The sequence below is a fragment of the Porphyrobacter sp. CACIAM 03H1 genome, from assembly GCF_002215495.1.
Taxonomy (GTDB): Bacteria; Pseudomonadota; Alphaproteobacteria; order Sphingomonadales; family Sphingomonadaceae; genus Erythrobacter.
In genome coordinates this window covers 1,758,653-1,983,168 of the sequence record NZ_CP021378.1, presented here as the reverse complement: position 1 = coordinate 1,983,168, position 224,516 = coordinate 1,758,653, and the positions used below count along the sequence as shown (strand labels likewise).

Annotated in this window: 226 protein-coding genes, 2 tRNA genes and 2 pseudogenes (2 of these 230 running past the window's edge); 82 read left to right on the top strand and 148 right to left on the bottom strand. The window is 66.9% G+C overall.

Annotated features, from left to right (window positions below; all coding sequences use genetic code 11):
- The 4 genes from CBR61_RS09490 to ahcY form a co-directional block, all read right to left on the bottom strand.
- Positions 1-115: the 5' end (the start) of an aminoglycoside phosphotransferase family protein gene (locus CBR61_RS09490; protein WP_088914138.1), read on the bottom strand. Its footprint begins 872 nt before the window's first position; only the first 115 of its 987 coding nucleotides appear in the window; the start codon lies at positions 113-115; its stop codon lies off the left edge, out of view.
- Positions 112-576, bottom strand: a complete 465-nt coding sequence (gene tsaE, locus CBR61_RS09485) for a tRNA (adenosine(37)-N6)-threonylcarbamoyltransferase complex ATPase subunit type 1 TsaE (protein WP_088914137.1) — start codon at positions 574-576, stop codon at positions 112-114. The genes CBR61_RS09490 and tsaE overlap by 4 nt, the downstream gene beginning before the upstream one ends.
- Positions 573-2,933 carry a PAS domain-containing sensor histidine kinase gene (locus CBR61_RS09480; RefSeq protein WP_088914136.1) on the bottom strand — a complete coding sequence of 787 codons (2,361 nt, stop codon included), beginning with the start codon at positions 2,931-2,933 and terminating at the stop codon, positions 573-575. Before CBR61_RS09480 ends, tsaE begins: the two co-directional genes overlap by 4 nt.
- Before the next feature lie 100 nt (positions 2,934-3,033).
- Positions 3,034-4,458 (bottom strand): adenosylhomocysteinase, encoded by a 1,425-nt coding sequence (ahcY, locus tag CBR61_RS09475; RefSeq protein WP_088914135.1) that lies wholly within the window; start codon positions 4,456-4,458, stop codon positions 3,034-3,036.
- 189 nt (positions 4,459-4,647) lie between these two features.
- Between ahcY and CBR61_RS09470 the strand changes: the two genes are divergently transcribed.
- Positions 4,648-5,127, top strand: a complete 480-nt coding sequence (locus CBR61_RS09470) for a peroxiredoxin (RefSeq protein ID WP_088914134.1) — start codon at positions 4,648-4,650, stop codon at positions 5,125-5,127.
- 53 nt (positions 5,128-5,180) lie between these two features.
- Here CBR61_RS09470 and CBR61_RS09465 read toward each other — a convergent pair whose 3' ends face one another.
- From CBR61_RS09465 to folE, 5 genes are all read right to left on the bottom strand, one after another.
- The gene (locus tag CBR61_RS09465; protein WP_088914133.1) at positions 5,181-5,837 is read right to left on the bottom strand and encodes a hypothetical protein; all 657 of its coding nucleotides are present in this window, start codon (positions 5,835-5,837) and stop codon (positions 5,181-5,183) included.
- A 191-nt stretch (positions 5,838-6,028) separates the two neighbouring features.
- Positions 6,029-6,718, bottom strand: a complete 690-nt coding sequence (locus tag CBR61_RS09460) for a cytochrome b/b6 domain-containing protein (RefSeq protein WP_088914132.1) — start codon at positions 6,716-6,718, stop codon at positions 6,029-6,031.
- A 6-nt stretch (positions 6,719-6,724) separates the two neighbouring features.
- The gene (locus CBR61_RS09455) at positions 6,725-7,225 is read right to left on the bottom strand and encodes a c-type cytochrome (protein WP_088914131.1); all 501 of its coding nucleotides are present in this window, start codon (positions 7,223-7,225) and stop codon (positions 6,725-6,727) included.
- 132 nt (positions 7,226-7,357) lie between these two features.
- On the bottom strand, positions 7,358-7,807 hold the full coding sequence (locus CBR61_RS09450; RefSeq protein ID WP_088914130.1) for a hypothetical protein: 450 nt from the start codon (positions 7,805-7,807) through the stop codon (positions 7,358-7,360).
- Between the two features lie 152 nt (positions 7,808-7,959).
- Positions 7,960-8,586 carry a GTP cyclohydrolase I FolE gene (gene folE / locus CBR61_RS09445; protein ID WP_088914129.1) on the bottom strand — a complete coding sequence of 209 codons (627 nt, stop codon included), beginning with the start codon at positions 8,584-8,586 and terminating at the stop codon, positions 7,960-7,962.
- Between the two features lie 196 nt (positions 8,587-8,782).
- Between folE and CBR61_RS09440 the strand changes: the two genes are divergently transcribed.
- The 14 genes from CBR61_RS09440 (at position 8,783) to CBR61_RS09380 (ending at position 24,560) form a co-directional block, all read left to right on the top strand.
- Positions 8,783-9,172, top strand: a complete 390-nt coding sequence (locus CBR61_RS09440) for a metallopeptidase family protein (RefSeq protein ID WP_088914128.1) — start codon at positions 8,783-8,785, stop codon at positions 9,170-9,172.
- Between the two features lie 256 nt (positions 9,173-9,428).
- Positions 9,429-9,704: a metal/formaldehyde-sensitive transcriptional repressor gene (locus CBR61_RS09435; RefSeq protein WP_088914127.1), complete on the top strand. Its 276-nt coding sequence runs from the start codon at positions 9,429-9,431 to the stop codon at positions 9,702-9,704.
- 8 nt (positions 9,705-9,712) lie between these two features.
- The gene (dmeF, locus tag CBR61_RS09430; protein ID WP_088914126.1) at positions 9,713-10,702 is read left to right on the top strand and encodes a CDF family Co(II)/Ni(II) efflux transporter DmeF; all 990 of its coding nucleotides are present in this window, start codon (positions 9,713-9,715) and stop codon (positions 10,700-10,702) included.
- Between the two features lie 175 nt (positions 10,703-10,877).
- Positions 10,878-11,240, top strand: coding sequence for a hypothetical protein (locus CBR61_RS16810; RefSeq protein ID WP_157696549.1), 363 nt, complete (start codon positions 10,878-10,880; stop codon positions 11,238-11,240).
- Between the two features lie 58 nt (positions 11,241-11,298).
- Entirely contained in the window at positions 11,299-12,579 is a 1,281-nt protein-coding gene (locus CBR61_RS09425; RefSeq protein ID WP_088914125.1) for a TolC family protein, read from the top strand.
- Positions 12,579-13,826: an efflux RND transporter periplasmic adaptor subunit gene (locus tag CBR61_RS09420; RefSeq protein ID WP_088914124.1), complete on the top strand. Its 1,248-nt coding sequence runs from the start codon at positions 12,579-12,581 to the stop codon at positions 13,824-13,826. The genes CBR61_RS09425 and CBR61_RS09420 overlap by 1 nt, the downstream gene beginning before the upstream one ends.
- A 25-nt stretch (positions 13,827-13,851) precedes the next feature.
- Positions 13,852-17,022 carry an efflux RND transporter permease subunit gene (locus tag CBR61_RS09415; protein WP_157696660.1) on the top strand — a complete coding sequence of 1,057 codons (3,171 nt, stop codon included), beginning with the start codon at positions 13,852-13,854 and terminating at the stop codon, positions 17,020-17,022.
- Between the two features lie 54 nt (positions 17,023-17,076).
- Positions 17,077-17,799, top strand: a complete 723-nt coding sequence (locus tag CBR61_RS09410) for a HupE/UreJ family protein (protein ID WP_420705649.1) — start codon at positions 17,077-17,079, stop codon at positions 17,797-17,799.
- Positions 17,800-17,816: 17 nt separating this feature from the next.
- Positions 17,817-18,317: a transmembrane anchor protein gene (locus CBR61_RS09405; RefSeq protein ID WP_233996693.1), complete on the top strand. Its 501-nt coding sequence runs from the start codon at positions 17,817-17,819 to the stop codon at positions 18,315-18,317.
- 239 nt (positions 18,318-18,556) lie between these two features.
- Positions 18,557-19,891: an MFS transporter gene (locus CBR61_RS09400; RefSeq protein WP_088914121.1), complete on the top strand. Its 1,335-nt coding sequence runs from the start codon at positions 18,557-18,559 to the stop codon at positions 19,889-19,891.
- A 484-nt stretch (positions 19,892-20,375) separates the two neighbouring features.
- Positions 20,376-21,374 carry a chromate resistance protein ChrB domain-containing protein gene (locus CBR61_RS09395; protein ID WP_088914120.1) on the top strand — a complete coding sequence of 333 codons (999 nt, stop codon included), beginning with the start codon at positions 20,376-20,378 and terminating at the stop codon, positions 21,372-21,374.
- Positions 21,375-21,400: 26 nt separating this feature from the next.
- Complete coding sequence (gene chrA / locus CBR61_RS09390; RefSeq protein WP_088914119.1) at positions 21,401-22,645, top strand: chromate efflux transporter; 1,245 nt, start codon at positions 21,401-21,403, stop codon at positions 22,643-22,645.
- 120 nt (positions 22,646-22,765) lie between these two features.
- A complete protein-coding gene (locus CBR61_RS09385) occupies positions 22,766-23,437 on the top strand; it encodes a superoxide dismutase (protein WP_172835942.1) in 672 nt (223 codons plus the stop codon).
- Positions 23,334-24,560, top strand: a complete 1,227-nt coding sequence (locus CBR61_RS09380; RefSeq protein WP_324616809.1) for a Cj0069 family protein — start codon at positions 23,334-23,336, stop codon at positions 24,558-24,560. Before CBR61_RS09385 ends, CBR61_RS09380 begins: the two co-directional genes overlap by 104 nt.
- A 63-nt stretch (positions 24,561-24,623) precedes the next feature.
- On the opposite strand, the gene CBR61_RS09375 is transcribed toward CBR61_RS09380, so the two are convergent.
- Together CBR61_RS09375 and CBR61_RS09370 are read right to left on the bottom strand one after the other, a co-directional pair.
- The gene (locus tag CBR61_RS09375) at positions 24,624-25,994 is read right to left on the bottom strand and encodes a sensor histidine kinase (RefSeq protein ID WP_172835941.1); all 1,371 of its coding nucleotides are present in this window, start codon (positions 25,992-25,994) and stop codon (positions 24,624-24,626) included.
- Between the two features lie 7 nt (positions 25,995-26,001).
- The gene (locus tag CBR61_RS09370; RefSeq protein ID WP_088914115.1) at positions 26,002-26,670 is read right to left on the bottom strand and encodes a response regulator transcription factor; all 669 of its coding nucleotides are present in this window, start codon (positions 26,668-26,670) and stop codon (positions 26,002-26,004) included.
- Between the two features lie 286 nt (positions 26,671-26,956).
- On the opposite strand from CBR61_RS09370, the gene CBR61_RS09365 reads away from it, so the two are divergent.
- The 5 genes from CBR61_RS09365 (at position 26,957) to CBR61_RS09350 (ending at position 30,011) form a co-directional block, all read left to right on the top strand.
- On the top strand, positions 26,957-27,814 hold the full coding sequence (locus tag CBR61_RS09365) for a DUF1259 domain-containing protein (protein WP_233996692.1): 858 nt from the start codon (positions 26,957-26,959) through the stop codon (positions 27,812-27,814).
- 73 nt (positions 27,815-27,887) lie between these two features.
- Positions 27,888-28,235, top strand: coding sequence for a hypothetical protein (locus CBR61_RS09360; RefSeq protein ID WP_066961352.1), 348 nt, complete (start codon positions 27,888-27,890; stop codon positions 28,233-28,235).
- Positions 28,236-28,307: 72 nt separating this feature from the next.
- Positions 28,308-28,649 (top strand): Rap1a/Tai family immunity protein, encoded by a 342-nt coding sequence (locus CBR61_RS17295; protein WP_420705648.1) that lies wholly within the window; start codon positions 28,308-28,310, stop codon positions 28,647-28,649.
- A 98-nt stretch (positions 28,650-28,747) separates the two neighbouring features.
- Positions 28,748-29,671 carry a LysR family transcriptional regulator gene (locus tag CBR61_RS09355; protein ID WP_088914113.1) on the top strand — a complete coding sequence of 308 codons (924 nt, stop codon included), beginning with the start codon at positions 28,748-28,750 and terminating at the stop codon, positions 29,669-29,671.
- Between the two features lie 31 nt (positions 29,672-29,702).
- Positions 29,703-30,011, top strand: a complete 309-nt coding sequence (locus tag CBR61_RS09350) for a hypothetical protein (RefSeq protein ID WP_088914112.1) — start codon at positions 29,703-29,705, stop codon at positions 30,009-30,011.
- Between the two features lie 14 nt (positions 30,012-30,025).
- Here the strand turns inward: CBR61_RS09350 and CBR61_RS09345 are convergent, their stop codons facing one another.
- From CBR61_RS09345 to CBR61_RS09250, 20 genes are all read right to left on the bottom strand, one after another.
- Positions 30,026-30,247: a DUF2274 domain-containing protein gene (locus CBR61_RS09345; RefSeq protein WP_088914111.1), complete on the bottom strand. Its 222-nt coding sequence runs from the start codon at positions 30,245-30,247 to the stop codon at positions 30,026-30,028.
- Complete coding sequence (locus tag CBR61_RS09340; RefSeq protein ID WP_088914110.1) at positions 30,244-31,467, bottom strand: TrbI/VirB10 family protein; 1,224 nt, start codon at positions 31,465-31,467, stop codon at positions 30,244-30,246. The genes CBR61_RS09345 and CBR61_RS09340 overlap by 4 nt, the downstream gene beginning before the upstream one ends.
- On the bottom strand, positions 31,464-32,480 hold the full coding sequence (gene trbG, locus CBR61_RS09335; protein WP_088914109.1) for a P-type conjugative transfer protein TrbG: 1,017 nt from the start codon (positions 32,478-32,480) through the stop codon (positions 31,464-31,466). The genes CBR61_RS09340 and trbG overlap by 4 nt, the downstream gene beginning before the upstream one ends.
- Entirely contained in the window at positions 32,477-33,160 is a 684-nt protein-coding gene (trbF, locus tag CBR61_RS09330; RefSeq protein WP_088914108.1) for a conjugal transfer protein TrbF, read from the bottom strand. Before trbF ends, trbG begins: the two co-directional genes overlap by 4 nt.
- Before the next feature lie 5 nt (positions 33,161-33,165).
- The gene (trbL, locus tag CBR61_RS09325) at positions 33,166-34,470 is read right to left on the bottom strand and encodes a P-type conjugative transfer protein TrbL (protein WP_088914107.1); all 1,305 of its coding nucleotides are present in this window, start codon (positions 34,468-34,470) and stop codon (positions 33,166-33,168) included.
- Positions 34,467-34,718 (bottom strand): putative entry exclusion protein TrbK-alt, encoded by a 252-nt coding sequence (gene trbK-alt / locus CBR61_RS09320; protein WP_088914106.1) that lies wholly within the window; start codon positions 34,716-34,718, stop codon positions 34,467-34,469. Before trbK-alt ends, trbL begins: the two co-directional genes overlap by 4 nt.
- Positions 34,719-34,722: 4 nt before the next feature.
- Positions 34,723-35,439 (bottom strand): P-type conjugative transfer protein TrbJ, encoded by a 717-nt coding sequence (gene trbJ, locus CBR61_RS09315; protein WP_088914105.1) that lies wholly within the window; start codon positions 35,437-35,439, stop codon positions 34,723-34,725.
- Positions 35,436-37,871 (bottom strand): conjugal transfer protein TrbE, encoded by a 2,436-nt coding sequence (gene trbE, locus CBR61_RS09310; protein ID WP_088915555.1) that lies wholly within the window; start codon positions 37,869-37,871, stop codon positions 35,436-35,438. The genes trbJ and trbE overlap by 4 nt, the downstream gene beginning before the upstream one ends.
- The gene (locus CBR61_RS09305; RefSeq protein WP_054725812.1) at positions 37,868-38,140 is read right to left on the bottom strand and encodes a VirB3 family type IV secretion system protein; all 273 of its coding nucleotides are present in this window, start codon (positions 38,138-38,140) and stop codon (positions 37,868-37,870) included. Before CBR61_RS09305 ends, trbE begins: the two co-directional genes overlap by 4 nt.
- Complete coding sequence (locus tag CBR61_RS09300; RefSeq protein ID WP_224199687.1) at positions 38,140-38,436, bottom strand: TrbC/VirB2 family protein; 297 nt, start codon at positions 38,434-38,436, stop codon at positions 38,140-38,142. Before CBR61_RS09300 ends, CBR61_RS09305 begins: the two co-directional genes overlap by 1 nt.
- Positions 38,437-38,468: 32 nt before the next feature.
- Entirely contained in the window at positions 38,469-39,455 is a 987-nt protein-coding gene (gene trbB, locus CBR61_RS09295; RefSeq protein ID WP_066961324.1) for a P-type conjugative transfer ATPase TrbB, read from the bottom strand.
- 173 nt (positions 39,456-39,628) lie between these two features.
- Positions 39,629-40,057, bottom strand: coding sequence for a CopG family transcriptional regulator (locus CBR61_RS09290; protein ID WP_088914104.1), 429 nt, complete (start codon positions 40,055-40,057; stop codon positions 39,629-39,631).
- 8 nt (positions 40,058-40,065) lie between these two features.
- Positions 40,066-42,039: a conjugal transfer protein TraG gene (locus tag CBR61_RS09285; RefSeq protein ID WP_088914103.1), complete on the bottom strand. Its 1,974-nt coding sequence runs from the start codon at positions 42,037-42,039 to the stop codon at positions 40,066-40,068.
- A gap of 19 nt (positions 42,040-42,058) precedes the next feature.
- Positions 42,059-43,816 carry a relaxase/mobilization nuclease domain-containing protein gene (locus CBR61_RS09280; protein WP_088914102.1) on the bottom strand — a complete coding sequence of 586 codons (1,758 nt, stop codon included), beginning with the start codon at positions 43,814-43,816 and terminating at the stop codon, positions 42,059-42,061.
- 237 nt (positions 43,817-44,053) lie between these two features.
- Positions 44,054-44,782 carry a lytic transglycosylase domain-containing protein gene (locus CBR61_RS09275; RefSeq protein ID WP_233996691.1) on the bottom strand — a complete coding sequence of 243 codons (729 nt, stop codon included), beginning with the start codon at positions 44,780-44,782 and terminating at the stop codon, positions 44,054-44,056.
- A gap of 187 nt (positions 44,783-44,969) precedes the next feature.
- A complete protein-coding gene (locus tag CBR61_RS09270) occupies positions 44,970-45,305 on the bottom strand; it encodes a DUF736 domain-containing protein (RefSeq protein ID WP_066961547.1) in 336 nt (111 codons plus the stop codon).
- 35 nt (positions 45,306-45,340) lie between these two features.
- The gene (locus CBR61_RS09265; protein ID WP_088914100.1) at positions 45,341-45,886 is read right to left on the bottom strand and encodes a S26 family signal peptidase; all 546 of its coding nucleotides are present in this window, start codon (positions 45,884-45,886) and stop codon (positions 45,341-45,343) included.
- Complete coding sequence (locus CBR61_RS09260) at positions 45,883-46,389, bottom strand: DUF2840 domain-containing protein (protein ID WP_088914099.1); 507 nt, start codon at positions 46,387-46,389, stop codon at positions 45,883-45,885. The genes CBR61_RS09265 and CBR61_RS09260 overlap by 4 nt, the downstream gene beginning before the upstream one ends.
- On the bottom strand, positions 46,386-46,652 hold the full coding sequence (locus CBR61_RS09255) for a helix-turn-helix transcriptional regulator (protein WP_015459426.1): 267 nt from the start codon (positions 46,650-46,652) through the stop codon (positions 46,386-46,388). The genes CBR61_RS09260 and CBR61_RS09255 overlap by 4 nt, the downstream gene beginning before the upstream one ends.
- Before the next feature lie 134 nt (positions 46,653-46,786).
- Positions 46,787-47,080: a DUF2285 domain-containing protein gene (locus CBR61_RS09250; protein ID WP_233996690.1), complete on the bottom strand. Its 294-nt coding sequence runs from the start codon at positions 47,078-47,080 to the stop codon at positions 46,787-46,789.
- On the opposite strand from CBR61_RS09250, the gene CBR61_RS17165 reads away from it, so the two are divergent.
- Positions 47,066-47,221 carry a hypothetical protein gene (locus tag CBR61_RS17165; RefSeq protein WP_233996689.1) on the top strand — a complete coding sequence of 52 codons (156 nt, stop codon included), beginning with the start codon at positions 47,066-47,068 and terminating at the stop codon, positions 47,219-47,221. The genes CBR61_RS09250 and CBR61_RS17165 overlap by 15 nt on opposite strands.
- Here the strand turns inward: CBR61_RS17165 and CBR61_RS17290 are convergent.
- The 3 genes and pseudogenes from CBR61_RS17290 to CBR61_RS09240 all read right to left on the bottom strand — a co-directional run.
- Positions 47,183-47,299: pseudogene (locus CBR61_RS17290) on the bottom strand (DUF7012 domain-containing protein); the annotation flags it as partial. The gene CBR61_RS17165 and the pseudogene CBR61_RS17290 sit on opposite strands and share 39 nt — an antisense overlap.
- A gap of 49 nt (positions 47,300-47,348) precedes the next feature.
- Entirely contained in the window at positions 47,349-47,570 is a 222-nt protein-coding gene (locus CBR61_RS09245) for a transcriptional regulator domain-containing protein (RefSeq protein WP_088914098.1), read from the bottom strand.
- Between the two features lie 154 nt (positions 47,571-47,724).
- Positions 47,725-47,988, bottom strand: a complete 264-nt coding sequence (locus CBR61_RS09240) for a DNA -binding domain-containing protein (protein ID WP_088914097.1) — start codon at positions 47,986-47,988, stop codon at positions 47,725-47,727.
- A 168-nt stretch (positions 47,989-48,156) separates the two neighbouring features.
- Between CBR61_RS09240 and CBR61_RS09235 the strand changes: the two genes are divergently transcribed.
- The gene (locus tag CBR61_RS09235) at positions 48,157-48,384 is read left to right on the top strand and encodes a helix-turn-helix domain-containing protein (protein WP_088914096.1); all 228 of its coding nucleotides are present in this window, start codon (positions 48,157-48,159) and stop codon (positions 48,382-48,384) included.
- Positions 48,385-48,553: 169 nt separating this feature from the next.
- On the opposite strand, the gene CBR61_RS09230 is transcribed toward CBR61_RS09235, so the two are convergent.
- On the bottom strand, positions 48,554-49,396 hold the full coding sequence (locus tag CBR61_RS09230) for a DUF932 domain-containing protein (protein ID WP_088914095.1): 843 nt from the start codon (positions 49,394-49,396) through the stop codon (positions 48,554-48,556).
- 355 nt (positions 49,397-49,751) lie between these two features.
- Here CBR61_RS09230 and CBR61_RS09225 point away from each other — a divergent pair, with 355 nt between their 5' ends.
- Entirely contained in the window at positions 49,752-50,162 is a 411-nt protein-coding gene (locus CBR61_RS09225) for a hypothetical protein (RefSeq protein WP_088914094.1), read from the top strand.
- 467 nt (positions 50,163-50,629) lie between these two features.
- On the opposite strand, the gene CBR61_RS09220 is transcribed toward CBR61_RS09225, so the two are convergent.
- From CBR61_RS09220 to CBR61_RS09200, 5 genes are all read right to left on the bottom strand, one after another.
- A complete protein-coding gene (locus CBR61_RS09220) occupies positions 50,630-50,926 on the bottom strand; it encodes a DUF736 domain-containing protein (protein WP_088914093.1) in 297 nt (98 codons plus the stop codon).
- Between the two features lie 695 nt (positions 50,927-51,621).
- Positions 51,622-53,667 (bottom strand): ParB/RepB/Spo0J family partition protein, encoded by a 2,046-nt coding sequence (locus CBR61_RS09215; RefSeq protein ID WP_088914092.1) that lies wholly within the window; start codon positions 53,665-53,667, stop codon positions 51,622-51,624.
- A gap of 477 nt (positions 53,668-54,144) precedes the next feature.
- Entirely contained in the window at positions 54,145-54,459 is a 315-nt protein-coding gene (locus CBR61_RS09210; RefSeq protein ID WP_172835940.1) for a hypothetical protein, read from the bottom strand.
- 51 nt (positions 54,460-54,510) lie between these two features.
- Positions 54,511-57,012, bottom strand: coding sequence for a S8 family peptidase (locus CBR61_RS09205; RefSeq protein ID WP_088914090.1), 2,502 nt, complete (start codon positions 57,010-57,012; stop codon positions 54,511-54,513).
- Positions 57,005-58,210, bottom strand: coding sequence for an AAA family ATPase (locus CBR61_RS09200; RefSeq protein ID WP_088914089.1), 1,206 nt, complete (start codon positions 58,208-58,210; stop codon positions 57,005-57,007). Before CBR61_RS09200 ends, CBR61_RS09205 begins: the two co-directional genes overlap by 8 nt.
- A 357-nt stretch (positions 58,211-58,567) precedes the next feature.
- Between CBR61_RS09200 and CBR61_RS09195 the strand changes: the two genes are divergently transcribed.
- From CBR61_RS09195 to CBR61_RS17155, 3 genes and pseudogenes are all read left to right on the top strand, one after another.
- Positions 58,568-58,837 (top strand): hypothetical protein, encoded by a 270-nt coding sequence (locus tag CBR61_RS09195; RefSeq protein WP_199797427.1) that lies wholly within the window; start codon positions 58,568-58,570, stop codon positions 58,835-58,837.
- An 18-nt stretch (positions 58,838-58,855) separates the two neighbouring features.
- Positions 58,856-59,299, top strand: a pseudogene (locus tag CBR61_RS17160) (recombinase family protein); the annotation flags it as partial.
- A 185-nt stretch (positions 59,300-59,484) separates the two neighbouring features.
- The gene (locus CBR61_RS17155; RefSeq protein WP_324616808.1) at positions 59,485-60,540 is read left to right on the top strand and encodes a recombinase family protein; all 1,056 of its coding nucleotides are present in this window, start codon (positions 59,485-59,487) and stop codon (positions 60,538-60,540) included.
- On the opposite strand, the gene CBR61_RS09185 is transcribed toward CBR61_RS17155, so the two are convergent.
- A tRNA-Arg gene (locus tag CBR61_RS09185) sits at positions 60,511-60,587 on the bottom strand. The genes CBR61_RS17155 and CBR61_RS09185 overlap by 30 nt on opposite strands.
- Before the next feature lie 61 nt (positions 60,588-60,648).
- Positions 60,649-61,059: a (deoxy)nucleoside triphosphate pyrophosphohydrolase gene (locus tag CBR61_RS09180; protein WP_088914088.1), complete on the bottom strand. Its 411-nt coding sequence runs from the start codon at positions 61,057-61,059 to the stop codon at positions 60,649-60,651.
- A 99-nt stretch (positions 61,060-61,158) separates the two neighbouring features.
- On the opposite strand from CBR61_RS09180, the gene CBR61_RS09175 reads away from it, so the two are divergent.
- Both CBR61_RS09175 and CBR61_RS09170 read left to right on the top strand, forming a co-directional pair.
- On the top strand, positions 61,159-61,341 hold the full coding sequence (locus tag CBR61_RS09175) for a Flp family type IVb pilin (protein WP_088914087.1): 183 nt from the start codon (positions 61,159-61,161) through the stop codon (positions 61,339-61,341).
- A gap of 114 nt (positions 61,342-61,455) precedes the next feature.
- A complete protein-coding gene (locus CBR61_RS09170) occupies positions 61,456-61,635 on the top strand; it encodes a Flp family type IVb pilin (RefSeq protein WP_088914086.1) in 180 nt (59 codons plus the stop codon).
- Between the two features lie 107 nt (positions 61,636-61,742).
- Here the strand turns inward: CBR61_RS09170 and CBR61_RS09165 are convergent, their stop codons facing one another.
- From CBR61_RS09165 to CBR61_RS16800, 5 genes are all read right to left on the bottom strand, one after another.
- Positions 61,743-63,224 (bottom strand): M48 family metalloprotease, encoded by a 1,482-nt coding sequence (locus CBR61_RS09165; RefSeq protein WP_088914085.1) that lies wholly within the window; start codon positions 63,222-63,224, stop codon positions 61,743-61,745.
- A 103-nt stretch (positions 63,225-63,327) separates the two neighbouring features.
- On the bottom strand, positions 63,328-64,272 hold the full coding sequence (locus CBR61_RS09160; RefSeq protein WP_088914084.1) for an acetyl-CoA carboxylase carboxyltransferase subunit alpha: 945 nt from the start codon (positions 64,270-64,272) through the stop codon (positions 63,328-63,330).
- A 9-nt stretch (positions 64,273-64,281) separates the two neighbouring features.
- Positions 64,282-65,169, bottom strand: a complete 888-nt coding sequence (locus tag CBR61_RS09155; protein ID WP_088914083.1) for a tyrosine recombinase — start codon at positions 65,167-65,169, stop codon at positions 64,282-64,284.
- Positions 65,169-67,103: a hypothetical protein gene (locus tag CBR61_RS09150; protein ID WP_088914082.1), complete on the bottom strand. Its 1,935-nt coding sequence runs from the start codon at positions 67,101-67,103 to the stop codon at positions 65,169-65,171. The genes CBR61_RS09155 and CBR61_RS09150 overlap by 1 nt, the downstream gene beginning before the upstream one ends.
- Positions 67,100-67,300 carry a hypothetical protein gene (locus CBR61_RS16800; RefSeq protein ID WP_157696547.1) on the bottom strand — a complete coding sequence of 67 codons (201 nt, stop codon included), beginning with the start codon at positions 67,298-67,300 and terminating at the stop codon, positions 67,100-67,102. Before CBR61_RS16800 ends, CBR61_RS09150 begins: the two co-directional genes overlap by 4 nt.
- Positions 67,301-67,338: 38 nt before the next feature.
- Between CBR61_RS16800 and CBR61_RS09145 the strand changes: the two genes are divergently transcribed.
- Genes CBR61_RS09145 through CBR61_RS09130 form a run of 4 tightly spaced genes read left to right on the top strand, consistent with a single transcriptional unit; the run spans position 67,339 to position 70,245 of the window.
- A complete protein-coding gene (locus tag CBR61_RS09145) occupies positions 67,339-67,908 on the top strand; it encodes a shikimate kinase (RefSeq protein ID WP_088914081.1) in 570 nt (189 codons plus the stop codon).
- Positions 67,899-69,017, top strand: coding sequence for a 3-dehydroquinate synthase (gene aroB, locus CBR61_RS09140; protein WP_088914080.1), 1,119 nt, complete (start codon positions 67,899-67,901; stop codon positions 69,015-69,017). The genes CBR61_RS09145 and aroB overlap by 10 nt, the downstream gene beginning before the upstream one ends.
- On the top strand, positions 69,014-69,784 hold the full coding sequence (locus tag CBR61_RS09135; protein WP_088914079.1) for a cyclase family protein: 771 nt from the start codon (positions 69,014-69,016) through the stop codon (positions 69,782-69,784). Before aroB ends, CBR61_RS09135 begins: the two co-directional genes overlap by 4 nt.
- Before the next feature lie 2 nt (positions 69,785-69,786).
- Positions 69,787-70,245: a GNAT family N-acetyltransferase gene (locus CBR61_RS09130; protein ID WP_233996687.1), complete on the top strand. Its 459-nt coding sequence runs from the start codon at positions 69,787-69,789 to the stop codon at positions 70,243-70,245.
- Positions 70,246-70,264: 19 nt separating this feature from the next.
- Here CBR61_RS09130 and CBR61_RS09125 read toward each other — a convergent pair whose 3' ends face one another.
- The 12 genes from CBR61_RS09125 to CBR61_RS09075 form a co-directional block, all read right to left on the bottom strand.
- Complete coding sequence (locus CBR61_RS09125; protein WP_088915552.1) at positions 70,265-70,546, bottom strand: hypothetical protein; 282 nt, start codon at positions 70,544-70,546, stop codon at positions 70,265-70,267.
- Between the two features lie 306 nt (positions 70,547-70,852).
- Positions 70,853-72,907 (bottom strand): acetyl-CoA carboxylase biotin carboxylase subunit, encoded by a 2,055-nt coding sequence (locus CBR61_RS09120; RefSeq protein ID WP_088914078.1) that lies wholly within the window; start codon positions 72,905-72,907, stop codon positions 70,853-70,855.
- 89 nt (positions 72,908-72,996) lie between these two features.
- Positions 72,997-73,407: a lysozyme inhibitor LprI family protein gene (locus tag CBR61_RS09115; RefSeq protein ID WP_088914077.1), complete on the bottom strand. Its 411-nt coding sequence runs from the start codon at positions 73,405-73,407 to the stop codon at positions 72,997-72,999.
- A complete protein-coding gene (locus tag CBR61_RS09110; protein ID WP_088914076.1) occupies positions 73,404-74,195 on the bottom strand; it encodes a heme-dependent oxidative N-demethylase family protein in 792 nt (263 codons plus the stop codon). The genes CBR61_RS09115 and CBR61_RS09110 overlap by 4 nt, the downstream gene beginning before the upstream one ends.
- Positions 74,196-74,308: 113 nt before the next feature.
- Positions 74,309-75,142, bottom strand: a complete 834-nt coding sequence (locus CBR61_RS09105; RefSeq protein ID WP_233996686.1) for an alpha/beta hydrolase — start codon at positions 75,140-75,142, stop codon at positions 74,309-74,311.
- 108 nt (positions 75,143-75,250) lie between these two features.
- On the bottom strand, positions 75,251-76,258 hold the full coding sequence (gene bioB / locus CBR61_RS09100) for a biotin synthase BioB (RefSeq protein ID WP_088914075.1): 1,008 nt from the start codon (positions 76,256-76,258) through the stop codon (positions 75,251-75,253).
- Positions 76,255-76,494, bottom strand: a complete 240-nt coding sequence (locus CBR61_RS16795; RefSeq protein WP_157696546.1) for a hypothetical protein — start codon at positions 76,492-76,494, stop codon at positions 76,255-76,257. The genes bioB and CBR61_RS16795 overlap by 4 nt, the downstream gene beginning before the upstream one ends.
- Before the next feature lie 125 nt (positions 76,495-76,619).
- Positions 76,620-78,773, bottom strand: a complete 2,154-nt coding sequence (gene scpA, locus CBR61_RS09095; protein ID WP_088914074.1) for a methylmalonyl-CoA mutase — start codon at positions 78,771-78,773, stop codon at positions 76,620-76,622.
- 104 nt (positions 78,774-78,877) lie between these two features.
- The gene (locus CBR61_RS09090) at positions 78,878-79,663 is read right to left on the bottom strand and encodes an enoyl-CoA hydratase-related protein (protein WP_088914073.1); all 786 of its coding nucleotides are present in this window, start codon (positions 79,661-79,663) and stop codon (positions 78,878-78,880) included.
- A 114-nt stretch (positions 79,664-79,777) separates the two neighbouring features.
- Positions 79,778-80,230, bottom strand: a complete 453-nt coding sequence (mce, locus tag CBR61_RS09085; RefSeq protein ID WP_088914072.1) for a methylmalonyl-CoA epimerase — start codon at positions 80,228-80,230, stop codon at positions 79,778-79,780.
- Between the two features lie 112 nt (positions 80,231-80,342).
- The gene (locus CBR61_RS09080; protein ID WP_088914071.1) at positions 80,343-80,636 is read right to left on the bottom strand and encodes a GIY-YIG nuclease family protein; all 294 of its coding nucleotides are present in this window, start codon (positions 80,634-80,636) and stop codon (positions 80,343-80,345) included.
- Between the two features lie 101 nt (positions 80,637-80,737).
- Positions 80,738-82,270, bottom strand: coding sequence for an acyl-CoA carboxylase subunit beta (locus CBR61_RS09075; protein ID WP_088914070.1), 1,533 nt, complete (start codon positions 82,268-82,270; stop codon positions 80,738-80,740).
- A 104-nt stretch (positions 82,271-82,374) separates the two neighbouring features.
- Between CBR61_RS09075 and CBR61_RS09070 the strand changes: the two genes are divergently transcribed.
- The gene (locus CBR61_RS09070) at positions 82,375-83,472 is read left to right on the top strand and encodes an NAD(P)/FAD-dependent oxidoreductase (RefSeq protein WP_088915550.1); all 1,098 of its coding nucleotides are present in this window, start codon (positions 82,375-82,377) and stop codon (positions 83,470-83,472) included.
- On the opposite strand, the gene CBR61_RS09065 is transcribed toward CBR61_RS09070, so the two are convergent.
- The 7 genes from CBR61_RS09065 to pgi form a co-directional block, all read right to left on the bottom strand.
- The gene (locus tag CBR61_RS09065) at positions 83,469-84,191 is read right to left on the bottom strand and encodes an SDR family oxidoreductase (RefSeq protein ID WP_088914069.1); all 723 of its coding nucleotides are present in this window, start codon (positions 84,189-84,191) and stop codon (positions 83,469-83,471) included. The two genes, CBR61_RS09070 and CBR61_RS09065, sit on opposite strands and share 4 nt — an antisense overlap.
- On the bottom strand, positions 84,191-85,213 hold the full coding sequence (locus CBR61_RS09060) for an NAD-dependent epimerase/dehydratase family protein (protein WP_088914068.1): 1,023 nt from the start codon (positions 85,211-85,213) through the stop codon (positions 84,191-84,193). The genes CBR61_RS09065 and CBR61_RS09060 overlap by 1 nt, the downstream gene beginning before the upstream one ends.
- 56 nt (positions 85,214-85,269) lie before the next feature.
- Positions 85,270-86,622 (bottom strand): glutathione-disulfide reductase, encoded by a 1,353-nt coding sequence (gene gorA / locus CBR61_RS09055; protein ID WP_088914067.1) that lies wholly within the window; start codon positions 86,620-86,622, stop codon positions 85,270-85,272.
- Positions 86,623-86,727: 105 nt separating this feature from the next.
- Positions 86,728-88,278, bottom strand: coding sequence for a DEAD/DEAH box helicase (locus CBR61_RS09050; protein WP_088914066.1), 1,551 nt, complete (start codon positions 88,276-88,278; stop codon positions 86,728-86,730).
- Between the two features lie 203 nt (positions 88,279-88,481).
- Complete coding sequence (locus tag CBR61_RS09045; RefSeq protein WP_088914065.1) at positions 88,482-88,928, bottom strand: hypothetical protein; 447 nt, start codon at positions 88,926-88,928, stop codon at positions 88,482-88,484.
- 65 nt (positions 88,929-88,993) lie between these two features.
- A complete protein-coding gene (locus CBR61_RS09040) occupies positions 88,994-89,392 on the bottom strand; it encodes a hypothetical protein (RefSeq protein WP_088914064.1) in 399 nt (132 codons plus the stop codon).
- Positions 89,393-89,642: 250 nt separating this feature from the next.
- The gene (pgi, locus tag CBR61_RS09035; RefSeq protein WP_088915549.1) at positions 89,643-91,193 is read right to left on the bottom strand and encodes a glucose-6-phosphate isomerase; all 1,551 of its coding nucleotides are present in this window, start codon (positions 91,191-91,193) and stop codon (positions 89,643-89,645) included.
- 58 nt (positions 91,194-91,251) lie between these two features.
- Here pgi and lepB point away from each other — a divergent pair, with 58 nt between their 5' ends.
- The 3 genes from lepB (at position 91,252) to era (ending at position 93,815) form a co-directional block, all read left to right on the top strand.
- The gene (lepB, locus tag CBR61_RS09030; RefSeq protein WP_088914063.1) at positions 91,252-92,091 is read left to right on the top strand and encodes a signal peptidase I; all 840 of its coding nucleotides are present in this window, start codon (positions 91,252-91,254) and stop codon (positions 92,089-92,091) included.
- Positions 92,088-92,777: a ribonuclease III gene (gene rnc / locus CBR61_RS09025; protein WP_233996684.1), complete on the top strand. Its 690-nt coding sequence runs from the start codon at positions 92,088-92,090 to the stop codon at positions 92,775-92,777. The genes lepB and rnc overlap by 4 nt, the downstream gene beginning before the upstream one ends.
- Positions 92,778-92,894: 117 nt before the next feature.
- Positions 92,895-93,815: a GTPase Era gene (gene era, locus CBR61_RS09020; protein WP_088914061.1), complete on the top strand. Its 921-nt coding sequence runs from the start codon at positions 92,895-92,897 to the stop codon at positions 93,813-93,815.
- A 24-nt stretch (positions 93,816-93,839) separates the two neighbouring features.
- Here era and CBR61_RS09015 read toward each other — a convergent pair whose 3' ends face one another.
- The 4 genes from CBR61_RS09015 to topA form a co-directional block, all read right to left on the bottom strand.
- A complete protein-coding gene (locus tag CBR61_RS09015; protein ID WP_088914060.1) occupies positions 93,840-94,709 on the bottom strand; it encodes a sulfotransferase family protein in 870 nt (289 codons plus the stop codon).
- Positions 94,710-94,807: 98 nt separating this feature from the next.
- Positions 94,808-95,440, bottom strand: a complete 633-nt coding sequence (locus CBR61_RS17235; RefSeq protein ID WP_267890698.1) for a response regulator — start codon at positions 95,438-95,440, stop codon at positions 94,808-94,810.
- A gap of 1 nt (position 95,441) precedes the next feature.
- Positions 95,442-95,741, bottom strand: a complete 300-nt coding sequence (locus CBR61_RS09005) for a hypothetical protein (protein ID WP_233996683.1) — start codon at positions 95,739-95,741, stop codon at positions 95,442-95,444.
- A gap of 97 nt (positions 95,742-95,838) precedes the next feature.
- Positions 95,839-98,406, bottom strand: coding sequence for a type I DNA topoisomerase (gene topA, locus CBR61_RS09000; protein ID WP_088914059.1), 2,568 nt, complete (start codon positions 98,404-98,406; stop codon positions 95,839-95,841).
- A gap of 236 nt (positions 98,407-98,642) precedes the next feature.
- Here topA and CBR61_RS08995 point away from each other — a divergent pair, with 236 nt between their 5' ends.
- Positions 98,643-99,188: a superoxide dismutase family protein gene (locus CBR61_RS08995; RefSeq protein ID WP_199797426.1), complete on the top strand. Its 546-nt coding sequence runs from the start codon at positions 98,643-98,645 to the stop codon at positions 99,186-99,188.
- On the opposite strand, the gene dprA is transcribed toward CBR61_RS08995, so the two are convergent.
- Together dprA and plsY are read right to left on the bottom strand one after the other, a co-directional pair.
- Complete coding sequence (dprA, locus tag CBR61_RS08990; protein WP_088914057.1) at positions 99,185-100,318, bottom strand: DNA-processing protein DprA; 1,134 nt, start codon at positions 100,316-100,318, stop codon at positions 99,185-99,187. The genes CBR61_RS08995 and dprA overlap by 4 nt on opposite strands.
- Before the next feature lie 16 nt (positions 100,319-100,334).
- Positions 100,335-100,922 (bottom strand): glycerol-3-phosphate 1-O-acyltransferase PlsY, encoded by a 588-nt coding sequence (gene plsY / locus CBR61_RS08985; RefSeq protein WP_088914056.1) that lies wholly within the window; start codon positions 100,920-100,922, stop codon positions 100,335-100,337.
- A gap of 135 nt (positions 100,923-101,057) precedes the next feature.
- On the opposite strand from plsY, the gene murI reads away from it, so the two are divergent.
- From murI to CBR61_RS08970, 3 genes are all read left to right on the top strand, one after another.
- Positions 101,058-101,858: a glutamate racemase gene (gene murI, locus CBR61_RS08980; RefSeq protein ID WP_088914055.1), complete on the top strand. Its 801-nt coding sequence runs from the start codon at positions 101,058-101,060 to the stop codon at positions 101,856-101,858.
- A 174-nt stretch (positions 101,859-102,032) separates the two neighbouring features.
- Positions 102,033-103,253, top strand: coding sequence for a 5-aminolevulinate synthase (gene hemA, locus CBR61_RS08975; RefSeq protein WP_088914054.1), 1,221 nt, complete (start codon positions 102,033-102,035; stop codon positions 103,251-103,253).
- A gap of 81 nt (positions 103,254-103,334) precedes the next feature.
- Positions 103,335-104,027: a nitroreductase gene (locus CBR61_RS08970; RefSeq protein ID WP_088914053.1), complete on the top strand. Its 693-nt coding sequence runs from the start codon at positions 103,335-103,337 to the stop codon at positions 104,025-104,027.
- A 30-nt stretch (positions 104,028-104,057) separates the two neighbouring features.
- On the opposite strand, the gene CBR61_RS08965 is transcribed toward CBR61_RS08970, so the two are convergent.
- Positions 104,058-105,137, bottom strand: coding sequence for a S41 family peptidase (locus CBR61_RS08965; protein WP_088914052.1), 1,080 nt, complete (start codon positions 105,135-105,137; stop codon positions 104,058-104,060).
- Positions 105,138-105,242: 105 nt separating this feature from the next.
- Here CBR61_RS08965 and CBR61_RS08960 point away from each other — a divergent pair, with 105 nt between their 5' ends.
- A complete protein-coding gene (locus tag CBR61_RS08960; RefSeq protein ID WP_172835939.1) occupies positions 105,243-105,716 on the top strand; it encodes an Lrp/AsnC family transcriptional regulator in 474 nt (157 codons plus the stop codon).
- A gap of 12 nt (positions 105,717-105,728) precedes the next feature.
- Here CBR61_RS08960 and CBR61_RS08955 read toward each other — a convergent pair whose 3' ends face one another.
- From CBR61_RS08955 to CBR61_RS08940, 4 genes are all read right to left on the bottom strand, one after another.
- Entirely contained in the window at positions 105,729-107,165 is a 1,437-nt protein-coding gene (locus CBR61_RS08955; protein WP_088914050.1) for a glutamate synthase subunit beta, read from the bottom strand.
- A 123-nt stretch (positions 107,166-107,288) separates the two neighbouring features.
- Positions 107,289-111,929, bottom strand: coding sequence for a glutamate synthase large subunit (gene gltB, locus CBR61_RS08950; protein ID WP_088914049.1), 4,641 nt, complete (start codon positions 111,927-111,929; stop codon positions 107,289-107,291).
- 277 nt (positions 111,930-112,206) lie between these two features.
- Positions 112,207-113,196: a hypothetical protein gene (locus CBR61_RS08945; RefSeq protein WP_088914048.1), complete on the bottom strand. Its 990-nt coding sequence runs from the start codon at positions 113,194-113,196 to the stop codon at positions 112,207-112,209.
- Positions 113,197-113,203: 7 nt separating this feature from the next.
- Positions 113,204-114,457: a TIGR04063 family PEP-CTERM/XrtA system glycosyltransferase gene (locus tag CBR61_RS08940; RefSeq protein ID WP_088914047.1), complete on the bottom strand. Its 1,254-nt coding sequence runs from the start codon at positions 114,455-114,457 to the stop codon at positions 113,204-113,206.
- A gap of 90 nt (positions 114,458-114,547) precedes the next feature.
- On the opposite strand from CBR61_RS08940, the gene CBR61_RS08935 reads away from it, so the two are divergent.
- From CBR61_RS08935 to CBR61_RS08910, 6 genes are all read left to right on the top strand, one after another.
- Complete coding sequence (locus CBR61_RS08935; RefSeq protein ID WP_088914046.1) at positions 114,548-114,787, top strand: hypothetical protein; 240 nt, start codon at positions 114,548-114,550, stop codon at positions 114,785-114,787.
- A gap of 10 nt (positions 114,788-114,797) precedes the next feature.
- Entirely contained in the window at positions 114,798-116,180 is a 1,383-nt protein-coding gene (locus CBR61_RS08930; RefSeq protein ID WP_088914045.1) for a DUF5935 domain-containing protein, read from the top strand.
- A 114-nt stretch (positions 116,181-116,294) separates the two neighbouring features.
- Positions 116,295-116,744, top strand: a complete 450-nt coding sequence (locus tag CBR61_RS08925; protein WP_088914044.1) for a MaoC family dehydratase — start codon at positions 116,295-116,297, stop codon at positions 116,742-116,744.
- Positions 116,745-116,838: 94 nt separating this feature from the next.
- On the top strand, positions 116,839-118,020 hold the full coding sequence (locus tag CBR61_RS08920; RefSeq protein ID WP_088915547.1) for an acetyl-CoA C-acyltransferase: 1,182 nt from the start codon (positions 116,839-116,841) through the stop codon (positions 118,018-118,020).
- 56 nt (positions 118,021-118,076) lie between these two features.
- The gene (locus tag CBR61_RS08915) at positions 118,077-118,595 is read left to right on the top strand and encodes a pyridoxamine 5'-phosphate oxidase family protein (RefSeq protein ID WP_088914043.1); all 519 of its coding nucleotides are present in this window, start codon (positions 118,077-118,079) and stop codon (positions 118,593-118,595) included.
- A gap of 288 nt (positions 118,596-118,883) precedes the next feature.
- Complete coding sequence (locus tag CBR61_RS08910; protein ID WP_088914042.1) at positions 118,884-120,365, top strand: globin-coupled sensor protein; 1,482 nt, start codon at positions 118,884-118,886, stop codon at positions 120,363-120,365.
- 60 nt (positions 120,366-120,425) lie between these two features.
- Here the strand turns inward: CBR61_RS08910 and CBR61_RS08905 are convergent, their stop codons facing one another.
- A complete protein-coding gene (locus CBR61_RS08905; RefSeq protein ID WP_088914041.1) occupies positions 120,426-121,631 on the bottom strand; it encodes a decarboxylase in 1,206 nt (401 codons plus the stop codon).
- Positions 121,632-121,845: 214 nt separating this feature from the next.
- Positions 121,846-122,418, bottom strand: coding sequence for a LemA family protein (locus CBR61_RS08900; RefSeq protein WP_088914040.1), 573 nt, complete (start codon positions 122,416-122,418; stop codon positions 121,846-121,848).
- Positions 122,419-122,493: 75 nt separating this feature from the next.
- Here CBR61_RS08900 and CBR61_RS08895 point away from each other — a divergent pair, with 75 nt between their 5' ends.
- Positions 122,494-123,489, top strand: coding sequence for a DUF3137 domain-containing protein (locus tag CBR61_RS08895; protein WP_088914039.1), 996 nt, complete (start codon positions 122,494-122,496; stop codon positions 123,487-123,489).
- On the opposite strand, the gene CBR61_RS08890 is transcribed toward CBR61_RS08895, so the two are convergent.
- Genes CBR61_RS08890 through CBR61_RS08870 form a run of 5 tightly spaced genes read right to left on the bottom strand, consistent with a single transcriptional unit; the run spans position 123,486 to position 127,889 of the window.
- Positions 123,486-123,998 (bottom strand): hypothetical protein, encoded by a 513-nt coding sequence (locus CBR61_RS08890; protein ID WP_088914038.1) that lies wholly within the window; start codon positions 123,996-123,998, stop codon positions 123,486-123,488. The two genes, CBR61_RS08895 and CBR61_RS08890, sit on opposite strands and share 4 nt — an antisense overlap.
- 38 nt (positions 123,999-124,036) lie before the next feature.
- Positions 124,037-125,230 (bottom strand): carboxynorspermidine decarboxylase, encoded by a 1,194-nt coding sequence (locus CBR61_RS08885; RefSeq protein WP_088914037.1) that lies wholly within the window; start codon positions 125,228-125,230, stop codon positions 124,037-124,039.
- A 2-nt stretch (positions 125,231-125,232) separates the two neighbouring features.
- On the bottom strand, positions 125,233-126,180 hold the full coding sequence (locus CBR61_RS08880; RefSeq protein WP_088914036.1) for a peptidyl-alpha-hydroxyglycine alpha-amidating lyase family protein: 948 nt from the start codon (positions 126,178-126,180) through the stop codon (positions 125,233-125,235).
- 38 nt (positions 126,181-126,218) lie between these two features.
- Positions 126,219-126,629, bottom strand: a complete 411-nt coding sequence (locus tag CBR61_RS08875) for a GxxExxY protein (protein ID WP_088914035.1) — start codon at positions 126,627-126,629, stop codon at positions 126,219-126,221.
- A gap of 33 nt (positions 126,630-126,662) precedes the next feature.
- Positions 126,663-127,889 (bottom strand): saccharopine dehydrogenase family protein, encoded by a 1,227-nt coding sequence (locus CBR61_RS08870; protein ID WP_088914034.1) that lies wholly within the window; start codon positions 127,887-127,889, stop codon positions 126,663-126,665.
- Positions 127,890-127,958: 69 nt separating this feature from the next.
- Between CBR61_RS08870 and CBR61_RS08865 the strand changes: the two genes are divergently transcribed.
- The 4 genes from CBR61_RS08865 (at position 127,959) to CBR61_RS08850 (ending at position 132,843) form a co-directional block, all read left to right on the top strand.
- Positions 127,959-128,921 carry a threonine ammonia-lyase gene (locus tag CBR61_RS08865; RefSeq protein WP_088914033.1) on the top strand — a complete coding sequence of 321 codons (963 nt, stop codon included), beginning with the start codon at positions 127,959-127,961 and terminating at the stop codon, positions 128,919-128,921.
- A gap of 78 nt (positions 128,922-128,999) precedes the next feature.
- Positions 129,000-130,214, top strand: coding sequence for a DUF3419 family protein (locus CBR61_RS08860; RefSeq protein WP_088914032.1), 1,215 nt, complete (start codon positions 129,000-129,002; stop codon positions 130,212-130,214).
- The gene (locus tag CBR61_RS08855) at positions 130,214-130,852 is read left to right on the top strand and encodes a class I SAM-dependent methyltransferase (RefSeq protein WP_088914031.1); all 639 of its coding nucleotides are present in this window, start codon (positions 130,214-130,216) and stop codon (positions 130,850-130,852) included. The genes CBR61_RS08860 and CBR61_RS08855 overlap by 1 nt, the downstream gene beginning before the upstream one ends.
- Positions 130,853-131,037: 185 nt before the next feature.
- A complete protein-coding gene (locus CBR61_RS08850) occupies positions 131,038-132,843 on the top strand; it encodes a DEAD/DEAH box helicase (protein WP_088914030.1) in 1,806 nt (601 codons plus the stop codon).
- A gap of 6 nt (positions 132,844-132,849) precedes the next feature.
- Here CBR61_RS08850 and CBR61_RS08845 read toward each other — a convergent pair whose 3' ends face one another.
- The 6 genes from CBR61_RS08845 to CBR61_RS08820 all read right to left on the bottom strand — a co-directional run bounded on the left by CBR61_RS08845 (position 132,850) and on the right by CBR61_RS08820 (position 138,899).
- A complete protein-coding gene (locus CBR61_RS08845; RefSeq protein WP_157696544.1) occupies positions 132,850-133,506 on the bottom strand; it encodes a MarC family protein in 657 nt (218 codons plus the stop codon).
- 5 nt (positions 133,507-133,511) lie between these two features.
- On the bottom strand, positions 133,512-134,564 hold the full coding sequence (locus CBR61_RS08840; protein ID WP_088914028.1) for a DUF2955 domain-containing protein: 1,053 nt from the start codon (positions 134,562-134,564) through the stop codon (positions 133,512-133,514).
- The gene (locus CBR61_RS08835; protein WP_157696543.1) at positions 134,554-135,660 is read right to left on the bottom strand and encodes an HlyD family secretion protein; all 1,107 of its coding nucleotides are present in this window, start codon (positions 135,658-135,660) and stop codon (positions 134,554-134,556) included. The genes CBR61_RS08840 and CBR61_RS08835 overlap by 11 nt, the downstream gene beginning before the upstream one ends.
- A complete protein-coding gene (locus tag CBR61_RS08830; RefSeq protein ID WP_157696542.1) occupies positions 135,644-137,152 on the bottom strand; it encodes an efflux transporter outer membrane subunit in 1,509 nt (502 codons plus the stop codon). Before CBR61_RS08830 ends, CBR61_RS08835 begins: the two co-directional genes overlap by 17 nt.
- A 92-nt stretch (positions 137,153-137,244) precedes the next feature.
- Positions 137,245-138,045, bottom strand: coding sequence for a mechanosensitive ion channel family protein (locus tag CBR61_RS08825; RefSeq protein WP_088914026.1), 801 nt, complete (start codon positions 138,043-138,045; stop codon positions 137,245-137,247).
- 95 nt (positions 138,046-138,140) lie between these two features.
- Positions 138,141-138,899 carry a hypothetical protein gene (locus CBR61_RS08820; RefSeq protein ID WP_088914025.1) on the bottom strand — a complete coding sequence of 253 codons (759 nt, stop codon included), beginning with the start codon at positions 138,897-138,899 and terminating at the stop codon, positions 138,141-138,143.
- A 69-nt stretch (positions 138,900-138,968) separates the two neighbouring features.
- Here CBR61_RS08820 and CBR61_RS08815 point away from each other — a divergent pair, with 69 nt between their 5' ends.
- Entirely contained in the window at positions 138,969-140,006 is a 1,038-nt protein-coding gene (locus tag CBR61_RS08815; protein ID WP_088914024.1) for a YybH family protein, read from the top strand.
- 7 nt (positions 140,007-140,013) lie between these two features.
- Here the strand turns inward: CBR61_RS08815 and CBR61_RS08810 are convergent, their stop codons facing one another.
- The 10 genes from CBR61_RS08810 to CBR61_RS08765 form a co-directional block, all read right to left on the bottom strand.
- Positions 140,014-140,316 (bottom strand): YciI family protein, encoded by a 303-nt coding sequence (locus tag CBR61_RS08810; RefSeq protein ID WP_088914023.1) that lies wholly within the window; start codon positions 140,314-140,316, stop codon positions 140,014-140,016.
- On the bottom strand, positions 140,316-141,218 hold the full coding sequence (locus CBR61_RS08805) for a VOC family protein (protein ID WP_088914022.1): 903 nt from the start codon (positions 141,216-141,218) through the stop codon (positions 140,316-140,318). Before CBR61_RS08805 ends, CBR61_RS08810 begins: the two co-directional genes overlap by 1 nt.
- On the bottom strand, positions 141,215-141,973 hold the full coding sequence (locus tag CBR61_RS08800; RefSeq protein ID WP_088914021.1) for an enoyl-CoA hydratase/isomerase family protein: 759 nt from the start codon (positions 141,971-141,973) through the stop codon (positions 141,215-141,217). Before CBR61_RS08800 ends, CBR61_RS08805 begins: the two co-directional genes overlap by 4 nt.
- The gene (locus CBR61_RS08795; RefSeq protein WP_233996682.1) at positions 141,970-142,839 is read right to left on the bottom strand and encodes a polysaccharide deacetylase family protein; all 870 of its coding nucleotides are present in this window, start codon (positions 142,837-142,839) and stop codon (positions 141,970-141,972) included. The genes CBR61_RS08800 and CBR61_RS08795 overlap by 4 nt, the downstream gene beginning before the upstream one ends.
- 93 nt (positions 142,840-142,932) lie before the next feature.
- Positions 142,933-143,736 carry an SDR family NAD(P)-dependent oxidoreductase gene (locus CBR61_RS08790; RefSeq protein ID WP_088914019.1) on the bottom strand — a complete coding sequence of 268 codons (804 nt, stop codon included), beginning with the start codon at positions 143,734-143,736 and terminating at the stop codon, positions 142,933-142,935.
- A gap of 1 nt (position 143,737) precedes the next feature.
- A complete protein-coding gene (locus CBR61_RS08785) occupies positions 143,738-144,046 on the bottom strand; it encodes an REDY-like protein HapK (RefSeq protein ID WP_088914018.1) in 309 nt (102 codons plus the stop codon).
- Between the two features lie 3 nt (positions 144,047-144,049).
- Positions 144,050-145,228 (bottom strand): amidase, encoded by a 1,179-nt coding sequence (locus tag CBR61_RS08780; RefSeq protein WP_088914017.1) that lies wholly within the window; start codon positions 145,226-145,228, stop codon positions 144,050-144,052.
- A gap of 10 nt (positions 145,229-145,238) precedes the next feature.
- Complete coding sequence (locus tag CBR61_RS08775) at positions 145,239-146,606, bottom strand: phenylacetate--CoA ligase family protein (RefSeq protein WP_088914016.1); 1,368 nt, start codon at positions 146,604-146,606, stop codon at positions 145,239-145,241.
- Positions 146,603-147,886: an MmgE/PrpD family protein gene (locus tag CBR61_RS08770; RefSeq protein ID WP_088915545.1), complete on the bottom strand. Its 1,284-nt coding sequence runs from the start codon at positions 147,884-147,886 to the stop codon at positions 146,603-146,605. Before CBR61_RS08770 ends, CBR61_RS08775 begins: the two co-directional genes overlap by 4 nt.
- Positions 147,883-149,112 carry an MmgE/PrpD family protein gene (locus tag CBR61_RS08765; protein WP_088914015.1) on the bottom strand — a complete coding sequence of 410 codons (1,230 nt, stop codon included), beginning with the start codon at positions 149,110-149,112 and terminating at the stop codon, positions 147,883-147,885. The genes CBR61_RS08770 and CBR61_RS08765 overlap by 4 nt, the downstream gene beginning before the upstream one ends.
- Before the next feature lie 41 nt (positions 149,113-149,153).
- On the opposite strand from CBR61_RS08765, the gene CBR61_RS08760 reads away from it, so the two are divergent.
- Entirely contained in the window at positions 149,154-149,909 is a 756-nt protein-coding gene (locus CBR61_RS08760; protein ID WP_233996681.1) for a GntR family transcriptional regulator, read from the top strand.
- A gap of 8 nt (positions 149,910-149,917) precedes the next feature.
- Here the strand turns inward: CBR61_RS08760 and CBR61_RS08755 are convergent, their stop codons facing one another.
- Genes CBR61_RS08755 through CBR61_RS08735 form a run of 5 tightly spaced genes read right to left on the bottom strand, consistent with a single transcriptional unit; the run spans position 149,918 to position 154,837 of the window.
- A complete protein-coding gene (locus CBR61_RS08755; protein ID WP_088914013.1) occupies positions 149,918-151,018 on the bottom strand; it encodes a CaiB/BaiF CoA transferase family protein in 1,101 nt (366 codons plus the stop codon).
- A gap of 32 nt (positions 151,019-151,050) precedes the next feature.
- Positions 151,051-152,280, bottom strand: a complete 1,230-nt coding sequence (locus CBR61_RS08750) for a CaiB/BaiF CoA transferase family protein (RefSeq protein ID WP_088914012.1) — start codon at positions 152,278-152,280, stop codon at positions 151,051-151,053.
- Positions 152,281-152,294: 14 nt separating this feature from the next.
- Positions 152,295-153,482, bottom strand: a complete 1,188-nt coding sequence (locus CBR61_RS08745; protein ID WP_088914011.1) for an acyl-CoA dehydrogenase family protein — start codon at positions 153,480-153,482, stop codon at positions 152,295-152,297.
- A gap of 28 nt (positions 153,483-153,510) precedes the next feature.
- A complete protein-coding gene (locus CBR61_RS08740) occupies positions 153,511-154,020 on the bottom strand; it encodes a MaoC family dehydratase (RefSeq protein WP_088914010.1) in 510 nt (169 codons plus the stop codon).
- Positions 154,013-154,837, bottom strand: coding sequence for an HpcH/HpaI aldolase/citrate lyase family protein (locus CBR61_RS08735; RefSeq protein WP_233996680.1), 825 nt, complete (start codon positions 154,835-154,837; stop codon positions 154,013-154,015). The genes CBR61_RS08740 and CBR61_RS08735 overlap by 8 nt, the downstream gene beginning before the upstream one ends.
- A 144-nt stretch (positions 154,838-154,981) precedes the next feature.
- Here CBR61_RS08735 and CBR61_RS08730 point away from each other — a divergent pair, with 144 nt between their 5' ends.
- Together CBR61_RS08730 and CBR61_RS08725 are read left to right on the top strand one after the other, a co-directional pair.
- On the top strand, positions 154,982-155,914 hold the full coding sequence (locus CBR61_RS08730; RefSeq protein WP_088914008.1) for a DUF1838 family protein: 933 nt from the start codon (positions 154,982-154,984) through the stop codon (positions 155,912-155,914).
- Complete coding sequence (locus CBR61_RS08725; RefSeq protein ID WP_157696541.1) at positions 155,911-157,320, top strand: flavin monoamine oxidase family protein; 1,410 nt, start codon at positions 155,911-155,913, stop codon at positions 157,318-157,320. The genes CBR61_RS08730 and CBR61_RS08725 overlap by 4 nt, the downstream gene beginning before the upstream one ends.
- Before the next feature lie 72 nt (positions 157,321-157,392).
- Here CBR61_RS08725 and CBR61_RS08720 read toward each other — a convergent pair whose 3' ends face one another.
- Positions 157,393-159,876: a TonB-dependent receptor gene (locus CBR61_RS08720; RefSeq protein ID WP_172835938.1), complete on the bottom strand. Its 2,484-nt coding sequence runs from the start codon at positions 159,874-159,876 to the stop codon at positions 157,393-157,395.
- 158 nt (positions 159,877-160,034) lie between these two features.
- The gene (locus CBR61_RS08715; RefSeq protein ID WP_088914006.1) at positions 160,035-160,715 is read right to left on the bottom strand and encodes a hypothetical protein; all 681 of its coding nucleotides are present in this window, start codon (positions 160,713-160,715) and stop codon (positions 160,035-160,037) included.
- Positions 160,716-160,908: 193 nt separating this feature from the next.
- Between CBR61_RS08715 and CBR61_RS08710 the strand changes: the two genes are divergently transcribed.
- The 7 genes from CBR61_RS08710 to CBR61_RS08680 all read left to right on the top strand — a co-directional run bounded on the left by CBR61_RS08710 (position 160,909) and on the right by CBR61_RS08680 (position 170,142).
- Positions 160,909-163,470, top strand: coding sequence for a TonB-dependent receptor (locus CBR61_RS08710; protein WP_088914005.1), 2,562 nt, complete (start codon positions 160,909-160,911; stop codon positions 163,468-163,470).
- Positions 163,471-163,510: 40 nt separating this feature from the next.
- Positions 163,511-164,578 carry a VOC family protein gene (locus CBR61_RS08705; protein ID WP_088914004.1) on the top strand — a complete coding sequence of 356 codons (1,068 nt, stop codon included), beginning with the start codon at positions 163,511-163,513 and terminating at the stop codon, positions 164,576-164,578.
- Positions 164,568-165,383 carry an alpha/beta fold hydrolase gene (locus CBR61_RS08700; protein WP_088914003.1) on the top strand — a complete coding sequence of 272 codons (816 nt, stop codon included), beginning with the start codon at positions 164,568-164,570 and terminating at the stop codon, positions 165,381-165,383. The genes CBR61_RS08705 and CBR61_RS08700 overlap by 11 nt, the downstream gene beginning before the upstream one ends.
- Positions 165,380-166,696, top strand: a complete 1,317-nt coding sequence (locus CBR61_RS08695) for an MFS transporter (RefSeq protein WP_233996679.1) — start codon at positions 165,380-165,382, stop codon at positions 166,694-166,696. Before CBR61_RS08700 ends, CBR61_RS08695 begins: the two co-directional genes overlap by 4 nt.
- Positions 166,696-168,276, top strand: a complete 1,581-nt coding sequence (locus CBR61_RS08690) for an FAD-binding oxidoreductase (protein WP_088914002.1) — start codon at positions 166,696-166,698, stop codon at positions 168,274-168,276. The genes CBR61_RS08695 and CBR61_RS08690 overlap by 1 nt, the downstream gene beginning before the upstream one ends.
- Positions 168,277-168,355: 79 nt before the next feature.
- Entirely contained in the window at positions 168,356-169,417 is a 1,062-nt protein-coding gene (locus CBR61_RS08685; RefSeq protein WP_233996678.1) for a nitrilase-related carbon-nitrogen hydrolase, read from the top strand.
- Positions 169,417-170,142, top strand: a complete 726-nt coding sequence (locus tag CBR61_RS08680) for a hypothetical protein (RefSeq protein WP_088914000.1) — start codon at positions 169,417-169,419, stop codon at positions 170,140-170,142. Before CBR61_RS08685 ends, CBR61_RS08680 begins: the two co-directional genes overlap by 1 nt.
- On the opposite strand, the gene CBR61_RS08675 is transcribed toward CBR61_RS08680, so the two are convergent.
- From CBR61_RS08675 to CBR61_RS08655, 5 genes are read right to left on the bottom strand one after another with little or no spacing between them, the layout of a single operon-like run.
- Positions 170,139-171,176, bottom strand: a complete 1,038-nt coding sequence (locus tag CBR61_RS08675) for a zinc-dependent alcohol dehydrogenase family protein (RefSeq protein ID WP_088913999.1) — start codon at positions 171,174-171,176, stop codon at positions 170,139-170,141. The two genes, CBR61_RS08680 and CBR61_RS08675, sit on opposite strands and share 4 nt — an antisense overlap.
- A complete protein-coding gene (locus CBR61_RS08670; RefSeq protein WP_088913998.1) occupies positions 171,173-172,591 on the bottom strand; it encodes an aldehyde dehydrogenase family protein in 1,419 nt (472 codons plus the stop codon). Before CBR61_RS08670 ends, CBR61_RS08675 begins: the two co-directional genes overlap by 4 nt.
- Positions 172,588-173,502, bottom strand: a complete 915-nt coding sequence (locus CBR61_RS08665) for a polysaccharide deacetylase family protein (protein WP_088913997.1) — start codon at positions 173,500-173,502, stop codon at positions 172,588-172,590. The genes CBR61_RS08670 and CBR61_RS08665 overlap by 4 nt, the downstream gene beginning before the upstream one ends.
- Complete coding sequence (locus CBR61_RS08660; RefSeq protein WP_088913996.1) at positions 173,499-174,380, bottom strand: polysaccharide deacetylase family protein; 882 nt, start codon at positions 174,378-174,380, stop codon at positions 173,499-173,501. Before CBR61_RS08660 ends, CBR61_RS08665 begins: the two co-directional genes overlap by 4 nt.
- A complete protein-coding gene (locus CBR61_RS08655) occupies positions 174,380-175,063 on the bottom strand; it encodes an isochorismatase family protein (RefSeq protein ID WP_088913995.1) in 684 nt (227 codons plus the stop codon). Before CBR61_RS08655 ends, CBR61_RS08660 begins: the two co-directional genes overlap by 1 nt.
- Before the next feature lie 117 nt (positions 175,064-175,180).
- Here CBR61_RS08655 and CBR61_RS08650 point away from each other — a divergent pair, with 117 nt between their 5' ends.
- The 7 genes from CBR61_RS08650 to CBR61_RS08620 are packed head-to-tail and all read left to right on the top strand — an operon-like array spanning position 175,181 to position 181,689.
- Positions 175,181-176,509 (top strand): alpha/beta fold hydrolase, encoded by a 1,329-nt coding sequence (locus tag CBR61_RS08650; protein ID WP_233996677.1) that lies wholly within the window; start codon positions 175,181-175,183, stop codon positions 176,507-176,509.
- A complete protein-coding gene (locus CBR61_RS08645) occupies positions 176,506-177,006 on the top strand; it encodes a DUF3598 domain-containing protein (protein WP_088913993.1) in 501 nt (166 codons plus the stop codon). Before CBR61_RS08650 ends, CBR61_RS08645 begins: the two co-directional genes overlap by 4 nt.
- 10 nt (positions 177,007-177,016) lie before the next feature.
- Entirely contained in the window at positions 177,017-178,396 is a 1,380-nt protein-coding gene (locus CBR61_RS08640) for a 3-isopropylmalate dehydratase large subunit (RefSeq protein WP_088913992.1), read from the top strand.
- Positions 178,393-178,998, top strand: coding sequence for a 3-isopropylmalate dehydratase small subunit (gene leuD, locus CBR61_RS08635; protein WP_088913991.1), 606 nt, complete (start codon positions 178,393-178,395; stop codon positions 178,996-178,998). Before CBR61_RS08640 ends, leuD begins: the two co-directional genes overlap by 4 nt.
- A complete protein-coding gene (locus CBR61_RS08630) occupies positions 178,995-179,915 on the top strand; it encodes a hydroxymethylglutaryl-CoA lyase (RefSeq protein WP_088913990.1) in 921 nt (306 codons plus the stop codon). Before leuD ends, CBR61_RS08630 begins: the two co-directional genes overlap by 4 nt.
- Positions 179,912-181,093, top strand: a complete 1,182-nt coding sequence (locus CBR61_RS08625) for a CaiB/BaiF CoA transferase family protein (RefSeq protein WP_088913989.1) — start codon at positions 179,912-179,914, stop codon at positions 181,091-181,093. The genes CBR61_RS08630 and CBR61_RS08625 overlap by 4 nt, the downstream gene beginning before the upstream one ends.
- Positions 181,090-181,689, top strand: a complete 600-nt coding sequence (locus CBR61_RS08620) for a VOC family protein (protein WP_088913988.1) — start codon at positions 181,090-181,092, stop codon at positions 181,687-181,689. The genes CBR61_RS08625 and CBR61_RS08620 overlap by 4 nt, the downstream gene beginning before the upstream one ends.
- On the opposite strand, the gene CBR61_RS08615 is transcribed toward CBR61_RS08620, so the two are convergent.
- From CBR61_RS08615 to CBR61_RS08575, 9 genes are all read right to left on the bottom strand, one after another.
- Entirely contained in the window at positions 181,670-181,984 is a 315-nt protein-coding gene (locus CBR61_RS08615; protein WP_088913987.1) for a DUF1330 domain-containing protein, read from the bottom strand. The two genes, CBR61_RS08620 and CBR61_RS08615, sit on opposite strands and share 20 nt — an antisense overlap.
- A gap of 13 nt (positions 181,985-181,997) precedes the next feature.
- Positions 181,998-182,690: a hypothetical protein gene (locus tag CBR61_RS08610; RefSeq protein ID WP_088913986.1), complete on the bottom strand. Its 693-nt coding sequence runs from the start codon at positions 182,688-182,690 to the stop codon at positions 181,998-182,000.
- A gap of 47 nt (positions 182,691-182,737) precedes the next feature.
- The gene (locus CBR61_RS08605) at positions 182,738-183,106 is read right to left on the bottom strand and encodes a hypothetical protein (RefSeq protein ID WP_088913985.1); all 369 of its coding nucleotides are present in this window, start codon (positions 183,104-183,106) and stop codon (positions 182,738-182,740) included.
- Complete coding sequence (locus CBR61_RS08600) at positions 183,103-184,323, bottom strand: class I SAM-dependent methyltransferase (protein WP_088913984.1); 1,221 nt, start codon at positions 184,321-184,323, stop codon at positions 183,103-183,105. The genes CBR61_RS08605 and CBR61_RS08600 overlap by 4 nt, the downstream gene beginning before the upstream one ends.
- Before the next feature lie 125 nt (positions 184,324-184,448).
- Complete coding sequence (locus CBR61_RS08595) at positions 184,449-185,258, bottom strand: DUF1838 family protein (RefSeq protein WP_088913983.1); 810 nt, start codon at positions 185,256-185,258, stop codon at positions 184,449-184,451.
- A gap of 169 nt (positions 185,259-185,427) precedes the next feature.
- A complete protein-coding gene (locus CBR61_RS16790) occupies positions 185,428-186,255 on the bottom strand; it encodes a class I mannose-6-phosphate isomerase (RefSeq protein WP_157696540.1) in 828 nt (275 codons plus the stop codon).
- 18 nt (positions 186,256-186,273) lie between these two features.
- A complete protein-coding gene (locus CBR61_RS08585) occupies positions 186,274-186,738 on the bottom strand; it encodes an ROK family protein (protein ID WP_088913981.1) in 465 nt (154 codons plus the stop codon).
- A gap of 259 nt (positions 186,739-186,997) precedes the next feature.
- Positions 186,998-188,422: a carotenoid oxygenase family protein gene (locus tag CBR61_RS08580; protein ID WP_088913980.1), complete on the bottom strand. Its 1,425-nt coding sequence runs from the start codon at positions 188,420-188,422 to the stop codon at positions 186,998-187,000.
- A gap of 14 nt (positions 188,423-188,436) precedes the next feature.
- Positions 188,437-188,919: a DUF2141 domain-containing protein gene (locus CBR61_RS08575; RefSeq protein ID WP_088913979.1), complete on the bottom strand. Its 483-nt coding sequence runs from the start codon at positions 188,917-188,919 to the stop codon at positions 188,437-188,439.
- A gap of 116 nt (positions 188,920-189,035) precedes the next feature.
- Here CBR61_RS08575 and CBR61_RS08570 point away from each other — a divergent pair, with 116 nt between their 5' ends.
- Positions 189,036-189,869 (top strand): LytTR family DNA-binding domain-containing protein, encoded by an 834-nt coding sequence (locus CBR61_RS08570; protein WP_088913978.1) that lies wholly within the window; start codon positions 189,036-189,038, stop codon positions 189,867-189,869.
- Here the strand turns inward: CBR61_RS08570 and CBR61_RS08565 are convergent.
- The 3 genes from CBR61_RS08565 to CBR61_RS08555 all read right to left on the bottom strand — a co-directional run bounded on the left by CBR61_RS08565 (position 189,866) and on the right by CBR61_RS08555 (position 193,380).
- Complete coding sequence (locus tag CBR61_RS08565) at positions 189,866-191,347, bottom strand: S41 family peptidase (protein WP_088913977.1); 1,482 nt, start codon at positions 191,345-191,347, stop codon at positions 189,866-189,868. The two genes, CBR61_RS08570 and CBR61_RS08565, sit on opposite strands and share 4 nt — an antisense overlap.
- Before the next feature lie 63 nt (positions 191,348-191,410).
- Positions 191,411-192,520: an AraC family transcriptional regulator gene (locus CBR61_RS08560; RefSeq protein ID WP_199797424.1), complete on the bottom strand. Its 1,110-nt coding sequence runs from the start codon at positions 192,518-192,520 to the stop codon at positions 191,411-191,413.
- A gap of 191 nt (positions 192,521-192,711) precedes the next feature.
- The gene (locus CBR61_RS08555) at positions 192,712-193,380 is read right to left on the bottom strand and encodes a TetR/AcrR family transcriptional regulator (RefSeq protein ID WP_088913976.1); all 669 of its coding nucleotides are present in this window, start codon (positions 193,378-193,380) and stop codon (positions 192,712-192,714) included.
- 140 nt (positions 193,381-193,520) lie between these two features.
- On the opposite strand from CBR61_RS08555, the gene CBR61_RS08550 reads away from it, so the two are divergent.
- A complete protein-coding gene (locus CBR61_RS08550; RefSeq protein WP_088913975.1) occupies positions 193,521-194,489 on the top strand; it encodes a sterol desaturase family protein in 969 nt (322 codons plus the stop codon).
- 102 nt (positions 194,490-194,591) lie between these two features.
- Here the strand turns inward: CBR61_RS08550 and CBR61_RS08545 are convergent, their stop codons facing one another.
- Positions 194,592-195,416: a helix-turn-helix transcriptional regulator gene (locus CBR61_RS08545; protein WP_088913974.1), complete on the bottom strand. Its 825-nt coding sequence runs from the start codon at positions 195,414-195,416 to the stop codon at positions 194,592-194,594.
- 99 nt (positions 195,417-195,515) lie between these two features.
- On the opposite strand from CBR61_RS08545, the gene CBR61_RS08540 reads away from it, so the two are divergent.
- On the top strand, positions 195,516-196,421 hold the full coding sequence (locus CBR61_RS08540) for an SDR family oxidoreductase (RefSeq protein WP_088913973.1): 906 nt from the start codon (positions 195,516-195,518) through the stop codon (positions 196,419-196,421).
- A 59-nt stretch (positions 196,422-196,480) separates the two neighbouring features.
- Here the strand turns inward: CBR61_RS08540 and CBR61_RS08535 are convergent, their stop codons facing one another.
- Complete coding sequence (locus CBR61_RS08535; protein WP_088913972.1) at positions 196,481-197,368, bottom strand: LysR family transcriptional regulator; 888 nt, start codon at positions 197,366-197,368, stop codon at positions 196,481-196,483.
- Between the two features lie 94 nt (positions 197,369-197,462).
- Here CBR61_RS08535 and CBR61_RS08530 point away from each other — a divergent pair, with 94 nt between their 5' ends.
- A complete protein-coding gene (locus CBR61_RS08530; RefSeq protein ID WP_088913971.1) occupies positions 197,463-198,572 on the top strand; it encodes an aldo/keto reductase in 1,110 nt (369 codons plus the stop codon).
- Positions 198,573-198,651: 79 nt separating this feature from the next.
- Here the strand turns inward: CBR61_RS08530 and CBR61_RS08525 are convergent, their stop codons facing one another.
- Together CBR61_RS08525 and CBR61_RS08520 are read right to left on the bottom strand one after the other, a co-directional pair.
- Positions 198,652-199,176: a DUF4269 domain-containing protein gene (locus CBR61_RS08525; RefSeq protein WP_088913970.1), complete on the bottom strand. Its 525-nt coding sequence runs from the start codon at positions 199,174-199,176 to the stop codon at positions 198,652-198,654.
- A 47-nt stretch (positions 199,177-199,223) separates the two neighbouring features.
- Positions 199,224-199,844, bottom strand: coding sequence for a TetR/AcrR family transcriptional regulator (locus CBR61_RS08520; protein ID WP_233996676.1), 621 nt, complete (start codon positions 199,842-199,844; stop codon positions 199,224-199,226).
- Positions 199,845-199,901: 57 nt separating this feature from the next.
- On the opposite strand from CBR61_RS08520, the gene CBR61_RS08515 reads away from it, so the two are divergent.
- Both CBR61_RS08515 and CBR61_RS08510 read left to right on the top strand, forming a co-directional pair.
- Positions 199,902-200,357 (top strand): nuclear transport factor 2 family protein, encoded by a 456-nt coding sequence (locus tag CBR61_RS08515; RefSeq protein WP_233996675.1) that lies wholly within the window; start codon positions 199,902-199,904, stop codon positions 200,355-200,357.
- Entirely contained in the window at positions 200,341-201,192 is an 852-nt protein-coding gene (locus CBR61_RS08510; RefSeq protein ID WP_233996674.1) for an NmrA family NAD(P)-binding protein, read from the top strand. Before CBR61_RS08515 ends, CBR61_RS08510 begins: the two co-directional genes overlap by 17 nt.
- A gap of 10 nt (positions 201,193-201,202) precedes the next feature.
- Here the strand turns inward: CBR61_RS08510 and CBR61_RS08505 are convergent, their stop codons facing one another.
- The 5 genes from CBR61_RS08505 to CBR61_RS08490 form a co-directional block, all read right to left on the bottom strand.
- Positions 201,203-202,165, bottom strand: a complete 963-nt coding sequence (locus tag CBR61_RS08505) for an alpha/beta hydrolase (protein WP_088913968.1) — start codon at positions 202,163-202,165, stop codon at positions 201,203-201,205.
- A 181-nt stretch (positions 202,166-202,346) separates the two neighbouring features.
- On the bottom strand, positions 202,347-202,739 hold the full coding sequence (locus CBR61_RS16785) for a hypothetical protein (protein ID WP_157696538.1): 393 nt from the start codon (positions 202,737-202,739) through the stop codon (positions 202,347-202,349).
- 77 nt (positions 202,740-202,816) lie between these two features.
- Positions 202,817-203,881: a CPBP family intramembrane glutamic endopeptidase gene (locus tag CBR61_RS08500; protein WP_199797423.1), complete on the bottom strand. Its 1,065-nt coding sequence runs from the start codon at positions 203,879-203,881 to the stop codon at positions 202,817-202,819.
- A gap of 43 nt (positions 203,882-203,924) precedes the next feature.
- Positions 203,925-204,713: a type I methionyl aminopeptidase gene (gene map / locus CBR61_RS08495; RefSeq protein ID WP_088913967.1), complete on the bottom strand. Its 789-nt coding sequence runs from the start codon at positions 204,711-204,713 to the stop codon at positions 203,925-203,927.
- Between the two features lies 1 nt (position 204,714).
- The gene (locus CBR61_RS08490) at positions 204,715-204,924 is read right to left on the bottom strand and encodes a ParD-like family protein (RefSeq protein ID WP_088915538.1); all 210 of its coding nucleotides are present in this window, start codon (positions 204,922-204,924) and stop codon (positions 204,715-204,717) included.
- 317 nt (positions 204,925-205,241) lie between these two features.
- Here CBR61_RS08490 and CBR61_RS08485 point away from each other — a divergent pair, with 317 nt between their 5' ends.
- Positions 205,242-205,916 carry a response regulator transcription factor gene (locus tag CBR61_RS08485; protein ID WP_088913966.1) on the top strand — a complete coding sequence of 225 codons (675 nt, stop codon included), beginning with the start codon at positions 205,242-205,244 and terminating at the stop codon, positions 205,914-205,916.
- Positions 205,913-207,247, top strand: coding sequence for a sensor histidine kinase (locus tag CBR61_RS08480; RefSeq protein ID WP_088913965.1), 1,335 nt, complete (start codon positions 205,913-205,915; stop codon positions 207,245-207,247). The genes CBR61_RS08485 and CBR61_RS08480 overlap by 4 nt, the downstream gene beginning before the upstream one ends.
- A gap of 214 nt (positions 207,248-207,461) precedes the next feature.
- On the opposite strand, the gene CBR61_RS16780 is transcribed toward CBR61_RS08480, so the two are convergent.
- Positions 207,462-207,767, bottom strand: a complete 306-nt coding sequence (locus CBR61_RS16780) for a hypothetical protein (protein WP_157696537.1) — start codon at positions 207,765-207,767, stop codon at positions 207,462-207,464.
- 182 nt (positions 207,768-207,949) lie between these two features.
- The gene (locus CBR61_RS08470; protein WP_199797422.1) at positions 207,950-208,816 is read right to left on the bottom strand and encodes a LysR family transcriptional regulator; all 867 of its coding nucleotides are present in this window, start codon (positions 208,814-208,816) and stop codon (positions 207,950-207,952) included.
- A gap of 119 nt (positions 208,817-208,935) precedes the next feature.
- Here CBR61_RS08470 and CBR61_RS08465 point away from each other — a divergent pair, with 119 nt between their 5' ends.
- The gene (locus CBR61_RS08465; RefSeq protein ID WP_088913962.1) at positions 208,936-209,538 is read left to right on the top strand and encodes an NAD(P)H-dependent oxidoreductase; all 603 of its coding nucleotides are present in this window, start codon (positions 208,936-208,938) and stop codon (positions 209,536-209,538) included.
- A gap of 61 nt (positions 209,539-209,599) precedes the next feature.
- On the top strand, positions 209,600-210,577 hold the full coding sequence (locus CBR61_RS08460; protein ID WP_088913961.1) for an alpha/beta hydrolase family protein: 978 nt from the start codon (positions 209,600-209,602) through the stop codon (positions 210,575-210,577).
- Positions 210,578-210,584: 7 nt separating this feature from the next.
- Here the strand turns inward: CBR61_RS08460 and CBR61_RS08455 are convergent, their stop codons facing one another.
- On the bottom strand, positions 210,585-211,454 hold the full coding sequence (locus CBR61_RS08455) for an AraC family transcriptional regulator (RefSeq protein WP_088915537.1): 870 nt from the start codon (positions 211,452-211,454) through the stop codon (positions 210,585-210,587).
- A gap of 143 nt (positions 211,455-211,597) precedes the next feature.
- Between CBR61_RS08455 and CBR61_RS08450 the strand changes: the two genes are divergently transcribed.
- Complete coding sequence (locus CBR61_RS08450; protein ID WP_088913960.1) at positions 211,598-212,323, top strand: SDR family oxidoreductase; 726 nt, start codon at positions 211,598-211,600, stop codon at positions 212,321-212,323.
- 577 nt (positions 212,324-212,900) lie between these two features.
- Here CBR61_RS08450 and CBR61_RS08445 read toward each other — a convergent pair.
- From CBR61_RS08445 to aspS, 12 genes are all read right to left on the bottom strand, one after another.
- Complete coding sequence (locus tag CBR61_RS08445; RefSeq protein WP_157696536.1) at positions 212,901-213,866, bottom strand: hypothetical protein; 966 nt, start codon at positions 213,864-213,866, stop codon at positions 212,901-212,903.
- Positions 213,867-213,980: 114 nt separating this feature from the next.
- Positions 213,981-215,498, bottom strand: coding sequence for a winged helix-turn-helix domain-containing protein (locus CBR61_RS08440; protein WP_088913958.1), 1,518 nt, complete (start codon positions 215,496-215,498; stop codon positions 213,981-213,983).
- 136 nt (positions 215,499-215,634) lie between these two features.
- Positions 215,635-215,955: a tyrosine-type recombinase/integrase gene (locus tag CBR61_RS08435; protein ID WP_199797421.1), complete on the bottom strand. Its 321-nt coding sequence runs from the start codon at positions 215,953-215,955 to the stop codon at positions 215,635-215,637.
- Between the two features lie 110 nt (positions 215,956-216,065).
- Positions 216,066-216,353 carry a hypothetical protein gene (locus CBR61_RS08430; RefSeq protein WP_157696535.1) on the bottom strand — a complete coding sequence of 96 codons (288 nt, stop codon included), beginning with the start codon at positions 216,351-216,353 and terminating at the stop codon, positions 216,066-216,068.
- Positions 216,354-216,661: 308 nt separating this feature from the next.
- Complete coding sequence (locus CBR61_RS08420; protein WP_088913954.1) at positions 216,662-217,786, bottom strand: DUF3500 domain-containing protein; 1,125 nt, start codon at positions 217,784-217,786, stop codon at positions 216,662-216,664.
- A gap of 80 nt (positions 217,787-217,866) precedes the next feature.
- Positions 217,867-217,943, bottom strand: a tRNA-Met gene (locus CBR61_RS08415).
- A gap of 114 nt (positions 217,944-218,057) precedes the next feature.
- Positions 218,058-218,546, bottom strand: coding sequence for a 2'-5' RNA ligase family protein (locus CBR61_RS08410; protein WP_233996672.1), 489 nt, complete (start codon positions 218,544-218,546; stop codon positions 218,058-218,060).
- Positions 218,547-218,602: 56 nt separating this feature from the next.
- The gene (gene mltG / locus CBR61_RS08405) at positions 218,603-219,568 is read right to left on the bottom strand and encodes an endolytic transglycosylase MltG (RefSeq protein ID WP_088913953.1); all 966 of its coding nucleotides are present in this window, start codon (positions 219,566-219,568) and stop codon (positions 218,603-218,605) included.
- A 4-nt stretch (positions 219,569-219,572) separates the two neighbouring features.
- Positions 219,573-220,832 carry a beta-ketoacyl-ACP synthase II gene (fabF, locus tag CBR61_RS08400; protein WP_088913952.1) on the bottom strand — a complete coding sequence of 420 codons (1,260 nt, stop codon included), beginning with the start codon at positions 220,830-220,832 and terminating at the stop codon, positions 219,573-219,575.
- 133 nt (positions 220,833-220,965) lie between these two features.
- Entirely contained in the window at positions 220,966-221,202 is a 237-nt protein-coding gene (locus CBR61_RS08395; protein ID WP_017666217.1) for an acyl carrier protein, read from the bottom strand.
- An 84-nt stretch (positions 221,203-221,286) separates the two neighbouring features.
- Complete coding sequence (locus tag CBR61_RS08390) at positions 221,287-222,273, bottom strand: tetratricopeptide repeat protein (RefSeq protein WP_088913951.1); 987 nt, start codon at positions 222,271-222,273, stop codon at positions 221,287-221,289.
- 89 nt (positions 222,274-222,362) lie between these two features.
- Positions 222,363-224,153, bottom strand: coding sequence for an aspartate--tRNA ligase (aspS, locus tag CBR61_RS08385; protein WP_088913950.1), 1,791 nt, complete (start codon positions 224,151-224,153; stop codon positions 222,363-222,365).
- A gap of 190 nt (positions 224,154-224,343) precedes the next feature.
- Here aspS and rnd point away from each other — a divergent pair, with 190 nt between their 5' ends.
- Positions 224,344-224,516: the beginning of a ribonuclease D gene (gene rnd, locus CBR61_RS08380; protein WP_088913949.1), read on the top strand. 1,024 nt of this gene lie beyond the right edge of the window; the window shows 173 of its 1,197 coding nt (coding positions 1-173); its start codon is at positions 224,344-224,346; its stop codon lies beyond the right edge, outside the window.

Here is a 224,516-nt window from a genome sequence, read left to right as displayed (position 1 = left end):
GCAGCAGCCGGAAATAGCGTCGGAACGAGGCATCGCCCGGCAGCGGCTCTATCGTGGCGTCGCCCCACCCGGCACGGGCGACGAATTCGGCAAGTCCTTCGGGAAGCGAGATCATGGCAAGCGCCCTACCCAATCCGCCCCGCCCCGGGCAATCGCAATCCGCCCGCCTTCCCCGTTTTGTCCGGCAGGCTCCAGCGTGACCGAAAGGCAGCCCGGCTCATGGGCGAAATCGCCTGCGTTTCCGGGCCATTCGGCGATCAGCACCGCGCCCTCGCGATAGTCGTCGAGACCGATCTCGGCGAGTTCGCACGGGTCTTCGAGGCGGTAGAAATCGGCGTGCACCACGGGCAGGCGCAGCGGCGGGGCGGCGTATGTCTCGATGATGGTGAAGGTCGGCGAAGGCACCTCGCCTTGATGCCCCAGCGCGGCGAGGATTGCGCGGGCGAGCGTTGTCTTGCCGGCGCCGAGACCGCCCTCGAGGGCGATCACGTCGCCCGCCCGCAGGGCTGCGGCGATGCGCGCGCCATAGGCCGCCATCGCCGCCAGATCGGGAAGCGTCTCGCGCGTGGCCGTCACGGCAACCTGATGGTGGCGGTCGTGCCCGCGCCCTTGCGGCTCGCGATGTCGAGCGTCCCGTCATGGGCCGCGATCAGCTGCCGCGCGAGCGGGATGCCAAGCCCGGTGCGCCGCTCCGGTGCTCCCTCGCCGCGCGGGACAGTGCCGCCGGCGGCTCGGGCGAGTTCCTGCGAGGTCATGCCGCGGCCATTGTCGGCTATGCCGATCTCGACGGCATAATCCGCCCCTTCGGGCGCCTTCCTGATCTCGATCACGATCCGCCCTCCCTCGGGCGTGTGAGCGATGGCATTGTCGATCAGATTACCCACCGCACGGCCCAGCTGGCGCGGATCGGCCGAGATGATCCGCCCGCGCCGCCCCTTGAGATCGAGGCTCAGTCCGGCCGCGATAATCGCTGCCTCGCGCTCGCGCACCAGCGTGGTGAGGAAGTCGAGCACGTCGAGCCGCTCCTTGCGGATCGGCAGCAGGCCGGCCTCGCTCTGCGAAAGGTCGAGCACGTTCTCGACCTGCTCTGTCAGACGCTCGACGGCGGCGAGGATCGCATCGACATACTCCCCTGCCTGTGCCGGGTCGCTCGCCACGCCGCTCTTGAGCAGCTCGGCATAGCCGCCGATGGTCGTCAGCGGCGTCCGGAATTCGTAGCTCATGTTGGCGAGGAAGCGCGCCTTCACCGCGTCGGCCTCCTCAAGCGCCTCGGCGCGTTCGCGCAGGGCCTGCTCGGCCTTCTGCGAGGCGGTGATGTCGAGCACGGTGAGGAGTCCGTTTCCGTCCGGCAGCGGGATGCCGGCAAAGCGCAGGGTGCGCCCGTCGGCCAGTTCCACCCGGCCCTCCTTCTCGCGCCGGTCGAGCGTCGCTGCCCGCACCGCCGCCCCGATCAGGCTCGCCTCCTCGGGGCGCACGAGGTTGCGGCCGATCGCGCTCAGCAGTTCATCGGCGCTGGGGTGCTGGTCGAGAAGCTCGCCCGACAGGCCCCAGGTGCCCGCGAAGCTGCGGTTCCAGAGCTGGACCGATCCGTCGGGCGCAAAGATCGCGAGCGCCTCGAACAGGCTGTCGAGCGTCGCCGTGCGGGTCCGCAGCAGCGTGTCGCGCACGGCGGAGAGCGCGAGGCTTTCGGTGCGGTCCTCGGTGATAAGCACCAGCCCACCATCAGGCAACGGCTGCGCAACGACCCGCAGATGAGTGCCACCAGGGAGGGGCCAGGCCTCCTCGATGCTCGCCTGCATCCCGAACCATCCGCCACGCTCGCGCCGCCATTCGGGGAAATCGCGCACTTCCGGCGTACGCCCGCGCTCGCGCGCTTCGGCGAGGAAGCGGTCGAAGGGCGTGAGCGCCTCGATCGCCTCGTCGGTGAGGCTGAACAACCGGCGGAACGGGCGGTTGGCGAAGGTCAGGCGTTCGTCGGCATCGAACAGCGCGACGCCCACCGACAGCTGGTCGAGCAGCGCGCGCTGGGCATCGCGGAAAGCGCGGAACTCGCGCGCGACCTGCTGCTGCTCCTCGATGTCGATCGCATAGCCCGCCACGCCCTCTTGGCCGAGTGGAAGGTCGGAGACGCGCAAGGTGCGCCGCGCGCCGTGGATCGTGGCCGCGACGATGCGTTCGGACTTGTCCTGGCTCTGGAGCGTCGAGCGCGCGATGTCGGCGGGCGAGCGGCCGTCCTCTGGCTCGAGCAGCTCGATCTGGCCCTGGACCACCTCGGCCGCGCCCATCGCGCCCACAGCGTCGACATAGGCCTGGTTGACGAGCTGGAGCTTCAGATCGGCATCGCGGAACCACATCGGCATCGGCGCAGCCTCGATCAGACCGACGAGCGCGGCGAAGTCTCCCGTCGCGCGCGCGGCAGCGGCACGCAGGCGCGCCATCTCGCCGTGGCTCTCGGTGAAATCGAACACCCACACCAGCGCCGCCCCGCCCGGCGAGACCTGCGGATCGGCGAGCGTGCCGTAGAGCGCGAGGCTGCGCTGCGAATTCGGCAGATTGAGCGCCATGCGGAAGGGCGCGGCGCTTTTCTGGGTTGTCTGGATCTTCGCCCACAGCTGGTCGAGCTGCGCCTGAGCGAGCCCCCCGCCCTTGGGGCTGCCGGGCGTGGCGGCGAGTTCCGAGAGGTATTTGGGCATCGCCGCCAGCCCGAGCATTCGCGCGAGCCGGTCGGGCGCCTCGATCCGCCCGTCGACCCGCACCAGCAGCGGCAGCGCAGGCGCGACATCGAGCAGCGTCTGCATCCGCTTGAGGCTGGTGCGCATCGCCTTGGCGCGCCCGACGCTGCGGTTCGCGCGCAGCACGACCAGCGCCGCGCCCGCCGCCCATGCGGCGAGCACCAGCGCGATCAGCACCAGCGAAAGTGGCGAGATGTCCATCGCTCAACCGCTATGCGCGCGCGCGCGCCAGCGCAACGGTGATGAACCCGCCCGCCCCCAGCCCCGTAACAAAACGGGGCGGAGCGGGCGGTTCGCAGCATCAGTAGCGGTAGTGGTCGGGCTTGAACGGCCCCTGTGCCGGCACGCCGATGTAATCGGCCTGCTTCTGGCTGAGCTGGGTGAGCTTCACGCCCAGCTTCTCGAGGTGGAGCGCCGCCACCTTCTCGTCGAGATGCTTGGGCAGGACGTAGACGTCGTTGTCGTATTCGTCCGACTTTGTGAACAGCTCGATCTGGGCAAGCGTCTGGTTGGTGAAGCTCGCGCTCATCACGAAGCTCGGGTGACCGGTGGCGCAGCCGAGGTTCACGAGGCGGCCCTTGGCGAGGACGATGATCGACTTGCCGTCCGGGAAGGTCACGAGGTCGGTACCTTCCTTGATCTCCTTCCACTCGTAGTTGGAAAGCGCGGCGATCTGGATCTCGCTGTCGAAGTGGCCGATGTTGCAGACGATCGCCATCGGCTTCATCGCCATCATGTGATCGGCGGTGATAACGTCCTCGTTGCCGGTGGCGGTGACGAAGATGTCGGCGCGCTTGACGGCGTCTTCCATCGTGACGACCTCGAAGCCGTCCATCGCGGCCTGGAGCGCGCAGATCGGGTCGATCTCGGTGACCATCACGCGGGCGCCGCCGTCACGCAGCGAAGCGGCCGAGCCCTTGCCGACATCGCCGTAGCCCGCGACGCAGGCGACCTTGCCGGCGAGCATCACGTCGGTCGCGCGGCGGATCGCGTCAACCAGCGATTCCTTGCAGCCGTAGAGGTTGTCGAACTTCGACTTGGTGACCGAGTCGTTCACGTTGATCGCCGGGAAGGGAAGCTTGCCCTGCTTGGCGATCTGGTAGAGGCGCATCACGCCCGTGGTGGTTTCTTCCGAGACGCCCTTGATCGCCTTGACGGTCTTGGTGAGGTAGCCGGGCTTGGCGGCGATGAAGGCCTTGAGCGCGCGCTGGAACTCGATTTCCTCGGCGTTGGTCGGCTCGCCCATTTCCTCGCCCGCTTCGAGGCGCGCGCCCCACAGCGCGAACATGGTGGCATCGCCGCCATCGTCGAGGATCATGTTGGCGGTGAGGTCCGGATCGGCTTCCGACGACCAGTCGAAGATGCGGCCGACATAGTCCCAGTAATCGGCCAGCGTCTCGCCCTTGATCGCGAACACCGGAATGCCGCGTTCGGCGATCGCTGCGGCGGCGTGGTCCTGGGTCGAGAAGATGTTGCAGGTCGCCCAGCGCACTTCCGCGCCGAGCGCCACGAGGGTCTCGATCAGCACGGCGGTCTGGATCGTCATGTGGAGCGAGCCGGTGATGCGCGCGCCCTTGAGCGGCTGCGAGGCGCCGTATTCCTCGCGCAGGGCCATGAGGCCCGGCATCTCGGTTTCGGCGATCATGATCTCGTCGCGGCCGAAGCGGGCGAGGGCGATGTCCTTGATGACATATTCGTGGGTCGGGGCGGCAGCGAGGGTGGCCATCTTCTATGTCTCCTATGCACAGATACGCACCCGCGACGGCGGGGGTTCTGCTTTTGCGCCTTGCCCCCTAGCGGTCCGCAGCCCCGGAGGCAAATATAAACTTATCTTTATATGTCTATTTGTTGCCCCCCGGCCAAGTGCGGGCTAGAGAGCCCGGACAATTCCCGCACAGGCAAGGATGCACCCCAAATGACGATTTCCGTTGGCGACAAGATCCCCGAAGTCACGCTGGTCAAGGCCACCCCGGAAGGCCCGCAGGCCGTGAAGTCCTCCGAATATTTCGCCGGCAAGAAGATCGCGCTGTTCTCGGTCCCCGGGGCCTTCACCCCGACCTGCTCGGCCAAGCACCTGCCCGGCTTCGTCGAGAAAGCGGGCGACCTCAAGGCCAAGGGCGTCGACGAGATCGTCGGCACCGCGGTCAACGATGCCTTCGTGATGGGCGCGTGGAACAAGGCGCAGGGCTCCGACGACATCACCATGCTGGCCGACGGCAATGCCGAATTCGTCAAGGCGATCGGCCTCACCATGGACGGCTCGGGCTTCGGCATGGGCACGCGCGGCCAGCGCTTCTCGATGGTGATCAACGACGGCGTCGTCGAACAGCTCAACGTCGAGGAACCGGGCGACTTCAAGGTTTCGAGCGCCGACCACCTGCTCGGCCAGCTCTGAACCGGCAGAGCCTCCCCGTTGCCCGGCAGCGGGGAGGCATCCCGGAGGGCGCTTCAGACAAAGCGCAGGCGGATCGCCTCCGGCCGGGCCGCGCGGTCGGCCAGAATGACCGCAATGAACAGGATCACGGCGCCCCCTTCGAGCGCCTCCTCGAGGTTGGCGAGCAGGCGATAGGCGCCGCTGCGCAGGACCTCCTCCGAACCCGCACCGATCGCGCCCGCCGCCATCTCCATTCCGATCGCACCCGTCAGGAAGGCGGCTGCGGAAACCAGCAGCCATGTCCGCAGCCGGGGCGGGAATGACTGGATGAAGGGGATGAACAACAACAGCCCCGCCGCACAGGCGAACATTGCGGGGATCACCCAGGCGAAGTGCAGCAACCCGCTGGTGCCGAGCCCGGCTGTCAGGCGCCCCGAAAGCGCCTCGTGGACCGAACAGGCCTCATCCGCCGACAGGGCGAGAAAGATCGCGGCGAGCAGAGCCCAGTGAAACCGCAGCCGGTCGCCCGCGGCCTGCTTTTCCAGCGCAACCACGCCGCAGACAAGTGCCGCGCCCGCCAGCAGCAGGGTGGAGAACCAGGTATAGATGCCCGTCTCCACCTCGACGTCGAGCATCCAGACGCGGTCGCCAAGCAGCCCCAGGGCCGCCATCGCATCCTGAACCACGCTCGCCCCGATCAGCACCGCCCAGAACGCCAGCAGGGTGCTCATGATACCGGTACGCGACAAGCGGGGCACACCCGCAGCGGAATGCGCGGCATCGCGCGGGGGGAATATGGTTGCCATGCCGCAATGTTACGATTGCGTGAACGTTCTACTACAAACTGCTTTAATCTGTCACATTCGCTAAGGTCACGCAGGCGCGCCCGGCGGACTTTCGTCGGTGATGCGCAACGAAAGGCTCACGTCAGCGGCGGCACCCCGAACGCGACCCACAGCGCCAGCGCCGCCGCCAGCCCCACCGCCAGCAAGCCCCTGCCCCAGGACGTCGGCCCGATACCCTCGACCCCGCCCATCGGCGGACGGCTGCCGCCCACCATCGGGCTCAGCAGATCATCGCCGCGCACCGCATAGAAGCTGATCGCCGCCAGATGGAGGCCGATCAGCCCGGCCACGACCCAGAAGAAGGTCTCGTGGATCTCGGTGATCGTGTCGGCGAGCGCCACGCCGATCAGCGGATTCAAGGGCCCGGTCATCCCGTCATAGGGATCGCCCGCGAACAGGCCGAGGCTCACCTGGAACAGCATCGCGCCCAGCAGCGCGAGGGTGCTCCACCCGCCGAGCGGCGAATGGCCGATGGCCGGCCCTTGCGCCCGGTCGCCCCGCAGATAGGCGAGCACCGCTCGCGGGCCCTTCACAAATTGCCCGAAGCGCGCCGTCTCGGGCCCGACAAAGCCCCACAGCACCCGGAACACGAGCAGCCCGAGCAGCACCAGCCCGAGCCGCTTGTGCAACGCCCAACGCGAGTTTTCCGCCGTCCACCACAAGGCCGGGACCAGCAGCGGAAAGCTCCAGTGGGTGAGGCGCAGGAACGGGTCCCACACCGTCACGTCACGCACCCGCAGGGGCGATTCGCCCGCCGGATCGCTCATGCCGGCCTACTTCTTGTCGTCGTACCGGAACTGGTCGTGGCAGCCCTTGCAGGCCCCGCCCATCGCCATCGCCTGCGCGCCGACCGCCGCCTTGTCGCCGCCCCCGGCCAGGCTGGCGAGCTTGGCGCTCTCGTCGACGAGCTTTTGTTGGGCGGCCTTGAACTCCTCGGGCTTCTGCCAGATCGTCGCAAGCGCCTCGGTGTCGTAACCGTCCTCGCGGGCGGTGCCGGCGGGGAAGTGGCTCTCGATCTTCTGCGCGCGGGTGTTGATGTCGGTGGCCTTGGCCGCGATCAGCGCGAAATCGGGCGTGTCCTTGTCGAGCTCGCCGCGCACCGCCTTGAAGGCATCGCCGATCGCCTCGAAATTGTCGTGCCGCTCCTTGAGCACCGGCGGCGCATCCTTGGCGGCGGTCGCGGCGTCTCCGGTGGCACCCTCTCCCGAACAGGCGGCGAGGCTGGCGGCGAGCGCGGCGGCGAACAGCAGGCGGGAAGCAGACAGGGACGACATAGGCAATCTCCTTTGGCAGACCGCTAGGGATACAGCGTCCGCAGGCTATGCCGCTTCTGCGCTGATCGCAAACACGAAAAAGGGGCGCCTCCGACCGGAAGCGCCCCCAATCCTGCGACCCTGAGGTGGCGATCAGCCGCCGCGGCTGCCGTCGGCGTTGCTCTCGGCCTCGGCGAGGATCGCCGCGCGATCCTGTTCGACCAGCGCGAGCATCGCGCCGCGGAAGGTTTCGCGGCGGGCGTCGACGAGACGGTCGATGGCCTTGGCATTGGTTTCGCACCAGCCGGGCTTGCGGCCGCTGGCGACGTCTTCCTGGGTCATGGCGCGGCGCGAGCGCAGCCCCTCTCCGACCTTGGCGACGCGCTCGACATTGAGCGTGGCGGACCACTGGCAGGCGAGCGTGCTCGGACGGCCCGCCACGCCGGCAGTGCCGACCTGGGTGGTCTCGACGGTCACCGAACCCTTGTAATCGGCCGCGATCGGGCCGGCGACGTGGTCTATCACGACTTCATGCTCCAGCGCCGCAGCGGGCGACACGAGAGCGGCGCACAGCGCAAGGCCTGCAACAACGCGATAATTCATGGATGTTCTCCTGCATCATCCCATCCCGGTCTATGGATGCCGGGTCGGGAGACAGAATAACAACACTCGTCCACGAATCCAAGTGCGGGATGATGCAAAACCGACACAGGCAAGTGAAAAATCTGATTCCCGAATATCTGCAGATATCGGCGTCAGTAGCCCATAAGGCTCATCACTTCCTTGCGGCTGCGATCATCCTCGAGGAAGCAGCCGAGAATCCGGCTGGTGATCATGCCCACGCCCGGGGTCTTCACCCCGCGCCCGGTCATGCAGCCGTGCTGGGCCTCGATCACCACCGCCACGCCGTGCGGTTCGAGATGATCCCAGATGCACTGCGCGACCTCGGCGGTCAGCCGCTCCTGGATCTGCAACCGGCGGGCATAGCCGTGCAAAACGCGCGCGAGCTTGGAGATGCCCACGACCTTGTTGCGCGGCAGATAGGCGATCGCCGCCTTGCCGATGATCGGCGCCATGTGGTGCTCGCAATGCGACTGGAAGGGGATGTCCTTCAGCAGCACGATCTCGTCATAGCCGCCCACTTCGGAAAACTGGCGGGTCAGGTGGACCGCAGGATCCTCCTTGTAGCCTTCGCAGTACTCCAGCCACGCGCGCCCCACACGCTTGGGGGTGTCGAGCAGGCCCTCGCGCGAGGGATCATCGCCCGCCCATGCGATCAGCGTGCGGATCGCCTCCTGCACGTTCTCCGGCACCTCGGGCTTGCCCAGCGGGTTCTCGGGATCGAATTCGTCGTCGTGATCGTGGGCGGAAATGTAGTTCATGTGTCTGTCGTCTTTCTCACTCATCGGCTCTGCCGGAGCCCCCTCGCCTGTCGATCCCGAGTGACGTCAACCATCGACCGCGCGAGGCGTTCCTTCGAAGATACGCCGATTGCACCGGACGGATGCGTCCCCACATGGGGTGATGTAATAGATAATTCGCGCAAATCATCCCCCGGACCGCAGAAAGGCGAGCACCTTGCGATATCCCTCCGCCGCCGATTTCGAAGCCGCAGCGCGCGCCGTGCTGGCGCGGTTGCCCGAGGTTTTCCGCCGCGAGCTGGAGGGCGTGGTGCTGCGGGTGGAGCAGTTCGCGAGCGACGAACAGCTCGATTCGCTCGGGATCGAGGATCCCTACGAGCTCACCGGCCTTTATGAAGGCGTCGCCCTGACCGAAAGATCGCAATGGGACAGCGAGGGCCTCCCGCCCGTCATCACCCTGTTCCGCGAGCCGCTGCTGGCCGAGATGGAGGAAACCGGCGTCGGCTTTGCCGAACTGGTGCGCCATGTCGTGATCCACGAGGCGGGCCACCATTTCGGCCTCTCGGATGATGACATGCACGCGCTCGAGGACAGCGTCGGCGACTGAGAGCGGCGCGAATCACTTGCCGGAACCGACAACGCCCGCCCCTCGACCGAGGAGCGGGCGTTGTTGGCGCCCCGCGCAGGATAAGCATAACGAATACATCTCGCCGTTCCTACTACCCTAGCGCCGCCAAACGCCGAAGCGAGCGCGCAATCACCGCCGTCGCGCGTCGCTTGCGCTTCGCCGGCAGCCTGGCACGTTCTCGGGATGCTCGGAGCAGACTGGCGCTTGCCAATCCTATAGGCTAGGGGGTTATGCTATGGCCCATACACAAGAAAATTGCTCTGAGCTGATCGCGCGTGTGCGTCGCATCGCTGGGCAAGTTAGCGCAGTCGAGCGAGGGTTGGCGCGTGGCGCTTCATGTGGCGAGGTTCTTCACCTCGTCGCAGCCGTTCGCGGCGCGGTGAATGGCCTCCTGGATGAGATCATTGCGGAGCACCTCGACCAGCATGTTGCGAAGCCAGGGCTGAATGATGCCGACCGCCTTCACGCGGCGGAGGAATTGAAAACCGTCGTTCGCCGTTACTCGAAATAGGCTCGCCAATGACCGTCGCCTCTCAAGCAGACCGCTTCACCCACGATCACGTCTTTCTCGGGGCGTCACACGACGCCAATGCGCGTCGGACGCTTTGGGTGGTGGCGCTCACGGCGACAATGATGGTCGGGGAAATCATCGCCGGCTATCTGACAGGCTCGATGGCGCTCCTCGCGGACGGCTTTCACATGGCAACACACGCCGGAGCATTGAGCGTTGCGGCTATCGCCTACTCCTATGCGAAGCGACATGCCTCGGATCGCCGGTTCAGCTTCGGAACGGGCAAGGTCGGAGACTTGGCGGGGTTCGCCTCGGCATTGGTCCTCGCCGTCATTGCGATCGGCATCGGCGTCGAATCAGTAGTCCGGCTGTTCCAGCCAACGACGGTGGCGTTCACCGAGGCGACGATCGTGGCTGCTATCGGGCTCGCCGTGAATGTGGCCAGCGCCTTCCTACTGGCGGGATCACATTCTCACGATCATGGGCACGGCCATTCTCACGGTCATCACGCTCACGACCACGGGCGCCACGACCATGCGCATAACAATCACCATGACCATCCGGTGGCGGGGATGCGCAGCCAGGACAACAATCTTCGCGCCGCCTATGTCCATGTCCTCGCCGACGCACTAACGTCGGTGCTGGCGATCATCGCACTCCTTTCGGGCCGCTTTTTGGGTTGGGTGTGGCTCGATCCGGTAATGGGGATCGTCGGCGCCCTCGTGATTGCTCGCTGGTCATGGTCGCTGATGCGCGAGACCGCGTGGGTGCTGCTTGATCGCACTGACGAGCATGTCGCCGAGGAAATCCGCGAGCTGGTTGAAGCTCCAGGCGATGCACAAATTGCTGACCTGCATGTCTGGCGCGTCAGCCCCGACGCCCATGCTGGAATTGTGAGCGTAGTAGCACTAGGCGCGGTGGATCGCGCCGCTGTTCAAGAACGGCTCAAGCCGGTCCATGAACTGCGCCATCTCACCATAGAGATGCAGTCGATATGAACTCGTCCTGCAACACGCGGAAATTGGGCGGATGAGCGCGCGGTCGGCGAGCGCCCGGCGCAGCGGCGGTCGCGCAGCCTTGCCTTATCCTACCGGCCGCCTATGCTCGTTGATCGTGACAAGATTGACTGGACATCTGGCCTTTAGACTTTGCGCAACGCTGTGCGTCGCGCTGATGCTGGTCTTTTCCAGCGCCAGCATGGCAAATGTGGTCGATCAGATTCAGCATCAATCAAGTGCTTCCGGCAACCATGAGCATCTCGCGTTCAGCAAGATCGTGTTTGAGGCGGACGACCATCAGCACGACACCCACGACTCACACCCTGACGATGGCGACGACGCTCCTGACCATCAGCCAGGGACCGGAAATCACCACCATGTCGATAGCGGCTCGGGACTGTTCACGCCGGTATCGCACGAGGCATCTTGGATGTTCTCGGGGGATTCCCCTTGGCGGCCGGCAGTCGATGGCCGAATGCCCGGCTTCCTAACTCACGGTCCCGAACGACCTCCCAAGAGCAGCGCGATCCGCACCTAAGCCGCCGCGTCACTTGAGGCGCGGCATTCGCCACGCCTGCTCGTGAGGCCGACTTGTCATGTCATTTACGTTTTCTGCGCGCCCACAAGCGCGCGTGCGGCGCGCGCTTGCGATAAGCGCGGCGCTCGCTGCCCTGTCCACTCCTTCGATCGGAGCGGCGCAGGAACTAAGTTTATCCGACGCCCTTTCCAGGGTCGCCAGCGGCGATCCGGTTGTGGCAGCGAGTGCCGCGCGGGTGCGAGCGGCAGAGGCGGCAATCGCCCAGGCCGACGTGCGGCCCCGCGATGTCGTGGGTGTCGATGTCGAGGATTTCGCGGGAACCGGCCCTTACTCGCCGATTGGCCGATCGCAGACGACCGCTTGGTATGAGCGGACGTGGGAACGCGGCGGGCAGCGGCAGGCACGTATCGGTGCGGCGCGCTCCGAGCTTGGGGTCGCTACGGAACGCAACCGCCTGCGGATGCTGGACCTGCTGGCTCAAGTGCAGACTGCATGGGTCGAAGCGCTGGCTGCCGAGGCAGCGGTTCCGATTGCTGAACAGCGCCTTGCAGAAGCCCAGCGGGTAGAGGCGGAGGTTGATCGTCGCGTCGGACGCGCGCTCGACCCGCTTTTCGCCGGGGAACGCGCGCGAACCGCCGTGGCGCAGGCCAGGATCGCGCTGGGTCAAGCACGCGAGACGGCGCGGATCGCTAGGGCGGGTCTGGCAGCCTATTGGGGCGGAACTGCCGACTTCCGGCTTGATCTCGCATCATTCGATACGCCGGGCGCGTCGGCGGCGCGAGCCGAAGCCAGCCCTGATCTCGCTTTGCTTGCGGCCGAGCGCGACGCGGCCGGGGCGCGGCTTCGCCTAGCCGAGACTGCGAATGTCGGAAATCCGACCGCTCGCGTCGGAGTGCGTCACTTCGGCGACGGTAATGACGTTGCGCTCGTTGTCGGGGGGTCGATCCCACTTGGCAGCCGCTCCGCCAACCGGGGCAATGTTCTTCGCGCCCAGGCCGACGCCCAAGCGGCTGAGGCCGAAATCGCCGTGATCCGTGTTCAAGTCGCGCGTGAGATTGACCGGCTGGTGGCGGAGCGCGCGGCGATCCTCACTGAGATAGGGCGGCTCGATAGTGAAGTGCTGCCTAGCGCCGAACGCGCGGTGGTTCTCGTCCGTGACGGTTTCCGGCGAGGCGGCACCGCCTTCACCTTTCTTGAGGTGAGCCAAGCTCAGCAAGCCGTGGTCGATGTTCGATCGCGTCGCGTCGATCTGCTGCGTCGGTTTCATCTGGCGGGAGCCCGGCTCGACCGGCTCACCGGCCGCCACGCTCCCCTCCTTTCCAGCGCGGAGATTCGCTGATGGCACGTTCCCTTCTATCGGCGGGTGCCTTGCTCGCCTGCGCCTTGCTGGCCGGATGCAGCGGCTCGCCAACGACAAACGAAACCGAACAACCGGAAGCCGCAGCCGCAGCCGATTACGAACGCGGCCCGCATGGCGGTAGGATGCTGCACAACGGCGACTTCGCGCTTGAGGTCACGATCTTTGAGGATAGTGTCGAACCCGAATACCGGGTTTACCCGTATCGGGACGGCGAGCCGATCGCGCCTAACCAAGTGCAGCTCGCTATCGAGCTAAGCCGGCTGGGCGGTCGAACTGATCGGTTCGCGTTCCGACCCCAAGAGGATTTTCTGCGCGGTAACGGCGTCGTTGCCGAACCCCACTCGTTCGATGTGCGGGTGCGCGCGGTGGAAGGTGGGCGCACGCATAGTTGGGCCTACGCTTCCTATGAAGGTCGCACGACCATTTCTCCGCAGGCGGCACAGGCCGGCGGCGTGCGGACGGAGCGGGCTGGCCCCGCAACGGTCGCCGAGCTGATCGACATGGCCGGCCGGGTGGAGATCACGCCCGAAGGCAGCGCCGATGTGCGTGCCCGCTTGCCCGGACAGATCGTGTGGATGACCGGCCGGCTCGGCCAGCAGGTCACTCGGGGACAAACTCTACTGCGTGTCGAGTCGAGCCATTCGCTCCAGACCTATGCGGTCACGGCCCCGATCAGCGGCGTGATCGTCGAGAAGAACGCCAACGTCGGCGATACGACCGGCGACCGCGCTCTGTTCGTGATTGCCAATCCTTCTGACATTCATGCCGAGTTCTTCGTGTTCCCGCGCGATGCGGAACGTGTGCGGGTGGGTCAGCGCGTGTCCGTGCGCAGCCTTTCCGGCGAAGCGCGGATCGAGGCGCCGGTGGAGGCCATCTTACCCACGGCCGACATAGCCAGTCAGACGCTCGTGGCGCATGTCCATCTCCCGCCACGCGCATCGCAAGTCTTCCGGCCCGGCATGGGCGTTGAGGGCTCGTTCGCTATCGCGGAGGCGCAGGTTCCGCTGGCGGTTCGCACACGCGCCATCCAGCGCTTCCGCGATTTCGAGGTGGTCTATGCCAGGGTCGGCAACACCTACGAAGTGCGGATGCTGGAGATCGGGCGGCGCACGCCCGAATGGACCGAGGTGTTGGGCGGCCTAGAGCCGGGCACGGAATATGTGACCGAGGGCGCCTTCCTGATCCGCGCCGACATCGAGAAGTCGGGGGCAAGCCATGACCACTGATACCGTTGCCCCCGAACGTCGGGAGCTGCTGGAACGCATCCTCGCGGCTTCCATCCGCTTCCGCTGGGCGGTGCTGGCCATCGTCGTGCTGTTGTGCGCGGTCGGCATCTGGAGCTTCCAGCGCCTCCCGATCGACGCCACGCCGGACATCACCAATGTCCAAGTTCAGATCAATAGCGAGGCGGCTGGCTTCTCACCGCTCGAAGCGGAACAGCGCGTCACTTTCCCCGTCGAGACTGCCATCGCCGGCGTGCCCGGTCTGCAATATACGCGCTCAATCTCGCGCTACGGGCTGAGCCAGGTGACGGCGGTGTTCGAGGACGGCACCGACATCTATTTTGCGCGCCAACTCATCAACGAACGCCTCCAGACCGCGCGCGATCAGCTTCCAGAAGGCGTCGTGCCGGAGATGGGACCGATCGCCACGGGCCTCGGCGAAATCTTCATGTATGTGCTGGAGGCGGAGCCGAACGCGCGCAAGCCGGACGGAAGCCGCTACACCCCCGAAGACCTGCGCACGTTGCAGGATTGGGTGATCCGGCCGCAGCTTCGCAACACGCCCGGCGTCACCGAGGTCAACAGCATCGGCGGCTATGAGCGGCAATATCATGTGACGCCGCTGCCTGAACGTCTCTCGTCCTACGGGCTGTCTCTGAACGACGTGGTGCAAGCGCTCGACCGCAATAACGCCAATGTCGGCGCGGGCTATATCGAGCGATACGGCGAGCAATATCTCGTCCGTGTGCCCGGCCAAGCGTCGGGCATCGACGATCTGCGCTCAATCATAGTCGCCAACCGCGGCGGCGTTCCCATCCGCGTCGCGGATGTCGCGGACGTTGGCATGGGCGAGGAGCTGCGGACGGGCGCAGCGACGGAGAATGGGCAGGAAGTCGTCCTTGGCACCGTGTTCATGCTCGCTGGTGAGAACAGCCGTGTGGTCGCCCAAGCCGCTGCCGAGCGGCTTGAGGAAGCGGCCAGGGCTCTTCCGGACGGTGTGCGTGCCGTCCCGATCTACGATCGCACCGATCTCGTCGATCGCACCATTAAGACGGTCGCCACCAATCTGGCGGAAGGCGCATTGCTCGTCATCGTCGTATTGTTCCTGCTGCTCGGCAATATCCGTGCGGCGCTCATCACGGCAGCGGTGATCCCGATCTCCATGCTGATGACGATGACGGGCATGGTGCGCGCGGGCGTGTCGGGCAATCTGATGAGCTTGGGCGCGCTCGATTTCGGCCTCATCGTCGATGGCGCGGTCATCATAGTCGAGAATTGCCTGCGTCGCTTCGGCGAGGCTCAGCATCGGCTCGGGCGGCTACTCTCGCGCGAGGAACGCTTTGATCTGGCCGCATCGGCCAGTTCGGAAGTCATCCGCCCGTCGCTGTTTGGCGTGCTAATTATCACGCTCGTCTACGTGCCGATCTTCGCGCTTACTGGCGTCGAAGGAAAGATGTTCCATCCGATGGCGATAACTGTCGTGATGGCGTTGACCGCCGCCTTGCTGCTGTCGTTGACCTTCGTTCCGGCCGCCGTCGCCATGTTCGTCACCGGCAAGGTCGAGGAAAAGGATAGCCGGCTGATGCGCGGCGCGCGTCGCCTCTACGCGCCGGCGCTAGATGCGGCACTCCGGCTTCGCACGGCCTTCGTCATTGGCGCGGTAGCGCTCGTAGCCATCGCCGGCGTGGCCGCCTCGCGCATGGGCTCTGAGTTCGTGCCCAGTCTCGATGAAGGCGACATCGCGCTCCATGCTCTGCGCATTCCGGGCACAAGTCTCAGCCAAGCTATCACCATGCAGACGACGCTGGAAAACCGCCTGCGTCAGTTTCCAGAGGTCGAACGGATCGTCTCCAAGATCGGCACGGCGGAAGTGGCAACCGACCCGATGCCGCCATCGGTCGCCGACACGTTCATTTTTCTCAGGGAGCGATCCGAATGGCCGAACCCGAGGAAGTCGCGCGCCCAGCTCGTGCGCGAGATGGAGCAAGCGGCAAGTGCCATTCCAGGCAACAACTACGAGTTCACCCAGCCAATCCAGATGCGGTTCAACGAGCTGCTGTCCGGTGTCCGCGCGGACGTTGCGATCAAGGTATTCGGCGACGATCTCGATCAGTTGCGGGCGATCGGTGAGCAAATCGAGGGTGTGGTCAGCGGAATCGAAGGCGCCCAGGATGTCAGTGTCGAACAGGTAACGGGCCTGCCGATCCTGCAAATAACGCCCGATCGGTCTGCGCTCGCGCGGCTCGGCCTGAACGTCGGTGACATTCAGGATGTCGTGGCTGTCTCCATCGGAGGGCAGCAGGCGGGTCAAATCTTTGAGGGCGATCGGCGCTTTCCGATCATCGTGAGGCTTCCCGAGGATGTGCGTTCGCGTGCCGATGAAATCGGCCGGCTCCGCATTCCGGTCGGCGGAACCAACGAAGCCGGCATTCGCAACTTCGTGCCGCTCGCTGATGTCGCCCGCGTCGAGGTTGTGACCGGGCCGAACCAAATTAGCCGCGAGGACGGCAAGCGGCGCGTGGTCGTCACCGCTAACGTCCGGGGGCGGGATCTCGGATCGTTCATTGAGGAAGTGCGCCAGAGGGTCGGCGCCGAAGTCGAGGTGCCGTCAGGCTATTGGGTGAGCTACGGAGGCACGTTTGAGCAGCTCATCTCGGCAGCGCAGCGCCTGCAAATCGTCGTCCCGCTGGTGCTGCTGCTGATCTTCGGCTTGCTCTACGCTCTGTTCCGCTCGTTCAAGGATTCGGCGATCGTCTTTTCGGGGGTGCCCTTGGCACTGACCGGAGGCGTCGCGGCACTCCTGCTGCGCGGAATGCCGCTTTCGATCTCGGCCGGGGTCGGCTTCATCGCCCTGTCGGGTGTCGCCGTCCTCAACGGGCTGGTGATGCTGAGTTTCATCCGACAGCTTCGCGCCGATGGGTTGGGCCTCGATCCCGCGATACGCGAGGGCGCACTGACACGCTTGCGGCCCGTGCTGATGACGGCGCTGGTCGCAAGCCTTGGCTTCGTGCCGATGGCGTTCAACGTCGGGGCGGGCGCGGAAGTCCAGCGGCCGCTCGCGACGGTCGTCATCGGCGGCGTCATATCATCGACAATGCTGACGCTGCTCGTCCTGCCAGCACTCTACCGGATCGTCCACGGCCGTGCCGCCCGCCGAGAGAGCGATCAATCCACCAACCCGACTCTGGCGGAAGCCTGAGTCTGTCCACTCCCGCGCGCCGCCCCGGCGCGCGGGAGACCGGAAAGGAGTTTCATGATGAGTTTGTTTGCTACCATGCAGCGCGGCCCTCGAAACAGGCTGTTCCTGGCTCTCAGCCTGTTCGCGCTCTCGTTCTGTTTCGGCGTTGACGCCTTCGCCCACAACGTCGCCGAGGGCGACAAAGGCTACATCCAGGAAAGCAGCGGCGTCCTGTTCTTCCCGTTCCTCTATCTCGGGGCCAAGCACATGGTCACGGGCTACGACCATCTGCTGTTCCTGTTCGGCGTGATCTTCTTCCTTTACCGGATGAAGCACATCGCCATCTACGTCACGCTGTTCGCGGTCGGACACTCGACAACGATGCTGTTCGGGGTGCTGACCGGGATAAGCGCGAACGCCTATATCATCGACGCGATCATCGGCCTGTCGGTGGTTTACAAGGCGCTGGACAACCTGGGCGCATTCCAACGCTGGTTCGGCGTTCAACCGAACACTAAGGCGGCGACGCTGGTGTTCGGCTTCTTCCACGGCTTCGGGCTCGCCACCAAGATCATCGAGTTCGAGATTTCGCCGGACGGCCTTCTTGCGAACCTCATCGCATTCAACATTGGCGTCGAGATCGGACAGCTTCTCGCGCTTGCCGCCATCTTGATCCTGATGGGCTTCTGGCGCCGGACGAGCAGCTTCATGCGCCACGCCTTCGCCGCCAACACCATCCTGATGGCCGCCGGCTTCGTGCTGGTTGGCTACCAACTCGTCGGCTTCGCCGTCGCCTGATTCAAGGAGTCTCGATCATGTTCAACGCACAACGCCCCAATCTCGATGACCTGCCGACCAATCGGCAGTTGATCCGGGCCACTCTCATCGCCGCCGCGTCGGCCGGTGCCCTTCTCGTCGCCGTCATCCTGCCCTCGGAATACGGGGTCGATCCCACTGGAGCCGGCCGAGTGCTTGGCCTGACGCAGATGGGCGAGATCAAGGTGCAGCTCGCCGAGGAAGCCGCGCAAGACGCGGCCGCCGATGCCGCCGCGGCGGAGCGGACGAGCCGGCCGGCCCCTGCACAAGCCTCCGCTGGAAGCGCTCAGCCGACAGTGGCCCAAGCGCAGCCGGAAAGGCCAAGTGCGCCGGCCGGTCGGAATGACACGACGCGGCTGACGCTCGCGCCCGGACAGGGAGCGGAGATCAAGCTAACAGCTGATCGTGGGGCGCAGATAGCCTTCAACTGGTCGGTCGAAGGGGGGCACGTCAATTACGACACCCACGCCGATGCGCCGGGTATCTCCTATCACGGCTAGGGAAAGGGCCGGGAATCCACCGGCGAACAAGGCGAGTTGATCGCGGCTTTCGACGGAAGCCACGGCTGGTTCTGGCGTAACCGCTCCGGCGCTCCCGTGACGATCACGCTGCGCACGCAAGGCGAATATGGCGAGGTCAAGCGGGTTGTCTAACGTCCCGATCGCGCCGGCCAGCCCCGTTGAGGGGAATGTAGCGCCGTGACCTATCCATCCTTTCCAACGCACCGAACGAGGTAGCGATGCTCTCGGTATTGGCCAATCGAACTTATCGGCACCTGTTCATGGCGCAGGTTGTCGCGCTGATTGGCACTGGCTTGGCTACGGTCGCGCTGGGCCTTCTCGCTTATGACATTGCCGGGGCGGACGCAGGAGCGGTGCTCGGCACGGCTATGGCGATTAAGATGGTCGCCTACATCGGCGTCGCGCCAGTCGTCGGCGCTTACGCAAACCGTTTGCCGCGCCGCGCCTTCCTCGTGGCGATGGATGTCATCCGCGCGCTCGTTGTCTTGGCGCTGCCGTTCGTCGATCAGATTTGGCAGATTTATGTCCTGATCTTCGTGCTGCAATCGGCCTCGGCCGGGTTCACGCCGACCTTTCAGGCGACCATCCCCGACGTGCTGCCGGACGAGAAAGACTACACGAACGCACTGTCGCTCTCGCGCCTTGCCTACGACATGGAAAGCCTGACCAGCCCAATGCTGGCCGCAGCTCTGCTAACGGTGATGAATTTTCACTGGCTATTCTCAGGCACGGCGATCGGCTTCGCCTGTTCGGTGCTCTTGGTGTTGGCGACGACGCTGCCCCGTTCCAATGCGCGCAAGTCCGGTAGCGGCATCTACGACAACACGACACGCGGCGCGCGGCTCTATCTGAGAACGCCTCGGCTGCGCGGGCTGTTGGCGGTGACGCTCGCCGCCGCCGCCGCCAGCGCGATGGTCATCGTGAATACGCCGGTGCTGGTCCGGTCAGCCCTTGGACTTGGACAGAGTTCGATGGCGATCACGCTTGCCGCGTTCGGCGGCGGCTCGATGCTGGCGGCGCTGCTGTTGCCGCGTATCCTCGACAAGTTCTCCGACCGGAGCGTGATGCTCTCGGCCGCGTCGGCGATGACGGTCGGGTTGGCTGTGCTTGCCTTATCGTGGCGCGGCCATGCCTCGCCCGATTATTGGGGAGTCATCCTTACCGGCTGGTTCGTCCTGGGCACCGCCTATTCGGCAGGCATAACGCCGGGCGGCCGGCTGTTGCGGCGATCTTCGGCTGAGGAGGACCGTCCCGCGCTGTTCGCAGCGCAGTTCGCGCTCACCCATGTCTGCTGGCTGGTCGCTTATCCGCTAGCGGGCCAAGTTGGTGCGAATGGCGGCATGGGAATGGCTTTCGGCGCATCAGCTATGCTGGCGCTGATCGGCACAGTGATCGCGCTCAAAATCTGGCCCAAGGAAGATGTGGAGGTGGTGGCGCACACTCACGACGATCTGCCAGTCGATCATCCTCACCTTCTCCAAGGACATCCCGGCGGCCGTGCGAAACATGCGTTCGTCATCGACGAATTGCATTCGCACTGGCCCATCAGGTGATGCAGTCAATCCCACCGGCAGAATGCAATATTGCGGGTGACGCCCACGGCGACCACCGGCAGTGAGTAGCGCGATTGGCATGCTGTGGCGAAGTAGCCACGGCGGTATTTGGCACCCCGCGCAGGATAAAGAGAACGAATACGTATCGCCGTTAACGCTACGCTAGAACCGCCAATCTGCGCAATGTGCCGCCCTTCCCCGGTATAGCCAGCCACCAATACTACTCCGCCGAGCCTGCAGCATGGTTGTATTGGCGGACGAAAAGCGGGGGGAAGTAGCCCGCTTCCTAAGTTGAACCATCGTAGCGGGTCCATTGATCTCGCATGCAGCGGACCCATCCCTTACCGACTGCCCTTTCGAGACGGGCGCGCCGTCCAACCGCCAGCCTTGCCATTTTGAACCGATTGCGCGCCGGCGGCTTATCTCCGCTCGGAACTGAGATATATGTGTTTCATTTTAACATTCCCGGTGATACGCATGTGCTATGAAATCCTCGCCCGACCCGGAACAATGGTTAGCACTGCTGCACCAACTACCCGCGAAGCCGCCCTATCTGCGTGTGAAGATCTGGCGCCGCTTGCAGGCGATTGGCGCGGTACCGCTCAAGAACGCGGTTCATGTGCTCCCCCGTCGCGAGGAAACCGAAGCCGCATTCCGCGACCTGCTGGGAGAGATCACAAACAGCGGCGGCGAGGCGGTGCTGATCAACGCGCAGATGATCGAAGGCCAAAGCGACGCGGAGCTACGAGGGCTTTTCGACGCTGCACGTGACGCCGACTATGACGAGCTGGCCTTGGCCGCACACAGGCTGCTCGACACCGGGCCGGCGTCGGGGACCGAGATTGCGAAACTCCAGAGACGGCTTTCCGAGATTGTCCGGCTAGACTTCTTTGGCGCTCACGGCCGTCAAGGTGCGGAGGCGGCGCTGCGTGAGTTGGACGAGAAGCGCTATGCCCATCCCGATGTCGGCCGCACGGGCGAAGCGGCTGCGTTTTCGCCCGCCGATCTCAAGAATCGCGTCTGGGTGACGCGGCGCGGCGTCCATGTCGATCGCATCGCCTGCGCTTGGCTGATCCGACGATTCGTCGACCCCCACGCCAACTTCAAGTTCGTCGATGGCAGGAGCTACACGCCTGAGGCGGGCGAGCTGCGCTTCGACATGGCCGATGCCGAGTTCACCCACGAACAAGACCGGTGCAGCTTCGAGACGATCGTGAGGCGAGCCAGGCTCGAAGATGATCCGGCACTCGTCGCGATCGGCGAGATCATCCATGACCTGGACATAGCGGACGGCAAGTTCGGGCGCTCCGAGACGCCGGGCCTTGGTGCCATGCTTGCAGGCGTATGCGCGTCCACCGATGACGATCTCAAGCGCATCGCCAACGCAAGCGACGCGCTGGACGGCTTCTACACGCATTTCACTCTGGGCAGTCCACTCGATCGGCAGTCAGCGCAGCGCGTTCGACCATCGGTCGAGGGATGACGATCATGATCTGAGGAACGAAGCGAATGAGCACAAACGTGGCGGGTGGGGCATTGGATCCTGAGAACGGAGGCACATTGCCCGACCTTTCTTATGCGCAGATTTTCGCGAAGTTCCTGCGGTTCGGCTTCCTGGCCTGGGGTGGCCCGATCGCCCAGATCGCGATGATCCGCCGTGAGCTGGTCGATGAGGAACACTGGGTCTCCAGCGCCAGGTTCAACCGCATCCTCGCCGTCTATCAGGTGCTCCCTGGTCCGGAGGCGCACGAGCTGTGCGTCTTCTTCGGCACGCTTCCCAAGGGAAAGCTCGGCGGCCTTCTCGCGGGTCTGGGCTTCATGATGCCGGGCTTCGTCCTAATGTTCGCGCTGTCGTGGCTGTATCTCTCCACCGGGATCATGCAGACTGCCGCCGCGACCGCAGCATTTCTCGGAGTGCAACCCGCCGTCATCGCCCTGATCGTGCGCGCCGTGCACCGGATTGGCGGTCACATCCTGCTCGACCGCTGGCTTTGGGGTATCGCGGGCGTCGCCGGCCTGGCGGCCCTCGTCGGCACGCCGTTTTGGCTCACCCTGCCGATCGCGGGCCTCGTCTATATGTTCGCGGCGCGCCATCAGCGAGTGACGGCCGGCCTGCTCATGGCCGTGCTCGTCGGGGTCGGGCTCTACTTCGCCTGGGTCACTTTCGGCGGTACGGTCGGTGGGGATGCGGTCTCGGCGCAACCCATCGCAAACCAAAAGCCGTCGCTGCTGGAGCTTTTCATCTCGGGCCTCAAGGCCGGGCTCCTCACCTTTGGCGGGGCCTACACAGTCATCCCGTTCCTGCGTGCCGATGCGGTCGGCAATGGATGGATGACGGATGCGCAGTTCCTCGACGGGCTCGCCCTATCGGGGATTCTGCCGGCGCCCCTGATCATCTTCTCGACGTTCATCGGATACTTCGGCGGCGGCCCACTCGGAGCGATCGTGATGACGATCGGCATCTTCCTGCCAGCATTCAGCTTTTCTCTGTTCTTTCATGACCAGCTTGAGCGGCTGGTAGACAACGAAAAGATCAAGACCTTCCTAGAGGGAATATCCGCAGCGGTCGTCGGGCTGATCGCCGCCACGACGCTGGAACTAGGGCAAAAGACTCTCGTGAACGTGCCCGGCGTGCTGATCCCGCTCGCGATCTTCGCCGTCGCTCTCGCGCTCCTTTACGTGTTCAAGGCCAAAACGACGATCCTGTGGGTTGTTCTCGCCGCGGCGGGGGCGGGCCTTGTCCTGTTCGGATGATCGCGACGCACCATCACTCTTACGCAGCCTAATCAATCATATTGGAAAGGACCGAATGTGGCGATCGACAATCTCTCCCGACGCAGTGCAATCGCAACCCTAGGCATAGGAGCCGCCGCCATGACGATCAACGAAGCCTCAGCCCAGACGCCGGCCGCCGCGCCGCCGACTGTCCCCGCCTTTGCCGGCAACCATCAGATCAAGCCGCTCAAGTTCGATCCGGCCAAGCTCGAGGGCCTGTCCGAGCGATTGATCACGTCGCATCACGAGAACAACTATGCCGGCTCGGTCAAGACGCTGAACGCATTACGGCCACGGCTGGCCGCCGCGCTCGCCGATACCGAAGCGCCGCCTGCCATCTACGGCGGCCTCAAGCGCGAGGAACTGCACCGCACCGGCTCGGTGGTGCTGCATGAAATCTACTTCGACGGGTTGGGCGGCGACGGTCAGGCGGCCGGTTCGGTCCGCGACGCGATCGACGCCGCCTTCGGCTCGTTCGCGAACTGGGAGGCCGAGTTCCGGCGCACCGGCATGAGCCTGGCGGGAGGGTCGGGCTGGACGATCCTGGGTTACAACCTCCACACCCGCTCGCTCAACAATCACTGGGCTTGGGACCATATGCACGGCGCGGCGGCTGGCGTGCCGGTGCTCGTCCTCGATATGTACGAGCACAGCTTCCACATGGACTATGGCACCCAGGCAGCCAGATATATCGACGCCTGGTTCAAGAACCTCGACTGGGAAGCAGTCGACCGCCGCTATGCGCATGCGATCGCTGCCGCCAGCGCCTAAGTTGGAAAGCGGCGATGAACGGGAAGCGAGCGCCTTGACCACTTGCCCCAAGATCGGCCTGCTGTGGCGAACCGACGTCCCCACTAGCCCCGCGGACGCGCACAGCGCGCGCCAGTGGCCGATCATGGCAGCGCTGCGTGAGCTGGGCGGCGAGGTCGAGGCGATTGGATATGCCGACGAGACGGCTGGTACAGCGCGCGACCGTCTGCTGACGTGCGACGGCGTGATGGTCTGGGCCGACCCGATCAGCGACGCCGGTGACCGCTCAAGGCTCGATCCGATTTTGCGCGAGGCGGCGGCGGCGGGCGTCTCGATCAGCGCGCATCCCGATGTCATCGCGAAGATGGGCGTGAAAAACGTGCTTCATTCCACGCGCGCGCTAGGCTGGGGCACGGACACCCACCGCTACGCCGATCTGGAGGAACTGCGCGCGCTGCTCCCTGATCGCCTCGCTTCCGGGGCGCGTGTGCTCAAGGAAAACCGGAGCAATGGCGGCCGGGGCGTGTGGCGGGTCGAAGTTGCTGACCGGGGGCGCGGCGCCCAACCGAACGTTTCGGTCCTTCACGCCGCGCGGGGCAGCGTTCCGCTTGAGATGCCCCTCGATGCCCTGATCGATCGGTTCGCACCCTATTTCGAGCGGGGCGAATGCCTCATCGACCAACCCTTCCAGCCGCGGCTCGGAGACGGCATGATTCGCTGCTATGTCAGCGCGGACAAGGTCGTCGGTTTCGGGCATCAACTGATCCGCGCGCTGTTGCCGCCACCCCCCGAAGGGGTCGACTCGCCGGAGGCGCAGCCAGGTCCACGGGTCATGCACCCCGCCGATGCGGGCGCTTTTCAACCGCTCAGAGACAACATGGAACAGTCGTGGATACCCGGTTTGCAGCACATCCTCGCCATCGAGCGTGACGAGCTCCCGCTGCTCTGGGATGCTGACTTCCTCTACGGGCCGAAGGACGATCGCGGCTCGGACAGCTATGTCTTGTGCGAGATCAACGTCAGCTCGGTAGCGCCGTTTCCGCCCAGCGCCGTGCGGCCGGTAGCCGAGGCCGCGCATCGGCGCGCGGTTGCCGCGCGGGAGCGCCGTGTCGCCGGCCGAGGAACCACCGCTTCGCCGGCATAAGCGTTCGCGCGTTCCGGGACACGCTAGTCGATCTCTGGACTAGCGGAGCGTTTTTGGTCGCGCTTAGTTAGCGCGATGCGCATTCAAGGCGGCCGTCTCCGCCAATTCCCGCGGTAGTCTGATTTCGACGGCAAGGCCCGGCTGGAGCCGCGCAAAGATCAGTGTTCCGCGGTGCAGCCGAGCCACGGCGTCGGCGATCGCGAGGCCGAGACCGTTGCCGGATTTACGCCGCGCTCGGTCCAAGCGCCCGAACGGGCGCAACATCTCCTCGACCTCGCCATCGGTTACGCCAGGACCGTCGTCCGCGACCGCCATCGTCACCGTGCCGGCGTGCTTGGTGACCGAAACATCGATCCGAGCGTGCTCACGGGAGTATTTGAGCGCGTTCTCGATCAGGTTGGCGAGCGCGCGCGCCAGCAGGTCGGCGTCACCGGCGACCGCCGTGCGAACGGAGCGGACCGAGATGTGGCGGCCGGAAGCCTCAATCTCCGCACGGTAGGCATCCACCACCCGGTCCACGATCTCCGCCAGATCGATCGGCTCAAATCGCGCGCGAGCATTACCGGCATCGATTTCCGCCAACTCCAGCACCGCGCTGAACAGACGGAGCGCCTCGTCCAGCCCGGCCATCGCCCGTCCCAGCGCCGCGGTCCGTTTCTCGCCATCAGGCTGCGCGAGCGCCGTTTCGACCGCGTGCCTCACGCGTGTCAGCGGCGTGCGCAGGTCATGCGCGACCTCCGCCGACACGCGGCGGATCGTGGCGACGAGCGTGTCGATTCGGTCGAGCATTCGATCGATCGCCAACGCGAGCTGATCAAGATCGGTGCGCGCGTGAACTGGAGCTCCAGTTCGCGCAGAGAGATCTCCGCCCTCGACCGCGCGGACAGTGACGTTGATCCGCTTCATCTGGCGGAGCGTCTGCCGCGTGGCGAAGAGGCCTGCGACGATGCCAAAGACCAACGCGATTCCGCCAGCAATCAGAGTGGCTCCAAAAACAGCGTCGCGGATTGCTTCGCTTCGCTCCATGTCCTCCCCGACGATCAGAAGTGAGCCATCGGGAAGGCGTTGAGTCAGCGCCAGTAAATGAAGGCCCTCGACGCCAGGTCGCGGCGAAGGCTGATCGGCGAAATGCCAACCGGTCTCTCGCGGGACCACCTGAAGGTCGCCGATCAGCGTGCGTCCATCTGGCCCAATTAGATAATACTCAGGCGAACCCGGCCATTCGGCCTTCGTCCGGATCATGGCCAGTGCGCGATCGAGCCCTCCCCGGTTCGCCTCGACGGCGATGACGTGCGACTCTAGCTCGATGCGGTTTCGAGCCTCCCGTTCGACGACCCCGCGCGTTGCGACCCAGCCGCCGAGCGCGCCGGCCGCCATGCTTATGACGAGCAGCAGCGCGTTGAGGGCAACAAGACGCGACACCGTCGAGCGCAACAGCCGCCTAATCACTCCAAGCGGCATAGCCTTCCCCACGCACGGTATGGATCAGGGGGGGATCGTCACCGCGATCGATCTTTGCTCGCAGCCGACTGATATGGCTTTCGACGAGGTTCCTGCCGGGATCGAAACGGAACTTCCACACGGTCTCCAGCAGCATCAATCGCGTAAGCACGGCCGGCGAGTTCAGCATCAGTAGTTCGAGGAGTTGGAATTCGCGCGGGATTAGTTCGATCGGCGTGTCGCCTCTCCGCACCGTCCGAGCGAGACGGTCGAGCGTCAGATCGCCCAGCGAGAGGATGCTGGGCGGGCCGACCGCGCGGCGCTGCAGCGCTTCAACGCGCGCGACCAGTTCGGCGATCGCGAACGGCTTGACAAGATAGTCGTCGGCTCCACCTTCAAGACCTTCGACCCGTTGGCCCACTGAGCCTAGCGCCGTGAGCATCAGCACGGGTGCCACGACTTGGCGACGGCGCAGCTCGGTGACTACCGATAGCCCATCCATCTCTGGCAGCATTCGGTCAACGATCAGCAACGTGTGGGCACCGCCCGCGGCGCGATCAAGTCCGCTTTTCCCATCTTCCTCCCAATCGACGGCGTGACCGCGAGCACGCAGCGCTTCAACGACAGCGCTCCCCGTATCCTCGTCATCCTCGATCAGTAGCAGGCGCATAGTGCGGAGGCATCTCCTCTGCGTTGTTGGAGAACCATAGCCTTGTGCGAGCAGCATCGACAGTGCGCGCCAATGTCGTTTGCCGCCGGCCGCTTTCGCACAAGGGTATGTTTGCGCGTTCTAGTGCAAAATGCCGCCAGCGGACCTTGTGAATCTACAAGGTGCCTTGCGGTCCGCGCCGATGCATGAGTCTCGCAGCCTTGGCGTGCCCGAAGAAGCATCGACCAGCATGTCATTATGCATCAGGAGTTGAAGCAAAACTATGCGAACGGTGTTGTTATCGGGGTTGGCCACGCTGCTGCTAGCCGCGCCTGCTTGGGCGGCACCGGAATGGACGAAGGTTGACGCCGCGCTGGGGCGCGTCGGCGTCGAGCAGGCCGACGGAGTTCGTCGCTACGGATTTCCTCGCTCCGACCTGCGCGTTGTCTTGGATGGCGTCTCGATAGAGCCTTCGCTGGCGCTCGGCTCCTGGGCCGCGTTTCAGCCGATGGGCGACGACGTGATGGTAATGGGCGATCTTGTGCTCACGCACGAGGAAGTGAACCCCGTGATGACCCGCCTTTTGCAAGGCGGATTCACCATCACCGCGCTCCACAACCACCTGCTGCGGTCTGCGCCCGGCACCATGTACATGCACATAGCTGCGCATGGCGATCCGGTAAGGCTGGCGGCGGCGTTGCGCCAAGCCATTGCCGCAAGCCGCACCCCAATGTCTCCACCGTCTCCTGGCGCGGGAGCACCCTCCCGCCTCGATCTCAATTCCGATGCTCTGGACGAGCTGATGGGAGCCGAAGGCAGGGTCAATGGCGGCGTTCTGCAATACAGTATTCCTCGTGCGGAGCGGCTCATGGATGGCGGCATGGTGACGCCTCAATCAATGGGAACCGCGACCGCAATCAATTTTCAGCCTACCGGCGGCGGCAAGGCGGCGATCACGGGCGATTTCGTCCTCATCGCGAGCGAAGTAGACCCCGTCCTTCGAGCGCTTCGAGCGAACGGGATCGAAGTCACCGCGCTTCACAATCATATGTTGAACGACGACCCGCGCCTGTTCTTCCTGCACTTCTGGGCCAATGACGACGCGGCAAAGCTCGCACGCGGTCTCCGCTCGGCACTCGACACAATGAACAATCGACAAAATTAAGATCGGACGACGGCCAGTCGGGCCGCGACCGCCGCCCGTTCATCCCCCGGCCCCGAAGGAAGTGGAACGGAACATGGCTAGCAAACGAACTCTCGTCATCGGAGCCAGCGCTGCTGTGTTGGCGGTGGCAGGCGTGGCGCTCGCGGCGCAGCAGAACCATGAGGCGAACGAAAACCGCATTATCGGCGAGCATAGCGAGGAAGAAGTCGCACTCGACCAGGTGCCGGCGGCCGCGATGAACGCCGCACGCACACGACTCGCGTCCGTCCGCGAAGCCGAGCTGGTGACCAGAAAGGCGGACGGCAGCACGCTCTACGAGATCGAAGGCAAGGACCAAGCTGGCAAGAACGTGGAGCTGTTCGTAACGCCGACAGGCCAAATCCTCGGGAATGAAAACGACAGCGATGAGGATGGCGACTGAACTCTCAGTCGCCTGAATGGGCCTGAATGAGGGTAAGGCCCATTCCTTGACCACAACATCCGAGGATCAAGTATGTTTAGGACTATCGGTTATTGCATCGGAGCGTGTCTATCATCCGTCGTGCTCGCTGCTTCTAGTTATGCGCAGGAACAACCGACTCACACGAACGGCTCTGAACTTGTTGCAAGTTGTCGCGCCAACAACCCAGCGTGCGGCGCGTACCTTCAAGGCGTGCTGGACATGATGATAGTGGCGCGGGGTAGCGAGTGTGGGGCGCCGCGTTACGATCGGAATAGATTGCGTTCAGCCTATCTGCGCTGGGCAGAAGACAATACCTACTTCATGGACGTTCACATGGTCGCTGGCGCCGAACAAGCATTGGCTGAAGCTTGGCCTTGCGCGCCGCGACGATAGGAGGAAGTTGCGTCATTCCCAATCGCTCCGCAGCGGCGCTCAGATAGGGTTGTTTCTGGCAGGTATCTGATATCACTGAACGGAGTAAGGAGTTCTGCTTGCCCTTTGAAATCCGCCAGCTTCGTTATGCTATCGCCGCTGCGGATCATGGTAGTTTTTACAGAGCCGCCCGGGCACTTGATATTGAACAATCGACCCTCAGTCGCTCCATCTCGAAATTGGAGCGCTCGATAGGAATGTCTATCTTCGAGCGGTCGCGGGCTGGGGTCAAAACGACGCTCGCCGGAGCCGCGTTCATTCGTGGCGCGCGACCAATGGTGGCAACGGCAGACAAGCTAGTCACCATGATGCTCGCAGCCGGCCAGGGCCGCGCTGGCGGTTTATTGCTCGGGTATAATAGTTCGGTCTCCGCCGGCAATCTCCGAGCGACCCTCATTAGCTGGCGCGAAGCGCATCCTGACGTCGAACTGGAATGCGTCGAGGCGGATCGCAGCGTTCTGCTCGCTGGGCTCGACACGGGCGAAATCGACATAGCGATCCTGATGGGGACGCCCAGCCACAACGGGTTTCGCTGCGAGCCGCTATGGAGCGAGCGGATGCTAGCCGCGTTGCCCGCCTCACATCCGTTGGCTCAACGTGACATCATTCACTGGACCGATCTTCGGGGCGAGCACTTCCTTCTGCCCGCGGCCGATCCCGGCCCGGAAATCCGCGACATGCTGCTTGGCAGACTTCCGATCTCCGGCGGTAAGCCTGACATCCGGATGTCGCGGGCGAGCCGTGAGACCGTGCTGAGCATCCTCGGCGCCAACTCGGGCGTTACCATTGTCTGCGAGGGATCGACCGGAGCGATCTATCCTAGTGTCGTCTATCGGCCAATTCATGGCGAACAAGGGCCGGCACTGACAGGATACTCGGGTTGCTGGCGAGACGACAATCGCAATCCAGCGTTGCGGCGCTTTCTTGGATTCATCAAGACCCGCTATGCCCTGTCTTTCGATTTCTCGACAAGAGTCCGGTAAAATAGACGGCCAGTTGGCGGAGTTAATTTCCATGTCGCAAGGCAGGACCATCATCATCGTTCTTGTTACTTTAGTCATCGGTTTCGCAGGCGGCTTTGTCTTGCGGCCGGTCCTCGCCCCTCTTCGCCAAACAGCGGTCGCCGTCAGTCCGGCTCCCGCCGCGCCTCAGCCGACCGCAGCGCGCGGGACGCAGTATTTTGCGGCCAATCTCGACGAGGCTCGGCAGATCGTAGCAGGGTGTCGTGACGGCTCGGCGCGCGGTGATGAATGCGCCAATGCGGAACAGGCTGTCATTGAGGCCGATAGCCGGGATCGCTTCAAGCGCTTCACCGGCAACTGAAAGCCGGGAACCCCTTAACGGCCTTGCGCGCGGTGGCGACGAAAGCCGCGGTCGGTGTCCATGAAACGCGCAAGCATAGGCGCCACCAGCTTTTCCGGCGGCATAGGTTGCTGGCCGGTCTCCGCCGCGAGCGCGGCGGCGTAGGCGACAAGATCGCGGTGGACCCCGGCGGGTAGCTCCACCGTCAGTTTGACAGGCCGATCGTCCACCAATGGCCCCAGCTTCAATTTTGTCATCGTGTCGCTCCCAAAGGTTCGAGCACCAGGTCGCGGGTGATGACCACGCGCAGCGGATGGCCCGGCCGGATGGTGAGGGTCGGCTGCACGTTGAGCTGCCGCCGAACGATCTGCTGGCCGGTCTGATTGATCGTGTCCTGCGAGCCGCGCTGAAGCGCGCGGGTCAAATCATCCTCGCTGTCGGCTCCCAGCTCGGCGCCGACGCCGAGCAGCGTCGAGACGGCCGCCGCCCTGAGCAGATTGCCCCAATGCTGATTCACGCGGTCCTGTAGGCCCGCGAACCCAGCGCCGTCCGCGCCGGGCTGGCGCTCGAGAACGATCGAGCGCCCGTCCGGCATGATGAGCCGGTCCCAGGCGAGGAGAACACGGGTCTGCCCGGCGGTGATCTCGCTGTCGTATTCGCCGATCAGCCGGGCACCTTGCGGGATGAGCAAGATGCGGCCTGTCGGGCCGTCATAGACGTTCTGCGTCACCTGCGCCGTTATCTGGCCGGGCAGATCGGACCTGATCCCGGTGATGAGCGCCGCCGGGATGATGCTTCCGGCCTGCACGATGTTGGGCGACGGGGGTGCAGTCAGCCGCTCCGCGCTCACCGTTCGCTGGTTCGAGGCTTGCGCCATGAAAGCGCGCCGGCCAGCTTGATCGCCCTGCCCTGCGCTCGCCTGCTGCGATGGCTGAGCGGCTTGGTCGGGCAAGATCAGCGATGGGGCCGGCGCCGTTCCAGCGTTGCCCGCGTTGCCGCCGAGGAATACGCCACTCATGCGGGCAGCGTCGCGTTCCTGCTGGGCGCGCTGACGCGCAGCCTCCTCGGCCTGCACGCGCGGATCAGGTTGCGCCGGCTGCGTGCCGATCGGCGGCACGGGCACGTTCTCGCCGCGCTGCTGGGCGGACACGATCGGGCCGCCGAGGTCGCCGGGAAGTGGCGGCCCAAGGCGCGGCGCTTGAGCATAGTCCCTCGGTCCCGAGGTGATGGTCTCGGCCGTGGCGCGGCTCTCGGTGTTGTAGAGTTCTTCCGCCTGCCGTTCACCAGCCGGTTTGAGCGCGTAGATCAGCGAGCCGCCGATACCGAGGCCGGCGGCCACGCCTATGACTGTCAGCGCCTTTCGGGACAGACGCATGACGCGGGGTGGATCGCCTCGAAGCTGGAATGGCTTTGGATCGGCGGGAAGCGGCTGCGGCGCGGCCGGCTCGGTGGAGGGAATGTCGGTGCGATCGTTCACGGCCGCCGCTCCCGTCCATCGTCGCGCACGATGCGGACGCGCTGTTCATTGCGCCGATCGCCCAGGCGCAGCTCGGCGGCGGCGAAAAGCCGGTCCACCACCATGTAGCGGCCCTGCACGCGATAATTGACTAGCTCGGCGTCCCCGGCCGCGCCGGTAACGAACAGCGGCGGCATCTCGCCCTGCGAGATCCCCGCCGGAAACTCGATGAACACCTGCCCGGAGTCGTCGAACGCACGAACGGGACGCCACGGGGCGCGGTCGCCCTCGATGCGATAACGGAAATTGAGCGAAGTCACATCCACGCCGGTCGCGGCCGGCGCGACCGCCGCAGCGGCGATGTTGCCGCCGCGTAGCGCGATGAGCTGATCTTGCGGGTAGGTCCATGACACTGAGGCCATGTAGGTCGCGGGCGTCGCACGCAGCTCCAGATGATAGGTGCGCCGATCGGTGTTGATGACGAGGTTGGTGGCGAGGTCCGCCCGTGTCGGCTTGACGAGGATGTGGACGCGCGCGGTCGCGCCCGCGCCGCTGATCGTGTCGCCGATGATCCAACGAACGGTGTCACCGGCCGCGACTGGCCCGGGTCCAACGAGCTGCTCGCCCTCCTGCAAGGCGATGTCCGTCACTTGGCCGGGGGCAGTATAGACCTGATAGAGCGCACCATCCGCCCAGGGATATTGCTGTATGGCATTGAGGAAGCCGTCACGCGCCGGCTGCACCCGCGCGGCGGCGTTTGCGTCGCCGACGCGCCTACGGGGATCGGCAGGCTCCGACCCGCGAGGCGCATCCGGCATTGGCTTGAGCTGACCGGGAAGCGGGAGCGGTTCGGGAATAGTAACGATCTCCACCGGGCGCGGCGGCTCCGCGGCCGGCGTCGCGGCCACTTCGCGCGGCGGATCGTCGTATGCGATGGCGGGCGGCCGGGCGGATGTAGTGGCGCAGCCGGCGAGTGTGGAGGTGGAAACGAGCAGCGCGGTTGTGACGGCGCGCCGGAAGGGAATGCCGGTCATTGCGACAGCTCCTTTGACCAGTTGAGGGCATTGACGAATACGCCGAGCGGATTCTTGCGAAGTGCGTCTGGCGTGCGAGGCGGCTGTACGACGATGGTGAGGATCGCCGACCAGCGTTCGGTGGTGGTGAGGCTGCCGTCCTGATAGCGGCGCTCCGTCCAGGCGACGCGGAAGCTGTCCGGTGACGCGCGGATGACGCTGGACACGTCCACCGCCACCTGCACCCGCCCGACGTTGGCGAACGGGTCGTTGGCGCGAGCGTAATCGTTGAGCGCGACCGCGCCCCGATCGGTGGTGAAGTCATACGCGCGAAGCCAGTTCTGACGAACGATGACCGGATCGGCCGGCACGCTCCTGACTTGCTCGATGAAGCGGGCGAGATGGAACGCGATCTGCGGGTCGCTCGGGCGATAGCCGGCCTCGGCCGGCGCGACCGCCTGCGCCTCACCGAGCCGATCGACCTGCACCACCCAAGGGACGATATGGCCACGGGCCGATTGCCAGACGAGGCCACCAGCCAGGCCGCCCGAAAGGGCGAGCGTGCCGAAAAATGCGAGACGCCAGTTCTTGGCCTGCACGCGCGCCGAACCGATCCTGTCGTCCCAGGCTTGGGCGGCCCGCTGATAGGGCGTGGTCGGTTCGGGGGTCTGGCCGTAGCGGATGGTCGGTCGTCGAAACATGGCAGCTAGTCCTTCTGATGGAGATCGACGGACGAGCCGCTTCCCCCGCCGTCGCCGGAACGCAGGGTGTGGGCGGCGATCGTCGCGCCGTGGGTCATGGTCTGGCGGCGCTTCATGGCCGATGCCCAAGCGGGCCTGTCGTCGGAGACTGGTGCCGATGGCGAAGCGCCGCCTGAAATCGTGCCTCCCGTCGCCGTGACTGCGGCGCGACCGCCGGAGCGATAGCTGTCTTTCAGGGACGCGGCGGCTTTCCGAAGCGGGGACATCGCCGCACCCGCCGCTGCTTGACCGACGCCGACCGCGCCACCCGCGACGGCGGATGCGCCGGTCTTGCCTGCCGAGCCGAGCGCATAGGCGCTGCTGGCGGCGCCGGACGCAAAGGCGCTCCCTCGTGCCGCGCCGCCGATCGCGCCTGCGGCCGCACCGGCACCGAGGCGTGCGGCGGCTGCACCACCGACCAGCGCGCCGCCTGCGGCAAGCGCGGTCCCGGCGGCTGCGCCCGCGCCCAGGGCCGGCCCGCCTGAAACGATGCCGTTCGCTACGCCGGGGCCGAAGATCGCCAGGCCAAGCAGCGACAGCGCGCCGAGCGCGATCGACATCGCTTGCTCCAGCGTGGGCTCAGGGCCAGCGGCGGCGGTGAATTGACTGAACAACGTCGTGCCGATGCCGGTGATGACGGCGAGCACGAGAACTTTGATGCCGGTAGAGACGACATGGCCTAACACCTTCTCGGCCATGAAGGCGGTCTTGTTGAAGAAGGCGAACGGCAACAGCACGAAGCCGGCGAGCGTCACCAGCTTGAACTCGATCAGCGTCACGAAAATCTGGATCGCCAGAATGAAGAAGGCGATGACGACAAGCGCCCAAGCGAGCAGCAACACCACGATCTGCACGAAGTTGGTGAAGAATGAGATTGGACCGACCAGCTCGCCTGCGGCAACGACCAGCGGCTCACCCGCGTCCAAGCCGGTCGCGGCGATGAAACCGGGGCGCATGAAGTCGGCGATGCTCATGGAATCGCCCGTTGCCTTCAAACCGAGCCCTGCGAAGGACTGGAACACGATCGTCGCCAGCGTCGAGAAATTGCCGATGATGAAAGCAAAGACGCCAATGTAGAGCGTCTTTTTGATGAGGCGTTGAAGCACGTCCTCATCGGCGCCCCACGCCCAAAACAGGCCGGCAATCGTCAGGTCGATGGCGATCAGCGTGGTTGAGAGGAACGCGATCTCGCCGCCGAGCAGCCCGAACCCGCTGTCGATGTAGGTCGTGAAAACCTCTAGGAAGTTGTCAATGACGCCGGTGTCGTTCACGGCTGAGTGCCTTCTTTTCCGAAGAACCGGCGCTGGTGCGCCGCCCATGCCGCCTCGCAGCCTGAGTCCGGCATGGTGAGCGCGCGGCAACGCGCCAACTCCGCCGCCAACGGGTCGCGCTCGGCGCGTGTCGCTGCGGCGTTGACCGCCTCCGGCACGCGCGGCTCGGTGACGGCGGCGATGACCGCCACCGTCATCATGAACCCGGCCAGCGTGGCGACGCCGGCAATCTTGGCGGCAGCCGACATCGGCTCAGTTGCCGAGGAAGCGGCGCAGGCGCTCGCGCCCCTCAGCTTCGGCGGCTGCATTTCGCGCCGCCTCCAGCGACTGCGCCCGGCCTTGGGCGGCCAGCAATGCCGCGATGTCAGCGAGCTGCTGCGATTGCAGCGCGAGAAGCTGGTTGCCGGCCTGAGCCGCTTGGAGCGCGCCTTGAGATGATTGGCTCGCCGACACGAGGCGGTCCATCGTCGCGCGCGAGCCGTCGATATTCCCCACGACTCCGGCCTGAACGCGGAGCGCGTCCTGAAACGCGCCTACGCTGGTCTCCCACCGCTCGCGCGCGTTTGCGACGAGCTGCCGTTGCGGGACCGACATGGCGCCGGCCGTGTATCGGCTGGTGAATGCCTGGTCGATCTGGCCGACGTCGTAGGCGATGCGCTGCGCCTGACCGAGCAACTGCTGGGTCTGGCGCACTTGGCCCTGCAACTCGGCGAGCGAGGATTGCGGGAGGCTCGCCAGATTGCGGGCCTCGTTGAGCAGGGAAGTCGCCTGATTTTGTATCTGGCGAATCTGATTGTTGATCTGCTCCAACGTGCGCGCCGCGGTCAGCACGTTCTGCGCGTAGTTGGTCGGGTCATAGACGATCCCGCCGAGCTGCGCGTAGGCCGGCACGGGCGCCATAATCGGCGCGATGGTCGCGGTGGCGAGGACGCCGGCCAGAATGGCGCGGCGCAGGGGAAGTCGGGTCATAGCGGTAACTCCTGCTGGCTGGGGGGAAGAAGCTCGATCGCCCACGCGCAGCCGCGATGGCGCAGCCATTCGGCCGCGAAAGCAGCTTGGCCGTGGGTTTCGATGATGTCGGCGATGCGGAGCTGATCGGCCTTGGCCGACGCGGCTGAGAAGGCCAGCGCGACCTCGCCCAGCCCCAACTCGAACAGCCGGTTGCCGCGCCGGGACTGGCAATAATAGTCGCGCTTGGGTGTCGCCCGGCTGAGGATTTCGATCTGGCGGGCGTTAAGCCCGAACCGCTCGTAGATGGCGGCGATCTGCGGCTCGGCGGCGCGCTCGTTCGGCAGGAAGATGCGCGTCGGGCAGCTTTCGATGATGGCCGGGGCGATGCTCGACGATTCGATGTCGGCAAGGCTCTGCGTGGCAAAGACGACGCTAGCGTTCTTCTTGCGAAGGGTCTTCAGCCACTCGCGGAGTTGCGCTGCGAAGTCCGGGCTGTCGAGAACCAGCCAGCCCTCGTCGATGATGATGAGTGTCGGCGAGCCGTCCAGCCGCCCGTCGATCCGGTGGAACAGGTAGGACAAAACGGCGGCGGCAGAGCCGGCGCCGACCAGTCCTTCGGTCTCGAACGCCTGCACGGCGGCTTCGCCCAGGCGCTCGTCCTCGGCGTCGAGAAGCCGGCCCCACGGCCCGCCGATGCAATACGAGGCGAGCGCTTGTTTGAGCTGCTGGTTCTGCAACAGCACGGCAAGGCCGGTCAGCGTGCGTTCGCTGACCGGCGCCGACGCCAGCGAGTTGAGCGCCGACCAGATATGCTCCTTGGCCTGCGGATCGACCGCGACGCCTTCGGACGCGAGGATCGCCGCCAGCCATTCCGCCGCCCACGCCCGTTCGGCCGGATCGTCGATGCGGGCGAGTGGTTGGAGCTGCACCCCGTCGCCGGTTTCGTCGGCAAGCATTCCGCCGAGATCTTGCCAGTCGCCGCCCATGCCGATCGCGGCGGCGCGGATGCTGCCGCCGAAGTCGAAGGCAAAGACCTGGTTGTTCTCGTAGCGGCGGAACTGCATCGCCATCAGCGCGAGCAGCACCGATTTGCCGGCGCCGGTCGGGCCGACGATCAGCGTGTGGCCGACATCGCCGACGTGAAGGGAAAACCGGAACGGGGTCGAGCCTTCGGTTCTTGCGTAGAGCAAGGGGGCTGCACCGAAGTGCTCGTCCCGTTCCGGCCCCGCCCATACTGCTGACAGGGGGATCAGGTGGGCGAGATTGATCGTGGAAATCGGGGGCTGGCGAACATTGGCGTAGGTGTGACCGGGAAGGCTGCCCAGCCACGCCTCGATCGCGTTCATGCCCTCGGGGATGACGGTGAAGTCGCGGCCCTGAATGACCTTCTCGACGAGCCTCAGCTTCTCGGCCGCGATGGCTGGATCGCGATCCCATACAGTCACCGTGGCGGTGACGTAGGCCATGCCGGCATAGTCGGCGCCCAGCTCCTGCAAGGCGGTGTCAGCGTCGGCGGCCTTGTTCGAGGCGTCGCTGTCGAGCAGCGTGCTCGCCTCGTTGGTCATCACCTCCTTCAAGATGGCGGCGACGGATTTGCGCTTGGCGAACCACTGGCGACGAATGCGGGTAAGCAGCTTGGTCGCGTCGGTCTTGTCGAGCATGATCGCGCGCGTGGACCAGCGATAGCCGAACGCCAGCCGGTTCAGCTCGTCGAGCAGCCCCGGAAACGTGGAGCTGGGAAAGCCGGTAATGGTGAGCGTGCGGAGATGATGGTCGCCCAGGCAAGGCTCCAGCCCGCCGGTCAACGGCTCATCGGCGAGCAGCGCGTCGAGGTGCATCGGGGTTTCCGGCACGCGCACACGCTGTCGCCGCGTCGAAATCGTCGAATGGAGGTAGGTCAGCGTCTCGCCGTCATCGAGCCAGCGGACCTCGGGCACGAAACCCTCGACCAAATTGAGCACGCGGTCGCTGCGATCGGTGAAGCCTTTGAGCAGCTCCCACGGATCGACGCCGGTGGTGGACCGGCCCTCGTAAAGCCAGCCTTCGGCCCGCGCGGCTTCCTCGGCCGGCGGCATCCAAAGCAGCGTCAGGAAATAGGCGCTCTCGAAATGCGCGCCTTCCTCACGGAACTGCTCGCGGCGCTCCATATCGACCAGCGCAGAAACGGGATCGGGAAACTCGGACTCGGGGTAATCGAGCGCGGGACTGCGCTGCGCCTCCACGAAGATCGCCCAACCGGAGCCCAGGCGCCGGAGCGAACTGTTCAAGCGCGCCGTGGTGGCGACCAGCTCGGCCGGCGTCGCACTGTCGAGATCGGGGCCGCGGAAGCGTGCGGTGCGCTGGAACGACCCGTCCTTGTTAAGCACGACGCCTTCGCCGACCAACGCGGCCCAGGGCAGGAAGTCCGCAAGGTGCGCGGCTTTGCTGCGATATTCGCGCAAGCTCATCATGGCTGCATCCATGTCGGGAAGCGGAGATGGCGCCGGGCCACGTCCACGAACTGCGGATCGCGTCGTGCAACCCATACGGAAAGCGCGTGGCCGATCGCCCAAATGACTAGGCCGGCGATCCAAAGACGCAGGCCGAGCCCGATCGCGCCGGCCAGCGTCCCGTTGACGATGGCGAGCGACCGCGGCGCGCCGCCGAGCAAAATCGGCTCGGTCAGCGCCCGGTGGACGGGGGCATAGAAACCCGCGATCGGCTCGGCTGCGTCCTGCATCAGACCAACGCCCCGCCGCCGAACGAGAAGAACGACAGGAAGAAGCTCGACGCGGCAAAGGCGATGCTGAGGCCGAACACGATCTGGATCAGCCGGCGGAAGCCGCCGGAAGTATCGCCGAAAGCCAGCGTCAGGCCGGTCACGATGATGATGATGACCGCGACGATTTTCGCCACTGGCCCCTCGATGCTTTCGAGGATGCTTTGCAGCGGCGCTTCCCACGGCATCGACGATCCGCCCGCGTGGGCCGGAACGGCAAAGGTCAGCGCGACGACGCTGGCGGTGGTGGCGAGCATGGCGCGACGCGCGCCATGCCGAATGGCATGGATCATGGCAGGTCTCCGGGCTGGGGTTTGGGAAGCGGGGTAAGGCGGTAGTCGCCGGTCGCGGCGTCGAGTCCTTCGACGCGGGCCAGCTCGGCGAGACGCCGGCCATGCGCGTCACGGACCAGCACGGCGATCAGGTCGATTGTCTCGGCGATCAGCGCGCGAGGGACCGTCACGACAGCCTCTTGAACGAGCTGCTCCATGCGGCGGAGCGCACCAAGGGCGGTGCCGGCGTGAATGGTGCCGATACCGCCCGGATGGCCGGTGCCCCAGGCTTTGATGAGGTCGAGCGCCTCGGCGCCGCGCACCTCCCCGATCGGGATGCGATCCGGCCTGAGCCGCAGCGACGAGCGGACCAGCTCGGACAGCGACACCACGCCGTCCTTCGTCCGCATGGCGACGAGGTTGGGCGCGGCGCATTGCAGCTCGCGCGTGTCTTCGATCAGAACGATGCGGTCGGTGGTCTTGGCGACTTCGGCAAGTAGCGCGTTGACGAGCGTGGTCTTGCCGCTGCCGGTGCCGCCCGCGACGAGGATGTTCGCGCGGGCTGCTACGCCATCGCGCAGCGCTGCGGCCTCGGCCGGCGACATGATCCCAGCCGCCGCATAGTCGTCGAGCGTAAACACCGCGACGGCGGGCTTGCGGATAGCGAAGGCGGGAGCCGCAACGACGGGCGGCAGCAAGCCTTCGAATCGTTCGCCACCCTCCGGCAGCTCGGCCGACACGCGGGGGCTGCGAGCATGTACCTCGACGCCGACATGATGCGCGACCAGGCGCACGATGCGTTCGCCATCGGCGGCGGTCAGCGTCTCGCCGGTATCGCTGACTCCTTCACCGAGCCGATCGAGCCACAACCGCCCGTCCGGATTCAGCATCACTTCGATCACGGCCGGGTCGTCCAGCCATGCCGCGATCGACGGCCCGAGCGCGGTGCGCAGCATCCGCGCGCCGCGCGTCTTGGCCTCGGATCGGATCGGGTGAACGGTCAAGGCACTGGCCCCTGCGAAGGGCCGGGCGAACCGCCGCCCGGCTGTCGGGGCACAGCAAGAGACGCACAAATACTTCCGCCGCAACAGCTACTTGCGGGCGTAGTAGAGGGGGCGGCAGATACGTTGCCGGCGGCGGAATTGCTTTTCGACTATCGGGTCGTTGGCGTGTCTATTCAGTCCGACTCGGACGACGCGGAACGCGGCCAGACATCTTCCGGTATCTCGTCTATCAAGCTCTTGCCGCTGGCGAAGCGCCGGCCGAGCGTCTCGACGAAACCTTCGTAGCGCTTGCGCCCCTTCACTTGCGCGGCCGCTTGATCCTCGTCGGGCAATGGCGGCGTCACCGTCAGCCAGAACCGCACGAACAATGTCAGTGCCTCAATCGTGAGTCCGGTGTCGCGCTCCAGCCGCTGGACCTGACGCGACAAGCGATCGAGCCGTCGAGCGAACGCCGCCTCCATGCGGTCGGCGCTATCCGGCGAGAGGTAGGAGGCGACCGCCGCCTCCACGATCGCCGAGCGGGAGATACGGCGACGGATCGCCAGCTCGTCAACCTGCTTGGCGAGCGCTGGCGAGAAATAGACATTGAGGCGGGTCCGCATGATCGCTCCTACAGCTCGATGCCGTCGCCGGGGTCGAGCGATGCCTGACGCGCGAGACCCTGCATCCGGCGCCGGACGGCAGCTTGCCGAGCCGTGTCATCCTGTTCGTCATCGACAATCGCAAACTCCTGCGCCGGGGGCGGCGATGTTTCCGGCGCGATTGCAACGTGCTCGGGCAATTCGGGCTCACGGCGCAGCCCGCCGTTGGCGGCATCCTCCTGAGCCCGGACGATCCGCGCCACGTCGGCCGGATCGGCGGCGGCCGAGCGCCCGGTCCAGTCGTCCGGCCGGGCTGCGGTCACGACCGGCTTGGGGGCATCGGTGATCCGCTCGGACAGGCGGCGGTCCTGGAAGTAGCGCGCCTTCTTCGCGCGGATAGGATGCACGCCCGCTACCATCACGATCTCGTCATCAGGCGGGAGCTGCATCACCTCGCCGGGGGTAAGGAGCTGACGGGCGGTTTCCGATCGCGACACCATCAGATGCCCGAGCCACGGCGACAGCCGGTGCCCGGCATAGTTCTTCATCGCCCGCATCTCGGTTGCCGTGCCGAGCGCGTCGGACACGCGCTTGGCGGTGCGCTCGTCGTTGGTGGCGAAGCTCACGCGGACATGGCAGTTGTCGAGGATCGCGTTGTTAGGGCCGTATGCCTTCTCGATCTGATTGAGCGACTGCGCAATCAGGAATGCCTTGAGCTGGTAGCCGGCCATGAACGCCAGCGCGGACTCGAAGAAGTCGAGCCGGCCGAGCGCGGGAAACTCGTCGAGCATCAAGAGCACGCGATGGCGGTTGCCCTTCGGGGTCAGCTCCTCGGTCAACCGGCGCCCGATCTGGTTGAGGATGAGGCGGATGAGCGGCTTGGTGCGCGAGATGTCGCTGGGCGGCACGACCAGATAGAGCGTCGCCGGCGCCAAGCCCTCCACCAGATCCGATATGCGCCATTGGCACGCCCGCGTGACCCGCGCGACAACCGGATCGCGGTAGAGCCCGAGGAACGACATGGCGGTGCTGAGCACGCCAGATCGCTCGTTGTCCGATTTGTTCAGCAGCTCGCGCGCCGCGCTGGCGACGACGGGATGCACACCGGCTTCGCCCAGGTGCGGCGTCGCCATCATCGCGGCCAAGGTCTGCTCGATCGTGCGCGACGGATCGGAGAGGAACGACGCCACACCGGCAAGGGTTTTGTCCGGCTCGGCGTAGAGGACATGCAGGATCGCGCCGACCAGCAGCGAGTGCGAGGTCTTCTCCCAATGGTTCCGGCGCTCGAGACTGCCTTCGGGATCGACCAGCACGTCGGCGACATTCTGCACGTCGCGCACCTCCCATTGGCCGCGCCGTACTTCCAGCAACGGGTTGTAGGCGGCCGACGCGGCGTTGGTCGGATCGAACAACAGCACTCGCCCATGCCGCGCGCGGAAGCCGGCGGTGAGCTGCCAGTTCTCGCCCTTGATGTCGTGGACGATCGCGGAGCCCGGCCAGGTCAGCAGCGACGGTATGACCAGTCCGACGCCCTTGCCCGAACGGGTCGGCGCGAAGCACAGCACATGCTCGGGGCCATCGTGGCGCAGATAGTCGGGGCCGAGCCTTCCCAGCACAACGCCATCGGCCCCGAGCAGCCCGGCGGCGCGGACTTCCTTCTCGCTCGCCCAGCGCGCCGAGCCATAGGTTTCGGCGTTCCTCAACTCGCGGGCGCGCCACACCGACATGCCGATGGCGACGGCGATCGATACGAACCCGCCCGAGGCGGCGATGAACGCGCCGATCTTGAAGATGTCGGGCGCATAGGCGTCGAAGCTGAACCACCACCAGAAGAAGGCCGGCGGGGGATAGATGCGCCAGCCAAAGGCGACGAACCACGGCGGCCCAAGCTCGGGCTGATAGGCGAGCGCGGCGGCGGTCCACTGCGTCGCGCCCCATACGCCGGCGAGCACTATCAGGAACACGGTGATGACTTGGCCCCATAGGATTTTCGTCGCGGACATGCTTGTCTCCTTGCGCTGGCTAGAGGCCGAGGCCGCGCTTGCGGCCCATCATCAGGTCGAGCCCGCCGCCGTCGCGGATGACGCCGGATGCTTGGCGGCGGAGTTGCTGTTCGAGGGCGCTGGCCCAGGGCACGAGGCGGAAGCCGAGACCGTCGTCGATCATGGCGAAGCGGCCGGACGCGAGCGCGAGTCGCTGGCGGACGATGCCGGCGACCTTCTCGCCGGCCTGCGTCGGCCGATAGGCCAGCCCGGTCTCGACCGCGATCTTCGCGCCAACCGAGTCCAGCTCGCGCCGTCGCAGCGTGTCGATCAGACCGCGCTCGAACACTGCGCGCTCGCCGTAGCGCCGGGCCAATCCTTCGCGGACAAGATGATCGGTGCGGGCGTCCATCGCCCGGCGCACCTCGCCGCCGAACCCGCTGTCCGCGACGCCGGCGCCGCGCTCGATCAGCCGATGGTCTAGCCAGGTCGCGCCGGGCGCCTTGATTTGCGCGGCGAGGTCTAGGTCCGATCGCGTCGCCAAAATCAGCGTCGGCTTGTCCGCGCCGCCCCGTCCGACCGCACGCAACTCGACGATGCCCCCGAGCTTGGGGCTGTGCTCCAGCGCCTCGATGCCGGGCAAGCGGACATGATGCGTGCGACCGTCCGTGCCGTCGATCACGGCATAGGCGGCGCCGGTCAGCTCATCGTGCAATCCCTTGTCGATGAGCCGGCCGGCGATAGGCTTCTCCGGCGCGCCGTTCACGACGGCATAGCTGTCGAGCGGCCGATCCTGCCCCTGATCCTTAAGCGCCTGGCCGATGGTGCGGATGATGTCGCCGCGCGCGGACAGCTCGCGCAACTTCGTCTGCGTTCCCTCGGCGACCGCCCATTGGCCTGGCTCGCCCTCGGCGGCGAGCCCCATCGTCTCAAGGTGTTGCAACCGGCCGACCATCAGCCGGCGCAGGCGCGGGTCGTCCGGGCCGGGCCGCTCGGGACGCAGGTCGATAACGCCCAGCTCGTCGGCGGTGCGCTGGATCTCTGTATCGAGCTGCGTCCAGCGCTCGGCAGTCACTTCGCGGTCGAGCGCGCGCTGCACTTCATGCTCAGGCTTCGGCCCAAGTTCGGCATGCGCCAGTTCCTCGGCGTGAGAGCGCAGGTTGTGGCTGATATAGTCCCGCGCCATGACGAGATCGGCGCCGGTGTCGGTGACACCGCGCACGAGCATATGAACGTGCGGGTTGTCGGTGTTCCAATGATCGACCGCGACCCAATCGAGCCGCGTCCCCAGGTCCGTTTCCATCTGCCGCACGAGATCGCGGGTGTATTCGCGCAAGTCGGTCAGCTCGGCCGCGTCCTCCGGCGAGACGATGATGCGGAAATGATGCCGGTCATCCTTGCACCGCTCGGTGAAGGCGCGATCGTCGGCATTGTCTCCGGCCGCGTCGAACATGCGCGTCGGCGAACCGTCGCGGGTGACGCCTTCGCGCTTCAAATAGGCGACGTGCGCGGACAGTGGCGCCATGCGCCGGCCGCCGCGAATGCGATGGCTCACGGGTAGCGCCTTCACCATCACTCGGCGGCCCGAACCGAATAGCCGGCTGCGGGCAAACGCGGTGCGTCCCCGGCCGAAACTGGATTGGCCACCTCGGCGCGGGCTGCCCCCGGTGCGCCGGCCGCCGCTGTGGATCGCCGCGACGCGCAGCACCTCGGCCACCAGGCCACGGGCGTTGCGGCCTTGCGCCTTGCCGCGCTTGGCCTTGCCGGGCCGGATGCGAAACTCGTTGTCCTCACTCACGGCCGGACCGCTTTCGGCCGTGAATGGCCCGTGGTGCCATTCGAGACGTTGATTTTGCTTGCTTTTCCCTTCCGCGCGGCACGCGCGCCGACCGACGCCCCGCGTGAAGCCACGGAAAAGCCTTGGCTTTTCGGCGAAACGGGGTGCGGCTTATATCTTGCCCTCGTCTGTCCCTGCCGTTTTCTCCCTCCCCAGCCACTTTCCTGCTCGGGACGGATGATGGGGATGATACGCAAATCATTGCGGTCGGCCCGCGCGGGCGCGGGGCACGAACAGCGTGTCCCCCGGCTCGTTCGAAGGCGAACCTGCGGAGCGAACGTCACCGGATGTCGGTCCATCGGCTGGCAGCTCCGACGCGGGCTCCTCGCCGTCTGACTGCACGGAAACGGTTTCGGGCGAGGCGCTTGCGGTGCGGATGAACAGCGCGGCACGCCGCCATGCGAAAGGGTCGGGCGGCGCAGACACCGCGACTTCAGGCGTGCCCGGCGTGCCTGCGATGGGCGCGAGCTGGGCGAGGTAGCCGACCGTCTCGGGCGGCAGCGGACGGCCGCGCGACAGATAATCGTCGTAGCGGCCCGGCCCGGCATTATAGGCCGCCAGCATCGCGCTCGCGTTGCCGTAGCGGTCGTGCATCGCGCGCATATAGGCCGCGCCCGCCATAATGTTGTCGCGCACGTCGAAGGGGTCAGCGCCAAGGCCATGCCGGATGCGAAGATCGGCCCAGGTCGCGGGCATGATCTGCATCAATCCCATCGCACCCGCGCGCGACACGGCGCGCGAGTTGCCGCCGCTCTCGACGCGCATCACCGCCCATATCCATGCCTCGGGGATGCCGAACCGCCGCGCGGCATCGGCGACGTGGCCGGCGTAGGGATGAACCGCCGCCGATCGCGCGGCCGGCAAATCCTGCGCCGTCGCCGCGACCGGCGCAGCCCCGCCGGACAGCAGCGCGACGGCCAACGCCAACGCCGATCCGACTCCACTCCGCCGCCAGCCTGCCAGCGTGCTCGCTACGCTCAAGGGTGCGCGCGCTGCGCCGGCCTGCGGCCGCCCTTGACCTTCGCTGCGCGCCCCGGCCGGCCTGCGACCGAGCGGGACGGAGGGATGAGACGGCTTTCCCGCGAACAAAGGGATGATGGACAAGCGCACCGGATCAGTCCTGCTCGCGCGACTTTGGCTGGCGGTTCCAGCGCAGCGACCAGGCCGACTTGTCGCCCGTGCTCTGGAACAGGGCGGCGCGGATCGGCTGCGCGAAGGCGGGATCGTCGATGCGCAGCGAGACGTAATCGCCGGCGCGTTCGCCAGTCTCGTTCCAGCCTGCGCCGATCTCCGGGCCTTCGCCGCTATCGCCGCGATGGACCCGCCAGTCCGGCGCCTTGTCGGCGTCGCTCGGCTCGGCCGGAACGATCGAGATACGGATGTCGAGCGTCGCCGTCTCGATGATGCCTTCGTAGCCGCTGGCGGTGCGGAAAAAGCTGCCGATCTGCATGGGACTCTCCTTTGGGTTGGCAGGGACAAGCGGGTTCAGCGCCACGCGAGCGGCGCGTTCGGGGTGTCGCGGGTCAGCACGGGCACGGCGCGACCGAGCACGGTCGAGGCCGGCAGCGGCCCGAAATAGCGGCCGTCCATGCTGTCGGCGTGATCGGGATTGAGCATCAGCACCTCGCCGGCGCGCAGCGTGCGGCAGCCCTGCCAGACAGGCAGCGACCGGCCTCGTCCATCACGCCCCAAGGCGACGACGACGGGCCGTGCATCGACGCTCACCACGGCGCCGATCCGGCACACGCGCTGCCCGGCCTTAGCCGCGACATGCTTCAACAGCGGCACGCGTTCGCCGAGATAGCCGCGCTCGGCCAGCCACCGCGCCAGCGGCGCGGGCGGCGTCACGGCGACCAGCGCGCCGATGGCGGGATCGCGGTCGGGCTCGATGCGGTAGAGGCCGAGCGGCGCGCTCGCGCTGGCGTTCCAGATAACGCGCGGCAGCGGGTCGAGCACCGCGACGACGGTGAACGACACGGCGAACAGTGACGCGGCGGAAGCCGTCGCGATGGTCCAGCCCCGGCGCGTCATCCTTCGATCTCCCGGCGCTTGAGCCAGGCGCGATGACGCTCCAGCGTGTAGGGGCGCGGCTGATGTCCGGCGGCGATGCGGTTGGCGACATGTCGCCAATGATCCGGCGCGGCGTCGCACGGATCGACGCCGGCCGCCTCGGTCGCGTCGATCGCCGCGAGCACTTGGCTAACCTTGGGCCAGCCCTCGATCTTGAGCAGGATGTCGCCGCCCGGCCCCACGAACGGCAGCGTCGTGAATGGCTCGCCGGCACGGACCGCCCGCACGATGTCGATGCGGGAGCTGACTGTGCCGTAGTCGTTCGCCGTCCAGCGGACGAACGCGAAAATGGCGCCGGGCCGGAAGCGGACGATACGACGGCGGCGATCGACGATCTCGTCCACGGCGATGCGGCCGAACCTGATCCAGTGCTCGATCCGCTTCTCGATCCACGTCAGTTCGACGCGGATCATGCCGTCATCGGATGGCTGGCGGTGGCGCATGGGTGACGGCGGGACGGTCATCGCCGGCTCCGCGCGATGGCCGAATCCGCGCGCGGCATGAGGTCGTCCTGCCCCGGATCGGAGGTCGAATGCTTGATGCCGATGTCGGCCCAGGCGCGCAGGTCATCTACCGAATAGACCACCCGCCCGCCGATCCGGCGGTAGGCCGGCCCGGTCCCGAAATAGCGGTGCTTCTCCAGGGTGCGGCCGGAGAGGCCAAGGAAGCGGGCGGCTTCCGGCGTGCGGAGGAAGCGGGGCGGCAGGTTGGTGGGCGTATCGGACAAGTGACGGCTCCTGCGGGCGGTGGCGGCAGGAGGCGTAATTGTCAGAAGGGAGGCGGCCGGGTGGGGTATGAAGATGTGCGGCTGCACGGATGTGCCCCCCACCCCCCGCGCGCGGGGTGGCAGCGGGGAGCGGATCAGCGGATGCGGAGCAGCTTGCGGTAGTCGCCGTTCATCATGGCGATGCCGTCGCGGACCAGCCGGACGACGAACGACCGCGCGGCGGACATCTTCCAATCGCTCGCGGACAGCCGCGCCGCCTCGTCGCGCCCGAGCGCCACCGCGATCTCGCGATAGGTCGCGCCGCCGTCGCGCAGGTCGAGCGCGCGGAGCATCAGGTCGAGCCGGGCGAGCCGATAGGCGGTCAGCGGCCAGCCGCGCGGCAGCGGCCCGGCGGCGCGGCCGAGCAGGCGGCGATGGAAGCGCAGCAAGCTGGCGATGCGGGTGACAAAATCCTTGTCGAGCGGGATGACGGCAGCGAGCGGCCGGCCGGGCTGCGGATCGCGCAGCCACAGCCGATGCTCACCCGCCGCGTCGGCGACGATGACATGGCGTCCGTCGATGCCGGCTAGGTCGGCGAGCAGCGCGCCGAGTGCGCGAGGATCGACCGGCGAAGCGCTGTCGAATCCTTCCGGCGCTGCGTCGAGGATGACCGTGACGGCGGTCAGTTCCGGGCGCCAGGGGACCGGCTCTGAGAGGTCATCCGGCGCCGTCGCGAAAGGACAACCCCCAGCGCCGCGCGAACGCCGCCTCGGCGGCGTTCTTCGCGACGGCGCCGTCCGCGATGCGCTGCTGCATCTGCGCGTGTTCGGCGCGATAGGTGCGATTTCGGCGTAGAAATTCGGCGGCTATGTCGGCGCGTCCGATCGCTTCACGCAGATTGCCGTCGCGTCGTGAGCGCCGGCTATGCGGCGTTGGCATTGCATCCTCCTGGCCGCGCTTCGCGCGAGTTAGAGAGGATGCGACCATGTAACAGCCAGCTTTGTGCGATAGCGCGAAGGTTGCGCACAACCATGCCAACAACGCGGCGGCGGTCGCGATCCAGTTGCTCCAAAACGGACCAAAAATTAAAGATTTAGCGGCTCGTCACGCCGAGCAAATGGGCGTAGCCGACCTCCGTCATCCAGCGCGCGCGGGCGAGATGGCTGGCGTGCATCGCCCTCGCCCTATGCGGCTCGGCGGTCGCATCGACGCCGAAGATCGACGTGGCGACTTGGCGCCAGTCAGCGCCCGCCTCGTCCGCGTCGAGCAAGCGCAAATAGTCAACAAGATGGCTTTCGTCATAGGCGGTGAGCTGCGATACGTCCGGCGCGCGGTCCTCGAAATGCTTGTTGCTCATGACGCGCGAGTCCTGTTTCGTTAACCAGCCTAGCTCAAATCCGAGCGCTATTCATGCGCAAGACCTGCATCGTTCCATGCACTTTGGGCAGCGACGGACAACGGTGTCTCGGTCGATACACCTTATATGGGATAAACCGCCTCGGGTGTATCGTCCAGCCTCGCGCGCATGGACATGCGCCGCCTCGTAGGGATGAACTTCGCCAGGCTGAGAAAGGAGAAGGGCTTCACCCAAGAGCGTTTCGCCGAGACGTCGGGATTCACGCAGCAATATGTCAGCGACCTGGAGCGAGGCCGCCGCAATCCGACCGTCGTCACTCTGTTCCATTTGGCCTCGGCACTTGGCGTCGCGCCTGTTGATCTTGTCGTTTATCCCGATGAAACCGAGCCGGACTGACTTTCACCATTCCTGATCGCGAGCCGGGCGTCGGCCCGGCGAGCGCAAATTTAGCGGCGGCCGCGCGGACCTTGGGACGCGCGGCCGCCGCCGATCCGGGCGGGCCGGTAGCGTTCAGAGTAGCGTCAGCAGGGCCGCAGGGCCGGAAGTTCGGCCCTGCGGCGGCGGCTCACGCCACCTTCAAGCGCTGCATCCCCTCGGCGAGCGTCCATAGCGCACGGTTGAGCGTCACGTTCTGGTCGATGCCGTTGATGGCGCGCGTTTGCGCGCGGCGAATACGACCTTGGGCATTGCGCTTGCGGCCCTGCAATCCGCCCCGAACGACATTCTCCTGAATGACGTTGAAGGTGGTCCAAAGGCTGCGGTCTGCATCCTCGCGGCGGCGCGGCTCGATGATCTGCTCGGGCCGAATCGGGCTTTCGTCGTCGCCGTAGCGGGCAACAAGGCTCACCTCGCCAAGCAAGCGCTGCTCGTCCGGAGAAAGCTGGATAGCCTTCATCGACTCGCTGGCGTCGATCAGCAGGGGGAAGTCCTCCGCTACGGTATAGACGCCCTCGATAATATCATGCTCGATATTGCCCTTGTGCGGCACGCGGACTTCCTCGAACCGCTCGCCCGCAATCATGCTGTTGGTGCAAACGAAACGCAGCATCCCGGCGAACATCTGATAGGCACTGGTCCCATCATGGCTGTTGACGATGATAACTTCGGCGGCCTCGGGCTTGCCGATACCATCATCCCGGCGCAGGCGCAGCATGTGCTTGGCGTGGCCGTGGCGCGAACCGTCGCGGGGAACCGACTGAACGGCGAAGAACGGGAACCATCCTTCCCGGCGCAGTCCCTCCACGATGTCGATGGTCGGAACATAGACGTAGCGCTCAGAGCGGCTGTCGTGCGCCTCACGGGCAAAGATGGAAGGGACGTGGCGATACAGCGCCTCGTTGTCGAGCGGCTCCCGGCCGCTGATCTGATGGGCGTTGCGGCCGAACCGGGTGGCAAGCTGATGATACATGGCTGAACTCCTTGGGCTTGGGTTTCCGCGCAGCGGAGCGCCGCGCTGAAACCCTGCCCGTCGGCGAGACCGGGGGTGCAACCGGAGTGGGCGGCTTCGCGGGGAACCGGCTGCACGGAACGCGCTCGCGCGTGGAGGAAGCTGGGCGGAAGCCGCTCCGAAGGGCGCTGGGGGCAGAGCCCCAAGCACTTAAGCAACAACCGCTGCGGATCACGCCAGCCAGCCGAGAGGAGAACTGCAACCGCAAAGTGGTTAGGGTGCGGAAGCGCTGGAAAGGGATGTCCGGAAAATATTCTGAAAATATTCGTGATATAAACTTTGTATATCGCATCGGCCATGCTTCGATCGGCGCGAGATGCTTTCCTCGAACAGACTTGATGCGCTTTTTCTGTGCCAGAATGCGCGAAACTTTTACCGCCTGCCGGTCAGCACGACCGCGTTAGACAGCGATCAAAGCCTCTACTTCTTGGCCATCAGCATCGAGCTTTCATTGAAAGCCTACCTCCGGCACACCGGGATGACTGACGACGAGACCCGGCAGTTAGTGCGACACGACCTGTCCAAGGCATCTCGGTTTGCCACAGAACGCGGTTTTGATCCTCCAAAGCTGATTGAGACCGAGATGATCGAGGTCATCAGCCGCAGGTATGCGAGCGGAGGATTCCGGCGTCCGCCGACTTGCGTCTGGCCTCGCGCATTCGTGAAAGCAGCAACGGCCCTGGCGGTGGACCTCAACATGAGAGTAGACCTGTGCTTGGCAGGCTAATCCATCGCCCGGCACGAAGGCTTTTGCCGCTATGGCTGACTTGGCGTATCACGAATTGGCGCTCGTGGGGGCGTGAGTGGCCCCAGACCGACTTCGATTGGTATAACTACGCGTTGGCAGGCGTGCCGCGGCTTCGGCGCGAAATTACTCTGAGGCATTGGGCGGGAGAGGAGGACGCCGAGATCGCGGGGCGATTCGGCCTCAGTCAAAATGAAGTCATGTGGCACTACGCTATGACCAGCGGTCATATCGAAGCCGTCTTTGAAGGGAAGAAACGACGGGAGGAAGATCGAAAGTATCTAGCTTTCGTCAATCAGGATTATCCGGCAGGCCAGGCTCGAATGCCTAGAACAGCAACGAAAATGAGGCTGCGCAATTTGTTGAGACGCGCAGCGCGTTAATCAAAGCCCGGATCGTCGGGATAGACGGGAAACGCCCCGCTCGGTGGAGCGGGGCGTCGTCGCCGGTCAGCGGGACCAGATTAGCGCGTATTCGCCTGCGGTGTCGGTTTCGACCAGGCTGGCGTAGATCGGTGCCGGGAAGGTCGGATCGTCGAGCTTGACCGAGAGGTAGTCCCGGTTCTCGCGGCTCGTCTTTTTCCAGGCGGCGCCGAACTCGACGGTGCCGACGGTGACGCGGAAGTTGGGAGCCTTGTCGCCCTCCAGTTCGATCGGCTTGAAGCTGACCTTGGCGCTGAGGGTGAGCGTCTTGATCGTACCGTTGAAGCCGTCGCCGCTCTTGGTGAAGGTGCCGATGATCGCCATGTGAAACTCCTGTCTTGCTTCGGAACCGCGCCCATCGCGGCCTCGATGGGGTTCGGCAGTCCGGGGTGATCGACCGCGCATCCGACAGGACCGCAGCGTCAGCGGAGGACGGCGCGGGGCGACTTTTTTGCTTCGCGGTGCAAAGCCGAAGGCGGCGGAAAAAAGTCGCCCCGCGCCGTTGCGCAGAGGGCGAGAAAGGCGAAGCCGTCCTCGGGCAGTCAGCCATTTGAGAGGCCGCGGGCTGCGGTGCCGGTCGGGCGAGACGGGCACGGCGTTCAATCCGCACTCGTCCAAACCAAGCGGCAAAACGAGTGATGCGTTCAAGATGCTCGCCCTTGGCGCGGGGGCAATCCGAGAGAGCGGGCAACTAGCCGACCCACGCATCGTCGCATTCCCGGCGCCCGGCCCGCCTTGCGCTTGAGAGAGCCGCCAACAGGAGTTAGCCCGGCAAGCGCCCAACCTCCTGGCTTGCGGTGTCGGCTAGTCGGGGCCGACGCGCAGCAGTCGTCTATCAGGTCACTCCGGCGACGACGCCGCGCTCCACCGAGCGGGGCGTCGTGCGGCTCGGCCAAGATCCCGCTCTACGTCGATGGGAGTTGTAGGTGCGGCCGCGCCCCATCGGGCGCGGCCGCGTTTTTTTTGACGCTCGGCAGAATGGAAGGCCGGGACCGCTCGCGCGGCCCCGGCCTAGGTTGCTACTCGGCGGCGACGGCGTAAGGCGCTTCCTCGTCCACCTCCGCCACGCTCTCCGCCTCCGCTCCCTCGACCGGCGCGGACTGCTCGGCCTCCGGCTGCGGGGTCCGCAGCGCGGTGGGGAGCCATCCCGTTCCCGCCAGAAGCTGCTCGGCGGCCTGCGCCATGTCCGGCTTCTTCATGTCGGCGATGCGGCGAGCGGCATCCTCGGAAACCCCTTCGCTCACGGCCTCAACGATATGCGCCTTAGTGACGCGGCCAAGGTAGCTGTCCACCGTAGGCGTCCAGTCCTTCGCCACGTCCAGCGCCAAGGCACTCGCCAGCCGGTCGGCGGTCTGCAACGACCGGGGCTTGCGGTCCCACGGCAACCGCAGCGCATTGACGGTGCGGGCGGCGCAATGCGCGAGCAGCGCCAGCCGCTTCCCGTCGTCCAGCCCGACGATGAAACCCCACAGGTCCGCCAAGTCACGCGGCATCCGCTCGGCCCATGCCTCGTGCTGCTCGCTCGCCCGCGCCGCCAAGGGCGTGTCCTCGATCCCGTCCGCGTGGCTCCCCAAGGGGGTCACGGTCGGGCGGACCTCAAGGCATCCGGCCTCCGCGTAGCTGTAGAAAAGTTGCGCGGTCAGCGTGTGGGTCAGCGCGATCAACGCCGTTGCGGGCTGCTCGGCAAGCGCGACGCGAAGCGCCAGCGTCCGGTAGGCGGACAGGTCGCGGGTGAGGCAGTCGGAAATGGGCTTGCCCGGTTCCTCGTCCTCCTCGTCGATTTCCTGTTCGTCCTCACCGTCCTCCGGCTGCTCGTCCTCGCCGCTCGGCGGCTCGGTCGGGTCGCCATCGGCCTCCGGCTCCGGCTGCGGGTCGGCCAGCGCCTCGTCCTCGGCCCGAACGAAGCCACGCTCGATCCTCACGGTGCCATCGTGATTGAGGATCACGAACGCACCCCCGTTGGCGATAACGGTGGGCGCGAACGCCGAACGCTTGGCAGAAATGGCGTCGATCTTGTCGGACACCGCCTCCAGCTTCTCCGCCACGTCCTCCGGCATTTCGTCATAGGACGAATAGCCTTCGGCAAGCTCGTCATGCTCGGCGGACAGCGACTCCAGCCGCGCCTCGTGCTCGTCGGACAGAGCGATGGGCTGCGGATAGAAACGCCGTATCCCGTGGGCGTGGGGATAGTCGATATACGCTTCGGTCCATTTCCAGCCCTCCGCCTGAACCTGCTCCGCAACCTCCCGCAGCTTCTCGGCGGCGAGCAAGTCGAGCAAGCCCGCATCCTCGAAGAACCCGCCACGGTCCTCGCTGAACAGGTCGCGGATGATGGTGCCGCCCGCCTCGACATAGGCATCGGCCCCGACGAACACCGCGCGCCGGTCGGTCGCCGGGACGTTGGCAGCGGTCATGTCACGCCGGATGATCCACGGCTCGCGGTTATGATGCAGGTTGGCGAACACCTGCTCCTGCCGGTCGTGGTCCTCGGTGATGGCGAAGGCCATAAGCTGGTCCAGCGTAAGGCCGTCCTCCCGATAGACCTGCAACAGCTTCGGGCTGACCGCGCCCAAGCGAAGCCGCTGCTTCACCACGCCAGCCGAAACGCCGAACCGCGCGCCGATCTCCTGCGCGCCCCATCCCTTGCCGTCCGCAAGCTCGCGGAACCGCTCGAACTGGTCGGCGGGGTGCATCGGGGTCCGGGTCACGTTCTCATCCAGACTGATCTCGGACGGATCGTTGGCGGTATCGAGCCAGCAGCGAACCGGCTCGGATTTCTTGATCTGCTTGCGCTTGGCGCGCAGCAGCATCGCCAGCCTGCGGCCCTCGCCAGCGGTGACGAGGTAATAGCCGGTCGGCGTCCCGTCCTCCTTGGTCTCCGGCTCGACGACAAGGTTCTGGATCAGTCCCTTGTGCTGGATCGAAGCGGCCAGCGCCTCAATAGCGGCTTCCCCGTGCGGCACCTTGCGCGCGTTCTTGGGGGACTTCTTGAGCTTGGCGAGCGGCACGAACATCTCGACGCCCGACACAGGCTCGGCGGCAACGGTTTGGGTAACAACGTTCATCACACTTCTCCTTCAAACCACACTCACCCCGGAATGGGGTGGGCGGCGAAGAAGCGGACCAGCAGGCCCGCCGGCGGAGTCGGGCAGCACCCGCAGGGCCGGAACGCAGAGGAGGTAAGCGCGCCCCGTGCGCGTTGCGGCCCGGCGCGGCGGGCCTAAAGGGAAGCGTCGCCCACCCCACCGACGGGGAGAGCTACAGCAGCGCGATCGGGTCGGCGCAGCCCTGGCCCGATCTCCGCAGCTTGAAAGCACTGCAATCCGCAGGGCGGATTGACCGACCGGCGCGCCAGCGCCGCCCCGCCATGCTGATCGTCACCCGGCAGGGTCGAAACCCGTCAGGGGTTCGGTCGGAGCGCAGCGGAGATAGAGCGGCGGTCCCGCAGGGAGGCGCCAAATTCCCGGCGGCAGCAGGTCCAGAAATCGAGACCAGTTCAGAAACGCAATGGTCTGAAAGCCGAAGAAGAGGACGGAACCGCCCTACGCCGCGATCGCCCGAAGTGCCTTATCCATCGAAAAATTTCCCGTCGTGCCGTCTTCGAACGTCACGCCGAAACATCGCGTGGTGTAGCCGGGGCCGCGATCATGCACGGGATAGAACGAAGCTGGCGCTGACGGCAACGGCCAGTCGGTCTTGGCGCAATAGGCGACATAGGTGGCCTGAATATCTGCGAACTCTTTGCCGGAGAAAGCCTGCTTCAGCTCTTGGCCGTTGAGGATTTCCGCGAAATGCTCCTTTGCGGCGGTGACGGTCGGGAACGTCCTTCCGGTGCTGAGCGTCACTGATTTTGCCATCACAATCTCCTGTAGTGCCTCTGCAAGCGAGTCTGCGCCTTCTACTGGCGACTACACGCGCGGCGTAATGCGTGCTGCGGTTCGGATGTCGGCGATCTGGGTGCCGAGGGCCTGAAGGTTTTGACGCATATCGTTGAACACCGGCTGTTCGGCGTCGGGATCACTGATGGTCACGATCACCGTAAACGGCACGCCTTCTTCGGGCATGATCTCGCCCGCCCGCGTCAGATATTCGACGAAGAGACGCCAGTTCGAGGATGGACCCACTCCCTGCGGGAAGGTTTTCGCCAAGACCTTCACCGGGCTCCATTTGAGATCGTGCTCGATGCGCTCCGCCTCGATCGGAGGAGCCTCCCGCCGTGACGGGAGATAGAGCGGCTCAAGCCGCCCCTTCCACCCGCCATTGGCCTGTTCCTGCTGCAAGACAGCGTTAATGTTGACGCGCACGAACTCCGATCCGAACCGGGCATCGAGCGGGGGCGTGGAGACGAGCGTAATCTTCGCGCGGCCACGGCACTTGCCTCCGGGACCGACCAGCGACGCCGGCCACTGGAAACGGAAGTTGATTTGCTGGTCCCGTTGGATGCGCGACGCGAAGACGAGAGTGATTGTGTGGTCACCCGTTTCTAGGATGCGGTCGGCCGAAGGCGGCATTCCGAACCCCGCCATATGCTTGGCGATCGGCGCGAGTGCCTTGACCTGCAAAGGAGTCGGCATTTCGGCATGATGAACGAGCAGGCCGATCAGGGTTTCACGCGAGACCTCACCCTCAATGGCGTGATCCAGGACAGCGGCCGTCTTCGCTGCAAGGGGCGCGGCATAGCTAGTCCCGCAGCCATCGACGATGATCCCATCCGGCAAGATCGAGAAAAGCCCGTGGCCGAGTTCAGGGTGCTGGGAACCCGCGCCACCGATGTGCGCCAAGTCGGGCTTGACGCCAGCGCGAAGTCCCGGGCCACGTCGGCTGTAGCGCGTCGGTGCGAATGGAAGGCACCCGTCATGGCCGGGCGGGTTTAGAGCCGCCACAGCGACATTGCGCGCGCTCTCGGCCGGCGTAAGCAGACCATCGTTGCGGGCGGTGGCGAGGTTGGCGAGCGCGGCCGTGGCATCGGCAGGCCATTCGGGGCGAAGGTCTTGCTGCTGTATGTTGCCGGCCGAAATGAAAACGATCGCGTTGTTGCTCTCAGCGATCTGATCGAGCCGCGCTGCGTGGGGACTGTAACGATCTGGCGCCGCCGGCTGAAGAATATTCAGGCTCATGTTGAACACGCGCACCCCATGTCGAGCGCGGGCGTCCGAAATGGCTGTCTCCATTTCATCGAAGAATTGCGGCAAGCCATCAGGATAGTAGGAGGCGAAGGCTCCGGCTTTGCGTTCGTTCGGGAAGACTGCGACGTCGACCAGCTCCGCGCCGTCGGGCTCAGGGCAAATTTCCGCGCCGTTAAGCGCACCTCCCACCGCAGCCAATCCGCCGATGAACGTCCCATGCGCAAGGTCGGTATCTTCTTCCGCAAGAACGTCCCACCGATCGATGACCCAGTCTGACAGCGCTTCGCCGATTCCGCCGTCGATGATCCCGAGCCGAGGATGACTGCGGCGGCTGTCGCGGGCGGGAATGGTGACATCGGCAGGCCGCGCGCGCACGATATGCGTGCTGACGGCCCGCACGACAATGCCTGGCAGTTCGATCCGGCGCACAAGCGGATGGCTGTCAAGGAAGGCGAGCAGCCGGGCGTGGCGACTCACGTCTGGATTGAAGGCGACAAGCTCTCGCCGCCGCTCGCTGACCGGGGCATCATTCAGCCGTAGAACCGGCTGATCTCCAGACTGATCCAGTCGGACAGAGAGGATCGGCTGTTTGTGGCGACGGTTCGGCAAGCGTTCGACGGCGAGGCCGCGATCCAGCGCGGCGAAGCCGGCAACGAAGCTCTCGACAAGGCGCCGGTGGCTCGGGTCGAGGCGGTCCCACTCCGAGCGCGGCGGCGGGCTGTCGAACAGTTCGACCTGATAGCTGCTGCCGGTCATTGGATTAGAGAGCCACGCCACAGCTTCATCGACCGAGAAGTTGCGCCGATCGCTCGGCCCATAGAGTTCGATCCGGTCGATGGCGCCGGTCTCGCTCTTTCGGGCAGACGGATAAGGTTCGTCCTTCTGCTTCTGCTCGTTGAAGCGCATTTCTGTGTGGGTTTCGGCCTTTGCGATCTCCGCGGCCACCTGGCGGAGCGTGCCGGGTCGGGCTTCGACGAGCATAACCCCGAGATCTCCGCCGCCAACGACAGGAGTGCGATCGTGCCGAAACAGGCTGGCGATCGGGCGATGGCTCTTGGCCCAAGCCTCGCGACGAAGGATGACCTTTACGAAGCCGACATCGCCTTGTGCTTGGGCGCTGAGAACGCCAGCAATCGTGTCGATCTGGCTCATCAGCGCGGCGCGATGGGCGGTGAACTCGGCATCGCGGTGAGCGAAAAAGTCCTTCCGGCCGCCTCCGCCACCAGCGTCGCGCGCCTCCTCATAGTTTTCAGGATTGAGGACGATCTGAATGGGACTAGCCATTTAGCGTCTCCCCATCACCAGACTTGGCCGCTCGGCCGAGTTGACGGCTGACCGTCGATTTATCTTTGCCGGCAATCTCGCCGATGTCGGCCATCGAGAAGCCGAGGATCGGATCATCTCGCATGGCCCGAAATAGATTGCTGGAATCGTCGAACAGCAGCGCGCGGCGTTCACTTTGCACCCGAGCCGCGTTCAGCGTGGCGAATTGGCGGAGCGTATCGAGTAGCCCGCGCTTGTCCTCCTCGCGAACGGTGGTGGCCTTCTTATAGGTGCGCACGAGAGACTCGATCTCAGCGCCGGTCGAGCCCTCGGTGAACCATGCGATCAGGCGCAAATGGATGTCCGGGGCTTTTACCGGCGGCATGAAATGCGCGGCGATCGCCTTTCGCATCTCGAAGTCGGGCTTGGGAATCTCAAGCTGAACCTCGAAACGCCGCCAGACGGCCGTGTCCAAGAGTTTCGGGTGATTGGTGATGCCGATCGTGAAGCCGACATCGCGGCGCGTATCGAGATTCTGCAGAAGCGCGTTCACGACGCGCTTGATCTCGCCAACTTCCTGCGGATCGTCCCGAACTTTCGCGATCGCATCGAACTCGTCGAGCAGAAGGATGCAGCGGTGGCGGTTCGCGAAGGCGAACAGGTTCCCGATATTGCGTGCGGTCGTGCCGAGGAATGACGATACGAGCCCGTCCAGCTTCACCAGCACGACGGGAAGATCGAGCTGTTGCGCGATCCAAAGCGCAAGCCTGGTCTTTCCCGTCCCCGGAGCACCGTAAATAAGACAGGTCTTGGAAGGCCGAATGTCGATTTCCGACAGTGCATCGAAGTTGGCCCATTCTTCGATAATGGTCTCAATGGCGTGACTGACGGTCGTGTTGAAGAGCGGCGCGGTCGGTTGAATGTCCGCCGGAAAGAGAATCTCCGCCAACGGCGCGGCTGTCTCTCGGTCGACCGGAACAGGCGTGTTCCGTGTCAGCGTCTCACCAGAGAGCTGCGCTTTGGAGCGCTCGATCCGGCTCGGCGAAAGCTCCTTCGTCCGATCGGCGGTCGTGAGGATGCTGGTCAGAGCGGCGGACTGCTTGGATTCCCCATCCTTAGCCAGCGCGTCACGAAGTCGCTCGACCTGCTTGCGCAGAGCGGGTGAAGCGTCGGCCATTGCCGCGCGACAGAGGGCTTGGATGATCGAGAAATGGTCCATAAGCGATTCCCAGTGGCGCGTTGCACGATCACGCCAGGATGATGCATGTATATGGCTTTGCGTTGCATATCAATAGGTGTATGGTGCGAATGTGAGGCGTTGTGGTGCATGGTGCCAGCCGGCCCTTGCAAAAAGGATGAGATATGGTGCTGGCAGAACACGGGGGGATCGTGCGACCGATCGATGCTTGATCGACAAACAGATCGTTGCGATCGTGTGGAGCGCGGCGGGCGACTCGCAATGCCCGCGATTTCGTCGATCGGCGGACCACGGTGGTCGATCCGTGGGGCGAAGCATGACGCCCGCCGCCCCACGTCCCTATCTGCGCTACGCCGCGATGAAGCATTTGTGCGAGGTGTGGACACGCGGCAGCGTGCCGAGATGGCCCTTCCTCGCAAAGTCCGTCGCCGCACGCCTCGTCGCTGGGCCGAATGCCCGGATAACCTGCATGACTACACCAACCGCGTCGCGCCGCGCCGGGCTTCGCGCCGGCCGCGCGAGGATGACGGGCCGATTGTCGTCACCGACGACTGGCCGGAGCAGGTTCCGATCGGCGACGCCGAGCTGCGCGCGATCGAAGGCCATATGCGACACGAGCTGGACAAGCTGTTCGGACCGTTGCCGTGAAGTGAGGAGTGAAGCGTCATGACCAGCGCCGCCCTGCGACGAGATGAGGATGAGGCACCGGTCGTGGCCACCGCCCGCGCCGCGCTCTACCTGCGGGTTTCCACCGGCCGCCAGGCCGAGAGCGACCTGTCGATTCCCGACCAGCGCCGCCAAATCGAAGGCTATTGCCTGTCGCGCGGCTGGGAGGTCGCGGCTGAGTTCGTCGAGCCGGGTAACACCGCCACCGACGATCGCCGGCCGGCGTTTCAGGCGATGATCGACGCGGCGATGGTCAAGCCACCGGCATTCAACGTCATCCTCGTCCACAGCTTCTCGCGGTTCTTCCGCGACCAGTTCCAGTTCGAGTTCTACGTCCGCAAGCTGGCGAAGAACGGGGTGAAGCTCGTCTCGATCACGCAGGACTTGGGTGATGATCCGATGAGCGTGATGATGCGTCAGATCATGACGCTGTTCGACGAATACCAGTCGAAGGAGAATGGCAAGCATACGCTGCGGGCGATGAAGGAGAACGCCCGCCAAGGCTTCTGGAACGGCGCGCGGGCGCCGATCGGCTATCGCGTGGTTGCGGCAGGCGAGCGTGGCGCGAAGATCAAGAAGAAGCTGGAAATCGACCCGATCCAGGCCAGACAGTGCGGCGCATCTACCGCATGGCGCTCAACGGCGTCGATAACAAAGGGCCGATGGGCCTCAAGTCGATCGCCACCTGGCTCAACGAGAACAACATCCGCACTCGCGATGGCGGGCGCTGGGGCTTGGGCGCGGTGCATCAGGTTCTCACCCGCACGACCTATGTCGGCCAGCACCGCTTCAACACCCGCGATCACAAGACGAAGACGCCGAAGCCGGAGAGCGAGCACGCCGTCATGGAAGTGCCGGCGATCGTGTCGGAAGCCGAGTTCGAGGCCGTGCAACGCTCGCTCAAGGCGCGCAGCCCCAAGATGATGGCGCCGATGGCGGTGGGCGGCCCGACGCTGCTCACCGGCATCTGCTTCTGCGCGTGCTGCGGCGGCGCGATGACGCTGCGCACGGGCACTAGCAGCATCGGCCGCGAGTATCGCTATTATACCTGCTCGACGAAGGCGCGGCAGGGTGCGACCGGCTGTCCCGGCATCACCGTGCCCATGGATCGGCTCAACGAGGCCGTGGTCGATCATCTCGAAGCCCGGCTGCTCGACCCGGCGCGGCTCGAAGCTCTGATGGATCAGATTCTCGAACGCCGCGACGAATGGGTGAACCAGCGCCGCGAGCATGTCGCCGATCTTGAGCGGCGTGCGACCGAGGCCGAAGCGAAGCTCAAGCGACTCTATGATGCGATCGAGAACGGCGTCATCGACGTGAACGATTCTTCGCTTAAGGATCGCATCGCCGAGCTGACCGCGACTCGCGATCAGGCCAAGGGCGATGCCGAACGCGCGCTGGCGCATATCGTGAAGATCGGTCCGGCGATCACGCCGGACAGCCTGCGCGCCTTTGCGACCGCGCTGCGCAAGAAGCTGCGGAACGACGACGGGACGTTCGCCCGCGACCAGGTTCGTGCGGTAGCGCAGCGGGTCGAAGTGGTGAGCCGGAAGGAGGTCCGCATCCGTGGTCTGCGGAGCGAACTGCTCCGAACGCTAACCGCCGCCTCTGGCGTAGAGGCGGCGGTGCTAGGCGTTCGTGCCTTTGAACCGAAATGGCGCACCCGAAAGGATTCGAACCTCTGACCCCCAGATTCGTAGTCTGGTGCTCTATCCAGCTGAGCTACGGGTGCGCGCTGAGGGGGGCCATCTAGGGGGGTCGGCGGGGCTTGGCAAGGGGCTTTTCGCGGCCTGTCAGCGATTTTGGAGAAGCCGCTCCGCGAGCAGGATGTCGAGCGGCGGCTTGGGCAGCGCCAGCACTTCGTCGGCCGTGAACCAGCCCACCGCCCCGCCTTCAAGCGCCTCGGGCTCGCCCTCCCAGGTGCTGACCGTGTAAAGCAGAATGACAAGCGCCCTGCCCCCCTCGTCCGCCTCGCCCTGGGCGAAGCAGGCCGGCACGCAGGCTTCGGGCAAGCAGCGGATGCCGAGTTCTTCGGCGAGCTCGCGCACAAGGGATTCCGCCGGAATTTCATCGGGTTCGACCTTGCCGCCGGGAAATTCCCAGAGCCCCGCATGGTGCTTGCCCGGCGGGCGGCGATGCATCAGCCAGCGCCCGTCCGGCCGGTGCAGCGCCGCCGCGACGACGGGTATCCAGCGATGCGTCATGTCGGATTTCTTTCCATGCAAGGCCGCCTTCTCAACCTTTTCTTAACTCCCGCGCGCGATTCTTGCTGCATCAGTCCAAAGGGAATGGGGAAAATCCCGATGTCGTCGACTTTCATGAAAGAGCTGATCGATGACACGTCGGGGGCGACCGCCGTCGAATACGGGCTGATCATCTCGCTGATCGTTCTCGCCATGGTCTTCGCGCTGCAAAGTGTTGCCACGACGACCATCGCCATGTGGAACGACATCGAGACCCGCGCGGTCGATGCCATGACGAATTAATTCCGGTTCAACTTTCGGATTAGGAATTTCTCAACAGGTAGCGATCTAACAAGACCACAGCCCGCCGCGAAACAGGGGGGCACGGGTACCGAAGACCAAACCAGGAGACTAGACATGACCTTCTTCAAGAACCTCGTCCGTGACGAACAGGGCGCCACCGCCATCGAATACGGCCTGATCGCCGCTCTGATCGCCGTCGCCGCGATCACCGCCATGACCTCGCTGGGCGGCACGCTGTCGCAGACCTTCCAGGACGTCAACGACAACATGACCCCGGGTGGCGCGGCCGCGTAAGGCCAACGCCTCTGGCAAAAGGAAGACGGCGGGGAGCAATCCCCGCCGTTTTTCTTTGTGTATTACCTAGTTTTCGCGCGGCCCCCCAGGCCAAGCGCCCCCCGCGACTACCGCGCCCGCACCACCAGCTTGACCTTCTGGCCTGGCGTGAGGGTATCGTTGCTGCCGAGGGCATTGAGCACCCGGAAGCGTTCTTCCTGCGCGCTGTCGTAGGCCATCCGCCGCGCGAGGCTCGCGATCGTGTCGCCGCGCGCCACGTTCACCACCTGCAATTTCTTGGGCACCACCGATCCGGCCTCGCTCGGCGTGATCCGGCGCATCGACTGGAACATCGGATTGAAGGTCGCCGCACGGCCCGCCGGGGCGATCGCGGTGAAGTGATAGGCCCGGTCGCGCGCGAATTCATAGGCGAACACCACCAGATCGACCTGGCTGCGCCCGTTGTTGACGCGCGCCACCCCGTAAACCGCCGGCAGACCGTTGACGGTCGTGCGCTCCAGCTGCTGCGGGGCGAGATTGCCGTTCTGGCCGCCCGCCGCAGCGAACTGCTGGCGCACATAGGTCTCGAGATTGCCGTTGTAGTTCGCCAGGGTCATCTGCGCCTGCGCGCCCTGCCCGTTGATGCTGACCGCGCGCGTCCCGTTGACCATGTAGAAGCCCTGGGGCGCGGTGAAGGCGAGACGCAGCTCGGGATGGGTGAAGGTGCTGCCCTCGATCAGCCCCTGCGCGGGATCGTCGCCATAGAGCAGTCCGTCGATCCGGGTGAGGAAGGTGTCGCGATTCGTTACACCGGCTGTGGCACCCCCGGCGGTGCGCGCCTTGGCCAGCGCGCTCTGCACGCGGCTCGCGGGATCGGGGTGGGTCGAGGCCCATTCGGGAACGCTGGCATTGCGTCCCTGAAGGCGCGCATCGAGCGCGTTCTGGGCGGCGAGACTCGCCAGCACCGTGCCCATCGCCCGCCGGTCATAGCCCGCACGGCCCAGATACATGATCCCCAGATCGTCGGCCTCGAGCTCCTGCTTGCGCGAGAACTTGAGGGTGAAGAGCTGCGACCCCTCGAGCGAGAGCTGCTGGCCGAGTCGCCCGAGCTCGCTGTTGCCGAACAGCACGCCAGAGAGAATCGCCCCGCCCAGCCCGAGCAGCGAGTTCTTCTGCGCCGCCTGCTGGCGCCGCTGCGAGTGCCGCGCGGCGACATGGCCGACCTCGTGCCCCAGCACAGCGGCCAGTTCCGCCTCGCTGTTCATCAGCGTCACCAGCTGACGGGTGGTGTAGATATAGCCGCCCGGCACGGCGAAGGCGTTGTGCACCGGCGAATTCAGCAGGCTGACCGTGAAGGCCTCGCGGGCATTGCCGAGTCCCGACTGGACCGCGATGTTCTTGCCCACCTGCTCGACATATTGCGCATGGGTGCCGCTCATCGCGCCGCCGAATTCCGCGAGGAATTGCGGGTGATACTGCGCGCCCATCTGGGCTTCCTGCGGCGTGATCGGCGACGAGGCCGAGGGCACCTGCGCCCCGGCGCCCATGCACCCGGCGAGCGTGATGCTTGCCGCGCCGAAAGCCAGCCACTTGCGTGAAATCCGTGCCATGTTCAGTCCTCGCTTGCGCCTTTTCAGGTCTTTCCCCAGCCTATCGGGAAAGCAGCGCGCGACAAGGGCTTGGCAAACGAAAGCTTAACCTGGGTTGGCCGCCCTAGCCCCCGATGGCGAGGAATCGTGCCTCGCGTGCGGCGACCAGCTGAGCGCCGTCCTGCCCTGCGAGCCTGTCCAGCTCCTCGGCGAGTGCCTCGCCGAGCATCCGCGCCGCGCCGACAGGATCGCGATGCGCGCCGCCGACCGGCTCCTTGACGATCCGGTCGATCACGTTGTCGCGCTTGAGATGCTGCGCCGTCACCTTCATCGCCTGCGCGGCCTCGGGTGCCTTTTCCGACGTGCGCCACAGGATCGAGGCGCAGCCTTCGGGCGAGATCACCGAATAGACCGCGTGTTCCATCATCAGCACCCGGTTGGCGCTGGCGAGCGCCACCGCGCCGCCCGATCCGCCCTCGCCGACAATCGCCGCAACCATCGGCACCTCGAGCGCAAGGCAGGCCTCGGTCGCGCGGGCGATGGCTTCGGCCTGACCGCGTTCCTCGGCCTCGATCCCCGGAAAGGCGCCCGAGGTGTCGACCAGCGTCACCACCGGCAGGCCGAATCGGCTCGCCATTTCCATCAGGCGGATCGCCTTGCGGTAGCCCTCGGGCTTGCCCATGCCGAAATTGTGCGCGATCCGGGTCTTGGTGTCGTGGCCCTTCTCGTGCCCGATCAGCATCACCCGCCGCCCATCCAGCCGCGCGAAGCCGCCCATGATCGCGAGATCGTCGGCATAGAGCCGGTCCCCGCCCAGCGGCATGAAATCGGTGAAGGCGTGCGCCACATAGTCGCGGAAATGCGGCCTTTGCGGATGCCGTGCGACCTGCGTCTTCTGCCACGGGGTGAGCGAGGCATAGGTGCTGGCGAGCAGTTCGGCGCTCTTGGCCTCGAGCCGGGCGATCTCGCTCTCCACGTCCACATCGTGCAGCGCGTTGACGCTGCGCAACTGGGTGATGCGCTCCTCGAGCGCGGCGACCGGCTTCTCGAAATCGAGATAGGAAATCATCGGGCGGCGCTAGTCCGATGTTGCCCTGCTTGCAAGCGGGTGGCGGGAATTGACGAGGGCAACCAGCCGCGCGGCATCGACATGGGTGTAGATCTGCGTGGTGGCGATGTCGGCATGGCCGAGCAGGGTCTGGAGCACGCGCAGGTCCGCCCCGCCCTCGAGCAGGTGGGTTGCAAAGGCGTGGCGCAGCACGTGGGGGCTGATCCCGGCAGGGTCCAGCCCCGCCCTTGCCGCCAGCGCCTTCAGAAGCTGGAACAGGCGGACGCGGCTGAGATGGCCGCTCTTGCCCGACGGGAACAGGTAGCGCGAGGCAGGGGTCGCCGGGCGCAGCACCCGCCAGCGCCCCAGCGCCTCGAGCGCCCGCCCGCCGACCGGCACCAGCCGCGCCGAGCCGCCCTTACCGGTGACCGTGAGGAAGGGCGCATCGCGCGGCACGGCGGCCAGCGGCAGGCTGACGAGCTCGGTTGCGCGCAGGCCCGAGCCGTAGAGCAGCTCGATCAGGGCCAGCAGCCGCACCGCTCGCGGATCATCGCCCGCCGCCTCCGTCTCGGCGCGGGCGAAGAGGGCGGCGATCTGATCGTGCCCCATCACCTTGGGCAGCGGGCGGCGGGCCCGCGGCGCGGGCAGCGCGCCCGAAGGATCGTCCTGCCGCCAGCCCTCGTCGATCGCGAAGCCGAAGAACTGCCGCAGCGCCGATGCCTTGCGCGCGACGCTCGAAGGGGCAAGGTCCGCCCATTCCCCCGCCAGCGAGGCGACCGCATCGCGCGGCGCCGCGGCGAGATCGCCGATCGCCTCCTCGGCCTGTTCGAGATCGCGACGATAGGCGGCGAGCGTGTTGAGCGCCGCACCGCGCTCGGCGGCGAGCATGGCGAGGAACGCCTCTGTCGCCGCGGACATTACCCGCGTGCGACCGCCTCGGCGGCGATCATCCGGGCCTCGGCCTCCAGCCCCACGCGGGTCAGCGCGGCGGTGATGTGGTAGAGGTGCAGCGGGGTCATCTGCGACCAGCTCGTGCCCTGCATTCCCAGCCCCGCCAGCAGCACCACCAGCGCCGGATTGCCGACTTCGGCCGCGCGCGCGATGGCGCTTGTCCAGCGGGTCCGGCGCGCCAGATCGAAGTCGAGATCGCCGGCAAGCGAGGCGGCGTCGCCCGGATCGAGACGTCCCAGTCCGGCAAGGCCGGCGACGAGGAAGGCCGACTTGCGGCGGTCCTCGCTGGAATCCCCGCCGATGAAGCTCTGCACCGCACCCTGCCCCACGGCATCGCCGCGCGGGCTGGAAAGCGCGATCAGCGCCCAGCCGAGCGAGCCTTCCTCGACCACGCCGGCCCAGCGGCCCGCGTTGCGATCGAGCCCGGCGGCGAGCATGGCCGCGATCAGCTCGCCCGCCGCGGAGGCGTGATCGGCCGAGGGCGGGATCCGTGCCGCGGCATAGGCCGTCAGCACCCGCGCGCCGTAACCGTCCCCGCCGCCCAGGGCGGGCCCTGCCGACCACAGGCGCTCCATTGCGTCGATCCGCGCAGCGGGATCGGTGGCGAGGTAGGCCTCGCGCAGGGTGGCGGCATGGGTCTGCGGATCGCCGCTCGCGGCGGGATCGGCGTGGATCTCGGAATAGAGATCGACCATCGCATCGGCCGAGAGAATCCCCTCGCGCGCCGCGCGTCCGGCGAAAGGCGCGCGCTGGCGGGCGGGCAGCATCGGCAGCAGCGCGCCGGCGCGGGCATAGTAGGCGCCGCCCCTCGCCTTCAACGCTCCGTCGAGCAGGCCTTCGGGCAGGGGTTCGCCGAGCGCATTGGCAAGGCCGAAGCGCCAGGGGTTGAGATCATCGACGCCCTGCCATTCGATCTGCACCGCGCGCTGGCCGCGCCCCGCCGCTCCGGCGAAGCGGCGCGCCAGCAGCACGTCGATCCGCGGCGCGACCCCGCGGAACAGCGCCCGGTCGAGCTGCGAGGCAGCAAGCGCGGCCTCGCCCGCATAGGCATTGCAGATCGCCTGCCACAGCTGCCATTCCCCGTCCTCGCGGGCAGAGCCCTGGAGCCGCACGGCCGGGCAGGCGCCGGTAACGTCCCCGCCCGCGAGATAGGCGCCGAGCGCCTCCTGCGTGAGGGCGGGCGACCAGTTTGCCGTGTCGATATCCTGCACCACCGCGCGGGCGAGCGCGAACTCGCCCATCCGGTTCAGCACGCCGACGCGCAGGGCGGCGAATTCGATCGGGTCCATGCCGAGCGGCGCGGCAAGGCGGCTCGCCAGCGCGCGACGCAGGAGGATGTGGCCCCAGCGCGACACCATCGGCCCCTGCGTGCCGTTCAGCACCGCGCGCACGAGCTTGTCCGACTGGTTCGCCAGCGCCACCGGCGGCAGGCCGCCCTCGTCCGCCGCCAGCACGCCGACGCGGGTCAGCGCCCGCTGCGCGCCGGGCGGAATGTCGGACTTGGGCTTGAGGCCGAGCAGCTGGTCGAGCTCCTCGGTCGACATGTTCTCCAGCTCCGCAAGGCTCGGCAGGCGGGCGAGATCGTCGCGCGTGATGCTCGGCAGCGGCGGGAGGGACGAAGGATCGACCGGCACGCCCGGCGGAGGCAGAGCGATCGCGCCGCCGGGCGGCGGCGCGGTGCCCGGCACGGTGGCGGGTCCTGGCGCCGGTGTCGGTGCCGGGCGCGGGCTCGCGCTGGAGCGCGGACTGGGCGTCGGCGCTGGATCGTCGAAGCCGGGAGGCAGGAGCGATTCGGGCTTGCCCTGCGCGCCGGCGAGGCCCGCAAGCCCCGCTCCGCCGAGCGCACCCGCAAGGCCAAGCGCCAGCACGCTCGCGCCCCAGCCTGGCCGCCGCGCGCTCATTGCCCCTGCTCCGGCAGGGCCACATCCTCGGCGATCGGGCGCAGCGGCTCCTCGCCGCCGTCGACCCAGGCAAGCACGAGCAGACCCGCAACAACGAGCACGGCCACGGGCCACCAAGCCCGCACGGCGAGACGCGGCGGCGGGGCGGCCTCCTGAAGGGCGGTCGGGGAGAGACGCGGGGGTCGCGGGCTTCGCATATTGCGCGTGCCCTAGCCCATCTATAGGCCTTGCGGCAATGTCCGCCGCGCCCTCCGCCTCGCATCACAGCGATCTTGCCGCCATCGCCGCGCGCATCACGCGGCCGGTGGTGCTGGTCGGGCTGATGGGGGTCGGCAAGACGACTGTCGGGCGCAAGCTCGCGGGCCTGCTGAAGCGCGATTTCGTCGATGCCGACGAGGCCATCGTCGCCGCCGCCCAGCGGTCGATCCCCGAGATCTTCGAGACCTATGGCGAGGCCTATTTCCGCGACGGCGAGCGGCGCGTGATCGCCCGGCTGATCGAGGAAGGCCACGGCGTTATCGCCACCGGCGGCGGGGCTTTCGTCGATCCGCAGACCCGCGCCGCCGTGCTCGAAAAGGGCATCGCGGTGTGGATCGATTGCGACATCGACACGCTGGTCGAGCGCACCTCGCGCCGCGCCACCCGCCCGCTGCTCAAGCAGGGCGACCCGCGCACCATCCTGACCCGGCTGGCGGCAGAGCGCGCGCCCTTCTATGGGCAGGCGCATATCCGCGTCGTCAGCGAGACCGGCCCCCACGCCGACACCGCCCGCGCGATCATCGAGGCGATCGACAAATGGCTGTGATTTCCGTCGCGCTGGCCGGGCGCGCCTATGACGTGGTGATCGAGGAGGGGCTGCTCGAGCACCTCGCCGAGGCTGCCGCACCGTACCTCATGGGATACGGTCCGCAGCGCCCCGTGCCGTTCGTGGCCGACACCAACACTCACCGCCTGTTCGCCGCTCCGGTGGACGCGCATCTCGCCGCGCAGGGAATGGCGGCAGAGTGGTTCGTGGTCGAACCGGGCGAGGACGCCAAGAGCTGGGCCGTGCTCGAGCGCCTGTGCGACTGGCTGCTGGCGCTCGGCGTGACGCGGTCGGATCATGTCTTCGCGCTGGGCGGCGGGGTGGTGGGCGACCTCGTCGGATTTGCCTGTTCGGTGGTGAAGCGCGGGGTCGGTTTCGTGCAGCTGCCCACGACGCTGCTGGCGCAGGTGGATTCCTCGGTCGGCGGCAAGACCGCGATCAACACGCGCGCGGGCAAGAACCTGATCGGCGCCTTCCACCAGCCTTCGCTGGTGCTGATCGACCCGCGGGTGCTGGCGACCCTGCCGCCCCGCGAGATGCGCGCCGGCTATGCCGAGGTGCTGAAATACGGCCTGCTCGGCGATGCGGCCTTCTTCGCCTGGCTCGAAGCGAACGGCGACAAGGTGCTCGCGCGCGAGCCTGCCGCGCTCGAACACGCCATCGCCACCAGCATCGCGATGAAGGCGCGGATCGTCGCCGCCGACGAGCGCGAGACGCTGGATCAGCGCGCCCTGCTCAATCTCGGCCACACCTTCGGCCACGCGCTCGAGGCGGAAACGGGTTTCTCCGACCGGCTGCTCCACGGCGAGGCGGTGGCGATGGGCATGGTGCTGGCGGCGAAATACTCGACGCGCCGGGGTGCGATCTCGGCGGCGGATGCCGCGCGGGCCACGGCGGCCATCGCGGCGGCGGGCCTGCCCGCGCACCTGCCCGGTCTCGGCCTTGCCTGCGACGGCGCCGCGCTGGTCGATCACATGCGCCACGACAAGAAGGCGGAAGGGCGCACCCTGCCCTTCCTGCTGCTGCGCCGGCTGGGCGAGGCCCATGTCGCCCGCGATGTCGATCTGACCGACATCGCCGCTTTTCTGGACGAGGAACTCAAGGGATGACGCGCTTCATCGACCTCTCGATCCCGATCACCAACACCGTGGTCTCCGATCCCGAGGTGATGCGGCCCAAGGTCACCTACATGACCCACGAGACCACGTGGGAACAGATCGCGATGTTCTTTCCCGGCCTGAGGCGCGAGGACCTGCCGGACGGCGAAGGCTGGGCGGTCGAATTCGTCGAGCTCTCGACCCACAACGGCACTCACATGGACGCGCCGTGGCATTACCACTCGACCACGGATGCGGGCGCCCGCCCCGCCCCGAGCATCGACGAGGCCCCGCTCGACCGGTTCTTCCGCCCCGGCGTGAAGCTCGACTTCAGTCACCTCCCCCACGGCCATGTCGTCTCGGCAGCCGAAGTGGAGGCCGAGCTGGCGCGGATCGGCTACACGCTCGAGCCGCTCGATATCGTGCTGGTGCAATCGGGCGCGGTCTACGGCACCGAGGGCTTCACCGATCAGGGCGTCGGCCTGGGCGCGGAGGCAACCCTTTGGCTCACCGAGCAAGGCATCGAGGTGGTGGGCACAGACGCCTGGAGCTGGGACGCGCCCTTCAGCCACACCGCGAAACGCTGGGCCGAGACGCGCGATCCCGCGATCATCTGGGAGGGCCACAAGGCCGGGCGCATCCGGCCCTATTACCAGATCGAGAAGCTCGCCAATCTCGCCGCGCTGCCGCCGCACGGCTTCATGGTCAGCTGCTTCCCGGTGAAGATCGAGCGAGCGAGCGCGGGCTGGATCCGCGCGGTGGCGATGGTGGAGGAATAGGGGTGCGGATCGCGCTGGCCGACCTGGACGATCCGGAGGTCCGGGCGCTGATCGCCTACCACCAGCGCAACATGATCGAAGGCTCGCCGCCGGGACTGAGTTTCGCGCTCGACCTGTCCGGCCTCAAGACGCCGGGCGTGACGGTCTGGGCCGTGCATCTGGACGGTCGCGCCGCCGCGATCGGCGCGCTCAAGCGGATCGACGATGCGGCTTGCGAGCTCAAGTCGATGCGCACCCATCCCGATTTCCTGCGTCGGGGCTGTGCGGCGGCGCTGCTGGAGACGATCATCGACCATGCCCGCGCCGAAGGGTTCCGGGTGATGAGCCTCGAGACCGGCACCGGCCCTGCCTTCGGGCCGGCGCTGGCGCTCTACCGCAGGCGCGGCTTTGCCAATGGCCCTGCCTTCGCCGACTACACCCTGACCGACTTCAACCAGTGCCTGCACCTGCCGCTCGGGTGAGCGGCAGCGCGGCCCGGCCTCAGGCGACCGGGCGGCTCGGCAGCTTGGCGACGTTGCCGAGCGGATCGCCCTCGCGCGCCGCCTTCATCGCCGCCTCTTCCTCGAGCATCTTGTCATGCTCGGCGAACAGGCGTTCGATCTCGGCGCGACGTTCGAGCAGCATGTAGGCGATGCCCGGCGCAAGGCTCTCGCCCTCGCCGATCTGGCCGAGCAGGCCCGCCAGATCGCTCACCGTCGCATCCCGCGCGGTCTTGAAGAAATTGCCCTTCCGGTCGAAGAAACCGGTCCCTGTATGTGCCATGATCAAATCCTCCCACTGAGATTCAATCCCTCGCGCGGAGAATACCGCGACTCGGCAAGGACAGAGTTTCTCACGAAGCGCAGTGTAGGACAGAGGGGTCGGCAAATTTCCGTCGGAAATCATTAAACTGGCGCAAAACTACAACAAATTTTGGAAGAATCTTGCCGTGCGGCGCAGCTTTGCGCCGAGTTGACGCGGCTGGGCCATTCTCGCCGACTTGGTCAAGCGCGCCGAAAGCGTGCTCCCGGCGCGCGACAGTGCCGGATCGACCGGCACCGCCACAGTCAGCGCCGACAACGCCTGCGCCTATTCGAGCTCGAGGATCACCGCATCGACCGCGAGGCTTTCGCCCTCGGCGGCGTTGATCTTGGCGATCACGCCTTCCTTCTCGGCGCGCAGGATGTTCTCCATCTTCATCGCCTCGACCGTGGCGAGGGGCTGGCCGGGCTGCACCTTCTCGCCTTCGGCCACATGAAGCTTCACCAGCATCCCCGGCATCGGGCAGATGAGGAGGCGCGAGAGATCGGGCGGGACCTTCTCGAGCATCAGCGATTCGTGCCGTGCGAGGCGCTGCGGCAGGACCAGCGCGGTGTGCGCCGCGCCGCGCGTGGTGACCTTCCACTGGTTGCCGACGCGCTCGACGATCAGGCCGAAACGCTGTTCATCGCCCTCGCCCACCTTGCCGGTCGCTTCGGCCTGCACCATGCCGGGCTGCCAGTTGCAGGTGCCTTCGACCCGTACGCCATCGACCACCGCATGGCCCTCGCCGAGGGTCACATGAAAGCGCTCGTCGCCAAGTTTCACCAGCCATTTGCTGGTCACCGGCAACGGCCCGTCGAGCTGGCCGGAAATGCGGCGCGCACGGCTTTGCAGCGTGAACTCGTTGCCCGCGCATACCGCTGCCAGCAGGCGCTTGACCTCGTCCGAGGTCGCCGCGCCGTGGAAGCCTTCGGGATATTCCTCGGCGATGAAGCCCGTGGTCAGCTCGCCCGAGCGGAATCGCGGGTGCTGCATGATCGCGGAGAGGAAATCGACATTGTGGCCGAGGCCCTTGATGCGGAAATTGTCCAATGCCTCGATCTGCAAGTCCGCCGCCTCGTCGCGGGTCGGTGCCCAGGTGATCAGCTTGGCGATCATCGGGTCGTAGAAGCGCGAGACCTCGCCGCCCTCGTAGACGCCGTCATCGACGCGCACCGAGCCGGTGCCGCGCGCAACGCCCCGCCGGGGCTTGCCGGCGACCGTCTCGTCCTCGCTCCAGCCGGGGAGCGGGGGCGAGTAGTGCACCAGCCGTCCGGTAGAGGGCAGAAAGCCGCGATAGGGGTCCTCGGCATAGACGCGGTTCTCGATCGCCCAGCCGTCGATCCCGATGTCGTCCTGCGTCATGGCAAGCTTCTCGCCCGCCGCCACGCGGATCATCTGCTCGACGAGGTCGATCCCGGTGATCGCTTCAGTGACGGGGTGCTCGACCTGAAGCCGGGTGTTCATCTCGAGGAAGTAGAAGCTCTCGCCCGTCGGGTCCGCGCCCGAGACGATCAGCTCGACCGTGCCCGCGCTGTAATACCCCACCGCGCGCGCGAGGGCGACGCATTGCTCGCCCATCGCCTTCCGCATCTTGGGCGTGACGAAAGGCGACGGCGCTTCCTCGACCACCTTCTGGTGGCGGCGCTGGATCGAGCATTCACGCTCGTTCAGGTAGAGGATGTTGCCGTGCTGGTCGCCGAGGATCTGGATCTCGATGTGGCGCGGGTTGAGGATGAACTTCTCGATGAAGACGCGGTCGTCGCCGAAGGAGTTCAGGCCCTCGCGCTTCACGCTTTCGAAGCCCTCGCGCACATCGGCCTCGGAATAGGCGAGGCGCATCCCCTTGCCCCCGCCGCCGGCGCTGGCCTTCATCATCACCGGGTAGCCGATCTCGTTCGAGATGCGCACCGCGTGCTCGGTATCCTCGATCTCGCCGACAAAGCCTGGGACGACATTGACGCCCGCCTCTTTCGCCAGCTTCTTGGATTCGATCTTGTCGCCCATTGCGGCAATCGCGCCCACGGGAGGCCCGATGAAGGCGATGCCTTCCTTCGCCAGCGCCTCGGCAAAGGAGGTGCGTTCCGACAGGAAGCCGTAGCCCGGATGCACCGCCTCGGCCCCGGTCTGCTTGCAGGCGGCGATGATCTTGTCCGCGACCAGGTAGCTCTCGGCCGCAGGCGAAGGGCCGATATGCACCGCCTCGTCCGCCATCGCCACGAAGGGCGCGCGGGCGTCAGCGTCGGAATAGACCGCGACGGTCTTGATCCCCATTTTGCGGGCCGTGGTGATGACCCGGCAGGCGATCTCGCCGCGGTTGGCAATCAGGATTTTCGAGAACAAGGGCGGTGAACCTCTCTCCAGGGGGTGCCGTTACGGCCGAGGGCTATGCCGAGGGTTTCGCCGGCAGGCAAGCTAGCGGATTTGCGCTCTCAGCCCGGCACCTCGACCAGTTCCTTCAGCTCGGCGGTGCGCAGGCGGGTGAGGCGCGTCTTGCAGGTCGCGGCGAGGAAGGGCTCTAGGCTCCCCATGCGCGCCGTGTAGCCGTCCACCCGGCAATGCGCGTCGCGATAGCGCAGCCAGCCGCGCTGGCCTTCGAGCAGGCTCCTGAAGAAGCCCGGGCGCTTGTCGGACGAGCCGAGTTCGGCCCATTCGGCATCGCGCTTCTTCATCACCTCGGCGGTGATCGCCCACTGGGCGTTGAGCGCGGCATCGGCGGCCTCGTAATCCTGCCCGGCGCACCAGTTCATTTCGGCCTGCACCTGCGGGTCGGCGCAATTCCATTCGGGCACGGGCGGCTGCGCGGACTGGGCGAGCAGCGGGAGGATCAGCGTGGCGATCATGCGGCGTTCCTTTCGGCGTAGGCGATCAGGCTGGCAGCATAGGCGGGCGCGCCCCTGCGGTCACCCTCGCCGCTCACAAGGGTCTGCACCGCCTTTCCCAGCATGGCGATATTGGCGGCGGCAAGGCTGCCGAGCGGCTCGACATAGATGCCGATGGTGAAGAGGATCGCGCCGGTCTGCGGCAAGCGGCGCAGGGTCTGGCGTTCCGAGCGCACGAACAGGGTCTCGCCTGCGTTCTCCGGCGTGACATGGGCGAAGGCCTCGTGCGGGGGCCGGTCGGGGAGCCAGCGACGCTCACCGGTGGCCGCGATGAACCAGTTGCAGCGGCCATAGATGAGGCCGGGCCGAAGCGTCTCCATGAAGCGGTCGACCCCGGAGGCGAGCTGCTCCTCATAGCCTGCAATCGGGGCGTGAAGCGCACGCAGGGGCAGGCCGATCTTGTCCGCGGGGTGCCAGTCAGAGGGCCACGCCACCGCCGCGCCGATCAGGCGATAGACCTCCTCGCCTTCGCGCTTCGTCAGCAGGCACAGGTCCTCGTGGACCGCCAGCGCCGCCTCGGGGAGCGCGCCGGGGGCGCCGAGCATGGCGGCAAGTTCGCGGCCCGGCAGGCCGACCTCGGGGGTGAGCTGCACGCCCTCGGGCCAGTCGGCGAACCCGGCGGCACGGGCGGCAAGGTCAGGCTCTGGCTGGAGCCAGTCACGCTCCTCGAGCTTGACCAGCCCCATCCGAAGTTGCCCGCCCCCGCGTGCCTTGGGCAGCAGGCTATCGACGGAGAAGCCGAGGGTCATTTGGTCCGCCCCACTTCGTGCTGAGCTTGTCGAAGCACCGTTCTTCTTCCTTCTCAACGTCTACTGGAAGAAAAGCGGCCCTTCGACAAGCTCAGGGCGAACGGCTTGCGGCGTTACCCTCCCCGCCGCTCGCACCTCAGCGTGAAGCCGTAGTCATCCAGATAGTCGACCCCGGTCGGCAGCAGATATTGCAGCGCCTCGGGCAACAGGCCGTGCAAGGCCGTGGCGTGGCGCAGCTCCTTGCGGCGGTCGGAGAAGCAGTAGGGCTGCGAGGGCGGCAGGGTGGCGAGCAGCCGCATCATCCCTGTCTCGGTCGCCCCGCCCTCGTCGGCAAGGCTGAGGTATAGCGGCGGGCGCTTGCCCTCGCCCGGCGCGCGGCGGCTCAGCGCCTCGCTATCCCATTGCAGGCTGGGCGAAATCGCGGCGTAACCGGCGAACAGGCCGGGTGCGCTCACCCAGGTCTCGACCACGAAATGCCCCGCCGCGCTTTCGCCGACGAGGAAGGCGGTGCCATCGTGGCGATAGCGGGCTTCGATCAGCGGCTTGACGGTCCCGGCAATCCACGCCCGGAATGCCGCGCTCTCGCCCGCCGTGGGCCAGCGCGTGCGTTCGGCGGCATCGCCGGTGGGTGGGAGCAGCTCGCGCTGGCGGTCCTTCGTCTCGATCCCGACGATGATCGCGTTCGCGCTGCGGCCCCAGATCGTGTTCCAGCGCTCGAGCCCCGCGCCCATCATGAGGTCCTGCGTCACGCCGCCATCGAGCAGGTAGACCACCGGCCACTGCTTGTCGGGTTCCTCGGCATACCCGATCGGCAGGACGATATTGACCTGCCGCTCCGCGCCAATGGCTTCCACTGTCACCGTCTCGCCGATAGTCAGCGGTTGCGGCTCCGGCAGCGGCGCGGGTGCCATTGCGAGCGCGGCGGCAGCGATCATGTTGAACAGCATCAGCTAATGACCCGTTCGTGCTGAGCTTGTCGAAGCACCGTCCTTCTCCTTTGCGGCTTCAGACTGAAAGAACGACAGCCCTTCGACAAGCTCAGGGCGAACGGAAGGTTATGCCGCCACCACCGACTTGCAGGCCCGCGCGGGCTCCTCGCCCTTCAGTGCGGTGAGGCCGAGCTTGGCGAACAGCGCGCCGTCCTTGTCGTCGCCCGCATTGGGCGCGGTCAGCAGCTTGTCGCCGGTGAAGATCGAATTCGCGCCCGCGAGGAAACACAGGGCGTGCGTCGCTTCGCTCATCGACTCGCGCCCCGCCGAGAGCCGCACCATCGAGCGCGGCATGGTGATGCGCGCGACCCCGACGGTGCGGACGAACTCGATATCGTCGATCTTGGCGAGCGGGGTATCGGCGAGCATGTTGCCGAGCACCGTGCCTTTGACCGGCACCAGCGCGTTGACCGGCACGCTTTCGGGATGCTGCAGCAGGGTGGCGAGGGTGTGGATGAACCCCACCCGATCCTCGCGCGTCTCGCCCATGCCGACGATGCCGCCGGAGCACACGTTTATCCCGGCCTTGCGGACGTGGTCGAGCGTATCGAGCCGGCACTGGAAGTCGCGGGTGGAGATGACGCGCTCGTAATATTCGGGCGAGCTGTCGATATTGTGGTTGTAGTAGTCGAGCCCCGCCTCGGCCAGCATCTCGGCCTGATGCGGCTCGAGCATCCCCAGCGTCATGCAGGTCTCGAGGCCCATGGCCCGCACGCCCTTCACGATCTCCACGATCGCGGGCATGTCGCGGTCCTTGGGATTGCGCCACGCGGCGCCCATGCAGAAGCGCTGGGAGCCCGCATCCTTCGCCTGCGCCGCGCGCTGGAGCACGGCCTGCACGTCCATCAGCTTGGTGGCTTCCACGCCCGAATCAGCGTGCACTGACTGCGAGCAATAGCCGCAATCCTCCGGGCACCCGCCGGTCTTGATGCTCAGCAGGGTGCACAGCTGGACTTCGGTCGCGGGGTGGTAGGCGCGGTGGACGCTGGCGGCCTGGAACAGCAGCTCGGTGAACGGCAGGTCGAAGAGCGCGGCGATTTCGGCGCGGGTCCAGTCGGTGCGGGGGTTGGTCAATTTCTGTCTCGCATGAAGTGTCGGATCATGAGTGCACCGCCCATAAGCACTGCCAGCGGCACGCCATAGAACAAAATCGCGCGGCCCGTTTCGCTGATGCAATCGCCGTCAGAGACACAATCCCCGAGCGCCGCGCCCCCCATGGCGGTGAGCGAAATGATGCCGCCCAGCACGGCGTAGAGCGCGCAGCCCGCTTTCTGAGGATTTGTCAGGCCGGGTCTAGAGCTGAAACTCACGCCGCCTCCTTCGTCATTGCGAGGAGCCGCAGGCGACGCGGCAATCCAGCGACTGCCGTTTCCTCGCGGCGCGATGTCAGAACCTGGATTGCTTCGCTTCGCTCGCCATGACGAGGGAGTAGCCTCTACTCCGCCGCCTCGTCCAGCCCTTCGCCCAGCGGCGGCATGTTGTGGCCGAGCAGCACCAGAATATCCGCAGCGCATTCGACCACATTCGAGCCCGGCCCATAGATGCCCTGCACCCCGGCCTCGCGCAGGAAGTCGTAGTCTTGCGGGGGGATGACGCCGCCGGCGGTGACCTTGATGTCGCCGCGGCCGGCTTCACGGAGGAGCCGGATCAGCTCGGGGATCAGGGTCTTGTGGCCCGCAGCGAGGCTCGATGCACCGACCACGTCGACGTCGTGTTCCAGCGCCATCGTGGCGCTTTCCTGCGGGGTCTGGAACAGCGGGCCCGAGATCACCTCGAAGCCCATGTCACCGAACGCAGACGCGATCACGTTCGCGCCGCGGTCGTGGCCGTCCTGGCCCATCTTGGCGATCATGATCTTCGGCTTGCGGCCGAGGCGGCGGCCCACGGCCTCGACCCCGTCCACCACCTGCGCCCAGCGGCGGTCGAATTCGTAGGCGCTCTTGTAGACGCCCGTGACCGGCGCGGGAGTCGCGTCGTGACGGCCGAAGACCTCTTCCATCGCCGAGGAGATTTCGCCCAGCGTCGCATCGTGACGCGCGGCCTCGACCGCGAGTGCGAGCAGGTTCGCGCCGGTCTTGCAGCCTTCCGTCAGCGCCGCCAGCGCCGCGCGGCAGGCGGCCTCGTCGCGGCCTTCGCGCACCTTGGCGATGCGGGCGATCTGCCCGGCGCGCACCTTCTGGTTGTCGACCTCAAGGGTCTCGAGCGCGTCTTCCTGTTCCTTGCGGTACTTGTTGACGCCGACGATGACGGTTTCGCCCTTGTCGACCTTGGTCTGCTTTTCCGCCGCCGCGCGCTCGATCGCGGCCTTGGGCGCGCCGGTGGCGACGAAGGCGGTCATGCCGCCCGCCGCGTCGACCTCCTCGATCAGCTTCCATGCCTCGTCAACGAGGGTGGAGGTAAGCGCCTCGACATAGTGCGAGCCGCCGAGCGGATCGACGACGCTCGTGATCCCGCTTTCCTCCTGCAGCACCAGCTGGGTGTTGCGGGCGATGCGGGCGGAGAAGTCGGTCGGCAGTGCAATCGCCTCGTCGAGCGCATTGGTGTGGAGCGACTGCGTGCCGCCCAGCACCGCCGCCATCGCCTCGACCGTGGTGCGGATGACGTTGTTGTAGGGGTCCTGCTCCTGCAAGCTGACGCCGGAGGTCTGGCAGTGGGTGCGCAGCATCTTGGAGCGTTCGTCCTTCGCGCCCAGCCCGTCCATGACCCGCCACCACAGGGTGCGCGCGGCGCGCAGCTTGGCGATCTCCATGAAGAAGTTCATGCCGATGCCGAAGAAGAAGCTGAGGCGCCCGGCGAAGGCGTCGATGTCCAGCCCCGCGTTCATCGCCCGCTGGGCGTATTCCTTGCCGTCGGCGATGGTGAAGGCCAGTTCCTGCACCGCCGTCGCCCCGGCCTCGTGCATGTGATAGCCCGAGATCGAAATCGAGTTGAATTTCGGCATGTTGGCCGAGGTATATGCGATGATGTCCGAGATGATCCGCATACTCGGCTCGGGCGGGTAGATATAGGTGTTGCGGACCATGAACTCCTTGAGAATGTCGTTCTGGATCGTGCCGTCGAGCTTGTCCTGGCTCACCCCCTGACGTTCCGCCGCGACGATGAAGAAGGCCAGCACCGGGATCACCGCGCCGTTCATCGTCATCGAAACGGACATGGAATCGAGCGGGATCTGGTCGAACAGGATCTCCATGTCCGCGACCGTGTCGATCGCCACCCCCGCCTTGCCGACGTCGCCGACCACGCGCGGGTGATCGGAATCGTATCCGCGGTGGGTGGCAAGGTCGAAGGCGACCGACAGCCCCTTCTGCCCCATCGCCAGATTGCGGCGGTAGAAGGCGTTCGATTCCTCTGCGGTCGAAAAGCCCGCATATTGCCGGATCGTCCACGGACGGCCCGCATACATCGACGCCTTCACCCCGCGCGTGAAGGGCGCGAAGCCGGGGAGGCCGGGATCGAAGCCCGCGTGATCTTCCGCCGTGTAGAGCGGCTTGATCGCGAAGCCTTCCGGCGTGTGCCAGGTGAGGTCGCGGCCCTTCACTTCCTTGGCGGCTAGGGCGTTCCAGTCGGAGAGGGTCGGTTTGTCGGTCATGTCTCAATCACATCCGTTCGTGTCGAGCGAAGTCGAGACACCGCTCCCGGGTATCTCGACTGCGCACTGCGTGCTCCGCTCGATAGGAACGGAGATGGGCGCGATTAGTGCCCCTTGAACTCGGCCTTGCGCTTCTGGAGGAAGGCCATGCCGCCCTCCATCGCGTCCTTGGTCGCGCCCGCGATGCGCTGGCCCTCGGCCTCGGCGAGCAGCACCATCTGGAGGTTCTGGTCCAATGCGACCGCGATGTTGCGCTTCATCGTGGCGTAGGCGACGGTCGGCCCGTTGGCGAGCTTCTCGGCCAGCGCGCGGGCCTCGGTCATCAGGTCGGCATCCTCGACGCACTTGTAGACGAGGCCCCATTCCTCGGCCTGTTCGCCCGAGATCTTTTCGCCCAGCATCATCATCCGCGTGGCGCGGGCGCGGCCGATGGCGCGCGCGAGCAGCCAGGTCGAGCCGCCGTCGGGCACAAGGCCGATATTGACGAAGGCCTGGAGGAAGTATGCGCTCTTCGCCGCGATGGTGAAGTCCGCCGCGAGGGCAAGCGAGCAGCCCACGCCCGCCGCCGGGCCATTGACCGCGCAGATCACCGGCACCTGCGCGCGGATCAGCTGGCTGATCGCGGGGTTGTAGTGGTTGATCAGCGCCTCGTGGCTGCCGCCCTTCCCGCCGAGTGCCGAGCCCGAGCCGCGCGCCGAAAGGTCCGCGCCCGAGCAGAAGCCCTTGCCCTCGCCGGTGATCAGCACCGCGCGCGCATCGCCGAGATCGTAGAACGCCTGCCCTAGCTCGTCCGCCATCTGCGGCGGCATGGCATTGAGCCGCTCGGGGCGGTTGAGGGTGATGGTGAGCAGCGGGCCTTCGCGGTCGACGCGGATGGTTTCGTAGGACATTCTTCCAACAACTCCCGTTCGCCCTGAGCCTGTCGAAGGGGTGTTCTTCCTTCGTGGCTTCGGGCTTGAAGAAAAGTGCGGGGCTTCGACAAGCTCAGCCCGAACGGTTCAAAATCAATTCGACCAGTGGGTGCCCTCTTTGGGCGTCTCCATGATCTCGGTAAGCATGCCGCCCATGTCCTTGGGATGGACGAAAAAGATAGGGGTGCCGTGCGCGCCGATGCGCGTCGGGCCGAGGATGCGCTTGCCCATCGCCTCGAACTCGCTGCGCGCCTCGGCGATATCGGGCACCTCGAAGCACAGGTGATGCTGCCCGCCCAAGGGGTTCTTGGCGAGGAAGCCTGCCAGCGTGGAGTTTTCCCCCAGCGGCTCGATCAGCTCGATCTGGGTGCCGTTCATTGCCCCGTCCGCGCCGGGGGTGTCGACGAAGCAGACCTTCACGCCCTGCTCCTCAAGGTCGAAGGGCGTGTGGATCTTGGTCGCGCCCATCACGTCGCGGTAGAAAGTGATCGAGTCCGCGATGGAGGGCGTGGCGACCCCGATGTGGTTCAAGCGGCCGAGTTTCATTCCATTCCTCTCTCAATCGTCATTGCGAGGCGGCGCAGCCGCCGTGGCAATCCAGAGCTGTTCGCGCGGCGCTCTGGATTGCTTCGCTGCGCTCGCAATGACGGCCCTTCGGTCAATGTGCAATTTCCTCGAACCGGTCGTCCCAGGTAGGGTTGTTCGCTTCGATCAGCGCCAGCTTCGCTTTACGGCTTCCTGCCTTGATCTGCTTTTCCCGCGAGATCGCGCTCTCCATCGTGTCGTGCCGCTCGAACCAGACCAGCAATTTGCATCCGTATCGCTTGGTGAACCCTTCAACCGCTCCCTCACGGTGCTGCCACGCGCGCTTGGGCAGATCGGAGGTGACACCCACATAGATCGTTCCGTTCCGCTTGCTTGCCATGATGTAGACGCAGGGCAACTTCGTCATTGCGAGGAGCTGCAGGCGACGTGGCAATCCAGGGCCCCAAGCGAGTCACTCTGGATTGCTTCGCTACGCTCGCAATGACGAGAGGAGAGCATTAGATCACCTCATAACGGAATATTGTCATGCTTCTTCCAAGGGTTCTCCAACTGCTTCGTCCGCAGCTTCCTTAGCCCCAAAGCAATCCGCCGCCGGGTCGAGTGCGGGTGGATCACCTCGTCGATATAGCCGCGCTGGGCCGCCACGAAGGGGTTGGCGAAGCGGTCTTCGTATTCCTTCGTCCGCTCGGCGATCTTGGTGGGGTCGTCCTTTTCCTGCCGGAAGATGATCTCCACCGCGCCCTTGGCGCCCATCACCGCGATCTCGGCGGTGGGCCAGGCGTAGTTGAGGTCGCCCCTCAGGTGCTTGGAGGCCATCACGTCGTACGCCCCGCCATAGGCCTTGCGGGTGATGACGGTGATCTTGGGCACGGTCGCCTCGGCATAGGCGAAGAGCAGCTTCGCGCCGTGCTTGATGATCCCGCCCAGTTCCTGCGCCGTGCCGGGGAGGAAGCCGGGAACGTCGACGAAGGTGATGATCGGGATCTCGAAGGCATCGCAGAATCGCACGAAGCGCGCGGCCTTCTTCGAGGAATTGATGTCGAGCACGCCGGCGAGCACCATCGGCTGGTTCGCCACCACGCCCACGGTGCGGCCCTCGACGCGGCCGAAACCGCAGATGATGTTGCCCGCGTGGGCGGGCTGGATCTCGAAGAAATCGCCCTCGTCCAGCACCTTGGTGATGACCTCGTGCATGTCGTAGGGCTGGTTGGCGTTGTCGGGGATCAGCGTGTCGAGGCTGTTCTCCAGCCGGTCCCACGGGTCGCTGGTCGGCAGCGTCGGCCCTTCCTCGCGGTTCGACAGCGGCAGGAAGTCGAAGAAGCGGCGGGTCGCCAGCAGGGCCTCGACGTCGTTCTCGTAGGCGAGGTCGGCGACCGAGGTCTTGGTGGTGTGGGTGATCGCCCCGCCCAGTTCCTCCTGCGTCACGACCTCGTTGGTGACGGTCTTCACCACGTCGGGGCCGGTGACGAACATGTAGCTCGAATCCTTCACCATGAAGATGAAGTCGGTCATGGCGGGCGAGTACACCGCCCCGCCCGCGCATGGCCCCATGATGAGGCTGATCTGGGGGACGACGCCGGAGGCCAGCACGTTCCTCTGGAACACCTCGGCATAGCCACCCAGCGAAGCCACGCCCTCCTGGATGCGCGCGCCGCCCGAATCGTTGAGGCCGATCACCGGTGCGCCGACCTTCATCGCGGTGTCCATCACCTTGCAGATCTTCTCGGCGTGGCGCTTGGACAGCGAGCCGCCGAAGACGGTGAAATCCTGCGAGAAGACGTAGACCAGCCGCCCGTTGATCGTCCCGGACCCCGTCACCACCCCGTCACCCGGGATGCGCTGGGTCTCCATGCCGAAGTCGATGCAGTCGTGTTCGACGTAGGTGTCGATTTCCTCGAAGCTGCCTTCGTCGAGCAGCACGTCGAGCCGCTCGCGCGCGGTGAGCTTGCCCTTGGCGTGCTGGGCCTCGATGCGCTTGATCCCGCCGCCGAGGCGGGCGGCTTCGCGGCGGCGTTCCATTTCGGCGATGTTGGCGGACACGGGGGTTCCTCTCCTGTGGCTCTCTTGACCGGGTGCGTTGCCTTAGCGCGTCCCAAGCGTCAACGTGGCAAAAGTGGCGGTCGGCAGGAGGTGCGCGGGTGAAGATGGCGGATGTGGTGGTGGTCGGCGGAGGGATCGCGGGGCTTTCGGTCGCCGCGCGGATGGCGCCGGACGCACGGGTGACGGTGCTCGAGGGCGAAAGCGCGCCTGGATACCATGCCTCGGGCCGTTCGGTCGCCTTCGCGCATTATGGGCTCGGCGAAACGGTGGTGCGCACGCTGACCGCGCTCAGCATGGCCGAGTTGGCGGCGCATGGCAGCATCCACCCGGCCCTGCATATCGCCAGCGGGGAGCAACGCGCCGCGCTCGATGCGCTGGAGGAGGTGCATCGCCAATTCCGGTGCGATTACGCGCGGATCGGACCGCAGGAGGCGCGGGCGCTGATGCCGGCGCTCAGGCCCGAGGCCTGCTTGGCGGCGCTGGTCGATCACGGATCTCTCAAGCTCGATACCAACGCCATGCTTCAGGCCCATGCGGCCGCGCTCAAGGCGGCGGGCGGAACGCTGGTGACCGGCGCGCGGGTAAGCGCGATTGCGCGCGAGGGCGATGGGTGGCGGGTGGATACCTCTGCCGGGGAATTCAGCGCGCCGATCCTCGTCAACGCGGCAGGCGCCTGGGCCGACGGGATAGCACGCATGGCAGGCGTCCGTCCGGTCGGCATCCAACCGCGCCGCCGAACCGTCATCAGCTTCGCCGCACCCGAGGGGGAGGATGTGCGGCGCTGGCCCTTCACCAAGACCGTCGGCGAGGGCTTCTACCTGCTGCCCGAGGGGCGCGGCGCGCTGCTCGCATCGTCGATGGACCAGACCCCGTCAGGCCCCTGCGATGCGGCCGCCGAGGAACTCGACATCGCCATCGCCGCCGACCGGGTGGAGCAGGCGACCACCCTCGCGATCCGCCGCATCGCGCATAGCTGGGCGGGTCTCAGGAGCTTCGCGCCGGACGAGGTGCCGGTGATCGGCCCTGCTGCCGGTGCGCCGCGTTTCGTGTGGTGCGCCGGGCAAGGTGGCGCGGGGTTCCAGACCGCGCCCGCACTTTCGCGCATCGCGGCGGCGGCGGCGCTGGGTCAGCCCTTCCCTGCGGATAGCGCGGCGGCGGGACTGTCGTTCGAGACCTTCGCCCCGGCGCGGTTCGGGGCCTAGAACCGCCGCATCACGCTGCGCGCCAGCGCGGGCGAGACCGAATAGACCGCGCGCAGCACCTTGACCATGCCGACATTGGCCTCGTCGTGCCCCTTCTCCAGCGCGGCGATGATCTGGCGGGCGCATTCCTCGGGCGGCAGCTTCTTCGTCTTGCGGTCGGCGGTCATCCGGGTGTCGACGACGGGGGGCAGCGCCTCGATCACGTGAATGTTCTCGTCCGCCAGCTGGGCGCGCAGGGCCATGGTGTAGCTGCGCAAACCCGCCTTGCTCGCGCAATAGACCGAGCTTGCGGTGTTGGGCGCGATGGCTAGGCCGCTCGTCACGTTGATGATCGCCGCCTCGGGGCGGGTGCGCAGACGCGGAAGCAGCGCGGTAATAAGCCGCACCGGCGCAGAGAGATTAGCGTAGAGACAACCGTCGGCGGCATCGGGATCGGGCATGCCGTTGCGGACATCGTGCGGCACGCCCAGCCCGGCATTGTTGATGAGGATGTCGATCACGCGGTCCCCGAGCGCCGCCACCAGCCCATCGACGCCCGCGGCGCTCGACAGCTCGGCGGCGAGGGTCTCGAAACCCTCCGCCTCCATCGCCGCCAGCCGCGCCGGATCGCGTCCGGTGAGGATCACCTTCGCGCCCTTGGCCTTCAGCTGGCGGGCAAGCTCGCGCCCGATGCCCGCGCTGCCCCCTGTCAGCAGCACATTCTTGCCGTTCACATCCATCAGACCTTCACCACTCCATGCGCGATCAGGCTCTCGCCGCAGTCCGCGATCGTGTCCTCGACGGGGCGCATCGTCCAGCCGAGCCGCTCCCGCGCGTGGCTCGCATCGACGTTGCGGACCTTGCCGATCTCGGTCCTGATACCCCGGACCTCGGCGTTGAACAGCGCGAGGACGTTGACCATCCAGTCGGGCATGGGCCGGGTCGGGGCCTTTCGCGCCTTCGCGCCCAGCCGCGCGCGCAATACGCCTGCGACCTCTAGCGCGCTGAGGAAGGGCCCCGCCCCCAGGAACCGCTCGCCCGCCAGCCCCGGGGTCTGCAGCGCCAGCACGTGAAGCGCGGCGATGTCGCGCACGTCGACGATGGGGAAGCCGAGGTTCGGCGCCATCGGCATCGCGCCCGAGAGCAATTGCTGCACCAGCTCGACCGAGGCCGAGAAGTCGCCGCTGTCGACCGGCCCCAGCACCATGCCTGGATTGACCGAGACGAATTCCAGCGCGCCGCCCTCTGCCGCCACCCAGTCGCGCGCGGCACGCTCGGCGATGGTCTTGGATTTGACGTAAGGATAGGCGTCGGGATGGTCGACATTGGTCCAGTGGCTCTCGTCGAAGGTGTAGGTGCCGCGGTCGACGCCATAGACCACCGCGGCGGTCGAGGAGGTCTGAACGAAGCGCGTAACGCCGGCATCGCGCGCAAAGCGCAGCGCCCTCAGCGTGCCCTCGCGCGCGGGAACGATCAGGTCGTCCTCGTGCTTGGGTGCCTGGGCAGGGATCGGCGAGGCGACGTGGGCAACATGGGTGCAGCCGGCCACCGCCTCGGCCCAGCCCTTGTCGGACATGAGTTCGGCCTCGAACAGCTTGAATGCATCCGCCGAAGGATTGCCGAGCCGCACCCGTAAGCCCGCTTCGCTCTTGGCGACATTGCGGACTGTGCCGTGCACCGTCCAGCCCTTCGCCAGCAACTGCCGGATCAGCTCCCCGGCGATGTAGCCGGTCGCCCCCGTCACCAGAACCGTGCCTGCCATGCGCACCCTCTCCCCTCGATCGACCGCAGCCTAGCAGGTGGGTTTCGGCCTGCAACCTATTTGAAGAGCACCAGCTCCTCGGCCATGGTCGGATGGATCGCCACCGTCGCGTCGAAATCGGCCTTGGTCAGGCCCGCCTTCACCGCGATTGCGGCGGCCTGCATGATCTCGGGCGAATCCGGCCCGATCATGTGGATGCCGACGATCCGGTCATTCGCCGCATCGACGATCATCTTGTAGAGGCTGCGCTCGTTGCGGCCCGCCACGACGTTCTTCATCGGGCGGAAGTCCGACTGGAAGACCTTGACGTTGCCGAGCGTGTTGCGCGCCTCGCTCTCGGTCATGCCGACCGCGGCGATCGGCGGGTGGCTGAAGACGGCGCTCGGCACGCAGGAATGATCGACCGCATAGGGTTCGCCCGGGCCGAAGACAGAGTCGGCAAAGGCCTGGCCCTCGCGGATCGCGACGGGCGTCAGCTGCACCCGGTCGGTCACGTCGCCCACGGCGTAGATGTAATCGACATTGGTGCGGCTGAAGGCGTCGACCACGATCTCGCCCTTACGGCCGAGTTCGACCCCGACCGTCTCGAGCCCCAGCCCCTCGACATTGGGGACGCGGCCTGTTGCGACCATCACCGCGTCATATTCGCAAGGCTCCTGCCCGGTGAGCTTGACCATCAGCGTGCCGTCGGCCTGCTTCTCGATGCTCTCGAACTCGGCGTGGAACAGGAAGGTGATGCCCTTCACCATCGAGATCTGGAGCAGCCGGTCGCGCAGCGCGGAATCGTAGCTGCGCAGGATCGTGTCGGAGCGGTTGGCGATTGTCACCTTGCAGCCGAATTCGTTGAAGATGCCCGCGAATTCATTGGCGATATAGCCCCCGCCCGCGATCAGGATGCGGCGCGGAAGTTCGTCGAGGTGGAAGGCCTCGTTGGAAGTGATGACGTGCTCGTTGCCCGGAAACTCCGGCACGTGCGGGCGCGCACCGGTGGCGACGAGGATATACTTGGCGGTCACGACCTTGCCGCTCGCCAGCGTGATTTCATGGTCGCCGGTGATCGTCGCGCGCTCGTTGTAGATCGTGACATTGTGGTTGCCGAGGGTCTGACCGTAGAGCCCCTCGAGACGCGTCACGTCCTTCTGCACATGGTCGCGCAAGGCCGCCCAGTCGAAACGCTTGCCCTCGATCGTCCAGCCGAAGTGCTGCGCATCCACCAGGTCCTCGGCGAAGTGCGCGCCGTAGACCAGCATCTTCTTGGGCACGCAGCCGCGGATCACGCAGGTGCCGCCGACGCGGTATTCCTCGGCCACAGCCACGCGTGCGCCGTGCGCGGCGGCGACGCGGCTGGCGCGCACCCCGCCGGACCCGGCGCCGATGGTGAAGAGGTCATAATCGTATTCGTCGGCCATCGCCTGCTCCCGCTTTGTCGCAAGCGCATATGGGCGAAGGCCCCGATGGCGGCAACCATCGGGGCCCGAAATGCCGTATTTCAGACAAGAGTCCTGAAAGGGCGATCAGCCCTGTGCGGCACGCGGACGCCCGCCGCCACCGCCACCGCCGCCGCGACGCCCGCGGTTGCGATTGCCGCCCCCGCCGTTGGCGCCGCCGCCGTGACCCTGACCTTGCGGACGGCCACCGCCGCCCGGACGGCCGCCCTGCCCGGCCTTGGCCGAAGGCTGGCGGCGATCACCCTGCGGGCGCTGTTCGCCCTGTTGCGGACGACGCTCGCCGCCACCGCCGCTGCGATCATGCTGCGGACGGCCCTGCGGCTTGCCCTGCTGCGGACGGCGTTCGCCCCTGTTCTCGCCCTCGCGACGCTCGCCCTGCGGCTTGCGCTGCCCGAGCGGGCGCGGCTGCACGCGCTTCATCGGCTGGCGCGGCGCCGGCTTTTCCGGCCCCTCGCCTTCCACCACCGCGCGGAAGTTGTCGGGGAGCGGCAGGCGCTCCAGTTCCGCGCCAGTGGTCTTGCGGATGTCCTTCAGATAGGCGCGCTCGTCCTCGGCACAGAAGGCGATGGCGACCCCGTCACGCCCGGCGCGCGCGGTCCGCCCGATGCGGTGGACATATTGCTCCGGAACGTTGGGCAGTTCGTAGTTGATGACGTGACTGACGCCCGGAATGTCGATCCCGCGCGCGGCGACGTCGGTCGCGATCAGGATCGGCACGCGGGCCTTCCTGAACTCGTCGAGCGCGCGCTGTCGCTGCGGCTGCGACTTGTTGCCGTGGATGGCGTTGCTTTCGATGCCTGCATGGGCGAGCTTCTTCACCACCCGGTCGGCACCGTGCTTGGTGCGGGTGAAGATCAGGATGCGCTCGAACTCGCCGGGCACCGTGTGGCGGCCCTTGAGGATCATCTCGAGCAGCGCGGTCTTCTCGTCCTGCTGGACCATGAAGAGATACTGGTCGATCCGCTCGGCGGTGGTGCTTTCGGGCGTCACCGAGACCTGCACGGGGTTGTTGCAGTATCCGCCCACCAGCTCCTTGATCGCCTTGGGCATGGTCGCGCTGAAGAACAGCGTCTGGCGATCCTTGGGAGCAAGCTCGCGGATCTTGCGCAGGGCGTGGATGAAGCCGAGGTCGAGCATCTGGTCGGCCTCGTCGAGCACCAGCACCTCGATGCCGTTGAGGTTGAAGGCCTTCTGGTCGACGAGGTCGAGCAGGCGGCCCGGGGTCGCCACCAGGATGTCGGTGCCGCGGTGGAGCTTGTTGCGGTCCTTGCCGACGGAGGTGCCGCCGACGATCACCTGCACCTTGAGGCCCGCGAGCGCGCCGTAATCCTTGGCGCTCTGGCCGATCTGCACCGCGAGTTCGCGGGTCGGTGCGAGCACCAGCATCCGGCAGGACTTGAAGGGGATCTGCTTGTCGTTCTCGCGCAGCCGATCGATGCTCGGGAGCATGAACGCGGCGGTCTTGCCGGTGCCGGTCTGCGCGATGCCGAGCAGGTCGCGGCCCTTGAGGACGGGCGGGATCGCCTGTTCCTGGATCGGCGTGGGAGTGGTGTAGCCCTTCATGTCGAGGGCCTGGAGCACGGGCTGCGACAACCCGAGTTCAGCGAAAGTGGTCATGTGAATACTCGCAATATGTGCGACGCGCGCAGCCCGAACGGGGCGCGCGGCGCGGGGGTTCAAACCGCCCGCGTGAAAAGGGAAGTCCTTGGAAAAAACCGAGGCGCGGCCGGGGCGGATGCTTTCAGAATTCCGCCGCTTCACGCTGGCTAGCGCGCTTCGATGGGGCGCAGATGGGGCCTCGGCACCCGAATGTCAAAGGATTATCGGTCGTAGGTGATGACATTCACCATCATGACCTCGCCGTTGTAGGTGCTGGCGACGGCCTTGCCCTCGGCATCGCGGGCGGGATTGAAGCGGGCCACGCGCATGATCTGGCGGCACATCTGCCGGTCGGTCGCGGCGTAGCGGTAGTCGCGGCTCAGCGCGCAATCGGTGGGCTTGCCGTCTGCCCCAACGGTCAGCTCATAGGCGATCCGCTGGGTCGGGATCCCGAGCCGGAAGGCGCGCTCGAAGAAGCGGTGGTAGTCGAAATCGACCAGTTCGGCAGGCTGGGCCCCGCCTCCCGATGACGGCGCGGCGGAGGTCTGGGCCTGCCCGATCGCGGCACGCACGGCAGCACTTTCGGTGACCGGCGGCGTGGACGCCGACGCCTGAGCGGACACGACAATGGCGGCGAATGCGGCAAGCGAGAGACGAGCGACCTTCATCTGCGACCCTTTGCAGTGGCGGTGCCTTGGAAACGGCTGAAGGAAAACACGGTTCCGGCGGAAAATCAATCCTTCTCGCGCATTTCCAGATAGTTGAGCTTGCCCTCGTAGCTGCTCTCGACCGCCGCGCCGCTGTCGTCCACCGCCGGCTCGAAGCTGTGGTGCTTGAGCAGCACCTCGCAAAGCTTGTCGTTGACGTAGTTCATGCGGAACTTCTCGGTCAGCTCGCAATCGGTCGGCGTTCCGGCCGCGTCGACCTCCAGCGTGTAACCCACTTCGCCGCGCCACACCCTGAGGCGCGAGGATTCCTTGAGGAACTCGCGGTCGCCGGTGAACTCGATCAGCCTTGCCGGCTTCACCTTGGAGCGCGCCGTGCCGTCGTTCTGGGCCTTCTCGTCGGCGAGCGCGGGAGCGGCAATCACGGCAAGAGCGGCTATAGGGGCGAGGAGAAGCGCGAAGTTCATGAACGGGCCTTGGTCGAGAATGGAAGAATGCGGACAGCGCCGCCGGATCCCCACCTTAACCCATCATGACTGCGGTGCAATTCGAACACGCCCAACCGTTTAAATCAGCGGTTTCTTGCACAGCTTCGGCGCGCGGAAGCAATTAAGTTGCCCGCACGAGAAAGACTGCAACTTCCGCGAGGAACAAGAATAGCTTGCCGCGCAATGCCGCCCACGCGGTGTGGCGATTCTGCACCAGCGGCAGGTGACGTCAGGCGAGCCCCGCTGCCGCCATCAGCGCGCGGGTGCTGGGATCGAAGGTTCCTTCCCCGGATTCGATCTGCTTGGCGATCGCCTTGCCCAGCTCCACCCCGAACTGATCGAAGGGGTTGATGCCCATCAGCACGGCATTGGCGAAGGTGCGGTGCTCGTGGAAGGCGATCAGCGCACCGAGCGCGCCCGCATCGCAATCGTCGACGAGGAAGGTCGTCGAGGGGCGGTCCCCGGCATAGGCGCGCGCGGGATCGTCCGACGGCTTGCCCGCCATCAGCGCCGCCCCTTGCGCAAGGCAGTTCATCAGCAGGATGCGGTGATGCGCCGGGTCGAGATCGTCGCCGGGCGCGATCGAGGCGATGAAGTCCACGGGAATGAGGTGTGTGCCCTGGTGGAGCAGCTGGAACACCGCGTGCTGCGCATCGGTCCCAACCCCGCCCCAGGTCACCGCCGCGGTCGGCCCGTCGACCGGCTTGCCATCGGCGGTCACGCTCTTGCCGTTCGACTCCATTTCGAGCTGCTGGAGATAGTCGGGCAGCAGCGCGAGGCGTTCGTCATAGGCGAACACCGCGCGGGTCTGGCAGCCGCGCAGACGGGTGTAATACTGGTCGCAGAAGGCCGCGAGCAGGGGCGCGTTGGCGCGGCCCTCGGTCTCGCGGAAATGGTCGTCCACCGCCTTGGCGCCCGCCAGCATGGCGCGGAAGTCGTCCATCCCGATCGCCAGCGCGACCGGAAAGCCGATGCTCGAGAACAGCGAATAGCGCCCGCCCACGCTCTCGACGAAGGGCAGCACGCGGGTTTCGTCCACGCCCCATTCGACCGCCTTTTCGGGCGAGGCGGTGAGCGCCACCACGCGCCCGCCCGGGTCCTCGACCCCGTTGTCGGCGAGCCATTTCAGCGCGCTTGCCGCGTTGGTCATGGTCTCGATGGTGGTGAAGGTCTTGGAGGCGACCGCGATCAGCGTCGTCGCCGGATCGCAGGAGCGGAACGCGGCTTCCAGCGCGAGCCCGTCGATGTTGGAGACAACGTGCACGTCGACCAGCGCCAGATCGCGAGTCAGCGCGTCGATGGCGAGCGCAGGTCCGAGCGCCGAGCCGCCGATCCCGATGGCGATGCAGTGCTTCACTTCACCCAGTGCGCCTTCGTGGATCGCCTCGACCAGCATCCCCATGCGGGCGAGCAGGGCCTCGGCCTCGTCCACCTGCGCGGGCGTGCCGCTGCCGCGCAGGGCGCCGTGAGTGGCGGCGCGGCCCTCGGTCGGATTGACGATCCCGCCGCCGAACAGCGCCTCGCGCGCCGCGCCGAAGCCCTGCGCATCGGCCAGCGCCTCGAACAGGCCGAGCGTCTCGCCTGCAAGGTGGGTCTTGGAGAAGTCGATCAGCATCCCTGCGCGGGTCTCGCTGCCGGGCTCCACCGGCCAGTCGATCCGCCGGGTCAGGGCAGCGGGACGACCGGGATCGGCCGCGAACAGCCCAGCAAGGGTCGGGTGTTCCGCGGCGCGCAGGCTCGCCCATACCGCTGCCGCATCGCCGCCGCCAGACCCGTCCATGCCGCTCATCATCGTTCCCCTTTGCGCAACTGTGCGGCTGCGAGTAAGGGCATGAGCGATGGATGTTAAGACCCAATCGCTGGGCGCGGCGCCGCCCGCCGCAGCCGGGCCCCGCACGGGCGATGGCTGGGGCAGCTTCGCCTGGTTCCTGGTCAAGCTGCTGCTGGCCGTGCTCGCCTTCCGCGTCTTCGTCTTCTCGCCGTTCTCGATCCCGTCCGAATCCATGCTGCCGCGGCTGATGAACGGCGACTACCTGCTCGCCGCCAAGTGGCCCTACGGCATCTCGCGCCATTCGCTGCCCTTCGATCTCGCCTTGCCCGAGGGACGGCTGCTGGCGGCAACGCCCGAGCGCGGGGACATCGTCATCTTCAAGCACCCCGTCGACCGGCGCGACTACATCAAGCGCGTCATCGGCCTGCCGGGAGACCGGGTGGCGGTGCGGGGCGGCGAGGTGGTGCTGAACGGCGCGCGCGTCGCGCGGGTGCGGGCGCAGGACGCGCTGGTGCCGGTCTCGCCCAACACCGGCTGCGCCTGGGGCGGCGACATCGAACGCGCCGCCGACGGGAGCGAGGCGTGCCGCTATGGCGCCTTCCGCGAGACCCTGCCCGGCGGCGGCCCCTCCTTCCGCGTGCTCGATTTCGGCCGCACCGGCGCCGACGACTTCGCCGAGGTCACCGTGCCCGAGGGCGCGCTGTTCGTTATGGGCGACAACCGCGACAGCTCGCTCGACAGCCGCTTCCCCGCCTCGCCGGGCGAGGGGGTGGGCTTCGTCGCGCAGGACCTGCTGGTCGGGCGCGCCGCGGTGATCGTGTGGTCGACCGACGGCAGCGCCGACTGGCTCAAGCCGTGGACATGGTTCACCGCCGCGCGCTGGGACCGGATCGGGGAACTGCTGTGACCGGGACGCTCGATCCCGCGACCCGCGAATGGCTCGAGCAGCAGGGGCTGGCGCCGGTCAGGGAGGCGACCTGGCTCGAGGCGCTGACCCACGGCAGCTTCAACGGCTCTGGCCCAGCCGATGCCGCCGATTACCAGCGGCTTGAATTCCTCGGTGACCGGGTGCTCGGCCTGTCGGTCGCGGCCTGGCTGTTCCGCGCGGGCGATGCGCCTGAGGGCCGGCTGTCCCAGCGGCTCAACGCCCTCGTCAGCGGTGCCACCTGCGCCCGGATCGCGCGCTCCATCGGCCTTCCCGTCCACATCCGCCTCGGCAAGCAGGCGCGCGACGATGGCGGGGCGGACAGCGACAAGATCCTCGGCGACGTGATGGAGGCGCTGATCGGCGCCTGCTTCATCGAGCACGGCTTCGATGCCGCGCAGGCGCTGATCTACAGGCTCTGGGCAAGGGAACTCGAGGGCGACGAGGGCAAGGCCAAGCACCCCAAGAGCGCGCTTCAGGAATGGGCCGCGGGCAACCGCCGTGCAACGCCGGTCTACGAGGTCACCGACCGCTCCGGCCCCGATCACGCGGCGCGCTTCACCGTCCGCGTCACGGTCCGCAATGTCGGCCACGCCGAGGCGACCGCGACCAGCAAGAGCGAGGCCGAAAGGCTCGCCGCCAAGGCCTTTCTGGAGGCTTTCGGGTAATCGACGCCCGCTCGCCCTGAGCTTGTCGAAGGGCCGTCCTTTTTCTGGTAAGCGGCATCTTCTAGAAAGACAGTGCGGGGCTTCCACAAGCTCAGCCCGAACGGATATTTTTCTGATATGACTGAAAATCCCCCAACACGCTGCGGTGTCGTCGCCGTGCTCGGCGCACCCAATGCCGGCAAGTCGACCCTCGTCAACGCCCTCGTCGGCCAGAAGGTCGCGATCACCAGCGCCAAGGCCCAGACCACCCGAGCGCGGATGCTCGGCATCGCGCTGCACGACCTCGCCGACGGGACGCCGGTGCAGATGATCCTCGTCGACACCCCCGGCATTTTCGCCCCCCGCCGCCGCCTCGACCGGGCGATGGTGAGCGCCGCGTGGGAGGGCGCGGAGGCCGCCGATGCCGTGCTGCTGCTGGTCGATCCGATCAAGCAGCGCCGCCACGAGCTGGAACCGCTGCTCGAGACGCTGGCGGGGCGGCCCGAGCGCAAGATCCTCGTCCTCAACAAGGTCGACCGCGCCAAGAAGGAGCCACTGCTGGCGCTGGCGCAGGAGCTCACCGGCAAGGTCGATTTCTCGGAAGTGTTCTTCGTTTCCGCCCTGACCGGCGAGGGCGTGCCCGAAATGAAGGAGGTGCTCGCCCGCGCCATGCCCGAGGGCGTGTGGATGTATCCTGAGGACCAGGTCTCCGATGCGTCGGAGCGACTCCTCGCCGCCGAGATCACGCGCGAACAGCTCTACCAGCAGCTCCACGAGGAACTGCCCTACGACAGCGCCGTGCGGCCCGAGAAATACGAGGTCCGGCCCGACGGCAGCGTGGAGATCCACCAGCAGATCGTCGTCACGCGCGACAACCAGCGCGCGATCGTGCTCGGCAAGGGCGGCTCGAAGATCAAGGCCATCGGCGCCGCCGCCCGCGCGGAACTGGCCGAGGTGCTGGGGGTGAAGGTGCACCTCTACCTGCACGTCAAGGTGCTGGAGAACTGGGCCGAGGACAAGGAAATCTTCGAGGAAATCGGGCTCGACTGGGTGCGGTAAAGCGCGCGCCGTCTGCGGGTCCGGTCATGCCTCTTCGGCTCGCCAGGCGGCGAGGTCCCGTCCGGCCAGATCCTCGAGACGCAGGACCGATTGGCGATACAGCGACCTGACGCAGTCGCGCTCTTCCGGAGATATCCGCGGTTTCGCGGCGCGGGGGCTGAACAGGACCCGTTTGCGAAGCCGCATGAGCCTGCGCCGACCCGACACGGAAAGGCGGGGATAGATTGCGCCCACCAGCCGGTCTCCCATGCTCGTCAGGCCCGTGGAGCGCGGATAGGCCGTGGTGTTGGAACGCCGCGAAAGATCGAAGGAGAAGCTCTCGTCCACGCCGAGAAAGCGGCAGATGCCGGCCAGGCAACCGGCAAGGTCCGAGACGACATCCTCGAAAAACACCAGATGGATCTGCGATCGCGGAAAATGCTTCAGGAAGACGCGCAGATTATCCGCGTAATTCCCCGCCGCGAACATCTCGGGGTCCCGAGCGAAAGCGACGAAGTCGCGCCGCTGGCCCATGCCGCCAAGGTCATGCGGACCGGCAACGCTGTATCGGAACAGGAAATGCGAATAGGCGCGGGCCACAGGTTCGCGCAGACAGAAGATCAGCCTCGCCTGCGGAGCCTGTGCTGCCATCAGCGGCGCGACCGCCGGCGCATGGTGCAGGTAGTGCGTGGAGCCCTCACCCGCCATCTGCCCGGGCAGGCATCCGCTGTAGAGAGCCTGATATGCCTCGGCTGAAAAGTCGTGCCGCATGAACGGACGCCCGAGCGCCGCGGAAGCGAAGTAGTGGGGTTCCTTGGGAACGGTCGCGAAGATTTGCGGATGCTGCGCCAGATAGTCGAACAATGCCGTCGTCGCGCATTTCGGTGCGCCGCCGATCACGAAGTCGGGTTTCATCCCGCCCGCGTCCGCAATCGCATTTCACCTGTCCACAACCCGGTAATGAATTGCAGGCGACCTGTCCGATAAGCGGCGCAGGTCGCCGCAAGGCAAGGTCACCCCCGCCCGAGCTTCTCCAGCTTCGACCGCAATGCCGCCTCGTCGAAAGGCTTCACGATGTAGTCGTCCGCGCCTGCGGCTATGCCGTCGTGGATGTCCTTGGCCTCGCCGTTCGAGGTGCAGAACACCACCACGGGTTCCTTGGGCGTGGGGATGCTGCGCAGCTTGGTGACGAACTCAATCCCGTCCATCTCGGGCATGTTGCAGTCGGTCAGAACCAGATCGGGCATCGACTTCTTGCAGCGCGCGAGCGCCTCCTCGCCGTTCTCGGCCTCCACCGGCACATAGCCGAGGCTGAGCGCGATCTTGCTCGAGACCTTGCGGATCACCCGGCTGTCGTCGACGATCAGGCAGGTGCGCTGCGGCGCGGCCTGTGCCTCGCGGCCCGGATAGCGGTCGCGCATCGCCTTGGCGGCGGCGACGATCGCGGCAGTCTCGTCGGGTTCGGGGGAACCGGCAGCGGGAGCGGCAGGAGCCGGGGCGGCGGCGGCAGCGGCGACGCGGGCGGCGTCCTCCTCGGCGGCGGCGGCCAGCATCGCTTCGTTCTGGGCCAGCTTCTCGGCGAGCGTCTTGCCCTCCATCGCCGGGCGGCGGTTGGGACCGGTCTGGCGCTTGATCAGGTTCTGCACGTCAGCGCCCCCCGCCCATCGCCGCATAGCCCTGTTCGTAGCCTTGCGCCGCGTAATCGTCGGAATAGGGGTCCGCCTCGATGGCGCCGACCACCTCGCCCGGGGTCACCCGGACATGGAGATAGGGCATCCAGACATCGCCGAACTCGGCCTTCTGGTACCACACGTCGAGCACATCGTAGCTTGCCCACATGCCGTCCGGCTCGCGCAGGCGCAGGCCTTCGCCGATGCGCGGCACCGCAGCGAAGCGGATCCGGCTCTGGGTCTGGTGGGTCTCGTTCTGGACTTCGATTTCGATCACGGCGCAGCCCTCGTCTGGCACCGGTTCTAGGGGGCAAATGCTTTATGTTTTCTCAACGCCGGAAGGCCCGGGGCGGCGTTTCGCACCGCCCTGCCCCTCATTTCGTCGCAGCCGCCTTCTTTTTGGCAGGGGCCTTCTTGGCCGGAGCCTTCTTCGCCGCCGTCTTCCTGGCCGGGGCCTTCTTCTTGCCCTTGCCCTTGGCCGGCCCCTTGGCCGCGCGCGCATCGATCAGTTCGATCGCGGCGGCGAGCGTCACGTCCTCGGGCTTTGTGTCGCGCGGGATGGTGGCGTTGGTGGTGCCGTCGGTGACATAGGGGCCGTAGCGGCCGGGCATGACCTTGATCTCGCCCCCGCTGGTGGGATGCTGGCCGAGCGTGGCGATGGCCTCGGCCTTGCCGCGTGCCGCCCCCGCCCCGCCGCGATTGGCAGCCTGCGCGAGGATATCGACCGCGCGGTTCATGCCCACCTCGAACACCTCGCGGGTGTTCGACAGCTTGCCGTACTTGCCGTCATGCCTGAGATAGGGGCCGTAACGCCCGATATTCGCCTCGATTTCGAGCCCCGTGTCGGGATGAGCGCCGATGATGCGCGGCAGATCGAGCAGCTTCACCGCCCAATCCAGATCGAAATCGTCGAGGTCCTTGGGGATGCTGGCGCGCTTGGCCTCCTTGCCGCTGCCCATCTCGACATAGGGGCCGTAGCGGCCCGTCTTGCGGGTGATGTCCTCGCCGGTTTCGGGATGCTGGCCGATCACGCCGTCCTCGGCCCCGCCCTCGCCGCCCGGCTGGGCGAAGCGGCGGGTGTATTTGCACTCCGGGTAATTGGCGCAGGCGACGAAGGCGCCGTAGCGCCCGCCGCGCAGGGAGAGGCGGCCGCCCGCCCGCCCCTCGGCCGCGCAGAGCGGACAGGCGCGCGGGTCGCTGCCATCCTCGCGCGGGGGGAAGAGGAAGTCCGAGAGATATTCGTCGAGCGCCTCGGTCACTTCCGAGGGCATCTTCGCCATCACCTCGTCGGCCTTGGGCTTGAAATCGCGCCAGAAGCGTTCGAGCAGGATCTTGTAGTCCTCGCGCCCGTCGGAGACGACGTCGAGTTCGTCTTCCATCCCCGCGGTGAAATCATACGCGACGTAATTGGGGAAGAAGCGTTCGAGGAAGGCGGTCAGCAGCCGGCCGCTCTCCTCGGCGAAGAAGCGGTTCTTCTCCATCCGCACATAGGCGCGGTTCCTGAGGGTCTGGATGGTCGAGGCGTAGGTCGAGGGCCGCCCGATGCCCAGCTCCTCGAGCCGCTTGACGAGGCTTGCCTCGGAGAAGCGCGCAGGCGGCTGGGTGAAGTGCTGGGTGGCATCGACGCCGAGCTTGGCGGGGCTATCGCCCGCCTTCATCACCGGCAGGAGGCCGCTCTCGTCGTCGTCCGCATCGTCGAGGCCTTCCTGATAGACCGCGAGAAAGCCTGGGAAGCGGATCACCTGCCCGGTGGCGCGCAGCTCGTGCTGCCCGGTGGCATCGCGCAGGGTGACGGTGGTCCGTTCGAGCTGCGCGGTCGCCATCTGGCTCGCCATCGCGCGCTTGAAGATGAGATCGTAGAGCTTGGCCTCGTCGCCGCTGCCTACGCGCTCGCGGGTGAAATCGGTCGGACGGATCGCCTCGTGGGCCTCCTGCGCGTTCTTGGCCTTGGTGCTGTAGAAGCGCGGCTTTTCCGGGCGGTAATCCTCGCTGAAGCGCGCCGCGATGGCATCGCGCGCGGCGTGAATCGCGCTCATGTCCATCTGCACCCCGTCGGTGCGCATGTAGGTGATCGCGCCCGCCTCGTAGAGCGTCTGCGCGAGCCGCATGGTGTGCTGCGCCGAATAGCCGAGCTTGCGCGCGGCCTCCTGCTGGAGGGTCGAGGTGGTGAACGGAGGCGCGGGGTTGCGCTTGACCGGCTTCGTCTCGACGCCCTCGACGGTGAAGCGCCCGTTCTCGACGGCGGCCTTGGCCTCCATCGCGATACCTTCCGCCCCGAGGCTAAGGCGTTCGAGCTTCTCGCCCCGGAACTTCACCAGCCGCGCATCGAAGGCCGTGCCGTCGTGCTGCATATGCGCGACGACGCTCCAGTATTCCTCCGCGCGGAAGGCCTCGATCTCGCGCTCGCGCTCGACGATTAGGCGCAGCGCCACCGATTGCACGCGGCCGGCGCTCTTGGCGCCCGGGAGCTTGCGCCACAGCACCGGCGAGAGGGTGAAGCCGAACAGGTAGTCGAGCGCGCGGCGGGCGAGATAGGCGTCGATCAGCGGCTGGTCGAGCTCGCGCGGGCGGGCCATCGCCTCGGTCACGGCCTGCTTGGTGATCGCGTTGAAGGTGACGCGCTGGACCTGCGCGGGCAGCGCCTTGCGCTTCTTCAAGAGCTCCAGCACGTGCCAGCTGATCGCCTCGCCCTCGCGGTCGGGGTCGGTGGCGAGCACGAGGCGCGAGGCCCCCTTGGCGGCATCGGCAATCTCGCGGAAGCGGCTCTGCTTGTCGCCGTAGAGCTCCCATTGCATCGCGAAGCCGTCCTCCGGATCGACGCTGCCGTCCTTCTCCGGCAGGTCGCGGACATGGCCGTAGGAGGCGAGGACCTTGAAGTCCTGCCCGAGATATTTCTCGATGGTTTTTGCCTTGGCGGGGGATTCGACGATGACGAGTTGCATGGCGAGAGGAGGACTGTCCCTTACGTGTACGTGTGCGCGAGGGTGGCGAGGAAGCTCCGGCCAAGTCAAGCCGCCTTGCGCGAAGGGGCGGGCGGCGGTGAGCTTTGGAAAGCCGCGCGAGGGGTGAGGCGCGCATGATCGCCCCGCCGACGCGGTTGCCCGCCCTGCCGTGCCGGTCCGGAACACTGCCTCGCCCGCAGGCGTAGCGTCCGGGTGATACGAAGGAGCCCCTGACGATGAACCGCCCCCTTGCCCTTGCCGCCGCCCTGCTCGCCTCCGCTGCACCCGCGCTCGCGAACGATCCCGCCCCCTCCTCCGCCGAAAAGACGACGGTCGCCGCGATGCGCCTTGCCGACGGCAGCGAGGTGGGCACGATCAGCCTCGCCCAGGCCGAGCACGGCGTGGTGATGCGCGTCGACGTGCGCGGGCTGACCGCCGGGAAGCACGGGCTCCACATCCACCAGACCGGCGCCTGCACGCCCGATTTCCAGGCCGCCGGAGGCCATTTCAACCCCGCCGATACCGAACACGGCTTCCACACCGCGGGCGGCTATCACGCGGGCGACCTACCCAATCTCGACGTCGCCGATGACGGCACGGCGCGCGCAGAGTTCTTCGTACCCAAGGTGACGATCAAGGGCCCCGCCAGCGATGCCCTGCCCCACAGCCTGAGCGATGCGGACGGCGCGGCGGTGATCATCCACGCCGCGACCGACGATTATCGCACGATGGACTCGAGCGGCGGGCGGCAGGCCTGCGGGGTGATCTTCCCCAAGGGTTAGGCGCGCCGCACGGTCCCGTCCGCCTCGCGCACCAGTTCGCCCGCCAGTTCCAGCTCGAGCAGCGCCATGTGCACCTCGGCAGGGGAGGCCTGCGTCTGTCGGATGAGTTCGTCCACCTCCACCGGCGCGTTGGTGAGCAGGTGCGCGATGTCGTGGCTGAAATCCACCCGTGCCTCGCCCCAGTCGAGCTTCGCGAGTTCGGCATAATCGAAATCGCTCGGGCCATCGGCGACCCGGAAGCGCGAACGCGGCGCGCCGGTGAAGCTCTGGAGCAGCTCGATCACCTCGTCGGGCGCCTGCACCAGTACCGCGCCCTCGCGGATCAGCTGGTTGCACCCGCTCGCCCGGGCATCCAGCGGGGAGCCGGGGATCGCCATAACCTCGCGCCCCGCCTCGCCCGCCAGCCGCGCGGTGATGAGGCTGCCCGATTGCGGCGCGGCCTCGATCACCAGCGTGCCTGAAGCCAGTCCGGCGATGATGCGGTTGCGGGAGGGGAAGTGCCGCCCGCGCGGCTCGGTGCCGGGGGGCTGTTCGGCGATCAGCAGGCCATCGCTGGCGATGCGTTCCTGAAGCTCGGCGTGCTGCGGCGGGTAGGCGATGTCGATCCCGCTGGCGATGACGCCGATGGTCTGCGGGAACGCGCCCTCGTGCGCCGCACCGTCAATCCCGCGCGCGAGGCCGGAGACGACGGTGAAGCCCGCCTCGGCCAGCGCGGCGGCGAAATCGCGGGCGAGCTTGACCGCGGCGGCGCTGGCATTGCGCGCACCGACGAGGGCAACGCAGGGCTCGCTCGCCAGCGCGAGGCGGCCGCGACAGGTGAGGATCGGCGGGGCGGAGTCGAGCTCGCCGAGCAGCGCCGGATAATCGGGCTGGTCGTGGAACAGGTAACGCGCCCCCGCCTTGCGCACCGCCAGAACCTCGCGCTCGATGCTTTCGGCGCTGGCCGGTCGATAGGGCGCGCGGCCCCGGCTGGCGAGATCGGGCAGCGCGTCGAGTGCCGCCCCCGCGCTGCCGAAGCGGGCAATGAGCTGGCGGTAGCTGACCGGCCCGATGTTGGGCGAGCGCAGCAGGCGGATGCGCGCGAAGGCCTCGGCTTGGCTGAGCACCGGCTGCGACCCCTGGTGCTCCATCAGACGGGCGCCCCCGTCACGCCTTGCCCGAGGAACCTAGCTTCGGCTCCTCCCCCCGCATCAGCCGTCCGATATTGGCCCGGTGCTGGACGATGACGATCGCGGCGATGGCGATCAGCGGCGGGATAACCTCCGGATAGCCGAGGCCCCACGCCACCACCGGCGCGGCAATGACGCTGACGAGCGAGGACACCGAGGAAATCCGGCTGAGAAACAGCGTAGCGCCCCAGATCACGGCACAGGCGAGCATCGCCGGCCATGCGAGGGCGCCCAAGGCTCCGGCGGCACTGGCGAAGCCCTTGCCGCCCTTGAAGGCGAGCCACGGGGTGAAGCAGTGCCCCGCCACCGCCGCGACCGCCGCGATGCCCTCCGTGCCCGGCCAGACGGCCTTCGCCACCAGAACCGGGATCACCGCCTTGGCCGCATCGAGCAGCACGGTCGCCGCAGCAAGGCCCTTGTTCCCGGTGCGCAGCACATTGGTCGCCCCGATGCTTCCGCTGCCGATGTTCCGCACATCCCCCAGCCCCGCCGCGCGGGTGAGGATCAGGCCGAAGGGGATCGAGCCGAGGGCAAAGCCCAGAAGGGCGGCGAAAGCGAAATCCATTGAAATAGTCCCGTCCGTGCCGAGCTTGTCGGAAGCGTAGCTGGGCGTTGCCCAACCACCGCACTTTCTTCTAATGGCCGATCCTGAAAAGAAAAGGACAGGGCTTCGACAAGCTCAGCCCGAACGGAGGTTTTCTTGTCGGACAACCCGTCCTCCCCCATCCTGCTGTTCGATTCCGGCGTGGGCGGGCTCACCGTCTACGACGCGCTGCGCAAGGTGCTGCCGCAAGCGCCTGTGATCTATGCCGCGGACCTTGCCGGCCTGCCCTATGGCACCAAGACCGAGGCGCAGATCGCCGCGCGGGTGGCGGGTCTATTGGGGCGGATGGCGGAACGCTGGCAGCCGCGCCTCGCCTGCATCGCCTGCAACACCGCCAGCACCATCGCGCTCGGCATGGTGCGCGACGTGCTGGAGATCCCGGTGGTCGGCACCGTTCCCGCGATCAAGCCGGCTGCGGCGCTGACGCAGACCGGCACCATCGGCCTCGTCGGCACCGAGGCGACGATCCGGCAAGCCTATGTCGATGATCTCGAGGCGCAGTTCGCCGCCGGCAAGCGGCTGCTGCGCGTCGCCGCCCCTGGCCTCGTGCAGGCCGCCGAGGCCAAGCTGCGCGGGCGGCCCGTCGACCCGGCGCTGATCGCCGACGTGCATGACAGGCTGGCGGCGATGGCGGGCCCCGACCAGATCGACACGCTGGTGCTCGCCTGCACCCACTTCCCGTTGCTGGCGGACGAGCTTGCCGCCGCCTTCGGCAACGAGGTGCGGCAGGTCGACGGCGCGGACGGGATCGCTCGGCGCATCGCCCACCTGCTCGAGGGACAGGGCTTTGCCGCGACCGGGCCCGACCGCTTCGTCGTCACCGGCCCGCTGGCCGGTGCCGAGGGGCTGGAGGAGGCCCTCGCCGCACGCGGATTCGGGGTGGCCGAGGCCTTCTGAACCCGCGGCGCCTTGCGAGCCGCTCGCAAAGATCGTGATAGCCAATGCGCCCGCCCGCCCTTAAATACGCGCTCTGAAACCTTCCGCCCTCTGGCACGTTTGGGCGGGACGATAACAGCACAGCAGGAGCCGCGCCCGCCCCGGCAAGGTGGCCGCGAGAGCAGCGAGACGCGAGTGAACTACGACCAGATTTTCGATTCCGCGATCGACCGTCTGCACGAGGAAGGCCGGTACCGCGTCTTCATCGACATCATGCGCAACAAGGGCGCCTATCCCAATGCGCGCTGCTTTCACGGGCACAACGGCCCCAAGCCGATCACGGTGTGGTGCTCGAACGACTATCTGTGCATGGGCCAGCACGACAAGGTGATCGGCGCGATGGAAGCCGCGCTCCACGATGTCGGCGCAGGCTCGGGCGGGACCCGCAACATCGGCGGCAACACGCACCTGCATGTCGAACTCGAGGCCGAGTTGGCCGATCTCCACGGCAAGGACGCCGCGCTGCTGTTCACCAGCGGATACGTGTCGAACGACGCGACGCTCTCGACGCTGGCCAAGCTGCTGCCGGGCTGCGTGATCTTCTCCGACGAGCTGAATCACGCCAGCATGATCGCCGGCATCCGCAATTCGGGCTGCGAGAAGAAGGTGTTCCGCCACAATGACGTGGCCCACCTCGAGGAACTGCTGGCGAGCGTCGACATCGACACGCCCAAGCTGATCGCCTTCGAAAGCGTCTATTCGATGGACGGCGACGTCGCCCCGATCCACGCGATCTGCGACCTCGCGGAAAAGTACAACGCGCTCACCTATATCGACGAGGTCCACGCGGTCGGCATGTACGGCGCGCATGGCGGCGGCATCTCGGAGCGCGACGGCGCGGCGCACCGCATCGACATCATCGAGGGCACGCTGGGCAAGGCCTTCGGGGTGATGGGCGGCTATATCGCCGCGTCCGCCAAGGTGGTGGACTGCATCCGCTCCTATGCGCCCGGCTTCATCTTCACGACCTCGCTCTCGCCGGTGCTGGTCGCAGGCGTGCTTGCCTCGGTTCGGCACCTCAAGGAGTCTTCGGTCGAGCGCAACGCCCAGCAGCGCGCCGCCGCGATGCTGAAACTGAAGTTCGCCGAAGCGGGCCTGCCGGTGATGGACTCGGTCACCCACATCGTCCCGCTGATGGTCGGCGATCCGGTCCGCGCCAAGAAGATCAGCGACATCCTCCTCGCCGAATACGGCGTCTACGTGCAGCCGATCAACTTCCCCACCGTCCCCCGCGGCACCGAGCGCCTGCGCTTCACCCCCGGCCCTCACCACACCGAAGCGATGATGGACGAGCTCACCGCGGCGCTGGTCGAGATCTGGGATCGGCTGGAGCTGGGCCTCGCCGAGGCGGCCTGATCCGCCATTCCCTAGCGTCCTTTGCGCCCTGCTGCCGGTGCGCTAGCACGGCTCCCGACAGAGATTCGGGAGAGAGCGAAAATGGGCGGCACGCCTGACCAGACTTACGCCGAGGTGGTGCTCGGGCGGCGCAGCATCCGGGGCTACCTGAAGAAGCCCGTCCCGCGCGCGCTGATCGAGGAAATTCTTGAAATGGCGATGCGCTCGCCCTCTTCGATGAATACCCAGCCCTATCACTTCCACGTCATCACCGGAGAGCCGCTCGACCGCATCCGCAAGGGCAACACCGAGCGCATTCTGGCGGGCGAGCCCGACAGCCGCGAATTCCGCCGGGGGGAACCTTTCAAGGGCGTACACCGCGACCGGCAGGTGGGCTGCGCGATCCAGTTGTTCGAGGCGATGGGCATCGCCCGCGACGACAAGGAGGCACGACAGGACTGGGTGCTGCGAGGCTTCCGCCAGTTCGACGCGCCGGTCTGCGTCATCATCACCTATGACCGCGAGCTCGACGGCAGCGACGACACGCCCTTCGATTGCGGCGCGGTGACGACCGCGCTGGTCAATGCGGCCTGGAGCAGGGGGCTGGGCTGCGTGATCAACTCGCAAGGGATCATGCAAAGCCCGGTGGTGCGCGAACATGCAGGCATCCCTGACGATCAGGTGATCATGAAGGCGGTCGCGATGGGCTGGCCCGATCCGGATTTCCCGGCCAACCCGGTGAAGATCACCCGCCGCAGCGTGGCCGAGGCGGCGCGCTTCGTCGGGTTCGACTGACCGCGCCGCCACGTCACATCCGGCGCTGCCCTATTCGCCAGTCGTCTGCCCGGCGGCAGGAGCGGCCACGCCTGCGAGCTCCAACGCCTTCGCCAGCGCGTCGCCGGCAGCAACCGCGACATCGGGCGCGACCCCGGTGCCTTCCCAGCCCTGCCCCGTGTCGGGATCGAAGGTGCGGCCGTTCGGCACGAAGGCGGCATAGGTGAAGGCCTTGTCGAGCGGCACCATGCCCCCGAAATTGCCCGCGCCATAGGTCGTCTCACCAACCAGCGTGGCGCGGCCTGCCCGCTTCAGCGACAGCGCGAGGTGTTCGGCTGCCGAGGCGCTGCGCTTCGAGGTCAGCACATAAATCGCGCTGCGCTGGAAGGCGCCGTTCGCCGCCGGCTCGACATAGTGCTCGTCGCGCACCACGCCCTCGGGCGCCGCGACACGGCGCAGGCGGCCCTCCGCCGGGCCCTGGCCGCCCATGCGCGCGACCACGCTGGCCCGCGTGTCCATCGTCACCAGCGTCGTCGGCGTGGTGAAGAGGTGCGGGAAGAGCAGGTCCATCTCGGCGAGCCCGCCGCCGCGGTGCGCGCGGATGTCGATGATCAGCGCGCGGGCGCCGGCGTGCTCGGCGATGAACCGCTCGAGCGCGGCCATCGTGGCGGGCGTCCCGAAGAAGGCGTCGAATGCGATGTAGGCCACCCCGTCCGCCTCCCAGCCCGAACGGGTGATGGTGTTGAGCGCCGGGTCCGGTCCGCCGCCGCCCGGCCCTTCCTGCGGCGGGCCGCTGCGTGCCTCGGGCGGGACGACATGGACGCGCAGGTGGCCGTCGCGGTGGACCTTCTGCAGGTCCGTCGTCACCGCCTCGGCAAAGGCGCGCTGATCGGGAAAGCTGTCATAGGCGCCCTCGGCGAGGCGGGCGCGCAGCATGGCTGCATAGGCCTTGCCTGCCTCGGGAAAGACGAAATCCGCTTCGAGCCGCTCGGCGAGGCTGCCGACCGCCTCGCGCGCCACGGCGCGATCGAACGCCGGCGCCTGTGCCGCGGCGGGAGCGACCGGGGCCTCGCCGGAAGCAGGGGAAAACGGAAGAACGGCGGCGGCGGCCGCCAGCAGGACACGATGCATCTGCGAACCTCTACTGTGTTAGTCCAGCAGCACACTACCGCCATCGCCGGGGCAAGTCTGTGCAAGTTTCGTGCACCGCGTGCCAAAATCTGGCACAGAGAGGCCATGCTGGATTCCTTCGACCGCGCCCTGCTCAACCTCCTGCAACGCGACGATAGCGCGACCGCTGAAAAGCTGGCCGAGAGCGTTCCGCTCTCGCCGTCGGCGATTGCCCGGCGGCTGCGGCGGCTGCGGAGCGAGGGCTGGATCACCGCGACAGTCGCGCTGCTGTCGCGGCGGCTTACGGCGCAGCGGCTGCGCGCGATCGTGACGCTTCAGCTCACCGAACATGCCGACCAGGAGGGCAAGCGTGCCCTCCTCGCGCGGCTCGACGCCGCGCCGCAGGTGCAGTTCTGCTACGAGCTCGCCGGCACGGTCGATCTGCTGCTGCTGCTCGATTGCGGCGACATGGCGGAGTTCAATCACCTCGTCGAAACGCTGCTCGAAAGCGAGCCGATCGTGCGCCGCTACGAGACGAGCTTCGTCAAGCGCGAGCTGAAATTCGCGCCTTTCGTCGATCTCGCGCCGCGCCGGACCTAGGGGCAGGACGCCTCAGCGCGGGAGTTCGGAGACGCCCATCAGCGCCTCGTCGACCGCGCGCGCGGCCTGGCGGCCCTCGCGGATCGCCCAGACGACGAGGCTCTGCCCGCGCCGCATGTCGCCGCAGGCGAAGACGTTCGGCTCGCTGGTGGCGTAACTGTTCGTGTCAGCCGCGACATTGCCGCGCGCATCGAGCGTCACGCCCGCCTGTTCGAGCAAGCCTGCCTTCTTCGGCCCGACGAAGCCCATCGCGAGCAGGATCAGGTCGGCCTTGATGACGAACTCGCTGCCCTCGATCTCGCGCATCTGGCGGTCGATCCATTCCACGCGCACGCATTCGAGGCCGGTGACCGTCTCGCCGTCGCCGAGCACGCGCTTCGCCAGCACCGCCCAGTCACGCTCGACGCCTTCCTGGTGCGAGGAGGAGGTGCGCAGCTTCATCGGCCAGTCGGGCCAGGTCAGCGCCTTGTCTTCCTTTTCGGGTGGCTTGGGCATGATCTCGAGCTGGGTGACGCTGAGCGCGCCCTGCCGGTTCGAGGTGCCCACGCAGTCGCTCCCCGTGTCGCCGCCGCCGAGCACGACGACGTGCTTGCCGGTGGCGGTGAGGCTGCCGCGCGGGGCGGCGCGCAGCTCGTCATCGCCCGCGACGCGCTTGTTCTGCTGGGTCAGGAATTCCATCGCGAGCCGGACGCCGGGCATCTCGGCACCGGGAATCGCGAGCTGGCGCGCATCTTCCGCGCCGCCTGCCAGCACCACCGCGTCGAAGTTCTCCTGAAGGGACTTGAACGAGATGTCGACGCCCACCTCCTTCGAGGTTTTGAACGTCACCCCTTCCGCCTCCATCTGCACGCAGCGGCGGTTGATGAGGTGCTTCTCCATCTTGAAGTCGGGGATGCCGTAGCGCAGCAGCCCGCCGACGCGGTCGTTCTTCTCGAACACCGTCACGCTGTGCCCGGCGCGCGCCAGCTGCTGGGCGCAGGCGAGGCCCGCGGGGCCCGAGCCGACGATGGCGACCGACTTGCCGGTCTTCTTTTCCGGCACCTGCGGCGTGATCCAGCCTTCCTTCCACCCGCGGTCGACGATTGCGCATTCGATCGACTTGATGGTCACGGGCTGGTCGATGATGTTGAGCGTGCAGGCTGCCTCGCAGGGCGCGGGGCAGATGCGGCCGGTGAACTCGGGGAAGTTGTTGGTGGAATGGAGGTTCGCCAGCGCGCGCTTCCAGTCCGCCTCGTAGACAAGGTGGTTCCAGTCCGGGATCATGTTGTTCACCGGACAGCCGTTGTGGCAGTAGGGAATGCCGCAGTTCATGCAGCGCGAGGCCTGCCCGGTCAGCGTCGCATCATCCGGCTGGATGACGAACTCGCGGTAGTTCTTCAGGCGCTCCTTGGGATCAAGATAGTCCCGCTCGCGGCGGTCCAGCTCGAGAAATCCGGTTTCCTTGCCCACGTGTCGTTACCTTCGTTTTACTTCGTCATTGCGAGGGGCTGAAGGCCCCGCGGCAATCCAGGGCCGCACCGTGCCGCTCTGGATTGCTTCGCCTGCGGCTCGCAATGACGAGACATTATCAATTCACTCCGCCGCGACGCTTTCGGCTTCGTGACGTTCCGCTTCCAGCTTGCGCAGCGCCGCCGCATAGTCGCGCGGCATCACCTTGACGAACCGCGACAGCGCCGCGTCCCAGTCCGCCAGCAGCTCGCCCGCCAGCTTGCTGCCGGTGTGGAGCTGGTGCCGTTCGACGAGGATGCGCAGCCGCTCGGCATCGTGGCGCAGCATGTCGCCCATGCCGAAATCGTTGACGCTGCGCGGGCGCTGCGACGGACGGCCCGTTCCTTCGTCAGCGTCGGGCGCCGCCGAAATCGGCAGCAGATCGACCTGCGCGTGGTTGACGAGGTCCGTGAAGCGCCCTTCCGGGTCATAGACATAGGCGACCCCGCCGCTCATGCCGGCCGCGAAGTTGCGCCCGGTCTTGCCGAGCACGACGACGACGCCGCCGGTCATGTATTCGCAGCCGTGATCCCCGGTGCCCTCGACCACCGCGATGGCCCCCGAATTGCGCACCGCGAAGCGCTCGCCCGCGACGCCGTTGAAATAGGCCTCGCCCGCAATCGCGCCGTACATGACGGTGTTGCCGACGATGATGTTCTCCTGCGCCGCGCGCGGGGCCTCGGCAGGCTGGCGCACGATGATACGGCCGCCCGAAAGGCCCTTGCCGACATAATCGTTGGCATCGCCGACCAGATCGAGCGTCACCCCGTGGGCGAGCCAAGCGCCGAAGCTCTGGCCCGCGACGCCCGTGAGGTTGATGCGGATCGTGTCGGTCGGCAGGCCCTCGTGTCCGTGCGCCTTGGCGATCTCCCCCGAGAGCATCGCGCCGACCGTCCGGTTGACGTTCCTCACCTCGTATTCGAGCTGCACCGGCTGCCTCGTGTCGATGGCCGTGCGGCAATCGGCAATGAGCCGGTTGTCGAGCGCGCCCTCGAGCCCATGATCCTGCACGCCGGTCTGGCGCAGCGATGCGCCTTCCTTCAGCGGTACCTGATGCAGGATGCGCGACAGGTCGATCCCGCGCGCCTTCCAGTGGCGTTCCATCCTGCGGGTGTCGAGCCGGTCGACCCGGCCGACCATCTCGGCCACGGTGCGGAAGCCCAGCTCGGCCATGATCTGACGCAGTTCCTCGGCGACGAAGAACATGTAGTTGACCACGTGCTCGGGCTGGCCGGTGAACCGCGCGCGCAGCACCGGGTCCTGCGTCGCGACGCCGACGGGGCAGGTGTTGAGGTGGCACTTCCTCATCATGATGCACCCGGCCGCGATCAGCGGGGCGGTGGCAAAGCCGAACTCGTCCGCGCCGAGCAGCGCGCCGATGGCGACGTCGCGCCCGGTGCGCAGGCCGCCGTCGACCTGCACCGCGATCCGCTCGCGCAGGTCGTTGAGCAGCAGGGTCTGCTGGGTCTCGGCAAGGCCGATCTCCCACGGCGAGCCCGCATGGGTCAGCGAGGTCAGCGGCGAGGCGCCGGTGCCACCGTCATAGCCGGCGATGGTCACATGGTCCGCGCGCGCCTTCGAGACGCCCGCCGCGACCGTGCCGACGCCGACTTCGGACACCAGCTTGACCGAGATGCGCGCGACCGGGTTCACGTTCTTGAGATCGTGGATCAGCTGCGCGAGGTCCTCGATCGAATAGATGTCGTGGTGCGGCGGCGGGGAGATCAGGCCCACGCCGGGGGTCGAGTGCCGCACCGCGCCGATGCGCTTGTCGACCTTATGCCCGGGCAACTGCCCGCCCTCGCCGGGCTTCGCGCCCTGCGCCATCTTGATCTGGATATCGTCGGAATTGACGAGGTATTCGGTGGTGACGCCGAACCGCCCGGAGGCGACCTGCTTGATGCGGCTGCGCATCGAATCCCCGTTCGCCAGCGGCTTGAAGCGGAACGGCTCCTCCCCGCCCTCGCCCGTGTTCGAACGCCCGCCGATGCGGTTCATCGCGATCGCCATGGTCGAGTGCGCCTCGTGGCTGATCGAGCCGAGGCTCATCGCCCCGGTCGAGAAGCGCTTCACGATCTCGCTTGCGGGTTCGACCTCGTCGAGCGGAATCGGCGTGTCGGCTTTCTTGAATTCGAGCAGCCCGCGGATCGTCAGCAGCCGTTCGGACTGCTCGTTGATCGACCTGGCGAATTCCTCGTAGTTCTTCGGGTCATTGCCGCGCACCGCGTGCTGCAACTGGGCGACGTTCTGCGGGGTCCAGGCGTGCTCCTCGCCGCGCAGGCGATACTGGTAGATGCCGCCGACATCGAGCATCCCGTCATAGAGCGGGTTGTCGCCGTAAGCCTGCGCATGGCGGCGCAGTGCCTCCTCGGCGACCTCGGCGAGGCCGATGCCCTCGATGGTGGTGGCGGTGCCGGTGAAGTACTTCTCGACGAAGGCGGAGGACAGACCCACCGCATCGAAGATCTGCGCGCCGCAATAGGACTGGTAGGTCGAGATGCCCATCTTGGACATGACTTTGCGGATGCCCTTGCCCACGCCCTTGATGAAGTTCGCCTGCACCTTGGCGGCGGGCAGATCGGGGTGGCGCTTGGCGCGCAGGGTCTCGATGGTCTCCAGCGCGAGATAGGGGTTGATCGCCTCCGCGCCGTAGCCCGCGAGGACGCAGAAATGGTGCACCTCGCGCGCCTCGCCTGTCTCGACGACGAGGCCGGTCTGCATCCTGAGGCCCTGCCGCACGAGATGGTGATGCACCGCCGCCGTCGCCAGCAGCGCAGGCATCGGCACGCGGCTTTCGCTCTGGCCGCGGTCGGACAGCACCAGGATGTTGTGATCCTGCAGCACCGCTTCGGTGGCGGCCCAGCACATTTCCTTGAGAGCCATTTCAAGGCCTTCGGCCCCGCTCTTGGCATCCCATGTGATGTCGATGGTGGCGCAGCGGAACGCGCCGTCGAGCGCCTCCTCGACCGAGCGGATCTTGGCCAGGTCCTCGTTGGTAAGGATCGGCTGGTCGACCTCGAGCCGCTTGTGCGTCCCCGCATCGCGGCCGAGCAGGTTCGGGCGCGGGCCGATCATGCTGGTGAGGCTCATCACCAGCTCCTCGCGGATCGGGTCGATCGGCGGGTTCGTCACCTGCGCGAAGTTCTGCTTGAAGTAGTCGTAGAGCAGCCGCGCGCGGTTGCTCAGAACCGCGATCGGCGTGTCGGTGCCCATCGAGCCGACCGGATCGTCGCCCTCCACCGCCATCGGTTCGAGGAAGCGCGAGACATCCTCCTGCGTGTAGCCGAAGGCCTGCTGGCGCTGGAGCAGGGTCGATTCCTCGGCCGGAATCGCGGCAAGCTCGGGCACGATGTCGGTGATGTCCGACAGCTTGTACTGCGCCTGGTGCAGCCACTCGGCATAGGGCTCGGCGTTGGCGAGATCGGCCTTGAGTTCGTCATCCTCGATGATGCGGCCCTGTTCGAGGTCGATCAGCAGCATCTTGCCCGGCTGGAGCCGCCACTTGCGGACGATGTCCTCCTCGCGGAACGGCAGGACGCCGCTTTCCGAGGCGAGGCAGACGATATCGTCCTTCGTCACGCAGAAGCGCGCCGGACGCAGGCCGTTGCGGTCGAGGGTCGCGCCGATCTGGCGCCCGTCGGTGAAGCACACCGAGGCCGGGCCGTCCCACGGCTCCATCAGCGCGGCGTGATATTCGTAGAAGGCGCGCCGGGCAGGGTCCATCAGCGCATTGCCGGCCCAGGCTTCCGGGATCAGCATCATCATCGCATGGGCGAGGCTGTATCCGCCCGCGATCAGCAGTTCGAGGGCGTTGTCGAGGCACGCGGTGTCCGATTGACCGTGCGGGATGATCGGCCACATCTTGTCGAGGTCCGGCCCGAGCAGCTCGCTTTCCATCGTGCGGCGGCGGGCATTCATCCAGTTGACGTTGCCGCGCACCGTGTTGATCTCGCCATTGTGGGCGATGAAGCGGAACGGGTGCGCGAGACGCCAGCTGGGAAAGGTGTTGGTCGAGAAACGCTGGTGGACGAGCCCCAGCGCCGAGACGCAATCGGGCGAACGCAGGTCGTCGTAGAAGCTGCCCACCTGCGTCGCCAGCAGCAGCCCCTTGTAGACCAGCGTGCGGGTCGAGAAGCTCGGGATGTAGGTCTCGGTGACCCCCGGCAGGCCGTGCTTTTCGGCAAGCTGCGCGAGCGGGTTCTGGACCTGCTTGCGGATGGTGAGCAGCTTCCTTTCGAAGGCGTCCTGATCCGGGCAGTTCGCGCCGCGCCCGATCACCGCCATCTCGATCACCGGCATCGAGGCGATCACCGCCTTGCCCAGCCCGTCCATCGTGGTCGGCACCTCGCGCCAGCCGATGAAGTTCTGGCCTTCCTTGGCGGTGAAGGCTTCCATGCGCTGCTTGACGAAGACGCGCGCGGCCTCGTCCTGCGGCAGGAAGCACATGGCGATCCCGTATTCGCCCGGCTGCGGCAGATCGTGACCCTCCCCTTCCGCCCAGCGACGAATCAGCGGATCGGGAATCTGGATCAGAATCCCCGCTCCGTCGCCCAGCAGCGGATCGGCGCCCACCGCACCGCGATGGTCTAGCTTCTCGAGGATCTCCAGCGCCTGCGCGATGATCGCGTGGCTTTTCTCTCCCTTGATATGCGCAACCATGCCGACGCCGCAGGCGTCATGTTCGTTGGCGGGGTCGTAGAGACCCTGGGAGGAAGGGTATCCCATGCATCAAGTCCGTTCTGTCAGATGCCGACAGGCGCGCACCCCGGCCATGATCGCTCATGCAGGGGAACACGCCTTGGGCAGGTCGCACGGGCCTGCCGGAGCCTTGGCTCAGGATCCGGCCGGGTCCGTTTTCGCGGCCCTCATGCCGACAGGAAGCGGGTTTGGCAATGGCTTTGCGCGAAGTTTTATTTCTCGCAGACCTATTCAGACTATCTTTTGATTGCGCACGCTGCATGGGCTGCGCCGTTCGGTTGCAGCTTTTGCGCTCTCGGCGGTCTCAGGCGGCGCCGCGGCGGGTCTGAAGCTGGGCGAGTGCGGCACGGAGCGGCGCATCGCGCTCGCCAGCCCGGCTGTCGGTGGGCACGCCCCCGCTGAGCGCGGTCAGTGCCTTCAGCGCCTCGGCCAGCGCGGCCTCGCGCGCGGCGAGATCGGCGCTGCCCAGCGCCCGGGCGGGCGGCGTGTCGCGATGTTCCTGGAGCGCGGCAGCGAAGCGTTCGACCATCTCGGCAAGGCTGAGTTCGCTCGGCGGGACGGCCCGCAGACGCGCCAGCGCCGCGGTGCCCGGCTCGGGCGGCGATGGCGGGGCGGCGGGGCGCAGTTCGGTCACCGGCGCGGCGGGCGCAAGGGGTTCGGGAGCGGGCGCGAAAGAGGGCTCGGGCTGGGGCTCGGTCAACGGTTCGGCCCCGGTTTCGGGCATACCGGGTTCCTCTACCCACACCGCGTTGCGGCCCGGGATCTGGGCGAACTCGGCAAGGTCGAGCTCGCGCGGGGCAGGCGCCGCCTCGGCTGCGGCAACGCTGTCCGCGCCTGCTTCCTCCGGCTCGACGGCGCTGTCGCGCCAGGCGGGGGTGGCGAAGGGCATGGTCTCGATCGGATCGTCGATGCTCCGCGTCCCCAGGTCACGCACGGGATCGATCGGCCGCACGCGGCGTGCCGCCGCCCCGACGATCGTGCGCGGGCTGGCGCCGCGGCGGAACCCGCCCGACTTCATCATCGCACCCGCGAACATCAACGTACCCACCAGCAGCGCGCTGAGCGCCGCGAGCACCGGCTGAACGGGGATGTCCCACAGGCCGATCATGGTTCCGCGGGTCGCTTCGGTGACCAGTTCAGACGGCAAAACCATCACCGGCAGTCCACCGAGCAGCGCGCCCCACAGGCCCAGCAGCGGGGCAAAGGCGGGATGCGCGCTCAGAGGAACCTTCGTGCGGGCCTTCTCCTTGCGGCGCTTGCCCTTTTCCTTGCGCCCCTGCTTCCCGAGCTTCATGTCTCTGTCACCCCGTGCTGGCGGCGAGCCGCGTCGCGCCGCCGCTGTCGGCTCCGGCTAGCAACAGATGGTAAACAGAGAGATAATCGCGCGCATTCAGCGCCCAGTCGTGGCGCTCTCGCACATGGGCGAGCGCGCGGTCCTTGATTGCCTCCCACGCGCCACGGGCCTCCAGAAGCCGCGCGAGCGCGGCGGCGCAGGCCGCCGGATCGTCGGGCGCGAAGAGCGTGCCGGTGATCCCGTCCGCGATCAGTTCACGGTGCCCGCCGACGCTGGAGGCGGCGACGAGGCGCCGCTGGGCCATCGCCTCGAGCGGCTTCAGCGGCGTGACGAGGTCGGTCAGGCGCTGGGCCTTTCTCGGATAGGCGAGCACGTCGACCAGCGAGTAGTAGCGTTCGACCGCGCTGTGCGGCACGCGGCCGGCGAAGATCACCGCTTCCGGCTCCGGCAAGGCGGCTGCCGCGGCGCGCCAGGCGGCGTCCATCGGCCCCGCACCGACCAGCAACAAGCGCGCATCGGGATGCGTACGGCGCAGCAACGGCATGGCGGCGATGAGGTCGTCGACGCCCTCGTAGGCGTAGAAGCTGCCGATATAACCGATCACCGGTGCTTGCGGGCCGATGCCCAGTTCCGCCGCCAGCGCCGCATCGCGCGGCGGCGGGTCGCCGAACAGGGTCAGGTCGACGCCATTGGGCATGACGCGGATGCGATCGGCAGGGATGCCGCGCGCGGCGAGATCGTCCTTCAATCCGTGGCAGATCGTGAACAGCGCATCGGCGCTGCGCGCCACGCGGGTCTCGAGCGCGCGGGTCAGGCGATACTTGAGATTGCCCTCGGTGCCCGACAGGTTGCCGACCGCGGCATCCTCCCAGAAGGCGCGGATCTCGTAGACGAAGGGCACCCCGAGCGCCCGCGCGGCCCGCTCGGCGGCGGCGCCGCACAGGGCGGGCGAATGGGCGTGGATGATGTCGGGCCGCCATTCGTCGGCCATGGCGATGATCGCCGAGGCCAGCGCCTCGATCTCGCCGAGTTCGCGCAGGGCCGGCGGGCCGGAGGGCGTGCCGGGCGTGCGGTGGAAGACCAGCCCGTCGGCTTTCTCCCGCGCGCCCGTCACCGCCGCCTCGAGATTGTGCCGCTGCCCGGTGATCCCGCGCACCTCCAGCCCGTGGCCTTCTTGCGCCTTCAGGATCGCCCGGGTGCGGAAGGTGTAGCCGCTGTGGAGCGGCAACGAGTGGTCGAGGACATGAAGAACGCGGGTCATGGCAAGGGCACCTATCGCAGGCGTGCTTAACGCCGCGTCAACTGCCCCCCTGTAAACAGGGCCATTGCCCCGCACCGGAACGGCTGGACCATGATCGATTACCTCGCGCTCGCTCTCGGACATGGCCTTCTGGCCATCGCCCTGCTGCGGCTGGTGCTGCGGGCGGACCTCGATGCCGATCCGCTGATCGGCGAGATCGCCGAGACGACGACCAGCAACCGCAAGGCCGCAAGCACCTCGGGCCGCAACGCCGCGCGCCGCGGACGGGCGGAAGCTTCGGGGAACTCCGAGCCGGACGACCCCACCCGCGCTCAAGCAGCGCAGCGGTAGCGCGACAAAAATGCTCGATCTCGTCTTCCTCGCCTTCATCGGCTACGTTCTGGTGCTCGGCCTAAAGCGCCCGTTCCTGTGGGTGCTGCTCTATGTCTATATCGACATCCTCGCGCCGCAGCGGATCGGCTATTCGCTGATCACCAGCCTGCCGGTCTCGCTGATCGCCTTTGCCGCGGCCTTCGGCGGCTGGGTCGCGCTCGACCGCAAGGAGGGTGCGCGCTTCTCGCTCAGGCAGGGGTTGCTGCTGCTGCTGCTCGCCTACTGCTTCTGGACGACCGGCAACGCCGATTTCCCGGAGGACGCGCAGACCAAGTGGGAATGGGTGTGGAAGGCGCTGCTGTTCGCGATCTTCCTGCCCTTCACCCTCACCACCCGCGCGCGGATCGAGGCGCTGGCGCTGGTGCTGGTGCTGTCGGTCGCGACCATCGTGATCGGGACGGGAATGAAGACCGTGCTGGGCGGCGGGGGCTACGAGAACCTCAAGTTCTTCGTCAACGACAACTCGGGGATCTACGAGAGCTCGACGCTGGCCACGGTCGCGATCGGGCTGATCCCGATGATCTGGTGGTTCACCCGCCACGGAACGGTGTTCCGCCCGCACTGGATGGTGACCGCCTTCGCGGCGGCGCTGACCTTCGCCTGCCTGCTCGTTCCCATCGGCACCGAGGCGCGCACGGGCCTGCTCTGCATCGCCGCGCTGGCCGGGCTGATGCTGCGCTACACCAAACGGCGCTTCCTGTTCATCGCCGGCGCGGGCCTGCTGGGCCTGGCCGCCCTGCCCTTCCTCCCCCAGTCCTATTACGAGCGCATGGCGACCCTCGGCCAGCCGAGCGGCGACGAGAGCGCCTCGACCCGCGTGGCGGTGTGGAAATGGACTCTCGACTATGTCGCCGAGAAGCCCTTCGGCGGCGGGTTCGATTCCTATCGCGGCAACCGCTTCACCTATGTTATGCCGGTCAAGCAGACCGAAGGGAACACCACCACCGTCACCTACCAGCCGGTGGTCGACGAGGGCCGCGCCTTCCATTCCTCGTTCTTCGAGATGCTCGGCGAACAGGGCTGGCCGGGGCTGTTCATCTGGCTTGCGCTCCACGCGGTCGGCCTGTGGCAGATGGAACGCATCCAGCGCCGCTGGAAGGGAGTGGAGGACGAGGCGGAACGCTGGATCGCGCCCTTTGCGGCGGCCTTGCAGATGGGGGCGCTGATCTATCTTGTGGGCGCGACCTTCCAGGGGATCGCCCACCAGCCGGTGATGCTGATGCTGGTCGGCCTCCAGACGGGCCTTGCGAGCTATTGCGCGCGGATCGATTCGGCGCGCTCGGCGCTCGCGCGCAGCGCCTCGAGGAAGGCGGCGGCCGCTGGCAAGGTGCGCGGTGCCGTAGCGGCATAGCCCGCGCCGCTTCACGGGCGTTGCGCTCCCCCCTGTGTTGGGCCATGAAGCCCCCCGCAAATGCAAGCGCGGCGGGCACGGGATCTCGCCCGCGAGACACTAAGGAGGAGCCCGATGACCCCGCAGGATTTGGCCGCCAAGGTCGGCGAAACGATCGGCACCAGCGAATGGGTGGAGATGAGCCAGGAGCGCATCAACCAGTTCGCCGAGGCGACCGGTGACCACCAGTTCATCCACGTCAACGAAGAGATGGCCAAGATGACCCCCTTCGGCGGGACCATCGCCCACGGCTTCCTGACCTTGTCGATGATCCCCTATCTCGGCGCGCAGGGCGGTGCCCCGCGGGTCGACGGGGTGAAGATGGGCGTCAACTACGGCGGCAACAAGACCCGCTTCATCGCCCCCGTGCGTGCGGGCAAGCGCATCCGCGGCCACTGGAAGCTGGTCGAGATGGTCGAGAAGCGCCCCGGCCAGTGGCAGCAGACCGCCGAGATCACCATCGAGATCGAGGGCGAGGAAAAGCCCGCCCTGATCTGCGAGTGGATCACGCAGTTCTTCGTGTGATCGCGGCCGTGCGGGCCCTTGCCCCGCGCCGCCCGGCATGACCTGTCCCCCCGCCGCGCCGGCGGGGGACACCTCTCTCAAAAGGAATATCATCATGGCACGTGACGCCGTCATCGTCTCCACCGCCCGCACGCCCATCGGGCGCGCCTACAAGGGCGCCTTCAACGCCACCCCCGGCGCCACGCTCGGCGCGCTCTCGCTGGCTCCCGCGATCGAACGCGCCGGGATCGAGGCGGGCCAGATCGACGACGTGGTGTGGGGCGCGGTCCTTACCCAGGGCACCCAGGCCGGCAACATCGGCCGCCAGGTCGCCCTGCGCGCCGGCTGCCCGGTCGGCGTTTCGGCGCAGACCATCGACCGCCAGTGCTCCTCGGGCCTGATGGCGATCGCGACCGCGGCCAAGCAGATCATCGTCGACAACATGGATATCGTCGTCGGCGGCGGCCAGGATTCGATCTCGATGGTCCAGACGCCGGAAATGCGCGTCTCGCCCGACCGCTCGCTGATCGCGATGCACAAGGACGTGTACATGCCGATGCTCGGCACCGCCGAGACCGTCGCCAAGCGTTACAACATCAGCCGCGAGGCGCAGGACGAATACGCCCTGCAGTCGCAGCAGCGCACCGCGCAGGCGCAGGCCGAGGGCCGTCTGGACGCCGAGATCGTCCCCGTCACCGTCACCATGAACGTGGTCGACAAGGAGACGAAGGAAGTCTCGCAGAAGGAAATCACGCTCTCGAAGGATGAAGGCAACCGTCCCGAGACCACCCTCGAAGGCCTCCAGAGCCTCCAGCCGGTGATGGGCCCGGGCATGAACATCACCGCGGGCAACGCCTCGCAGCTCTCGGACGGTTCCTCGGCCGCGGTGCTGATGGAAGCGAAGCTCGCCGAACAGCGCGGGCTCCAGCCGCTCGGCCGCTATGTCGGCATGGCGGTGGCGGGCACCGAGCCTGACGAGATGGGCATCGGCCCCGTCTTCGCGATTCCGAAGCTGCTCAAGCAGACCGGCCTCAAGATGGACGACATCGGCCTGTGGGAGCTGAACGAGGCCTTCGCGGTGCAGGTGCTCTACTGCCGCGACCAGCTCGGCATCCCGAATGACATCCTCAACGTCAGCGGCGGCTCGATCTCGATCGGCCACCCCTACGGCATGACCGGCGCGCGCTGCACCGGCCACGCGCTGATCGAAGGCAAGCGCCGCGGCGCCAAATATGTGGTCGTCACCATGTGTGTCGGCGGCGGCATGGGCGCGGCCGGTCTCTTCGAGGTCTTCTAAGCGGAACTTTTCATCTGCGTCGGCGCTAGCGTCTGTCCCATTCAAAGGAGACAGGCATGGCGACCGACGCGGAAATCCGTTCGAAGTTCTGGAAGGCGCTGAAAAGCGACATGACGATGTTCCTCGGCCTGGCCGAGGGCGAGGACGGCCACGCCCGTCCGATGACGGCGCAGCTCGACGACGAGCTTTACAGGGATGGCGAATACCACGGCCCGCTGTGGTTCTTCACCGCCACCGACAACAACCTCTACCAGATGATCCAGCAGGCCGAGGCCGGCGGCGGGCAGCCCCGCGCGATGGCGCATTTCGCCTCCAAGGGGCACGATGTCTGGGCGACGCTGCACGGCGGCCTTTCAACCAGCCGCGACCGCGCCACCATCGACCGGCTCTGGAACCGCTTCGTCGCGGCCTGGTACGAGGGCAAGGACGATCCGAAGATCGCCCTCATCCGCCTCGATCCCGAGGATGCCGAGATCTGGATCGACGCCTCGTCCCTGGTCGCGGGGATCAAGATGCTGATCGGCATCGATCCCAAGCAGGACTACAAGGACAAGGTCGCCGAGGTGAAGCTCTAAGCCTTGCGCCGGCCGGGACTGCCGCATCGGCAAGCAGGCCGGTAGTTCCCCCTAGCCTTCCCGACCCTGCTCTTCAGATGTGGCCGCTATCCTGAAACATGGATCGTGCCGCTCCTGACGCAAGCGACGTCAGTCGCCTGAACTGGACCATCTGATGGGAACACAACCTGACTGCACCGCCCCCCGGGCCGCCGACGCGCAGACACGCGGCGGCCGGGGCGCGCAAGGTTGCCACTGTCACGGGCTGCATCCGATCCGGCACTCAGAGGCCCCCAGGAGCATCATCCCATGACACAACAATCCCTCACCGAACGCCTGGACTATTACGGGCTCCAGACCCGTGATCCGGACTTCAAGGCCGTAGCCGCGGCAATCGAACGCTACATCGAGCCGACCCTCAACGGCTTCTACCGTGAAATCCAGACCCGCGACGAGCTTGCCGGCAAGTTCGTCGATGCCGCCTCGATGGCGCGCGCCCGCAGCGCGCAGGCAAGGCACTGGAAGGGCGCCTTCACCGAGGGGCTCGACGATGCCTTCCTCAAGCGCTCCAACCACATCGGCGGGGTTCATGCCCGCATCGGGCTGGAGCCCAAGTGGTATATCGGCAGCTACGCGCGGATCCTCAACGACCTGCTGATGCAGATGATCGCGCCGGGCTGGAGGCGCTACCTGCCGTGGAAGCGGGCGCAGGCGCGGCGCATCGCGGCGCTGGTCAAGGTCTCGCTGCTCGACATGGACATCGCGCTATCGTCCTATTTCCTCGATGTCAGCAGCAAGGTGAACTCGCTCAACGCGGTGCTCGGCGAGGCACTGGCCAAGCTGGCGAGCGGCAAGCTCGATATCGACCCGATCGACCTGCCGCCCGAATATGCCCGGGTCGCGGCCGATTTCAACGAGACCGTCGGGGCGCTGCACGAAACCATCAGCACCGTGGTGAGCGGGGTCAATGCGATCTCTGCGGGGTCGAGCGAGATCCGCACCGCGTCCGAGGATCTCGCCCAGCGCACCGAGGAACAGGCCGCCAATCTCGAGGAAGCCGCCGCCGCGGTCGCCAAGGTGTTCAGCCAGGTGCAGCAGGCCCGCGAGGACGCGAGCAACGCGCGCCGCACGATCCGCGAGAGCAACGCCACCGCCGGAGAAGGCACGCGGATCGTCGCCGAAGCCGCGGCGGCGATGACCCAGATCGAGCAATCCAGCCAGAACATCGCCAACATCGTCGGGGTGATCGAAAGCATAGCCTTCCAGACCAACCTGCTCGCGCTCAACGCCGGGGTCGAGGCCGCACGCGCCGGCGAGAGCGGGCGCGGCTTCGCGGTGGTCGCCAGCGAGGTGCGCGCGCTGGCGCTGCGCTGCTCGACCTCGGCCGAGGAGATCAAGGCGCTGGTCTACGGCACCAGCGAGCAAGTGGTCTCGGGCGTCGACCTCGTCGGCAAGAGCGGCAGCGCCTTTGCCGAGATCACCGAGGCCGTGGCAAAGCTGACCGCGGCGGTCGAGAGCATCGCGGCCTCGACCGAGGCGCAGTCGGAAAGCCTTGCCCACATCAACAAGGTTGTGAGCGACATCGACCGTTCGACCCAGCAGAACGCGGCGATGGCCGAGCAATGCACCGCCGCGGCCGCCTCGCTCGCGCAGGAAGCCGACGGGCTGTGGCGCACGGTGCGCGCTTTCGAGGTCGGCGAGCAGACCGCCGAGGGCGCACGCGGGCTCTATGCCCCGCAACCTTACGACAGAGGACGCGCGCGCGGCGGATTGTCGGTGGTGGCCCGCTAGCGCGCCGGCACGGGCGGGGCCGCCGCCCCGCCCGTCACGGGCGGGGCGGCGCGCGCCGGGTCAGCGCAGGCTGACGACGTTGTCGGTCGCCTCGCGCACGCGGGTGCCGTTGAACAGGCTCATCATCGGCTCGTCCTGCACGGTCACCGCAACAGCATTGCCGTAGCCGTTGAAGCCGGTCTTCATCGCCGCGCCATAGGCGCCGAGCATCCCGATCTCGATGTAGTCACCGGCCTGGATGTCGGCGGGCAGCGCGAAGGGGCCCTTCATGTAGTCGGCATCGTCGCAGGTCGGGCCGTAGAACGCGAAGTCCTCGTCCTCCTCGATCAGGTCGTCCTCGAGCGCGCGCACCGGGAAGCGCCACGCGACGTGGGCGGCATCGTAGAGGGCACCGTAGGCACCGTCGTTGATGTAGAGCTCCTCGCCGCGGCGCTTGTTCACCTGCACGATCATCGAGCTGTACTCGGCCGACAGCGCGCGGCCGGGTTCGCACCACAGCTCGGCGTTGTAGGCGATCGGCAGGCTCTCGAAGTGCTTGGCGATGATCGCGAAGTAATCCTCCATCGGCGGCGGCTCGAGCCCCGGATAGGCGCTCGGGAAGCCCCCGCCGACATCGATCATGTCGATCACGACCGACGCCTCGGCAATTGCCGCACGGGTGCGGTCGAGGGCCTGGACGAAGGCGAAGGGGGTCATCGCCTGGCTGCCGACATGGAAGCACACGCCCAGCCAGTCGCAATGCTGGCGGGCCTGCTGGAGCAGCTGGGGCGCTTCGATGAGGTCGCAGCCGAACTTCGACGCGAGGCTCAGCTCGGAATATTCCGAGGACACGCGCAGGCGCACGCACAGGCGGAGGTCACGGGGGGCCTCGCCGGTCGCGGGATCGGTGCAGGCGGCGATAATCTTCTCCAGCTCCTCGAAGGTGTCGAGGCTGAAGGTGCGCACGCCGTGCTCGAAATAGGCCTCGCGGATCGCCTGCGGGGTCTTCACCGGGTGCATGAAGCACAGCACCGCATCCGGCAGGATGCCGCGCACCAGCCGCACCTCGGTGATCGAGGCGACGTCGAAGTGGGTCACGCCGGCATCCCACAGGACCTTGATCAGGTCCGGCGCGGGGTTGGCCTTGACCGCATAGAGCACCTTGCCCGGAAACTTCTCGACAAAGAAACGGGCGGCGCGCCGCGCGGCGTGCGGGCGGTTGAGGATGACGGGTTCGTCCGGACGAAGGTCGCGGACTACAGCCTTTGCGTCGGGATAGATGTGCAACTCAAGGGACCCCCAAAACGGCTCTGTTGAACCATAAAACGACAAGCTGCCTTGCGGTTTGGAAGTCCCCTTGGGGCAGCGGAAGCGCGCAGATAGGGCCTGGGGGGGGAAATGCAATCGAAAAATGCACGCCGCCGGGACGAAATGTTACTTTACGAAGACACCCTTCGGAACACGACCGGAATGTGACGGAAATGCCGGGATTTTTCCCGCGTCAGAAGGCGACTTTCGGGGTCTGGTCGACCCGCCCCTGCTCGCTCGCGTCGAGCCGGTGGAAGTCCGCCTCCGCGAATCCGAGCATCCCGGCGAACAGCACCGCGGGGAAGGATTCGCGCGCGGCATTGAAGCGCGCGACCGCGGCGTTGAGCGCACGGCGGGCGGCGGCGAGCTTGTCCTCGACATCGGCGAGTTCGTGCTGGAGCGACTGGAAGTTGGCCGAGGCCTTGAGATCGGGATAGGCCTCGCCCAGCGCCAGCAGATTGTCGAGCGCGCCGCGCAGCTGCGCCTCGCTCCCGGCGGACGGTGCGCCCGAGGCCGCGGCATTGCGCGCCGCGATCACCGCCTCGAGCGTGGCGGATTCGTGCCCCGCATAGCCCTTCACGGTCTCGACGAGGTTGGGGATCAGATCGTGGCGCTGGCGCAGCTGCGCGTCGATGTCGGCGACGCCCTGCCGCACGCCCTGCCTGAGGCGCACCAGCTTGTTGTAGATGCCGATCAGCAGCAGCACCACCGCCACCGCGATCACCACGATCGCCGAGGTCCAGAACCAGCCGAAAATCTCGATCACTTCGCGTCACTCCATTGCCAGCAACCCTGAGCATACGACACATATGTTAAGAGTTAGCCGCTAGGGATTCACAAAATGACGGCGACAGTGCAGACGGATATCGACGCCCTCATGGCTGGCGGCCTCGACGACTGGCTCGCCGGACAGGGTGCGATGCGCGCCGAGGCCAGGGAGAAGGCGACGAGCCGCTGGGTGTGGAGCGCGGCAATCCTGATGCCGGTGCTCGCCTTCATATGGTTCAGCCCTGCCGCCAAGACCTCGCTCGCCCCGCTGCTGACGATGGCCGGGATCGGCGGGGCAGCATGGTGGGGCTATCTGCCGATCGCCGCGGCCAAGCAGGCGATCAAGATCGGCATCAATTCCGCCATCGCCGCCGCCTACGGCCTCGCCTACGAACACGAGGTCGAACCCGGTCCCGAATTCGCCGCGGCGCGCACCTTCGGGCTGGTCCCCGGCTTCGACCGCTCGAGCTTCGAGGACCGCTGGCACGGCACGCTCGAGGGCCATGCCTTCGAACTCTACGAATGCCATCTCGAGGAGCGGCGCGGATCGGGCAAGCACCAGCGCTGGGTCACGGTGTTTCGCGGGCCGCTGATCCGCATGGCCTTCGGCCGTCCGTTCCGCTCCACCACCCTGCTCGAACGCGCGGGCAAGCACCGCAAGTGGCTCGGGCTGGGCGGGGCGAGCGATCATGTCGCGATGGGGGGCAAGCGGCTGGAGCGGGTCGACCAGGTGCACCCGGCCTTCGGCGAGACCTTCGCGCTCTTTTCCGACGATCAGGTCGAGGCGCGGGTGCTGGTCCACCCCGCCTATGTCGAGCACCTGCTGCGCCTCGAGAGCGCCTTTGGTGCGCGCGAGCTGCGGGCGTTGTTCGCGGGCGGCGAGGTGATCGTCGCGCTCGAGGCGGACGACCTGTTCGAGAGCGGCGGGATGGATGCGGAGAAGGACCGCGAGAAGGCCGAGCGCGCCGCGCGCCAGTTCGGCGCGCTGGCGGGGCTGGCGCTGGCGATCAACCAGAACGAGCGCGGGCGGGTGCTGCGCGCCGACCCGCAACCGGCGGGGAGGCTCTAGACGCCGGGCGCGGGGCTTTCGGGCTCGCCTGCCGCGATCGGGTAGACGTCCGCGACGATCGCGAGCATCACGTTCACGTTCTCGCGAATATTGGCCATCGTCACCCCGTGGTCGAGCACGACATAGCGGGTGAAGCCCAGCGTCCTGCGCTCGAAATCGGCCCAGGTGTTGATCGCCGCCTGTTCGAGATTGGCCTTGGCGAGGCTCTCGAAGGTGGTGGTCGCGGGCAGATCGAAGCGCACCTGCATCATCACGCCCTGACAGCCGCTCACCCCGTTCACCTCGCAGGCCGTGCCGTAGAGCAGATAGGTGACGCCTTCGGCATCCTCGGCGGCGACGAAGACCTCGCCCGGCTCGCCCTCTTCCTTGACCTGATGGCCGAGCGAGCCGACCAGCGCGAGCAGATCGGCCTGGCCGACCGACTTCACCACCCGCTGCGCCGCGTAATCCTGCGCCGATAGCGGCGTTGCGAGGAAGGCCGCTGCGGCGAAAGCCCCGATGATCCTCATGCGTCTCCCCCCTCGCGCCCGCCCGCGGGCTGTGCGCCTCAGCTCAGGCGATCCCGGAAATCCTCGTAATCGAAGCGCTTGATGCAGTCGAGCGCATCGGTCTCGGAGTCCCACATCCAGATGCTCGGCAGGGCGACGCCGTTGAAGGTGTTGGTCTTGACCATCGAGTAATGCGCCTGGTCGAGAAAGGCGAAACGCGCGCCCGGTTCGGCGGGCACCGGCAGGCGATAGTCGCCGATCACGTCGCCGGCGAGGCACGAGGGCCCGCCCAGGCGGATCGGGATCAGGTCGGGATCGGTCAGTTCGCCCAGCATGGCCGGGCGATAGGGCGCCTCGAGCACGTCGGGCATGTGACAGGTCGCCGAGATGTCGGTGATCCCCACCGGCATCTCGTTGAAATGCGTGTCGAGCAGCGTGCCCACGAGAATCCCGGCATCGAGCGCCACCGCCTCGCCGGGTTCGAGGATGATCTGGCAGCCGGTGTCGCTGGCAGCATCCTTCAGGAACTCCACCAGTTCATCGCGCTGGTAATCGGCGCGGGTGATGTGGTGTCCGCCGCCCATGTTGATCCACTTGAGCTGATCGAAATAAGGCTCGATCACGTCGAACACCCGGTCCCAGGTGGCCTTGAGCGGCTCGAAATCCTGTTCGCACAGGTTGTGGAAGTGGATGCCCTCGACGCCCTCCATGTGCTCCTCGGTAAGCTGGTCGAGCGGGAAGCCGAGCCGCGATCCGGGGGCGGAGGGGTCGTATTTCGCGACCTCTCCGGTCGGCACCTGCGGGTTGATGCGCAGGCCCACGCTGACCGGCGCGCCGTTGGCGGCGGCCTGTTCGAGAATCAGGCGGGCGCGCTGGTGCTGGAAGGGCGAATTGAAGATCACGTGATCGGAGAGGCGGCAGATTTCCTCCAGCTCCTCGGGCTTGAAAGCGGCCGAATAGGTCGCGATCTCGCCGTCGTAGAACTCGGAGGCGAGGCGCGCTTCCCACAGGCCGCTGGTCGACACGCCATCGAGATATTCGCCGATGATCGGCGCGGCCGACCACATGGAGAAAGCCTTGAGCGCGGCGAATACCCGGATATCGCCCCCGTCCGCCGCAGCCGCATCGCGCACGGCGGCGAGCACGCGGCAATTGGCGCGCAGCTTCGCGGCATCGACCACGAAGGCGGGGCTGTCGACGCGCGACAGATCGAAATGGGCAAAGGCGCCCGGATCGCCGGCCTTGGTCTGCATGGCTATTTGTCCGACTTGCTGGGGAGAGAGAAGCGCACCACGCGGCCGCCGGCCACGTCGGTGACGTAGATATGCCCGTCCGGCCCGATCGCAAGGTCGTGCCCGAGGCTCGCATCCTTGCCGGGCAGGCTGATGTCGTGGCTGGCCTCGATTGTGCCGTCCTTGGCATAGACGCGGATCACCGCGCCCTTGCGGTCGGCCCCGTCACGCCCCTCGATCGCGAGCAGCCGCCCGTCGCCCAGCGGCTTGAGGCTGTAGGTGTGGTTCCCCGCCGGCGAGACGCGGCTTTCGACCAGCTTGCCGCCGTGGTCGAAGATCTGGATGCGCGCATTCTCGCGGTCGGCGACATAGATGCGCGCCTCGTCCACGGCGACCGCGTGGGCGATCCGGAAGTCTCCCCAGTCGCGGACGAACTGCCCGGCCGGCGAGAACTCGGCGATTCGGGTGTTGACGTAGCCATCCGCGACCAGCACCCGGCCGGGCAGGAAGGCGACATCGGCGGGGCGGCCGAAATGGCCCGGGTCCTGACGGGTGACGCCCCTCTCGCCGAGCGTGAGTTCCAGCTGTCCCTCGGGGCTGAAGCGGAACACCTGCTCGTGCGCGACATCGGTGATCCACACCTTGCCCTCGGGGTCGATCGAGATCCCGTGCGGCATGACGAACAGCCCCGCGCCCCACTTGGCCAGCAGCGTGCCGTCGGGCGCGAACTTGAAGACGGTGGGCTCGGCGATGGGCTCGCCAGGGAACGGCTCCTCCCATTTGCGCCCGGCGCGGTGAAGCACCCAGACATTGCCAGCCGCGTCGATATCGACCGCGCTGACCTCGCCGAACTTGGCGCCCGCAGGAATCGTGGGCCAACCGGCATCGACCGCAAGCTTCGGCACATCCTCGCACGGCGGCGGTGCGGCATCGCAGGCAGCGATCAACAACAACGTGGTCAACGCAATCAAGCGCGTGCTTTTTTTGCTCACACGAAGACACGAAGAGTTCATTGCTTGCCGATCTCTCCGAAGTAGTCGTTGGCAATGCGCCGTAGGCCATCTTTGAATATCGCTTGCCCGAAATTCATCAGCAATCCGAGAGGCAAGTCCATAAGCCTGAGATAGGTCAGAACCTGCTTGCCGTGGACTGCCGATAACTTCTCGACAGATTTGAGCTCAACAACAAGCTGGTTTTCGACCAGCAGATCGATCTTGAAAGCGTTGTCTACGACAACGCCTTTATATTTCAGGGGCACGGCGACTTGCCTTTGAACGTGCAAGCCCGATTGCCGCAACGTCTCCTGCATCAGCACCTCATAGGCACTTTCGAGCAAGCCCGGCCCAAGGTCGCGATGCAGATGGTAACCGCAATCGACGACGCGCCTTGCAATCTCCTCAAGATGTTCCTGGCGCGCCATCTTCGTGTCTTCGTGTGAGAGAATTTCTTCCTCTCAGAAATCCACCGGTCCGGCCATTTCCTCGACCGTCCACGGCAACCCGTGTTCGTTCAGCATCGCCATGAAAGGATCGGGATCGAGCTGTTCGATGTTGAACACGCCCTCACCCTGCCAGTGGCCCTGCACCATCATCGCGGCGCCGATCATGGCAGGCACGCCGGTGGTGTAGCTGACGGCCTGGTTGCCGGTCTCCTCATAGGCCGCCTCGTGGTTGCAGATGTTCTTGATGTAGAACGTCTTCTCGCCCGAACCGTCGAGCGCCTCGCCGGTCGCGATCACGCCGATGTTGGTGTTGCCCTTGGTGGTCTCGCCCAAGGTTTCGGGCTTGGGGAGCACCGCGGCGAGGAACTGCAGCGGGATGATGTCCTTGCCCTGATAGCGCACAGGCTCGATCGAGGTCATGCCGACGTTCTGCAGCACGGTCAGGTGGGTAATGTACTGGTCGCCGAAGGTCATCCAGAAGCGCGCGCGCTCGAGTTCGGGGACGAACTTGGCGAGGCTTTCCAGCTCCTCGTGATACATGAGGTACATGTTCTTGGGGCCCACCGCCTCGAAGTCGAACTGCACCTTGTTCGACATCGCCGGGGTTTCGACCCACTTTCCGTTCTCCCAGTGACGCGCCGGGGCGGTCACCTCGCGGATGTTGATTTCCGGATTGAAATTGGTGGCGAAGTGCTGGCCGTGGTCGCCGCCGTTGCAGTCGAGGATGTCGAGCTGGCGGATCGTCTTCAGCTTGTGCTTCTTGAGCCACATGGTGAAGACGGAAGTGACGCCCGGATCGAAGCCGCTGCCGAGCAGCGCCATCAGCCCCGCATCCTTGTAGCGGTCATGGTAGGCCCACTGCCACTTGTATTCGAACTTGGCCTCGTCCTTGGGCTCGTAATTGGCGGTGTCGATGTAGTCGACGCCCGCCTCGAGGCAGGCGTCCATGATCGGCAGGTCCTGGTAGGGGAGCGCGAGGTTGACCACGAGGCCCACGCCGGTCTTGCGGATCAGGTTGACCATCGCCGGCACTTCCTCGGCGTCGATCTCGTAGGTGGCGATGTCGCGCCCGCAGCGTTCTTTCACGCTTGCGGCGATCGCGTCGCACTTGGCCTTGGTGCGGCTGGCGAGGTGGATTTCGGGGAAGATGTCGGGGTTGAACGCCATCTTGTGGACGCACACCGAGCTCACCCCGCCCGCACCGATGACGAGGACCTTGCTGGATTGGGCTGCGGGCATGATAGGAACCTTTCGTGAAGCGATGCGAATCTTGCGCAGCGCCTTAAAGCAACGCGAGCGGGGGGACAAATGATCCAGACCGATGTCAGAATGCCCACCACCGAGGGCGTGCGCGCCGCCGCCGCCGCGGTGGCCGCGATCCTGCCCCCGACCCCTCTGCTGCCGGTCGAGATCGACGGGGTGCGGGCGTGGGTCAAGGCCGACAATCTCCAGCCCATCGGCTCGTTCAAGATCAGGGGCGCGTGGTGGCGGCTCTCGAACCTTTCGGACGCGGAACGGCGTGGCGGTGTCGTCGCGGTGTCGTCGGGCAATCATGCGCAGGGCGTTGCATGGTCTGCGCGGCGGCTCGGCATCGCTGCGACCATCGTCATGCCGCATGACGCGCCCGCGGTGAAACTCGCCAATACCCGGGCACTGGGGGCCGAGGTGGTGCTCTACCAGCGTCCCGGAGAGGACCGCGACGAAGTGGCCGCAAAGCTGATCGCCCAACGCGGCGGCACCCTCGTCCATGCTTTCGGCGATTCTTGGGTGATCGAGGGCCAGGGCAGCGCGGCCATTGAAATCGCTGCGCAATTGGGCCGCGCGCCTTCGCGGATCCTCGCCTGCTGCGGTGGCGGGGGGCTGGCGGCGGGCCTCTCGCTCGGTGCGCCGACGAGCGCGATTCACCCGGTCGAGCCCGTGGGCTGGGACATGGTCGGTCAGGCCATGGCGAAGGGCGAGCTGGTCCCCGCCGCACCCGATGCGCCGAAGACCATCTGCGATGCGCTCCAGCCGACGGTCACCAAGCCGATCAATCTCGCCGTCCTTTCGGGCCGCGCCGAGCCGGGCGTCACCGTCACCGACGAGGAGGTGCGCAGCGCCCAGCGTTTCGCCTTCGCCAACCTCAGGCTGGTGGTCGAACCCGGCGGCGCGGCGGCGCTGGCGGCGGCGCTGGCAGGCAAGGTGCCGGTCGACGCGGAGACCGTCATCATGATCACCGGCGGCAATGCCGACCCGGCCGCCTATGCCGCCACGATCGCGGCAAGCGGATAGCTGTGGAAACCGTCACATTGACGAAACGCGAGCCGAATACGACAAGCGCTTGACGTAACGTAAGGACGCTCCTCCCCCATGGCTACCCAGGCAAAGCGGATCATCGAAGATGCGGTGGTCCGCAAGGATGCAAAGGTCGGCGACAAGCTGCTCGACAGGGCCTTCGCGCTCGCCTTCAAGGGGCTGGTCTATGCCCAGATCTGGGAAGACCCTGTGGTCGACATCGAGGGCCTCGCGATCGAGCCCGGCAGCCGTGTCATGTGCATCGCCAGCGGCTCGTGCAACGCGCTTTCCTATCTGACGGCGAACCCCGAGAGTGTCACCGCGGTCGATCTCAACCGTGCCCATGTCGCGCTGGGCAAGCTCAAGATCGCGGCGATCCGGCATCTGCCCAATTACGAGCGTTTCCACCGCTTCTTCGCCCATGCCGACCACAAGGAGAACGCCGAGGTCTACAAGACCATGATCGCCCCCCATCTCGACGCGGAAAGCCGCGCCTATTGGGAAAAGCGCGACATCCGCGGGCGGCGGCGCATCAGCTACTTTACTTCAGGAATCTACCGGCAGGGATTGCTGGGCAATTTCATCGGCTTGGCGCACGTCTTTGCCAAGCTCTACAAGATCGATCTCGCCAAGCTGCTGGAGGCCCAGACGCTGGAGGAACAGCGCGCCGTGTTCGAGCGCGAGCTTGCGCCGGTGTTCGAGAAGAAGTTCATCCGCTGGCTGACCGACCAGCCCGCCTCGCTCTTCGGCCTCGGCATCCCGCCCGCACAGTTCGAGCATCTCGCGGGCGACGAACGCATGGCCGAGGTGCTGCGCCGCCGGCTGGAAAAGCTCGCCTGCGATTTCGAGGTCAAGGACAACTACTTCGCCTGGCAGGCGTTCGGGCGCGGCTACAACCGCTCGGAGAACGCCGCCCTGCCCCCCTATCTTCAGCGCGCCAACTGGGAGGCGATGCGCGAACGGATCGACCGGCTCGACGTCACCCGCGCCAACATGGTCGACTGGATCGGCTCCCGCGAGGAAGCGAGCATGGACCGCTTCGTGCTGCTCGATGCGCAGGACTGGATGAACAACGCCCAGCTCGATGGCCTCTGGAGCCGCATCACCCGCGCCAGCCGCCCCGGCGCGCGCGTGCTGTTCCGCACCGCCGCCGAGCCGAGCCTGCTGCCGAGCCGCCTCGACGATGCGATCCTGTCCAAGTGGCGCTATCTCGAGGAGACTTCCGCCGACCTTACCCGCCGCGACCGCTCGTCGATTTACGGCGGCGTGCACGTCTACGAGCTCGCCTGATGGCGGCGAGTGGCGGTCATGCCGCGCTGATGGACGAAGTCTATCGCGGCCAGCGGCATATCTATGATTTCACGCGCAAATATTACCTCTTCGGGCGTGACACCCTGATCGCGGGGCTGGCGGCGCGGCCGGGGATGCGCGTGCTCGAGGTCGCCTGCGGCACCGGGCGCAATCTCGCGAAGGTCGGCAAGGCCTGGCCCGGGGTGCGCCTGTTCGGGCTCGATATCTCCGCCGAAATGCTCAAGAGCGCGCGAGCCGCCCTCGGCAATGAGGCGCGGCTGGGGCAAGGCGACGCCTGCGCCTTCGATGCGGCAGACCTGCTCGGCGAACCCGCTTTCGAGCGCATCCTCCTGTCCTATTCGCTCTCGATGATTCCCGACTGGCAGGGCGCACTCGATCATGCCGCGGGCCAGCTGGCACCGGGCGGATCGCTCCACGTGGTCGATTTCGGCGACCTTCAGGGGCTTCCCGGTCCCTTCCAGACCCTGCTCAGGGGTTGGCTCGCGAAGTTCCACGTGGAACCGCGCACCGCCCTGCCCGAAGCCGCCGCCCGCATCGCCGCCGCACGCGGCCTGAGCCTCGCCAGCACCCGCGGACCCCTCGGGTACTACCAGCTCCACGTGCTGAGCGCGCGCTAGCCCGCACCCCGCGCGTCCTGCGCGCATTTTTCACGAGCCTATTTGCGCGTCTTGGCGTATGGGCGCGCGAACCGCCCCCGCACAGCCGCTCCGGCTCTGCCCCCTTCCTGCCGGATGCCTTGCTCCCCCCGAGCCGCGTTCGCCGCGCCGCCCCGGCGCATTTCCTGAAGACGAGCCCCCCGACGATGACATTCCCTGCCCTGCCCGCCCCGCTGGAAGCCGCGCTTGCCGAACGCGGCTATGCCGCCGCCACCCCGGTCCAGGCCGAAGTGCTGCGGCCCGAGGCGGCCGGGCGCGACCTGCTGGTTTCGGCCCAGACCGGATCGGGCAAGACCGTCGCCTTCGGCCTCGCGATGGCGGCCGAATTGCTCGAAGGGGGCGAGCGGATCGCGCCCGGCGGCAGCCCGCGCGCGCTGGTGATCGCGCCCACCCGCGAACTGGCGCTGCAGGTCAGCCGCGAGCTCGACTGGCTCTATGGCCGCACCGGCGCGCGGATCGCGACCTGCGTCGGCGGCATGAACCCCTCGGCCGAGCGCCGCGCGCTGCAACAGGGTCCGGCCATCGTGGTCGGCACCCCGGGACGCCTGCGCGACCATCTCGAACGCGGCGCGCTCGACCTGTCGCAGCTTGCGGTCGCAGTGCTCGACGAGGCCGACGAGATGCTCGACATGGGCTTCCGCGAGGAGCTCGAGGCGATCCTCGATGCCACCCCGCCCGGGCGCCGCACGCTGCTGTTCTCGGCCACCATGCCGCGCCCGATCGAGGCGCTCGCCCGCCGCTACCAGGACGATGCGCTGCGCATCGCGACCATCGCCGAGGGGCGCGGCCACGGCGACATCGCCTATCAGGCCGTCACCGTCCCGCCGACCGAGATCGAACACGCGGTGGTCAACCTGCTGCGCTTCCACGAGGCCGAGACCGCGATCCTGTTCTGCGCCACGCGCGACAATGTGCGCCATCTCCACGCCATCCTGCAGGAGCGCGGCTTTGCGGTTGTGGCACTGTCGGGCGAGCATTCGCAGGGCGAGCGCAACCAGGCCCTGCAGGCCCTGCGCGACCGCCGCGCGCGCGTCTGCGTCGCCACCGATGTCGCCGCGCGCGGCATCGACCTGCCGAGCCTCAGTCTCGTGATCCATGTCGAGATCCCGCGCGATGCCGAAACGCTCCAGCACCGTTCGGGCCGCACCGGCCGCGCCGGCCGCAAGGGCGTCGCGGTTCTGATCGTGCCCTTCGCACGGCGGCGGCGGGTCGAATCCATGCTGCGCCACGCCCGGATCGAGGCCGAGTGGCAGGAGGTGCCCGACCGCGATGCGATCCTCGAACGCGACCGCGAGCGCCTGCTCTCGCGGCTGCTGGCGCCGGTCGAGGCCGACGAGGCCGACCGCGAGCTCGCAGCGCGCCTGCTGGCCGAACGCCCGGCCGAGGAGATCGCCGCGATGCTGGTGCGCACCCACCGCGCCCGCCTGCCCGAGCCGGAAGAACTCACCGCCGTCACCCGCGAGCCCGGCAAGGAGCATCACCGCCCCGGCTTCGATGACACGGTGTGGTTCCGGCTCGACGTCGGCCGCGCCGACAATGCCGATCCGCGCTGGATCCTGCCGCTGCTGTGCCGCCGCGGCCATGTCACCCGCGGCGAGATCGGCGCGATCCGGATCGGCCAGCACGAGACCTTCGTGCAGATCCCGCGCGCGATCGCCGACCGCTTCGCCGCCGCCGCCGCGCGCACCGGCGAGGCCGAGGGCGAGGAAGCCGCGCTGGCGATCGCCCGGTCGGACACCGGCCCACGCGAGGTGGCGCGCAGCAACCGCCAGCGCCGCCCCTCGCGCAGCAACGCCGATGCGGGTTTCGTCAAGGCGAAGCCCGTGGGCCAGGGCGCCGGTCGCAAGCCGCCCCGCCCCGCCTCGTCCTCCGGAGCGCCCGGCGGCAAGCCGCACCGCAGCCGCAAGCCCGGTTCCGGGCGCCCGCAAGGGCACCGGCACAGGCCCTCGTAAGGGGGGCTAGTGGGCGGCGGATGCCTGCGGCTGTGCTGCGGGCATCGGCGGGAGCACGCCGTAACCGCGCAGTCCCAGCGCCATGATCTCGATCGCCAGCGCGCACAGCAGCAGCGCGACCACGCGCAGCAGCACCGGCGCGACCGAGAAGCCGCCCTCGGTGCGCTGCTTGCGCCCGCCGAGGAAGACGATCCCGTAGAGGATCGCGGCATTGAGCCCGAGGACGATGGCCAGCGCCAGCCACAGCGGACCCGTGCTGCCGCCGCTTTCGTTGATCCGGGTCGAGGCGATGGTCACCGCGACGATCGACTGCGGCGAGGCCAGCAGCGGCATCCCCAGCGGGTAAACCGCCATGCTCACCCCCGGGGGCGCACCGTGCTCGTCGCCGTGATCCTCGCCCAGCACCAGCTGGAGCGCGAACAGCAGCAGCACCAGCCCGCCCGCCACCTCGAGCGCCGCGACCGAGACGTGGAAGAAGTCGAGGATGTTTTCGCCGCGCAGGGCGAAGATCCCTAGCACCACGGCCTGGATCGCCAGCGCGCGGGTGACCACGGTGAGCTTTTCCGGTCGGCTCATGTCGCGGGCCTGCGCCACGAAGAAGGCGGCCGCCTTTGTGGCCCCGGCGGTGATCAGAAGGATCACCAGCAGATCGCTGAATTCCATGTTGTTTACCCCATTGCCCCAGTTTTTTGTCGTCTGGCGATACGGCGCGTCCGCCATGTGTCGAGCCCCTGCACCAGCACCGCGGCAAGCAGCGCCAGCGCCAGCATCACCGCGATGCGGCGGATGGTCAGAACCTGGATGTCGGTGCCCATGTCGCTGTCGGCGACCGTGCTTCCGAGCACCACGATCATCGTCGAGAGAGCCGGCGGCCACCACTGGCGGCTCGCCTCGCTGGCGGCGGGACCGTGCAGCCAAGGGCCAGCGACCAGCGCCGCCAGCGCGATTCCGCCGACCAGCAGCGGGAGTGCGGGCCACAATCCCAGCACCCACCAGAAGCCGAGCGCCATCGCGCCGCCCGCCGCCGTGCTGGTGACGATCGCCAGCGCGTTCTGGTGGAGGCGCTGCGCATCTGGCTGCTGGGCAAGCTGCGCGCCGTTCATCAGCGTCATCAGGAACAGGCCGGGGTTCTGCAGCGCGAGCACCACCGGCAGGACCATCACCAGCGCCGAACGCAGCCCGACCCAACCCGCGGCCGGGGCCGCAAGCGGCTCGGGGACCGGCAGGGGCACCGGCGCGGGCTCGTCACGCCGGTCGGGCAGCAGCACCGCCACCACCCACGCGATCGCCACCGCCAGCACGATGTCGACGCCCATCTGCACCGCCACGAACTGCGCGAGCGCCTGCGAATGGAAGGCCACCACCGCGATCAGCGTGTTGCCGACGATGAACAGCTTGAGCGGCACCGCCAGCCCCGGCCTCATTCCCGCCAGAAAGGACGACAGCGCGACGCCGGCGAGGATCACCGTCACCCCGGCAGGTGGCGCGTAGGTCAGGAGCGGCGTGAGCAGCAGCCCCCAGATGCAGGACAGGCCCGTAATCACCAGCAGCGCAAGCGCCTGACGCGGCGCGGGCGGCGGCGTGCCGGGGGCCAGCAGCAGCAGCGCCAGCAGCGGCAGGACATAGGCGAAAGGCCCGCCCCGCCCCCAGCCGATCAGCGCCGCCAGCGCGAGGCCGGCGGCAAACCGCAAGGTCGCGCGCCGCTCGCGCTCAATAGGCATAGGAGGCCCACGCCATCGCGCGGATGTAGAGGCTCCCGAGTGCGTCCATCACGGTGTTCTCGCCCGCATAGACGATGACGTCCGCCTGCCCGCCCTCGCGCAGCTGGCGCAGGGTTGCCGGATCGAGCCGCTCGAAGTCGATGATCACCGGAAAGCGCTGTGACTGGCGCAGGAAATCGCGGTTGTTGCTGACCTCGGTCAGACCGCCCGGCTGGCTGCGCCCGCCGCTCGCCACGCCGTAGCCGACCGAGCGGACCTTGCCCGTGATCACCTGGCCCGGCAGCGCGTCGAGCACGATCTCGGCCCGCGCGCCGGGGCGGATCAGGCCGAGGTTGTTCTCGGTCATGTCGGCGGTGACCCAGCCGTCGTTGAGGCTGATGAAGCTCATGATCGGGCTGCCCGGATTGGCGACCTGGCCGCGCTCGATCTTGAGGTCGGTGATGACGCCGGGTCCGGGCGCGCGCACAGTGGTGCGGGTGCGGTCGAGTTCGGCCTTGGCGAGCGCGCTGCGCGCCGCGATGAGCCGGTCGTTGGCGTCGCTCGTCGGCCCGCGCGCCGCACGCGCCTGCGCGACCTGCGCATCGGCGGCCGCCACCCGCGCCGCGGCCTCGATCGCGCTCGCCCGGGCAAGTTCCATCCGCCGCTCCGAGATCGCGCCCGCATCCGCGGCACGGATGCGCTGGTGGCGCGCCCAGTCGAGATCGGCCTTGCGCCTTTCCTCCAGCGCAATGCGGCGCTGCGAGAGCGCAAGATCGATCGCCGCGTCCTGCGCCGCCAGTTCGCGCATGGTCGCCGAGACATCGGCCTCGGCCTTTTCGACCCCGATCAGGAAGCTGCTGTCGTCGAGCGTGAACAGCGGATCGCCCGGCTTGACGATCTGGTCGTTGCGGACATGGATCGCCTCGATCCGCCCGCCGACCTCGCTCGCGATCGGTACCACGCGCGCATGGACCCGCGCCTGCGAGGTGAAGGGGGTGAGGCGGTCGCCGAGCAGATGCAGTCCCAGCAGCACCACCAGCACCACCAGCAGGATCCGCGCCGCAAGGCCCGGACGCGCGGGCTTGGCGTCTTCGGGCGCATCATCGTTCTGTGTCATTGCCATCCCCTTGCGCGATATCGAGCAGCCTGCCCCAGTCGGTCCGCGCCCGCATCCGCTCCCGCACGGCAGGATCGACCGGATCGGCGCTGGCCGGCGCCACCCACCCGCCGCCGAGCGCCTTGTAGAGCTGCACCAGGCTGATCGCGATCTCGCCGCGGTTGGCGACGAGCCGTTCCTCCTGCTGCAGCAGCGTCGTCTGCGCCTCGAGCACGCGCTGAAAATCGATCATGCCCTCGCGGTAGAGCAGGTTGGCCAGATCGAGAGCGCGCCGCGCGGTCTGCCGGGCCTCGGCGAGGCGGGCGTCCTCCTGCCGGTCCTTGGCGAAGGCAATCGCGCCATTGTCGACCTCGGCCGCGGCCTGCAGCACCTTGTCGCGATAGGCGAAGACGGCCTGTTCAAAGCGGGCGTCCTGCACCCGGACATCGGCCCGGATGCGCCCGAAATCGAAGACGTTCCAGCGGATCGCGGGGCCGATCCCGAGGTCGATCCCGTTGCCGATCGAAGGGCTGGTGCGGGTCAGCTGGAAGGACCCGCCGAAGGACAGCGCGGGATAGAGCTCGGCCTTGGCCAGCCCGATGCGGGTCGATTGCGCCGCTGCGCGCAGCGCGGCCGCCCGCACGTCGGGGCGGCGGACCAGGAGGTCGGCGGGCACCTCGACGGCGATAGCTTCGGGAACGACAGGCAGGCGCGGCGAAGACAGGGCCAGTTCCGGCACCTCGCCGGGCGCCCTCCCCAGCACCACGCACAGCGCGTTGCGGGTCTGGAGGATCGCCGCCTCGAGCGCAGGAATGGCCGCCTCGGTGGCGAGCAGCTGGGCCCTGGCCTGCTGGAGATCCAGCTCGTTCGCCGCGCCCTCGCGGAACAGCGTCCCGGTGATCGCGACGTTGCGCTTCTGCAGCTCGGCATTGTCGCGGATCACCGCAAGGCGTTCCTCGAGCGTGCGGTGCTGGAGGTACAGCCGCGCCGCTTCGGCCCGGACGATGATGAGCACGTCGAGCCGCGTCGCCTCGCTTTCGAGCCACAGCGCCCCGGCGCCCTCGATGGCGCGGCGGAAGCGGCCCCACAGGTCGAGTTCCCAGCCGACCTGCGCGCCGACATTGCCGAACAGGAAATCGGCATCGCCGATCGAAAGCGGCCCGCGCGGCGCGGCGGCATAGCCGGCACCCGCGGTCCCGCTCACCAGCTGCGGCAGGCGCAGCGCCTCGGCCCCGGCGAGCTGCGCGCGCGCCTCGAGCACCCGGAGGCCCGCGATCTTCGCGTTGTTGTTGCCCGCCTCGGCGGCAAGGACAATGGCGGTGAGAGCGGGATCGTCGAACTGCTCCCACCACGCCGCACCCGGCGCCGGCGCCTGCGGCAGGCCGGCAAGCGCCTCGCTGCGCCAGTCTTCGGCCCAGCGGTCCTCGTCAGGAAGGGCGAAATCCGGGCCGAGCGTCGCGCAGCCCGAAAGCAGCGCCAACGCCGGCACCAGTGCCCAGACCGGTCTTGCCACCCTTTGCCCCCGGATTATCATTGCCCCACACCACCTTATCGGCATGGCGCCGCCGATCAAGCCGGTGCCGCACGAAAGCCCCGGCGCGAATTTCAGGCGGTGGTCTTGCGCTCGACCGTGAAGGGCGCGGCGTAGCCCGCTTCGCCGAAGGTCTGCGCGATCAGCCGGTTGGTGTCGAAATAGACCTGCCAGTAATGGTCGGTATGGCAATAGGGTCGCACCGCCAGCACCGTACCGCGCTCGTTGAAATCGAGGATTTCGACATCGGGCGCGGGTTCGGCCATGACATTGGGGATCGCCGCCAGCGCGGGCTTCAGGCGCGCGATGGCATCGAGCGGATCGACCCCGAAGGCGAGCTGCGCGGTGCGGTCGACCCGGCGGTAGGCGTGGGTCGAGAAGTTCTTCACGACATCGCCGGAGACCTTGGAATTGCCCACGATGGTCTGGACGTTGTCGGGGCTGGTGATGACGGTGTTGAACAGGCCGATCTCGGTCACCGTGCCCTCGACCCCGCCGCCGACGATGTAGTCGCCGACCTTGTAGGGACGGAAGATGATCAGGAAGGCCCCAGCCGCGAAGTTGCCGAGAAGGCCCGACCATGCCGCCCCGACCGCGAGGCCGACGCCGGCGAGCAGCGCGGCGAAGCTCGTCGTCTCGATCCCGAAGAACCCGAGGATCGCCACCACCAGAACGATGTTGAGCACCACCGCGAGGATCGAGGCGATGTAGCGTTGCAGCGTCGGGTCGAAGTTGCGCGCTGTGAGCACGCGGCCGAGAATGCCGATCGCGAAGCCGATCAGCCAGCGCCCGATCATGTAAAGCGCAAAGCCCGCGGCGACCTGCAATGCGGCCCCAGTCACCGCGGCGGAAATGGTTGCCCAATCAAGTTCCATGATGATCCCCCTGCTGGAACGAAGAATGTGCAGGAATAGCCGCTTGTGCGCAGAAGATTGCCCAATCCTGCACAATCTTGCGCCTCGCGATGGCGTCAGGGTACGGGCGGCAGGAACAGGGACGGATCGAGCGGCGCACCGACGCGCGTCTCGCGCCAGAACACGCTGTTGGCGATAAGCCCGTCATAGGCCAGCGTCACCCGCCGCGCCTGCACCCAGCCGTTCTCGAGCCGGACGAAATCGCCATAGAACCGCTCGTGAAAGCCGCGCGGGGTGGTGAAGGCCATGTAGGTGACGAAGCCGCTTTCTGCATCGAAGCCGAACAGGGTCTGCGCGCCCCCGGGGTCGAGAATGCGGACGATGGTCGTGCGGCGGCCGGCGATGTCGCGCGGCGGGGCGTTGTGCAGGGCAAAGCCCTCCTCCAGCGCGGAACGGATTATCCCGAAGCCGAAATTGCTCGCCCAGTAGGCGTCGGCCTCGGCGCGGGGCATGATGCCGCGTTCGGTCCAGGTGGTCTGGCCATCATAGCCGACCTCGAAGATCACCTTCTCGCCGGCCTTGGCGATGATCCGCACCTTGCCCGAAGCCTCGTGGGCGGCGGTGCGGCCCTCCTCGAAGGTGCGCCACATGCGATAGTCGTCCGCCTGCGAGCGCACGGCGCCGGTCGCCGGGTCGTAGAAGGTCGCCGTCCCCGCCAGTTCGAGCGTCCCCGGATCGAGCCAGAGGGCGCCGCCATGCGCCGCGACCGCGCGCTCGACAATCGCGCGCGGCCCGGGCGGGGACGGCTCGGCATGCAGCGGCCCGGTCCACAGGCCCGCCAGAGCGATAATCGCCGCCGCCATGATACCGCGCATGTCCCGTCTCCCGCCCCGCAATTGTCCGGACATCTTTTCAACCACGCTGCATTGCTCTAGGCAAGCGCCATGCGCCGCCTTCGCACACTCGCCGCCGCTTTCGTCGGCGCCGCGCCGCTTGCCGCACAGGCGCAGGACACCCTGCCCGCCGGCATCTGGACGAACACCGAGGACACCTACTTCGCCGAGGAAGAGGGGCGCGCGCGGCCCGAAGCAATTCTCGTCGAGGTCGGCGAGGACGGGCGCTGGCGCCCTATCGACGCCTTCGGCGCGCCCAAGGGCGAATGGCAGCGCGGCACGGTTCCCGGCCTCGCGCCGCGCGCCGGCGGCGCGGGCTGGCAGATCGCGGGCAGCGAGATCCGCCGCGCACAGCCCTTCACCTGCTGGGTTTCGGTGCGCAAGTTCGCCGCCAAGCCCGACGGCACGCCCGACTGGACCTTCGCCGGCGGGCTGGCGAGCTTCGATCAGGGCGGACGGGTCGCCATCCCCGGGCAAGGCGTCGCCCCCGACATCTCGATCCGCTTGCGCAACGTCACCTGGGCGAAGGGCAGCCGCAACAAGCCGTCGCTGGTGCTATACGTGCACAAGGACGATCCCGAGCGCGCCGAAAGCTACGCCTGGGCCTCGCCCGATGCGCGCCTCGTGGGGATCAACCTGCGCTGGATGCAGGGCAGCTGCTCGGCCGCCGACACACCGCCGCCAAGCGGCGAGGCGGCGGCTGCCGGGCTGGTCGACGCGGGTGCGCGCTGGAAGGCGCTCTACGAAGCCGGCGACTGGGACGCGTTGCGGCGCCTTTACGCCGACGACGCGGTGCTGATGACGCAAGGCACCCCGAAGCTGACGGGCGCCGACGCGATCATCGCCCATCTGCGCCGGGTGCGCGATGCTGGCGGCAGCGCGACGATCGACTTCGCCCCGGAAGAAGCGCGGGCCGAGGGCGGGCACGGCTTCGTCACCGCGCGGTATGCGATGGCGATCACCTTCCCCGGCAAGCCGCCCGTCTCGGTCGCGGGCCGTTCGATGCTGGTCTACAAGTGGAAGGGCGGCCAGTGGCTGCTGTGGCGCGACATCGACAATCTGGCGCCGGACGCGACCGCCGCCCGCTGAGCCGGACTCACCGCTTCCACGCCGCGCCGCCGACCCAGTCCCCGGCGACAGCCCGGAACTCCTCGACCTCGACCGACTGCCACACCCCGCCGGCAAAATAGGGGTCGGCCTCGAACCGCGCGCGCGCCTCGGCCATGTCGCGCGCCTTGATGACGAGCAGCGATCCGACAGTCACATCCCCGTCCCTCAGCGGCCCGGCGACAGCATAGTGATCGATATGCGCCTCGACGTGGGCGAGATGCGCCCCCAGCAGTTCCGCCCGGAGCGCCGCGCCGTTCGCGCCGTCACGGCACCGGAAGGCGAAGAGCATCACCCGCCGACCTCGACGCACTCGACCAGCTCGCCCGCCGCGCCAATGACGGTGGCGCTGCGGCGGCCTTCGTAGAGCGCCCCTTCGCGCACCACTGGCGGCACGATCCAGCGGGCGTTGCAGGCGTCGAGATCGCGCACCGCCAGCGTGACCAGCGCATTGCCCGGCGGAAGCATCGCTTCATGGCGGGCACGCGCGGTGGCAGTGGCGGGGTAATCGTCCACCTCGACGATCGGCATTCGCCCCGCCTTGACCATCGAGATCGTCGTCTGCGTGTCGGCCGGCAGGGCGAAGGCCTTGTTGATCATCGAATAGGGCAGCGTGTAGTCCGCGCCCCGCTCCAGTCCGAGGACATCGCGATACCACGCCAGCGCCGCTTCGCGATCGGGCGCGGCAAGGACGGTGATGAAGATCCGGTCGACCGACGCCCCTGCCCGCGGCAGATCGGTGTCCCCCATGTCGGCCAGCACCTGGTTGAGATAGATCATCTCGCGCCCCGGCCCCAGTGCCTGCATGGGGATGAAGGCGGGCGCGACGTTCTCGAGCTTCTTCGGCGGGCCGACAATCTCCCACAGATCGCGCGGCAAGGTGCCGGGCCAGTGCCATACGTCCTCGACCGTGGTCTCGAATGCGGCCCAGCCGAAGGTGGTGGTCGGGCGAAAGGCGGGGTGCGCGGGCTGCTCGACCAGCCGGAACCAGCAGGGCGCGCCGCTCGCCGGGCGCAGGACGGCATAAGGCGCGCCTGCGTTGGCTGGGCAGCCCCAGCCTGCGGCAAGATCGGCCGGCAACCTGCCCTGCTCCACCAGCTCAAGCCCGAGCACGCCGTGATAGGCCGCAATCCCCTGTGCAAGGTCGGGAACGGTCGAGAGGCCGCCGAGGATGGTTCCGTGCGGGATGGTCATGCCTTGAAATCCGGCTGGCGCTTTTCCACGAAGGCTGCGGTGCCCTCGGCGAAGTCCGGCCCGGTGAAGGCCGCCGCGAAGGTCGCGAGCGTCTCCGCATCGTCCGCCACCTGTCCGTCGAGCACCCGGCGCACGAAGCCCTTGATCGCCCGCGCGCTGCTGCCCGAGGCTGCGGCGATCCGGGAAGCGATTTCATCGCTGCTTTCGGCGATGATCTCGACCAGCCCGATCCGCTGTGCCTCTTCGGCCGCAAGCAGTTCGCCGGTGTAGAGCATCCGCTTCGCCTGCCCCGGCCCGACCAGATCGACCAGCAGCTTCACATCGTGCAGCGGATAGACGAGGCCGAGCCTCGCGGGCGTGATCCCGAACCGCGCCGCCGGGGTCGCCACGCGGATGTCACAGGCCATCGCGATCCCGCAGCCCCCGCCCACGCAGTCGCCCTCGACGAAGGCGATGGTCGGCAGGTTGGCCCGCGCGAGCTCCCATTGCGCGCGGTTGATCGCCGCCTGATTGGCCGCGCGCCACGCGGCATCGTCCTTGTTGGCGAGCAGTTCGCGGATGTCGGCGCCCGCGCAGAACGCCGTGCCCGCTTCGGCGGCGCGCACCTCGAGCACCCGCACCGCCGGATCGGCGGCCGCCTCGGCGACCAGCGCGGGGAGCGCCTCCCACATGGCCATGTCGAAGGCGTTGCGCTTGTCGGCGCGGTCGATCAGCAGGCGCGCCACGGCGCCCTCGCGAGTCAGACGCAGGCTCATGCCGGGTGGGCCGCCATGAAGTGATCGGCGATGGCCTTGCGGGTCGTCACCCACACGCCCTCGTGCGCACGGACGTGGCGGAAGAATTCCTCCAGCGCCCAGATCCGCCCGGGGCGGCCGATGATGCGCAGGTGCAGGCCGAGGCTCATCATCTTGGGGAAACCCTCCTCGCCCTCGCGGTAGAGCTGGTCGAAGTTCGCCCTGGCATAGTCGAGCCACTGGTGCGGGGTCAGCGCCGGGTCGGTCCACATCTTCATGTCGTTGCTGTCGAGCTGGTAGGGAACGATGCACATGGGCCTTCCCGGCACAGTGTCGCGGTCCCAGAAGGGCACGTCTCCGCTGTAATCGTCCATGTGGTAGGTGAAGCCCTCCTCCGACAGCAGGCGGCGGGTGTTGTCGGTGAGGAGGTAGCGCGAGAGCCAGCCGTAGGGGCGCACACCGCAGGTCGCCTCGATGCTGGTAACGGCCTTGCGAATGAAGTCGCGCTCCTCGTCCTCGTCCATCTTGAACTGGTGGACCCAGCGCCAGCCGTGGCTGACGGGCTCGTGGCCAAGCTCGCGGATCGCCGCGGCGATCTCGGGGTGGTTCTCGAGGGACATGGCCGCGACCGTCCAGCTCGCCATGATGTCGTAGCGCCTGAGCAGCTTCACGATTCGCGGCGCACCCGCCTTGATGCCATAGAAGTAGTTGGATTCGTTGGAGTAGTTGCGCATCTTCGACTTGACGAAGACGCCCAGCTCGTCGACCGGCTCCATCCCGCGATCGCCGCGGGCAATGGTCATCTCGCTGCCCTCCTCGACATTGACGACCACGCTGAGCGCCAGCTTCGCCCCGCCCGGCCAGTCCATTCTCTCTTCGGTCAACACATGAAATCTCCGTTCGGTTCGAGCGAAGCCGAGAACCGTTCGCGCCTGTGTGTCTCGACTTCGCTCGACACGAACGGTGGGGGTGAAGCGGGGCTAGTGCATCTCCTCCCCGCCGCTGACATTCAGCGCCTCGCCGGTGACGTAGAAAGCGGCATCGCTCGCCAGCCAGAGGCAGGCGGCGGCGGTGTCGGAGGGCAGGCCCGGGCGGCCCATCGGGTTCTTGGCGGCCATGTTGGCGAGATAGTCCTCGACACTCGCAAAGCCGAGCAGCTTGCTGAAATATTCGTTCTGCTGCGCGCCAAGGCCGGTCGTGACGTGATTGGGGCACACGGCGTTGACGGTGATCCCGTGCTTGCCGAGTTCCACGGCGCTCGCCCGCGTCAGCCCGACCAAGCCGTGCTTGGACGAGACATAGGCCGGCAGATGCGGGAAGCCGGTCTTGGCGGCCTGGCTGGCGATGTTGATGATCCGCCCGCCCTTGCCGGCCGCCACCATCGCCCGCGCCGCGGCCTGGGTGCAGTAGAACGCGCCAGAGAGGTTGACGGCGATCACCTGGTCCCACTCGTCGGCGGTGTCGACCTCGAGCAGCGGCTTCATCTTGAAGCCGATCCCGGCATTGTTGACGAGGATGTCGACGCTGCCGAAACGCTCCACCGCCTGATCGACAAGGGCGCGGCACTGGTCTGCCCTCGAGACGTCGCAGGCGATGGTCGCGACCGCCGCGCCGCGGGCGCGCAGATCCTCGGCGACAGCGAGGGCCTCGGCATCGATCGCAAGGTCGGACACGACGCAATTGGCGCCTTCGTCGGCGAAGGCCTGAAGGATGCCCTGCCCCAGCCCCTTGTGCTTGCCCGATCCGGTGACGACGATCGTCTTGCCCGCGAATGCGCCTGCCATGTCAGAGGTCCTCGGTCAGGATGAACTGCGGCGCATCGGCAAAGCCCTGGAAGGGTGCGGCGGCGGCCTGGAAGTCTGCGGTCGAGATGTCGGCGACAAAGGCGTCCATGCCGGTGATGTCGATTATCTCGATATACTGGTAGGCCGGGGTGGCGGCATCGTCGCCGAAGACGCCGGTGGCCTTGTGGACGGTGAAGCTGGTGACCGAGCCGAGGCCGTTGACGGTCGGGATGTCGCGGGTCTTTGCCCATGCCTCGTACTCGGCAATGCTGGCATCGGGCTTCAGGTTGAACAGGCAGATGATGCGCATCGGTCAGGCTCCTTGCTGGTTCTGGGACGGGCGATAGGCCCGCAATCTGTCGTCGAGTTGGCGGGCGAGCGCGAACAAGCCGCTTTCCGCGCCGGCGTTGCCCACCAGTTGCACACCCGTCGGCAGGCCGTCGGCGGTCCATCCGGCGGGCATGCTGAGTGCAGGCAGGCCTGCGATGTTGGCGAGACAGGTGAAATCGGCCTGCGCGGGCGGCTCGGGATCGCTGTGGGGGAACGGCGGGTTGGGGACGGTCGGCAGGATCAGGAAGCCGTGCTCCTCCACCACAGAGCGCACCTCGGCGGCGGTCCGCTCCAGGATGGCGCGGTCCTCGGCCCAGTCGGCAAGGCTGCGGCGCGGGCCGTAGATCAGGAGCCGGGCCAGCCGTTCCGAAGTGGGAACACCGCGAAGATGCGCCGCCATCTCCCGGGAGACGCCGATGAACCCTGCAAAGCGGATGCGGGACAGGGGGTGACTGAGCACCGCGCGCGCCGGCGTCTCGGGCAATGCGGCCAGCGCCGCAGCAAAGGCGCGGGCGACGTCCGGATGCACCTCCACGCCATGCTCCGTCAGCGTCGCGCCGGTGCCTTCCAGCGGATCGTCGCCGAAGCCCGAGATCACGCGCGCCACCCGTTCCAGCGTGTCGAGATCGCGCGCCAGCGGCCCGATCGCATCGAGCGTCAGGTCGGCAGGCTCGAGCCCCTGCTGGCTGACGCTCGCAGTGGCGGGCTTGAAGCCGTAGACCCCGCAATGGCTGGCCGGGATGCGGATCGAGCCCATCGTGTCGGTGCCGAGGGCCGCATCGCACAGCCCCGCCGCCACCGCCGCCCCGCTCCCGCCGGACGAGCCGCCGGGGGAATAGCCGATCCGGTGCGGGTTGTGGACGGGGCCGAAATGCGGGTTGTCGGTCTTTGCGCCGAGTGCGGCTTCCTCCATGTTGAGGACGCCGATGATCGCCGCCCCCGCCTGCCGCAGCAGCGCCACGGTATCGGCGTCACGCTCCGCCAGCCGCGTCTCGAAGGCGGCGAGCCCGGCGTGCCACGGCATTCCGGCAACTGCGATGTTGGCCTTGACCCCGATGGTCATCCCCGCCAGCGGCCCCGCGCCGAACACCGCCGTCCGGTCGAAGTCGCTGAAGGCGTTGAGCGGTTCGTTGGCCGCGTCGAGGGCGTCGAAGTCGATCATGGATGCGCCCTCAGACCCCGCGCTTGTCGATCAGCCGCAGCGGCTTCTGGCGGGTATCGATCTCGGTTGCCGCCGCCGTCTCGCCGGGAGCGACCAGCGCGACCTCGACCTCGACGCCGAGGCCCCGGCGCAGCAGGTCCGCCAGTTCCGACGGGTCGGTTCCGCCCCGGCTTTCGAGCGTCACCGTCATGTGATCCTTCTGGGCCTCGTCGCGGCGCAGGTGGCAGACATATTCGCCGGTAAGGTCGGGCCGGTTCTCGATGATGGCCCCGATCGCGTGGGGGAAGACGTTGATCCCGCGAAGCTTGACCATGTTGTCGCTGCGGCCCTTGAACCCGGCGATGCGCTTGAAAACGATCTCGCCGCGCCCGTCCAGTTCGTGGGTGATGTCGTGGGTGTTGAAGCGGATGCAGGGAGCGATGTCGTCCTTGTAGAGGCACGTGACGACCATGTCCCCAGTCTGCCCCCGTGCCACCGGCCGTCCGGTCTCGATGTCGAGCAGCTCGAGATACTGCGCGTCCTCCCAGACATACATTCCGTCGCGCTCCGGCCCCTCGCCCGCGATGCTTCCCGTATCGCCGACGCCGTACCAGTCATAGGCCTTCGCGCCGTGCCACGCCGCTTCGGTCGAGGCGCGGTCCTCGGTGCCGAGATGGCCGATGATCATGCGGATATTGATCTTGTCGAACAGCCCCTCGGCCTCGGCGGTCTCGGCGAGCTTCCTGATGTAGTCGACGAAGCCGACGATCGCGGTGACGCCGAAATCGGCCATCAGCCGCACTTGGTTGACGGAGCGGGTCTCGATCCCCGTGCCGGCAGAGAGGAACACCGAATTGGTGAAGTGCGTCACCGCCTCGCGGATATAGTGCCCGCCGTTGATCATGCCGTGCCCGTAGACCGAGTGGACGACGTCGGTCGGCTCGAGACCCATCCAGCGATACATCCGGCCGACGAGAAGATTCCCGACCTCGCGCCCCTTGGGGCCGAAGATCAGCGTCTGCGGCTTGCCGGTGGTGCCCGAGGTGGTGTGGAAGATGCTCGGCGCGCGCGAGGCGGGATCGCCCATGCCGTGGAAGTCGCCGAAGGGCGGGTAGTCCGCGATCGAGGCCATGAGGTCGCTCTTGTCGTAGACCGGGAGTTTGCCGATGTCCGAAAGGCCGCGGATGTCGCCCGGCTCGATCCCCTTCGCGCCCCACAGCCGTTGGTAGAACGGCACCTGCCAGCCACGCGCCATCAGCCGCCGGAACTGCGCATCCTGCATCGCGAAGAGCTCGTCGCGGCTCATGCTGCTGTAGCGCGCAGTGAAGGCCTCGCCGATCGGATAGTCGGCGAGGATCTGCCGGTGGTCGAGCGCTTCGAAATAGGTCGGGTAGGTCATGGCGTTCCGGTGAAGTAGCTGAGAGGGTCGGCGAAGATGCGCGGGTCGGCATCGGCGGGGGCAAGATGGCGGGCGAGGCGCAGCTTGGCCTCCGCCTGCGCAGGCGAAAGCGGGCTGGCCGGGCTGCCGAGCGTGTGAGGAATCTCCATGTCGATATGTCCATCCGCGACATGCACCACCATCCGCTGCGGGCTAAGCGCATTGGGATCGGGGTTGTCGTCGGGAAGAATGGCGATGCGCCCCGCCAGCGCGGCGATGGCCGGGTCGGCGAAGGTTCCGGGGGTGAAGGCACGCGGGTCGATCAGCCCGTCGCGCAGGGCCAGCGCCGCCAGCAGCGGGCCGCACAGGCGGGCATAGGCCGGGGTCATGTCGGGCCGGAAAGGCCGGCCGATGAGGCGGTGCACCAGCGGCGGGACATGCATCTCGAGCGCCTCGACATCCTGCGCCCCGAGGCCAAGCTCCCCGATCGCGCCGATCAGCGCGTGGCTGGCCCGACCGCTCGGGAAGGGCTTCACGCTCACTTCGGCGATGCGCCAGACCTTGCCGATATCGCGGGTGTAGTGTGCAAGGTCGCCTCCGTCGAACAGGCGGAAATAGCCGAACTGGCCTTCCAGCGGGTCCCGCGGCCCGGGAAAGCCTGCGCGGGCGAGATCGCTGGCGGTCACGGCCGCGCGGGCGGCGTTGGCGATCTGGAAGGGAAGCGTCGCCAGCCCCTCGACATGGGCCTGCATCGTGCCCGCCGCGCTTGAGAAGGCGAGGCCCAGCGTGTCGTCCAGCGGTGCACGGTCGATCCGCGCCACCGCGAGCGCCGCGCCGATCACCCCGGCGGTAGCGGGGCGGAAGAAAGTCAGCGGGGTATCGGCAGCCAGGCCGAGGCCCGCGGCGACATCGACCCCCACCGCAAGGGCCGCCAGCGCCGCCTCGGGATCGCAGCCGCCCCGCCGGTCGATCGCCGCGCCGAGAGCCGCGACCACGGTGCTGAGCGCGTGAACCACGGCAGGCTCGTGCACCGCGTCCCATTCGAGGCAGTGAATGCGGTAGCCGTTGACGAAGGCCGCTGCGGGCGCGGGCAGGCGCTGCGGGGTGCCGATCAGCCGGGCCTCCTCGCCGCTTCCCATAGTCCGGGCCGCAGCAAGGATCGCATCCGCGCCCGGCGCGCCCGCCCCCGCCGCGCCGACCGCCAGCGTGTCGGCAAGCAGGCGCAGCGCATCGGCGCGAACGGCTTTCGGCAGCGCGTGCTCGGCGCCCGCGAAGGCGAGAAGATCGGCGGTCGCGCTCACCGGATCCATGCCTCGAGCATGGCGTCTATGGCGGCGGCATCGTCGTTCTCCAGTGCGAGCCGCACGGCGCGATCCGCTTCGTCCGAGGGCAAGCCGCCCCATCGCGCGAGGCTGTGCATCTTGGCGATGATGTGCTCCTCGCCCACCGGCCTTTCGGGATCGCCGAGCGTGTCGACCAGCTCCAGCCCGTTGACCCTCGCCCCGAAATGCGCGGGGTAGCGGGCGGTGATCGCAGGGTCCTCGGCGACGCTCACCTGCGCGCGCAAGGGAGCGAGCGCGGCGATGGCCTCGGGCGTGAAGTCCTCCGGTTCGGCGTTTCGCCCGTCGGCTACCACCGCCACCGCGTGCTGAAGCGAGAATTTCGCGTCGAGTTCGGTGACAGGATCGGGCCGATTGCAGAAGGTCAGCGCGTCGGCATAGGTTTCGACCACGTAGGGCGCGACGAGGCGGCCCTGCCTGCGCAGCTCGAGCGCCGCGTCGATGGCGGGGTGGGCATGGCGGCAGGCTGCGAAAGGCTTGAAGCTGACCGCGTGGATCAGCCAGCCCGTCTCATCCCCCGCCAGCGCACCCCGGCTTTGCGCCATCGCCGCGAACAGCCCCTGCGCCCCCTCGAGCAGTTCGAGCGGCCCGGTCGCGCCGTAATGGATATGCAGCGCCGCATCGCGTCCCGTGCGCACTGCGTGGTAGATGTGCCACTGCTTGGTCAGCACGCCCGGCGCGTGACGCATGTGCCAAAGTCCCCCGGCGACCGATCCGGCATTGGCGAGCGCGTGGGCATATTCAACCGGAGCGAAGCCGATCAGGGAGCCGAAGGCCGCCGCCGCGCCGAAGCCGCCCATTGTCGCGGTCGGGTGCCAGCGGGCATAGTGGTGCGCGTCCATCGCCGCGCCGACGGCGATCATCGCCTCGTAGCCGCGCACCGCCGCATCGAGCCGCGCCTCCAAGCGCGCGCTCGCCATGCTCAGCGCTGCCGGCCACACCACCGGACCGGGATGGAGCAGCGCGGTGCGGTGGACATCGTCCATTTCCAGCACGTTGCCGAGATAGGTCGCGCGCTCCCAGCCGGCGAGCGCGATGCTTGCGCCCAGCGCCCCTGCTTCGCTGCCCCGCGCACCGGCGACACAGGCGAGCCAGTCGAGCAGGTGCAGACGTGCACGCTGACGCTCGCCTTTTGTGACGGGGCGCGCTAACCTTGTGCCAAGTCCGGTCAGGAGCGGTCCGGTCATCGCGCCGCCTCCGCCCTGCCGCAAGAGATTCGGAGCAAAGCTTGGCCAGTACCGCCACCGGAGCGAAGATGCAGCGCATCCCGCGCTATCTGCAACTTGCAGCCGAACTGCGCGAGGAGATCCTCAAGGGCGATTTCGCTGGCGGTCGGCAGTTCCCGACCGAGACCGTCCTGTGCCGCAAGTACGACGTGAGCCGTTACACCATCCGTGAGGCGCTGCGCCGGCTCGAAGCGGAAGGACTGATCCAGCGACGGCGCGGTTCGGGCACGACCGTCCAGCCGGCCGCCGCCCGTGGCGGCGCGCTGCACCAGCCGCTCTCCAACGTGGGCGAGCTGCTGCAATATGCCCAGGGCAGCGAAGTGGTCTACGAAAGGCAGGGTCACGGCCCGCTTCCCGGCGAGGTCGCGGTGCAGCTTGCCGATCCGACCGACGGCGAATGGACCGCGTTTCGCGGGGTCCGTCGTCATGCCGGGGATGCGCCGCCGATTGCTGCGACGGACGCCTATTTCCACGAGATGCTTGGCGATGCGGTCGAGGCTCTCGATCTCGGCGCCGGCACGCTGTTCAGCCAGATTGAACAACTCGCCGGCGTGCAGATCGGGAAGGTCACGCAGGACATTCAAGCGATCGCCGCCGACCCCGCGATCGCTGCCGCGCTCGAGGTGGACGAAGGCAGCCCGGTGCTGCGGATCCTGCGGTGCTATTTCGATCCCAAGGGACGGATCTTCGAGATCTCGGTCAGCCACCATCCCGGTGACCGCTTCGCCTACGCGATGCACATCGACGTCGAGGCTTGAGGCGGAGATCACGCAGCCCCTTCTCCCAGCCCCGGGACACGGCCCGGCGACCAGTTCTCACCGGCAAAACGGATCGCGGGCGCAATGAAATGGCCGCCGCTCGCGTCCGCCACCGTCAGGCCGCGCTCGGCGACGTGCGGGGAATCGAGCGCCTCGCGGAAGTCGAGCACCGGGGCGAAGGCGACATCCTTGTCGGCGAACCATTCCACCCACTCGGCCCGGGTTTTCGTGGCGAAGGTTTCGCGCAGGTAGGCGATCAGTTCGCCCTGCTCGCCGGCCGGGGCATCGGCGAGCGGATAGAGGTCCTCGCGGCCCAGTGCGACCAGCAGGTTGCGCGCGAATTTCAGCTCCCGCCCGCCCAGCACGATGTGGCGATCATCGGCGGTGCGATAGACCTGATAAAACGCCGCCCCTCCTAGGCTGCGCTGCGCAGCCGAGCGCGGGCTTTCGCCGCCCGCGATGGCACTGCCGGCAATATGGGCGCACCAGGGCAGCAGGCTGTCGAACATCGCGCAATCGATATAGGCGCCCTCCCCCGTCCGGTCGCGCCCCACCAGCGCCATCAGCACCGCGGAGAGGGCCGTCAGCCCTGCCGCCAGATCGGCGCTCGGCGCGCCGGGCACAACTGGCGTCCCGTCCGCGCCGTCATTGACCGAAAGGAACCCGCTCAGGGCCTGCACCGCCATGTCGTGCGCGGGGTGATGCGACAGCGAGCCTTCCTGCCCGAAGGCCGAGATCGAGCAATAGACGATATCGGGGCGGATGGCCTTGACGCTCGCATAATCGAAGCCGAGCCGCGCCATCACCCCGGGCCTGAAGCCTTCCACGAACACATCCGCGCCGGCGACCAGATCCCGCAGTGCGGCCTTGCCGTCCTCGCTCTTGAGATCGAGCACGACGCTTGTCTTGCCGCGATTGAGATTGGCGAACCACACCGAATGGGTGGCACCGTCATAGGTATCGAAGGGCGCCTGCTCGCGCGCCGGATCGCCTGCGGCCGGCTCGATCTTGATCACCTCCGCACCCTGGTCGGCCATCATCACGGTCAGCATCGGGCCCGGCAGGAACTGCGAGAGATCAATCACGCGTATGCCGCTGAGCTTGCCCATGCTCCTGCCCTCTCCCTCCCTTGCGGCCGGCGTCAGACGATCCCGTCCGCGCGCAGGCGGGCGATCTCGTCGGGATCATAGCCGAGGTCGGCGAGAATATCTTCGCTGTCGGCTCCGAGCAGCGGCGCGGCCCGGTTGGGCAGCCGCTTGCCGTCGAACTTGAGCGGGTTGGCCAGCACCTTGAGCTCCGGCGCGTCGGGGTGGTCCACGCTGTCGCGCAGGCCGATCTCGGCAAGCCACGGATTGTCGAGCGCCGCGCCAAGCTCATAGACGGGAGCGACGGGGACATGGCCGCCGAGCAGTTCCTGCCAATGGGCCATCGGCTTCCGGCTGAATTCCTCGTCGAGCAACCGCGTCAGCACCTCGCGGTTCGCCAGCCGGTCGGCATTGGTGGCGAAGCGGGGGTCGGCGGCCAGATCCTCGCGGCCGATGCGGGTCGTGAGGATGTCCCAGAACTTGGGCAGCTGGCACATCACGAACATCCAGCCGTCGGCGGCGCGGAACATCTGGCTGGGGGTAGCGGTGGGATGGGCGCTGCGCGGCGTGCGCTGGGTCTCGTCGCCGTTGTTCATGTACCACAGTGCCGGATAGGAGGTCTGGTGGACCGCGGCAGACAGCAGATCGGTATCGACGTCCCGCCCCCTTCCGCTGCGCTGCGCGTCGACCAGCGCGCCCAAAAGGCCGATGCAGAAGATCGTTCCGGTGATGAAATCGACCATCGACAGGCCCATGCGCTGCGGGTCGCCGCCCGGCTCGCCGGTCAGCTGGCAATAACCCGCCTCGGCCTGCATCAGGTAGTCATAGCCCGGCCACTTGGCGCGCGCGTTGTCTCGTCCGTATGCCGACAGGTGCGCGCAGACGATGGCCGGGTTGACCCTGCCGAGCGCGGCGTAATCGAGCCCCAGCCGCGCAGGCAGATCGCCGCGCATATTGTTGGCGACGGCATGGCTCTGCCTCGCCAGCCGGTGCAGCACCTCCTGTCCGGCGTCGGTTCCGAGATCGAGCGTCAGCGACCGCTTGTTGAGGTTGAAGGCCTGGAAGTAGACGCTTTCCCCCGGGCGCAGGAAATGCGGGCCCACGGCGCGCGCCGTGTCGCCGCCGCCGCGCCGCGTGCCATCGGGAGCAGGCTTGCCGGGCGGCTCGATCTTGATGACCTCGGCGCCCATCTGGGCGAGGAACATCGTGCCGTAGGGACCAGCGCCGTATTGTTCGGCGCTGATGATCCGGAAGCCCCGGAGCGGAAGATCGGTTGCCGGCTCCATCGCGCGCCGCCCTCTCAGGCCGGGTTTTCCTTGAGGTGCTGCTTGGCGATGATCATGCGCTGCATCTCGTTGGTCCCCTCGCCGATGCACATCAGCAGGCTGTCACGGTAATAGCGTTCGATGTCGTATTCCTTGGAATAGGAATAGCCGCCGTAGATCCGCATCGCCTCCTGGCTGTTCTCCACCGCGGCCTCGCTGGCGAAGTACTTGGCCATGCCGGCTTCCTTGTCGCAGCGTTCGCCGCGATCGTAGGCCTCCGAGGCGTCGAGCGTCAGCAGCCGTGCGGCCCGTGCGCGGGTGACCATTTCGCCGAGCTTGAGCTGGATCGCCTGGTGTTCCGCGATCGGTTTGCCCATGGTCTGTCGTTGCTGAGCGTATTCGGTGGCGAGCCGGAGCGAGCCTTCGGCCAGCCCCACACCGCGCGCGGCGACGTTGATGCGTCCGAGCTCGAGCCCGCCGGTGGCCTGAAAGAAGCCCTGCCCCTCGACGCCGCCGATCAGCTGGTCGGCGGGGATGCGGTAGTCCTCCATGACGAGTTCCGCGCTATCGATGCTCTTGTAGCCGAGCTTGTCGAACTTCTTGCCGGTGGAAAGCCCTTCGCGCTTGTCGGCGATGAAAAGGCTCATGCCCTTGTAGCGCGGTTCGGCGGCAGGGTCGGTCTTGGCCAGCAGCGCGAAGCACTGGCCGTTAAGCGCGTTGGAAATCCACGTCTTGGTGCCGTTGAGGATGTAGTCGCCGTTCGCATCCTTCCTCGCCACGGTGCGGATCGCCTGAAGGTCGGTTCCGGCGTTGGGCTCCGTCAGCGCCAGCCCGCCGCGGATCTCGCCGGTCGCGAACCGGGGCAGCCACTTGGCCTTCTGCTGCGCCGTGCCGAAACGTTCGACCGCTGCGGCCATGATGAGGTGCGAGTTGAAGATGCCGGTGATCGCCATCCAGTGGCTCGAGATCTTCATCACGATCTTGGCATAGGTCGTCGCGGGCAGTCCGAGACCGCCGTATTCCTGCCCGATGGTAGCCCCGAACAGGCCCATCTCGGCCATCTGTGCGACCAGTTCGGCAGGCCAGATGTCGTTGTGATCGTGGTGCTTGATGACCGGGATCACCTCGCGCTCGAGCCAGCGGTCGATCGCGTCCATGAAGGCGCGCTCCTCCTCCGGGTCGATCGTGCGGATCGGGTTGGCGATTGCTGCGGCGGTGGCCATGACTTTGGGTCCTCGGGGTCTTGCAGGGTTACTTGTCGAGCGCGCCGAAGCCGCGCTTCCACACCAGTACGGTGCGCTTGTAATGGGCGACGATGTCGCCGTGCTGGTTCTTCGCGATGGTCTTGAAGGTGACGATGCCCTGTTCGGGGCGACTGGCGCTTTCGCGCTTCTCCAGCACTTCGCTCTCGCAATAGAGCGTGTCGCCGACGAACAGCGGCTTGACCATCCGCACCTCGTCCCAGCCAAGGTTGGCGATCGCCTTGCCGCTGGTGTCGGAGACGCTCATGCCGGTCATTAAGGCAATCGTGAACGGGCTGACCACCAGCGGCTTGCCGAATTCGGTGTCCTTCGAGAGCTCGTAATCGAAATGGGCCGGGTGGGTGTTCATGGTGAGCAGCGTGAACCACACGTTGTCGGCATCGGTGATAGTGCGCCCGGGGCGGTGTTCGTAGACGTGGCCGACCACGAAATCCTCGAAATAACGCCCCTGCACCTCGCGGAAGCGGCCGGGGGAAACCTCGATGTAGCTGTCACGCATTCGCTTGCTCCTCGTGGCGCGTCACAAGCGCGCGATACCTGATGATGAAGGGCGCCTCGAGCATGCGCCCGCGGAACCGGATCGCGCGCCCGCCGCCGGCCTCGTAGGCGGCCAGCGCCTCGCGCGCCTCTGCAACCTCCGCCTCGGTCGGCAGGAAAGCGGCATGAATCGCGGGCAGCTGCGCGGGATGGATCGCCGCCTTGGCGGAAAAGCCGATCGCGCGGGCGCGCGCCGCTTCCTCGGCAAGGCCCGCTTCGTCCTCCAGCCGGATGAAGGGAACGTCGATCGCAGGCTTTCTTGCCTCGGCGCAGGCGAGCAGAAGCTGCTGGCGTGAAGCGAGCAGCGGCTCCCACGCCAGTTCGACGCCCAGCTCGCCCGAGAAATCGCCGCCGCCGAACATCACCGCAGCGACCTTATCGGCGGATGCGATGGCAAGAGCATGGCGCAGGCCCCGGGGTGTCTCGATCAGCGGGATCAGCTGCGGGCACCGGTCGCCCAGCGCGCCGGCGATGACCTCCAGATCGCCCGCCAGTTCGACCATCGGCACGAGCAACACCTCGGGCAATGCGGGTGAATCGACCAGCGCGGCAAGATCGCGGACGCCGGCGGCGGTGCGCACCGCATTGATGCGGATCGCCCAGCCCTGCGGCGCTTCGGCCACCTGCCCCAGCGCAGCCGCACGGGCGGCATCCTTGTCGTCAGCCGCGACCGCGTCCTCGAGATCGATCACTGTCAGACCCGCGCCCGCCGCCTTCGCCTTGGCGAAGCGATCGGGCCGCGATCCGGGGACGAACAACAGGCTGGCTGCGGCAAACACGATGGCGGTCCTGATCCTATCGGCGCTCTACCGCACCACTCAGAATTGAGGCTTCACAATTTGTCCGGACAAATCTAAAGTCAAGGAGGAATTGTGCGATCCATCGCGCTTGTTCCGCATATCACGCTGGTTTGGAGGGAAAAGATGACATCCAGGAAATTCGGCCGTTGGGCTACCGCTTTGCTCGCCGGCGCGACGCTGGCAGCGGGGGCAGCGGATGCCCGCACGCTCGACCCTGCCAATCCGCAGGACGCGCTGGAGATCTCCAAGCGGCTGCAATGCGGCGTCTCTGCGGACAAGCCGGCGGTCTATCACTGGTCGGGCAACATCTACGGGCGCAGCCCCGGGGTGCGCGACAAGCTGCTGTTCAAGGGCGAAGGCATGAACATCCGCCGCTGCGTCGAGGTGAACGATCCCCAGCGCGGCAAGGGCTGGCGACTGGTCAGCCGCGAGGTCATGCTGATGCTCGACCCCAAGACCGGCGAAGTCCTCAAGCAATGGACCAACCCCTATACCGGGGAAACGGTCGAGGTAATGCACATCCACAACGACCCGGTGAACGGTCGCCCCAACTTCGCGGTGGGTGCCGACGGCAAACCGCTCACGCTCGACAGCCTGCGCGAGGCGGGCGACTATGTCTTCATGCCCTTCGAGGCGCCGCTATTCTACACCAATCCGCTCGCCGGCGATTATCAGGAGTATGTCGGCGGCGAATATCACGCGATGGAGATCTTCGATTTCGGCGCGCTCAAGAGCGAGCTTTACGACAGCACCAAGCCGACGGCCTATCCGATGATCAGCTGGGTGCGGATTTCCGGCTGGGCACCCTGGATGAAGATGGGCAGCCGCCCCGGGCAGATGGTGTTCAATGCCATGGGGCGCAAGCTGCCCGGCGGCTTCGAGGACCTGCCAGCCGTGCTCAAGAACGAGATCCGGGCCAACTACCCGATCTACGAGCAGGCCCCGCCCGCCGACGATATGCGCCCGAACGAGACCACCTGGACGAAGTTCAAGCTGCTGACCGATCAGGCGCGCAAGGCTGCGGGCACCAGCGGCAAGACCGGCGAGGGCCATTGATCCCGACGACGCGGCGCGCCTTTCTGGCCGGGGGGAGCGCCGCGATCATCGCCGGCGCCGCTCCGGCAGGGGCGCGCAGCAGGACCGAGGCCGATGTAGCGATCATCGGCGCGGGGCTCGCCGGGCTTCACGCGGCGCGGCTCTGCGAGGCGGCGGGCCTGTCGGTCGTGGTGCTCGAGGCGGGACAGCGCGTGGGCGGGAGGCTCCACACCTTGCGCGACCTGCCGGGTGCCCCCGAAGCCGGAGGGATCCAGGTCGGGGCGGGATATGCCCGTCTGCGCGCGCTGGCCGACCAGCTCGGGATCGACCTCCCCGATGGTGCCGGCAGCGGTGCGGGCCTCGCCGATGCGCCCGGCAATCTTTACGTGATCAATGGTGCCACCGCAGCGCCTGCGGCGTGGGCAACCAGCGCCGGCAACCGCCTCGCCGAGCGCGAGCGTGCCGTCGAACCGGCCGCGCTGATGCGGCATTACGCCCGCGCCTTTACCCGTCTGCCCGGACCTGCCGCCTGGCGCGATGCTCCGCCCGATGCCGACATCTCGGTGCGCGATGCGCTGAGGCAGGCCGGGGCGAGCGAGGAGGCGCTGCGACTGATCGGTGCCAATTTCAACGGCAATTCGCTCGACGCCATGTCGCAGCTCAACCTTGCCAGAACCTTCGCCATCTACGCGAGCCAGCCGGGCCCGGTCGCGACGATCGCGGGAGGATCGCAGCGCCTGCCCGAAGCGATGGCGTCGGGCTTGCGGCGCGAAGTGCGGCTCGGCCAGACCGTCGGCGGCATCCGCGAGGACGCCGGCGGGATCAGCCTCCGGCTCGGCGACCGGACCCTTTATGCGGCACAGGCGATCTGCACGATCCCCTTCGCCGCCCTGCGCCGGATACCGATGGACGTCCCCTTTACCCCCGCGGCAAGGCGGATGCTCGTGGAGTTGCCCTACACCCGCGCCAGCTTCGCCTACATCGCGGCGAGCGATCCGTTCTGGGAAGCCGACGGACTGCCGCAAACGCTTTGGACCGACGAGCCGCTGATCGGACGCGTGTTCGTGCTCGGATCGAACCCGCCCATGCTCAAGCTCTGGACCACCGGGGCCGGCGCGGACCTGCTCGACCGGATGCCGCCTGACGAGGCAGGACGCCTGATCGTGGCGCGGCTCGAGGCCATGCGTCCTTCGGCCAGAGGCAAGCTGCGCGTGCTGCGGTTCTTCAGCTGGCAGAAGGAGCCCGGCGCGCGCGGCATCTACCACCATATCGGCACCGGAATGGCCGCCGACCTCGCCGCCCTCACCCGCCACCGCGGAACCCGGATGCACTTCGCCGGCGAGCATCTCGGCCAAGCGGCGAGCGGCATGGAAGCGGCGCTGGAAAGCGCCGAGACAGCGGTCGAGGCGGTGCTGGCGCGCGTCTGAGCGGCCGAAAGGCGAACGGCGGAAGCACCGTGTGCTCCCGCCGTCCGATGCGTCATCTCGGAGGCTGATCCGTCAGAAGCGCACCTCGGCGATCACCCCGAAGCGGCGCGGCGGACGGAGGCCGGCGATGAAGCTGCGGCGCAGGTCGCGGTTGGCGTCGGCATAGCGGATCAGCTGGTTGACCGCCGTCTCGTCGAACAGGTTGCGGACATACAACTGGATACGGAAGTTGTCGTTCTGCGCGCCGAGCCGGACATCACTGATCACCGAATCGCCGGTTTCGGCCAGATTGTGGACCTGCGCGAAGCTGCTCGAGAGCAGATAGGCGTTGATCCCCGCAAAACCCTGCCACCCGGAATCGCCGATGTCGCGGCGATAGTCGAGATCGACGAAAACGGTGTGCTCGGGCGCACGCGGGAGCGACTTGCCGGTGATGTCGCCGAACCGCGACTGGCAGCCCGAGATGTTGGGCAGCTGGTCGCCGTTCGAGCAGTTGACGAGGCGATCATCCGCCACATCGTCAAGCACGCCCTGGTTCTCGTCCAGACCGCGACGGAAGCGGCTGTTCGCATAGGCGTAGTTGGCCGTGAGGGTCAGCTCGGGCGAAGGGCGGGCGATCAGCTCGAGCTCGAAGCCGTTGATGCGCGCGTCGCCGGCATTGTTGATCGCGGTCACCTGCTGCGGAGCAGCCGGCGGGTTGATCACCTCAACCGGCTGCGTCAGCTGGTATCCCGTTATCTGGTTGTGGAACAGGGCGAGGTTCACCACCAGCGCGCCGTCGAGGAAGGTGTTCTTGGTGCCCACCTCATAGGATTTCACGTCCTCGGCATCGAAGGTCGAGCGACCGACCGAGATCGCCGCTGCCCCGTTGAAACCGCCGGGCTTCTGACCTTCCGAATAAACGGCATAGAGCAGATTGTCCGGGGTCAGCTGGTAATCGACGGTAATGCGCGGAAGGAACTCGCGGAATGTCGCCTCGCCGCGGACGGGCGCGCCGATATTTCCTGCGGCCACGGTTGCGGTCTGCGCCAGCGTGCGGATGCGCTCTTCCTGATACCGCCCCTCGGCGCTGATCGAGAGCTGATCCGTCAGATTGTAGCTGATCGAGCCGAACACCGCCATGTTGCGGATATTGTCGATCGAGCTGTTGCGGCTCTCCGCAAGGGTGCCGAGCGGGAAGGCCGGGCTCAGCGAACCGCAGCGCGGCGTGATCGCACAGCGTGCCTGACGGGCCGCAAGCATGTTGGCATTGGCTTCGGCCTGCGCCCCCGGAGGCAGCACGCGGTTGTCGCGTGAGACGCTGTCCTGATCCCAGTAGTAGCCGCCCAGAAGGACCCGCGCGCGCTCGGTGGTGTATTGCAGGCGAAGCTCCTGCGACCAGTCTTCGCGTTCGGAGGCATTCGAGAACGAGAAATCGGTCTGCGAGCTGGCAAAACCGAAGGGCACCGAAGGCGCCACCGGCGAGCCGAGCGGAATGGTGGCGAAGATCACCCCCTGGAAGCGGTTCGGCGAATAGTCGCCATCGGTGCGCTGCACGGCTTCCCGGTTGTTGTAGCCGGTCAGCGAGGTTAGCGTCAAATTGTCGGTCAGATCGATGTCAATGCTGAGGCCCGCGTTCCAGGTGTCGATTGCGTTGCCGACGAACTCGCCCGCGAACTGGCGGCTGTAGTCGCTGCTGACCGGACGCGGCTGGATCACGCCGCAGAAATAGCGGCCACGCCCGGCATAGAGGGCACCGTTGTCGGGCAGGCAGTTGTTCTCGTTGGCATCGGTTGCGAAGATCGCCGGCTGGCCATCGCGCGTCCGGGTATAGTTGCCGCGCAGACCGACCCGCAGTGCGCCGCCGTTGTCGTACTTGAGCATGGCAAAGCCCGAACTCGTCTCCTGCACACCGATCGGCGTGCCGTCGAACTGGTTCGTGAACAGGCCTTCGTTCTTGAAGTAGCGCCCACCGACGATCAGGCCGAGCCCGGGTGCGAGCGGGCCGCTGATCGAACCGCTGACGTCATAGGTCATGCCCTCGGCCACATCGGCCTGAACCCGCCCGCCCCAGCGGTCGCCGGGCGACTTGGTGATGATGTTGATCGCGCCCGAGTAGGTATTGCGGCCGTAGAGTGCGCTCTGCGGTCCCTTCACCACCTCGATGCGGGCAATAGAGTCGACGTCGTAGTCGGCAATGGAGCCGTTGAAGTAGATGCCGTCGATGAAGAAGGCGACGCCGGAATCCCCGAGGATGTTCGCCTGTCCGCGGATCACCGGACGGTTCGCGTCCCGGCCGAAGCTGTCGTCGAAGACAAGGCCGGCGGTGGCGCGGGTCAGGTCGGTGACGCTGTTGAAACCGAGCCGGTCGATCCCTTCCGATGTCACCACCGAAACCGCCAGCGGCGCTTCCTGAAGCCGTTCCTCGGTCTTGCGCGCGGTAACGACGATCTCGTTGCCGCTGGGCACTGTCGATACCGCTTCCCGATCATCATCACCCGTCACGGTCTGCGCCATCGCCGTGGCCGGCGTCAGGATCGTGGCCGTCAGCAAGATGCTACGAACAAGCTTCTTCATGATGTGTTTGCCTCCCATTGGCCCCTGCTCCGCGGAGCGGCACCGTTAAGTCCCCCTAGCATTTCTGCCTGTGCCGAAAAATTTGTCCAGACAAATTTTTGTCGCAGACCAATCGTGGTGCTAAAGCGTGGCTTTGCGACGACACGGGATCGCCCCGGTCAGAGCGGCTTCGCGTTGCCGAGGAAGGCGGTTGCGACCAACAGCAGATAGACCGCGAACACCCAGATGCGGGTGCGGTCCATCGTGCGGCGCAGCGGGATCTCGGTGGCGTCGCTCGACCCTTGCGTCAGGACTGCCGCCAGCTGCGCCCCGACAGGCTTGAACGTCACGTCGATCATGATCGCAGCGACGAAGATGCAGCCGAACAGCAGCGCCTTGAGAGCGAGCCAATCCGGCTCAAGCGGCGCGCCGACCAGCAGGCTCTGACCGCCCAGCCAAAGGTAGAACCCGCCGACCAGCCAGCGCAGCCAACCCTCGATGCGGCGGTTGCGTGCGGCGCGCGGGGTCTGGTCGTGGCGGTGCGAGTCCCACACCAGCCACAGCCAGCCCAGACCGACGCCCCATGCGCCGGCCAGCAGTCCGCCGGGGACGTCCCACCACCCGCCTGCTTCGACGACACTCAGCGACAGCGGCACCATCAGGGCCCAGGCACTGCGCGGGATCATGTCGACCTCGACCAGCAGCGTGAGCAGGGCGATACGCTGGTCGAGCGACCATTTGTCGCGTTTGCGGAAATGCTGTCCCAGCATGAACACGCCGACGTCTGCGCCAAGCCACAGCACGAACAGCAGAAGATGCGCGTAGACGAGCGCCGGATAGGCGAGTGCGGCAAGATCCAAGGCGACGGCTCCCGTGTCAGAGTGTTGCGCATAAATCACGTCCGGCGACATTTTTCATGCGCATTGTCCGGACAAATTGCATTTCGACGCTTGACAGGCAAGCTTTTGTCCGGACAACTTCAGGGTGCGCAGGAGAGCGGCGCTGGATCGTCAGCAGGCGACCAGGCTCACATTCGGTAAGGAGCCCCATTCCATGACAATCCGTGTTCGGCTGTATCCGGCGCTTGCCGGCATGACCTCCGCCCTTGCGCTCTGCGCAACCGCCGCTCCCGCCCTGGCACAGGACAGTTCCAGTGGGGACACGCAGGCCGGCCAGCAGCAGGGCGGCGTGTCCGACATCATCGTGACCGCCCAGCGCCGGCAGGAAAGCGTTCAGGATGTGCCCATCGCGATCACCGCTTTCGGGCAGGAGGAGCTCGAGCGCCGCGGGATCGCCAATGCGCTCGAAGTGGCGCAGTTCGTGCCGAACCTCGTCGGGCTCAACAACACCGGTCTGGGTTCGGCCAACTCCTACTACCTGCGCGGTATCGGCAACACCGAGTCGATCGCGACATTCGATCCGCCGATCGGCACCTATGTCGACGATATCTACCTTTCGCGCCAGAATGCGAACAACCTGTCGCTGTTCGACGTCAACCGGATCGAGGTGCTGCGCGGCCCGCAGGGCACGCTGTTCGGACGCAACACGACAGGCGGTGCGATCAGCGTTCATATGAACGAACCGGGCGACCGCTTCGGCGGCTATGCCGAGATCGGATACGGCAGCTACGACCAGAAGCTCGCCCGCGCCTCGATCGACCTGCCTCTTGCCGACACCTTCGCCATCAAGGTGTCGGGCTACTGGCAGGATGACAACGGCTTCACGATCAACAACGTCACCAAAGAGCGCGACAACGAGAACGACGGCTGGGGCGTGCGGCTCGGTCTGCGCGGCGAGCTCGCCGACTGGGCGCGCTGGACGGGTTCGTACATCAAGACCTCCTCGAGCGCGGGCAACACGCTCAATTTCGATTGCGACCCGACCAATCCGGCCAATTGCGACGGCCGCTTCGCGGCGACCGGGATTAGGCGCAACGGCAGTTTCGTCAGCTCCACGTTCGGGCCGCTGCTGACAGGTCGCAAGTCCGGCTTCGGTCTTGGCAACGAGGCGACGATGGACTTCATCTCGTCGAACCTCGAGTTTGACCTCGGCAGCGACTGGACGGTCAACATCATCACCGGCTTCGTCGATCTCAACCAGGACTTCGCCGTCGACTTCGCCGATGGTCGCGCCCTGCCGAGCCTGACCGCACCGGTCCCGCCGATCCGCGGCTTCACCTTCGGCGGGTTCACCATCGTCAACGAGGGCCAGCACACTCAGTTCACGCAAGAGATCAAGTTCACCGGTTCCATCGGCGACGGGCTGATCGATCTAGTCGGCGGCGTGTTCTACTTCCACGAGGACAACCGCACCGATTTCGGCGACATCTTCTCGCTCGCCATCGCCCCGCTGCCCGACGGCTTCCCGCTGGTGCTTGCGGACCGCGTGATCGACAACGGTGCCGAGGCATGGGCGGGCTATCTCCAGGCCGACCTCAACCTCACCGATCGCCTGACGGTGACCGCCGGCATCCGTTACACCGACGAAGAGAAGACCTTCGCGATCCGTGACAACCGCCCTCGCCTCGGCAATAATCTGTGCCGTGCTGCGGCGCAGCTCGGCCCGTCGCAGTGCATCGACACGGCCAATCTGATCGCGACCAACGGCCGGCCCATCCCGACAAACCAGTCCATCGACATCTTCACCCCGCGCTTTGCCGTCAATTTCCGGGCGACCGACGATGTGCTGCTGTTCGCCTCGGCGACCCGCGGCTTCAAGTCGGGCGGCTGGAACGCGCGTGGGACCACAGCCTCGGAACTGCTGCCCTTCGGGCCCGAGACCGCGTGGAGCTACGAAGCGGGCGCCAAGACCGAATTTCTCGACCGCAAGGTGCGCCTCAACCTGACCGCCTTCTGGATCGATCTGGCCGACCTGCAGACGCCCTCGGGCTTCATCCGGCCAGACGGATCGCTCGCGTTCCTGATCCGCAACTTCGCCGATTACCGCAACAGGGGTCTCGAACTCGAGCTGACGACTGTGCCGGTCGAGGGGCTTAACCTGTTTGCGTCGATCGGCTACCAGGACGACGAGTACCGTATCGACCGCAACGCTCCGGCGCTGGATGAATTCGGGGTGCAATCAGTGGCCGCGCAGCAAGCGACCTGCCTTACGCAGCTGGCCGCGCGGCGCATTCCCAATGCCCCCGCCGGTGCCAACAACGCCGCTGCCTGCGGTGTCGGGATCGTCGCTCCCGATGGCACGATCGCCGAACCTGTCCGCACGCCCGACTTCACCATCGCGGTCGGCGGCAGCTACGATATCGCCATGGGTGATCTCACCCTCACGCCCTCGGTGAATGCCAACTGGCGCAGCGAGAGCGAAGTGGGCACCAGCAACGTCACCTTCTACGATCAGGACGTGACCGGACCGACCGGGACGGTGTTCCCGGCCAACACGCTGCGGCTCGGGAATCTGATCGATCCGATCACCGGTTCGTTCAGCGAGGATCGCTGGATCGTCAACGCCGGCCTGACGCTCAAGCATGTCGGCGGCTGGGCGCTGGTCGCGGAATGCCGCAACTGCTTCGATGAGGAGGCGGTCGAGAGCTCTCTGGCCAACTTCAGCTATCTGAACCCGCCGCGCACCTGGGTGGTGCGGGCGAAATACGACTTCTGATCGGACTGTCCATGCAAGAGCAGCGATCCGGACCCAGTCGATGCGTCTGACCGCTGCTCGTGTCCTCGCCGCTGCCTCGCTCGCCGTGGCGGCGGCGCTCCTCCCCAGCCCTGCCGCCGCCGCCGACGCGCCCGCGCCGCCGGCGGCGGTCCGTTTCGAGGTTGCGCCCTGGACCGAGGCGGTGGTGAGCGTTGCCGATCTCGACGCGAGCGCGGCATGGCTTCTCGCTGACGGTGGCTGGCGCGAGAGGATGCGCGGCGCCGTCTCGCGCGGCGAACTCGATTACTGGGGGCTGCCGAAGACCGTCTCGGGCGCCTTCCTTCTCGTGTGCGCCCCGGCGGCCGAAACCGGATGCATCCGCTATGTCCGCTTCGACAATGCCGAAGGACAGCGCCCCATCCGCCTCGCTGCACGCCCGTGGGACACGGGTGGCATTTTCTCCATCATGCTGCGCAGCGAGAACGTCCCCGCGCTGTTCGATGCGGCGATAGCGCGCGGTTGGTGGGCGGAAAGCCCGCCCTATGCCTTCCGCTTCGGCGGCTCGGATCTCGTCAATGTCGTGGTTCGCGGGCCCCACGGGGTCAATTACGCGCTCTACCAGCGCGATGCCCCGCCCTTCGAGAGCTTTCCGGTGGGCCGATTGAGCCAAGCCTTCAATGCCATGCGCATGGTGAGGGACCAGCCCGCCGCGCTGGCTTTCTACCGCGACCGACTGGGGTTCGGGGTGCTGTTTGATGCGCCCTTCACCGATCCCGAACCGCGCGCCAACAATTTCTCGGTGCCTGCCAACCTCGCCACCACCCTGGTCCGCCGCGCAGCGGTCGCTCAACCGGTGCTGCCGGGCGAGACAGGCCGGGTCGAGATGATGCAGTTCGAGGGCTTTGCCGGGCGCGACCTCTCGCAGTTCGCAGTGCCGCCCAACTGGGGCATCATCTCGCTGCGCTATCCGGTCACCGATCTCGAGGGATACCGCACCTTCCTGGCAGGCAATTCGGTCGCGCCGGCCTACGCCGCCACTGCGGTTGCGATCACCGGGATCGGCAGTGCCGATATCTTCGCGGTCCGCGACCCCGACGGCAATCTGACGGAATTCTACCGTGCCCGCTGACGTCGCCGTCCCGGCTTCTCGTGATTTCGTGCTGGTGCACGGCGCATGGCACGGCGGGTGGTGCTGGGATCCGGTGCGCGAACGGATCGAGGCGGCGAGGCACCGCGTCCACGCCCCTACCCTGCCGGGCCTTGCCGAACGGGCGAGCGAGCTCGATGCGGACATATCGCTGGCCGGTCACATCGCCGATCTGGCGCGATACATCACCGACCGCGATCTGTCGGACATCGTGCTGGCGGGCCATTCCTATGGCGGAATGGTGATCACCGGCGTGGCCGACCGGCTCAAGGACAGGATCGCCCACATTCTCTACCTCGACGCCGCCCTGCCCCGCGACGGCGAGAGCATGATCACCTATGGCGCGCCGCGGCCGCCCGAGGCGATTGCCGCCACCGAGGCCGGTCTGCGCCGCCTCGCGCCCGACGGTATCGCGATGGCCGCCTTTCCTCCGGCAATGCTCGGCATTCCGGAGGATCATCCGCTGCACGACTGGGTGGCCGAACGTCTCACTCCGCACCCGCTCAGGACGTGGCTCGACCCGATCCGGCTCGAGCACGGCGGCGCCGACGGCATCCCGCGCACCTATGTGCATTGCACCGATCCGGCGATGGCGCAGACGCAGTTCCCCTACATCGCGCAGATGGCCGCGTCCGACCCGACCTGGTCCTATGCCGAACTGGCGACAGGGCACGAGGCGATGCTGACCGCGCCGGACGACGTGGCGCGCCTGCTGCTGGACACGCTGCCGCGCCTCAGTCACCTTCCGCCAGCCCACCCCGCCAGTCATGTACAGGAGCACATGTGAGCCCCGACCCGACAAGGACCGAACCCGAGATCGCAGAGGAGCGCGGCGAATTCGCCAAGGGCTGGAAAGTCCTGCTGGCCGGCGTGCTGGGGGTGATGTGCGGCGCCTCGCCGATCCCCTACAACATCATCGGTTTCACGGTCGGCCCCCTTCGCGAGGAATTCGGCTGGAGCCAGACCGAGGCCGTCGTGCCGATCACCCTGTTCGGTGTGATCGCCAGCGTGCTCGCCCCGGTGTTCGGCTGGATGGCCGACCGCTTCGGCGTGCGCCCCGTGGCCCTGTGGTCGCTGCTTGCCTTTGCGCTGTCCTTCGCCGCAGTGGCGCTCACGCCAACGGGCGATCCGCGCGCGGCGCTCTACATCTATTACAGCCTGTGGGCGGTGATCGGGCTGATGGGGATCGGTTCGACCCCGGTGACATGGAGCCGCGCGATCAACCTGTGGTTCTACAAGAACCGCGGTCTTGCCCTCGGGATCCTGCTGCTCGGCACAAGCCTTGCCGCAATGATCGTGCCGCGCTTTGCCGTCGAGGTGATCGAGGCTCAGGGCTGGCGCGCGATGTTCGCCGCCGTGGCGCTCTTGCCGCTGGCGGCGCTTGCGGTCGCCTTCTTCCTGTTCCGCGAACCCCGTCCCGAGGAGCGCCCGCGCGCGATCGAGAGCGCCAGCGGGCGGCTCACCGGCGTGACGCTCGGCAAGGCGATGACCGACTACCGGTTCTGGATCATCTGGCTTTCGATCGCCTGCATCGCGACCGCTTTCGGGGGGGCCTTCATCAACTTGCCGACGATGCTTGCGCTGCGCGGAGTCGATGCCAAGACCGCCGCGAGCGTTATGGGCATCCTCGGCATCGGCATCTTCGCCGGACGGCTCATCACCGGCGCGCTGCTCGACCGCTTCTGGCAAGGCTTTGTCGCCTTCCCGCTGCTGTGCCTTCCGGCCGCCTCGGGGTGGATATTGCTGGGGGATTCGATCACTTTCCCGCTCGCCGCGCTGGCGGGGTTCCTGCTCGGCTTCGCCGCCGGCGCGGAGAGCGACCTCATCGCCTATCTGACGGGCCGCTATTTCGGCATGGCCAATTACGGGCGGATCTACGGGATGCTCTACATGCCCTTCGGGCTGGGGTCTGCCGCCTCGCCCGTCATCTACGCGCAGGCGTTCGACCGGACCGGGAGCTATGATCCGGTGCTGAGACTTGCGATCGGGGCTTTCGTGGTCGGGGGCGCCTTGCTGCTGCTGCTGGGCCGCTATCCGCAGACCCTTCCCGAGGCCGAGGGAGAGGACGAGCCTGCTCCGGCAGGGCTGGAGCCGGCCTGATGGCGAGCCTCGCAAAGGACAATCCGCTTGCCGCGGTCACGGCAGCGGTCAGTGCCGCCACGCTGCTGACCGACGATGCGGCGCTTTCACTCTACAGCCACGACGTGCTGACCTGCGGCGCGCGCCCGCTGGCGGTGTTCCGCCCCTCGAGCGTCGCGGAACTCGCCGCCGGGATAAGCGCGGCGACGGCGGCCGGCATCGCCATCGTCCCGCGCGGCGGCGGCATGAGCTACACCGGCGGCTATCTCTATGATGGCGGGCCGTTCCTGCTGGTCGACACCGAGGCGCTCGACGCGATCATCGCCATCGACGAGACCGACATGGTCGTCACCGTCGAGGCGGGGATAAGCTGGGACAAGCTCCACCGCGCGCTCGCGCCCCGCGGCCTGCGCGTGATGGCATGGGGCACACTCTCCGGCATCCGCGCGACCGTGGGCGGCGGGATGAGCCAGAACGGCATCTTCTGGGGCGCGCGTGCCGGCAGCGTGGTCGACAGCGCCGTGAGCTTCGACGTGGTGCTGGCCGACGGGACGATCGTCACGACCGGTTCCGCGTTCTTCCGCCCCTATGGCCCCGACCTCACCAGCCTGTTCGCGGCCGATTGCGGTGCCTTCGGCGTTAAGGCGCGGGTGCGGCTGAAGCTCGTGCGCGAAGCCTCTGCCTTCGCCTACGGCTCCTTCAGCTTCCCGGCGCATGACGCGCTGCTGCGCGCGATGAGCGCCATCGCCCGGGCGGAACTCGCATCGGAGAGCTTTGCGTTCGATCCGTTCCTGCAAGCCCAGAGGATGAAGCGCGACTCGCTGGTCAAGGACGCCAGGCAGCTCGGCAACATGCTCAAGGCAGAGGCGAGGTCGGGCGGGATCTTCAAGGCGATGAAAGAAGGCGCGAAGGTTGCGCTCGCCGGACGCTCGTTTCTCGACGGGGTCCCCTTCAGCCTGCACTGCATCGCCGAGGGGCGCCACCAAGGCGCTGTCGAGGCCGACATGCGTGCGATCGAGGCGATCGTGCGCGAGCATGGCGGCAGTGTGGTGGAGAACTCGATCCCCAAGGTCCTGCGGGCCAACCCCTTCCCCCCGCCCAATTCGATGCTCGGTCCGGGGGGCGAACGCTGGGTGCCGGTGCACGGGTTCCTGCCCCACTCCCGGCTCGTGGAGGCATGGGAGCGGTTGCAGAGACTGTGGGACGAAAACGCCGAGGAGATGGCACGGCTCAAGGTCGAAACGGGCGCGCTGATCGCGGCGACGGGGCGCTCGTCTTGCCTCATCGAGCCGGTGTTCTTCTGGCCGGGCGAGCACAATCCGCTCCACGTCCATGCGGTTGAGGCCGATCATCTCGCGCGCCTGCCGAAACTCGCCGACAGCCCCGAGGCGACAGCGCTGGTCGACCGGCTCAAGGGCGAGGTGATTGCGATCTTCCAGGGTCTCGGGGCGATCCACCTGCAGATCGCGCGGACCTACCCGCTGCGCGAGCGCCACGATCCGGCCGGGTGGGAGATCCTGCGCGCGCTCAAGCGGCAGGTGGACCCCAAAGGCCTGATGAACCCGGGCGCGCTCGGGCTGGGCGGCGATGCCGCTGATTGACCGCCGCCGCACGCTTGCCGCAGGATTGGGCGCAGCCGCCCTCGCCCGCGCACCGCTCGCATTCGCTCAAGGAGACGACGTGACCCAGACCGCCTCTTATTCCGCAATGGCGATGCAACTGACCGCGCGCTCGCTCGAGCGGCTGCCTGACATTGCAGCAGCGCGCGCGGCGATCCTCGCGCACATCGCCGAACTCGAAAACCAGATCCGCACCAGCGCGATCTTCGTCGCGCAGTATGCGGGCAAGCCGGTCAAGCTCGTGGTGCTGCCGGAGTATCTCTTCACGTCCTATCCGGGACGCATCTCCATCCCCGATTTCGCCGCGCGCGTGGGTTTCGCGGCCGACGGGCCCGAGTACGAGGCGCTTGGCGGCGTGGCCCAGAGGCTGGGGGTGTTTCTCGCCGGCAACGCCTACGAGACCGACGCGGCGTTTCCGGACTTCTACTTCCAGACCAGCTTCATCATCGCCCCTTCGGGAGCGGTTGTCCTGCGTTACCGGCGGCTGCTTTCGATGTTCGCCCCCTCCCCGCACGATGTGTGGGAAGCCTATCTCGACAAATACGGGCTCGAAGGCGTCTTTCCCGTCGCGCGGACCGACATCGGCAATCTCGCCTGCATCGCCAGCGAGGAAATCCTCTACCCGGAAATCGCCCGCGCGCTGGCGCTGCGCGGAGCGGAGGTGTTCTGCCATTCTTCCTCGGAAATCGGCTCGCCGCTCGCGACCCACAAGGACATCGCCAAGCAGGCCCGCGCGTTCGAGAACCTCGCCTATGTCGTCTCGGCCAATACGGCGGGAATTTCGGGCACGGCGATGCCGCTGGCGAGTGCCGATGGGAACAGCCAGGTGGTCGACTGGAAGGGCCGGGTGATCGCCCAGTCGGGCGAAGGCGAGACCTTCACCGCCTTTGCCGCCATCGACCTTCCCGGCCTGCGCGAGGCGCGCCGCACGCCGGCGATGACGAACTACCTCGCCCGCCAGCGCCCGGCGCTGTTCGCCCAGAGCTTTGCCGCTGCGGCCGAACCCTTCCGCGGCCCTGACAGCATGATGGAGGGCGGCAAGCCCGCCGTTCCCGACCGCGACCACTTTCAACGCGCGCAGGCCGAAGTGATCGAACGGCTCGCCAAAGCAGGAGTGATCTGATGCGGCACAGGAATGTCAGGGGACGGATCAGCTACACCTCGACCAAGCCCGAATGGCAGGGGCGCGAGCGAGGGCGCGAGTGGTTCAACTTCTCGCACCATGCCGATGGCTCGGTGGTGATGAGCGCACAGTGCGAGATCGAGGAGCCCGATCCCACGGTGCTGCGCAACGTGACCTATCACATCGGCCCGGGCATGGTGCCGCAGAACCTGCTGGTGCACCTGACGGTGGGCGACGAATTCCTCGGCTCGGGCTGGATGCGTCACGACGCGGCTGCCGGGACCCTGTCCTGCGAGAGCTACGGGCCTTCGATCGGGCGCAATTCGGAACTGCGCGAGGACGTGGGCGCCTTCGACGGCTTCGGCACCCACCCGATTGCGGGCGACGGATTCCTGACGCGGATCATGGATGTCAGCAAGGGGCCGCACAGGCGCAGGCTCAGGGTCTTCCTCCCCTCACCTGACCACCGTGGCGCCACCCCGCCGCAGCTCGCCGAGGTGTTCATCACGCTCGAATATGTCGGCGAGGCGGAAAAGACCGTCGCCGCCGGCACCTTTGCCTGCCGCCACTTCCGCTTCGTCGACGACAGCGGTGACGGCATGGGCGGGAAGACCCACCCCGATTACGACATGTGGGTGACGGCGGACGCGGATTCGGTCTTCGTCTATGGCGCGATCGACGGCTACATGATGAACCGCTACGAGTTGGTCGAACTGGAACGCTAGGTCCGGATCACGATCTTGCCGAAGTGGCTGCCGCTGTCGAGGCAGGCAAAGGCTGCGGGCGCATCGGCAAAGGCGAATTCGTGATCGACGGGGATCGCTATCCCCCGCTCGGCAACCACCGCCAGCGCGGCTTCGAGCATCGCGCGGCTGCCGCTGGCGATGCCCTTGATGGCGATGTTCTTGCCGATCAGCGCGCCTTGGCTCGCGCCGGCGACATCCTGCGGCGATCCCGCGAGCGCGCCGAGCGTTCCGATCCGCGCATTGGTCGCGCAGGCGGCGATGGTCTCTCCCAGCGCGGAGAATCCCAGCGTGTCGACCACCACGTCCGCTCCGCGCCCGCCTGTCGCTTCCAGCAGCGCCGCGCTCCAGTCGGGCCGGGCCTTGTAGTTGATCGCGTAATCGGCGCCCATGGCCCGTGCGCGCGCGAGCTTGTCGTCGCTCGACGAGGTGATCGCGAAACTTGCCCCGAGGGCTTTGGCCAGAAGCAGCGCGAAGATCGAGACCCCCCCTGTGCCCTGCACCAGCACGAGGCTCCCCGCACCCGCCCCGCCGAAGGCAACCATCGCGTGCCACACCGTCGCGCCGACCACGGCGAGGCTCGCGGCGGTCTGGTCCCCGACCCCCTCCGGCACTTTGAGCGCCGCAGCCGCAGGGAGCACGATCCGTTCGGCCAGCCAGCCATCCGCGCTCACGCCCATGTCCTGCGCGAACACCGCGGGGGAATAGGCCGCATCGTCGCGCCAGCCGAGGAAATGCGGCGCGATCACCCGGTCGCCCGGCTTGAGGCCGGTCACGCACTCGCCCAGAGCGATCACCTCTCCGACGCCATCTGACAGGGGAACGCGGGTGTCGGGCACACCCGTTCCGTATTGCCCCCGCAGCACCATCAGATCGCGGTAGTTGAGCCCTGCGGCGATGACCCGCACCAGCACCTCGCCCGGCCCCGGATCGGGCGCGGCACGCTCGGCGAGCCGCAACCCGCCGATACCCCGGCTGCCGATGTTGCGCGGCCCGATCTCCCATGCGCGCATCATGCATTGCCCCTTTCGGCATAGGCATCGATCGTCAAGGGCGTGCCGGTCTGGCGGATAAGCGCCTGTTCGCGCAGGAAGCGCGTCAGCCCGCTGTCGCCCATCCGGCTCGGCCCGAGACCCGAACCCTTGCGCGAAAGGTTGGTGGCATCGCCGACCATGCTGGTCAGCGCCCCGTCCTGCAGCGACACCGCGCCGGCATCGAGCAGCGGGGCAATCGCGGATGCCTCTTCGAGGGAGCCCGCCAGCACCGCCGCCGACAGGCCGTAGTCGCTGTCATTGGCGAGCGCGATCGCCTCGTCGATCGTGTCGAACACCGTCACCGGCAACACGGGGCCGAAGGTCTCCTCGCGCATCACCGCCATTGCCGGCGTGACATCGACCAGCACGGTCGGGCGCAGATAGGCCCCGCCCTCCAGCCGCTCGACCGTGCCGCCTGCCAGCACCCGGGCACCCTCGGCGACGGCGGCGTCGATCTGCGCCTGCACTTTGTCGGCCTGGTCGGGGAAGATGAAGGGGCCAAGGTGTCCGCTCGCCGGATCGGGATGCGTGAGACGCACACCTTGCGCTCCCGCGACGAGCGCGGCGAGGAAGGGCTCGGCAATGGCACGCGCGACATAGATGCGCTCGATCGACTGGCACGCCTGTCCGGTGGCGACGATCGAGGCGCGCAAGGCCACGCGCGCGGCCCATACCGGGTCGGCACCGGCGGTGACGATCATCGGATCCTTGCCGCCCAGCTCGAGATTGGCCGGGATCAATCGCCGCGCGGCGGCCTCGGCGACCTTGCGGCCGGTCACGGTCGAGCCGGTGAAGCAGACGTAGTCGACCTCCTCGATCAGCGCCTGTCCCACGTCCGCCCCGCCCATGACATAGGCAAGCGGAAGGTCCGGCACCCGGGCCAGCACCGCGCGCATCGGTTCGACGAAGCGGGGGGTGACTTCGGACGGCTTCACCAGCGTGGCCGATCCCGCCATCAGCGCGGGCACCGCGTCGATATGGCTCAGCACCACCGGAAAGTTCCACGGCGCGATCGCCCCGAACAGCGGGACGGCGCTGTAATTCGTGACCAGCTCTATCCCGGGCGTCAGCGACGGCTTGGGGCCGCGCTCGAACCCGGCGAACAACTCGGGCCCGCGTTTCGCCCAGCGGCGGATGTTGGCGATGAACCCCTGCACCTCGATCGCCGCTATCGCCTGTCGTCCGGTGTCGACCGACAGGGCAGCAATGATGCTCCCTGCCGACGCTTCGACGGCATCGGCGAGACGCATCATGACCGCTGCGCGCCCTTCCGGACCGAGGGATTCCCATGCGGGCTGCACCGCGCGCAGCCGCGCGGCTTCGGCGGCGATCTGCGCGCGTGTGCTTTCGGCAAAGGCGAAATCCGCCTCGCCGGTGCGGGGATTGCGCGCCTTCATGTCTGCGCCTCCCACGCGGCAACGATCTCGTCCCCACGCGCGAACCACGCCTCGGGCCGCGCGGCAAGATCGGCGAGCAGGCCTTCGAGCGCGCCGATGCGGTAAGGCAAGCCCATGATATACGGCGTTATATGGATCGGCAGCATCCGCCCCGCCCCCTGTTCCGCCGCCTCCCGGGCCAGCCAGTCGAAGGCGTCGCGCAAGCTCTCGGCCCAGCTGTCGGCGCTCTTCTGCTGGACGGTGATGATCTGGCGGTCGGACAGCTCGTGGTTGAGCGGGAGGTTGATGAGACCATTGGCGAAGCGATAGGGCAGCTCGTCATTAACCCAGTCGCAGCAATAGGTTAGCCCCTGATCCCTGAGGATGCCGGGCGTCGCGAAGCTCTGCTGGCGCGCGATCGAGAGCCACCCCGTCGGGCGCACCCCGCTGGCGCGCTCGATCCGCTCCATCGCATCGGCCACCAGGGCGCGCTCCGCGTCGGGATCGAGGGTGGAATCCACCGTCCCGTTCATGTCGGTCGAATGGGCAATGACCTCGTGACCACCTGCCGACAACCCCGCGACGAGTTCGGGATAGCGTTCCGCAATCGCGGCATTGGTGGCAAAGCTCGCCTTTACCCCGGCCTTTTCGAACGCCTCGAGGAAGCGCCACGCCCCGACCCGGTTGCCGTAATCGCGGGCGGTGTAGTGGCGGTAGTCGGGATAGGCCGTGACCATGTGCCCCGGCGCGGCGAAAGGGCCGCCGAGGATGATCGGGAACCATTCGAGGCTGACGCAGACCCACACCGCGACCGACCCTTGCGGCCAGCGCAGCGGCGGGCGGGCGTGCATGTTCGACCATTCGTAGAGATCATGGTCATAGCCTTCGCGGCGCAGCGGATATTGCGTGTAGCTTTCGGGCAGCGTGCTCATCCGACCTGCTCCCGCCACGCATCGACGATCTCGCCCGCCCGCGCGATCCATGCGCGGCCATCGGCGGCGATGTGGCGCAGGGCTTCCTCGAAGGGACCGATCCGGTGCGGCTGACCGATCAGGTAGGCGTGCAGCGGAATGCACATGACCGTGCCCGAGCGTTCGCCCTCGGCCGCCAGGCGTTCGAACTGGCGGATCAGCGTCTCGGCATATTCGCGCCCGCTCATGTTGTAGACGAAGAAGCCGTAGTGGTCGTTCACCTCGAGGCTGTAGGGTATCGAGGCCAGCCGGCCCTTCGCCACCTTCACCTCCTGCACCTGATCGTCGTGATAGAGATCGCAGGTATAGTCGAGCCCGTATTCCGCGATCAGGTCGAGCGTGCGCGGCGTGTGGGTCAGCGCCGGGGCGAGCCAGCCGCGGATCGTCTGCCCCGTGGCCGCGCGCACGGTGGCGATCGAATCCTCGATGATCGCGCGTTCCTGTTCCTCCGTCATGTCATAGGAATAGCGGGTGTTGTAGATGCCGTGACTGAAGAACTCCCATCCGCGCGCCGCCGCATCGGCGACCACTTCGGGATGGTGCTGGCACAGCGCGACCGACAGGCTGACCGAGCCGGGGAAGCCGTGGCGGCTCATCACCTCGGCCATGCGCCAGTGGCTTACGCGGTTGGAGTGGTCGCGGTGCGAGAAGCCCACCACGTCGGGGTGCGGGCGCGGCCACGGTTTGCGCTTGGGGTGAACGGGCGGGTCGAACTCGTAGTATTCGAGATTGGGCGCGACCCACACGGCGACTGTCTTGCCACCCGGCCAGATGATCTTCGGCCGGGCATTGTAGGGATGGTAGTCGTAAAGCTCCGGGTCGCCCGCACCTTCCCGCATCAGCGCGCCTCCAGCCAGTCGATCACCGCCTGCACGGGCTCCACGTCGGCATATTTGAGCTGGAGGTCGGTGAGGTTGGCGAAGTGGTAGCTCTCGTGCTTGTCGGCGCAGGTCTCGATCGGGACGATGGTCCTGTAGCCGTGGCTCAGCGCATCGACCGCGGTGGCCCGCACGCAGCCCGAGGTCGAACCGCCGGTCACCACCACGGTATCGACCCGGTGGAAGGTCAGGTAGCTCGCCAGCGGGGTCTCGAAGAAGGCGCTCGGCATGCGCTTGGTGTATTCGAGATCGTCGGGGTGAATGTCGCAGCGCGGGTCGAAGGCGTGGCGCTCGCTGCCGTACTTGATGTTCTGCAGGCTGTCCTCGGTATCGGTGCGCGTGCCCCACACGCCTGCGTCCCCGGCATCGGCCTTGTAGGCGACGCGGCTCCACACCACCGGCATCCCCCGCTCGCGCGCCAGGCGGCTGATCGTGTTGATGTATTCGATCTGGCGCGGGTCGGTCTCGTAGGCGGTCCTGAACATGTCCATACGGGTATAGGCCTGCTGGACATCGACATTGACGATGGCGAGCTTGCTGCCGAAACCGAACTTGCGGCGGGCGGGGTTCGCCATCACCTCATCGAACAGCTGGCGCGCGGTCCTGCCGTCCGAAATCATTCTCGTGCCGATCAATTCCGTCATGTCCGGGCTGTCCCTCGCACCTGTTCGATTCCGCTTTGACACGGGACAATAAACGGGCGTAGAGGCTTGTCGAGTGAAATTTGTCCGGACAACTTTTGCGCCATGATAACGCGGCACATGCTGACGATCCCCGGCACCGGCAGGCGCGTGCACTACCGTCGCTGCGGCAGGGGTCCGGCGCTGCTGATGGTCCACCAGAGCCCGCGATCCTCGGCCGAATACGAGCCGCTGATGCGCCAGTGGGGCGAGCATTTCACCTGCATCGCGCCCGACACGCCGGGCTTCGGCCTGTCCGATCCGCTGCCGGGCCAGCCCGAGATCGCCGACTTCGCCGATGCGCTGTGCGAGACGATCGATGCGCTCGGGATCGGTTGCTGCCCCGCCTACGGCTTCCATTCGGGCGGCATCATCCTCGTCACCGCGCTTAAGCGCCAGCCGCACCGGTTCCGCGCGCTTGCGGTCGGCGGCTACGCGATCTGGAGCGAGGCCGAGATGCGCATCTTCGGGGAGCGTTACCTGCCCGAGTTCCACCCCGCGCCCTATGGCGAGCACCTCGCCTGGCTGTGGAACCGGATGCTCGAACAGAGCTGGATCTTCCCGTGGTTCGACACGCGCGAGGAAGCGCGGCTGCCCGGGGCCCATGCCGATGTTGCACGGGTGGCGCAGGCGGTGATGGAGATGCTGGAGGCCGGCAATGCCTATCAGGCGGGCTATGGCGCGGTGCTGCGCGCGCCGCGCGACATTCCGCCTGCGGATGCTGCCGTGCCGCCCTGTCTGATCAGCGCCTATGCCGGCGATCCCCTGCAGGCGCATATCGATCGTCTCGGGCCGATGCCCGCCGGGTGGGAGGCGAGGAAAGTCGCCACCCCCGCCGAGCATCAGGACGCCAGCCTCGCCTTCCTGCGCCGGCACGGTGGCGATGCGCCCTGCCCTCCCATCGCCGAGGATGCGCACGAAGGCTGGGTCGCTCTGCAAGGCGGCCTGATCCACTGGAAGGGCGCGCGCGGCGCCGACCGTCTCGTGCTCCATGCGCCCGCCAGCGAAATGGCCGATCCGGAGCCTGGCACCCTTGCGCTCGACGTTCCCGGCCACGGCCAGTCCGATCCCTTCGACGATCTGCAAGGCGCGATCGAGGCGACGGCGCTGGCGCTCGGGGCAGAGGCGATCCTGTGGCCCGCGCCGCCGCCGGGCGACCCGGAGCGGCTCTATCCCGACATGACGCCCGACCGCTTCGGCGCCTATCTCCAGCGCGCCTGGGCCATCGCCCGCGTCGAGGCCTTCTTCGCGCCGTGGTACGAGGCGAGCGCCGCCCATGCGATCCCGCTCGACGCGGCGGCGCTCGAGCCACCCGCACTCCAGCGCCGCGCCCGCGCCCGGATCGTCGCGGGGGATGCCGCGCGCCGCTGGCATGATACACTCAGCACCATCAAGGGAGAGACCGGATGACCGACTTCGCCAAGGCCATGCCGCTGCTCGCGCGCCACGAGGGCGTGTGGGACGGCACCTATTCCTATTTCAACGCGAAGAACGAGAAGGTCGACGAGCACGCCAGCCGCCTGCTGTGCCGCATCACCGGCGACCCGGAGGTGCCCTATCGCCAAACCAATCACTATCGCTGGCCCGACGGGCGCACCGAGGTGCGCGATTTCCCCGCGACCTACCGCGACGGGCGCATCTGGTGGGACAACGAGCTGATCCAGGGCTGGGCGGCGGAAGTCCCGCTCGACGAATACAACCGCACCATGATGCTCTACTGGCAGCGCACCGGCGATCCCTCGCTCTATCTCTACGAGCAGATCCAGATCTCCGATTGCGGGCAGCACCGCTGCCGCACGTGGCACTGGATCAGGAACGGGATGCTGGAAACGCGCACCGCCATCCAGGAAACCTTCGTCACCAGGGACTGGCGCGCGGTGGATGCGGAAATGAAGGCGAAGGGCTGACGCGGCACCCATGGGACTGACCCTGTTCGACAAGATCTGGGACGCGCACCGCATCGCCGAAACGGCGGGCGGCGCGCACCTGATCGCGATCGACCGGGTGTTCCTGCACGAGCGCACCGGCGCGGCGGCGCTCCGGCGCATGGCCGAAACCGGGCGGAGCGTGCTCGATCCGGCGCGGGTCTTCGCGGTGATGGATCACATCGTCGACACCCGCCCGGGGCGCGGCGACGGCACGCTGATGCCGGGCGGCGAGGGCTTCATCACCGAAACCCGCGCAGCGACGCGGGCCGCGGGGATCAGGCTGTTCGATGTCAACGACCGCGATCAGGGGATCATCCACGTGATCTCGCCCGAACAGGGGATCGTGCTTCCCGGCATCACGCTGGTCGCGCCCGACAGCCATACCTGCACGCAGGGGGCCTTCGGCGCGCTCGCCTGGGGCATCGGCAGCAGCGAGGCCGAGCACGCGATGGTCACGGGCACGCTCAGGATGGAACGGCCGAAGACGATGCGCGTGACCTTTACCGGCCGGCTTGCCCCCGGCGTCACCCCCAAGGACATGGCGCTCGCCCTGATCGCGGCGCATGGCGCGGGCGGCGGGGCGGGCCATGCGGTGGAGTTTGCCGGAGAGGCGGTGGCGGCGCTCGACATGGAGGGGCGCATGACGCTCTGCAACATGGCGACCGAGTTCAGCGCCATGACCGGGATCATCGCGCCCGACGCGAAGACTTTTGCATACCTCGCCGGTCGCCCCTACGCCCCCGAAGCCTTCGACGATCCCTATTGGGCGACCCTCCGATCCGACACCGATGCGGCCTTCGACCGCGAGATCGCGATCGACGCCGGCGCGCTCGCGCCGATGGTGAGCTGGGGCACCAGCCCCGAACACACGATCCCCGTCACCGCGTCCGTGCCTCAGGGTCCGCAGCGCGCGCATGACTACATCGGCCTTGCCCCCGGCGCGCCGCTCGCCGGGACGCCGATCGATGCCGCCTTCATCGGCTCGTGCACCAACAGCCGCATCGCCGATCTGCGCCGCGCCGCCGCGCTCCTGAAGGGCCGCCGGATCGCGCCCTCTATCCGGAAGGCGCTGGTCGTGCCCGGCTCGCTCGCGGTCAAGCGGCAGGCCGAGGCCGAGGGGCTGGACAAGGTGTTCGAGGCCGCAGGCTTCGAATGGCGCATGAGCGGCTGTTCGCTGTGCTTCTACGCGGGCGGCGAGGGATTCCCCGAGGGCTCGCGCGTGATCTCCAGCACCAACCGCAATTTCGAGGGCCGGCAGGGGCCCGGCAACCGCACCCACATCGCCTCCCCCGAAACCGTCGCTGCGAGTGCCATCGCCGGGGCCATCGCCGATCCGCGCACCCTCGCCCGCGAGGAGGCACCCGCGTGAAGCCGGTCTCGACCATCACCAGCCCCGCAGTGCCGCTGCTGCGCGACAATATCGACACCGACACGATCATCCCCAGCCGCGAGATGAAGACCACCGGGCGCACCGGCCTTGCGGGCGGGCTGTTCGCCCCGTGGCGCTACACCGACGCCGCCACCCGGATCGCCGACCCGGCCTTCGCGCTGAACCGGCCCGATGCCGCGGGCGCCCGCGTGCTGCTGGCCGGAGCGAACTTCGGCTGCGGGTCGAGCCGCGAACACGCCGTCTGGGCGCTCGCCGAATTCGGGATCGAGGCTGTGATCGCCCCCTCCTTCGCCCCGATCTTCAAGGGCAACTGCATCCGCAACGGCCTGCTGCCGATCGAACTGCCCGAGGATGTCGTGCGCAGTCTCGGCTGGCGGACGCTGACCATCGATCTTGCCGCACAGACCGTCAGCGCAGGGGACGAAAGCTGGCCCTTCGCCATCGATTCGGAAGCCAGGGCGATGCTGCTCGAAGGGCTGGATGCGATCGACCTCACCCTGAAGCAGGGGCAGGCGATCCGCGACTGGCTGGCCGGTGACCGGCAGCTGCGGCCCTGGGCCTATCTGGAGAACGCCACATGACCGAGATCCTCGTCTCCGAAGTCGGCCCGCGCGACGGGCTGCAATCGATCAGCCGGGTCATGCCGCTCGAAGCGAAGAAGCGGTGGATCGCGGCGGAGGCGGCGGCGGGTGTGCGCGAGATCGAGGTGGGTTCCTTCGTGCCCCCGAGCCTCCTGCCGCAGATGGCCGACACCGCCGAACTCGTCGCCTTCGCGCGCGGCATCGACGGGCTCAACGTCGTGGCGCTGGTGCCCAACGCGAAAGGCGCGGCCCGCGCCGCCGAGGCCGGGGTGCACGCGATGAGCATTCCCTTCTCGATGAGCGAGACTCACTCCCTGAAGAACGTGCGCAAGGATCACCCCGCCATGCTGGCCGAAATCGCGGCGGCGGCGGCCGTTGCACGCGAGGCGGGCATTCACTTCGCCGTGGGCCTCTCCACCGCCTTCGGCTGCACGATGGAGGGCGCGGTGAGCGAGGATGCGGTGGTGCGCCTCGCCGAACGGGCGGTCGAGGCCGGGGCGCAGGAGCTCTCGCTGTCGGACACCACCGGCTATGCCGATCCGGCCCAGGTGCGAAGGCTGGTGCGCCGGGTGCGCGCGGCGGTGGGCGCGGACAGGATGACGACGCTCCACCTCCACAACACCCGCGGCCTCGGCCTCGCCAATGTCGTGGCCGGGCTGGAGGAAGGGATCACCACCTTCGACGCCTCGCTCGGCGGTCTCGGCGGCTGCCCCTTCGCGCCCGGGGCCAGCGGAAACCTCGTCACCGAAGACCTGGTGCTGATGCTGAACAGCATGGGCCTCAAAACCGGGATCGACCTCGAGAAGCTCCTCGAGGTGCGTGCGATCCTCGCCGAGGCGCTGCCCGGTGAGCCTCTCTACGGCTTCACCCCCGATGCAGGACCCATGAAGGACTACGCGCAGAGGATCGCCGCATGAGCGCCCCCACCCCGCTCGCCGGCATCCGCGTGGTCGAATTCACGCACATGGTAATGGGCCCGGTGGTCGGCCACATTCTGGCCGGCCTTGGTGCCGAGGTGGTGCGGATCGAACCCATCGGCGGCGACAGCACGCGCCGCCTCAAGGGCTCGGGCGCGGGCTATTTCCCGATGTACAACCGCGGCAAGCAGTCGATCTGCCTCGACCTGAAAAGCGCCGAAGGCGTCGCGGTCGCCCGCGACCTCGTGGCGCAGGCCGACGTGCTGGTGGAGAACTTCCGCCCCGGCGCGCTCGACCGGCTGGGGCTGGATTACGAGAGCTGCGCGGCGGCCAATCCGGGGCTGGTCTACTGCTCGGAAAAAGGGTTCCTGCCCGGCCCCTACGAGAACCGCACCGCCCTCGACGAGGTCGCGCAGATGATGGGCGGCCTCGCCTACATGACCGGACCGCCGGGCCGCCCCTTGCGCGCAGGCGCGAGCGTGATCGACGTGACAGGCGGCATGTTCGGCGTGATCGGCGTGCTCGCCGCGCTCGAGGAACGCCACCGCACCGGACGCGGCCAGAAGGTCACCGCCAGCCTGTTCGAGACCACCGCCTATCTCGTCGGCCAGCACATGGCGCAGTTCGCCGTCACCGGCAGCCCCGCCGCCCCGATGCCGGCGCGGGTCTCGGCCTGGGCGATCTACGACGTGTTCGAGACGAAGGACGAGCCGGTCTTCATCGGCGTCGTCACCGATGCGCTGTGGGAGAAGTTCTGCCGTCTGTTCGCGCTCGACGATCTGTGGGCGGACGAGACCCTGCGCGAGAACAACGCCCGCGTGGCGGCCCGTGACCGGATCATCCCTGCGATCCGCGCGCTCGTCGCCACCATGACGCGGGCCGAGGTGATCGCGAGGCTCGACGGTTCGGGCCTCCCCTTCGCCCCCATCGGCAAGCCCGAGGACCTGTTCGACGATCCCCACCTCCAGCACGGGGGGCTGGAGGATGTGACGCTCGACAACGGCACCGCGGTCCGCCTGCCCACCATCCCGCTGGAGATGGGCGGCGCACGGATCGGCGCGCCGCAGCAGCTCCCGACGCCCGGGCGCGATGCGCGCGGCGTGCTGGCGGGGCTGGGTTACGACGAGGACAGGATCGCCGACCTGATTGAAAGCGGCGCTGTGGGAGAGAGCGCATGAGGATGATCGCACTGGCCGCCGCCACAAGCCTGCTGGCGGGCTGCGTTGTCGATATCGGCAGCAGCGCCCCGCGCGCGGCCGCCGCGCCCGCGACCGCCTCTCCGGGCGTCGCCGCGCCGAAGGAGCGCCTGCCCACCGATGTGCGCCGCGCCACGATCATCGTGCGCGACATGGAGAAGTCGCTCGCGCTCTACCGCGACGTGATCGGGCTTCAGGTCAATTACGACACCACCGTCCAGACCTCGGGCGTGGCCCTGCCGGCGGGCGAGCCGGGCGCCACGGCGCGGCTGGTGCTGCTCAACGCCAATGACCCTTGGGTTGGCTGGGTCGGGCTGATGGAGTGGGTCGATCCCGCGATCCCGGCGGGCGACTATCCCAAGCGAATGGGCCCGGGCGATGTGGTGCTGGTGCTCAACACCGACGATGTCGAGGGCCGCTGCGCGCGGGCGAAGCAGGTCCCAGGCGTGACCTTCACCGCCGAGGCACGGCTCCAGACCTATCCGGGCCGGAACGGCGGGCCGGAGATCCGGGTGATGGGCTGCAACTTCTTCGACCCCGACGGGATCCTGATCGAGCTCAACCAGATCCTGCAATAAGATCGGGCCCGTCGATCAGCAGCACCTGCACATCGGCCAGCCCTTCGCGCAATTTCTTCGCCTCGGCATATTCGGGGCTGTTCCAGAAGGCCCTGGCCGCCGCGCGGTCGGGCCATTTGGAGATGACCATGCTGGCCCCCTCCCCGAACTGGCCCTCGAGGCATTCGGCGCCCGGACCGCGCAGCATGTATTCGCCGCCGAACTTCGGGATCAGGGCCGCCGCCGCCGCGCCGTAGCCGGCGATGAAGGCCTCCCGGTCGCGGATCGCGGCGGTGACGATCATGTAGGCGGGCATCGCGGCGTTCTCCTCAGAAGGGTTTCACCGCGCCGAGGAAACAGACCGAGGCGATGGTGATCCAGTAGATATAGGCCGCCACCCGCGCGAGCGCGATCTCGCGGGCGAGCGCGGCCTCCTGCGCGGCATCGGGACCCATGGCGAGGATCCGGAAACGCTCGGTCCAGCGCCGCATCACGAGGCGCAGGAACAGCCCGATGCACAGCGCGAAGGCATAGAGCCCCATCTTCGAAGGATACCACAGGTTGCTCGGCCCCGAGGTGATCGGGCCGCTGTCCGCAAAGGCCAGTGCGGCCGCCCCGAACAGCGCGATGATCAGCGGATAGCGCAGCACCTCCTCGGTGCGGGTGACGGCGATGCCGATATCGGTCTCGCGCTTGATGAAGGCCGTCCAGGTCATCGCCAGCCAGACCGCGAAGAAGGCCCACATCCACCACACGCCCGCCCCTTCGAGCATGGGCACGAAGCCGTAGATCTTGCCCATGTGCAGTCCCAGCGGCAGGAGCAGCACGATGCCGGTCCGGGCGAGGATGTCGATGCGGTAGGCGGTCTCCATGTGCCGCCGCCGTTCCTCCAGCGAAAGCGCGGGATTGGTGACGTGATAGCTGGTCTGGAACACACCCCATTCGCCCCCCAGCCAGTAGACCATCGCGAGGATGTGTATCCACCGCAGGATGGCGAGTTCGTTGCTCGCGAGAAATTCCATTGTCGCTGTGACCCCCTCGTTTCAGCGCCCCGTCCGCGCCGTGATCCCTATTCGCGCGAAAGCTTGTCCACGATGTCCATGATCGGCGGATCGTGTGCTTCCATCGCCTCGACCTCCTGCTGGAAGCCGCGCATGATCCGCGCGATGTAGGCGCGCGTCGCCATCCCCCGCTCGTCGCCTGCCTCGCGATCGGGCACGTAGCTCTCGATGTCCTCGCGCGAGAGCGTGCCCTTCGCATCGAGCAGCCGCTCGATGGTGTCCTGCCGCTCGCGCAGCGCGGAAACTTCGGCGGCGAGCGCGAAGACTGTCGAATAGAGCCGGTCGAGCGCGGGGTTGTCGAAGAAGTCGGGACGCTTGCCCTTGGCGCGGCGACCCGAGAGCGCGACCCAGTCGAGCGGGCCCTCGCCCGCGTTCATGCCGCCACCTGCTGTTCGCCCGCGAGCGGCTTCCACGCGCCGTAGGCGTTCCAGATCGCGGCGCGGCCATAGTCTTCCTCGCCCGCGTCGGGTGACGGCGGAAAGATCTCCGGATCGACCACCGCCCGCACCCCGGCGACGAACTGGCAATCGCGCGGGAAGCCGGCCTTCGCCATCACCTCCTTGAGATCCTGTCCGTGCATCGCCGACCAGAAGGGCTCGTTGTTGTTGAACGCGTCCCAGTCGCGCATGAACTGCTCGAACAGCGGCATTTCGTCAGAATATTGCGGCTGCTCGATGTGCAGGATCAGCCCGCCCGGCGCGAGCACGCGGTTGGCCTCGGCGAGGATGCGCGGCATCGACTTCGCCGACAGTTCGTGCAGGAACATGGTGGTCTGCACCCAATCGAAATGCCCGTCGGCCCAGCGCGACAGATCCTCGCCCGAGGCCTGGACGAAGCGGATGTTCTTCACCCCCATCGCCGCCGCCCGGGCCGCGCCATAGCGCAGCGAGGCCGCGGCAGTGTCGATCGCGATCACCTCGGCATCGGGGAAGGCCTGGGCGATCGGCACGGCGTTGTGGCCGATGGTGCAGCCGATATCGAGGATGCGGCGGGGCTTCCAGTCGGGCCGCTCGGACCTGATCCAGCCGACCACCGCCTGCCCGCCGCCGTCGTTCAGTCCGCCGAGCGCGCCGCCGGTGGTCGCGAACAGGCCGACATCGTAGTTCGCCCCGACCGTCACGTCTCCGGCACGCTCCTCGCCGTGATAGCCGCCGGGCTGGCAATGGATATCGACGGCGGTCTGGTATTCGGGCTGCTCGATCGCGGGATCGAGCTCGAGCATCCCCGAATGCTCGTTGAACTGGCGCGCCATGGCATCGAGCTCGTCGAGCTGGCGCAGCACCACCTGGCGTCCGTTGTGCTGGCGCATCTCCATCGAATTGCGCTTGAGCGCCGACCACATGCGGTGCCACGGATCCCGGTTCATCGCGTCGCGGATCTCGTAGCGGTGCTCGGGATCGCGGCCATGCTCGGCCCGGAAGGCCGGCAGCACCCGCTTTTCGTACGCCAGCCGGTTGCCGCCGCCGATGGGACCGGAAAGATAGCGGTTGAAGTGCGTCAGGAAGTTGAAGCGCGCCGCCTCGTCGTGGGAGGTGCGCGGCATCATCGGATGGCGGCTCATCGCGGTGTAGGGCGGGGGCAGGTCTTTGGCCATGGCGGCACCTCTGGGCTGGGCCGGAAAAGTTGTCCGGACAAATTTCACGTGGAACGCGGGTTTGTCAAGCCTCGGGCGATGCGTCCTTGATCTGGATCATACGGTAAGCACGACGCTCTGCACAATCAGCGCGCCCAGCCCTGCACCGCCTCGCCCTTCTGGAGCGCGCGGATCTCGTCCAGATCGCGCGGGGGGTTGAGCCACATCGGCTTTTCCCGCTCCGCCCATGCGCGCAGGCGCGGCGGCAGGGCGGCATTGCTTTCGACCCGCCACGAAAGCAGGTGGTAGATCGCCTGCCCCTTCCCCGCGAACGGCGGAAGCGCGCCATACCGCTGCCACGCCATCTGGTGCGGTTCGGCATTTGTGCCGGCGCGGTGGATGAAGAAGTCGTAGTTCTCCCAAGCCTCGTATCGCCCGCCGCCGGGGAGCGGAAAATCGAGGAACACCGGCGCGGTGATGGCGAGCGTGTCCTTGCCCATCCAGCGCCAGGCCATGCCGGTCTTGGCCTCGATCTTCTGCACCGCGGGCGCAACGCCCTGTTCGACGTCGCCATAGATGCGCCCGTTCTCGTAGCGGTAGGAGATCATCTGGTAGGGGTAGGCGATCGGGTCGACCTTCCGGCCGTTGTACTCGGTCAGGATCTCACCGGTTTCCGGATCGGTGTAGGCATAGGTCTTGCGGGTCAGGTGCACCACCGGATCGCCCGGCTTGGCAGGCCAGAACACCCGGCTGGAATCGAACCCGATCATGCCGAACAGCTTCCTGCCGGTGGGATATTCGTAGATCGCCCCTTCCGACACCCAGTGCACCGGCTCGCCCGTGCCCGCGCGCGCATCGATCCACATGCGGAATTCCTCCGGCGCGGCGGCGCGGCTGTCGGCGCTCGCGGCGGTGGTGGCGGCAGACCCGCCCTGCGGGAGGGCAGGAGCGGCCATTGCCAGTCCCACGGCGGAGCAGACGAGAACAAGAGAGCGCCTGACGACTGGGGACGAATACAGCATGATCGCTCCTGTGCGGTTTCAATCATGCAATTTGTCCGGACAAATGCCGGATGGCAAGCCCCCTTCCTGCACCCCGGCGCAGAGGCTGGCGCTGGAGACCTGCTCACAAACGCGCGGCCGTGGTCAGTTCCGCGCGTGGTCGCAGATGACAAGACAGGCAAAATCGGATGAGGCCTGACCCAGATCTGCGGGATCGCACCACACTACCCGTCCGGGGCCGATGATCCGATCCGCAACCGCCACCTGCCCGGCCAGCGGCACAACCTGGACCTTTCGGCAGCGCGGCAAGTGCGGCTGCCTTGACCTGCCACACGGTGAAATGCGGGCAGCTCGTAAGCAACCGGGGCGCTTCGGCATCGAAACCGGTATCTGGCAGACGTCCGCGCAATTCCGGCGGGTGAGGCAAGCGCCTCGCCAGCGCAAGGCCGGCATCGAGGTGCAGTTCGCGACCCCTCCCGTAATCGAATATCCGATAGGTGACGTCGGCATTCTGCTGGACTTCGATGATCTCCACGCCGGGGCCGATGGCATGAACGGTGCCGGGAGGGATGTGGAAGAAGTCGCCAGCCCGGACCGGGAACCATTCCATCAGGTCGATGATCGAACCGTCGAGCGCCGCGAAACGCAGCGCCTCGGCTGCAACGGGGGCTTTCAGGCCTATGCCGAGGACGGCATCCGCCGAGGCAGCCGTCACCAGCCACCACTCCTCCTTGCCCGATGACAGCCCCGCTCGCCGTGCCGCTTCATCGTCGGGGTGAACCTGCACCGACAGTCGTTGGGAGGTGAAGATGGATTTGACGAGCACCGGCAAGCGCGCATCGGCATGCTGGTGCCACACTTCGCCGATCCTGCGCCCGTCGGCTTGATAGGCCGAAGGCAAGTCTTCTCTGCCCCAGGGTCGTTCGTGTAGCGAGCGTTCGAGGATCGTCATCCGGGCCGCCCCTCCATCTCACACGCCCTCAGGAAGATGGTCGGCAGCACACAGGGCCGCGCCCGTGATCCCGGCATCTTCGCCCATACCCGGCGCTGCCAGATAATCCGGCCGCGCCACCGCATCAGGGGCATATCCCCCGAGATGCCGGACCATTGCTTGCTGCGCTGCGCCGATGATGCCGGGGGCTTTGCAAACGCCTCCCCCCAGAACGATGCGTTGCGGCGATAGTGTCAGCACCAGCTGGCAGCACAATTGTCCGATGTAATCGGCGATCATGAGGAATTCCGGCGCCTCGGGCGCGAAGGTGTCGAGCGACGCGCCGAAACGGGCGGCGATCGCGGGGCCGGCCGTGAGCCCTTCGGCACAATTGTCGTGAAACCGGCAGGTCGATGGCGCGGTATCGCCGGGCAGACGCTGGAGCGCGATATGTCCCATTTCGGGGTGCAGCAATGCCGGCAGCACCGTGCCGTCCACGACAATCGCCCCGCCCCTTGCCGCGGATCATTGCCTCGCGGACCAGCCACGATGCCTGTGCAATTGGCGCGGCGATGCTTCCGCTTGAGCAGCGTTACTAGTCCAGCATGCTTTAGTGCCCGAAGGGCCAGACATCCCGAAAGCCGCCCCTTGAATCAGGGGGGACGCAGCTCGCTTCTGCCCATGAACGAAATCGGTCAGAGGCCATCAACCTCGCAGAGACTTCCAAACCCGCGCGAATTGGAGGCACCCTTCCCCTTTTCTGTCACGCTACCCAGCTGCCATGGAACGTCAGCGGCAGGGCGACATCGCTGCGCCATGAAACGACAGGGCCGTCCGCGATGCGGCGGGCGTCGAAGACGTGGAGCTCACTCGCGCCTGCGGCGAGGTTGAGCGTCGTACCGATCAGGTGATCGCCTGCGGGCACGAATTCCTCGACCAGCTGCTGCGCTCCGAAGTCGAAGCGGTCGGCGCGGCCCCTGTCCCAGTCCCAGATGCCGACCACGCGGGCGAAGGGCCGGTCGTTGCCATAGTCGCCGACAAACACCGTCTGGCTGCGCGGCAGTCCCGCTATCTCCGGGGCGGCTCGGGGGAACTCTGCAGTGATCCCGGCCGGAGCGAGGTCGGCGCGGCCATCGGGCCGCAGGGTGACAAGGGTCAGCGCGGGCATCTCGCCATGCTCGTGCCGCCCCTCGACCAGCGCCGAAGCGCCGAGGATCGGGAAGACCGGGTCCTTGTGGAAGCACCCGTCGAAGCGGATCGTGCCGTCCGCCTCCTCCCACGCATCGCCCAGGTGAAAGAAGAACAGCGGCGGCAGCTCGTATTCGCGGCGCTTGGTGAGGTCGTCCTTGTCGATCACCAGCACACGGGCGCCGCGCTCCGGCTGCCATTCAAGGCTTTGGATATAGGGGACGTGCGACGAGGTCTGCACCCAAGGCTGGCACAGGATCACGAGGTGCCGCGCGGTGGCGGTGAAATCGTGCATGTAGCTCGCCATCGGCAGACGGATGGTTTGGCCGGCCTCGAACTGGCCGGTGGGCGACAGGCGCCAGATGAAGGCATGATCGCCGCCCGAGCCGATGTTCCAGATGCGGCCCGAAGGCTCGACCCGCGGGTGGGCGAGGAAGGGCATCTGCGCAAGGTCGGGCCGGAAGGTCACGGGGCCGCGCGTCGCCAGCGTCTCGGGGTCGAGCGCGAAGGGCGATCCCGCTTCCCATAGCGCGAGTAGCTGGCCTCCGGCCGCGATCACGTGGGTGTTGGCGGCGTTGGCATCGTCCGGCCCGCCAAGCTCGCTGCCGGAGCGCGCCGGGGTGCCGAAACCGGGCTGGACGATGGCGCCCAGCCGCTCCTCGATCCGCCGCTTGGGGGTGTCGACAAAGCGTGCGGCCAGGCTCGCGCGTTCGCCCGCGATCCGCCAGGCGCGCACCAGCCCGTCGCCGTCGAACCAGTGCGAGACGCTGCTGGCCCCGCGCCGAAAGCGCGCGGGGCCATTGCGGTAGAGCGTGCCCGTGAGGGCAGGCGCCCTGCCGTGGAGCCGAGTGAGCGGCCGGGGCGCGATGTCCTCCAGCACATCGGTGAGGCCGAGCGTCCAGTCCGCAGCCGGCTTGATCTGCGCGGCGAGCATGGAGGGCATGGCAGCGGCCCCGGCAGCGAGCATTCCGCGGCGGAGCAGTTCACGGCGGTCGAGCATGGTCCCTAGCTCCCTTACTTGATGGCGATGCGGACGGCGTTAGCCCCTGCGGCGACGGGGAAGCGCGCGGCCTCCCAGCGCGGCGGGCCGCCCTGCGCCTTGGCGTCGTTCGAGAAGGCGAAAGGCTCGAGCGGCATGCCGAAGGGATTGCTGCCCATCTTGCCATCCCCGTCGAGGTCGTGGAACGCCTTGACCGCATAGTCGCCGGGCGCGAGGCCCTCGAATGTGGCGAGGGCGGTGGTGCCCTCGACCGGCACGGCAGCGACGCGCACCGGGCCGCCGTTCTGGTCGTGCGCCGCGGCATTGTCGAAGACGCTCAGCATGATCTGACCCTTGGGGGTCTCGATCCCCTCGAAGCGGATCACGAGCGTTGCAGCCCGCGCCGGCGCGGCGGCGGCAGGCGTGGGGGCGCCGCGGTCGCCGATCGAGATGGCGCATCCGCCCAGCGGCAGTGTGGCGGCAACGATCAGAAGCGGAGTGATGAGGCGGGTGTGCATGTGTCGTGTCTCCTTGATCCCGGCCCTGCCGAAGCGGGCCTTGCGAAACCCCCGATGCCATCGCTAAGGCACGGCGTCGCGCCGACTTTCGCCAGCTGCCGCGCCGGATACGCGAGATGAACCAGCCTGCATTTCACGCTTCGCCAAATGCATCGCGCCTGCGCCGCCGGGCGGTTCGCGGGGTCGTGATCGGGCTCGCGGCGGCTTTCCTGCTGGCCTATCTCGGTGCGCTGGGGACGGGGCCTGCGCCCTTCAGCCACCGGTTGGCCTATTGGGCGGCGGTGATTCTTCCCGGCTCGCTGATCGGCATGGCGGTGCAGGAAATGGTTGGCGCGTGGGGTCGACTCTCCGGCACCCGGGCGGGCGAGATCGTGCTCGTGGCGCTGCTGATCTCGTTCCCGCACAGCTTCATGGTGATCGTCGCCAGCGCGCTGTTTTTCGGCCTTGCCGCGATCACACCGGTGGTGGTCTTCGAGTTCTGGCTGGCGGTGCTGGTGATCGCGCTGGTGCTGACCGCGATCAACCATCTCGCGGCGGTGCCGGATTTGGCGAGCGCAGCCATGCCCGCACCTGCGCCGGAGCCTGAAGCGGCGCCGGCGCCGCATAGCGCCGACACGTCGCCGCTCCCCGCCCTGCCCGAGCTGATAGCCGAGAAGCTCCCGGTGCGGCTCAGGCAGGCGCGGCTGGTCGCGATCGAGGCCGAGGACCACTATCTGCGCATCCACACCGATGCCGGGAGCGACCTCGTGCTCATGCGCATGACCGATGCCTGCGCGCTTCTGCCCGAGACGGCAGGCGCGCGGGTCCACCGCAGCTGGTGGGCGGCGCGCGGCGCGGTGGAGACGCTGGCGCGGCGCGAGGGCAAGGCCGCACTGACGCTGCAGGGCGGGCTCACCGTCCCGGTCAGTCGCGCCATGCAGGCAAGTCTGCGCGAACAAGGCTGGGGCTAGCCCCGCCCCGCGCACCACGCCGCCGCGGCTTCGATCACCGGATCTTCCGCCGCGCCGATCCACGCCGGATCGAAGGGCATCCGCACATCGGGGTCGATCCCCCGATCGGGCTGGGGCGGGCGGGCGATGTAGCCCTTGAGCGGCAGGTCGAATTCGATACCGCTATAGGGCAGCTTCACGAACAGGAAGGCGCCCCCGTTGATGCTGCGCCGGTTGCCGCCGGTGGTCTCGCCGAACAATCGCACCCTGCCACTCGCGCGGGCGGCATTGATGAAGCCGAAGGTCGCCGAGGAATTGGTCGGCCCGATCAGCGCCGCCACCGGGCAGGCGATGCGCTTTGGCGAAGGGTCGATGGCGTTCTGGATCACGTCCTCGCGCGGGCTCCACTCACCGTTGCCGAGCGGCCGCGCGCCCTCGCCCAGATCGTAGAAGCTCCGGTCCCACGTGGTCGAATGCGCGCGCAGCAGCGCGGGCATCTCGGTGAAGCGCAGCCGTGTCTCGAACGGCCAGCCCGCCAGCGGACGGTCGATCAGGCGGGCGATGATCGGATCGCCGCAATCGTCGCCGCCCTCGTTCTCGCGGATGTCGATGACAAGGCCCTTCGCGCCCGCGAGACTGTCGAGCCGCTCCTCCAGCCACCCGCGCCAGTCCCAGGTGCTGTTCCACATCGCCCAGCCGGGCATGGTGAGCAGGCGCACCCCGTCGGGCCGTTCCTCCCAGGTCCAGCGCAGGGCATCGCCGGTGTCGGGAGCACGGGTCATGGCGGCACGGCGCTGCTCGAGATCGATCGCTGGCAATTCGCGGGTCAGACGCCGCCCGTCGGGCGTGCGCAGCGCCGCGCGGTGCAGCCCGTCCCTAGCCGGAGGGGCGACTAAGCCCTGGAAGATGTCGAAGGTCTCGTAGTCCTCCTGCCCCTGCACGCTCAGCAGCGCGCGGCGCTTGCCATCGTTGCTGCCGTCGCCGCGCGTCAAGGGCATCAACGAGGCGAGCAGATCGGCAGCGCGCTGGCCGTTCACGCTCTCGACCTCGCTGCCCGGCACCAGCCCGTGGCCCTCGGTGTCGCGGGTGACGATCATGCGGTTGCCCACCCAGCGGAACCAGAACGGCAGGCGGGTCTTCTGCGCGAACAGCGCCAGCACGTCCGTGTCGTCCTGGTTGAAGAAATTGGCGTAGCTGTGCCCGCAGCGCAGCGTCGTCAGATAGCGCGACAGGGCGAGATAGGCTCCGGCCATGTCCTCGCGCGCCGCGGCCGCGCGATAGGCTTCCTCGAAGGCGATCAGCCCGCGTTCCGCCGCGCGGGGGCTCTGGAAGCGGTAGAGGCCGGGGTGAATGCCCATTGCCGCGCGGATGATCGACAGGTCGATATCGGCGTCGATCCCCGGCCTCAGGTCGAGCAGCGCGGCGGCGGAAGCGCGGGATGCGAGCAACCCGGCAAGCGAGGTTCCGGCAAGGGCGGAGAGAAAATGGCGTCGGTTCATGCCGCCCGCCTATCGACAAGCCCCGCCTCCGGTCGCCTCACATCCGCCAATCGTGCGCGATTTTCATGATCCGAGACTTCGCCGCCATGCCGAGGGGCTGGTGCCGAACCGCTCGGCAAAGGCGCGGTTGAAGCTCGCCTTGGAGGCGAAACCGGTCGCCAGCGCCAGATCGAGCAGGCCCACAGCGGGCGCCACGGCCATGGCCTCGGCCACCGCTTCGGCGCGCATCCGGTTGACGAGGGTGGAAAAGCTCACCCCCAGCCCCTCGTTGCAGGCACGCGAGAGATAGCTGGTGTTGGTGCCAACGAGCCGCGCGGCGCGGGCGAGCGTCAGGTCGCTTTCGCGCCAGACGCCCGCCACGCGCAACTCAGCCTGCCAGCGCGCGCCCAGCGCCGCCCAGTCGTGACCTCCCGGCGGAGGCGTGGGAGGCGTCGGCGCATCGGGCGCGTCCTGCGCCATCGCCGGCCAGGGCAGCGCCGCGTGCCGCCAGCCTTCAATGGCGAGGAACACCGTCACCGCCGCGATCCCGCAATAGAGCGGCATCAGCCCCTCGTAGCCGAGCGGGTGGACCAGATCGACCAGTTCGAACCCCGCCCATCCCGCGAACAGCAGTCCCAGCGCGGCGATGGCGCGGGCTAGCCAGCGGGTGGCGAAGCGCGCATCGTCGCTGCGTTGGTCGCCGAGCCAGCCGGCGTAGCGGCGGAATTCGCGTGCCAGCAGGCCCAGCGCGGCGATAAAGCCGGTCACCAGACCGATTGCCACGGCCGCGTTGATCCAGGGCGCGCTCGCATCGGCCCAGTCCTGCTTCATCGCCAGCGGCAGGCAGAAACCGGCGAACATGACCATGAAGTGCACCGCCCCCGGCACCAGCGCCAGACGCGCGCGGGGCGGCCAGCGCCCGTGCATCAGCGCATGGGCATAAAGGTAGGCGAGCGGCGGCACGAACAGCGGCAGCGCCACGGGGAGGAAGGTCAGCCACGGCCACTGGTCATAAAATCCTGCAAAGCCGATCATCCACGGGGTGATCACTCCCACCAGCACCAGCAGCAGCAGCGCGAGCGTGCGGTTGGCGGCCCGGTTGAGCGCGCTCTGCGCCAAGGCCACGGTGATCGGAATGATCACGAGCACCGCACACAGCAGCACCGCCGAGCGCCAACCGAAAAACAGCTCCATGGAGAAAGGGTGCCGGATTGCCGACGGTACTGCAATTATCAAATCACTGTCGGCGGTTCACGATGCGGCAGGGCTTGCGCGCGCAAGCAGATGCGGACTGTGGGGCCATGTGCAAATCTGCGGCGTCAGGAGACGCAACCCATCCGATGTTCGGAGTTGGCACAGCAGTCGCTCTGTGCCGGGTAATCGCCCTATTCGCGGGTGAATGCGTTCGGAAACAGCAGTCGCAGACAAGCGTCGATATGCTGCTCGATGAAGTCCGCAGCCAGACTGTCTGCCCCGGTTGCAATGCTGTATTCGGGCGCCAGCACGATTGGCAGGGAGAACATTCCCGAGACGAGAAACTTCGCATGGACCAGGTCCATCGGCGGAAAAAGCCCCTCGGCCTGCGCGCGCTGGATCACCGCCATCTGCATGGCGCTCAACCGGCTCTGATGGTTGGCGACAAGCCATTCGAGCCGGTCCGAGTGCTGGGTCCCCTCCTGAAACAGGATGCGCATGTATTCGGGGTGCGCCGCCAGCGCCGTGATGTGCGCCCGCGCCGCAATCCGGTAGAACTCCAGACCTTGCGCGCCAGCAAGCTGGGACGCAAATCCTTGAATGTGCTCTTCCACCCGGCCGCACAGAAGCGCAACGGCTTCCCGCCAGAGCCCTTCCTTCGAGCCGAAGTGATACATGGCGAGCGGCACGGGGACCCCGCTCGCCTGCGCAATCGCCGGCAGGCTGGTGCCGTCAAATCCCCGCTGCGCGAAAAGTTCGATCGCCGCATCGATCACCGCGGTGCGGGTTCTGATCCGCTGACGCTCCCGGGCGCCGGGTCGCCGCGAAGCCGTGCCCTCGTCGCTGACCGCATCATTCATTGACAACCCTTTCAGTCAATGAAATACACTAGCACAGCATGCGGAGAATGCGAGCGCTAACCGCCGTCGCCCAAGGCTGGAGGGTATTCATGCTATCGCTGGAGCCGCGTTCCTCGAACCATTCGCGAGGGCAATGACAGATGGATCAGGTGTTCGAGCTGTTAGCGACGGTCGCCCGCAAGATGGGCGATGGCTCGGGTTTCTGGATCGCTTTCGGCACGTACATGGCGATGATGCTTACCGAGCGCCTGCTTTACCTTTTCCAGGAGCGGCATCACTGGGATGAGGCTGACGCGCGCGCCAATGTCCTCAATTCGACGGTTCTGGCGATCGGGGAAGCGTTGCTGTTCGGTGGCCTCTTCATCGGCGCATACGTGGTTCTGTTCGAGCATGCCCGGCTCTGGACGATCCCCTTCGTCTGGTGGGGCTGGCTGCTGGCTCTGCTGCTCAACGATCTGGCCTATTATGTCGATCACCGGATCGCACACCGCACGGGTCTGTTCTGGGCCATCCACACCACCCACCATTCCAGCCGCGAGATGAACCTGCTGGTTGCAAGTCGCGGCACGCTTCTCGGCCTAGGCGGCCTGATGTCCCCCGCCTTCCTGGTGCTGGCGATCCTTGGCGTCCATCCGGCAATGTTCCTCGCGGCTAAGTTCTTCGGCAACCTGTGGGGGATCTTCAATCACACGAGGCTGGTCCACCGTATGGGGCCGCTCGAGCGCTGGATTGCCACCCCTGCCAACCATCGCGTCCATCACGGCACCGAGGCCAAATATCTCGACAAGAACTACGGCCAGACCCTCATTATCTGGGACCGCCTGTTCGGCACGTGGCAGCCCGAGGAGGAGATGCCCACCTTCGGGTTGGTCAGCCAGCTCGAAAGCAGGCGGATCTGGGACATCCAGACCTCGGGCGCGCAGTGGCTTTGGGGGCGGCTGAAAGCGGCGCCGACTTGGCGCGACCGGCTGCTCTATCTCGTCAAGCCGCCGGGCTGGAGCCACGATGGGGAACACGACACGACCGAAGTTATCGTCGCTCGCGCGGCTGCGGAGCGCGCGCCCGACGCCTGCTTCGACGGCTATCGCGGCGAAGCTTTCTATCGCTGATGAAGCCGCCTCCGAGTGGGCTTCCATCCGACCGCTGTGACCAACTTTATGGGTGTGCTCTCGAACTCACGCACTCACGCCGGCGCTGGCGCGGCCATGCTTCTATGCGGACAGGAGTTCTGCCACGCGGCGTGCCGCCTCCGGTGTCGCGGGGTTGTAGACCAGCATCCCAAGGTCAGGGCGACCCTCGACGGCAAACGCCGAGAACTCGAGTTCGATAATCCCGTGTTCCGGATGCCTCAGGCGCTTCATGCCATCGGCATGAGATGCAACATCATTTTCACGCCAGAGGCTTTCGAACTCGGGGCTGATGCGGCTCAGTTCATCGACGAGGGCCTTGATTTCCGCGCCCGCTCCGGCGCGGGCCGCGTCAGCACGGAAAGCGCCGACCACATATCTGGCGACATTCCACCAGTCATCTTGTGCAGTTCTGGCGACCGGATTGGTGAAGATCAGGCGTAGGACATTGCGCTCCTCGCGAGGGAGGCTGCCGTAATCGGTGAGCAGCCGGGCCGCCGCAGCGTTCCACGCGATCACGTCCCAGGTGGCCGTCTTGATGATCGCCGGGCTGTTCGGCAGGGCGTCAAGCACCCGTTGCAGCCGCGGCGTGACATGATCGGGCCGCGAATAGGTCACCGCCGGTGGCCGCCCGAGGGCAAGCAGAAACAGGTGCTCGCGCTCAGGTTCGGTCAGCATCAGTCCCTTGGCCAGACGGTCGAGCACATCGGCGGACGGCGACCCGCCCCGTCCCTGTTCGAGCCAGGTGTACCAGGTCGGCGAGATATTGGCGCGCTGCGCCACTTCCTCCCGGCGCAGGCCCGGAGTGCGCCGCCGGCCGCCAAAGCCGAAGGACGCCGGATCCATCCGTGCCCGGCGATCCCGCAGGAAAGCCCCGAGCGGTGTGGTTGTGCTGCTTCTTTCCGTCATCGGCGTCCCAGTTGAAAGTTATAACATGATAACGTCACCACTTTAATGAGATGTCTTGTACGCTGAAGGACCCTTCGCAACCATCGTGAAAGGCTCATCATGCGAATATTCCTTACAGGTGCGACCGGCTTCGTCGGCTCGCGGATAACTCCGGAACTTCTGGCTGCAGGGCATGAGGTTGTGGGGCTCACACGCTCCGAAAGCGGCAGGCACCAGCTAGAGGCTGCCGGAGCCCGCCCACACTTCGGGACAATCGAGGATCTCGAAAGCCTTATGGGTGGTGCCGCGCAGGCTGAAGCGGTCATTCACACGGCATTCGACCATGATTTTGCGAACTATGCGGCGAACTGCGAAAAGGACCGCCGCGTGATCACCGCGCTTGGCGGAGTGTTGCAAGGATCTGACCGGCCCCTCATTGTCACCTCCGCCACCGTGCTCGGTGACAGCGGCGATGGCGAGCCCGCGCTCGAAGCCGTGTTCAACGAAGGCGCACCCATTCCGCGCGTGGCGACCGAGCAGGCCGCAAGGGCGGTTCTAAGCTCGGGCGTGGATGTACGGATCGTCCGGCTTCCCCAGGTGCATGATCCGGTCAGGCAGGGCCTAATCACCTTCTACATCGACCACGCCCGCGCTTCGGGCTTTGTTGGCTATGTCGGCACAGGCGATGATCGCTGGGCGGCGGCGCATGTCGGCGATGTCGCGCAGATGTTCGCCGCAACGCTGGAGCGCGGATCGCGCGGCGAGACCTATCATGCGGTGGGCGAGCGAGGCGTCCCTTTCCGGCAGATCGCCGGCGCTGTCGCCGCCGATCTCGACCTTCCGCTGGTCTCCCTCTCACCCGAAGAGGCGGAAGCCCATTTCGGCTGGCTGGCGCTGTTCATCGGCCGCAACGGTGCAGCGTCGAACGAATGGACAAAGGCAAGGCTTGGCTGGGAGCCGAGGGGTCCGGGTCTGATCGCCGATTTGCAGGCCATGGATTACGGGCCTGTAGCGCCGGCAACCTGACCGATGCTGAAAGGGAGGCAGCAAGCCCTCTTGGCGAGACGGCTCGGCCACCGCGGTGCTCATTCACGCATCACCCCGAGAAACGCGCGAAATGCCGCGGTCGGCTGACGTCTGCTGGGGTAATAGAGATAATTGGCAGGCAGCGGGGGCGCCCTGCCCGGCAGCAACTCCACCAATTCGCCCGACCGCAGAAAGGGCTCGGCCTGGGAGCGAAGGAGGCAGCCTATACCGAGGCCTGCGAGGACCGCATCGCGCATGAGATCGACATCGTTGGTCGCAAATGCGCCTGCGACCGATCTCTCGATGCGCTTGCCCTCGTGCTCGAACTCCCAGCGGTGCACCACGCCTGAGGTCGTGTGGCGATAGACGACACAGCGATGGCTGCCGAGATCGTCCGGGCCTTCAGGCACGCCGTGCGACGCAATGTAGCCCGCCGAGGCCACGAAGATCAGAGGCATGGGCTCGCTGATCCGCAACGCAATCATGTCCTGCTGGAGCTTGCCCTCGTGGCGAACCCCGCAGTCGAAGCGCTCGGCAACAATATCGACCATGCCGTCATCGACGACGAGCTCGACCTTTACCCCGGGAGCGATTTCAGCGAGGCGCGAAAGGCGCGGCATGACCACATAGACCGCCGCCGGGCGGTGGGCATTGACCCGGATGGTGCCCGCCGGCTCGTGACGGTCGGCATCCAGCGCGCCGAGCACCTGTTCAACCGATGCCAGCGCCGGTTGCAGGCTGGCGAGCAGCGCCTCACCCGCTGCGGTCGGAGAGACCGAGCGGGTCGTGCGATCGAGCAGTCTGATGCCGAGCCTCGTCTCGAGCGAGCGCATGGCATGGCTCAGGGCGGACGGCGAAACGCCGAGGCGCGCGGCAGCCCTTGCGAAGCTCCCTGACTCGGCGATCTCGGAAAACACCGACAGTCCGGCCCAGATGTCCTTGTCCACTCATGAATTCCATTCAGCAACCCATGCGGTCATCAGTACCTGATGTCATGCTGTTTCCATAGCTACATGGTCGCCGGACACAAAGGGACCTGCCATGAACCTGCGCACATACCGGCCGCTTGGCCAATCGGGATTGCTCGTCAGTCCGCTGTCGTTGGGGACGATGACCTTCGGCACCCCCCGCTGGGGCCTCGACCAGGCCGGCAGCCGCGCGGTCATGGAAAAATACATCGAACTGGGCGGCAACGTCATCGACACCGCCGATGTCTATGCCGGTGGGCAGTCGGAGGAGATCGTCGGGTCCTTCATCGCGGAAAGAGGTTTGCGGGACGAGATCGTGCTTGCGACCAAATCAGGGTTTTCGAACGGCCGGGGCCTGCTGGCCGGGGGGAATGGTGCAAGGCACGTCAACGCCTCGATCGAAGCTTCCCTGAAGCGCCTGCGGACCGATTTCATCGACCTCTACTGGATCCATGTCTGGGACGGTATCACACCGGCTGAAGAACTTCTGCGGACGATGGCGAACGTCATTCGCACCGGCAAGGCAAGGTACTGGGGCATCTCCAACACGCCTGCATGGTACGTCGCGCAGCTCGCGACCCTTGCAGCGGTTCGGGGTCTGCCCGCACCGGTCGGACTGCAGTATTTCTATTCCCTTGCTGATCGGACCGTGGAGAGCGAGCACCTTCCCCTCGCAGAAGCATTCAGCATGGGCCTAATTCCTTGGAGCCCGCTCGCCTATGGCCTGCTGACCGGCAAATATGATCGTGCGGCCGTCGAGGCGGCCGGTTCACGCAAGAGCGGCGTCCCCAATGAGGGGGCCCGCGACGGGAGTGACGGCCCCACAAGCGAAAGGCGGCTTGATGGCGACAATCCCTTCGGCGACATGCTCTTCACCGACCGGAACTGGCGCATAGCGGACGAGGTGAAGCGCATTGCGACCGAGACGGGAGAGACACCCGCGCGCGTGGCCCTCGCCTGGGTCATCGGCCGACCGGGTGTTACCTCCACGCTGATGGGCGTCAGCCGGCCCGCGCAGGTCACCGAAAATGCAGATGCCCTTGGCCTTGCGCTATCTACAGAGCAGCTCACCGCCCTCGACAAGGTGAGCGTCGGCAGCGAGAGCATTCTCTACAGCCTCGCGCGCGCGCCTGCGAGAAACCACGTCGTTTTCGGAGGGGCCGATGTCAGAAGCCGAGGCTGAAGCGAGCGCGACCATCGCGATGGCCTGCGCCACATCAGATCGCTGGACCGGGCAAATCAACCCGGCAATGTTCTGGCAGTCACGCGATGGACCACGAAAGCACGTCAGCCAGTGCCTCGTCCGACCATGTTTCCAGGCGTAGCAGGGCTTCATAAGGATTGCCGGAAAGGTGGAGGACTGCGGCAAAGGCAGGCTCTGTCTTCAGGCCTTTGCGCCGCTCGTCCATAACCAGGGTGCGGAGCGCTTCCCCGCCGATCGAAAGCAGTCGCTGCTCGATGCGAAAGTGACGCCAGCCAATCTGCTCTTCGGTCGGCTGCCGGGATCCGAAGAGTTCGAATGTCCAACCTTCAGCCTCGAAGTTGGCGATGACCGGGCGTCCGCCTGAGACCCATTGCCGGGCTGCGAAACCCGGATGGTTGCCGAAAGCAGCCCGTACGGCGATCGTGAACTCCTTTGGATCCGGCGCGTGACACAGCACGTCTATGTCGCTGTCGGCGAGGTCCAGTCCCAGCGGCGGCGTACCCGCGACATGGGGGTCGAACCGTGCCAGTGAGGACAGCACCCCCACCCCATGCAGCGCGTCCAGATAATGCGGTCTGGTCATGGCAGACGGCTAGCGGGATGAAGCCGGGTCGAACAGGCCGTAGCGGATCATCCGTCCGCGCGGAGCGCTGCTGCGAGCATTCGGGCAAGGCGTGCAATATGATCCCTGTCGGCTCGCCCCCCCACAACCGCCAGACGCCAGTAAAGTGGTGCAGCGATGATATCGGCTGCCGTTTCGCGGTCGACATCAGGCGACAATTCGCCTCGTGCGATGGCACGATCGAGCAAACCGTTGATACGTTCGCGTCTTGCACGCTGGAATGGCCGAACGGCCGCTCCGAGCGCAGGCGTTCGCTCGATCTCGGCGCTGAGGTCCGTGATGATCCGCCGGGTCAGCGGGTACCGGAGCACCCTGCGAAGCGCGAGAAGCAAAGCCTCGAGATCGCCCTCGAGGGAGCCCTGGTCGCCGACATCGGTAATTGTCAGCCCGACACGCGACAGAAGATCCGCCGCCATCGCCGGCTTTTCGGGCCAGCGCCTATAGAGCGCCGCCTTGCCCACTCCGGCCGAACGCGCAACCCGCTCGAGGCCGAGGCCCGAATAGCCGGCGCGAGCCCATTCCTCGAAGAACGCCCGCGTCAGGGCCTCCGTGACGTCAGCACGCATGATGGCCGCGCCGCTCGGAGCGCGGCTCTTCGCACCAATGTCGTCGGAACGGTTGCGTTCCATCGAAATTCCCCTACATATGGACGGAACGCAGTCGTTCCGACGGATCGGAGATAGATCATGAGTGATGATATTGAAAGCTTTTCGGTCATGCTTCGCAAGGCACTCGGCGACCGAGTTGAACAGGGCGCCAGCTCCTTCATCGACATGATGGCCGAACACGCGGTGATGGAGTTTCCCTATGCACTGCCCGGTCTGCCCCTTCGCCTCGAGGGCCGGGACGCTGTCGCGCGCCATCTGGAAAGGGCGGCAGGCCTCATCGCCTTCGACCGGATGGGCGCGCCGACCGTCCATCCCTCGACCGATCAGGACCTCGTCATCATCGAGTTCGACGGCTTCGGTTACGGTGTGGAAACGGGCGAGCCCTATGATCAACGCTATATCTCGGTGGTCCGTACCGAAAACGGCCGCATCACCCATTATCGCGATTACTGGAACCCGATCGCTGTGCTGCGCGCAACGAAGGGCGCGGCGTATGTCGATGCACTGGTAAGCGTGGATGCCGGTCGTGATTGATCGGGTCCTCGTCACCGGCGGCACGGGAAAGACCGGCCAGCTCGTCGCCCGGCAGCTGTCGCTTCGCGGGATCGAGGCACGGATCGCAACGCGAAATCCTTCCTCGGCCGATCAGATCCGGTTCGACTGGACCGACCCTGCGACCCACGGCCCGGCGCTCGAGGGCATCGGCGCCGTCTATATGGTCGCTCCGACCGACCGGACCGAGCAGCTGCCGGTTATCCGCCCGTTCCTGGAGCAGGCGGTGTTACAGGTTCCCGGCCGGCTGGTGTTGCTGAGCGCCTCGTCGCTCGAGGCCGGCGGCCCGATGATGGGGGGAATTCACGCGTGGCTTGCCGCCAATGCGCCGCTCTGGACGGTTTTGCGTCCGAGCTGGTTCATGCAGAATTTCACGACCCAGCATCTGCCGTCGATGCTGCACGAGGGGTGCCTCTATTCCGCGACAGCGGACGGGCGCGTCCCTTTCATCGATGCCGCGGACATCGCCGCCGTGGCGGTGGAAGCCCTGGCTGATCCGGCGCTTGCTTCGCGTGATTATGTGCTCACCGGTCCCGAGGCCTTGACCTATCACGAGGTGGCGCAGGCGATCAGCGCCCGGATCGGCAGGCCCGTCCGGCACTGCCGGCTGTCGGTGTGCGAACTGGCCTCGCGCTACGCCACTTTCGGTGTTCCCGAAGCCTATGCCCTCACGCTTGCCCGCATGGACGAGGCCATTGCCCATGGCGCCGAGGACCGGACCACCGATGAGGTGCAGCGGATAACGGGACGGCCCCCGCACAGCTTTGCAGACTTCCTCGAAGATCAGCGTGCCGTATTCGCCTCGCCATTGGCTTAACAGCCCAGTCTCAGCGGCGTATGAAGCCCGCTATCGTCGGGACGACAGCTTCGGCGAGCGGGAGGTCCGGGTTGCCATAGGTGACGAGGTTGTCCGCCGGACTGCTTCCCGCGACGTCCTTCAGCACGTGATTGGCGTCAGGCAGGATCTCGAGCACGGCGGACGGATTGGCCGCCGCCAGCCTTCTGGCATCCTCGGCGGGCACCTGCAGATCCTTGCCCCCCTGCACGATGAGCATCGGCAGATCAGCGCGCTTCGCCAGTTCTGACGGATCAAGCGCGAAGGCGCTGATCAGATAGTCCTGGACCGCCGGGCCGAACAGGGGCAGCAACGGCTGCGGCAGGGTCTCGGCTTCGACCTTCTCGCCAGCTGTCAGGCGATCGATCGCAATCTCGGCTGCGGGGAGCAGGGACGCGTTCGCAGGGTTGGCACGAAGCTGTGCCCTGATCACCTCCCCCATCGGCTTTCCGGGGGCGGCGATCAGCACGAGGCCGCACAGCCCCGGGACCTCCTGCGCCGCCGCGAGCGAGACAAGCCCCCCTTCGCTATGCCCGATCAGCCAGACGCACGGGGTGCCGGTCTCCTCGCGGGTCCGGCGCACCCACGTGGCGATGTCGGACACGTAATCGGCAATCGTGACGGCATTGGCGTCGGCAACCGCCGCGTCGCTGCCGAACATGCCGCGCTTGTCGATGCGCACGGTGGTGATGCCGTTTGCCGCAAGCCCTTGCGCCAGAAGGCGGTAGCTTGCCGCCGCAATCCCCATAGGACTGTTTCCGTCGCGGTCGGTCGGGCCGGAGCCCGGAATGATCAGGGCAACCGGTCCTTCGCCCTCGATGCTGCGCGCCATCGTTCCCGCCAGCGCGCCTTGTGGCCCGGGTGCCTCGATCGGAACTTCCGCAGGGGCTGTCCCCGCTGCGGCGGGATGAGCAAGCGCCGCAGCACAGGCCAGGATGATGGCAGGCTTGTTCATGAAAACCCCGTCGGCGCTGGTGTGCTGCTGGCTGTCACGTCTAGCAGGTGCAGGACAGCGGAGCTAACCGCGCAAGGCATGATGCTTTGCCCGCACGACAAGGCGCAGGGCGCGCAGTCTCGCTCTTGCTGCGCCTTACCGGGCGGGGCTTGCGCAGCACGGCCCTGCGTCCGGCGGCGGCTCATTGGCCGGAGGCGGATCGCCGCAACACCGGCACGGTCCGGGATTTGCGGTGTTGCGCGTCGTGGCTGTCGACCCAAGTCCGGACTCCGCAACAAACGGAGATCAGACCATGCAATGGGAATACAAGCTTTTCACCGAAACCATGGATACCGATCAGTTGAACGCGCTCGGTGCCCAGGGCTGGGAACTCGTGATGGTCGTCTCGCCCGCCCATTTCGTGTTTCACTACTTCTTCAAGCGCGAAGTGCGGGGCTGATTGCGGGAGGCCGTCCGGTCCGACAGCTTCATGCAACCGCGCCTGCGCTTCGGGACTGATCGAGACGGGCACGGGAATGACGCGTTCCTCGACCTTCACTCGCGAGTGTTCGCCAGCGGTTTCGGTAATGGACATCACAAACTCCAGGTTCTCGTGCGAGAGCTTGCCACGCGACGACTACAAGCCGGTTATGGCCACCTTCGTCGGAAAGCTCACAAGCCCGCCCGTTCGGATCGCTCGCTTGCAAGCGCCGGTGTCCGCGGGGGACCGGACACGCGCGTGGTCCACCAGATGACCGCGGTGATGATCGCGAGCCCTGCGCTCGGGACCAGGTTGGCAGGCGTGCCGACAATCTCGCCGCGGCTGCCAAGATCACCTCCCAGATCCATGTGGAGCGTCGTGGCAAGAACAAGGCCACTGACATTGTAGACGCCGTGCAGCACCACGGCGATCTCAAGGCCACCCGTCCTCCAAGTGATGATCGCCAATGCGGCGAAGAGCACCAGATAGGAGCCAAGGATGTAAGGGTCGAGGCTGCCGTGGAAGAGCGAGAAGAGGACGGTCGTAAGCGTGATACCGAGGACTGCGCCTGAACGGGAACCGCGGGTCCAGCTACCGATCACACGGAACATCAGGCCACGCACTCCATATTCCTCGCCAGCGGCAGCCAGCGGGGTGAACGTCATGCCGATGATGAAAAACGCAATGAGGTCGGCGGTGCTCCATGGAACCCGGCCATCAGGCGCAAGAAAGCCGACGGACATGACAATAAGCACCATGGGGCCAAATACGATCAATGCGCGGCCGAAAACGCCGAAGCGGAAGCGGCCTTCGACCGAATGCAAGGTGTTCGCCGGGACCCCATAGAGCCAGCGCTGGAGCAGCATGCTGTAGGGAATGAGGAGGCCGAGCGAGAGCGCCCCGGCGGCATGCTGCAGGGGCGTGAAGCCGGTCCGTCCCAAAAGCTGGCTGTCGATTGCCGAGGCGCCGGCAAGGCATGCCTGCGCTAGACCGATGAGGCCCGCGAACAGGAGGATAATCGCGGCCATGCCCCGGATGATGCGGCGCTTTCCGACGGCATAGACCCGATGATATTCGACCCCGGCAGGCAGGCCAGACGCCTCGCCGGACCTGTCAGGCCGAAGAAGACAGCTTTCGTTCTTTTGCTGAATGATCCCGCGCATGGGCGGCTGCTGGCGCACGCAGATTGCGTGAACATGGCGCCCGGCTGCGCCGCCCATTGCCCCGCAAAGGCCGGTCATGCGGTTCGCCGACAAGTCCCATGTGCCTCGGGAGGCGGTCAGGGACGATCGTCCATGTCTAAGCTGATGCGTCCATTGCTCGGACCAAGGCCGCCTCGTCTGTCCTCAGCGTCAGCACTTCGACCCCGTCCGAGGTCACTGCCACGGTGTGTTCGAACTGGGCAGACAGGCGTCCGTCGCGTGTCCTCACGGTCCAGCCGTCATCGTCCGTGACCACGTGCCGCCGACCGGCATTGATCATGGGCTCGATGGTGAAGACCATGCCCTCGCAAAGCCTCATGCCGGTGCCCGGACGGCCGAAATTGAGGACCTGCGGCTCCTCGTGCATCTCGCGGCCGATCCCGTGACCGCAGTAGTCCCTGACCACCGAGCAGCCATTTCTCTTCGCATGCGCTTCGATGGCGAAGCCCACATCTCCGAGCCGGGCGCCCGGACGCACTTGGCGAATGCCGGCCCACATCGCCTCATTGGCGATCCGGACAATCCTCCTCGCAGCCCCCGACGCATTTCCCACGACCCATGTCTTGCTCGAGTCCGCAATATAGCCGTGCTTTTCCAGCGTGATGTCCAGGTTGATGATGTCCCCGTCACGAATGATCTCGTTCGCATCAGGCACACCATGACAAACGACATCGTTCAGCGAGCAGTTGAGCACGAAGGCAAACCCGTACTGACCCTTGCTGGCGGGGCGGGAAGCAAGGCCGACGGTGATGTACCGCTCGACCAGGTCATTGACCTCGAGGGTCGACATGCCTGCAAGGTCAAGACCGTCCAGCATCTCGAAAACCGACGCCAACAGGCGTCCTGATATCCGCATCAGGGCAATTTCGTCAGGCGTCTTGACCATGTCAGGCCGCCGCACGTTCGTCGGGTTCGGGCACCTGGACGCTGGCCAGTTGCTGGCTGATGATCTCGTTGAACGTGAGTGTCGGACTGGCCTCGGCAAGCCTGCCGATCTTCATCCAGAATTCGGCCTGTGCATTGATGGACCGGCACATCACGGCGCTGGCCCGCCGCACCTCTTCGTGCAGTGCGTCGTCGATCTTGACTATTCCCAAAGCGACCTCCACTTGTGTACGGATCGTATACGCTTCGTATATAACGCGGTCAACCCGATCCGCGTCTCTGGCAGCTCTTGCCCGAAGACCCTGTGCAAGCCGGTGAGCCCTGTTCCTGCACTGCACGTGGCATAGCCGTCGATCGTTCAGGCTCTGGCTAGATTGGTGTTTCCAGTCGGGCGCGCGCGGCGGTGCGAGCGCTCCGCGGCCAAAGGCGCTGAGTTGGCCCCAAGACGGGTTCGATCAGTCGATCCGGACCGATCGTTGAATGCAGTCCATCGAGCGTATTCGCCGCTCGGCAATGAACGGGAAAAGCTGTGAGAATCTTGCTGGTCGAAGACGAGCTCCGGCTCGCCGAATCCGTCTGTGCGGTCCTCGGGAAGGAGAGGTTCATCGTCGATCACGTCGATCGGCTTGCAACCGCTCGAGAGGCCGGGCTGATGGCCGTCTACGATCTGGCATTGCTCGACAGGAAGCTCCCCGATGGTGAGGGGCTGTCGCTGGTTCATGACTTGCGCGCCCGCAATCCGGGCATCCACATCATCGTGCTGAGCGCGTTCGGCGAAGTGGCCGACCGTGTGGCCGGGCTGGACGAGGGAGCGGACGACTATCTCGTCAAACCCTTCGCAATGGACGAAATGCTTGCGCGCATCCGCGCCGTTCGCCGGCGCCCGGCTCAACTGGAAGGCGCCGAGATCCGCGCAGGGGCGGTGGTGTTCGATCTGGCCAACGAGGAAGTCGAGGTTGAGGGGGGGCGGCTCGACCTACCGCGCCGCGAACTGCGTGTCCTTGCCGCATTGATGAAACGTCGCGGCAGGACTGTGCTGCGCGAAACGCTCGAGCAGGCCGTGTTCGGCTTTGACGACGAAGTGCAGTCCAACACGCTGGATTCGCATATCTCGCGGCTGCGGAAAAAGCTGGCGGCATCGGGCGCCGGGGTCGAGATACACGCGATCAGGGGTGTGGGATATCTGCTCCGGGAGGGCGCATGAAGCGCCCCCCTTCCCTCCGGCGCCCGCTGATCATCTACCCGCTCGCCGTCAACTTCGCGATCCTGATCGTCTCTTTCGCGATCATCGTCGCGGTGGCGATCCGCTTCGACAGCGGCGGGCCATACACCGACGAACGGATCATCCCGGTGATCGCGGGGGCAATCGAGCGCGACGAGACCGGGCAGCTCTCCGTGACGATCACGCCCGAACTGGCCGAACTGAGGGCCGGGACACCGCAGCTGTGGTTCTTGGCAGAGGACGATACCGGCGCCAGCGTCAGTTACGGGCCGGTGCCGCGGCACTACAGTTCGCTCGTAGGACGTCTCGGGGATCTGTCCTTCGCCCAGTTGCGCGACAGAAAACCGCCCTACGCGCTCGCTGCGGTCGCCAGGAGGCACAGGACCGACATCGGGGAACTCACGATCCTCGGCCATGGCGCCCTTTCGGATCTCAACCTGATTGTGTTCCTCGCTTCCAACGTGATTGTCCTGCCGATCTTCGTGCTGCTGGCGTTGGCCTCGCTTGTGGTGACACCCTGGATCGTGCGGCGCTCGCTCGCAGGAATCCACCGGATCGCGCGCGAGGCGGAGGCGATCGATGCCGATACGCGCGGACGATACTTGAGCGAGAACCATGCGCCCCGGGAAATCGCGCCGCTCGTCAGCGCGGTGAACGCAGCCCTGCGGCGGCTGGATGAAGGTCAAGAGCGGCAGAAACGTTTCTTCGGCTACGCCGCGCACGAACTTCGCACGCCGATCGCGGTGCTCCAGAGCAAGGTGGAGAGCTCCGAGAGCGAGGTCACCCGCGCCCTGGCAAGCGACATCCAGCGCCTCGCGACGCTCGCCGAGCAACTGCTCGACATCCAGCGCATGGAGAACCATGCCGATCGCAGCCGCTTCGATCTGGCCGCGCTGATCCGCGGGGTCGTGGGGGACATGGCGCCGCTGATCATCGCGGGCGGGCAGACCATCGCGGTCGAAGGTCTGGAGGATGCGCCGTGCCTCGGCGATCCCTCGGCGATCGAACGGGTCGTCATGAACCTCGTCCAGAACGCCGCCCGGCACGGGGGGCGCAAGATCATCGTTCGGGTGAACGCTTCGAGCTTCGAAATCGAGGACGATGGTCCGGGGATTCCGCCCGAAGAACGCGAACGGGTTTTCGAGCCGTTCCACAGGCTGAGCCCGTCCGTGTCCGGGAGCGGCCTTGGCCTCACTCTCGTGCGGGAGGTGGTGGCCCGCCAGAGCGGCAGGATCGATGTTCTCGCCGCCCCCGGAGAAGGGGCGCTGGTGCGGGTCACGCTCGATGAGCCCCGGCTCGGCAAGGCAACCTGACCGGCGCCCGACAGAGTGTGACCCACAACAGATTTCGTCGCTCGAATATGACGTCAGGACAGGGACAATTGCGCCGCCATTGGTGGTCGTCATTGGGCTTGATCTGCAAGTGCAGGAAAGGAGGGGGAGCGCACTTGTCGCTCCCCCGGAGTGCTTGCTCTTCCTCGACATTCTGGCGACGTACGAGGAGCGCCCGTCAGGCCGGCAGGTCCGATCAGGGGCGGCGACATTGGCGGTGGGTGGGGTCACGCTCGCAGCGCCACTCCCTGTCGCGCTCGGCCCGCTCGCGATCCGCGCGGGGACATTCCTTGCGGCTCGGGTCACGATCGCAACGCTGTGCGCGCGCACGGTCGGAGATGATCTGCGCGTTGAGCGCCGTATCGCTGGCAAGGTTCGCTGCCGCGGCACTCCGTAGACTGCCGCTATCGGTGGAACAGGCAGCGACAGAGGCGCCCAGCAGGGCGACGAGCCCGAGGGTTCGGAAGGGTCGGAAGATGGTTTCGGCACGGTAGGGGGTCATGTCTGGTCCTTTCGATCGACGCATCATCACCGCCGCCGGATGACGGACGCGAGATGCGGTTCGCACTCGACTGAAAGGCGTAGATTGCGTGAACATGGCGTGCCCCGGCCGTGAGCGGACCTAGTGCGTTAGCCTGATCGGATGGCAAGTCCGGTGGCCAATCCGGACTTGGAGCAGGCCCCTCAGCCGAGATGGGCTGCGAGCCGATCGGCCACGTGACGCAGCGCGGGATCGTTCTCGCGGCGGCGGTGCCATGCGAGGGACAGGCTGATGTCCGGCACGGACACAGGCGGCCGGAAAAGGGCGAGGCCGGGTGTGTCGACCACCAGCTTCTCCGGTACCATTCCGATCATCGGCGTGCAGCGCAGGAGCGGTACCACCATGCCGAAGGTCGGAACCACCACGCCTACCCGGCGCCTGAGCCCGCGCGAGGCAAGTTCGCTGTCCAGTGCTGTACGCGCATCGCCCCGCCCTGAAACGACGATGTGCGGAAACGACAGCCACGATTCCAGCGTGAAGCCCTGCGCCGCAGGATGATCCTCGCGCATGGCCACGACATAGGCCTCCTTGCTCGCAGGTCGGCAGCACAGATCGTCATCGTCGGTTTCGAACACCGAGACCGCGATATCGGTTGAGCCGTCCTTCAGCGCGCGTCTGGCTTGCTCCGCTCCGGCCCACGGCTGCAGGACAATGTCGATGCCTGGAGCCGTCCGGGCAAGATCGGCAAGCAGCGGCTCAAGGACGAGCAGCGAGGAGAGGTCGGCCATCGTGAGCCTCAGCCTTGCCCTGAGGTCGGCAATCGGCACCGCCGGGGGCGCGATGATCTGGGTGGCCGCGGCAAGCAGTTCCTTCAGGGGGCGCCTCAGACTCTCGGCCTTGGGCGTGGGGCGCATCGTACCCCGGCTCCGCTCGAGCAGCTCGTCCCGGAAGAGGTGACGGCAGCGCTGGAGCGCGGCCGACATGGCCGGCTGCGACAGCCCCACGCGCTCGGCCGCCCGCCCGACGTGCTGTTCTTCGAGAAGGACGTCGAGGACGACGAGCAGGTTCATATCGACCGAACGCAAATTCATGGGCTCGATAATAGGATAAAATGAATATCGATTGGAAGGATCATTTGCGACTGCCCATGTCCTGCAGGTCACGAACGGACACAAGGCGAGCTCAACCCATGCACGACACACTCAAGCCAAGCGTAACGCAGATCCTGCTCTTCCATCCGGATTCCGAACGATCGAGGGTCAACACAGCCCTGTCGCGGGCGGCGGCGGGACTGCATAATGTTGCGCTTGCCGACATGGCTGCCCTCTACCCGGCAGGGCTCGCAATGGAGCGCGACAGTGCACCAGAGGCGGCCCGACTGCTGCGCGCCGACCGCATCGTGCTTCAGTTCCCGATGCAATGGTATTCGACCCCCGCATTGCTGAAACAGTGGCAGGACGTCGTCCTGACCCGGATGGCCTACATGCACTGGAACACCGAAGGCGCAGGGCTCGCCGGAAAGCCTCTGATGGTCGCTGCGACCATGGGCGCCGAGGAGGCCACATACCGCCCGAAAGGGCGCAACCGCTTCACCCTCGCTGAGCTTCTGACTCCCCTGCAAGCCTCTGCAAACCGCTTTGCCATGGACTGGCAGGATCCCTTTCTGGTGTTTGGCGCAGACGCACTGGGCGGAGACGATCTTGCCGAAGCCGGCCACGCCTACACCCGCGCCCTGTCACGCCTGGCATCATCGCCAGTCGCTCCACGGCCCTTGGACAGCCGCGCCGCCTGAGTGAGCCGGACCGACCTGGCACAGACCTGGAAGCACGCCCCGGCAGAAGGAACAAATGCGAATGAACAACCTGATCGACCTCGCCCGGCTCATTCCGACGCCGGAGCCGACCCTGGCCGCTTCCTTCAGCCCGGTGCCCTTGCCGATGCACGGGCGCCCGCAACCCTTGCAGCTGCGCGTCACCGCGCCGGTTGATCGCGATTCCCTGCCGATCGTGCTGCTGTCGCATGGTCACGGGCCATCGCTATATCTGCCCTCCAAGGACGGCTATGGTCCGCTTGCCAACTTTCTGGCCGAGCGCGGTTTCGTGGTGATCCAGCCCACGCAGGCCAACAGCAAGGTGGGCGGACTGCCACGCGACATGTCCGGAGCGCCCTTGTTCTGGCGCGAGCGCGCAGAGGAACTGACCGCCATCCTGGATGGGCTAGGCTCCATCGAGGCGGCTTTGCCCCTTCTGAAGGGCCGGCTGGATCACGAACGGATCGCTGCCGTGGGCCATTCGCTCGGCGGCCACACGGTTGCCTTGCTGCTTGGAATGCGGGTCACGATCGACGGCGCCAAGGTCGACCTGCGCGACCCGCGGATCAAGGCTGGCGTGCTGCTGGCAGCGCCCGGTGCAGGCGGCGGCAATCTCAGCGAGAACGGCAAGACCTATGGCCCCGCTTTCTCTCCCGACTTCGTCCATCTCGTCACCCGGAGCCTTGTGGTCTTCGGCGACCGGGACGTGAGCCCCCACCTGACAGTCCGCGGTGCCGACTGGCACGCTGACCCCTACCACCTCAGTCCGGGCGCCGAGGCGCTCCTGACAGTAACCGGGGGCCGGCATGGCCTCGGCGGTATCGCCGGATATGATGCGAAGGAAACCGATGATGAGGATCCAGACCGACTCGAACTGACCCTGCGCATGGTCTGGGCCTATCTGCGTTCGGCCCTCATGGAAGGCGACAGCGTGTGGGCACATGCCGGTGCCGCGCTCGCGGGCCCGGCGAGTGCCCTCGGCCGCCTTGACCGAAAGGTGCGGGAGGCTGTTTCCGGGTGACCCTTGCTCAGCCGACGCGGCTGACATCGGCACGCGGCGGCGCGCCGAACAGGCGGCGGTACTCGCGGCTGAACTGCGAAGGGCTGTCATAGCCCACGGCAAATCCGGCAGAGCCGGCGCCCACCCCCTCGGCGATCATCATCCGGCGCGCTTCCTGCAACCGCAACTGCTTCTGGAACTGCAGGGGCGTCAGGCCGGTGATCCGCTTGAAGTGATGGTGCAACGAGGAAACGCTCATTCGCGCGGCACTGGCAACGTCGCAGATCCGAAGCTGTTCATGCGCATGGCGGCGGATCCAGCCGATCGCGCGGCCGATCTGTCCCAGATGGCTGTCACCAGAGGCAGCATGGCGGAGCATGGGACCCTGAGGCCCTTCGAGGAGATGGTAAAGGATTTCGCGCTGCACCAGCGGAGCGAGCACGGGAATCGACCTTGGCCGATCAAGCAGCCGCAGCAGGCGAGCGGCCGCATCGAGCAGGTCTGTGCCGATGGGGTGCACCGCAAGCGGGGGTGGATCACCCCGCGGCAAGGCGCGGCCCTCGTCCGTGATCAGATCGGCAAGCACGGACTGATCGAGGTCGATCTTGCAGCACAGGTAAGGATGACCCGGGGTGGCAGCTGTGACCTGACCGATCAGCGCAAGGTCCACCGAAGCGACGAGGCAGTGGGAAGGATCGTAATGCAGCCTGCGCTCGCCAAGGCACACGGTCTTTGCGCCCTGGGCGATAATGCAAAGCGACGGCTCGTAGACCGTCGGCATCGGCATGCCCGGAGCATCGGCCCGGATCAGCGATACGCCCGGCACAGGTGTCTCGAAAACCCCGGGCTGCGGCGTGTGCCCGGCAATGATCGGCGCGAGATCCGGAGCGTCAGACATGATCACCCTGTCGCCGATCGTGAGCCCGCGCGCAAGCAAACATGCGGAAGTTTTGGAGGATCGTGCAAGCATTGCGGATGATCGGACTAACGCCGCGAGCCCGATTCCGGCACCTTGAACGCACCGGACGAAAGGAACGAGACATGGCTCAGCTCAACAACAGGACCATCCTCATTACAGGCGCTTCGAGCGGAATCGGCGAGGCCAGCGCACGCGAACTGGCAGACACCGGCGCCAATCTGTTTCTGGGCGCGCGCCGCAGCGACCGACTTTCCGCCTTGGCAGAGGAGCTTGGCGAGCACACCGGATGGTGCGCTCTCGACGTCACCGATGCGACCAGCTTCGATGCCTTCGTCGCTGCAGCCGAGGAACGCTTCGGCCGGATCGATGCGCTCGTGAACAATGCCGGCGTGATGCCGCTGTCGCCTCTGGCATCGCTCAAGCGTGAGGAATGGAAGCGGATGATCGACGTCAACATTCTCGGCGTGCTGAATGGCATCGCATCGGTGCTGCCACGCTTCATGGCACAGCAGGACGGGCACGTGATCAATGTCGCATCCATCGCGGCCCACATGGTGGTACCCACGGCAGCGGTCTATTGCGCCACCAAGCACGCCGTAAGGGCGATCACCGAAGGCCTGCGGCTGGAGCACGACGAGATCCGCTCCACCCTGATCTCGCCTGGCGTCGTCGCCACCGAACTGGGTCACGACATCAGCGACCCGGCACTGGCCGCCGACCTAGTCGAATGGCGCAAGAAGTCGCTGACACCTGACGCCATCGCCCGCGCGGTGCGGTTCGCCCTCGAACAACCCGCCGGCGTCGACATCAACGAAGTCATCGTCCGTCCCACGGCAGCCGGGATGTGAGGTGCGCCACACCCCTTTCAGCGTCTTCCCCGAGTGCTTTCGCAACTGGGTATCCGAAACAGTGCTCCATGCTTCTACCGTCTTGAGCGCGTCTCGCCGAACCATCCTTGCGGCTGGTGACAATCTTGCCGGATGCGTGAACTGAATAGTCGCACCGCTCATCGCCAAATGGCGCATTCCCGGCATGGTCGTCCCAATGCGCATCAACGGAAGGGCTCTTCAACTCGCGCTCGGGAATACCATGCAGCCCAGCTTCCTGACTCCAGCCTTTGCTCAATGTCTTGGCTGGCAACGGTACGATCCACCGGCCGCGCTTCCGCAGTTGCTCAAGGTGAACGGCCCGGAGTTTTATTGTATTGGTAGCGGAGGAGGGACTCGAACCCCCGACACGCGTATGATGATTCCAGCGGGTTAGCTCATATAGACGCGCTACGGAGCTGCTTTTTGTTCTCCCGCATGAATGCGCGGGCGTCGCTTCGCCAGTGTCAGGTGAGGAGACACACATCCTTCCACGCTGGCGCAGGCGCTCGCCACGCCCAGCGCACGCTCCCGTGGTCGCAAGCGATGCAGATTGACCTCACATGAGGTTGGCGTTCAGCGCAATCGATCCGTAGACGAAATCGCCATTTGCACGCCTCAGCTCGTATACGAGAGCCGCTCCCGCCCCGCCGGTGCCGAGCACATTCTTGTCGTCGCTGACGAACGCGTAGGTCATCGTTCCTGTGAAGCCGGCGCCGGACAGCGCGATCGTGCCCGGCTGATCGAGTCGGATCCGCCCGGTAATCGTGCCGACCGGTTCGACCGCATTCTTCTCGAACTGGCCGAAGGGGTCGCTTCGTGCCATCAACTGGAACGTGAGATCCCCTTCGCGCCTTGCCCAGTTCATGATGAGTTCGGGGACGGTCCCATTCGTCTGCCAATAGAGGAACCGCTTGGGCACTCCGTTGATAATTCCGAACCCATCCACGATACCGAAATACTGGACCGAGCCTGCGGTTGGGAGTGTCTTGGATGGAAGGCCCGCCGCGAAGAAGCACAGTGACGATCCGTTCTCCAGTCCATGCGCTGCGAAACTTATGTTGAACCGCGAGAGCAACAACTCCCCCTGCAGAGGGCTTGAGTATCGCGTGAACCACTCGTTGGGCGCCGGTCGCTTGTCGCTCGGTGACCAGGAGGAACCACCAAAGCCGTTGATGTCGGTGGAATATGTATCGAGAGCGCGATAGGTGACGGCGATCTGGTTGTCGATCTTGATGCGGCTCACCGGACCAATCCCGACAATTCCGCCGTCGGTGGAGCGCGTAACCGCACCGTCGGAGCAGGCCATGGGGCCGGAGACGGTCTCGCCAATGCGCGCGCCAGCGAACCCCAAATCGCCGGTGGGCGGCGGAGTGGGCGTAGGCGTAGGTGTCGGAGTGGGAGTGGGTGTCGGCGTCGCTGTCCCTCCCGTAGGGGGCGCCTGACCGTCCTCGCCGCCGCAGCCCCAGATCGTGAGCAATGCCGTGGCCGAAGCCAGTGCGCCAGCAAGCCTCATTCGCTTCATATCCCCTCCCTCGAAATCAATTCGTGCAAACACGCGCGAGTTTAGACGATTAGCGCGCAATCGCCGTCCGAGGATTTGCCGATGGATTGCCGATGGTCCGCTCGGCGCCGGGCTTCAGGCGAGCCGCAGTGTGCCGCGCACGAAAGAGTCGGGGCCGATCCCCCGCTCGCGCCAGTAGGCGGCAAGTCCCGCGCTCTCGCATATCCCTGTGAAGCGCGAATCTGCCCTGAATGGCGCCATGGCGGGTATGAACATGAACTGCGAGCGCGCCCAAGCCGTGTCCGAATAGGTGTCCTTGATCCCGCGCCCACGAGACTTCTGGACGATCGCGCCAGTGCCTGCAAACAACCCTTCCGCGATACGATAGGCCGCATCGAGCTTGCCTAGCCACGACATCGCCATGATCGCATTCGCCGCGAGGCCCGGTGCGAGGCGCGCTGCTTGGCTGCAAGCACTAACGGCAGCAGCCACGTCAGCCGGTGACCGGGTGCGCACAGCATCAAGGATCGCCCTCCAGGTGACCAGACTGACAGGCTTGAGATCGGCCGGTCGAACCTCGGCATCGGCGAGGAACGCGAGCCCCGCTTCGGCACGATCTGTGAATGCGTAGATCATGAGGCGCGTATTCCACACATAGGGCTGGCGCGGCCACAACTCGACGCAGCGGTCGGCAACCCGGTCGGCCTCGGCGGTGCGGCCGAAGATCCAGTGCTTGATCGCACGGCGATTGAGCGGGACGGGATCGAGCGGCCGGAGCTTGGCAGCGCGCTCGTTCAGATCCCATGAGCTGACGCACCGGCCAACGCCTTGGTGAAAAAGCACCAGGGTATCGAGCGCGAGGTCGTGGTCGGGAAAGTCGGCGAGGACTGCATCGACTTTCGCTTCCCACTGCGCCCAATTGGACAATCCCCAATCCTGCACCAGCAGCGTCATTCGCGCATCGGGGTTGCGGGGATCGATGGCAAGCGACCGCATGGCGGCCTCACGCGCAGCCTCGCTCTTGCCGAGCACACGCGCCAACCAGCCCCACGCGCCCGCGTCCCGGCCATCGATTGCGATGGCTTCCCGGAACGCCTGCTCGGCCTTGCCGAGCGAGACCGTATCCCCGCGCCTCTCGAAGCCCTTGCCGAGGGTCATCAACTGCTCGAATTTAATGCGGTCGCGATAATGCTGGTAACCGCCGATCCCGGCAAGCAGCAGGCCGGCGGTGGCGAAGCCGCCGATCAACAAAGGCCTGCGACCGATACCCTTGGCCTCACGAACAGCCGAACGTGAAGACCTCTTTGTGCCATCGGGCACGGTTAAACGGTAGCCAACCCGTGGTATTGTTTCGATCCCGATGTCAGCTCCTGTTTCGCGGATGGCCCGGCGGATCTCGGCGATCGCTCGATTGAGCGCATCATCGCCGACGAACACTCCACCCCAGCAAGCCGCCAGAAGATCCTGCCGGCTCATGACATCGGGAGCGGCATCGTGGAGCACGAGCAGCACCTGCACCACACGTGGTTCGACAACCACTATTCCCGTCGGCCCGACGATCGTCTTGATAGATGGGCGGATCAGCGCATTGCCGAGCTCGAAATCGCTGCGTCGTGCCAGGTCAGCTGCGGTGATCGACTTCGGCTGGTTCATCTGAGGCTATACTTGACCATCTCCTGACCTCAGAATAGCCACCGCCAAAGTCGACTTGGCAATCCTTTCTTTCGCTATCGGTGCCGAGACGCTGCTTACAAGCATCTAGGTCGCCCAACGGCGGAACACCGCGGCGCTAAGCAGCCATGAGCCCCCGCTCCATCCCGTCCATCAAATCCACGTCCTTGGCGGGGTCATGGAACAGGTGCCCATAATCGTCATTGGTCATCGTGATCGACGAGTGCCCGAACATGGTCTGGATTTTCTTCGGCGGCCAACCCTGTTCGATGAACAGCGAGGCAGCAGCGTGACGCATGGCGTGCAGTGAGAACCGTGGGCCGCCTTCCCCGTTCACGATGCCACACGTCAGCATGAGTGGCTTGAACATGCGATTGTAGATGTTCGAGTGCGTCTCGACGTTGCCTTTGGCCGTTCGGGAACACCAGGTCGAGCTCACCCAAGGGGCATACAACCTTCCACGCCGTGAGCACCGCGGCGAGTTGCGAGTCCATCGGGATCTCGCGCCGGCCAGACTTGCTCTTCGTGTTCCCCATGTCGCAGTAGCGGTCAGCGCGCTTCCTCACGGTGATGATGCTTCGCTGGAAATCGACCGTATCCCCAACTGAGCCCGCGCAGCTCTGACATGCGCATCCCGGTAAACAGCGCCGTCATGATGAGCGGCTCGTGACGCTCCAGTGCATTGGTGACGAGCGCCCTGATCTCCTCCTTGGTGGGGAATACACGGTCGGGATGATGACGCTCAGAACGGCGCAATTTCACATCGCGCGCGACGTTGTGCTTGACGATCCCCCGCTCCTGGGCCGCGCTGATCATCGAGGGAGCGAGGTCAGACACCTCCTCGCCATTGCGTGGGTGCTGTCGAGGAAATCGCGGACATGGACGGCGGCCAGATCGTTGAGCAGCGGATGACCCACCTTCGGCTCAATGTGGTGGTTCACATGGCTGCGATAGGAATGGAGCATGGTCCGTTCGAGCTGTTCGAGCTCGCAACGGTCAAGCAGCTGAAGTTCCTCCAGCACATCATGACGATCATGGAAGCGAACGGCCGCGCTGGCGTCTTTCCGCCGGACAACGTGCTGTTCTTCGACAAGCGCCCAGCTTCGCGGGAAGCCCAGACCAGTAGCGGAGCAGCCAAGCTCACGTCACTGCTGATGCGCTTCCTGATAGTGCTGCTCCAGCCACCGCGCACCGTAATCGTTCGACGGATCACGGGCGATCGAATGGACATGGTTGAAGCCCCCGTCCGGCGAGGCTTCACGGACATAATCAATGATGATCGAGGGACCTTGTACCCTGAACATGTAGCGCGCCTTGGGATCGTCGGTTGGTCCCCACCACGAGAAATAGAGCTTGTCCGGCCCGTCTGCTGCAATCGCGGCACGCTGGCGCGCCGCGGCCTCGTCCGAGGCATCGCCAAGATACTCGTCGATCAGCGCGGTCAGCAACTGGCGCTGTACGGTATCGAGCGCGGACGCCGGAATGCCTTGTGGAACGCGCGCCAGATCCTGCCTCCCCTTCCCGGCAAACACAGAGCCGTCGACCGCATCGGCGACAACCACCTGTCGCCTCTGGGCCGGAGTCAATGCGCCGACGAGGGCAAAGGCACGATCGGCCTCGTGCTGGAGGAGACGCCAGCCGGCGAAACGCCCGTCCGGCACGGTCTGCGGATTGGCGCCGAGAAACAGCGGAGTGAAGGCGATCTTCCCGTCTGCGACCGTGAAATTGGCGGCATAGTGGTGGCCGGTCATCATCCAGCCCCAGTCCTTGCCCGCCGGATCGCCGAACACCGTCACGAAGAATTTCTCGCTGTCGAAATTGAGGGCAAGGGCAAGCCCCTGCGCCTTGCGGGGATCGCCATCCGGCAGCCTCGCCGCCGCTGCCAAGGTCATCTCGTGCAGCACATCCTCGTGCCACATGGATGTGATCGTCTTGAGGTAACCCTGGCTGGAAAAGGCGGCCGCCAGCATCGCGTGGAGCGCCTGGCGCTGCGCGGCGTTCATCTGCGCGACCGACACCCCCGAACGCGGTACGAAGCTGGCCGGGAGGTTCGACCAGGCGGTGCGCCGGGCGTTGTCGGCGAGGCTCGCCTGCACCGCGATGCGCGCGTCATCGTCGAGACTGGCAAGAAAGGCCACGGTCGCCGCACGCATGGCCTCGATGCGCGCCGCCTCCAGCGCATGCTCCGGCGATTCATGGGCTGCAACAGTGCTGGCCGGCACAACCGCAGCCAGAACAGCTGCGGAAACCGCGATCGTCATCAATCTCATGAAATGTTCCCCCGTCACCCCGGAACGAAGCCTACAGACGGACCGCAGGTCTGACAACGGGGGGTGACAGCGAGGGGATATGGTAGCGGAGGAGGGACTCGAACCCCCGACACGCGGATTATGATTCCGCTGCTCTAACCGGCTGAGCTACTCCGCCCCAAGGGGATCCGGCACACCTTGCCATGCCGGATTCGCGTCCGGGTGTCGGCCCGGGCGAGGCGCGCACTTAGGGCGCGCGGCTTGCAGGGTCAAGCCCTGTTGCGCGCGCGGGTTACAGCCGCTCGCGGCCCCGGAAGGCGCAGGTCTTGACCCGTTCCCACGGGCCGCCGCGATAGCGCCAGAGCGCCAGCGCGGGAAAGGTGAAGCGGCCCCTGGCGATCCACGGCGCGAGCACCGGCGCGAGGCTTGCCTGGAGCGCCCGCGCCTCTTCCTTCGTCACCTTGTTCTGGATGGTGATGTGCGGGCGCGGTTCGTGGAGGTCCTGCGCGGTGAGGCTGCCGCGGAAATGCTCCGCGATGAGAGCGCGCAAAGACAGCAGCTGCGGCGCCTCGAGCGCGATGGCGGTGCCCTTGCCCAGATCCATCACCCCCTTCACCGCCCCCTCGGGCGGAGCGAATTCGGCCGCGACCTGCGGCAGATAGTCGCGCAGCTCCTCCAGCAGCGCCGGAGCGAAGGCGTGGAACAGGGTGACATGGGCGTGGAGGTGATTGCGCTCCGGCGGGAAATGCGCACGGCGCAGACCTTCCGCGAAGCCTTGCAAATCGGGCGGCAGGACAGCGGTGAGGATGAAAGGATCGGCGATGGGACCCGGCTCGCCTACATCTCGCCCCGCTCGCGGCGGATCGCGTACCACTTGGCGACATTGGCATTGTGTTCGGCAAGGGTGTCGGCAAACCAGTGCCCGCCCGTCCCGTCCGCGACCATGAACAACGCGCCCGTGTTCTCCGGGTTCATTACCGCGGCGATGCTGGCCCGGCCCGGATTGGTGATCGGCCCCTCTGGCAGGCCCACCTTGGTATAGGTGTTGTAGCCGTTGACCGCGGCAATCTCCGACTGGCGGATTCGGCGGCCCAGCGGCTTGCCCTTGGTGATCGGGTAGATGATCGTCGGATCGGCCTGCAGCATCATGCCCGTGCGCACGCGGTTGGAATAGAGCCCCGCCACCATGCGGCGTTCCTCGGGCTTGCCCGTTTCCTTCTCGACGATCGAGGCAAGGATCAGCGCCTCGCGCATTGTGTCGACCGGGATACCGGGGCGGCGCTTGGCCCATTCCTCGGCCAGCGCCTTGTCCATCGCCGCCTGCATCTGCTCGACGAGGCTCTTGCGCGACTGCCCGCGTTCGAAGGCATAGGTGTCGGGCAGGATCGAACCTTCGGGGGGGACGTCGATATCGCCGGTCAGCAGCTCCTCGGCCATCAGGCGTTCCCACACGAGGATCGAGGGCATGCCTTCGGGAATGGTGACGAAGCGGCGGATCACGTCGCCCGACTGGAAGGCTTCAAGGATGTCACCCTGGCTCATGCCGGGGGTCAGCAGGAATTCGCCCGCCTGGATCGGCGCGTCGGAGCCGAAGATGCGCGCCTGCAAGGTGAAGCCGGAGGCCGAGGTAATCAGCCCCTCGGCCTCGAGCTTGTTGGCGACAGAGGACACCGAGGCGCCCGCGGGGATGGTGAAGCTCGTGTCCTTGGCGATCGTCGCCGAACCGAGCAGGCTCCATGCGAAGAGCAGCCCGGCGAGCGCCAGAGCGACCAGACCGCCGAGGACGAGCCGCCCGCGGGTCACGCCGTCAGTCCAGCTTCTGCATGATCAGCGAGGCATTGGTGCCGCCGAAGCCGAAGGAGTTGTTCAGCACCGCGCGCACCTGCCGCTTCTTCGCGACCAGCGGCACGAGGTCGATGCCTTCCGTTCCTTCGTCGGGATCGTGGAGGTTGAGGGTCGGCGGCACGATCTGGTCGCGCATCGCGAGGATGCAGAAGATCGCCTCGACCGCGCCCGCGCCGCCGAGGAGGTGGCCGATGGCAGACTTCGTCGAGGACATCGACGCTCCGCCGAGATCATCGCCCAGCACCCGCTTGATCGCGGCAAGCTCGATGGTGTCCGCCATGGTCGAGGTGCCGTGGGCGTTGATGTAGTCGATGTCGCCCGGACCGAGGCCGGCCTTCCTCAGCGCCATGCGCATAGCCAGTTCCGCGCCGCGCCCTTCCGGGTGCGGGGCGGTGACGTGGTAGGCATCGCCCGACAGGCCATAGCCGGTGACTTCGGCGTAGATTTTCGCGCCGCGCGCCTTGGCACGCTCGTATTCCTCGAGCACCACCACGCCCGCGCCTTCGCCCATGACGAAACCGTCACGGTTGCGGTCGTAGGGCCGGCTCGCCTCGGTCGGGCGGTCGTTCATGCTCATGTTGAGCGCGCGCGCCTGGGCGAAGCCGGCGATGCCGAGCGGGTTGACGGTCGATTCCGCACCGCCTGCCAGCATGACGTCGGCATCGTCCATCGCGATCATCCGCGCGGCATCGCCGATCGAGTGCGCGCCGGTGGAGCAGGCGGTGACGACGGCATGGTTCGGGCCCATGAAGCCGTATTTGATCTGCACCTGCCCGGTGATGAGGTTGATGAGGCGCCCGTGGACGAAGTGCGGACTCACCCGGCCGGGGCCGCGTTCATGAAGATTGACGCTTTCCAGCTCGATCCCCGGAAGGCCTCCGATCCCCGAGCCGATCGAGCAGCCGGTGCGCTCCTTCTCGGCCTCGGTCATGTCGGTCAGGCCGGCGTCCTCGAGCGCCTGCCCTGCGGCATCGATCCCGTAGACGATGAAGGGATCGACCTGGCGCTGGACCTTGTGGTCGACGCGCTTGTCGGGGTCGAAGCCCCAAGGGTGATCCTTGGGCTTCACCTCGCAGGCGATGGTGCACTTCTGGTCCGAAGTGTCGAAGCGGGTGATCTGTCCCGCCCCGCTTTCACCGGCAATGAGGTTCGCCCACGATGTCTCGACGTCGCCGCCCAGCGGGGTGACAAGACCGAGGCCGGTAACAACCACACGGCGCATATCATTCTCCAAAACGCACAACAGGCTCAACCCGTCCGGGCTGAGCCTGTCGAAGCCCCGTATTGTCCTGCCGGCCAACGGGCCGGCAAGCACCCTTCGACACGCTCAGGGCGAAACGGGAATGGTCGGGCGATCAGCCCTTGTGTTCTTCGATGTACTTGGTGGCGTCACCGACCGTGGTGATCTTCTCGGCCGCATCGTCGGGGATTTCGACGCCGAATTCCTCTTCGAAGGCCATCACCAGCTCGACGATGTCGAGGCTGTCGGCGCCCAGATCGTCGATGAAGCTCGCATCCTGAGTGACCTTGTCGGCCTCGACGCCGAGATGCTCGACGACAATCTTTGCCACCCGATCGGCAGTATCGCTCATGGTAATCCCTCTTGAAACTGGGGTTGGGTAAACTCGTCCCTCGCCCTAATGAAGGGCGCGGGGATGTGCAAGTGGGCTTGAGGCTCAGTTTGCCGCTGCGGCTTCGCGCAGGGAAAACTGGCGTTCGGCCCTGAGGCGCGAGGCGATGCGATCAAGGCCCTGCTGCGGCTCGGGTTTGCGCGGAATCAGCGCAAGCGCCTCCTCGTAGAGCCGCGCCGCCGTATCGAGCTCGCCGAGGCGTTCCATGCACAGGCCGGTATTGAACAGGAGGGTAACGCTCTGCGGATTGGCTTGCCTGAGCTCCTCGAACAGCGCGCAGGCTTCGGACACATCGGTCTTGGTAAACCGGAGTGCTGTACGGAAGGTGGCCTGATCGGACTTGCTCATCCCGTCGCGGCTTTCGAGCACACGGATTTCCTCGTCGCGGAAGATCGGGGCGAGATCGCCGCGCACCACGGCGGCAAAGCCGCCCACCAGTTCCTCGACGATCGAATCGACGGACGGCGTACCCTGTTCATCCTTGCAGAAACGACGGCTCGCGGTCCGCGTGTCACCCTTGGCGTAAAGCAGCTCGCCCCCGCGCGAGACCATCCGCACTTCCGGGCGCAAGGTGACGTTGCGGGCGCGGCAGGTATAGCTGACCTTCTTCTTCTCGGTGCAGGTGCCCACGCTGTTGCGCGTGACGCATTCCTCGACCTCCTTGGTGCCGGAATCGACATCGCGCCACTCGACCTCGGCGATGCCGCGCATCACCGCATCTGCCCCGCCCCGCTGCACGCCGCGCGGATCGGCTCCGGCGTCATAGGTGTAGCTGTCGCCGAACGCCGGAGCGGTGAAGGTGAGGTCGAACCACGGACGCCCGTCGATCACCGCGCCGCGCAGGGCGGAATCGATCGCGAAGGCAAGCCGCTCGCCGCCGCGCCCGGAAAAATCGGCAATCGCGATCGAACGCGCGCGCGACGGGGCATCCGTCCCGGCAGCATAGACTCCGGCGACCGGCAGCGTCTCGCCCTGTGCCCCAGTTGGCACCAGCGCCGCCGCACCGGCTGCAAACCAAAGCGGATATCTCATCACACACCCCCCTGCCGCGTGCCGCCCCGTGCGGCGCTCAGGCAGGATTTATGCCGCGTCTGCCTGTCATCACAACAGGCAAAAGCGCATCAGGCGGCGGGCTTGGCCTGCGGCTCGACGACGCGCAGGTGGAGTTCGCGCAAGGCGCGCGGCTCCGCCGGGCTCGGCGCGCCCATCAGGAGGTCCTCGGCGCGCTGGTTCATCGGGAAGAGCGAGATCTCGCGCAGGTTCTTCGCGCCGCAGAGCAGCATGATGATCCGGTCGACACCCGCAGCCATCCCCCCGTGCGGCGGCGCGCCGTACTGGAAGGCACGGTACATCCCGCCGAAGCGCTCCTCGACGTCCGCCTTCGAGAGGCCGACGATCTCGAAGGCCTTGACCATCGTTTCCGGCTTGTGGTTGCGGATCGACCCGCTGGCAATTTCGTAGCCGTTGCAGACGAGGTCGTACTGGAAGGCCTTGATGGTGAGCGGGTCCTGCCCCTCCAGCGCCTCGATCCCACCCTGCGGCATCGAGAAGGGGTTGTGGCTGAAATCGACCTTCTTCTCGTCCTCGTTCCATTCGTAGAAGGGGAAATCGACGATCCAGCACAGTTCGAAGCGGCTCTCGTCGATCAGGCCGAGTTCCTCGCCTACCCGGATGCGCGCGGCGCCCGCGAGCTTGGCGGCGTCTGCTTCCTTGCCGGCAGCGAAGAACAGCCCGTCGTTCTCGCCGAGGCCAAGCTCGGCGTAGAGTTCGGCCATGCGCTCGGGCCCGTGGTTCTTGGCAATCGGCCCGCCGAACTCGCCGCCCTTGCGGGTGACGTAGCCGAGGCCCGCATAGCCTTCCTTGCGCGCCCAGTCGTTCATGTCGTCGAAGAACTTGCGGCTCTTTTCGTGGGTGCCGGGCGCGGGGATGGCGCGGACGACACCGCCGCCGCCGACGATCTTCTCGAACAGGCCGAAGCCCGATTGCGTGAAGTGCGAGGACACGTCGCTGATGATCAGCGGGTTGCGCAGATCGGGCTTGTCCGAGCCGTACTTCAGCATCGCCTCATCGTAAGGGATGCGCGGGAACTGGCCCGCGGGGGTGACCTGCTTGTCGCCCGCAAAGGCCGCGAAGGTGCCCTGGATGACGGGCTCCATCGTCTCCCAAACCTCTTCCTGGGTGACGAAGCTCATTTCGAGGTCGAGCTGGTAGAACTCGCCCGGCAGGCGGTCGGCGCGCGGGTCCTCGTCGCGGAAGCAGGGGGCGATCTGGAAGTAGCGGTCGAAGCCGGCGACCATCAGCAGCTGCTTGTACTGCTGCGGCGCCTGCGGGAGCGCGTAGAACTTGCCAGCATGGATGCGGCTCGGCACGAGGAAGTCGCGCGCGCCCTCGGGCGAAGAAGCCGTGAGGATCGGCGTCGAGAACTCGTTGAAACCGGCCGCATTCATCCGCGCGCGCATGTCGGCGATCACCGCCACGCGGGTCATGATGTTCTTGTGCAGCGTCTCGCGGCGCAGGTCGAGGAAGCGGTACTTGAGGCGGATGTCCTCGGGGTAGGGCTGCTCGTCCGCCACCGGCATCGGCAGCTCCTCGGCCGCGCTCTGCACCGTCACGCCGCGCGCGAAGACCTCGATCGCGCCGGTCGCGAGGTTGGCGTTGACCGTCTCGGCCACCCGCGCCTTGACCTCGCCCTCGATGGTGACGACGCTCTCGACCCTCAAGCCCTCAAGCACCGGCAGCGCCGGGCTGTCGCTGTCGGCGACGATCTGCGTGATCCCGTAATGGTCGCGCAGGTCGACGAACAACACGCCCCCGTGATCGCGCTTGCGATGGATCCAGCCCGAAAGTCGCACGGTCTGGCCGACGTGATCGGAAGAAAGCTGTGCGCAAGTATGCGTGCGATAGGGGTGCATCTAAACTCTTGTCCTGTTGGCGGCTATGACGCTAGGGCGCGCTCGCGCGGCGCCGTGAGGCCCTCGGCTCCGTCGTCGGCGCGCTAACAGGGCAAGCCTTGCACTTTGTCAAGCCACGCTTGGTGGGGTTGCGGGCGCAAACTGGGTTCGACCCGAGGGCGGCACTCCGCCCCCATTGAAGCAAGAGAACATGAAAATCCACCCGCTGATCACCACCACCGAGGCCCTCTCCGACCTCTGCACCCGCCTGGCGAAGTCCGATTTCGTCGCGGTGGACACCGAATTCATGCGCGAGAACACCTATTGGCCGGAACTCTGCCTGGTGCAGATCGCCAATACAGAAGAGGCCGCCGCGATCGACCC

Bases quoted from the DNA above. Each gene is read 5' to 3' on its own strand.
- CBR61_RS09215 (WP_088914092.1), bottom strand. From the start codon at position 53,667: ATGAACGTTGTTACCCAAACCGTTGCCGCCGAGCCTGTGTCGGGCGTC.
- CBR61_RS09155 (WP_088914083.1), bottom strand. From the start codon at position 65,169: ATGTCCGCGGCGACAGAGGCGTTCCTCGCCATGCTCGCCGCCGAGCGC.
- CBR61_RS09235 (WP_088914096.1), top strand. From the start codon at position 48,157: ATGGACATGCGCCGCCTCGTAGGGATGAACTTCGCCAGGCTGAGAAAG.
- CBR61_RS08710 (WP_088914005.1), top strand. From the start codon at position 160,909: ATGACAATCCGTGTTCGGCTGTATCCGGCGCTTGCCGGCATGACCTCC.
- CBR61_RS09175 (WP_088914087.1), top strand. From the start codon at position 61,159: ATGTCGTCGACTTTCATGAAAGAGCTGATCGATGACACGTCGGGGGCG.
- CBR61_RS09460 (WP_088914132.1), bottom strand. From the start codon at position 6,718: ATGAGCGATCCGGCGGGCGAATCGCCCCTGCGGGTGCGTGACGTGACG.
- CBR61_RS08965 (WP_088914052.1), bottom strand. From the start codon at position 105,137: ATGCATCGTGTCCTGCTGGCGGCCGCCGCCGCCGTTCTTCCGTTTTCC.
- CBR61_RS08705 (WP_088914004.1), top strand. From the start codon at position 163,511: ATGCGTCTGACCGCTGCTCGTGTCCTCGCCGCTGCCTCGCTCGCCGTG.
- topA (WP_088914059.1), bottom strand. From the start codon at position 98,406: ATGCAACTCGTCATCGTCGAATCCCCCGCCAAGGCAAAAACCATCGAG.
- mce (WP_088914072.1), bottom strand. From the start codon at position 80,230: ATGAAACTCGGCCGCTTGAACCACATCGGGGTCGCCACGCCCTCCATC.
- CBR61_RS09360 (WP_066961352.1), top strand. From the start codon at position 27,888: ATGGCTAGCAAACGAACTCTCGTCATCGGAGCCAGCGCTGCTGTGTTG.
- CBR61_RS16810 (WP_157696549.1), top strand. From the start codon at position 10,878: ATGCTGGTCTTTTCCAGCGCCAGCATGGCAAATGTGGTCGATCAGATT.
- CBR61_RS09165 (WP_088914085.1), bottom strand. From the start codon at position 63,224: ATGGCACGGATTTCACGCAAGTGGCTGGCTTTCGGCGCGGCAAGCATC.
- CBR61_RS09405 (WP_233996693.1), top strand. From the start codon at position 17,817: ATGTTCAACGCACAACGCCCCAATCTCGATGACCTGCCGACCAATCGG.
- CBR61_RS08920 (WP_088915547.1), top strand. From the start codon at position 116,839: ATGGCACGTGACGCCGTCATCGTCTCCACCGCCCGCACGCCCATCGGG.
- CBR61_RS08560 (WP_199797424.1), bottom strand. From the start codon at position 192,520: ATGGAGCTGTTTTTCGGTTGGCGCTCGGCGGTGCTGCTGTGTGCGGTG.
- CBR61_RS08860 (WP_088914032.1), top strand. From the start codon at position 129,000: ATGGCTACCCAGGCAAAGCGGATCATCGAAGATGCGGTGGTCCGCAAG.
- CBR61_RS08930 (WP_088914045.1), top strand. From the start codon at position 114,798: ATGCTCGATCTCGTCTTCCTCGCCTTCATCGGCTACGTTCTGGTGCTC.
- CBR61_RS09395 (WP_088914120.1), top strand. From the start codon at position 20,376: ATGAAATCCTCGCCCGACCCGGAACAATGGTTAGCACTGCTGCACCAA.
- CBR61_RS08805 (WP_088914022.1), bottom strand. From the start codon at position 141,218: ATGACCATCCCGCACGGAACCATCCTCGGCGGCCTCTCGACCGTTCCC.
- CBR61_RS08845 (WP_157696544.1), bottom strand. From the start codon at position 133,506: ATGGAATTCAGCGATCTGCTGGTGATCCTTCTGATCACCGCCGGGGCC.
- CBR61_RS08530 (WP_088913971.1), top strand. From the start codon at position 197,463: ATGAACCTGCGCACATACCGGCCGCTTGGCCAATCGGGATTGCTCGTC.
- CBR61_RS09480 (WP_088914136.1), bottom strand. From the start codon at position 2,933: ATGGACATCTCGCCACTTTCGCTGGTGCTGATCGCGCTGGTGCTCGCC.
- CBR61_RS09245 (WP_088914098.1), bottom strand. From the start codon at position 47,570: ATGCCAACGCCGCATAGCCGGCGCTCACGACGCGACGGCAATCTGCGT.
- CBR61_RS09110 (WP_088914076.1), bottom strand. From the start codon at position 74,195: ATGACCCTCGGCTTCTCCGTCGATAGCCTGCTGCCCAAGGCACGCGGG.
- CBR61_RS09060 (WP_088914068.1), bottom strand. From the start codon at position 85,213: ATGGCAGGCACGGTTCTGGTGACGGGGGCGACCGGCTACATCGCCGGG.
- CBR61_RS09450 (WP_088914130.1), bottom strand. From the start codon at position 7,807: ATGAATTATCGCGTTGTTGCAGGCCTTGCGCTGTGCGCCGCTCTCGTG.
- CBR61_RS08390 (WP_088913951.1), bottom strand. From the start codon at position 222,273: ATGAGATATCCGCTTTGGTTTGCAGCCGGTGCGGCGGCGCTGGTGCCA.
- fabF (WP_088913952.1), bottom strand. From the start codon at position 220,832: ATGCGCCGTGTGGTTGTTACCGGCCTCGGTCTTGTCACCCCGCTGGGC.
- CBR61_RS09305 (WP_054725812.1), bottom strand. From the start codon at position 38,140: ATGCAGGACGCAGCCGAGCCGATCGCGGGTTTCTATGCCCCCGTCCAC.
- CBR61_RS09135 (WP_088914079.1), top strand. From the start codon at position 69,014: ATGACGCGCTTCATCGACCTCTCGATCCCGATCACCAACACCGTGGTC.
- CBR61_RS08605 (WP_088913985.1), bottom strand. From the start codon at position 183,106: ATGAACGCGGGCGAGGGCCCGCTCGACTGGGTCGCGCTCTCGGGTCGC.
- CBR61_RS08730 (WP_088914008.1), top strand. From the start codon at position 154,982: ATGACATCCAGGAAATTCGGCCGTTGGGCTACCGCTTTGCTCGCCGGC.
- gltB (WP_088914049.1), bottom strand. From the start codon at position 111,929: ATGGGATACCCTTCCTCCCAGGGTCTCTACGACCCCGCCAACGAACAT.
- CBR61_RS08775 (WP_088914016.1), bottom strand. From the start codon at position 146,606: ATGACCTACCCGACCTATTTCGAAGCGCTCGACCACCGGCAGATCCTC.
- CBR61_RS09425 (WP_088914125.1), top strand. From the start codon at position 11,299: ATGTCATTTACGTTTTCTGCGCGCCCACAAGCGCGCGTGCGGCGCGCG.
- CBR61_RS08875 (WP_088914035.1), bottom strand. From the start codon at position 126,629: ATGGCGCGCCAGGAACATCTTGAGGAGATTGCAAGGCGCGTCGTCGAT.
- CBR61_RS09070 (WP_088915550.1), top strand. From the start codon at position 82,375: ATGGCGGATGTGGTGGTGGTCGGCGGAGGGATCGCGGGGCTTTCGGTC.
- CBR61_RS09370 (WP_088914115.1), bottom strand. From the start codon at position 26,670: ATGCGCCTGCTACTGATCGAGGATGACGAGGATACGGGGAGCGCTGTC.
- CBR61_RS08570 (WP_088913978.1), top strand. From the start codon at position 189,036: ATGAACCAGCCTGCATTTCACGCTTCGCCAAATGCATCGCGCCTGCGC.
- CBR61_RS08575 (WP_088913979.1), bottom strand. From the start codon at position 188,919: ATGCACACCCGCCTCATCACTCCGCTTCTGATCGTTGCCGCCACACTG.
- lepB (WP_088914063.1), top strand. From the start codon at position 91,252: ATGGATGTTAAGACCCAATCGCTGGGCGCGGCGCCGCCCGCCGCAGCC.
- CBR61_RS08800 (WP_088914021.1), bottom strand. From the start codon at position 141,973: ATGAGCCTGCGTCTGACTCGCGAGGGCGCCGTGGCGCGCCTGCTGATC.
- CBR61_RS08455 (WP_088915537.1), bottom strand. From the start codon at position 211,454: ATGTCTGACGCTCCGGATCTCGCGCCGATCATTGCCGGGCACACGCCG.
- CBR61_RS09050 (WP_088914066.1), bottom strand. From the start codon at position 88,278: ATGACCACTTTCGCTGAACTCGGGTTGTCGCAGCCCGTGCTCCAGGCC.
- CBR61_RS08515 (WP_233996675.1), top strand. From the start codon at position 199,902: ATGAGTGATGATATTGAAAGCTTTTCGGTCATGCTTCGCAAGGCACTC.
- CBR61_RS09115 (WP_088914077.1), bottom strand. From the start codon at position 73,407: ATGATCGCCACGCTGATCCTCCCGCTGCTCGCCCAGTCCGCGCAGCCG.
- CBR61_RS08835 (WP_157696543.1), bottom strand. From the start codon at position 135,660: ATGACACAGAACGATGATGCGCCCGAAGACGCCAAGCCCGCGCGTCCG.
- CBR61_RS08680 (WP_088914000.1), top strand. From the start codon at position 169,417: ATGCGGCACAGGAATGTCAGGGGACGGATCAGCTACACCTCGACCAAG.
- CBR61_RS08580 (WP_088913980.1), bottom strand. From the start codon at position 188,422: ATGCTCGACCGCCGTGAACTGCTCCGCCGCGGAATGCTCGCTGCCGGG.
- scpA (WP_088914074.1), bottom strand. From the start codon at position 78,773: ATGACCGACAAACCGACCCTCTCCGACTGGAACGCCCTAGCCGCCAAG.
- CBR61_RS08630 (WP_088913990.1), top strand. From the start codon at position 178,995: ATGACCGAGATCCTCGTCTCCGAAGTCGGCCCGCGCGACGGGCTGCAA.
- CBR61_RS08610 (WP_088913986.1), bottom strand. From the start codon at position 182,690: ATGGAATTTCTCGCGAGCAACGAACTCGCCATCCTGCGGTGGATACAC.
- CBR61_RS08745 (WP_088914011.1), bottom strand. From the start codon at position 153,482: ATGGCCACCGCCGCAGCAATCGCCAACCCGATCCGCACGATCGACCCG.
- CBR61_RS08855 (WP_088914031.1), top strand. From the start codon at position 130,214: ATGGCGGCGAGTGGCGGTCATGCCGCGCTGATGGACGAAGTCTATCGC.
- trbK-alt (WP_088914106.1), bottom strand. From the start codon at position 34,718: ATGTCGGCTGCCGCCAAGATTGCCGGCGTCGCCACGCTGGCCGGGTTC.
- chrA (WP_088914119.1), top strand. From the start codon at position 21,401: ATGAGCACAAACGTGGCGGGTGGGGCATTGGATCCTGAGAACGGAGGC.
- CBR61_RS09080 (WP_088914071.1), bottom strand. From the start codon at position 80,636: ATGACGAAGTTGCCCTGCGTCTACATCATGGCAAGCAAGCGGAACGGA.
- CBR61_RS08620 (WP_088913988.1), top strand. From the start codon at position 181,090: ATGAGGATGATCGCACTGGCCGCCGCCACAAGCCTGCTGGCGGGCTGC.
- CBR61_RS09045 (WP_088914065.1), bottom strand. From the start codon at position 88,928: ATGAAGGTCGCTCGTCTCTCGCTTGCCGCATTCGCCGCCATTGTCGTG.
- CBR61_RS08550 (WP_088913975.1), top strand. From the start codon at position 193,521: ATGGATCAGGTGTTCGAGCTGTTAGCGACGGTCGCCCGCAAGATGGGC.
- CBR61_RS08970 (WP_088914053.1), top strand. From the start codon at position 103,335: ATGGGCGGCACGCCTGACCAGACTTACGCCGAGGTGGTGCTCGGGCGG.
- pgi (WP_088915549.1), bottom strand. From the start codon at position 91,193: ATGGACGGGTCTGGCGGCGGCGATGCGGCAGCGGTATGGGCGAGCCTG.
- CBR61_RS09160 (WP_088914084.1), bottom strand. From the start codon at position 64,272: ATGATTTCCTATCTCGATTTCGAGAAGCCGGTCGCCGCGCTCGAGGAG.
- CBR61_RS08460 (WP_088913961.1), top strand. From the start codon at position 209,600: ATGAACAACCTGATCGACCTCGCCCGGCTCATTCCGACGCCGGAGCCG.
- CBR61_RS17155 (WP_324616808.1), top strand. From the start codon at position 59,485: ATGGCGCTCAACGGCGTCGATAACAAAGGGCCGATGGGCCTCAAGTCG.
- trbG (WP_088914109.1), bottom strand. From the start codon at position 32,480: ATGACCGGCATTCCCTTCCGGCGCGCCGTCACAACCGCGCTGCTCGTT.
- CBR61_RS09260 (WP_088914099.1), bottom strand. From the start codon at position 46,389: ATGACCGTCCCGCCGTCACCCATGCGCCACCGCCAGCCATCCGATGAC.
- CBR61_RS08520 (WP_233996676.1), bottom strand. From the start codon at position 199,844: ATGGAACGCAACCGTTCCGACGACATTGGTGCGAAGAGCCGCGCTCCG.
- CBR61_RS09040 (WP_088914064.1), bottom strand. From the start codon at position 89,392: ATGAACTTCGCGCTTCTCCTCGCCCCTATAGCCGCTCTTGCCGTGATT.
- dmeF (WP_088914126.1), top strand. From the start codon at position 9,713: ATGACCGTCGCCTCTCAAGCAGACCGCTTCACCCACGATCACGTCTTT.
- CBR61_RS09230 (WP_088914095.1), bottom strand. From the start codon at position 49,396: ATGTATCATCAGCTTGCCACCCGGTTCGGCCGCAACGCCCATCAGATC.
- CBR61_RS09240 (WP_088914097.1), bottom strand. From the start codon at position 47,988: ATGAGCAACAAGCATTTCGAGGACCGCGCGCCGGACGTATCGCAGCTC.
- CBR61_RS09205 (WP_088914090.1), bottom strand. From the start codon at position 57,012: ATGGCTAGTCCCATTCAGATCGTCCTCAATCCTGAAAACTATGAGGAG.
- CBR61_RS16800 (WP_157696547.1), bottom strand. From the start codon at position 67,300: ATGCGAAGCCCGCGACCCCCGCGTCTCTCCCCGACCGCCCTTCAGGAG.
- CBR61_RS16785 (WP_157696538.1), bottom strand. From the start codon at position 202,739: ATGTCCATTACCGAAACCGCTGGCGAACACTCGCGAGTGAAGGTCGAG.
- CBR61_RS09200 (WP_088914089.1), bottom strand. From the start codon at position 58,210: ATGGACCATTTCTCGATCATCCAAGCCCTCTGTCGCGCGGCAATGGCC.
- CBR61_RS09350 (WP_088914112.1), top strand. From the start codon at position 29,703: ATGTCGCAAGGCAGGACCATCATCATCGTTCTTGTTACTTTAGTCATC.
- CBR61_RS08420 (WP_088913954.1), bottom strand. From the start codon at position 217,786: ATGAGATTGATGACGATCGCGGTTTCCGCAGCTGTTCTGGCTGCGGTT.
- CBR61_RS09400 (WP_088914121.1), top strand. From the start codon at position 18,557: ATGCTCTCGGTATTGGCCAATCGAACTTATCGGCACCTGTTCATGGCG.
- CBR61_RS08895 (WP_088914039.1), top strand. From the start codon at position 122,494: ATGACGGCGACAGTGCAGACGGATATCGACGCCCTCATGGCTGGCGGC.
- CBR61_RS08750 (WP_088914012.1), bottom strand. From the start codon at position 152,280: ATGGAGCCGGCAACCGATCTTCCGCTCCGGGGCTTCCGGATCATCAGC.
- CBR61_RS08720 (WP_172835938.1), bottom strand. From the start codon at position 159,876: ATGAAGAAGCTTGTTCGTAGCATCTTGCTGACGGCCACGATCCTGACG.
- CBR61_RS08890 (WP_088914038.1), bottom strand. From the start codon at position 123,998: ATGAGGATCATCGGGGCTTTCGCCGCAGCGGCCTTCCTCGCAACGCCG.
- CBR61_RS08925 (WP_088914044.1), top strand. From the start codon at position 116,295: ATGACCCCGCAGGATTTGGCCGCCAAGGTCGGCGAAACGATCGGCACC.
- trbF (WP_088914108.1), bottom strand. From the start codon at position 33,160: ATGTTTCGACGACCGACCATCCGCTACGGCCAGACCCCCGAACCGACC.
- CBR61_RS08755 (WP_088914013.1), bottom strand. From the start codon at position 151,018: ATGGGCAAGCTCAGCGGCATACGCGTGATTGATCTCTCGCAGTTCCTG.
- CBR61_RS08850 (WP_088914030.1), top strand. From the start codon at position 131,038: ATGACATTCCCTGCCCTGCCCGCCCCGCTGGAAGCCGCGCTTGCCGAA.
- CBR61_RS08935 (WP_088914046.1), top strand. From the start codon at position 114,548: ATGATCGATTACCTCGCGCTCGCTCTCGGACATGGCCTTCTGGCCATC.
- CBR61_RS09380 (WP_324616809.1), top strand. From the start codon at position 23,334: ATGGCACCCAGGCAGCCAGATATATCGACGCCTGGTTCAAGAACCTCG.
- CBR61_RS08945 (WP_088914048.1), bottom strand. From the start codon at position 113,196: ATGAAGCTCGGGAAGCAGGGGCGCAAGGAAAAGGGCAAGCGCCGCAAG.
- CBR61_RS09105 (WP_233996686.1), bottom strand. From the start codon at position 75,142: ATGCTGTTCAACATGATCGCTGCCGCCGCGCTCGCAATGGCACCCGCG.
- CBR61_RS09435 (WP_088914127.1), top strand. From the start codon at position 9,429: ATGGCCCATACACAAGAAAATTGCTCTGAGCTGATCGCGCGTGTGCGT.
- CBR61_RS08660 (WP_088913996.1), bottom strand. From the start codon at position 174,380: ATGCGGGAAGGTGCGGGCGACCCGGAGCTTTACGACTACCATCCCTAC.
- CBR61_RS08840 (WP_088914028.1), bottom strand. From the start codon at position 134,564: ATGCCTATTGAGCGCGAGCGGCGCGCGACCTTGCGGTTTGCCGCCGGC.
- CBR61_RS09015 (WP_088914060.1), bottom strand. From the start codon at position 94,709: ATGAAACCCGACTTCGTGATCGGCGGCGCACCGAAATGCGCGACGACG.
- CBR61_RS09210 (WP_172835940.1), bottom strand. From the start codon at position 54,459: ATGGCAAAATCAGTGACGCTCAGCACCGGAAGGACGTTCCCGACCGTC.
- CBR61_RS09465 (WP_088914133.1), bottom strand. From the start codon at position 5,837: ATGAGCACCCTGCTGGCGTTCTGGGCGGTGCTGATCGGGGCGAGCGTG.
- CBR61_RS09420 (WP_088914124.1), top strand. From the start codon at position 12,579: ATGGCACGTTCCCTTCTATCGGCGGGTGCCTTGCTCGCCTGCGCCTTG.
- CBR61_RS09290 (WP_088914104.1), bottom strand. From the start codon at position 40,057: ATGCGGACCCGCCTCAATGTCTATTTCTCGCCAGCGCTCGCCAAGCAG.
- CBR61_RS08600 (WP_088913984.1), bottom strand. From the start codon at position 184,323: ATGGCCAAAGACCTGCCCCCGCCCTACACCGCGATGAGCCGCCATCCG.
- CBR61_RS09145 (WP_088914081.1), top strand. From the start codon at position 67,339: ATGTCCGCCGCGCCCTCCGCCTCGCATCACAGCGATCTTGCCGCCATC.
- CBR61_RS08440 (WP_088913958.1), bottom strand. From the start codon at position 215,498: ATGAACCAGCCGAAGTCGATCACCGCAGCTGACCTGGCACGACGCAGC.
- CBR61_RS08525 (WP_088913970.1), bottom strand. From the start codon at position 199,176: ATGACCAGACCGCATTATCTGGACGCGCTGCATGGGGTGGGGGTGCTG.
- CBR61_RS08450 (WP_088913960.1), top strand. From the start codon at position 211,598: ATGGCTCAGCTCAACAACAGGACCATCCTCATTACAGGCGCTTCGAGC.
- CBR61_RS09270 (WP_066961547.1), bottom strand. From the start codon at position 45,305: ATGCAGATCGGCAGCTTTTTCCGCACCGCCAGCGGCTACGAAGGCATC.
- CBR61_RS08480 (WP_088913965.1), top strand. From the start codon at position 205,913: ATGAAGCGCCCCCCTTCCCTCCGGCGCCCGCTGATCATCTACCCGCTC.
- CBR61_RS08765 (WP_088914015.1), bottom strand. From the start codon at position 149,112: ATGACCGGACCGCTCCTGACCGGACTTGGCACAAGGTTAGCGCGCCCC.
- CBR61_RS09125 (WP_088915552.1), bottom strand. From the start codon at position 70,546: ATGGCACATACAGGGACCGGTTTCTTCGACCGGAAGGGCAATTTCTTC.
- plsY (WP_088914056.1), bottom strand. From the start codon at position 100,922: ATGGATTTCGCTTTCGCCGCCCTTCTGGGCTTTGCCCTCGGCTCGATC.
- CBR61_RS08465 (WP_088913962.1), top strand. From the start codon at position 208,936: ATGCACGACACACTCAAGCCAAGCGTAACGCAGATCCTGCTCTTCCAT.
- CBR61_RS08595 (WP_088913983.1), bottom strand. From the start codon at position 185,258: ATGGCCGCTCCTGCCCTCCCGCAGGGCGGGTCTGCCGCCACCACCGCC.
- CBR61_RS08790 (WP_088914019.1), bottom strand. From the start codon at position 143,736: ATGGCAGGCGCATTCGCGGGCAAGACGATCGTCGTCACCGGATCGGGC.
- CBR61_RS09385 (WP_172835942.1), top strand. From the start codon at position 22,766: ATGACGATCAACGAAGCCTCAGCCCAGACGCCGGCCGCCGCGCCGCCG.
- CBR61_RS08995 (WP_199797426.1), top strand. From the start codon at position 98,643: ATGAACCGCCCCCTTGCCCTTGCCGCCGCCCTGCTCGCCTCCGCTGCA.
- CBR61_RS08640 (WP_088913992.1), top strand. From the start codon at position 177,017: ATGGGACTGACCCTGTTCGACAAGATCTGGGACGCGCACCGCATCGCC.
- CBR61_RS17295 (WP_420705648.1), top strand. From the start codon at position 28,308: ATGTTTAGGACTATCGGTTATTGCATCGGAGCGTGTCTATCATCCGTC.
- CBR61_RS09065 (WP_088914069.1), bottom strand. From the start codon at position 84,191: ATGGATGTGAACGGCAAGAATGTGCTGCTGACAGGGGGCAGCGCGGGC.
- CBR61_RS08810 (WP_088914023.1), bottom strand. From the start codon at position 140,316: ATGCTCTTCGCCTTCCGGTGCCGTGACGGCGCGAACGGCGCGGCGCTC.
- map (WP_088913967.1), bottom strand. From the start codon at position 204,713: ATGGTCAAGACGCCTGACGAAATTGCCCTGATGCGGATATCAGGACGC.
- CBR61_RS08675 (WP_088913999.1), bottom strand. From the start codon at position 171,176: ATGATGCGCGCATGGGAGATCGGGCCGCGCAACATCGGCAGCCGGGGT.
- CBR61_RS08395 (WP_017666217.1), bottom strand. From the start codon at position 221,202: ATGAGCGATACTGCCGATCGGGTGGCAAAGATTGTCGTCGAGCATCTC.
- CBR61_RS09455 (WP_088914131.1), bottom strand. From the start codon at position 7,225: ATGTCGTCCCTGTCTGCTTCCCGCCTGCTGTTCGCCGCCGCGCTCGCC.
- CBR61_RS08510 (WP_233996674.1), top strand. From the start codon at position 200,341: ATGCCGGTCGTGATTGATCGGGTCCTCGTCACCGGCGGCACGGGAAAG.
- CBR61_RS08670 (WP_088913998.1), bottom strand. From the start codon at position 172,591: ATGAAGGCGCGCAATCCCCGCACCGGCGAGGCGGATTTCGCCTTTGCC.
- CBR61_RS08470 (WP_199797422.1), bottom strand. From the start codon at position 208,816: ATGAACCTGCTCGTCGTCCTCGACGTCCTTCTCGAAGAACAGCACGTC.
- trbE (WP_088915555.1), bottom strand. From the start codon at position 37,871: ATGATGAGCTTGCGCGAATATCGCAGCAAAGCCGCGCACCTTGCGGAC.
- CBR61_RS17165 (WP_233996689.1), top strand. From the start codon at position 47,066: ATGGAAGCGCAGCAAGCTGGCGATGCGGGTGACAAAATCCTTGTCGAG.
- CBR61_RS08740 (WP_088914010.1), bottom strand. From the start codon at position 154,020: ATGCGTGACAGCTACATCGAGGTTTCCCCCGGCCGCTTCCGCGAGGTG.
- CBR61_RS08785 (WP_088914018.1), bottom strand. From the start codon at position 144,046: ATGCGCATCATCTGCCTGTTCAACCTGAAGCCCGATGCCAGCATTGCC.
- CBR61_RS08690 (WP_088914002.1), top strand. From the start codon at position 166,696: ATGGCGAGCCTCGCAAAGGACAATCCGCTTGCCGCGGTCACGGCAGCG.
- CBR61_RS08655 (WP_088913995.1), bottom strand. From the start codon at position 175,063: ATGACGGAATTGATCGGCACGAGAATGATTTCGGACGGCAGGACCGCG.
- folE (WP_088914129.1), bottom strand. From the start codon at position 8,586: ATGAACTACATTTCCGCCCACGATCACGACGACGAATTCGATCCCGAG.
- CBR61_RS16780 (WP_157696537.1), bottom strand. From the start codon at position 207,767: ATGACCCCCTACCGTGCCGAAACCATCTTCCGACCCTTCCGAACCCTC.
- CBR61_RS08960 (WP_172835939.1), top strand. From the start codon at position 105,243: ATGCTGGATTCCTTCGACCGCGCCCTGCTCAACCTCCTGCAACGCGAC.
- CBR61_RS09285 (WP_088914103.1), bottom strand. From the start codon at position 42,039: ATGTCCGCGACGAAAATCCTATGGGGCCAAGTCATCACCGTGTTCCTG.
- CBR61_RS09220 (WP_088914093.1), bottom strand. From the start codon at position 50,926: ATGGCGATCATCGGCACCTTCACCAAGAGCGGCGACGGCTTCAACGGT.
- ahcY (WP_088914135.1), bottom strand. From the start codon at position 4,458: ATGGCCACCCTCGCTGCCGCCCCGACCCACGAATATGTCATCAAGGAC.
- trbJ (WP_088914105.1), bottom strand. From the start codon at position 35,439: ATGACCCGACTTCCCCTGCGCCGCGCCATTCTGGCCGGCGTCCTCGCC.
- CBR61_RS09410 (WP_420705649.1), top strand. From the start codon at position 17,077: ATGATGAGTTTGTTTGCTACCATGCAGCGCGGCCCTCGAAACAGGCTG.
- CBR61_RS09300 (WP_224199687.1), bottom strand. From the start codon at position 38,436: ATGCTCGCCACCACCGCCAGCGTCGTCGCGCTGACCTTTGCCGTTCCG.
- CBR61_RS08815 (WP_088914024.1), top strand. From the start codon at position 138,969: ATGCGCCGCCTTCGCACACTCGCCGCCGCTTTCGTCGGCGCCGCGCCG.
- CBR61_RS09265 (WP_088914100.1), bottom strand. From the start codon at position 45,886: ATGACGCGCCGGGGCTGGACCATCGCGACGGCTTCCGCCGCGTCACTG.
- CBR61_RS08870 (WP_088914034.1), bottom strand. From the start codon at position 127,889: ATGCCCGCAGCCCAATCCAGCAAGGTCCTCGTCATCGGTGCGGGCGGG.
- aspS (WP_088913950.1), bottom strand. From the start codon at position 224,153: ATGCACCCCTATCGCACGCATACTTGCGCACAGCTTTCTTCCGATCAC.
- CBR61_RS08825 (WP_088914026.1), bottom strand. From the start codon at position 138,045: ATGGAACTTGATTGGGCAACCATTTCCGCCGCGGTGACTGGGGCCGCA.
- CBR61_RS08625 (WP_088913989.1), top strand. From the start codon at position 179,912: ATGAGCGCCCCCACCCCGCTCGCCGGCATCCGCGTGGTCGAATTCACG.
- CBR61_RS08545 (WP_088913974.1), bottom strand. From the start codon at position 195,416: ATGACGGAAAGAAGCAGCACAACCACACCGCTCGGGGCTTTCCTGCGG.
- CBR61_RS08540 (WP_088913973.1), top strand. From the start codon at position 195,516: ATGCGAATATTCCTTACAGGTGCGACCGGCTTCGTCGGCTCGCGGATA.
- CBR61_RS08445 (WP_157696536.1), bottom strand. From the start codon at position 213,866: ATGAAGCGAATGAGGCTTGCTGGCGCACTGGCTTCGGCCACGGCATTG.
- CBR61_RS08885 (WP_088914037.1), bottom strand. From the start codon at position 125,230: ATGCAGACCAAGGCCGGCGATCCGGGCGCCTTTGCCCATTTCGATCTG.
- CBR61_RS08910 (WP_088914042.1), top strand. From the start codon at position 118,884: ATGACACAACAATCCCTCACCGAACGCCTGGACTATTACGGGCTCCAG.
- CBR61_RS08940 (WP_088914047.1), bottom strand. From the start codon at position 114,457: ATGACCCGCGTTCTTCATGTCCTCGACCACTCGTTGCCGCTCCACAGC.
- CBR61_RS09225 (WP_088914094.1), top strand. From the start codon at position 49,752: ATGCTTTCCTCGAACAGACTTGATGCGCTTTTTCTGTGCCAGAATGCG.
- dprA (WP_088914057.1), bottom strand. From the start codon at position 100,318: ATGGAGCACCAGGGGTCGCAGCCGGTGCTCAGCCAAGCCGAGGCCTTC.
- CBR61_RS08780 (WP_088914017.1), bottom strand. From the start codon at position 145,228: ATGATCGACTTCGACGCCCTCGACGCGGCCAACGAACCGCTCAACGCC.
- CBR61_RS09170 (WP_088914086.1), top strand. From the start codon at position 61,456: ATGACCTTCTTCAAGAACCTCGTCCGTGACGAACAGGGCGCCACCGCC.
- CBR61_RS09090 (WP_088914073.1), bottom strand. From the start codon at position 79,663: ATGTCCTACGAAACCATCCGCGTCGACCGCGAAGGCCCGCTGCTCACC.
- CBR61_RS16790 (WP_157696540.1), bottom strand. From the start codon at position 186,255: ATGACGATCCTCGAACGCTCGCTACACGAACGACCCTGGGGCAGAGAA.
- CBR61_RS08565 (WP_088913977.1), bottom strand. From the start codon at position 191,347: ATGAACCGACGCCATTTTCTCTCCGCCCTTGCCGGAACCTCGCTTGCC.
- gorA (WP_088914067.1), bottom strand. From the start codon at position 86,622: ATGGCCGACGAATACGATTATGACCTCTTCACCATCGGCGCCGGGTCC.
- CBR61_RS08645 (WP_088913993.1), top strand. From the start codon at position 176,506: ATGACCGACTTCGCCAAGGCCATGCCGCTGCTCGCGCGCCACGAGGGC.
- era (WP_088914061.1), top strand. From the start codon at position 92,895: ATGACTGAAAATCCCCCAACACGCTGCGGTGTCGTCGCCGTGCTCGGC.
- CBR61_RS08505 (WP_088913968.1), bottom strand. From the start codon at position 202,165: ATGAACAAGCCTGCCATCATCCTGGCCTGTGCTGCGGCGCTTGCTCAT.
- aroB (WP_088914080.1), top strand. From the start codon at position 67,899: ATGGCTGTGATTTCCGTCGCGCTGGCCGGGCGCGCCTATGACGTGGTG.
- CBR61_RS09470 (WP_088914134.1), top strand. From the start codon at position 4,648: ATGACGATTTCCGTTGGCGACAAGATCCCCGAAGTCACGCTGGTCAAG.
- CBR61_RS08915 (WP_088914043.1), top strand. From the start codon at position 118,077: ATGGCGACCGACGCGGAAATCCGTTCGAAGTTCTGGAAGGCGCTGAAA.
- CBR61_RS08665 (WP_088913997.1), bottom strand. From the start codon at position 173,502: ATGAGCACGCTGCCCGAAAGCTACACGCAATATCCGCTGCGCCGCGAA.
- CBR61_RS09180 (WP_088914088.1), bottom strand. From the start codon at position 61,059: ATGACGCATCGCTGGATACCCGTCGTCGCGGCGGCGCTGCACCGGCCG.
- CBR61_RS08650 (WP_233996677.1), top strand. From the start codon at position 175,181: ATGCTGACGATCCCCGGCACCGGCAGGCGCGTGCACTACCGTCGCTGC.
- CBR61_RS08555 (WP_088913976.1), bottom strand. From the start codon at position 193,380: ATGAATGATGCGGTCAGCGACGAGGGCACGGCTTCGCGGCGACCCGGC.
- CBR61_RS08615 (WP_088913987.1), bottom strand. From the start codon at position 181,984: ATGCCCGCCTACATGATCGTCACCGCCGCGATCCGCGACCGGGAGGCC.
- CBR61_RS08865 (WP_088914033.1), top strand. From the start codon at position 127,959: ATGATCCAGACCGATGTCAGAATGCCCACCACCGAGGGCGTGCGCGCC.
- CBR61_RS09345 (WP_088914111.1), bottom strand. From the start codon at position 30,247: ATGACAAAATTGAAGCTGGGGCCATTGGTGGACGATCGGCCTGTCAAA.
- CBR61_RS08820 (WP_088914025.1), bottom strand. From the start codon at position 138,899: ATGCGCGGTATCATGGCGGCGGCGATTATCGCTCTGGCGGGCCTGTGG.
- CBR61_RS09150 (WP_088914082.1), bottom strand. From the start codon at position 67,103: ATGAGCGCGCGGCGGCCAGGCTGGGGCGCGAGCGTGCTGGCGCTTGGC.